We start from the raw sequence: 230686 nt of genomic DNA, 5'->3' as shown, positions 1-230686 counted from the left end.
GCTCAGGTTTTTGGTAACGATGTAGCTATTACTGTAGGTGGTACACAAGGACATTATGAGCTTAACGTATTTAAACCTGTTATGGCTGCTAACTTCTTACAGTCGGCACGCCTTATAGGTGATGCCTGCGTGTCGTTTGATGAGCATTGTGCAAGTGGTATAGAGCCAAATCATGCTAGGATAACAGAGTTAGTGAATAACTCACTAATGCTTGTTACGGCACTTAATACTAAAATAGGTTATTATAAAGCTGCCGAAATAGCACAAACAGCCCATAAAAACGGCACTACTCTTAAAGAAGAGGCTGTACGTTTAGGTTATGTTTCTGCCGAAGATTTTGATGCTTGGGTAAAACCAGAAGATATGGTAGGTAAATTAAAATAATTCTTATTATTTACTTGATATAAAAGGCTGTTCCTTATTGGGACAGCCTTTATTTATTATATTTGAATATACTATTTACTATTATGTCTATTACCATAAAACTTGCCCAATTATCTGATGTAGCACAGATATTATCTATAGTAAACCATGCTATACTGCACACTACGGCTATTTATGACTATAAACCTCGCACACTTACCGATATGGAACATTGGTTTACAGCAAAACAGCAAGGCAATTTCCCTGTGCTTGTTGCTGTACAAAATAATATTATAGTAGGTTATGCCAGTTATGGTCACTTTAACGCAAAGGAAGGCTATAAATACTGCGTAGAACACTCGGTATATGTAACAGAAGGATATGCAGGAAAAGGCATAGGTAAACTACTACTTGCTACATTAATAGAGCACGCCAAACAACAAAAACTACATACTATGATAGGGCTTATAGATGCTGATAATAAAAATAGTATTGCTTTTCATGAAAAGTTTGGGTTTACCAAAACAGGTGTTTTACAACAAGTAGGCTATAAATTTGACCGTTGGCTAGACGTACAGTATATGCAGCTTATCCTTTAAAACCAGTCTTTTACTTTAAAATATATAATCATAACAACGGTAATAACTATCATTAAGCCCAATATTATGTAATAACCATTTTCGGCATGTAGTTCTGGCATATTTTCAAAATTCATACCATATACACCCACTATAAAAGTTATGGGCATAAATATTGCCGAATATATGGTAAGCGTTTTCATTATCTCATTCATACGTTGTCCCTGTGCCGAATAATGAAAGTTAGAAATACTTTCTAATGAATTTAAATCATATTCTACCTGATCGAGAAGTTCTAAACTTTTATGATGTAATCGTGTAAAAAAGGTATAACTATTAACATTAATAACTTCAAATTCACCATCCTCCTCTGCATTTCTAAGATTATACAAGGCTTCTTTTAAAGGACTTATAGCGCGTTTCAGGTAATTAAGGTCTTCACGCATTCTTTCAACCTTTGTTATTATATCGGCTTTATAATTTGTTTTAGCTTCTAATGTTAATTGTTCGATACTACCTTCGTACTTTTCTATAGTAATAAAGAAATTTTCAATAATAGCATCGAGCATTAGGTATAGTAGATAATCGGTTTTCTTTTTACGAATGACACCTGTACTCGTTCTTATTCTTTCTCTTATATGCGAAAAATAATCGCTTTTCTTTTCTTGAAATGAAATAATAAGATTATCTTTTAATACAAAACTTATTTGTTCGGTATCTATAATATCTTCATCTTCTTTGGGCAATATAGATTTAACACTAAAAAAAAGCACATCTTCTAGCTCTTCTATACGTGTGCGTCGTGATGTATTAAGTATATCATCAATTACAAAATTTTCTAGATTTAATTGCCTACCTATTTGTTTTATCAGCTCTACATCATGAAGCCCATGAATGTTAAACCATTTTACATCATCAAATTTTGTATCATCATTACATTCTTTAATTGCTTTTTCGGGTAATACATCAGTATATTCTTTAAAAGCTTCTTCTTTATAAACAAAAAGCTGCATCGCTACAGGAGCCGTTTTATAATTCCCTGTATATTCAAAATTATTAGGTTGTACCTTTCTTACTTTCTTATATTTTATTCTTCTCACAATAGATTTATTTATATAAATATAGGAGTTTTTTAAAATCAATTCTATTTTTACAAAAAAGTTTATTTCATGAAATTACTTATTACCAATATCAAAGAATTATTACAAGTACGCGATACAGAAATTGATAAAGTTTCAGGTGCAGCAATGGCCGAACTACCAAAAATAAATAATGCTTGGTTATTAATTGAAAATAACCTGATTACTGATTATGGCAGTATGGATAATTGTCCTGACATAGAAAATAGCAACACTATAGATGCGACAGGTAAAACGGTACTACCCGCATGGTGCGACAGCCACACCCATATAGTATATGCTGGCAACCGTGAGCAAGAGTTTGTAGACCGTATTAATGGTTTATCTTATGAAGTGATAGCCTCACGAGGCGGAGGAATCTTAAACTCGGCAAAAAAACTAAATGAAACCAGTGAAGAAGAATTGTACCAACAATCAAAAGTGCGATTAGAAGAAGTAATGCAACAAGGTTCGGGTGCGGTAGAAATAAAATCAGGTTATGGACTTACCATAGATGCCGAATTAAAAATGCTTCGGGTTATAAAACGTCTTCGCGAAGAATATCCTATAGCTATAAAAGCTACTTTTTTAGGTGCACATGCTTTTCCTGCGGAATATAAAGAAAACCACAGCGGATATATTGACCTTATTGTTAACGAAATGCTGCCAAAAATAGCTGAAGAAAAACTAGCCGACTATATTGATGCATTTTGCGAAACGGGCTATTTCTCAGTCGAAGAAACAGAGCGCATTATGGAAGCTGGTAAAAAGTATGGCTTACAGGCAAAAATTCATGTAAACCAATTTACCGCCATTAATGGTATAGAAGCCTGTGTAAAACACAATGCTTTGAGCGTTGATCATTTAGAAATTGTAACCGATGAAGATATTGAGGTTTTAAAAAATAGTAGTACTATGCCTGTGGCATTGCCTACTTGCTCTTTCTTTATCAGCATACCTTATACCCCTGCAAGAAGAATGATTGATGCAGGATTGCCATTAGCACTTGCTACCGATTTTAATCCAGGTACTACACCATCGGGGAATATGAATTTAGTGGTGGCAACTGCATGTATAAAAATGAAAATGACTCCCGAAGAAGCTATTAATGCTGCCACTATAAACGGGGCTTATGCTATGGGAATTTCTAAAACGCATGGTAGTATTGCAAAAGGTAAGCGAGCAAACCTTATTATTACTCAGCCGTTATCGTCCTATTATCAACTGCCTTATGCTTTTGGTAGTAACTTGATAGATACCGTTATTATAGAGGGAAAAACAATTTAAACTAAAAAAAAGCCTGCAAATTGCAGGCTTTTTTTATCATAGTATAATTACTATATATATTATCTTAATGTAAATGTAGAACTAGCAACCATTTTATCTTGATCAAAAAGGTTAACGTAGTATGTACCTTTTTCAAAATCTTTACCCGATAATGTTTCAGTAACATTCATGGTTTGATTTTCATAAATGGCATTGGTAATAAAGCTATACGTCAGCGTATTTTCTCCAAACGTTTCAGTCTGTTTTTCTCCTAACACATTATTCTTACCATCAATTACTTGTACGTAGTACATTTTGTTTCCTGATTGTGCCACTTCATTAGCTGCAATAGTAAAACTTATTTTAAGTAAATCTACACGTCTTGCTTTTTCTGTAGCAATTAATTTACCTGAATTTCTTTCTTTAAAAGGCTCTGCTTTAAGATTAACAATTGTTAATTTAGAAGCTCTTTGTACAGTTTTACTTAGGTTTTCATTTTGATTAAGCAATGTATCGTTATACCTTCTTGACTCATCTAAAACCACCATGGTACTATCACGCTCAATAGATAACGTAGCATTCTGCTCTTTAAGCATTTTATTTTCAGCAATAAGCTTATCCATTTCACGCTTCAATCGGGTATAATCATCTTTAAAGCGTTGCAACGATTTTGCATCACCTTTCCATTTCTCAACTTCTCCTATAAGCTTTTGGATTTTTTCTCTTTCAGCTTCAAGCTCTCCTCTAAGACCTGTATTTTCGGCTACTTCACTGTTATACTGTGCCTCAGCAGCTTTAAGTTCTGCAATAAACTGGTCTCTTTCGCTAACATGCTCTTTCTGGGCTTTTTCACTATCAGTACTCATTTTGTACATAAATGCTAAACTCCCTACAAGTAGTATAGCCAGAATTACTATTATTGCTTTTAAACTGGTATTGCTTTTTTGTTCTTCCATCTCAAAATTAGTTTCAACAAATTTAAATATTATTTATTTACTACATAATATTTAACGAAACTTTAGTGGAAAATAGTATTTTTGAAACCTACTAAAATCATTATGGAAAATATTATCAAGCTTACAACTAGTGATCTTACTAAATATACATCACACCGCAGCGGAGAAATAAAATTTGGCGAACGGATACTTACCATTCCTCAAGATGTTCCTATATGGCAATTTGTAAAAGAATGTGATGCCGACTTTGTACTTTTTGGTATTCCAGAAGATATTGGTGTTAGAGCTAACTTTGGTAGATCTGGAGCTGCATCTGCCTGGGAATCGGTGCTAAAAAGTATTGTTAACATACAGCATAATAAATTTTGTAAAGGTAGTAAGCTCCTAATTCTAGGACATATTGACTTGGCAGATGCAACCGAAGCTGCAAGCAAACTAGATGTTAACGTAGCAGCAGACAGAAAAAAATTATCATCTATTATAGATACTATAGATAAAGAAGTATCACATATTGTAAGAAGTATACTCACAGCAGGAAAAACACCTATTATAATAGGTGGTGGGCATAATAATGCTTATGGAAATATAAAGGGTACAGCTCTAGCAAAAGGGAAGCCTGTAAATGCTATTAACTTTGATGCACATACCGATTTTAGAATACTAGAAGGTCGCCATAGCGGAAACGGATTTTCGTATGCTTTTGAAGAGGGTTTCCTAAAAAAATATTTCATATTCGGGCTACACGAAAACTACACCTCTAAAGGGGTAATGGAGAACATTAAAAAAATGTCTAACAGGATAAAGTTTAATACCTATGAACAAATTGCTGTTCGCAGAGAAAAAAACTTTGCCGATGAAATGGGGCATGCACTCGGTTTTATAGAAGATGAATTTTTTGGTATAGAAATAGATCTTGATGCCTTGCCTAATGTAGCAAGCAGCGCCATAACCCCAACAGGTTTTAGTATAGAAACAGTAAGGCAGTTTATACATTACTTTGGTAAAAATAAAAATGCTACTTACTTACACATATGCGAAGGAGCGCCCGAACTTGCTGAAGAAACAAACAAACACTTAACAGGTAAACTTATAGCCTACTTGATTACCGATTTTATAAAATCGAAAGAATTATAAACCATAGCATAACAGCTTAAAGAAAATGTTTTAAAAATAAAAGGCTACCTTTGCAGCTTGCTCTGTACATACTGCTTAGCAAGTAACATAGTTATTTATATATGAAATTCGAAGATCTTAATTTACTTAAAAATATACAACAAGCACTTATAGAAGAAGGGTATGACTCCCCTACTCCTATACAAGAGCAGGCAATACCCATTATACTACAAGACAATGACATTGTGGGATGTGCACAAACAGGTACAGGTAAAACCGCAGCTTTTGCAATACCTATACTTAACCAATTACACCGCATTGTAGGTTCGGCTAAAAAAGTAAAATACATCCGTACGCTAGTAGTTACCCCTACTCGTGAACTTGCCTTACAAATTGGCGAAAGTTTTGAAACCTACGGAAAATATACCAACGTTCGTCAATTAACCATATTTGGTGGTGTTAATCAAGTATCACAAACAGACCAACTTAAAAGAGGTGTTGATGTACTTATTGCTACCCCAGGTCGTTTACTAGACTTACACAAACAAGGATATATAAACCTCGACCATTTACATCATTTAGTGTTAGATGAAGCCGACCAAATGTTAGACATGGGCTTTATTAACGATGTTAAAAAAATCGTTAAGCTTACGCCAGATAATAGACAAACATTATTATTTTCGGCAACTATGCCTATGGCAATACGCGAACTTGCCGATACTTTTCTTACTAACCCTAAGTATGTATCTGTAACTCCTGTATCCTCTACAGCCGAAAGAGTAAAACAACAAATTTACTTTGTAGATAAAGGCGATAAACGTAAATTATTATACCATCTTATTCGTAACGAAAACCTGTCTAATGTACTTGTATTTACACGTACTAAACACGGTGCTGATAATGCTGTAAGAGCCTTAAAAAAGAATGGTATAGAAGCTGGAGCAATACACGGCGACAAATCGCAAAATGCGAGGGTACGTATGCTGGATGCTTTTAAAAATAAAGAAATATCAGTGCTTGTAGCTACAGATATTGCAGCACGTGGTATTGATATTGAAAATTTACCTTATGTTATAAACTTTGATTTACCTAATGTACCTGAAACCTATGTACACCGTATAGGTCGTACAGGAAGAGCGGGTAACGAAGGTACAGCAATATCATTTTGTAGTAGAGATGAACTGCCTTACCTAAAAGATATAGAAAAACTGATACGCCTGAAAATAAAAGTAATAGACGGTCATCCTTATCCTTATGCGGAGGGCGAAGCAGCCGAAAAACCACAAGGGCAAAAACCTGACAGGAGAAACAGTAATAAAGGTAATTCTACTGGGAAATCAAATTCCCGAAAATCAGAAGCCTCTAAGAAAAATAAAAAGCGTTGGTATTAACTAACGCTTTTTTGTACCCCTACTTATTTATCTATTGCCATCCTCGTTTATTATAAAGTCAAGTGTTATAAACATTATAGCAAACATGCTACCCTTCATTGTTGACACAAAAAATAAACTTGTAAACTCATATTTTTATTTTAAATACGCAACCTTGTCTCGATAACTGTATCTTAGTACAAACATCCAACAACTAATGAAAAGAATAGTATTTCTTATACTTGTTACATTTTTACTACATGGCTGCGGAATAGATTATGATGGAGAAACCAAAAATATTTTTGAAGGTACTATTACAGATGACTCAGGAAACCCATTAGAGGGAATATTAGTTGAAGTATTATATGCTAATAGTAATACTATAGATGTTGCCGGTATAGATGTCACTGATGCTAACGGAAATTACTTAATGATTACTCCAAGTGCTTTTGATGAAATAGATATTAAACTACAAGTAAATAATTATAGTTATAATCAATCAGGTAATAATGATAATAACTACTCAACAACATCTGTTGTAAACATAACAAAGGAATTGATTAAAGGGCATGACTATAAATTATCCTTTAATGAAATACAATTGTTCCCGCTAGACAGAGGTGTTCAGCTTAATCTTCACTTTGAGAAACAATTTTCTCATAATCAAAGAATATCAAAGGTAAACGTAGTAGGGCTTGTTAACGAAAGTTATACAGACTATGATTTTAATTATATAAATGATAATTACAGATATGATTTATCTGATTATTATTCTGACTATACTAATATCTATACCGTTGCTAAAAACCAAACCCTTATAGTGAAATATATGTTGACTGGTTATTCTGTACATGAAGTAGAAATTCCTGTAGGAGAAGAAAATTTAGAATATACAATTACTTACTAATTATGGCAAAGAGTTACTTTATTATATTCTTACTTACATTTTGTACGGTAACTTGGGCACAAAATGAAGAACAATCTAAATTAGAAGAACAGTCCAAAATACCTAAGGAGTATTTTAGACTATATTATATTTTCCCTAACGGAATTGGAGATAATGTTATCGCTAAAGCAAACAAGCCTGTAGGAGGCATAGGGCTAGGTATAAACTTTACTCCTATTAATAGGATACATATTATAGGAGGTGTCGAATTTATACAATATAACATATCAGACAAATCGTTAGCGGGTAATGGAAAAAGAACAAATTTATCACAGCTTTATTTGATGGGAATGTATAAAATATCGTTAGGACGAAAATTTGAATTAGACCCTGGAATATCTTTAGGCTATATGAGTATAAAGCAAATAAAAAATAGCAGAAGTTTCGGGAAACAAGACGCTTTTTGTGTAACGCCTAGTTTAACTGTCGATTTTATAGCAATTGATAATTTAAGGTTTTTTGTAGGGGTTAATTACTGCTTAGCTTTCGCTAAAACCAATACACACCCTGAATACAAAAAATTCTTCGGGCAATTACAAATGCTCAATATAACTACTGGAATAAAACTTTAACCTCGCTTTCCTATTTCTATCGCTTCGAGGTTTTCTATTTTATCGCCGTTAATTTCAAAACGCAACATAGTACGCACCTGATGAAAACCATGCACTCCTGCCGCACCAGGATTCATATGTAACAACCCTAATTTTTTATCAAACTGTACTTTTAGTATATGCGAATGCCCACAGATAAACAGCTTTGGCGGATTTGCTATTAAATCCTCCCGAACAGCAGGGCTATATTTACCTGGATAACCACCAATATGTGTAATCCAAACATCTACACCTTCGCACATAAAACGGTTATGTAACGGAAATTCCTGCCGAGCTTCATTATTATCTATATTACCATATACACCTCTTAGTGGTTTCTCTTTTTTTAATGTATCGGTTACACTTAGATCTCCAATATCGCCAGCATGCCACACTTCATCGGCAAGACGAACATATTTAAGTATAGTATCATCTATATGGCTGTGTGTATCTGATAAGAGCAGAATTTTCTTCATGGTAGTTTCTAAAGTTTAATGCAGTAAAGTTATAAAGTTTAACAGCGTATTTAAAACTTTATGGCTTTTAACTTTCTGTCTATACAGACTAAATTAAGTATCTTTGCCATCCTAAATCATCAATCAGTTTTGAGGTATTTTATCGAATTTGCATATAACGGAAAAAATTATTGCGGATGGCAGTTTCAGCCACATAGCCCATCGGTACAAGAAACCCTGAACAAAGCACTTTCTACTATACTACGAACACCTATTAATGTTGTAGGAGCAGGACGTACAGATACTGGTGTACACGCCAGGCAAATGTATGCCCATTTTGATATTAATGAGTTATCTGACATTGATTTACTCATACATAAACTTAATTCTTTTTTACCTAAAGATATAGTCATATACAGGTTTATACCTGTAGCTGATGATGCACATGCACGCTTTGATGCTGTAAGCCGAACCTATGAATACCATATACACACTTATAAAGATGTTTTTGATAACGAGGGAAGTTGGTACAATTCGCATCCGCTTGATGTCGAGGCTATGAACAATGCTGCACAAGTATTATTTGAGTACAAAGACTTTGAGTGCTTTTCTAAAACCCATACCGATGTTAAGACCTTTAATTGCGATATAAAAGAAGCCTATTGGACACAGAAAGACAATAAACTTGTTTTTACTGTAAGTGCCGACCGTTTCTTGCGAAATATGGTACGCGCCATAGTAGGCACACTGATACAAATAGGTTTAGGAAAACAGAACATCCAAGACTTTCGTGCTGTTATAGAAAGTCATGACAGAGGTAAAGCAGGCTTTTCTGTTCCTGCACATGGGTTATATTTAACCAAGGTAATTTATCCTTATCTTTAAGCCATTAAATTGATATGAAAGCCATAAAATCTACATCATTAAAAAAGGTATTGCTGTTTGCAAAGCCATATAAATCAAGATATATAAGCGTTATTGTATTTGCAATAATGCTATCCATATTTGCAGCACTACGCCCCTATTTACTTAAACAAACAGTAGATAGTTATATTAGCACAGGTGATAAATCGGGGTTGCTTAACTACATTTTATTGATGGGTACAGTATTAGTATGCGAAGTAATATCGCAGTTTTACTTCGTCTATTGGGCAAACTGGCTGGGGCAAGATATTGTAAAAGACATTCGCGAAAAACTCTTTACACACATTACAAGTTTTAAAATGAAGTTTTACGACAATGAGCCTGTAGGTAAGCTCGTTACACGTACTGTTTTTGATATTGAGTCCATTGCAAAAATATTCAGTCAAGGATTATTTATGATTATAAGTGACTTGATAAAAATGATAGTAGTACTTGCCTTTATGTTTTACATGAACTGGAAACTTACCCTTATAGTACTGCTAGCTATGCCTATACTACTATATGCTACCCGTATATTCCAACAAAAGATGAAAGGCGCGTTTCAAGAAGTACGTGCACAAATATCAAATCTAAACACCTTTGTACAAGAAAGGCTTACGGGTATGAAAATCGTACAGCTTTTTAACCGTGAAGATATAGAATATGAGAAGTTTAAAAATATAAATGCCAAGCACAATAAAGCATGGCTAAAAAACATATTGTATAACTCCATCTTTTTCCCAATTGCCGATATTATTTCATCGCTTACATTAGGCTTTATAATATGGTATGGTGGTATTAACATTGTTAACGGCGATAGCATAACCACCTTTGGTGACCTCTTTGCTTATACCATGCTTATTAGTATGCTGTTTAACCCTTTACGACAAATAGCCGATAAGTTTAACGAGTTACAAATGGGGATCATAGCGTCAGATAGGGTACTAGAATTACTAGATATTGAAGACCAAGTACAGGCACTAGGCACACAACAGGCAGGACATTTTAAAGGAGAAATCACTTTCGAAAAAGTACATTTTGGGTATATACCCGATGAAGAGGTTATAAAAGGCATAAACCTAAATGTAAAAGCAGGCGAAACCGTTGCTATTGTAGGTGCTACAGGTGCAGGAAAATCGACTATTATAAACCTGCTCAATCGCTTTTATGAGATTAACAGCGGTACTATTACCGTAGATGGCATCAATATTAACGAGTTTACGCTCGAAAGTCTACGCAGACAAATAGCCATAGTACTGCAAGATGTTTTCTTGTTTGCCGATAGCATACTGAACAACATTACACTAAACAACCCCAATATTACTCGTGAAGATGTGATACAAGCCGCTAAAGATATTGGCGTAAACGATTTTATTATGACCTTACCCAATGGGTATGATTATAACGTAAAAGAGCGTGGTGTAATGCTATCATCTGGGCAAAGGCAGCTTATAGCCTTCCTGAGAGCCTATGTGAGTAACCCAAGTATTTTGATACTCGACGAGGCAACATCATCTATAGATACCTATTCCGAAGAGTTAATACAAACCGCTACCGATAAAATTACCGAAGGGCGCACCTCTATAGTTATTGCCCACAGGCTTGCTACTATTGTTAATGCCGATAAAATTATTGTAATGGACAAAGGCTTAATTGTAGAACAAGGCACACACCAAGAGCTAATGAACCAAGATAAAGGCTATTACAGGAATTTATACTACTCGCAATTTGCCGTAGAAAGTGAAGAAGATTTAAATTAACCAATATGAGATTATACTTTAAAATCTTTCTGCTTTTCCTGATAACTGAACTAGTGATGGGTGCAATGGCTATTTTTTTTATTGAAGGGCTTTATATAAAGACTTTTAATATAGTAGGGCATCTTACCATAACAGTACTTAGCATGCCTATATCGTTTATAGATAGGAGTTATCCTTTTTATGCACCAGTTCCACCCTACCAAGCCATTTTATTGTTAATGCTAAATGTAGCTATACATGCGGGTATTGCCGTATTTATTATAAAAACTACCAAAAAGAATAAGTCATAAAAGTTTACCTGATAAACCAATATATGGGCTATTACAGAAATTTATACTGCTCACAGTATCGTTGGGAGTTATTTTTTTAAGATTACCCCCTATGCTTACCCAATATTGGTTTAAGTTCTCCTGCTAATTTAAATTCAAGCAAAGAAGCAAGTCCTTCTAGTTCAAATGGTAATTGAATATAATGAAATTCTAATTCAATATTTTTATCTTTTGACCATCTTGCTAGTTGTAGCCCTTGGGTATTAGGAGATTTATGGTAGTATCCAAAATGTGAAACCAATCTTCCTTTTAGATTGCTTTTTACTTTCCCAACGTATAAAATTTTTGAATTAATATCCTTTATTCCTTTTGTCATTGCAGGAACACCATAGAATTTTCTATTGTTTTTATGCACTCCTTTAGATACTTCCTCTCTGACTTTAAAAGAATATTCATCAACCATATTCCTGATTGGAATGCACCCTACATCATTTTTAACTTCAAACCAATAAATATAAGGTGATTTTTTATTTTCCTCTAAACTGTCAAATAATTCTTTATATAATTCGTAATTGTAAATATTTCCTTCTTGCTCAGGGATTGGCAAATCATTACAGCTAAAAGTAAAAGAATTATATACTAAACTTGTTTCATTCAAATCATTTAGATTCTCTATTAGTTGATTTAGCGAATTTTTTAATACTTGTTGTGGCATCGTATAGTTATTTAATTGGATTAGTTATTTGTTAAATATAATGAATTTTATAAATATTATAACTCCTAATAATGTTCTCTTTACTTATAAATTAAAACATTTCCCTCTTTGTAAATAATTAACTATTTTCGTGGTCAGAAAATAAACGAGAAAAAAACCATACTCATGAAATACGATGTTATTGTTTTGGGAAGCGGTCCTGGCGGATATGTAACTGCCATAAGAGCTTCGCAGTTAGGCTTAAAAGTAGCCATTGTAGAGAAAGAAAACCTTGGCGGTATCTGCCTTAACTGGGGTTGTATCCCTACCAAAGCGTTATTAAAAAGTGCACAGGTTTTTGATTACCTAAAGCACGCATCTGACTACGGACTTACTATAAAAGAGTTTGATAAAGATTTTGGTGCTGTTATATCGCGTAGCCGTGGCGTTGCCGAGGGTATGAGCAAAGGTGTACAGTTCTTAATGAAAAAGAACAAAATCGAAGTTATATATGGTACAGGTAAAGTAAAACCAGGTAAAAAGGTTGATGTTACTGATGCCGATGGTAAAACTAGCGAAATTAGTGCCGATAATATTATTATTGCTACAGGTGCACGCTCGCGCGAGTTACCAAACTTACCACAAGATGGTAAAAAAGTAATAGGGTATCGCCAAGCAATGACATTGCCAGAGCAACCAAAATCGATGATAGTAGTAGGTTCTGGTGCTATTGGCGTTGAGTTTGCACATTTCTATAATTCAATGGGTACAGATGTTACTATCGTTGAGTTTATGCCAAATGTAGTACCTGTAGAGGATATTGATATCTCGAAACAATTTGAGCGTTCGCTTAAAAAATCGGGTATCAAAGTAATGACTAACTCATCAGTAGAGAAAGTAGATACTTCGGGCAACGGCGTTAAAGCTACGGTTAAGACAGCTAAAGGCGAAGAAATATTAGAAGCAGATATTTTACTTTCGGCTGTAGGTATTAAATCGAACATCGAAAACATCGGTCTTGAAGAAGTAGGTATTGCTACTGACAGAGATAAAATATTGGTAAACGACTATTACCAAACAAATATACCAGGTTACTACGCCATTGGCGATGTAGTACCAGGGCAAGCATTGGCACACGTTGCTTCGGCAGAGGGTATCCTTTGTGTAGAGAAAATTGCAGGACTACATGTAGAGCCAATCGACTATGGTAATGTACCAGGATGTACTTATGCTACTCCAGAAATTGCTTCTGTTGGTTTAACCGAAAAAGCCGCTAAAGAAAAAGGATATGAACTAAAAATAGGTAAATTCCCGTTCTCGGCATCAGGAAAAGCAAAAGCATCAGGCACACCAGATGGTTTTGTAAAAGTAATCTTTGATGCCAAATATGGCGAATGGTTAGGTTGCCACATGATAGGTGCTGGTGTTACCGATATGATTGCTGAGGCTGTCGTAGCACGTAAACTAGAAACTACAGGTCATGAAATACTAAAAGCCATACACCCTCACCCTACTATGAGTGAAGCGGTTATGGAAGCTGTAGCTGATGCTTATGGCGAAGTAATTCACTTATAATTTTAGATTGATAACTGTTTAAAAACAGTTTTAATACTATAAAAATCCGCTTTGAAATATCAAAGCGGATTTTTTATGTTTTATAAGTTATTAATTAAAAGTATATCCAATTCTTAGGTGTACATCTAATACTAACCTTAAATCATTATCTGTATTTTTCAAAAAAACATATTTATAACCAAGACCTGTAGCTATTTCATAATTAAAATTACTCTTACCAATAGCTCTCCTTATTCCCCATCTAGGTATTATCGAAACCTGATTTGCAACAGAATAATTATCAAAATCACTAATTACAAACCAGTCAGGCACATACTTAACCTTAAGTCCTAGAAAATTACCTGAGTTATTTTCTATATGTTTTCCTTTATTCAATCTGCTCTCTAAGTTATAATACCATTTAGGCTCTAATAAAAATACAGGAGCTAAAACATACCTATCATCACTATACGCGCTAATATAGTATCCCATATCCAACCCTGTCTCAACTCTTATAGTAAAATCATTACCAAGCTTGTTTTCATTACTAGCCCATATACCTAAAATACCTGTTTGAACATTAAATATATTTTTCTCTACAGAAGCGTTTTGACCTTTAATATATTGAAAGGTTAAAACCATTAAAAATAGAAATACAAAGGTCTTATTCATTATACTTTTTTAGCTGAAATGGTAGTTGCAATATAAAAATAAAATTAATTGAATCTTTATTCGTATAAAGAATTAATAATGCTCGAAAATAATTATCAAACCATGATTTTAATCAGTTTATGTGCTTTTTATCTTACATACTTTTGAAGTGTAATTAATAAAAAACATAAACATGAAAAAAATAGTTTTAGCTCTAACAGGAGTAGCTTTATTGCTTTCAGGCTCAGTAATCGCACAAGATAATAATGATAAAACTCCCGATTTTAAAAAATGGCAAGTGCGTGTTCGTGGAGTCGGTGTAGTTCCTGACGAGAGTGCTGATATAGGCATTATAGGTGGTGATGTGGATATTTCGACCGCTTTAATCCCTGAAGTCGATTTTACATATTTTTTCACTAAAAATATTGCAGCCGAACTTATTTTAGGTACTACTAAGCATGATGTACATACTACAGGTTCTGATATTTCAGCTATTGGAGGTTCGTCTAATACTAATGTAGATTTAGGAAGTGTTTATCTGCTCCCGCCTACATTAACACTACAGTATCATTTTTATGCTAATGAAACATTTAAACCGTATGTGGGTGCGGGTGTTAACTATACTATTTTTTATAGTGTAGATGAAGGTAGCACTGTAAGAGATGTTGAGTATGATAATGCTTTTGGGTATGCTTTTCAGGTAGGTTTTGACTTAATGCTTAATGATAAATTCTTTATTAATATGGATGTCAAAAAAATATTTCTTAGTACAGATGTGACTGTAGATGGCTCTAACCTTGCCGAAGGACTTAGCATACCTGCCAAAGTAGATATTAATCCGCTACTAGTAGGTTTTGGAGTAGGTATGAAATTTTAATTCTAGTCCATTTTAATTTAGTTAAATTACAAAGCCCGTTCTATAATAGAATGGGCTTTGTGTTATTCATCTCATGTTCTGTAAATTATCTTAAAATAAGTTGGTAAAAAAACAGACTTAATATGAAATAAAAAGCATCTATTTAGTTATAAACTCTTTATAGATATAAAGAAAATTATACATTTATTAACACGATTTACTATTAATTAACATAAAAATGCATTTTTCTTGTTTTTATTTAAAAAACAATACTAAATAGTTAAAAATAAGTTACTTAGTAACATTAAGATAATAAATACTTAGCTCAAAAAACGTTTTCGGACGAGTTAATAAAATTAAATTTGGAATCTAAAGCGTCAAACCCTGCAGGTACAAAATGCTTTAATTCAACGATTTATCCAACTTAATTTTTAATTATCATGTTTAAAAAACGATTTTTATTAGCTCTTGCCCTTGCGGGTATAACGGGACTATCTTTCGGAAACCTAAACAGCATTAAAGGCTTAGTGGCTGCTGAAACAACAACAGCTACTATAGTAGAGTGTACAGGTGGCGGATCTGAAAGTTTTACAGATATGCCAGCAAACTCTAGTACTTATGCTACTCAATCTTGGACTGGTGACAATAGTGTTGCATGGGAAGCTACTGATGCTAGAACTGACCAAGAACTTAACGGAAGAGCTATCGCTCTAAGAGAAGGTTCATTAACAAACACTTCTACTGTTTCTGGCGGTATAGATACACTACGTTTTAACTATGCTCGTGTATTTACAGGAAACTCTACACTTAAAGTATTCGTAAACGGAGTACAATATGGTGCCGATGTTACTGTAAGCGAAACTACTTCTACAGAATTTAAACAAGCTATTGAAGTTTCTGGTGATGTAGTTATCGAAATACAAAACAGTGGAAACAGAACTATCATTGACGATCTTGTATGGGATTGTTCTGATGCTCCTGCTCCTACTCCTGCTCCTGAATTACAACTTGCTGATGCTTGTAGCGCAGACCAAGCTTGTGGAGAATATACTATAGACTTTGGTTCTGTAGAAGTAAACAACTACAAAGATGCTGTATTTACTATCAAAAATACAGGTAACCAAGATCTTTCAGTTACTGCTTTAACAATGAGCGATGCTAACTTTACTATTGTTTCTCCTGCAAGTGGTGATTTACCACTTACAGTTGCAGCATCAGATTCAGCTATAGTATTAGTACGTTTCGAAGGAAGTACAGGTGGAGTTAAATCTGGTACTTTAACTATTGCTAGTAATGATTCAGATGAAGCTTCATGTGTTATAAACCTTGAAGGTATAGCTCTTGCTTCATGTGTTGCTCCTGCCATTGCAGATGAGCTTTCTACATCTAACCTTACTTCATCATCTATTGATGTAGCTATATCTAATGCTGTTGCTGATAGTTTTATAGCTATAGTGAGCGACGGTACTATTACTGGTGCTCCTGTAGACGGTGTTAACTATGAAGTAGGAGATGCTCTTGCTGACGGTGTAGTTGCTTACATTGGTTCTTCTGCTAGTTTTACAATTTCAGACCTTGAAGAAGATACTGATTACACTCTTGCTGTTTATGCTTTTAACAGTACTAACTGTATAGGTGGTCCTCTTTATGCTTCTGGTGCTGGTGAAGATGAATTTACTACTGAAACTGCTCCATGTATTGGAGGTTCTGAAAGCTTCGAAAACATGCCAACAAACTCTAGCTCTTACATTACAAGAACTTGGACTGGAGATAATGGTGTTGCATGGGAAGCTACTGATGCTAGAACTGATCAAGAACTAACTGATAGAGCTATTGCTTTAAGAGTAGGTTCTTTAACTAGTACTTCTACTATCTCTGGTGGTATCGGTACTCTTTCATTCGACTACGCTCGTGTATTTACAGGAAACTCTGTACTTAAAGTTTATGTAAATGACGTACAAGTTGGTGCTGACGTTGATGTTACATCTGATGTTGCTTCTACTTACTCTGTAGCTGTAGATGTAGCTGGTGACGTTGTTATCGAAATAGAAAATAGCGGAAACAGAACAATAATAGATAACCTTGCTTGGGATTGTTATACAGTACCTAATGCACCTGAATTACAATTAATAGATAGTAACCTAGCTAACCAAGCATGTGGTTTTAATCTTGATTTTGGTAATGTTGAAGTAGATACTGATAACACACTTACATTTACAATACAAAATAGAGGTTTACAAGACCTAATTATTTCTGATATTGTTTCTAGTGATGCTTCTTACACTATAACATCTCCAGCTTCTACATCATTTACACTTAGTGCAAACACTACTCAAGATGTAACTATAAACTTTGCTAACGTAACTGCTGGGGCTTATTCTGCTACACTTACTATTAGTAGTAATGATGCTGACGAAGCTTCTTGTATCGTTAATCTTAATGCTACTGCTCAAGACCTTTGTGTTGCTCCTGCTGTTGCAGATGAGCTTTCTACATCTAACCTTACTTCATCATCTATTGATGTAGCTATATCTAACGCTGTAGCAGATGGTTTTATAGCTATAGTAAGCGACGGTACTATTACTGGTGCTCCTGTAGACGGTGTTAACTATGAAGTAGGAGATGCTCTTGCTGGTGGTGTAGTTGCTTATGTTGGTGCTTCTGCTAGTTTTACAGTTTCAGATCTTGTAGAAGATACTGATTATGCTATTGCTATTTATGCTTATAACGACACTAACTGTATAGGTGGTCCTGCATACGCTTCTGGTGCTGGCGAAGATAGCTTTACAACTGAATCTGCTCCATGTGTAGGTGGTTCTGAAAGCTTTGATAACATGGGAAGTAGCTCAAGCAGCTATTCTACAAGAACTTGGACTGGAGATAATGGTTTAGTTTGGACTGCTACTGATGCAAGAACTGACCAAGACCTTACAGGTGATGCAATATGTGTAAGAACTGGTTCTTTATCTAATGTTACTGCTGTACCTGGAGGTATAGGTACTCTTTCTTTCAACTATGCTCGTGTATACTCAGGAAACTCTACACTGCAAGTATTTGTAAACGGTGCACAAGTTGGTACTGATATAACTGTATCTGATACTGCTCCTACTCTATTCTCTGAAGCAGTTAATGTTAGTGGAGACATTACTATAGAGCTTGTAAATAGCGGTGGTAAAAGAACTATCATAGACGATATCGCTTGGGATTGTTACGCTGGTGTAGGTGCTAGACCAGGTACTGCTGTAGAAAATGTTATAGAAGAAAATAACTTCATACAAACTACTACTGCTGATAAAGAAGTTGTTCTTTATCCTAACCCTAACGAAGGTGAGTTTCAAGTAGAATTAACTTCTATAGATGCTGCTGCACAAGTTGAGGTTTTTGATACTCTTGGAAAACAAGTACTATCTCAAAAAGTTGTTGGTAAAGAAACAATAAACCTTGAAAATGCTGGTAAAGGTATTTATATGGTTGTTATTACTTCTGGCGACAATGTAACTACTAAGAAAGTGGTTATAAAATAAGGGAAAACCTAACATTTAGGAATTCTTAAAAGTTCCGGTGGAGATACTCCACCGGAACTTGTTTTTTGATATATATCCTCTAAAAAATCATTTTTAAAAACTTAATAGTTTCTTAATTTACATTTTATAACAAAAAAACACATTATTGTTCTAATTTTGCATAAAAATAATGTCACGCTTTTCAATAACATTTTATTAAGAATATGATAATCAAATGTCTGAAATATAAATGTAATTTGCGCGGCATTTTAGCTAATAGTAATAAAAAAAATTAGGTATGAAAAAAAGAATTATTCGCTTAACCCCTACAGGACTACTATCTGTACTTTGTATGCTATTGTATTTCAATACAAGTGCACAGGTATACCTGCATGATTTTGGGACAACACCCATTACAAGTTATCCTTATACGGAAACTCCAACAGTCGTTGACCCAGACATTACTAACAGTAGTTGGACAAATAATATAGGAATTTGGACAGGCTTTACTGGTGAAACAGGAATGGGATTAGGTCATGCTAATGCTTCTGGATCATCTACTATAACACTTACGTTTGATGTCGCAGTAGGAAAACAACTAGATATAACATCTTTCAACTTTTGGCGTTCGCGCAGCAATGTAGCAGCACAAAACTGGGCTATGACTATAAATGGTATTGCAGTAGGTAGCGGCACTATACCTACAGTAGGAGCTACAATAGGACTAACGCCAGTAGCAAACCCAATAACCGAATTAACCGGTACAGTTACTGTTGTTATAACATTAAGCAACTCTTTTAGTACAGGTGGATTCTTTACCCTAGACAATTTTGAGCTTAATGGTAGTATTACCGAACCATGTACACCTCCTGTAATTACTACTATAGCACCTGCATCGGGACCTGCAGAAACCACTGTTACTATAACAGGTAGTGGTTTTGAGGCTGGCACAGGTACTACAGCGGTACACTTTAATGGTGTAGAATCATCTGGTTTTGTTGTGATATCTGATACTGAAATAAAAGCAATAGTACCAGCTAACGCTACAACAGGGGCTATTACTGTTTTTACAGACAACTGTGAAGCACTTACTTCTACATATACATTTTTAGAGTCTGATTGTCCTGACACAGGCTCATCTTTAGAAATATATATATCAGAGCTATATGATGCTAATAGTGGTACATCTGGTGCAATAGAGCTATACAACCCTACCTCAAATCCTATAAACCTAACTGGATATACACTATTAAGATATGGAGACATTGGTGCAGGAACACCAAGTTACAATATGAGCCTTACAGGATCAATACCAGCGCAAGATACATTTATTGTTAGTATACAAATCTCAAGCGTATGTCCTGGAATACCAACAGACTTTCCTTTAACTAATGGTATTAACGGGAATGATGAATTTGAACTACTTAAAAATGGAGCTATTATAGACAATGTTCAAGCTCCTTTTAATAAAGGTTATACTCTAATAAGAAATCCTGATGCAGTAGCTCCTAAAATTAATTATAATTCAGCAGATTGGCTTATTAATGAAAATGAATCTTGTAGTAATCTAAATATGCATACTGCAATAATAGCTAATACTATTACAACACAACCTACAAGTGAAAGTATTTGTGAATCTGATAATGTCTCATTTACAGTAACTGTAAGTAATGATTCAGGTTTTACCTATCAGTGGAAAATGATTGATGAAACAGGTAACTGGGTAAATGTCGTTGATAATGCACAATTTTCTGGTGCAACAACCAATACATTAACAATTACATCTGCAGATGTTGATTTAGACATCACTCAATACTACTGCGAAATAGATTCAATTACTTGTACACTTATAAGTAATGCAGTACAGTTAACTGTTTCGCCACTTCCTGTAGCAATTATTATAGAAACACAGCCAACGTGTACAGAACCAACAGGTAGCATAGAAGCAACCCCCGTAATAGGAGATGACCTTACTTATAGTCTTGACGGAATTGATTATCAAACAGCTAATACTTTTAATAACTTAGCATCAGGAAATTATACTGTATATGTACAATCATCTGCAGGGTGTATTTCTACCATACCGGCAGTAATAAACCCTATACCAGACGCACCAGATGTTGCTACTACAACTATTACTCAGCCTACATGTACTACCATTACAGGAACTATTGAGGTGACTGCCCCAACAGGTGCAGGACTAGAATATAGTATTAATGGGGTAGATTTTCAAACAGAAACTATATTTACGGTTAACCCAGGTACATATAATATTACTGTTATGAATGCAAGTGGATGTACTTCTATTACCAATACTATAAATATAAATAATATTATAGATGCTCCACCAGTAGCTATAACTACGGTAACACAGCCTACGTGTACTGAACCTAACGGAATTATTGAAGTTACTCCTATAATAGCTGCAGGAGTACAGTATAGTATTAATGGGGTAGATTTTCAAGAAGAAACTACATTTATAGTTGCACCAGGTACATATAATGTTACAGTTATAAATATTAGTGGTTGTACATCTATAACAGGAGATATCATTATTACCACTGCACCCGATAGTCCGGCTGTGGCTACAACTATGGTGACACAATCTACTTGTACTGAGCCTAACGGAACTATTGAGATTACTGCTCCAATAGGTACAGGGATAGAATACAGTATTAATGGTATAGATTTTCAAACTAATACTACGTTTACAGCAGCATCGGGTACTTACAATATTACTGTGATGAATGCTGATGGTTGTACATCTATAACAGAAGATATTGTTATAAATGATGCTCCTACTGTTCCAGCAGTAGCTATAACAACAGTAACACAGCCTACTTGTACTGAACCTAACGGAACTATTGAAATTACTGCTCCAATAGGTACAGGGATAGAATACAGTATTAATGGTGTAGATTTTCAAACTAATACTACGTTTACAGCTGCATCGGGCACTTACAATATTACTGTGATGAATACTGATGGTTGTACATCTATAACAGAAGATATTGTTATAAATGATGCTCCTACTGTTCCAGCAGTAGCTATAACAACAGTAACACAGCCTACTTGTACTGAACCTAACGGAACTATTGAAGTTACTTCACCAATAGCAGACGTATTATTTTACAGTATTAATGGTGTAGATTTTCAAATTGAACCAACATTTACTGTTACTTCAGGCACATATAATCTTACTGTGATGAATGCTAATGGTTGTACATCAATAACTGGAGACATTGTTATAAACCCTATACCCGATGCTCCAGCACCAGCACTTTCAATTATAACACAACCTACATGTACAGAGCCTAATGGTTTTCTTATAGTAACATCTCCACTTGGTGATGGTCTAGAGTACAGTATTGATGGTATAACTTTTCAAGATGAACCTAACTTTGTAGCTACAACAGGCACATATAACATTACTGTGAGAAATGCAGAAGGATGTACATCTATCAGTTCAACTATTAATATTGTTATTAACCCTGCACCCGATACTCCAGCTATAGCAACTACAACAGTAACACAGCCAACTTGTGATACTCCTACAGGAACTATAGAAGTTACTGCTCCAACAGGGGCAGGTTTAGAGTATAGTATCGATGGGGTTAATTTCCAAACTACAACTACATTTAACGTGGCATCAGGAACATATAATGTTACCGTTATGAATGCAGAAGGATGTACATCAGTTACTAATGATATTATTATAAACAATGTTACAGATATACCTACAGTAGCAACTATTGATGTATCACAACCTACGTGCACTATCAATACAGGAACTATTGAAGTAACTGCTCCAACAGATGCAGGACTTGAATATAGTATTGATGGAGTTAACTTCCAAACTACAACTACATTTAACGTTCCATCAGGAACGTATAATGTTACTGTAATGAATGCACAAGGATGTACATCTATTACTGATGATATTGTTATAAACAATGTTCCAGATGCTCCTGTAGTTACAGGTACTCAAGGATGTATAACTACTACTTTTGGACAAAAGTATATACTAGAAGTACAAGCTTTAGATAATTCATTTGATATAAACACTGCCTCTTATGAGTGGAAAGATGATAATAATGCCGAAGTAGGAAATAATGAGAATACATTTGATGTTACTGAACACATAGCAACTAATGGCATAGATAGTAATGATTATCCATTAAACTTTACACTTACCATTACCACTGCAGGAGGCTGTACAGCTGTATATACATTTACAGTGATAGGCACGCTATGTGACATACCAAGAGGTATATCGCCAAATAACGACGGAATGAATGACAAATTTGATCTTAGTGGTCTTAACGCCAGAAAAGTTATTATCTTTAATCGTTATGGTAAAGAAGTATATAGTAGAAATAATTACATAAACGAGTGGGAAGGGCAAACCGATAATGGTGATGAGCTACCTACAGGAACATATTTTTATATGATAGAAACTAGTAATGATTCAAAAACAGGTTGGGTTTATATAAACCGACAAGAAAACTAGTACCCTATAAATGAAAGAATCAACTTGAAATAAGTTGACTTATAATAATAACAAAAGCCAGAATATTTATTTATTCTGGCTTTTGTTATTATACTGATAAACATCTCTGATTATTTTATGAATTAGCAGAACAAATTATATAAAAAATGCGGACTAAAATTTAGTCCGCATTTTTATTAATATGAAAACATATATTATTTCTTACTCCACTCTTGTATAGAGTCTTTATTCATTTTTACATAATCAGCGTTATTAGCTTTTTCAGCAGCAGCAAGCGATTGTTTTGCTGTTTCTACAGCTCCTTTTTTATCACCTAATTTAGCTTGTATAAGCGCTTTTTGTCTTAAATAGTAAAATGGTACATCTTTTCCTTCTGGAGTTTTCTCGATAGATTGGTTCATCCAAGATAAAGCCTTATCTAGATTAGTATTAGACTGGTAATAGTATTGAGCAGCTGAAAACAAATCACTAGCCGAAGGTCCTGCCATTACTGTTTCTATACTTTTCATTGCCATCTTTTGTGTAGGAACTTCTACCTTTACAGAAACCATTGTTTTTTCCCAAGCAATTTCAAGAAAACCATTGTTATTATCAAGATTATTCATACCAATAGTAAGGGTTTCTACACTTCTTGTCAAAAATTCAGGTTTAACCGTAACGCGAACAGCCTCTTTTGTAGAATCCCACTCTTGAGGAAGCCCCCAGTTATTAGTATCTGTATAAAATATAATATCCCAACTATCTGCTTTAGGTTGTGTATATAATGCATATTTTCCTGCCTGTAGTGTTTTACCACCTATAACAACATCATCTGTAAAAGTAACAGTAGTATTAGCATTAGCACCCGTTCTCCATAAACGACCAAAAGGAACTAATTCTCCATATACAGCTCTACCTTTTGCACTTGGGCGAGAATATTCAATTTTAACATCTGTTAACCCTACTGTTTGCTCAATAACTGCTTTCGGACTTGCTTGAGGTGTTTTAACCTGTGCCGAGCCTATTGTAAATGCCAGTAATAATGCACCTGTAATAAATAATCTTTTCATACCGTATTTTGTTTGTTGTTATATAAATTTACTATGCGAAATTAATAATTAAAGGTTTTACAAGTGTTAAATGTATCAAAAAATCTTACAATTAAAGTTATTCTTATGTGCCTGTTGTATAACTTCACAAATTATAATTACTACATATGAAACTTTATTCTGTACATAAAAAACAAAACCTGCCCATATCGCTGCAAGAAGCTTGGGACTTTATATCTGACCCCAAAAACCTTGCCGTTATAACACCCGATACTATGGGGTTTAAAACATTATCAGGCGATGACCGTAAAATGTTTGCTGGACAAATAATACATTACACCATCTCTCCCCTACTTGGATTAAGAATGCAATGGGTTACCGAAATTACTCACGTAAAAGATTCGGATTTTTTTGTAGATGAACAACGCTTTGGTCCATATAAGTTTTGGCATCATAAACATTTCGTTAAAGAAATACCCGGAGGTGTAGAGATGGAAGACATTGTACACTATAAATTACCCATGGGGATATTAGGTGATATGATGCACCCTATTATGGTAAAACCAAAACTAAAAGAAATTTTTGATTACAGAGAAAAGAAGCTCATAGAGCTATTTGGAGAAATGAAATAAGAAAAGTTATTTATGACAATATTCTGGTTTAGGCGCGATTTGCGTCTGGAAGATAATAAAGGATTATATGAAGCCCTAACATCGGGAGATGAAGTGTTACCTATATTTATTTTTGATAAAAATATACTTAGCGAATTACCTAAAGATGATGCGCGAGTTACTTTTATACATAGTTTATTACAACAACTACAAGAGAAACTTCAACACTATAATAGTTCATTAGCAGTGTTTTATGATACACCCGAAAGTGTATTTACAAAACTGGATCAAGAAAACAATATTAAAGCTGTTTATACCAATCATGACTATGAGCCTTATGCACTACAGCGCGATAAAGCAATAGGAGAACAACTCGACCAAGAAAATATTGCTTTTAAAACCTTTAAAGATCAAGTAGTTTTCGAAAAAAATGAAGTAGTTAAAGATGATGGCACCCCTTATGTAGTATATACTCCTTATATGAAAAAATGGAAAACACATTTTAATGAAGAAGCACTACAAGAGTATAATACTGAAAGTGAAGCTACAAAATTTGTAAAACACTCCTACCCTTTTTTAAGCCTTACCGATATTGGCTTTAAAGAGGCAAATATAAAACCTGCTCCTTACACGGTTTCTGATAAGTTGATTAGCAATTATGAAGACACCCGTAATTTCCCTGCCTTAGAGGGTACGTCAAACATAAGCCCCTACCTTCGCTTTGGTGCAGTAAGCATAAGAGAAGTAATGAAAAAAGCATTACAGAGTGATAACTCTGTATTTATGAATGAGCTAATATGGCGCGAATTTTTTATGCAAATACTGTGGCATTATCCTAATACCGTAACCAAAAGTTTTAGACCTAAATATGATAATATTAAATGGCGCAATAATGAAAAGGAATTTAAAGCATGGTGCGAGGGCAAAACAGGCTACCCAATGATAGATGCTGGTATGCGCGAGCTAAATACAACAGGACATATGCACAATAGAGTACGTATGGTAGTTGCCAGTTTTTTGTGTAAACATCTACTTATTGACTGGAGATGGGGCGAAGCCTATTTTGCTCAAAAGCTTTTTGATTATGAACAGTCAAGTAATGTAGGAAACTGGCAATGGGCAGCAGGTAGTGGTGTGGATGCTGCTCCTTATTTTAGGATTTTTAACCCTACAGAACAGGTTAAAAAATTTGATAAGGACTTAAAGTATATTAAAAAATGGGTACCTGAGTTTGATAAAATTGACTACCGCCCTATTGTTGACCATAAGGAAGCACGCGAACGCTGTTTAAAAATATATAAAGAAGCTGTTGTCTAATTTATATGATTACTGTTCTGGGCAAACCCTTAATTTTATTACTATTTAACTGATCAAAATCAGTAATTACTATATCTGCTTCACTGGTATCCTGTGGTATAGATAATCCGCTTTCATACCCTATACAATATATACCAGCAGCTTTGGCTGCCTTTATACCGTTGGTACTATCTTCTATTACAATACACTCTTCTTTTGTGAAACCTGATTGGTTAGCTGCTTCGATATATATAGCGGGATTGGGTTTAGAAAACTCAAAATCTTCTCCGCTTAGTTTAGCATCAAAATAGGAGTGTAATCCAAAGCGGGTAAATACTTTTTCAATTTTGGCATTAGATGCCGATGATGCTACTATTAGTTTAATACCGCTAGAGTGTAAATCGATAATTAGGTCTTTTACCCCCGGTAATAGCTCGACATCATCACTAGTATCAAAAGCTTTAAAATAATATTCATATTGCTTTTCCAGCAGCTCTTCGTGTGTTAAGGATATTTCATATAGGTCTTTTAGCTTGGCTACAATATTCTTGTCCGAATTGCCCACAAAAGTATTATAAACACTATCAGGTACTATAATACCCAACGCTTTATACATATCCTGATTGGCTTTATACCCTATAGGTTCTGTATTTACTATAACCCCATCCATATCAAACAACACACACTTTATCATATATTGATATCTCTTACCTTTTTAAAATCAAGACTATTAAAATCGCTAATAACAATATCTGCTTCTGTAAGTTCCTGCATTTTAGAGTGTACACTATTATAACCTACACAATAAATCCCAGCTGCTTTGGCTGCTTTAACACCATTAGTGCTATCTTCTATCACTATGCATTCGTGTTTTTCGTTACCCGATAATTGTGCTGCTTTCTCAAAAATAGCAGGGTGTGGTTTCGATTTAGGAAAATCTTCGCCACTTACAATATGCGAAAAATATTGATGCAGTTTAAAGCGGTTAAATACTCTGCTTATTGTAACTTTAGATGCAGATGATGCCAATATAAGATTTACGCCATTTTCATGAAGATCTATTATAAGTTCTCTTACTCCTGGTAAAAGGTCTAAATCCTCTTTAGTATCAAAAGCATCATTAAACAATTCGCGTTTTTGATTTACCAATGCATCTATTTCATGTTCTATTAGAAATGCTTCTTTTAACTTTTGATATACATTTTTTGTAGAATTACCTGTAAAAGAAGCATACAACGCGTCAGATACTTCTATTTCTAAATTTTTGAAATGTTGATGGTAAGCATAATAATGAACAGGCTCTGTATCTACAATTACCCCATCCATATCAAATATAACGGTCTTTATCATAATAAAATTTATGAGCGCAAATGTACGATTAACACGCATAAACCAAAAGAATTACCGCATTAAGTTCCTGTTAATATTAGTTAGATTACTGTTTTAATAGTATAATTATAATACACCATATTAAACCTTTTAGTGTAACTTTAGTCAAAGTTATATACAGTATAAAAACTTGGAAGACGAAAAGGCTTTTATATCGGAATTATTAAACCCTAAAACGCAAGAAGCTGCTTTTAGGAAACTTATGGCTCAATATAGCAGACCATTGTATAGCCATATTCGTAATATAGTAATAAACCATGATGATACTGACGATGTTTTACAAAATACCTTTATTAAAATTTTTAAAAACCTACCTAACTTTAAAGAACAGAGCAAGCTTTTTTCGTGGATGTATCGAATAGCTACTAATGAGGCAATAACATTTATTAATCAGCGAGCTAAAAAATCAGGGATTACAAACGAAGAGGTACAGCAAAAAGCACTGCAAAATCTGGAAGCCGATGAGTATTTTGAAGGTGATACATTACAATTGCAATTACAACAAGCAGTAGCAAAACTACCCGAAAAACAGCAACTTGTGTTTAAAATGAAATATTTTGAAGACTTAAAATATGAAGAAATATCTGAAATATTAAACACATCAGTAGGAGCATTAAAAGCATCATACCATCATGCAGTAAAAAAAATAGAAGAATATATTAAATCGCTTTAAACCATTTACATAGCATTAAGTCATACTATTATGAAAAACTTTAAATTGGATAATGAACCTAAAATAAAATCGGGATTTAAAGCCCCCGATGACTATTTTAGTAACCTTACCGATACCGTACTACAAAAGTTACCACAACAGGAAACAAAGGTAGTACCGCTATACCGAAAAAAACCAATATGGCTATCGGCGGCGGCAGTGTTTATTATGTTTATAGGAATTTCAGTATTTTTAAACCTTAATACAACAACACAACCTGATGTGGCAACTATAGAAAATTACTTGGTATATGAGTCTAATATTAACGAATATGACTTATATCAGCAATTTGATGCTACTGACATACAAGAACTGGAGCAATCTATGGTCACAAATAACCTAAGCAATGAGGCTATTGAAGATTACATTAGCACCCAGAGTAATTATGATATTTATTTAACCGAATAACATTATGAAAACAAAGTTTTTACTATCCTTATTTTTACTTTTTTCTTATGCCATGCATAGTCAGGGACACAAAGAAAAAAGAGCACAAATAAAAGCACTTAAAGTATCTTTTATTACTACAGAGCTAAGTCTTACCAGTGAAGAAGCTGCAAAATTTTGGCCTATTTATAATGTGTATGAAGACAAAGAATTTGAGATAAAACACGACAAGATGCGTAAGTTGATAAAACAACTGGACGAGAAGGGTATTGATAAAATATCAGATAAAGAAGCGATGTCTTACTTGAATCAGCTTGAGACTGCCGATGAAGAGTTATTTCATTTAAAACAAAAGCTTGTTAATGATCTTAAAACCATAATAAGCCCTATAAAAATATTAAAGCTGAAAAAAGCTGAAAATGACTTTAATAGGAAGTTGTTAGAAAAATACAGAAAGAAAAAAAGAGAGTAAATAAAAAAGAGGTAGTATGATAATTACCTCTTTTTTATTTTGTTATATTTTACCGTAATACATTGCTTTTACTATACCATCAGATAGTCCTATCTTTGGCACGTATATATTGCGAGCACCACTCCACTTCATAACGTTAAGGTATATGCGAGTAGCATAAATAATAACATCGGCACGATCAGGATTCAATCCTAGTTCCGATATACGTTGCTCATAAGTAAGGCTATTAAGAAACTGATATTGTGAGTTAATATAAAAATAAGATAACGGTAAATCTTGTTTTTTACCTGACATTTTAAATAGTTTATTAATATTACCTCCAGAGCCTACCATAATAATATTATCATATTGCTCTGTAACAGCTTTTATCCATTTTTCTATCTCCTGCCATACAATATCATTAACCATATTATTAAGCAAGCGTACTGTACCATTTTTAAACGAACGCGAAGCTGTTATCTTTCCATTGGTAAATAATGAAAACTCAGTACTACCACCACCTACATCTACAAAAAGATATGTTTGATCTGGCTTTATAAATTGCTGAAGGTCTGTAGATGCTATTATAGCGGCTTCTCTTTTACCATCTATAATATCTATTTTTATGCCTGCTTCTTGCTCTATCAAGTCAGCTACTTCTTTTCCATTATAAGCCTCACGCATAGCCGATGTTGCACACGCCATATAGCGCTCTATTCCGTGTACCTTCATTAATAGTTTATATGCTTTCATGGCATCAACCATACGCTCTATGCTTTCTTCAGCAATTTCGCCTACAGTAAATGCATCCTGACCTAAACGAATAGGCACACGTACTAATGAACTTTTATTAAATTGTGTTTCTCTTCCTTGTTGCTCTACAATATTGGTCATTAAAAGACGCATAGCGTTAGAACCTATATCTATAGCAGCATATTTCTTTATATTAATCATATATGTAAATATGAGAAAAAATTATAATAATCCATAGCTTTATATCTAGGAGTACATAATAGTATCTCAATTATAATTGTTCATAAATAACTTCTAGCTTGTTACGGTAGTAATTATAGGTCTCTAGCTGGGCTCTAAATACTTTATTAGTATTTCGCTTTTTGTATTCATTATCTAATGATTCTGAATGTAGTCTAGCTTTTACATTACCTTTCCACCCTATCTCGAAAGTATCTATTAATTCTTGTTTAATTTCTTCATCATAAATTGGGCAGGTTACCTCTACCCTTGCATCAAGATTACGAGTCATAAAATCTGCCGAAGAAATATATACATTAGGGTTACCCGAATTGGCAAAAATGTATACTCTAGAGTGTTCTAAATAATTATCTACAATACTTATAGCCTCTATATTCTCGCTCATATCTTTAACCCCTGGTATAAGGCAACATATCCCTCTAATTATAAGCTGTATCCTTACACCTTCTCTACTGGCTTCATACAACTTGTCTATCATCCTGAAATCAGTAAGACTGTTCATTTTCAGCTTAATATATGCTTCCTTACCAGCTATGGCATTAAGTATTTCTTTGTCTATTAGTTTAGTAAACTTTGTACGGGCATATTGTGGCGATACTAATAAATGTTTATATCTATTAATACGATAATTAACGTCAAAGAAGTCGAATATTTTACTTACCTCCTTCATTATCTGTTGGTGGCTAGTAAATAGCGTAACATCTGTATAAATTTTGGCTGTAGACTCGTTAAAATTACCTGTAGAGATAAAACCATAACGTTTTACTTTCTTTTCCTCTACACGCTCTACCACACATACTTTACTGTGTACTTTAAGCCCTTTAACCCCAAATATAAGGTTGATACCTTCTGTCTGCATCGACTCAGCATACGATATATTACTTGCCTCGTCAAAACGCGCTTGAAGCTCTATTTGTACTGTTACTTTCTTACCATTTTTAGCAGCATTAATAAGCGAACTTATTATTTGCGAATTTTTTGCTAACCTGTATAATGTTATTTTTATAGAAATTACCTTAGGATCTAAGGCTGCTTCTCGTAAAAATTTAATTACATAAGCAAACGATTGGTAGGGTGCATAAAGTAAATAATCTTTACGTTTTATTTTTTGTACAATACTCCCCTCAAGACTTAATCCATTAACAGGTAGTGGGTAGTTTTGTTTATAAACTAAATTATCTTTTCCTAATGTAGGGAAATCCATATAATCTCTACGGTTATGATACCTACCTCCAGGTATAATACTATCTGTAGAGTCGATATCCATACGTTTTAGAAAAAAAGCCAAAGTGTCTTGTTCTATAGACTGGTCATAAACAAAACGAACTGGCTCACCCACACGGCGTTCTAATACACCCTTGGATATTTTCTCCATAAGGCTTTTACTTTGGTCGCTGTCTATCTCTAATTCTGCATCACGTGTTATTTTTATCATGTGAGCAGTAACCTTCTCATATTTAAAGATATTAAATATACTATGTAAATTATAACGTATAACGTCATCAAGCATAATAATACACTTATTATCGTTATCTGAAGGTAATACCACAAAACGGTTTATTGTTTTGGGCATTTCTATTATAGCATAACGTACTTCTTCCTCGGCATCTACTTTACCTGTTATCTCGTTTGGTTTCATAACTAGCTTAACAGCTAGATAACCCGAAGCATCTTTTAGTAAAGGAAACTCGTCAAGGTCATTAAGTATAATAGTAACTAACTCTGGACTAACTTTTTGTATAAAAAAGTCTTTTATAAAAGCACCTTGTTCTTTAGAGACTTCTGACTCATTTAAAATATAGACATTCTCTTTTTCAAGTTCTTTTTCTATAATACTAAGTATACGAAGGCTCTCCGATTGTTGTTGAATAACAATTTCGGTAATTTCTTTTAATAACTCATCTGCCGTAATACCACCTAATATCTTCTCGCCGGTCTTACCTTCTAAACTCAACCTGCGGATAGCGGCATAACGTACTCTAAAAAATTCGTCTAAATTATTAGAAAATATGCCTAGAAAACGAAGTCTATCTAACAATGGTACATTTTCGTCGGCTGCTTCTTGTAATACTCGGGCATTAAATGCAAGCCAGCTTTTCTCTCTATCAATATACCTGTTTACCGGTGAGTGGTGAATCATGTTTCTTAAAATCTCTTGGAAATAATAACTTCTCTGTTTTACCTTTCTTTATATCTTTCCATTCAGCTTCGTTAAATGTAAGATATACAAAACCAGATGTAGGAACGTTTTCTACCTCTTGGTTCCCAAAGATATTAACAAAATTAGTAATTGCATCATTATGTCCAAAAAGAATTAAGTTATCATATTGGTTATCGCAGCTTTTTATAACTCTTTCAAGAGCTTTCTCGTCAAACGTATAAAGGTCATCTTTAAAAACAATGGTATCTTGTGGTATAAACAATGTTTCTGCAAATATATAAGCTGTGTTTTTGGTACGTTGTGCTGTACTACTCCATACTATATAAGACTCTGGGAGATACTGCTCTATATTAGCAGCCATAAGGTGCGCATCGTTAATCCCTCTTGCAGATAGCGGTCTGTCTTTATCTATTAAAGGTGCATCCCAACTGGACTTGGCGTGACGTATTAGGATTAATTTTTTCATTACCTTACTGTTTTGAATTAATAATCAAAAACTTAAATATCCTAAAAAAATTAATACAAATAACATTACAAACCGTTAATTTGATATTAAAGTTTTAAGGAGCTAGCCTTTCTACCTGCCATGCAAAATCTTCTTGTATACTATAACGTAGCCTATCATGCAACCTGTTAGCTCTACCTTGCCAAAATTCTACCGAAATAGGTTTTACAATATAACCTCCCCAATATTCAGGACGAAGTACCTCTTTATGCTCATTTTCTTTTTCTAATGCTATCAATTTTTCTTCAAGATAAGTACGCGAAGGTATTACTTCACTTTGTGGCGATACTACTGCACCAAGTCTACTACCGATAGGTCGGCTTTCAAAATAGCCATCTGATAGGTTCGGAGCTATCTTCTCGGCTTTGCCTTTTATTATTACTTGACGCTCTTGCTCGTGCCAAAAAAATGACAGGCAAACATTAGGGTTTTCGGCTATTGCCTTTCCCTTTTCAGAAGCATAATTAGTATAGAATATAAAGCCTTCATATGTAAACTGTTTTAATAGTACCACCCTAGCTTTAGGGTAACCATCAAGACCAATTGTAGAGACTGTCATAGCATTAACCTCGGTAGCACCTTCATAGGCTTCTGCTTCAGCAAACCAGTTTCTAAAAAGCGTTATAGGATCTTCTGGTAAACCTTTTTCTATAAGTTCACTTTTTTCATACGATTTTCTGTAATCACTAAGGTCTTTCATTTTATGGATGCTTAGGTATTAAAATTTTGTTGAATTTATAAGACAGTAGTACGTTTAAAGTTACTTCTTTTTCTGATAATTTAAAAATGTATTTACACCAAAAAAAACGATTATAATTCAAATACTTTTCCGTCATCGGCAAGCTCTACATTTTCAAAAATGGTAGAGGCTTCTTCTTTAAAAATTTCTATATTACCATAACGTGTAGAGAAGTGTCCTAATATAAGTTTACCAGCATTAGCTTGCTTTGCTATAGTTGCTGCCTGCTTTGCTGTAGTATGCATGGTGCGCTCGCATAAATGCGCTTCTGACTCCAGAAATGTACTTTCGTGATATAATACATCTACATCTTTAATAATGGGCAATATAGCCTCATTATACACCGTGTCTGAACAAAAAGCATAGCTTTTTGGTTCAGGAGGGTCAAATGTGAGTTCTGCATTAGGTATTACCCTGCCATCATCTAGCGTAATATCATTACCTGACTTAATTTTTTGATAGTAGCAGGTTTCTATACCATAGTCTTTTGCGACATCTACATTTAGTTTTCTGTCATCAGGTTTTTCTGTAAAAAGATAACCGTTTGTATATACTCTATGCACAAGCGGTATGGTAGTAACGATAACTTTATCATCTTCAAATACTACTTCTGATTCTTTAGACTCTAACTCATGAAAATAGAGATTATAGCCTGTATAAGAATTAGATAGTTTTAATTGTAACAATGTAACTTCTTTTATACCTTTTGGTCCATATATATGGAGATCGTTATTCCTATTTAGAAGCGAGAAAGTAGATACTAAACCTATAAGCCCATAAAAATGATCTCCGTGAAGGTGCGATATGAATATATGGTTTATTTTAGAGAATCGTAGCTTGTTTTTGCGTAATTGCACTTGTGTTCCCTCTCCACAATCAATAAGAAACATTCTATTTTTTATTTCTAATACTTGTGCGGTAGGGTTGGTCATAGACCTAGGAGTTGCTGCATAGCAGCCTAATATGGTTAAATTCATTCTTTTTCTTTATGCCAGTATACCAAAAAAGTAAATGGCAATTAATTAAAACCCAAGATCGCGCTCTATCTCTTCCATTTCTATCATATCGTGCGCTTCTAGTAATGTAGGTACAATAACCATTTCATCAGGAGCTTCGTTAAAATCGAAATCATTTACTACTATAACAAATGATTTTTTAGCTTCGCGATGCTTGTTAGATAGTGAAAGAAAAGATACTACCTCTTGCAGGGTAAGCGTATTATATTGAGTAAGGTCTATAATAATATTATGCTCTTTAAAACCTACATAGCCAGAGGTTACTTTTTCTAAAAAAGTGGCAATATCTCCCTGAGTATCTTTAATAGTTATAGTATGTCCTTTTTCTTCTACTTTCATTATTTGTGTAATTATTAATGCTAAAATAGTGTTTTACTGTTTTTTAACGGTATACTATTTTATAAAAATTACTTATTTTATTTTAGATGCCAGTAAGTAGGTAACAGCCATACGTACAGCTACACCATTTTCTACTTGCTCTAGTATTACTGACTGTTGTGAGTCGGCAACATCACTAGTTATCTCCACTCCCCTGTTTATAGGTCCTGGGTGCATTACCACAATCTCTTTATCTAGAGAGTCTAATAGTGCTTTATCTACACCATATTGTTGACTGTACTCTCTTGTTGAGGGAAAATAATTCACATCCAGTCGTTCATTTTGTACTCGTAGCATATTAGCAACATCACACCATTCTAAAGCCTTTCGTAAATTAGGCTCTACGGTTACCCCTAACGATTCTATATATTTCGGCATTAATGTTTTTGGTCCGCATACCTTTACTTCTGCACCTTGCAGTTGTAACGCAAAAATATTAGACAGTGCTACACGCGAATGCAGTATATCGCCTACTATTACTACTTTTTTACCGCCTACATCGCCCAAACGTTCACGAATGGTATAAGAGTCTAATAATGCCTGTGTAGGGTGCTCATGCGCCCCATCTCCTGCATTAATTATAGCCGCATTTACATTTTTAGAAAGAAAATGAGCTGCACCGGGGCGCTCATGACGCATTACTACCATATCTACTTTCATAGACAGGATATTGTTTACCGTATCTATAAGTGTTTCGCCCTTTTTAACTGACGATTGTGCCGCCGAAAAACTAATAACATCGGCAGATAACCTTTTTTGTGCCAACTCAAACGAAAGTTTGGTACGGGTACTGTTCTCAAAAAATATATTGGCTATAGTAATATCTCGTAATGATGGTACTTTTTTTATAGGGCGGTTAATTACTTCTTTAAACTGGTCGGCTGTCTCAAAAATGAGTTCTATATCGCTTTTTGTGATATATTTTATGCCTAACAGGTTATTAACGCTTAATTCTTTCATTGTTTTAGTTGTGTTGCTGTCTGAATACCTTAAATTAAATAAACACTATCTTCTCCTTCATTTTCTTTCCAGGTAACTTTTACTTTCTCGTTGTTAATAGCATCTACCTGCCTGCCCCTGTAGTCAGGTTGTATAGGTAGGTGTCGGCTAAAACGACGGTCTATAAGTACCAGTAACTCTATTGCCGATGGTCGTCCAAACGACTGTATTGCTGTAAGTGCTGAGCGTATACTGCGCCCTGTATAAAGCACATCGTCTATAAATACTACTTTTTTATTTTCTACTAAAAAGTCTATTTGGGTTTTATTTGCCTCTAACGGTCTATCTGACCTACGAAAATCGTCTCTAAAAAAGGTAATATCTAAAAAGCCAAGCGATACATCTTTTATATTATATTCCTGCTCCAATAACTCTTTTATACGTTCGGCTAAAAAACGACCTCTAGGTTGTAGCCCTATTAAAATAGTATCTTTAAAATCGAGATGATTTTCTATTAATTGGCATGCCAAACGGTGTAAGATGATATTGACTTCAAGAGAAGTAAGCAATATTTTCTGGCTCATAATGCGGTATTGTGTTTGATTTGTAAAAGTAGCAAAATTTTAAATGCTTTAAAACTACACCTTATAAATTATTGTTTTAAACTTTATATCAATGTACTAATAATTATACAATTAGTTTATTTTTAACTTAGTAGAGCTTTTACTAAACTAAAACAAAAAATAGAACGCGAAATAAAATATATAAGACTAAGACTATTTACTATTATACTTCTTATGACTGACTAACAGATGTGAGTTGATTAATGACTTTTTTAAAATGGTGTAAGGTGGGAATTTTTATTATTTAGATTACCTTATGTAATCTTAAAATAGTCAAGATACCATTCGTGTTTATCATGATCTTTTACATCATTTTGCACAATGTGATTTTTATCAATTTTAGAATAAAGAATTTCTATAGACTCGTAATCTCTTTGGCTGATTATTTTAAATCCATTTCTATCCAATTGAGCAGCACAGACTCCCATACCAATTTGATAAACTGAATTTTCAGAAAATCTTGAACCGTTATAAATCACCTGACTTCCACAAGCTCCGCTAACATCCATTAATATGGCTAATTCAACATCATTTTTCTGAGCAATTTCGAGCATTTTTAATGATGCTGTTATCATTTCGTGAGTTATATCTTTTCCTGTTTGGGTAATTACCTTTGCTTTACCATCAAGTACATCATGACCATTTCCACCTTCTATATCAGGTGTTTCTCTAGGTGTACCAAAAACAAAATCTTCAGGACAAAACGGTATTAATCTTATATTCTCGTAACTAACTAATTTTAGAACGCTTGGATATTCTCCATAGCTAGAACCATCTGCTCCACAAAATTGTCCTAATAAACAAGCACTAGATAATATTCTAAGAGGATTTTCCTTAGTTGGCATCCTAAGTTTGCTCAAGTAATCTTTATCTGTCATAAGCGCATGATTAGTTTAATTATAAAAGTAAGGAAAAAATAAAATTGTAGAAAACATGAAATAATAAATTCAAAAATATATTATATAGAAACACAGCTATCCTCTTTTACCATTTAAAAATTATTTACAAAGTATACATCTTCGGGATTTCCATAAAGGCTTTTGCGAAATAAAATCTGATTATTTTCAACTTTTTGAATCCAAATTAAAAACTCTTTATCGCCAATAAAAAAGAAATCTAGTGAAAGTATGTTAATTTTGGCAATCTTAAAACCCGAAGATTTTAAAAAACCACCCCTAAAAAAAACAGTACAATACACAAATTCATTATTTATTATTATTGGACCTCCAAACTTACAATTTTGATTAACTAAAGTATTGTTTATTTTCAGGTCACCTACTATGGGGCTACCTTGTGCAATCTCCATCTCATTAATAATACTAACAACTATACTATCTTTTCTTTTTGCCGGAATATAATCCCATGGTGTTTCAAGCATATTCATAAACAAAAAACAAGCAAAATTATTGGTTTTTAAACCGAAAAATCCCGTAGTCAATAACTACGGGATTTTTTTATTTAATTGTGTACATTTTCTTTCTTAATTCTTTTACTTTTTCATCATCAAGATAATCGTCAAACGTCATATAGCGATCTATAACGCCGTTTGGAGTAATTTCTAATACTCTGTTAGCAACTGTTTGTGCAAATTCGTGGTCATGTGTTGTAAACAGCACCGAACCTTTAAAATTCTTTAATGAGTTGTTAAAAGCAGTAATACTTTCTAGGTCAAGGTGATTAGTTGGTTCATCAAGCATTAATACATTAGCACGCATCATCATCATGCGCGATAGCATACATCGCACTTTTTCTCCTCCAGATAGTACTCTACCTGTTTTTAGTGCCTCTTCGCCACTAAATATCATTTTACCAAGAAAACCGCGTACGTAAACTTCGTCACGTTCTTCTTCTGTAGTAGCCCATTGACGTAACCAATCTACAAGAGTAAGGTCGTTTTCAAAAAATTCATGATTATCTGCTGGTAAATATGATTGTGTGGTAGTAATACCCCAATCAAACTCACCTGTATCAGCTTTCATATTATTGTTCAATATTTCATAAAAAGCTGTTGTAGCACGCGAATCTTTAGAGAAAACGACTACTTTATCGCCTTTTGCCATATTAAGGTCAACACCTTTAAAAAGGAGTTCGCCATCTATAGAGGCACTAAGATTTGTTACATTAAGTATCTGGTCACCTGCTTCGCGTTCTTGTTCAAATATAATAGCAGGATACCTACGGCTCGATGGCTTTATATCATCTATTTTAAGCTTCTCAATCATTTTTTTACGACTGGTTGCTTGTTTTGATTTTGCAACGTTGGCACTAAATCGCATAATAAACTCTTGAAGCTCTTTTTTCTTATCTTCAGATTTTTTATTCTGCTGTGCTCTTTGTCTTGCTGCTAACTGACTTGATTCATACCAAAAAGTATAGTTACCTGAATATTGGTTCATTTTACCAAAATCAATATCAGATATATGAGTACATACTGCATCTAAAAAGTGACGGTCGTGTGATACTACTATTACAGTATTGTCATAATTAGCAAGGAAGTTTTCTAACCAAGCTATAGTTTCAAAATCCAAGTCATTGGTAGGCTCATCCATTATCAATACATCTGGAGTACCAAAAAGCGCTTGCGCTAACAGCACACGTACTTTTAGCTTGCTATCCATATCTTCCATAGTTGTGTAGTGAAACTCTTCACCTATACCAAGACTAGATAACATTGTAGCTGCATCAGAATCTGCATTCCAACCATTCATTTCTTCAAAAACTACCTGTAACTCCCCTACTCTTTCTGCATCTTTATCCGAAAAATCAGGGTTCATATACAGTTCATCCATCTCTTTTTTAACGTCATACAGGGTTTTATTACCCATCATTACTGTTTCCAGCACTGTATATTCGTCAAACATATTGTGATTCTGGTTAAGTACAGACATTCTTTTACCTGGCTCTAGATTTACATGACCGGATGTAGGGTCTATATCTCCTGCAAGTATTTTAAGAAAAGTAGATTTTCCTGCGCCATTGGCACCTATTATTCCGTAGCAATTACCTTGTGTGAAGGTAGTGTTTACTTCGTCAAATAATATTCGTTTACCAAATTGTACAGATAAGTTTGAAACTGAAAGCATGCTTATTATTTTTTTGCAAAAGTATAAAAAATAGAACACTATTATGCTTCCACCAATATATTATACCTAATAAGCTTATTTTAACTGTACTTTAACAAGTGTTAAGGGATTAAAAAAATATTTTTGTGATTGCAGAATAATTACCCAATGTCGTATACAATTAAAAACTTATTTTCCTTATCGCTATTATTTGTCCTTGCTTCTTGTAATAAAGAAAGCTGTAATTATACAGCCTATTTTGGTGGCGAAATCATTAACCCAAGAACTCCATATATAATTTTTAGTAAAGACAATAACGTTTTAGATACTATACCTTTAGATGTAAACAATCGTTTTTTTATAAAGTATGATTCACTTACACCAGGGCTTTATAGTTTTAGACATGAGCCTGAGTACCAGTACGTCTATTTTGATAAAAATGACAGTCTTATGGTATCTGTTAATTCAGATAATTTTGATCAGTCTATTGTTTTTAGTGGTCGTGGTGAAAAAAAGAATAACTTTTTAATGGAGTTATACTTATTAAATGATGAAGACAGAAATAAAAGCTATAGAATATATGAAGAGGAATATAGCGATTTTATAAAGGCTATAGACTCATCTTACAAAAAACGTGAAGCATTTTATAAAAAGAATAAAGAAGAAATTGCGTGGAGTGACGATTTTGACTTATATGCAAAAGCTCGATTACAGTTTAGCCAATATACTAAAAAAGAATATTACCCATACCTATATAACCATAGAATAGGTAAAGAGATAAGCGCTACACTACCTAAAGATTATTATGATTACAGAAAAGAAATTGATTTTAACAACCCGAAACTAATCTCTTTTTCACCTTTTTTACGATACCTAAATGCAATGCTTAGCAATATGGCTGCTACGAGGGTGTCTAAAAATAGTAGCTTTGAAGAAAAATCACTTAAAGAAAATATTATAAAATTAACTCTAGTCGATTCTATATTTACTAATGAAAATATAAAAAACGATGTACTTAACAATATTGCTTTTTCTTATCTATTAGAGGATCAAAATATATGTAATAACACTAAGCTTTTAAAACATTACTTAGCATTATCTACAGATGATAGTGAAAGTAATGAAATAATGAAAATAGCTAAAGCTATAGAAGACCTTAAGACAGGTAATAGACTGCCAGAGATTACGCTCGTTGATATAAATAATAATGTGTTTGATTTAACAAAAGAAATAGATAAAGAAACTGTAATATACTTTTGGACAACTTGTGCGCAAACACATCTAAAAATGATTAATAAAAAAGTTTTAAAATTAAAAAAACAATATCCCAATGTTAATTTTATAGCTGTAAACATAGATGAAGATCCTGAATGGAAGAAAGTAATTTCTAAAAGTAAATTTAATGGTTCTAAACAGCTTCGTGCTATAAGCTTTCAAGCTCTTAAAGATAAATGGGTTATAACGAAACTAAACCGAACTATTATTCTTAATGCCGACGGAACTATAAAAAACGGATTCACTAGCCTGATGGATCCTAGTTTTACAAAGTATTTAGAATAGACTACTTGTTTGAATTTTGTAATTTTACGTTTGAATAATACAAAAGCTAATGGTTGCTTTATACCTAATTTTGTAATAAATAAAATCATCAAACATCATGAAATACAATTTTTTAGGGCAAACAGGACTTTTAGTATCTGAACTATGCTTTGGTACAATGACCTTTGGTAGCAATGAAGGCTATTGGCAAGCAATAGCAGGTACAGAACAAGCAGAAGTAAACCAACTAATAAAAACAGTAGTAGACTCTGGCATTAACTTTATTGATACCGCCAATGTATATTCCTTTGGCGAATCTGAAAGACTATTAGGACAATCTATAAAAGAAGTAGGACTTAATCGTAACGAGCTAGTAATAGCTACTAAGGTTCGCGGTACTATGAATCAGAGCCCAAATAGCCAAGGACTTTCTCGCTACCATATATTCAATTCAGTAGATGAAAGTCTTCAACGTTTACAAATGAATCATATTGATATACTTTATCTACATGGTGTAGATTATAAAACTCCTGTTGAAGAAATAATGCGTACGCTTAACGACATTGTACTAACTGGTAAAGTACGCTATGTAGCAGTGTGCAACTGGCCTGCATGGATGGTAATGAAAGCGCAAGGAATAGCCGATAAAAATGGTTGGAACAAATTCATTGGGCTGCAATACTTTTACTCATTAGCAGGAAGAGATATAGAGCGAGAAATTGTTCCGCTTGCCGAAGATCAAGACTTAGCAATAATGCCATGGAGTCCTTTAGCTGGAGGGTTTCTTTCAGGAAAATATACGCGGAATGATGAAGCATCAAAAGGGCGTCGTGCTAATTTTGACTTTCCTCCTATTAATAAAGAGAAAACTTTTGATATCATAGATGTTATTACCCAAATAGGTAAGACACATAACGCAACACCTGCACAAATAGCGTTAGCATGGGTAAGACAACAACAAGCTATAACTAGTACTATAATAGGTGCTAAAAATAGTAATCAGCTTATCGATAATATAAAATCGACAGAAATTACACTTAATACAGAACAGTTAGAACAAATTGATCTCGTGAGTGCTTTACAAAAAGAATATCCGCAATGGATGGTAGAACGCCAATCTGGCGGAAGAGAAAAAAGTAATTAATAACTATCTGTCTAGTCTAAAAAGCAACCTGATAGGGTTGCTTTTTTAGTTAATATTTATACTGCTTTTAGCACTTTTATAAACAAATCTATATCCTCTATAGTATTATAATGACTTAGTGAAATGCGTAAAGAAGGCTTTTTAAGCTCCTCTTCACTCAACAGCTCTTGCAATACATGCGATGGTTTTATACTACCAGACTGGCAAGCACTACCTCGTGAAACAGCAACACCATGCATATCGAAATGAAATAATATCATGGCTGTTTTTTCTTCGGGCAAGGGAAACATTACATTTACTATAGTATAAAAGGTAGAAGGGTTATTATAACCCTCATCAATACTACCATTTAACTTAAATTCCGGAAAAACCAATGCTAATTGCTGTAATAAATAATTACGCAGGTTAATGACATGAGCTTTATCTTTTTCTAAGTTTTTATATGATATTTCAAGGGCTTTTGTCATACCTGCTATTTGATGTATAGCCTCAGTTCCCGCACGCATACCTTTTTCCTGTTCACCGCCATAAATCATAGCTTTTAGCCCACTATTTTTTCGTACATAGGCAAAACCAATTCCTTTTGGCCCGTGAAACTTATGTGCACTTGCTACTATAAAATCAATAGGGAGACTAGTAAGGTCTATAACCTCTTTCCCTACAGACTGTACAGTATCCGAATGAAATAAAGCTTTATTTCCTCTGCAAATAGTCCCTATTTCATGTAAATCTATAACTGTACCTGTTTCATTATTAACATGCATTAGACTTACTAAAGTAGGTGTATCCTCTGCCAATAAAACTTTTAAATGGCTAGTATCTGGTTTCCCGTCAGGTAATAAGTTTACATAATCTATTTTCACATTATATTCTGTAGCAACAGCCTGTGCTGCATATAACACAGCATGATGTTCTGTCTTGGCAGTAATAATACGTTTTACATTAAGATCTTTTACAACACTGCGAATAATCCAATTATCAGCTTCTGTACCACCCGATGTAAAAATAATTTCGCGGGCTTCTGCGTTAAGTAAAGAGGCAATCGTTTTGCGGCTAGTTTCTAGTACTACTTTTGCACTCCTCCCAAAGCTATGTGTAGATGACGGATTACCATACTGCTCAGAAAGTATATGGGTAATTTCGGTTATTACTTCGGGGCGTAGTGCTGTAGTAGAGGCGTTATCGAGATATGCTTTTTTCATTATGACAAAATTACTTAAAAAGTTATTATAAATACATTTTGAAGTAAAGCAGTAATAAAACATTTCGAGAAGTGGTTAAAAACCTTATTTTTGTTTAAAATTTAATAGCTATGAAAAAAATATTGGCTCTTACAGCCGTAATAATACTGGCTTTAGGCTGTGACGATGGAGATATAAGTTTTAAAAGTTTTAACTTCTCTAGTATCACTACAGTATCAACAACGTGCGAAGAGAATAATTTATATTATAAAATAAATGGCACAGAAGTACTTATCCTAGAAATAAGCCCTTCTGAGCTTTATAATATAGAAAGTGAATTTGACGATAATGAAGAGAGAACACCTAGAGAAGTAACTATTAGTACAGATGGTACTAACAAAATAACCTACCGAAATTATAACGGAGATGTAGGTAGTGATAACATTTGTAACACAAGTGGTCTTCCTGCTACATCGCCTAATGTTATAGAAGAGTGGACAGGTGATGGTACTATACTTATAGAAACTGAAAAGGATTTTAATAATGGAAAACTTGTAGGTTACAATCATTATATTACATTAAAAGAAATTACATATAGTAATAGTGGCGAAGATATTCGAATCGTTAATAATTATTTTGGGGCTATTAACCGTGTTATTGGTTTTAGTTTCAGTTATGGTGATGAAGAAGCTCCTGTTGTAATAGGTTGCGATGATACTGCAAATGATAGAGTATATAAAACAAGTGGAAATGATGTATTAATACTCAATTTTCCTGCTGACACATTTGTTAATGAAGTAGGTACATTACCTGTTATTGAATTTTCGGCAGAAGAAGAAGATTATGAGCTATTATTTAAAGTATATAGCGGTACTGCAAACAGCTTATTAGTATGTGACTTAGATACTACTATCGACATTAACCAACGCTGGAGAGCGTCATCAGGCACATGTATTATAGTTACTGCTGAAAGTGATGTAACTCCTGGTGAATTCCGTCATGAAATACGACTAAAAGATGTTGAGTTTACCCGTACCGATATAACAAGTGGTGAAACATTTACAATTTATGAAGTATTAAGTGTAGAAAATGCAGATGATGCCGAAGAAAATGGAGGTTTTTTATTAGGTACTTATGTAACAGATGAAGAATAAAGTAAAGCATTAAATAAAAGAAAGGGCAGCCAATTGGCTGCCCTTTCTTTTTAATGTATCTTATTTTTATCTATTAGGGTTTTGTTTTATATAAACCTCTGTAGCACCTAAGCCATATTTCTGATAATCAGCATCTTTAAATGTAATACCATCATACCTGCCTAATAAAAAATCAAGCTCGGCTTTTAGCACTCCCTCTCCTACTCCATGAATAAATACAACTTTTTGCATTCTGTTTTTAATGGCAAATTCAAGTTGGCGTTTAGCAGTATCAGACTGTAATGTAAGAATATCATAGTTAGACATCCCTCTTTTGTTAGGTACTAACTTCTCTATATGTAAATCTACTTCAAGAACAAAATCTTCTTTTTTAGATTTTTTTTCTTTTACAAAACTACGTTTTTTAGGCAGTTCCTTTTCTTTAAGTACTGCTTGTATACTTTGAGAACCAAACAGTCCTTTAAGTGCCTCATTATCGGTGGTCCTTACAAGTTCTCTTGCCTCAAATTCTAAATCAAAACCGTCTTCAGTTTCAATAATAACCATGTTATTTTTAAAACCTTTTACTCTTCCGTTAATGGCATCATCAAGTACCGTTACATTGTCACCTATATTAAACATCTTCTTCCTCTTTGTCTCGGTTATTTTTACTCGGAACTTTTGCCATAAGGCGCATGAGTCCTACCATAAAAGCAGCTATAGCAGCAATCATTACAACTACATTTGTTTCTTCTTGCGGTTTAGACTGCTCATATAAAGCAAGAAAAGCAGCCCCAAACATAAGTATAATATATATTGTTTTCATAACCTTAGTATTAAAAGCCAAAGCTACTAAAATATTGACCAATAAAAAATCCCGCCTAAGCGGGATTTAGATTTTTATTTATAGAAATAGAATTACATTCCTGATAATCGTGATGCGGCCGAAACTATATATATAATAAATGTTAAGTAACTAACAATCGAAAAAATTGTAAATATACCAGACCATAAAAAATATCCCTTAAGATCACTAAATGCTTTTGTAATCCCATCAATATTGTTATTACTAAGTGCACTTCGTGTTGACGAAGAAAACTTATATAAATATAAAATTGGGAAAAACATTGTTATCGTAAATAAAAGCGAAAAGAGCCCTAATGTAGCACTTGACATTATGCCCATTGCTCCTAAACTCCCAGGTGTAGAATCCATTGTACTACCTGCCAATATTAATGCCAATGATGCAAAAAAGGAAAATAGGATTACTATAGAACCAATAATAGCTAAAAATAAAGCCCATCCTGCCGAGGTTTTTAAAAAACTTTTAGCCTCATTTGGTAATTGTAATTCAAATGAGTCAAAAGATGAATCCTGTTCCATAAAGTAAAAGGTTATAAATTGATTGTTTTTTATTTTTCGAATTCTTGCAACGTCTTGGTAATAATACTTACACAGTCTAATAACTGCTCTTCGTTCATTACTAATGGTGGTGCAAAACGAATGATGTTACCATGTGTTGGTTTTGCTAATAGTCCATTTTCTTTTAGTTTCATACAAATATCCCAAGCTGTAGAGCTATCTTCTGTATCGTTAATAAGTACTGCATTAAGCAGTCCTTTACCTCTTACAAGTGTTGCAATAGTACTCCCTGCAATATACTCGCTTAATTTACTTCTAAAAAGTTGTCCTAATGTCTCGGCATTTTCTGCAAGTTTTTCATCAGTAACAACCTCTAGTGCCGCTATAGCCACCACTGCTGCAACAGGATTACCACCAAAGGTAGAACCATGCTGACCTGGTTGTATAACATTCATAATATGGTCGTTTGCTAATACTGCCGACACTGGGTATGCTCCTCCAGATATTGCTTTACCTAATATTAGTATATCTGGCTGTACATTTTCATGGTTTACAGCTAATAGTTGTCCTGTTCTTGCTATACCCGTTTGTACCTCGTCGGCTATAAAAAGTACATTATGTTTTTCGCACAATGCCTTAGTCTTTGTAAGATACCCTTCAGATGGTACATATACACCTGCTTCGCCCTGTATAGGCTCTACAAGAAAACCTGCAATATCTTTTTCATTTTTCAATACTTCTTCAAGTGCCTCAACATCATCATAAGGTATCATGATAAACCCTTCGGTATAAGGTCCGAAATTTTTTCTGGCATTCTCGTCGTTAGAAAAAGATATAATGGTAGTTGTTCTACCGTGGAAATTATTTTCGCAAACTACTATTTTTGCAGCTTTTTCATGAATACCTTTCTTTTCATAAGCCCATTTACGACATATTTTTATCGCTGTTTCTACTGCTTCAGCTCCTGTATTCATAGGTAATACCTTATCAAAGCCAAAGTAGTTAGTCACAAATTCTTCATATTTACCTAACTGATCATTATAAAAAGCTCTCGAAGTAAGTGTTAGCGTTTGTGCTTGCTGCATCATAGCACCTACAATTTTAGGGTGACAGTGCCCTTGGTTTACAGCAGAGTATGCTGAAAGAAAATCATAATATTTTTTACCTTCTACATCCCATACATATACTCCCTCTCCTTTACTAAGTACTACTGGTAGTGGATGGTAATTATGTGCTCCATATTTATCTTCTAACGCGATGGCATCTGCCGAACTTAATTTTTCTAAAACTGACATTTTAATCTTATTTTTTTATTTTCTTAAAACAGCAATTCCTTCTTTACAGGAGAGAAATCATCCTTATTTACTGATGCAAATTAATAAAAATAAAATTATTTTATGTTTATTTTGAATTAAATGCAAAAACAAAAAACTCACTCTGATATAGAGTGAGTTTTTTATTTACTTTTTATACTAATTAAGAGCCCATATCGTCGGCACTTGGTCCGTAACTTGCCGGAACAGCTATATCAAGCAGCCTAAAATATACTCCAAGCTGAGCACGATGATGCACAACTTGCGAATAAGTCATTCTTATTACACTATATTTTGTATACCTATTAAGTATTTGGTCTCCCTGACTAAGTATCCACTCTTTAGTAAACCCTTTACTATCAAACCCTGCAAGGGCTTCCTTAGCACTATTTAGGTTTTCTTCAAAAAAAGCAATTAATTCTCCTGTACTTTTTACATCTTTAGGCTCATAGGGCGTAGCTGAAAAATCTAGTCCATCTGTTGTAACAGCAGTATTCACCCATCCTGGTAATTCGGCTATATGAGTAGCAAGTACTTTCATAGGCATATTTTTAGGGTGTGGTTGCCAATTATATTTATCTTCGGGAATACGTTCTAAAAATTTGCGAGTTATAGCAGCTTCTTGGTTTAACTCTTCCAGTAATAAATCAATTAATTTCATTATAATGTCGTTTTTATTGTTTGATGACACAAAGAAAACAACACTTAGTGACAGCCCTATGTCAGTAGGATTTTGACAGCTTCATTTTTTTTGAAATTTTTTCTAATAATTCTATTATTCGATCTTTAAGTGACTGTGGCTCTATTATCTCTGCAGAATCAGCAAACATTATTATCCAACGTGGTAACCCTTCATGTATATGGTGTGTTAAGAAAACCATCTCTACATAATCATCGTATATTTCCTCTGAAACAAACCCATAATAATGTCGCTGATTTTGTATATAAGGTACAATTTTTTTGTCTACCCTTAGCACAACTTTTTGTACCTCCTGATTACAATATACCTGCTCTTTTTCTCTATATTCTTTTAAAGAAGTGCGCTCTTGTTGGTCTTGTTGTGTTAATGCTATATTTTTTACCCTATCTATTCTAAACTGTCGATAACTTTCGCGCAAGTGGCAATAAGCAATGGTGTACCAATTTTCATTTTCATGAAAAATACCTATTGGCTCTATAAGTCTGTTACTATCATCATTGCGACCCACTGCCCTATACTCCATTTGTACTGCTTTTTTATCTGCTATTGCTTTTAGTAATACATCTAGAGTATTTATGGGTAATTTATTATTATGCTTTCTATCATTTACCTCTATATGACCATCAAGATTTTCTAAAAGTTGTTTTTCAGTATTTCGTAAAACAGCTTTAACCTTATACAGTGCCGATGCAAAATTATTTTGTAATGCCGTATCACTAAACTTCTCCATAAGCTTTTCGGCAGTAACAAAAGCGATAGCTTCTTCGGGAGTAAACATTACAGGAGGTAGCCTGTAGCCATCTACTAGCGAGTAGCCTACTCCTGCTTCGCCATACAGTGGTATTCCAGCTTCTTCTAGCGTTCGGATGTCACGATATACGGTACGTAGACTTATATCAAACCTATCGGCAATATCCTGTGCTTTTACAACTTTTCTAGATTGCAGTTGTATTAGTATTGCCGTTATTCTATCAAAGCGGTTCATGTACAAATAGTTTTTCCAAATTTACTATTTTAGTTGTAATGACAGTAAACAAAAAAAGCTCTAGTAATCTAGAGCTTTTTTTGTTTATAGTACAAATTTAGTTTTGTATCAATGTCGCGTCCGATGATATTTTGGTATTAAGCAATCTAGATATAGGGCAATTTTTCTCTGCCTTTTGTACCAGTTGCTGAAAAGCTGCAGTATTAATATCATCAACCTTTGCAACTACAGAAAGGTATGAAGCTACAACAGTACCATCTTGAAAATCAATATCGCATTTTGTTTCAATAGAATCTGCGGTATATCCAGCTTCGTTAAGGTAAGCTGTAAGTTGCATAGTAAAGCATCCTGAGTGAGCCGCTGCAATAAGTTCTTCGGGGTTAGTACCGTTGCCATTTTCAAAACGAGTTTTAAACGAGTATTGTGTATCATTTAATACATGACTCTCGGTTGTAAGTCTTCCTTCACCTTCTTTAAGAGAACCTTCCCAAACGGCTGTAGCGTGTCTTTTCATGTTATATGTTTTTTGTTAATGTTTAATTTATTTAAAGTTAGCTATTTAAGTATAAAACATAATGGCAATTAAATCAACTTTAACAAAAAGCACATCAACTTTAAGCTTTACGAGCTTGTAGCATCTCTAGCATTTTTAATGTAGTATTCCAGTTACGGGTAGTCGCTTTTAGTTTAGTTTTGTTTTCAATAAAAGTGCTCGTTAGTTTAGAGTCGGCAGCACTCTGTGCCAACTTTAAATACATTACGCTATCTACTACTTTAAAAACATCATCACTACGGTTATATTTCTTTACTTGATCTATACCTGCAACCGAAGGCTCTTCTGAAAGAAATACTACAAAGTATTTTTTAGGCCCTGATGGCTCGGGTACTCTATCTGTATAAGGATTGTTATCAATAGCTTTAATCAAATCAGTTTCATCATATATAAATATCACAACATCATAACCATATTCTTTATACAAGAGTAACTGTATATTATATGCTACTTTCGCCTTATCGGTTTCATCGGTTTCAAAAACCACATTACCACTCTGTATATACGTTTCTACATTTATATAGCCGTTAGCTTCCATTAGCTTCCGTAAATGTTCCATTTTAATAATATTGTGTCCGCTTACATTAATACCGCGAAAAAGAGCAAGATATACAGGCATAATAATTGTTTTTAAGTATTCCCTGCAAATTTATTTAAATTTAATGAGCAATAGTTTATTTTTGCCAAATGGGAAGAAAAAGAACAGAAAAGATTGTTTTCGAAAATGTAGCTGTGCTAGATGCAGGAGCTAAAGGTGTTTCGGTAGCTAAAGCGCCCGATGGTAAAGTAATATTTATACCTAATGTTGTGCCTGGCGACGTGGTAGATGTACAAACTTTTAAAAAGCGTAAAGCCTATTATGAGGGTAAAGCTACCAAAATTCATGAATTTTCTGAACACAGGACAACTCCTGTATGTTCGCATTTTGGTTCTTGTGGTGGTTGTAAATGGCAGAATATGAAGTATGACCGCCAATTATTTTACAAAAATCAAGAGGTTTATAACAACCTAAAACGCATTGGTAAAATAGAATTACCCGAATTTGAATCGATATTAGGTAGCGAAAAGCAGTTTTTTTACCGAAATAAAATGGAATTCTCTTTCTCTAATAGTCGATGGATGACTGAGGAAGAGATACAAAGTGATGAAGAAATAGAAAATAGTAATGCACTAGGTTTTCATATACCGCGTATGTGGGATAAAATACTTGACATTACCCATTGTAGCTTACAAGAAGACCCAAGTAATGCTATTCGTAACGAAGTAAGAGATTTTGCTAATAAGCATAATCTTGCGTTTTTTAATCCTAGAGAACATTCAGGGTTATTACGCACGTTAATGCTACGTACAGCATCTACAGGTGAAATAATGGTATTAATACAGTTTTTTGATGATGATAAACAAAAACGCGAATTACTATTAGATCATTTAGCAGAACGTTTCCCCGAAATAACATCGTTACAATATGTGGTAAACCAAAAAGCTAACGACACAATATATGACCAAGATATAACCCTTTATAAAGGTCGTGAGTATATATTAGAGGAAATGGAAGGACTTCATTTTAGCATTAATGCTAAATCGTTTTACCAAACCAACTCTGACCAAGCCTATGAGTTATACAAAATAACACGTGAGTTTGCAGGTCTTACAGGAAACGAACTAGTATATGATCTATATACAGGTACAGGTACTATAGCTCAGTTTGTATCTAAACAAGCAGGTAAAGTAATTGGTGTAGAGGCTGTGCCCGAAGCGATTGCCGATGCTAAAGAAAATGCAAAACGCAATAACATTACCAATTGTGAGTTTTTTGTAGGTGACATGAAGGTAGTCTTTAACGAAGAGTTTATAGCCACACATGGAAAACCTGACGTTATTATTACTGATCCTCCGCGCGATGGTATGCACAAAGATGTGGTGCAACAAATACTAAACATAGCTCCTGACAAAGTGGTATATGTAAGTTGTAACTCGGCTACACAAGCACGAGACCTTGCTTTGATGGATGAGAAGTATAAAGTTACCCGCGTGAGACCCGTAGATATGTTTCCGCAAACACATCATGTAGAAAATGTTGTACTTTTGGAAAAACGATAAATAAAAATAGTCTTTATTGCTATGAAAAAAATATTAGTTTCGTTACTATTTATAACTTTTACAATATGCTGCTTTTGGAGTTGCGAAAAAGATGATATATGTGCCGATGGTACTGTTACCACGCCAAACCTCATCATTACCATGTATAATGAAGATAACCAAACCGAAAAAAAATCAGGTTACATTCAGTACTTTATGGATGATGAAGTTATTAATAAAGTTATAGCAGGTACTACAGATAGTATTGTAGTCCCACTTCGTACTGATGCCGAAGTCGTAAAATGGGGCTTTACATTGGTTACTACAGGATCTGGCGGTACAAAGAATTATAATACTGACTATATTGAATTTAAATACACGCATAATGAAATATATGTTTCGCGTGCCTGTGGCTATAAATCGTTTTTTTACCTTAACGAAAGTACTCCCGAAAATCTGAATGCTGTATTTACCGATACGATACCGAATGACAACCTGTGGATAAAAGATGTAGTTATAACTAGAAATAATATAGAAGATGAACAATCGGCGCATGTTAAACTTTATTTCTAGCCTTTGTGCTGTAGTGATATCGCTATCGGCTTATTCACAAACAGCTAAAGATACTATAGCTCCTCCCGCCAAAGCAGAACGCTATGGTATAAGGGTAGGTATTGATTTAAATAAACTTAGTAAAGGTTTTTATACTGATGATTATAGAGGACTAGAGTTAGTAGCTGACTATAGGTTAACTAAAAAAATATATGTAGCGGGCGAACTGGGTAATGAAGATTATACCTTAGATGATAGACAACTTAATTTTACTACAAAAGGAAGTTATTTTAAGGTTGGGTTTGATTACAATGCTTATGAAAACTGGCTAGATATGGAAAACATGGTATTTGTTGGAATGCGTTATGGCTTTGCTTCTTTTAGCCAAAACCTTAACTCTTACACTATCTATGATAATAGACTCATAAATGACAGTGATATAAGATACCTTGATGCTGTAACTGTTGACGCTAACAGAGAGTACAGCGGACTAAGTGCACATTGGGTAGAAGTCATTGGCGGTATAAAAGCAGAGCTTTTTGACAATTTATATCTTGGTTTTAGTGTAAGACTAAAGAGTTTAATAACAGATAAAAAACCTGAGAATTTTGACAACCTCTATATTCCTGGTTTTAACCGTACTTACGAAGGTAGTTTTGGTGTAGGTTTTAACTATACTGTTTCTTACTTTATACCACTGTATAAAAAAATGAATAAACCTAAAGACGAAAAGAAATAATACAAACTAAAAGAGCCGCAATATGCGGCTCTTTTATATTTATAGAGCTTAAAAAAGCCTCCACATTTGCGGAGGCTTAGATAAAAATTAAAAACTACGATTTATTTTATAACAACTTTTTTAGTAATTGATTTTCCTTCTGCTTGAAATGTAACAAAATACATTCCGCTATTTAACATCGAGATATCAAGGTTTGATTCATTACTAGACACTATAGCACTAAGTACTGTTTTTCCTAATATATTAGTTACAGTAACAATAGCTTCACCATTTAGGTTTTGCATTTTTAATGTTATATTGTCTGATGCTGGATTAGGGTATAGTACAAATTCATTTGCAGTAAAGTCAACACTACTTGCTGTAGCTTCTACTGTAGTAGTAGCAGTGTTGGTAAGTACTGCCTCGTTAAAGTCAAAATAAATACCTGCCGATGCTTCCATTACATCGCCTAACGCAATAGTTGCTACTGGTTTTATTTTATATATTATGTAACCTTGGCTGCCTGCTTCATCAGCATCTGTATAAGGAAGATCTATTTCATTGAATATAAATTCTACAACTCCTTGGTCATCTCTTACTATTTCATAATTATGACTTGCACTTATTGGCATAAAGGTATCCCAGTCAAGATTAGCATCAAGCTGTGTTTCTATACGTACTGTTTGTGCATTGGCTGTACCTTCGTTCTGGAAACGAACCATATAATGTAAATAACCTTCTGCCTGCTCCAAAGTAATAGATGCTCCTTCGCGTACTGTTATATCATTAGGGTCAAAAGAGTTTACAACTGTTTGATTAAGTAATGAAATATTATTATCAGGATTATCATCACTACCCACTAAAGATGCAGTAAAGTTAAGGATATCCCCTACGTTAACTGTTGATGGTGTCATGACATCAAAATGAATAGTTGCTGTTTGCGCTTGAAAAGGCTGAACATCGCTGAAAGAAAAACTAAGTGTATTATCTGTTTGCGTCATTTCAGGACTTGCCGAAGCAAAATCAAGTTTTGTATCATCAAATGTAACAGTTAATGTACCATTTGTAGTATAGCTTCCTAAATTTTGTATGATTAGTTTATAAGATGCTTCAAACCCTGGCGCGGCATTACCATAAGGTATAAGAGTAACCGATACATCATTAACAGTATTTGGTATTGCAAGGCAAAAATCATTATCTGCAAACTCTTCAAAAGTTGTTATAGTATAATTATTTGGTAGTGTTGTATAATCTATAGTATTAGAAATTGGTAGCTCTATCACACCTTCATCATTCGGTACATTATAAAAAGTATAATCACCACTAGCATTAGTATAAGTATAGTAAACATCATTATTACTTGTATAGCTAACCAAAACACCTGCTGCTGCTGCATCGTTTTCATCGCAACCATTATTATCTACATCATAAGTAATTGTTCCTCTTATATCATCATATGTATTCTCCTGAACAATTAAAGTTATCTCTGCAGTACTAATACAACCCGTCATGTTATCCTCTACCTCAACATAAATTGTTTGGGGAGAACTTATATTTGTATATTGATTAGGAAGTGCAAGATCTTGATTAAAGAATTCTTCTGAAAAGTAAAACTTTACTGTATAATCATCAAAATTTTCTACTCCGGGTAATATTTGTGGTGTAAAGTCATTAAGTAGAAACGTATGAAAACTATCAGTATTATTCTCATAATATATCATATTTAAGTTTTCAGGAATAGTTACTGGTTGATAAATTATTACACTAAATGAAGTGATAGCATAAGAATTATCAATCGTACTCATATCGGTTACCCTTACAAAAATTTCTACTGTTTGACTAGGCATATAGATTTGAGGATAAACTATTGAATTAGTCTGACTAATAGCATCGGTTTCAGATTCAAAATAAGCAACCGAATAATCGTCAGGACTTTGTTCACCTAAAACAATATTTTCATCTGCAGTTAGATCAAAGCTGTCAAACTCATAGCAGCCAAACATATCTGGTGGCTGATTTGCCACTGTTTGCGAATAACTTACAAATGTAAAAGCAGTAAATAAGGCTAATAGTAATATCTTTCTCATAATTAATTTATTAAGAGCTGCAAAAATATATTTTTTTATTAAATAAATATCATAAAAAAAGCCTCCACATTTGCGGAGGCTTAGATAAAAATTAAAAACTACGATTTATTTTATAACAACTTTTTTAGTAATTGATTTTCCTTCTGCTTGAAGCGTAACAAAATACATTCCGCTATTTAACATCGAGATATCAAGGTTTGATTCATTACTAGACACTATAGCACTAAGTACTGTTTTTCCTAATATATTAGTTACAGTAACAATAGCTTCACCATTTAGGTTTTGCATTTTTAATGTTATATTGTCTGATGCTGGATTAGGATATAGTACAAATTCATTTGCAGTAAAGTCAACACTACTTGCTGTAGCTTCTACTGTAGTAGTAGCAGTGTTGGTAAGTACTGCCTCGTTAAAGTCAAAATAAATACCTGCTGATGCTTCCATTACATCGCCTAGCGCAATAGTTGCTACTGGTTTTATTTTATATATTATGTAACCTTGACTGCCTGCTTCATCAGCATCTGTATAAGGAAGGTCTATACTATTAAATACAAACTCTACAACTCCTTGGTCATCTCTTACTATTTCATAATTATGGCTTGAGTTCATTGGCATAAAAGTATCCCAATCTAAGTTAGCATCAAGTTGTGTTTCTATACGTACTGTTTGTGCATTGGCTGTACCTTCGTTCTGGAAACGAACAGTATAATGTAAATACCCTTCTGCTTGATCTGGTGTGATAGATTCTCCTTCGCGAACTGTTATATCATTAGGGTCATAACTATTTGTTACAATTTGGTCTAACATATAAATGTTATTAGAAAGATTATCATCTACCTGCGCAGCTATAGTAGCTTCAAAATATAAAATATCTCCCATATTTACAGTTGGTGGTTGCATTACTGTAAAATCGATCATAACATAGTTTGTAGCAAAAGGCTGTAAGTTACTATATGTTAATGTTAGTTCGTCTGCATTTTGTTGCATAGAAGGTGATGAACTTCCATAAATAAGTTTTGTATCATCAAAAGAAAGTAAAATCGTACCACTTGATGGTAATGACCCATAATTTGCATATACTAATGTATAACTTGCTTGCATGCCTGGCATTGCTCCCGATGTTGGCATTAGCCAAACTAATACATCATTAACATCTTCTGCCTGCAGGCAAAAATCTAAATCTGTTTCTACCGTAGGAGTAGTAACATTATACTCTGAAGGCGATGAAGTAAAAGAAACATAAGCGTCTGGAGCTACAGCAACAGTACTAGCACCAGCAGGTACATAGTTAAAAGCATAGTTTCCGTTTCCATCAACACCACTATAATAAGTAAAACCATTATTAGTACAAGTTACTGTTAATCCTGTAGCTGCAAGATCATTTGCATCACATCCATTATCATCTGAATCAAAAAGTACTGTTCCAGATAATATACTCTCTTCACAAGGAGAAGCTATAATACTAACTTCAGCTATTTCAAAGCATTCACCTCCTGGAGATTCAATTCTCACATATAAACTCTGCTGGTATGGAGTTACATTAGTATAAGCATATAATGAAGGGTTAGATATAGCATTTATACCTTGCATAGCGCTCTCTTCTGTTTCATGAATAGTAATAATAATGTTTTCTGGAGGCATTGCCATATATATATTCTCTATAATCAAGGCTAAATCAAAAACAGCATATCCATCCATATTTTCATCACATACTTCAAGAGGGGCTAAAAAAGAGGGGACAGCTAATCCTATAACCGTTACTTGGAAACTGGTTTCAGAGAAACACATATCGATTTCTTCGTCTTGATTATAAATATAAACTGTTTGCGATTCATATAACATATCGCCTGGCATAAGCATATTGCCTGTACCTCCTTGACCTGTATAATAGTTACCATATTGTAATGAAGGAAGTGTAAATACATTACAAACTGTAAAATCGTTCATGTATGATATAGGTGAAGAGCCTACACCTACAGCAAAAAAACTAACATCATAAGAATCATCTATAGTATTAGTTACTCTTACATAAACTGTTCCTATTACTTCACTAACAATATAAGATTCAGGATACTGAATTATATTGTTATTAGCAATTGCATTTGTTTCTGATTCAAAATACGCCACTGTAAAATCATCGGGGCTTTGACTACCTAATACAATAGGGTTTTGTGCTGTGAGATCAAAAAGTTCATTGCCACACTGAAAAATATCAGGAGCTTGATAAGCTACCGCCTGAGAATAGGCATTTGCCATAAATAGCATTAAAGCAAAAAGGGTAAGTAATTTCTTTTTCATAAGTCAAAAATTTTATTTGGTTATTTAACTCATAAACAAGCATATTTGTAATTACCCTACCAATTATTTTAAATAATTAATAAAATAGACACCCAAATATTGAAAAAATAGATTTAATCCTATAAGTGAATGCGTTATAGATTCACATCTGTTAATATAAATATTACAGGAAGTTGTAACAATATATTAAGTAAGATTTAATAGATAAGATTAATTTATTATTGTTCTTTTTTGCGCCATTCTTTTGTTATAGTTGCATAGTCTATAGTAAAAGCAGGATCTTGTCGTTGTAACCTGTATTCTTTAAAAGCTTTTAATAAAAAGCCTTCTATATGATAATCTTCTGGTACTTCAGCAGGACTGTATGTCCTTTTTAGGTCAATATCAAACATATTGGCAATTCTAGTAGACCAAAAAGCTTTCCAGCCACTTTTATATTCTTTTATCAGGTCAAAGGTAGTGTGACCTGTTTGCCGGTATATCAATTTTACAAGTATTTGTCCATCTTTACGAGATAATTTTTTTAGCTGTGCTTCAAACTCTTCTTCAAGATACTTTTGTACTATTTTAGAATATTTCTTCTTTTCTTTTTTAGTTTTTAATTTAGCCATATTAGCATTTAGTAATGTTAACCTATCGGCTGCTATTTTAGCATAAGGATACACTTTTAGCACCCTACGCCTTAATATGAGTAATCTTTTACGCTCTTCGGCAGAAACAGTGTCTTTCACGTTAGAGATAAAAACCTCTTCCATTTGTACGCTAAACACTATAGAATCGTTTTCAACACTACCCTTTATAGTATCAGTCACAACTCCTTGTGCATGTACATTTATAGCACATACCAACACAAAAAATAATATCAAACGTATTTTCATTATTAAAAAATTTATACCAAAATTATACATTTATACACAACTATGTTTTCAAATTTATAATTTAGCAGAAAAATACAACAAAATATGGCTTCAAAATCTATCTTAAACGATAATTCAATTAACTTTTTAGAAAAATATTTAAACAATCCATCGCCAACAGGATTTGAATCTGGAGGACAAAAAATATGGATGGAGTATCTAAAACCTTATGTAGATACATTTATTACAGATACTTATGGTACTGCTGTAGGCGTTATTAATCCCGATGCACCTTATAAAGTTGTTATAGAAGGACATTCTGACGAAATTTCTTGGTATGTAAACTATATTACTGATGATGGACTTATTTATGTTATTCGCAACGGAGGGTCTGACCACATGATTGCTCCGTCTAAGCGTGTCAATATCCATACCAAAAAAGGTATTGTAAAAGGCGTATTTGGTTGGCCTGCAATACATACCCGTAAAGGTGAAAATAAAGATGTAGCACCTAAAATAGAGAATATTTTTATTGACTTAGGTTGTGATACAAAAGAAGCCGTAGAAGCATTGGGTGTACATGTAGGCTGTGTTATTACGTATCCTGATGAATTTATGGTCTTAAACGAAAATAAATTTGTATGCCGTGCCATAGATAACCGTATTGGCGGATTTATGATTGCTGAAGTAGCACGTTTACTAAAAGAAAACAAAAAGACACTTCCGTTTGGTTTATATATTACCAACTCAGTACAAGAAGAAGTTGGACTTCGTGGTGCAGAAATGATAACCGAAACTATACAGCCTAATGCTGCTATTGTTACCGATGTATGTCATGATAGTACTACACCAATGATAGATAAACATATAGAAGGAGAAACAAAAATAGGTAAAGGTCCTGTTGTTACTTATGCTCCTGCTGTACAAAATAACCTACGTGAATTAATCCTAGATACTGCTACTAAAAATAAAATTCCTTTTCAAAGGTTGGCCTCATCGCGTGTTACTGGCACAGATACTGATGCTTTTGCATACAGTAACGGTGGTGTAGCATCGGCATTAATATCGCTACCATTACGCTATATGCATACTACAGTAGAAATGGTTCATCGTGATGATGTTGAAAATGTAATTAAACTGATTTATGAAACTTTATTAAATATGGAAAATGATGCTACATTTTCTTATTTCAACTAAATAAAGAACTACCCATAAATAAAAAAGCACCATATAAATATGGTGCTTTTCGTTTTTAATAACAATTATGCTTTTTTATAACTTCATTATGCTTCCTTTAATATAGAGAAAGCCTCTTTAGCATTAGATAATTCAGCATATTTTAAGGCTGTAAAACCTCTTTCGTCTTCTAATTCTAAATTAGCACCGTTATCAAGTAAAACTTTAATAATTTCTGCTTGATTATAACGTGCAGCTAACATAAGTGGAGTTAATCCGTTAGACCTTTCGTTTACACTTGCCCCATATTCTATAAATTTCTTTACCGTCTCAATGTCTCCTTTACATATTGCCATACCTAATGGTGTGGTCATATTGTATTCGGCTACTAATTCAAAACTTGTTCCAGTTTTAACATTTGATGCAAATGTGGCACTACTAAAAGCTACAAGAGCTAGACTTAAATAAATGATCGTTTTTTTCATGATTGAATGATTTGATGATGAATGATTTATGTTTGATTTTAAATTCCACTTAAACTTTAACGATTGATTAGGTCGTTTGCTATAATAGACGCTCACAAGCTAGTTAACGTTACTGTAAAAACTTATTTTAACAAAATTTTAACATTAATAAATTTACAATGCATACATATCAAAATAAAACCGCCCCACTATTGTAGGGCGGTTGCAAGTATTATAAACTGTAAATTATTTATTTAAAAATGCAAGTACATTTTTTTCTATTCGGTTATTAATATCAGATATATCGGCTTTTATAAACTCTTCTCCAATAATTTTTTCATACAGCTCTATATAGCGTTCCGATACACTTGCTATATAAGCATCATCCATATTAGGTATTTGTTGTCCCTCTTTACCCTGAAAATCATTAGCAATAAGCCATTGCCTTACAAACTCTTTACTAAGTTGTTTTTGAGTTTCATTATTGTCTTGGCGTTCCTGATATCCTTCAGCATAAAAATAACGTGAAGAATCGGGGGTGTGTATCTCATCTATCAATACAATTCTACCATCTTTAGTACGCCCAAATTCATATTTAGTATCTACTAATATCAACCCACGTGATGCAGCAATCTCTGTACCTCTTTGGAATAAATCACGGGTATATTTTTCAAGCACTATGTAATCTTCTTCACTCACCACTCCATTAGCCAAAATAGCCTCCCGAGAAATATCCATATCATGCTCGCCATTATCTGCTTTGGTAGTAGGCGTTATTATAGGCGATGGGAACTTATCATTCTCTTTTAGTCCTTCTGGCATTGTTACACCACACAGCTCTCTCTTACCTGCTGTATACTCACGTGCAGCGTGCCCTGAAAGATAACCACGTATAACCATCTCTACTTTAAACGGTTCGCATACATATCCCACAGCTACATTTGGGTCTGGTGTATCAAGAAGCCAGTTAGGCACTACATCTTCGGTAAGGCGCATAAACTTAGTCGCTATCTGGTTAAGTATTTGCCCTTTGTAGGGAATACCTTTTGGCATAACTACATCAAACGCCGAAAGTCTATCGGTAGCTATCATCACCAAAAGCTCATCGTTAATGTTATATACCTCTCTTACTTTGCCTCGGTAAACCGATTTTTGATTTGGGAAATTAAAATCTGTACTGGTTATAGTATTGCTCATGCAGTTGTTGTGTTATTGTAGTTAAGCTACAAAAGTAGTAAAGTTCTTAAATGAAATATAGTAGAATAAAAATATAATATAGTGATTATTTATTTTCCTAATTCAAAATACAAAAATCTCGGATACCAAACTGTATCTGTTAAGCCGCCTAGTTCTTGCATGTTTAGAATATTAAAATTTGCGGATACAAAGAGGTTGACATAGAAACTAATTGGTCTATGGAAATGAGTGGTTTTAAATCCCTTAAACACTTTATTTCTTGTTTTATAATCTTGCGTAATAGCAGATTCTTCCAAATATTTAAAATTATCGTCACTAAAATAGTCCCAATATATAGGCCAAAAACAAGGGTGTGTTATTATAACTAAAAGTTTACCTTTTGGCTTTAATGCATCGAAGATTTGTATAATGTTAGAACTTATTTCTTTTGTATCCATTAAAGACATATTCGCCACAACCAAATCGAACGATGAACGATAACTCAAACTAGATAAAGACTTATTTAAGAATAATAAATTAGATCTTTTAAAGAAAGCTTTGGCTATATCAATTGAGTTCTCACTGATATCAATACCAGTAACGTTGAAATTTTGTTTTGAAATTTCAAAAGTTAATTCTCCAGTACCACATCCAAAATCCAAAATATCCGCTACATTATCATAGGAATTTATTTTATTAATAATAATGGGTAAGAATATTTCATTGTAACTTAAATCATTACCCTCTATACGATCTAAAAGTCTTGTTTTTGCTATATTATTCCATTCATTATTTATATCCATGATTTATAGCTTTGATGAGATTAACAAGGTCCTCAGCTAAATGATATTCGTAAGCATCATCCATTGAAAATTCATTAATATAGTGAATGTTATTTTTACCTTTTTTGCCGATTGCCACTTTTGAACTATTGGTATTATAGTTAATAAAGGTAAAACGTGATTTAGGCTCAAAATTTAACTTATCATATGTGTAAATTTCAGCGCCTAATTTCTGAAGCTCTATTGTAAAATTAGTTAGTTTGGGCTGACATATTATTAACTCATTGTTCTTCGCTTTTGTTTTTAAGATATTTTTTATATCAACATCACTTACCCACGTCATATCTCTAGTAAATATTACGGTTCTTCCTCCATTATTAATCCAATTTCTCATGTAATCTTTTATATCATCATCAATTTTATATTTTTTTGAATCAGAATAAAAAATTTCACATAAGATAAGTATTATTAATAAAAGTGCACTTAGTGATATAAATACCCACTGCCAAAGAGTAAATTTGTGTGTATCAACAAACCAAGCCTGGTACATAAAAACTAATAAGCATAGTAATGCTGAACTATTAGCAATAATACTTTTAATTTTATCCATTTAAGTTATTATATTTATTAGTATTATTTCTCGATTTATCAATCGGATAATGGCTTTTATGTACTTCTAACTTCTTTTGAATTGCATCTTTAAAATTGATTTTATAATGGTCACATATATAAACTAAAAATATAAAAACATCCGAAACCTCACCTTCAATCTTTTGTTTATCGACACTGTCAACATTCTCAGACCACAAGAAAATTTCTTGTAATTCAGCGACTTCAATATTTAGCCCAAGTAATAAATCTTTAACATTATGAAATTGATTCCAATTTCTATCATCCCTAAATTTGATAATACTCTCAATTAATTTTTTCATACCGTTCATTATTATAATCGTTTATTATAAATCAGCATTGAAGTTTCAAGTACTTCACATAGAAAAACTAATCATGATTCTCAATAGACTTATAAGCATCAATTACTTTCTTGACTAATTTGTGACGCACCACATCTTTATCGTCAAGATACATTATACCTATACCCTCTACGTCTTTAAGTACCAATAGTGCTTCTTTTAGTCCTGATATAGTTCTGCGTGGTAAATCTACCTGCCCTGGGTCGCCTGTAATCATAAATTTTGCACTCTTACCCATACGAGTTAAAAACATTTTCATTTGCGAGTGGGTAGTATTTTGTGCCTCATCGAGTATTACAAAAGCGTGATCTAATGTACGTCCGCGCATAAATGCTAAAGGAGCAATTTGTACAATGCCTTTTAGTATGTAATCTTCCAGCTTTTCAGGCGGAATCATATCACGTAGCGCATCATATAAGGGTTGCATATATGGGTCTAGCTTCTCTTTCATATCTCCTGGTAAGAAACCGAGGTTCTCCCCTGCCTCTACCGCAGGACGAGTAAGTATAATACGCTTTACCTTTTTTTCTTTTAATGCTTTTACAGCAAGTGCTACACCTGTATAAGTTTTACCCGTACCAGCAGGACCTACAGCAAAAACCATATCATTCTTAGCCATTAAGTCTACCAGCTTTTGCTGGTTAGGCGTCATCGCTTTTATTAGCTTTCCGCCTAACCCGTGTACTAATATGTTATCACTTGGGCTCATATGCTCTACAGTATGGTCACTTTGTATAACGCGTTCTATAACATTATCATCAATGTTGTTATAACGTGAAAAATGTAACATCAGCCTTTTAAACCGTTTTTCAAACTCGTCGAGTATCTCTTTCTCGCCAAAAGCTTTCAGCGTAGTACCACGAGCAACTATTTTAAGTTTTGGGTAGTATTTTTTTATCGTTTCTAAGTGAGCATCTTGCGCTCCCCAAAAGTCTTTTGGAGCAATGTCTGTTAATTCGATTATTCTTTCGTTCAAAAGCTGTGTTTTTTAATTAAAAATAATAGCCATATAATTATTAGCTTTGCATTCAAATTTAGTGAAATTTTAATCTCACTTTTATAAAAGTTTTGCACAATTTTATGTCAATAATTACCCTCACAACCGACTTTGGACTAAAAGACCATTTTGTAGGTGCCCTAAAGGGAAAAATACTCTCTGAATACAGAGAGGCTACCGTTGTTGACATATCTCATCATATCGACTTATTTAATATTCTTGAAGCTAGTTATATTATAGAGGCTGCCTATGCTAATTTCCCTAAAGGCACAGTACACTTAATAGGCGTAGATGCCGAACGTACTAAAGAAAACAGGCATATAGCCATGCAATGGAACGATCATTATTTCATTTGTTCGGATAATGGAATACTTAGCATATTAATACAAAAAATTGTTCCGCAAAAAATTGTAGAAATAACGATACATGACCGCTTTGGCGAAGAAACTACCGAAATGGATGTTTTTGTAAAAGTTGCAGCACATATAGCTCGTGGCGGATTACTAAACGTAATAGGTAGAGAAATAAGTGAAATAAAAAAAATAAATCAGCTACAACCTATTATTAGTAATAACAATGCTACAATAAAAGGATATGTAGTGTATATAGACCATTTTGGTAACTGTGTAACTAATATTACCAAACGATTGTTTAAAGAAATAGGACACGGTCGTGATTATGAAATAACTTTTAATAATAAAATTATAAAGAGTATCAAGAACGGCTATTCGGACTTTAAAATAAAAGAAGGGTTTTCATTAAAAGATTATGAAGGTGAAAAACTTGCTCTTTTTAACGAAGCTGGTTTTCTAGAAATAGCGATATACCGCAGTAACCCATCTACTGTTGGTACAGCACGGTCATTACTAGGTTTAAAATATAGAGATGCAGTAAGTATCGTTTTCAGATAAAAAGTTGATAGTAACATAAAAAGAATAAAAATAGTATGTTTGTAAGAATTGTAAAAATGAGTTTTCACGAAGATAAAGTTGATGCTTTTCTAGATAATTTTCATGAAGTAAAGCAGCATATACGAAACTATCCTGGAAATCGTTTTTTAGAATTGTACAGAGATAAAGATAACCCGTCGGTATTTTTTACCTATAGTTATTGGGAAAACGAAAGCGACTTGGAAAACTACCGTAAATCGGAACTTTTTAACGAAGTTTGGGCGTTTACTAAACAACTATTTAATGATAAGCCACAGGCTTGGAGTGTAGATAAACTGGTAATGCTAGAATAAATTATAGTTAAGATTCTTTCTTCGTCAGAATGACAAATAGAATCGAATAATGATAAGTAAAATTAGCATATATAAACTTTTAAGACTTAACAACAATTAATGAAAGCCTTATTAATAAGAGAAATAAAATCATTTTTTGGTTCGCCTATAGGCTACCTCGTTATAGCAGTATTCCTATTGCTTAACGGGTTATTCCTTTGGGTATTTGATGGCGAATTCAATATACTAAACAGTGGCTTTGCCGACCTTAGCCCTTTCTTTACGCTTGCACCTTGGATATTGATATTTCTTATCCCCGCTGTAACCATGCGTAGCTTCTCTGATGAGAAAAAGCAGGGTACTATCGAACTGTTGTTTACAAAACCCCTAAGTACTTGGGAAATAGTGAATGGTAAATTTTTTGGAGCATTTATACTTATCGTTCTAGCAATTATACCTACTATCGTTTATGTATTTGTCTTGTCTGATTTAGGCAGCCCACAAGGTAATATCGATATGGGCAGTACATTAGGTTCTTACTTTGGGTTATTGTTTCTTATAGCAGGTTATACTGCCATCGGTATTTTTGCCTCTACCCTTTCAGACAATCAAATTGTAGCTTTTATAGTCGCGGTATTGCTTTGTTTTTTGTTTTACTTCGGGTTCGAAGGTATAAGTGAGTATGCGGGCAGTTCTAGTAGTTTTGTATCATCATTGGGTATGGATTCTCACTTTAAAAGCATGAGTCGTGGAGTGCTCGATACGAGAGATATTATTTACTTCAGCTCTATTACTATATTATTTTTATCGTTCACTGTGTTCAAACTTAAATCGTTAAAATGGTAATGAAAACAGTAAAGAAAAAAAGCATTAAGCAACTCGCTATTACAGCAATTGTATTACTAGTACTCAACTTTTCAGGCAGTTATATTTTTGAACGATTTGACCTTACGCACGATAAACGATACACCCTATCGCCTACTACACTATCACTGATAGAAAGTGTAGAAGAACCATTGTACATTGATGTTTTTCTTGAAGGAGAATTCCCTAGCGAGTTTAAACGACTGCAAGATGAAACAAGGCAATTACTCGATGAATTTCATGCCTATAATCCTAATATTATTTTTCAGTTTGTAAACCCTCTGGAAGATGAGAATAGTAATGAACAAGTTATACAAGAATTTTATCAAAACGGACTTACACCTGTAAGTGTAACGGTTGATGATAAAAGCAAACAAACCCAAGAAATGGTTTTCCCTTGGGCAGTGGCGTCTTATGCTGATAAAGGAGCAAAAATTCAACTATTAAAAAACCAAATGGGGGCTACTACTGCCGAAAAAGTAGTAAGCTCGGTACAACATTTAGAATATGTCTTTGCCGATGCGCTAAACAAAGTAACCAAGGCTAAAGAAAAGAAAATTGCTATTATAAAAGGTAACGGTGAGATGCCCGACCTGCTTATGGCTGACTTTTTACAACAATTAGGCGAAAGTTATCATATTGGACGGTTCACACTTGATTCAGTTGCGGTTAACCCTCAAAAAACAATGGCTAACCTAAAAGCGTATGACCTTGCGATTATTGCCAAGCCTACAGAACGATTTACTGAAGAGGAAAAAGAAGTACTAGATCAATACATTGTAAATGGTGGTAAAACACTCTGGATGGTAGATGCTGTGCAAATAGACATGGATAGCCTGCATAACGAAACAGCAGCTACATTGGCATTTCCGCGTGACCTGAACCTTGACGATATGTTCTTTAAATATGGTTTCCGTCTTAAACCTGATATTATTAAAGACGAACAAGCAACACCCATACAACTTGCTACAGGTGCAGAGGGGAGCGGTACTCAGTATCAGCAATACTTATGGCGCTACTCTCCTTTTGTATATCCTGATCCTACGGTTTACAAAGGAGCTGACCACCCGATTGTAAAAAACCTTGGCGGTATTAAATTTGAGTTTGCGAACCCGATAGATACCATCAAAAATGGCATCAATAAAAAGGTATTACTTGCTACATCACAATATTCTAAACCCATTGGTACCCCTATAGAAGTACAATTAAGTATGGTTGCCGAACAAACTTCGCCACAAGACTATGAAGGCTTTGGTTTTATTCCTGTATCGGTATTACTCGAAGGTAAGTTTCACTCGATGTACGAAAACAGAATAGTACCGTTTAAAGACGATACTTATAAAACTACAGGAAACGAGGGAAAAATGATTATAATATCAGACGGAGATATTGTAAAAAACCAACTTGATAAAAACTATCAACCCTTAGAGCTTGGCTATGATAAGTGGACAAAAAACAGGTATGACAACAAAGAATTTTTAATGAACTGTGTCAATTATCTGCTCGATGACAACGGACTTATTAACATCCGTAGTAAAGATGTGACGCTACCAATGCTCGATAAAGAAAAAGTATATAAAAACTACACTACCGCGCAGTTTATAACTGTCGGGTTACCAATACTTATTTTAGCGATTTTCGGGTTATTGTTTACCTACCTAAGAAAAAGAAAGTACGCTAAGTAAGTGTTAATAAAAAATATTTCAGTATTCAATCGGATTACGATATATTTGTGAAACGTAAAATGGTTGCATTTTACCCTTAAAATAAACAAACGAGATGAAATTTATAGTATCCAGTTCTTATTTACTAAAGCAATTACAAGTATTAGGAAGTGTTATCAATAGTAGTAACACGCTTCCTATTTTAGATAATTTCCTTTTTGAATTAGATAATAATCAGCTTACCGTTTCGGCATCTGACCTAGAAACAACTATGTCGGCTACATTAGAAATTGATTCAGAAAGTCAAGGAAGTGTTGCTGTACCTGCTAAACTGTTACTAGAAACATTAAAAACGTTCCCAGAACAACCACTTACTTTTACAGTAGAAGATAATAACACTATCGAGATAAGTTCAAATTCGGGTAAATACGCTTTAGCGTATGCTGATGGCGAAGAGTTCCCTAAAGCGGTTTCGCTTGAAGATCCTTCGGCTACTTTAGTACCTGCAGAGGTATTAGCAACTGCGGTGAGTAAAACAATATTTGCTGCTGGTAACGACGACCTTCGTCCAGTGATGTCAGGTGTATTCTTCCAGTTCTCACCAGAGGGGCTTATTTTTGTAGCTACCGATGCACACAAACTGGTAAAATATGCACGTACTGACGTAACTGCATCGCAAGTGGCAGATTTTATTATGCCAAAGAAACCACTTAATATCCTGAAAGGTATTCTTACTACATCGGATGCGGAAGTGAAAATTGAATATAACGATTCTAACGCTACTTTTTCTTTTGATAATTATGTGCTAACCTGTCGTCTTATTGATGGTAAATACCCTAATTACGAAGCGGTTATACCAAAAGAAAACCCAAACAAGTTATTAATAAACCGTACTCAAATTTTAAGCTCTGTACGTCGTGTGGCTATATTCTCGAATAAAACAACACACCAAATACGCCTGAAAATTGCAGGTACTGAGTTAAATATATCTGCTGAGGATATTGACTACTCAAACAAAGCGGAAGAGCGTTTAACGTGCGACTATCAAGGTGATGATATGCAAATAGGTTTCAACTCACGTTTCCTTACCGAAATGCTGAATAACCTGCACAGCGACGAGATTATGCTAGAAATGTCATTACCAAACCGTGCTGGTATCCTTACCCCTATTGACGGACTGGATGAAGGCGAAACAGTTACTATGCTGGTTATGCCAGTGATGCTTAACGGTTAATAAAAAGCTATTTAATCAACCATTTCTATATATAAAACCCAGTACATTTAATTGTACTGGGTTTTTGTTTTGTATTGATTAAAGTATAATATTATTTAGTAATGGCTTTAATTACCCTATCTTCTTGAATTAGAACATCTCTCATTAATAAATTGTGTGGAAATATTTTAAGTTTTGAGTCTCTAAATCCATCTAAAATTTTAATCAATGAAGAGGCTGTAATTAAAGATAAATTTAATTCATATTCAAGCCCACATTCCTTTATAAAATCATCTGAAAATTCGGGAGCTATTAATAATGATTTTATTACTTTATAATCATTTTTTCGAGCTATTGAATCGTATGATTTTAACTGTCTAGAAACAGAACTAAACTTATTATAATTACTCTCTTTAATTGTTTTACACTCAACAATTATTAAATCATTATTACCTAAATTAATTAAGATATCTATTTGATCTTTCGAAGTATTTAGTTTTTTTCGTAATGTTTCATCAACATTAAAACCCAACTCTAAAAGAATTTTCTTAGTTAAATCTTCAAACTTAATACCTAAATCAGCCTCCTTGATAACAATACCATTTTCTTTTAATACCGATAAATTTCTAAAACCAATATGCTCATAATTTTCAAGAAATAAATTCTCCGAATCTTTAAAAGCATCCAATATATTTAAAATAATATCTCCTCTAGTTTTAATCTCTTTTGATGTTGCAAACTCTTCAAGCTCCTTTTCTGGTATGATTTCCAAAATATCTCTAGGTTTGATATTATAATCAAGTAAATAGCTACTTTTTAAAACGTTTTCGTCCTGAAGTTCAAATTTGGTTTTTAATAATTGATTTATCCCTGGTATAGCCTCCCCAACTTGTATGAGCATTTTTTCATATCCATCATGTGACATTCCTATTTTATCATCTTTCTCAATACCCTCAAAATGTTGAATAAGACTTTCTATCTTTTCTTCTATCAAACTTCCTTTTAACGAATTTAAAGAAAGGCTCTTTTCACAAAAATCATTTAAAAATTTTTTCCGTTCAGTAAGCGTTACCCCTTCTTTATAAATATCTTCCGATAAAACTTGAGTAAAAGAAATTCCTTCATTAATAATTTCATTAATTTTCATTTCTATAGACAGTTTTCTATCTATATTATGCTTACGACATATCATATTAATTTGAGGTTCTCTAAGTAATAGAAGTACTCTCCTGAAAAATTTATTTGCAACTTCTTTACCTCTTATTTTTCTAAGTATTCTTACTACTTCATCAGCAACATATATAGTATTACTTTTTTTAGAATAAAAAATAACACCAATAGATTTTAGCTCATTAATAACATTATCAATTTCAAGTTTTCTTACAGGAAGAATAATATAATTTATCAACTTAATTTCCTCTTGTGAAAGAGAAAGTTGATTAGAAAGTGTTAGTAAAATAGAATGTTCGTCAGAAGTTATCTTTTTATCCTGATTATTACTTTCATCATTAAAATAGGCTGTTTTTAAACAAGCTCTATATATCTTATAATCTCTTTTTCTTTCTTCTTCAATTTCAGACTTTTCTGTCTCAATAGCTACATTAAAAGCTTTTAACTTTGCTTTTAGTTTTGTTAGTTCTTTATCATAAAGTCTAGAAAACCAATCTTGCCTCATAATACAACAACCTTCCCTTGATATAATATCAATTAATATATCGAGTTGTGTAGATGTTTTTAAAAATTCACATTTTATATAGTCACTAAATTCTTCTTCTAAAAGATTAAATACCTGAACAATATTTACATTATCTACACTCTTTAAATCTTTATTAGACTCAGAAAGTATTTTTTCTATTGCTTTAATATTTTTAGGGCTATTGGATATAAGATTATCAATAATCTTTAAAAAGGAATTTTTCTCAAAGGAATTGAGATTGTTTAGTATTTTTTCTAGCTTCATGTTTAGTAATATTTCCTACGAATATAGAAAAAATTAACAAATATTTCACATATTTACAAACAACAATAGTTATATCACTCCTATTTTCTCCATTAAGAAAGTGGCACTTTTATTTTTACAAATACCATCGCGTAGTTTATAATCAAAATAGAGGTTATTATTTTCTATGTTCGCTTCAAAACATCGGTTAATGAGCTGTTCAGGGTATTCGGCTGTACTATTACAGACCTCTACATCATGAGTTGCTATTACTCCTATTGCTTGCCGTGCTATCATTTTTTTGACCACTTTAATAGTTCCTGTACGTTTGTCGTCAGAATTTGTTCCGCGTAGTATTTCATCGAGTAATACAAATGAATTTTCTTTTTCTAGTGCGTCCATTATTTGTTTCAGTCGTTTAATCTCGGCAAAGAAATAGGACTCACTATCGGACAGTGAATCGGACAGTCGCATAGAAACCAAAACAGGCAACGGATGTACTGTAGCCGCTGTAGCACATACAGGAGCACCAATACCCGCCAATACCATATTGACACCCAAACTACGCAGAAAAGTACTCTTACCCGACATATTAGAGCCTGTAAGTATAGTAAACTGCGGACTGAAAGTGACATCATTACCTACTCGTGTAGCAGGGTTTAATAATGGGTGTGCTAGTCCTTTAAACGTAATGTTTCGGTTAGTGTTAAGTTCAGGGAATGTATAGTCTTTATTATTATAATACAGGTTAGCAAGGCTATTTAATGCTTCAAAATCAGCTATAATATCGAGCCATACTACAATATTAGATGAGTGTTGTTTTCTCCAATGTTGTAAACCTTTAAAAACATGAACATGAAATTGAAAAAGACCATTGAAAAGCAGCGATGCAAATACATTACTAATGCTATCCATTTGCCCAAAAAGTGTTGCCAGTTTTTTAATAAGCTGCCCCGCAGGCTTACTCTCTGAAGATAATTTTTGTTGTAAAGTTTTAAGTTTCTCCGACTGAAATTCGGCTTGCTCTATTTGTGCTATAGTTAGGCTGTATTGGTGTAGTATTTCGTCAGTTTCAGTAGTATTACTTATCTCGTTTTTAAATAGTTTAGCTTTACCTGCCACCATAAAAAGGTTGAATATAAAAATATAAATACTCCAATTAAATAGTGAACTATCTCCCGTTATCATATAAGTTATAAAGCACCCTATGAGTGCTAACGGGGCTATAATAGCAAAGAGGTAACTAATTTTATTGATACCTTTACTACTATCATTAGTCCAAGTTATCAATTTGGCATAAGTTGTTTCACTATCTTTTTTCATACGCCCTAATGCCTGTACTTCTTGTCGCCATTCGGGTTTACCTGCCAGTTCCTTTACTGCTTCCTGATTTTGTAAAATAACATCGTGTGGCAAAGTAGTAAGTAACATTTGTGCCAGCTTTTCTTTCCCTTTGTAGGTCTCTGTACGGTTTATAGATTGGAAGAGGGAGTTCTGCCCAAAAACATCTAAATCGTATGTATAAGGGTGTTTAAAATCGATATACTCTGCACCATTATCAAAGTTATTACCTTTGCGTTGCAAATGAGTAATTTCATCTTCATTGATGGCTACAAGTGTAGCAGCTCTTAATTTTTTATTAGCTACATTACCGTGTACCCTCATCAAATAAACAAACGCTATAATACAGCCCAGTATAGGTACTATATAAGTATTAAAATTGTCTTGCTTTAAGCCATAGTAGCCTAAAACAATAATAGCAATAGCTATTAATAATCTTACTATACTTATAGTATTATATTGTTTTTTAAGTGATGTAAAAGCAGCCGAGTAGCTAACTTTTCGTGATGTATAAAATTCCATTTAAAAAGTATAAAGGAACAAATATACACATAAAACATCCTGACTAAAGCAGTATTATTTATACTTCTGTACCTCAGTAGAATCAATTATATAACCACGCTGATTTGTTTCTCCTTCTACAAGTTCTTGTGTTGTCCCTTCTTCTTCTCTCTTCATTTGATACAGCTCTTCATAGTCTTTTGTATATAAAGCATCTGGAACTACATTAATGTCAAAATAAATAGTGTGAGAGTGTTCTTTAGTATTCGCTAAAACAGTAGTGTAGATACCTACGTGACCTATATTTTTAGTGCTATCATATTTTAGTTTTATAAAACCTTCACTACCCGGTGCAATAGCATGGGTAGTAAATGTAGCAATGGTGCAGCCACAAGAGGGTAACACTTTATATAACATTAATGCATTATCGCCTGTATTGGTAACTTTTACTATAATATTTTGTTCTAATCCCTGTATAATAGGATAGTAATGTCTTACTGGATCCTCTATTTCCATCGTGGTTAGTTCGAGAAAAGCATTTTCCCTATCGCTTTTGCACCCCTGTAGTACCACAGCACCAAGTATACAGCAAAATGCTGCAATAATATGATGTTTATATTGTATAAGGCTTAAAAATTGCTTCATGGGTTATGTATGCTTATTTAATTTTTTATTTAAAATACAGTTCATCACATGCTATAGATTTATTAGCATATTTCGATTGTTTAACTACATTAATCAGTATTGTTGTATCCTCTGGATTTACAGTTATAGGAATAACTACTTTATATATAGCCGATTCTGTATCTTTTATTTCAGTTTCATATTTTTTACCGTCAATAACTACCTCTATACGCTGAGGCAAGTAGATTTTATGTCTAGCATTGTTCAAAAAAGTCATCTCTACTTTATTACTGCCCTTTACATCTGCTGCGTCTATCTCTATAGATAACGAATCTCTTGTTACCAAAAGCCAATTATTATAATAATCATTAAAGCCAACAGCTCCATCTGTAAGCAGAGTACTATCAGGATAATCTTCATCTAGCTTAGATAATACCTTTACCTTTTTTCCGAAAAGCATATTTTTATATGTCGTAGCAACTATGTATGTATCCCAATAATGTATGTAATTATTTAGCGTAAAACCCGATTCATTATACACATCAATACCAGTAGCATCTTTCAATTTTTTTAGTCTTACCAAAAGTTCTTCAACTTCGGGTTTCAGCTCTGCGACATTATCTGTTGTTATAGTAGCATATCCTGTATCTCCTATACTTGGTGATGTTCGTAATATTTCAAGCTTTTGAAATGTAAGCGCTAATAATAGCGGTTGCATTGTTTTTACTTCTGTATTGCTTAATGTATCTGTTGTTTTAATTAACCTATCATAAAAAGAGTTGAACTCTGAATCGTTTAAATATTTCTTTTTGGCAGCACTTATACCCCCATAAATATCCATAGCTTTTTTTGATTGAAACGATAATCTCTCTATACTTGTATAGTAATCTGTAAGCAAGCTACTAACAGCAGCGGGGTATTTATTTTTAAAGAAAAAAGCTATTTCTTTATTAACATTTACTTCTACATCTTGTAATAACTGAGCATAAAGGTAACATTTTAAGTCAGTAAAAACACTATACAAATCTTCACTGCCTTGCATAAAAACACCTGTTACACCAAGGTTTTTATAAAATTTTAAATTTTGTTGTGCTATGCTTACCGTTGGATAAAGCTCATAATAATTATCAAAATTAATAGCATAGTCCCATAAATATATCTTGTTAGTAACATTTTTCCATTTAGTGAAAGTATTCCTAACAACATCTTTTTTGTTTGAGGTTTCTATAACAACCCCTTTTGGGAAAGCCATAGTACTTATCATTATCCCTGCGTTTTCTTCTAATTTAAAATCAGGCGGTACTTGGGTTGTTATATATGCCGTACTAAAAAATTGCTGTTCAGGGAAATCTTTAGCGAACTTATTAAGTAATGTGAATACCGCGGGGCTGGCATTCGTTTTAGTATTTCCTTGTGCTATACATTTATCGCATTGGCATACTATAGCATTATCATTAGGCATTATCATAAACTTATGTTGTTTATGATTTTCTCTTACTTGCCTCTTTATAAATTTTCTTAAAGCAGTTTCAAGTTCAGGGCTAGAAAAACAAAATTGTTCTTCATTTATCTCTCCATCAACTTCAGCCAACATTGCTGGTGTAACTCGTACTACTTTATTTATATTATGTCCCCACAATGCCCATTCTTCCTCAAGAGTATGGGTAGCATTCCAACGACGATACTGTTTATTAAAATTATCCGGAAAATAAGATTCACGATATTCAAAATCGTTACTATGCTTATAATCCATATTATTCGGGATCATTATTTTATCAACAGCATCTATAGTTTTTATAGAAAATTGATTTACATCGACATAATTGGCAAAAAAGTATCTATTAGCATTATATAATGCTTCTATGCTACGTGCCTTTATAGTAATAGTGTTTTTTTTATGGGTTATAGTAAAATCAATATTATCATCTGTTTTTTTTAATATATCTATCGCTATAACAACCTTGTCTTTAGATGATACTTCACTTGTAATAATAGGGCGTATACCCACAGCCTGCTCAAAAAAATCGCAAAGATCTTCGGCAAGTGGATGTAAAGATGCATCGTTCACAAATACAAGTGGTACTACTACATCTTTTTCATATACTGTAAAAGTTTGCGAGTTACTGTCGCAACCAAAACTTACTAGTATAATCATCATTATTACTAACTTTTTTATCATATCCTTTTTCTGAGGATTAAAATTTTGTTCGTATTGTTAAGTACAAATTATATTGATTAATATAGGATGTAGATGTAACACGATAGTTGTACCAGTTACCCATCACCCCAAAGGTAGTACGATGGCTAAAATGGTGAAAATAACCTGCTCCCACCATTGTATTTACATAAGACGTAAGAGTATTAACCTGAAAATCAAGTTTTTGATCTTCTGGTGCCGTACCTATAGATGCCATTGCAACAGCATAATCTCTATCATTATTCATGTAAAATCTACCTTGAGCAAATACACTATTATAAAAATCATCAGTATCGCTCATAAATAACACTCTTGCATTAAGCCATACTTTATCAAAAGTACGGGCTATACCAAATATTCCTGTATAAAAATTTCTGTCATCAAGTAGTCGGTTATATCGAGCACCAACCTCTCCTTGCCAGTTCTTTTTAAACGGTTCATAATATGAAAAACTAAGCTTCATTGCCGGAAAAAACCTATTAGCAATACCTGCATTAGCAATAAATGAAGATTTATCTTTAAAAGTATGATACCAGTCAGCTTCACCCTGTACACCTACACCCGTAGGTCTTGCTGCATAATTTACTCGAGCAACATAAGTGTTTCTACCTTCAAAACGAAGGTACTCAAGTGATGCTACTGATGTGGTAACCAATATAGAATCGGATGTGGCTTTTAGGTAACTTATGTTTACTTGATTTTTAAGCAATTTAGATTCCAGATACTCTAAATGATCCAAATGTTCTTCATATTTATGTGGTGGCGGTACATACTTACTCTGAAAATAAAGTGCACGCTTATAATCGCTCATATGTTCATAAATAACACCTTTTTTATAAAGCAAATCAGTATTATTAGGGTTAAAGTCTAAGCAATTATCTACTATTAACATTCCTTCTACATATTCTTGTCTGTCTATGTATATATTAGCTAGCTTTAATGCCGCTTGCACATCATTTGGCTTTATTAATAATATCTCATGATAAACTGCTTTTGCTTGAAAAGGTTCATTATCAAGTTCAAAAACTTTTGCTTGTAAAAACATTTCTTCTATGAGTGCTCCTTTAATATCAGGGTTATACGGATAGTCTTCTACTAATGAGCGTAATGCTGCTACTGCTTTGTCATGATCGCCCATTTGCGAATAAACACCAGCCTCTTTTAAACGAAACCCTTTATCTTCAGGAAAATTTCTTCGTGCAGTTTTAATCATTTCCATTGCTTCTGCATATTTCCCCATAGATATACGCGCGCCAATAGCGTAGTTGTAAGCTAGCATATTATTTGGGTCTTCATCTACAAGTGCATCTGCAACAAGCCCTACAGTATCATAAGCCTCCTTTTCATTAAGGTATTTAATATATGCTATAGAAAAATCTTTAAACATGTAAGAATATTGCAATACATCAGGATACCTTGACTTATATTCTAATATAAGATCATATGCATTAGCATAATCTTCCATTGCTGTTAAAAGATCTATTTTTTTCAAAACATATTGATGCTCTCCTGGGTTATTTCTTATCATAGACTCTATAAGATCCATAGCTAAGGTATATGACTTTTTAGCTACATAAATAGAGTACATATAGCTTTTTGCCGATTTTCCATAATCAGGATTATTAGAAAGTCTTATAAACACAGGTAACGCGTTATTATAATCATGATCGGCAAATGCTACCTTGGCATCTTCATAAGCCATTTCATTATACTTTAATGTAATATCATAATCTCCTGGGTATAAACTGTACAGTTTTTCTAGTGTACGTCTTTCACCACTTTTATCACCTAAATTTTCATATACAAACAACTGTTTGGATAATAATTCTTTAGAATTTGGATTTGACTTTAAATCTTGCGTCAATATTAATTGTGCATCATGATAATACCCTTTACTTAAAGCTGTATTTAGCAAATAATCATGTGCTTCATTATTACCTCTATCTCTCTCATAAAGCTGACCATACAGCACATAAGGATCTGAGTTTCTATTATATCGTGCAGCTTCTAGAGTAAGGTATATTAATAAATCATTATAGCGGGTAGATTGCCTTTTTTGTAGTTGCTTTTGTACTAACCCTATCGCCTCTTGATAACGGTTTTGATCTTGTAATATGCCTATTTTTTTATTGAGTATATCTGTATTATCAGGCAAATAGTATAACCCCATATCTGCAGTATTAAGTGCCTCTGTGGTATTACCTAATTTCAAGTATAAATTAATAAGATTTAAGTATAAATCAGGGTCATTTTTAGTTACTTTTAATGCTTCTTTATATTGTTGTACAGCACTAGTAAGGTCTCCTTCTTTATTATTTTTAAGAGCATCTTCTTTAAGTACATTGTTGTACATTATCCTTACTTCTTCATCTTCAGGAAATATCTGATATAATCTTTTGGTTTCTCTATTTGCCTCTACCCTGTTATCCATAAGGTTATACAGGTTAACTTTACGCATCCATAACGTTTTACTATAAGGTGTTATTTCTAGCAACTCATTAGCATAACATACCGCACTAGAATAACGTTCGGTTTGGGTCTCTATATTCAATAAGTAATGTCTTGCATCTGTACGTCGAGGGCTCTTTTCGAGTACTTCTAGCAATGTTATACGGGCTTTTTCTAGCTCTCCTATCTCCATATAACATTTCCCTAAATACTCCTTAATATCCATATCTAAGGGAGCAAGTTCTAATGCTTTCTCACAATATGCAGTAGCTCTTTCAAAATTATTGTTCTTTTTACCTTCTAGTTTAGCTTTTGCAAAATACTCGTCAGATGTTTCAGGAAAATCATTCCCCTGTGCAAAGGCAGTACCTAGTGTACTTATAAAAAGCACAAAGGCAATAGTAAATTTTAATATCAGTTGGGGTGATTTTTTATGCATTTGTACTGTCTTCTGTGTTAATTTTTTTCGATGTACCTGTATTTTCATACCCTTGTCTAGTCATTGTACCCCATTCCATTTTTTTCGATGTATAGAAGTTAAAATATCCTTTAAGCGAAAAATATATAAGTAATGGGTGATATATAAACGGCTCAAGAAATACCATGAGCCATAATTTAAAGGTTTCACGAGAGGTTTTATATTGTCGTTTTACAAAGTTATCTAACAATATTACCAGAGTACCAAACATTATGGCAAGTGAGTAGGAGTATAAAAAGATATAGCCTGCCATTGACCAGTTTACATCTCCTTTTAAAATTAAGAAAATAAAGTAAATTATCCCTATAAACTCTATAACTGGTGCAAGAAACTCATATATCAATTGAAACGGAAATGTTATCATTCCCATTTTTTTATATCTTGGATTTAAAAGTATTTTACGATGTACGAAAAATATCTGAGCCATTCCTGTCGCCCATCTTATTCGTTGACGTGATAATATCTTAATATTAGGTGGTCCTTCTGTCCAGCAGCATGATACTGGTATATATTCTATTCTATATTTTTGGTGATTATTAATCATGTATGCTGCCATTTTAGACACCATATCCATATCTTCAGCATGTGATTCACCATCATATCCACCCGCATTTACCGCTACTTCTTTATCGAAAAGCCCTAAACCTCCAGAAACATTAGGTACAGCATTAACAAGACTCCAACCCATTTTACCAAAGAGATAAGCTCGTAAATATTCTAATTCTTGGAACCTAGGAATTAGCTTATTAGGTGGTTTTACTCTTTCTATAATTCCATCTTTTATCTCACAACTATTAGACATACGTAATGTAGCCCCTACAGCAATCACCCTATCTTTAGAGTTAAGTACAGGTTTTATCATTCGCAAAAGCGTGTTACGCTCTAAGAGACAGTCTACATCTGTACATAAAAAATAGTCATATTGTGATGCATTTATTCCAGCATTAGAAGCATCGGCTTTTGTACCACCGTTCATTTTATCTACTACCGTAAGCATACTATACTTTGGGTTAACAGATTTAAATATTCTTTTAAAAGGTTTTGTTTTTATACGCTCTACATAAGCATAAGGTGTCTCTTCTAGCTCAAACTCATCTATTAGTAACTCTAATGTTTTATCTTTACTACCATCATTTACAATTATCACCTCATAAAGCGGGTAATTTAGAGTTAATAATGATTTTACATTTACAATAATCGTTTTTTCTTCGTTATAGGCGGGTGCAACTACTGATATACCAGGTGTTAAAGGAGAATCAATAAGAAACTGATCATCTATTCTTGAATTGTAAGTACGATAACGGGTAATATTTATAAATGAAAGTACCCCCAAAACCAAGTAAACAATAAACATGGATGAGGCGTAGAAAAAAATAAAGTATTCAAAGAAATTATAGGTTAATCCCATGGATTAGAAATATTTTAAAGGATGTAGGAGGTCTTTATTAAAAAGTATTTTGTTTTAATCGAGCGGAACTATTGGAGAAATATTTTTCTCTTTATGTTGCTTATTTTTTAAATCTCCTTCTGAAAAATCATTTCCTATTTGTTCCGACTCATAATAAGTACGTAAAGTTGATGGGATAAGAGGATTTTGCACATGTTTTAATATTAAAAGATTAAAACCTGTCTCTTTTTTATATAACTCTTCAAAATAAGCCTTACCTGGCTTACCATATAAGTATATAATTTCGGCAATTAGTTTTTTCATCTCATGACTACTTGCCATTTGGTATGCATTTTTAAGAAAACCGATAGATTTTCCTGAATTTATATATAAAACTGCTTCTACTATAGCATTTTGACATGACATAGGTTGAGTAAAATACATTTTTATAAGCCTGTTTTCCATTTCTTTAACACGCATTTTACCTATAGCAAGTATAGCCTCTTTTCTTACAGAATGATCTTCGTGATCTAGATACTCAGTAAGTGAGTTTACTGATGTAGATTGCTTAAAATGAGCAACAAGTTTTATGAAAAATTTTATTTGCTCTTCATCTTTAGAATATTTTATCCATTTACTAAAGTTAGGAAGGTTATCCTGATGATGTAATACAAACTGTTGTAAAAGACTTATTTGATCCCATTGATTAAGATCATTATCTTGATCGAAGAATTTAAAAGGATCATTGTTACTAACACCTACATAAGAAGATCTAGACTCTTTTCTTAGCGATGAGTTTTTAGAATAAGTATGCGGAAGTATTTTAGAATCTGAAATAGTAAGATCCAGTCTAGAAAGTGATTGAAAAGCTCTTAAACGAACCCTTGTATTAGAGAAGTCTAGCCTTTTTTCTAAATATTCATCTATATTCAAACCACGTATTACACTATCATAATTATGAGATTCTAATTGGTGTTTTTCTTGTTTAACAACATCTTCTAGTGTTGGTATTAAAGATATGTAAGTTTTTTTGGTTATAGCACCAAAGTTCTCAACAAACATGTTTAATACATCTTCATTACTATATGAGTCTTTAGAAATAAGTATATTTCTTAAAAAGGAAAATATACGAGGTCGCAACTCACGAACAATTTTTTCACGTCTTTCTTTATCCCTTCTAACCACAAATACAGTAATCATGAAAGTCAGGGTAGCCGTACAGCTAAAAAATATGAAAAATATCGCTATTTGAATTACAAAAGGAAAAGAGCTTAAGGATATCCAAAAGTGCTCGATATAATCGAAAAAATAGTTCATTATTAAAATGATTTTAAATTTATTAAATAACTAATGGCCCCCCGTTTAGCCGAAATAGTAATTAACAATTCTTGAACCTTAAATTACATATATCTTTATATCAATTTTTTAACCCTTTTTTATTAAATATTTGAAGCTGTAAAAGTACATTTTTTTTTCAACAAAAAATCATGTTTTAGTCGATTTTTAATAAAATTTAAAATTAAATATTTTAACTACTTTAATGAAATAAATATCGTTTTATGATCTGTAAAATTGATATATAACAATTAAAACATCAAAAAATCATTATAAAACTACAATACAACAATATAACATACTTTACCTTATTGTTAAACCGCATCAAACATTGCTTATATAGAGGTTTTTTGAGTCTTATTACATTACTTTCCTATACAGAAGTTAGCGAAAATATTACCTAATAATTCATCATTAGTTACTTGACCTGTAATCTCTCCAAAATAATATAAAGCTTGTCTAATATCTATAGCCATTAAATCGGCAGAAACACCCGATTGTATGCCAAATTGTACTTTTTGTACTTCTTCTAGCGCTTTTAATAACGAATCATAATGTCTAGTATTAGTAATAATAGTTTCGTTATTGCGCAAAGCTCCTGTATTTACAAAAGATAACAATTGCTCTTTTAATTCCTCTACTCCGCTATTCTCTTTAGCCGATAGTAAATGTGTATTTTCTATTTCCTTTAAAACAGACTCTTTTTGAGCATCATCAAGTTTGTCTGCCTTATTTGCTAAAACAATTAGAGGCTTTAACGGAAACTGTTCTTTTATTTTTGCTATCTCAATTTTTAAGCGTGATAGTTGCTCAGAATCATTTATTAATTGATAACTATCTACAAGATATATAACAACTTGTGCTTGAGTTATTTTTTCAAAAGTTTTTTTAATCCCTATACTTTCTACAATATCCTTAGTTTCTCGAATACCAGCAGTATCAATAAACCTAAACCCAATACCATTTATTACAAGTTCATCTTCAATGGTATCGCGAGTAGTACCTGCAATATCCGATACTATAGCGCGTTCCTCGTTTAGTAAAACATTTAATAAAGTTGATTTACCTACATTAGGTTCACCTACAATAGCTACAGGAATTCCGTTTTTAATAACATTTCCAACAGAAAAAGAATCTATAAGTCTTTTTAAAACAAATACTATTCTATCCAATAACTCTTTAAACTGAGTACGATCAGCAAATTCAACATCTTCCTCTGCAAAATCAAGTTCAAGCTCTATTAATGATGCAAAATTGAGTAACTCCTCACGCAGTTTTGCTATCTCGTTAGAAAAACCACCACGCATTTGCTGCATAGCTACCTGATGAGAAGCTTCATTATCACTAGCAATAAGATCTGCTACTGCCTCTGCCTGAGATAGATCTAGCTTACCATTTAAAAAAGCTCTCAAAGTAAATTCTCCTGGTTTTGCCATTCTACAACCCTTACGCAATAACAACTGAATTATTTGTTGTTGTATATATACTGAGCCGTGACAAGAAATTTCTATAACGTTTTCTCCTGTATAAGAATTAGGTCCCTTGAATACCGATAATAGTACCTGATCGAATATTTTATGGTTTTCAACGATATTTCCTAAATGTATAGTGTGCGATTTAACTAACCTAATATCTTTGTTTGAGGATGAACGGAATACTTCTGCTGCTATAGTTATAGCATCGAGCCCTGAAAGACGCAATATTGCAATTGCTCCTGAGCCCGAAGGTGTTGCTAAAGCTACTATGGTATCCTGTATGATCATTGACATTTTTTTTGCAAATATAAGGTATAGTATTTAATGTTCTTTAGAACTGAAAATTATATCTATTTTAGAATTGTATAGAAACAGATAACTATAGCGTGATGTAGTTTATGGTTAGGTTAATTTATGTAAAATGATAAAAAATTTAATTATTGTTAACTCTTATTTTGTAGTTTTAATCAATAAATAAGCTTTTGACATGAAAAATATACTTTTCCCTACCGATTTCTCTGAAACTGCAAATGCTGCATTTAACTATGCTCTTAAATTTGCAACTATTTTTAATGCAGATATAATTGTACTACATGTATATGATCTGCCTATAATTGAAACCCCTGTGTTACCTGAGGCAACAAAAGAAGTTTTTGATGTTGTAGCCCAGAATCAGGAAAATAAATTTAAAGACGAAATAAAAAAACTGCAGAAAATTGCAGATAAAAGAAACCCAGAAGTAAAAAAGTTAAACAGTATACTTTTAAATGGCGATCTTATATATAATATTAATAAGGTTTGTAATGATAAAAATGTTGATTTAATAATAATGGGTACAACAGGTGCTAGTGGAGTAAGAGAAATCTTTTTAGGCTCTAACACAGCAACAGTTATAGCAAATGCTAAAGCAACAGTTTTAGGAGTTCCAGTTGCTGCAGAATTTCATCATCAAATAAAAAATATAGTGTTTACAACACAATATAAAGATGAAGACAATAAAGCTCTTAGACAATTATTAAAACTAGCAAATAAAATTAAGGCAAACGTATATTGCCTTCACGTTCAGAACAATGATGATCCGGCTGATATAGAGCAAAAATTGAACGAGTGGAAAATGCTTTATAAAGATGAGAAAATTGATTTCTTTAGTATTACAGGAAACGATGTAGAGCAAACAATACTCAATTTTATAGATAATCAGCATATTGATATGGTAGCAATGTTAAAACATAAAAGAAGTTTTTTTGAAAGTTTATTTCATACTAGCATAACAAGAAAAATGGCATACCACACTAAAACACCTATTATTGTTTATAAGTGTTAAAAAATAAAAAAAACATATTATAAAGAAAAAATATTAACTATATTTATAAACATATCTAACAAAAAAACATGAGACATGAAATGAAAACAGTAAACAAACAAAAACCGCTTCCCCCCCCCTCTTATTCCCGAAATACTACAATTATTTACTAATAAATGCCTTAACTGGCAGTGCTATTACTTAATATTAATTATTAATACAAGTAGTAGATGAATTTTACAACACAAACGTCATATAATAATAAATTATTATTAGTTGACAAGCTCGGAAAAACTAAAGAAACTCTTTTTAATAATATTTCACACTTTGGCGATAACTATGTATTAGCTAAAGAAGATGAAAACATTTTTTACACACTTCTTGACTTAAATGGTAACATAGTTAACGAAAGTCTTGATGAAAAATTAAATGTAATACATCGTTTTGATAATGGTCTATTATTAACCTATAGCTCTTTCAATAAAAGTTATAAATCTTCAGACGGTTTCAGTTATAATGTTAATTATAATGTATATGCAATATATAATCACGATACACGTAAATCATCAGTAGTATCTATTATACAATCTGATCCGCTAAGCAGTATAAATAACCAGAAAACACTTAAAGTAGAGGTAGTTAAAAACTTTATGAATAAGACTATTTATACGTTTAACGATTTGATTTTTTCTGAAATGATTAATGAACAATATATGATTATTGGGTCTCACTTTGATCTTGCAGCAAAAAAATCAATGAAAAATTATTTAAATTCTTTATTTGAGACATTCCAAAACAAGAGAATGTGGGATATGATAAATATCCTAGACATACCTTCTTATAACGGAGAAACTAGTATTGACTATGCTTTATTATCTGGAAGAGTATTTAAAGAAGTTGAATATACATTATATACACTTATTAATTTTCCTGACACTATGATTAGTGATATTACTTTTGAAAAAGAAAAATCTCAAAAACTTGAAAAAAGAGAATCTTTTACTCCAGTAAAATCAATTCGCAATAGTGTTTGGAAAAAGAAAAACAAATGGCAAACAATGTTTACAGGATTAGTAGATTTTAGCTTTAACTAAAAAAAAACATAAATATATTAGGTAAAAGAATGCTTCTAAATAAAATGAATAATACAATATAAAAGCCTCGCATTGCGAGGCTTTTATATTGTATTATATTTAACTAGTCAGTTTCTCTTAACTGGTTTTTTCATATATAAAATTAGGAACTTTCATCATTAAACTTAAATATAATCTTTTGATGATTGGTGAAGGGCTTCTATAGGTTTTGACATAAATAATAGATTTAGTTTAATCCATTCTAAGTTACCAAATTTCCTAAGCCAGACCAAAACTGTGCTTCTTCCATGAGTGGCATAGGTCGATTGGGCTTGCTTATAAGTCAGTGCTCCCTTTTCAATACGAGAAATTAGAGCTAATTTATAGTCATGTTGTAATCCTTTTGTGAGCGTTTAGCTCCATTGTATTTTTTGTCTTTCATGATAAGTCGATTTTATGTAAACTTATTTCAGGATGAGATATATAAAAAAAGCCCCTGCTATGCAGGGGCTTTTAATTTAACCAAGGTTAATATTATTGGTTAGTTGGCATTCTTTATCACTTTTACAGTCATAATACCAGAATCGGTAGTTACTTGCATAATGTAAGTAGCACCTTGTAGAGCACGCATGTCTATTCTTGCGCTTGTAGCATTTACATCTTGAGTAAGTACTACTTGTCCTAATAAGTTGATAAGTGTTACATTATTTATCCTGTTAGTATTTTCAATGTTTAATACATCAATAACTGGGACAGGGTAATATGATAACTTATCTTTAATAAAGGTATCTACTCTTAGCGAAATACTTACTGTTACAGCAAGAGATACTTCACTCTCACAACCATCTATTGTTTGAGTAGCATAGTATATTACTTCATCTTCTAATACTGTAGCAGGATCTAGAGGATCAACATGTGCTGCTGCATCTTCGGCACTTGCATACCATACGATATCAGTTCCGTCAACCACAAGATCAGCAAGAGTACCGTCTGGTCCAATTATTTGTAAAGCATCACCTGTTGGTGCCGCAGTAACATTTATAGTTACAGTAACAGCAGTTCTAGTAATACTCTCACATCCATCAATAGTTTGTGATACATAGTAAGTTGTTCCGTCTACAAGAGCAACATCACCTGTAAGTGGTGCTCCACCTGTTTCATCTGCATACCACTGTACATCAGTACCTGTAGCAACAAGATCAGCTATAGTAGCACTATTACAAAATACTTGTGCATCTGCTATTGGAGCTTCTGTTACATTTACAGTAACAACTACTGCTGTTCTTGGGCTTTCACAAGCATTAAGAGTTTGCGAAGCATAATAAGTACCTGTAGTAAGTACAGTATCACTTGTTAATGCTGTACCTCCAGTAGCATCTGCATACCATTGTATAGCAGTTCCTGTAGCAACAAGGTTAGCTACAGTAGTACCATCACAAAATATTTGTGCATCAGCTATTGGAGCTTCTGTTACATTAACTGTTACGTTAATTGCTACTCTTGCAGCACTTTCACAATCATTCATTATCTGAGATGCATAGTAAGTACCTGTTGAAAGAGCAACATCTCCTTCAAGTGCAGTACCTCCTACAGCTTCTGTATACCATAATATAGTACCATCACCTGTAGCTTCAAGTTGCGACACTGTAGCTTCGTTACAGAATACTTGATTGATAGTTGCTGGTGCAGGAGTTACATTTACAGTAATAACTACTGCTGCTCTCGGGCTTTCGCAATCATTTAATGTTTGCGATACATAATAAGTACCTGTAGCAAGGTTAGTAGTAGCTACTAACTGTACACCACCTGTTTCACTATCATACCATTTAATATCAGTACCTGTAGCAACAAGGTTAGCTACTGTAGCAAAATTACAGAATACTTGTGCATCAGCAGTTGGTGCAGGAGTTACATTTACAGTAATCTCTACAGCTGTTCTTGTACTTTCACATTCATTTAATGTTTGTGATACATAATAAGTACCTGTAGCAAGAGCAGTATCATCTGATAAAGCTATACCTCCAGTAGCATTAGCATACCATTGGTTATCAGTACCCGAAGCAGTAAGATCGGCTACGGTAGCAACATTACAAAATGTTTGTGCTGATGCTGATGGCGCCGGAGTCATATTTACAGTAACAGCCACAACTACTCTCGATGGGCTTTCACATCCACCTATAGTTTGTGTAGCATAGTATGTACCTGTTGAAAGTGATACTGTGTCTTCAAGTGGAGTACCACCTGTTTCATCAGCATACCATTGTACATCAGTACCTGTAGCAACAAGGTTTGCTACTGTAGCAAAGTTACAGAATACTTGAGCATCAGCAATTGGTGCTTCTACCAATGCTGGTTCTGTAATAGTTACAGAAGCTGTTGCTGTACAACCATTCTCATCAGTTACCGTTACATCATAAGTTCCTGCAATAAGACCTGTTATTGAGGCTGTTGTTGCTGAATTATTCCAAAGGTAAGTATAAACACCTGTTCCTCCAGTTACTGTTACTGTAGCAGATCCTTCGTTACCGTCAAAACAAGTTACATTACTATCTACAACACCTGTAGCTACTAAAGCGTCTGGTTCTGTAATAGTTACACTAGCGGTATCTGTACACCCGTTAGCATCGGTTATTGTTACATCATAAGTTCCTGCTGTAACACCTACTATTGAAGCGGTTGTTGCTGCATTACTCCATAAGTACGTATATGGTGCTGTTCCGCCTGTTGCACTTGCTGTAGCTGATCCGTCATTTCCTGCATTACATGAAATGTTTGTATCTACTACGCCTGAAGCTACAAGTACTGTAGGCTCTGTAATCGTTACACTTGCGGTATCTGTACATCCATTAGCATCGGTTATTGTTACATCATAAGTTCCTGCTGTAACACCTACTATTGAAGCAGTGGTTGCTGCGTTACTCCATAAGTATGTATATGGTGCGGTTCCGCCTGTTGCACTTGCTGTAGCAGCGCCATCATTTCCTGCATTACATGAAATGTTTGTATCTACTACGCCTGAAGCTACAAGTACTGTAGGCTCTGTAACTGTTACACTAGCAGTGTCTGTACATCCATTAGCATCGGTTATTGTTACATCATAAGTACCTGCTGTAACACCTACTATTGAGGCTGTTGTTGCTGCATTACTCCATAAGTATGTATATGGTGCGGTTCCGCCTGTTGCACTTGCTGTAGCTGATCCGTCATTTCCTGCATTACATGAAATGTTTGTATCTACTACGCCTGAAGCTACAAGTACTGTAGGCTCTGTAATAGTTACACTTGCGGTATCTGTACATCCATTAGCATCTGTTATTGTTACATCATAAGTTCCTGCTGTAACACCTACTATTGAAGCGATTGTTGCTGCGTTACTCCATAAGTAAGTATATGGTGCTGTTCCGCCTGTTGCACTTGCTGTAGCTGCACCATCATTTCCTGCATTACATGAAATGTTTGCATCTACTACTCCTGAAGCTACTAAAGCTGTAGGTTCTGTAATAGTTACACTAGCTGTATCTGCACATCCATTAGCATCGGTTATTGTTACATCATAAGTTCCTGCTGTAACACCTACTATTGAAGCAGTTGTTGCTGCGTTACTCCATAAGTAAGTATATGGTGCTGTTCCGCCTGTTGCACTTGCTGTAGCAGCGCCGTCATTTCCTGCATTACATGAAATGTTTGCATCTACTACTCCTGAAGCTACTAAAGCTGTAGGCTCTGTAATCGTTACACTAGCGGTATCTGTACATCCATTAGCATCAGTTATTGTTACATCATAAGTTCCTGCTGTAACACCTACTATTGAAGCAGTTGTTGCTGCGTTACTCCATAAGTACGTATATGGTGCGGTTCCACCTGTTGCACTTGCTGTAGCTGATCCGTCATTTCCTGCATTACATGAAATGTTTGTATCTACTACGCCTGAAGCTACAAGTACTGTAGGCTCTGTAATCGTTACACTTGCGGTATCTGTACACCCGTTAGCATCGGTTATTGTTACACCATAAGTTCCTGCTGAAAGATCTGTATACGAGTTACTCTGTGGTTCTTTTTCAGAAAGTATTATGTTATCAAAACCAGCAAAACCTCCTGCTGTATTTTGTGTTCCTTGAAGTCTAAATCTTACAACGTTTGCAGAAGCAGGTATTACTATTGTTTCTGTTTCCCAAGCCTGTGTATCTGAATTTAATGTTACTACACCTGTTGTCCAATCAGAACCATAATCAAAAGCTACTACATATTCTAAAACATCTCCAGAATCAAATCCTGTAGTATAATAATCAAATGAAAGTATTAAATCATCATAAGAAGAAATATTAATAGGGTTAAATGTAATAGTATGAGCAAAAGCTCCACCTCCATTAGTATTTTCAAGATTCTGCATACCGATAAAACTTGTTCCATCTGATGCGGCATCAATATTACCAGTAAATGATTCTATAATACCCCAAACCTCTTCTGAACCAGAAACAACTGGGCTACCTCCTGTATTATAAACAGTAGGGTTAAGACCATAGTTCCAAGTACCAGAACCTTCAAAACCTTGTGATACAATAGTTGTACCAGCAACAGGGTCAATACCAGTCCATTCGTAAATATAAGGAGCCGTTCCTCCTGTAGCGCTTACTGTAGCTGCTCCGTCAGATTCGCCATTACATGAGATGTTAGCATCTACTACGCCTGAAGCTACTAAAGCAGCTGGCTCTGTAATCGTTACACTTGCGGTATCTGTACATCCATTAGCATCGGTTATTGTTACACCATAAGTTCCTGCTACAACACCTGTAATTGAGGCTGTTGTTGCTGCATTACTCCATAAGTAAGTATATGGTGCGGTTCCGCCTGTTGCACTTGCTGTAGCTGATCCGTCAGATTCACCATTACAACTTACATTATTATTTGCAACACCTGAGGCTACAAGTACTGTAGGCTCTTGAACTGTAGCAGAAACAGTGTTAGTACAACCGTTTGCATCTGTTACTGTTACACTATAAGTTCCTACTGTAAGCTCTGATATAGTATTAGTTCCTTGACCTGTAGGGTTTCCTGGAGACCAAGCATAACTATAAGGGGCTGCACCTCCTACAACATCTAAAATAATTTCTCCGTCGTTACCTCCGTTACAACTAACTGGATTTATTGTAACAGCTTGACCAACTATTTCAACTTTCATAGTTTGTGAACCAGCTCCACAAGTTGAGTTTGCAAAACTACCCCAGTTAGCATTACCTATACAAGGTCTTATAGTAGGTCCTCCTCCACAACCACAACTTCCTGCATTAACATTTATCGCTACTGCATCAGCTGGAATTGTACACGATGTCTGACAACCGATACCTATATTCCAAGTATCACCATTTACTGTCACACTTACCGCAGTACCTGCAGCAAAAGCCTGTACTATTTGATTTGCAGCTGCAGGGTCTGTACAAGTAATACCTCCTGGTAATTCAGATCCCGAAAGAGTTATACTAGTATAATTTAAGTTTGTATCAATATTGCTTCTAAATGCAACCCAATTATCATAGATAGCATCTCCAGGGCAATAGTTATGTCCGGCTTCAAAATATTCCTCATACACATATTCTGTAGTACCAATTGCCAATAATGGGTCTGGCTCTGTTATAGTTGCACTAGCAGTTTCTACACACCCATTATCATCAGTTACTGTTACTTCATACGTTCCAGCAACAAGTCCTGAAGCTGTAGCTGTAGTTTGAGCAGTTCCATCATCCCATAAATATGTATATGGTGCTGTACCACTCGAAGGTGTAACAGTTAATGATCCTGTAGCTGATCCGTTACAAGCAATATTGGTTTGTGCTGTAATAGAAGCTGTCATAGTACACGAAGAGGTACTTGTAATATTTGGTGTTGCATATGTTGTTGCTGTAATATCAATACCACCAGTACTATCACTACCAGTCCAGTTAACAGGATTATTTATCGCTGCTCTTACAACAGCTGCAGTTCCTGTTAATGTTCCTGTATATTTATTGTTGTCTAATTCTGGCCCGGGAGCTGGAAAAAGAGCTATACAATTTACTCCATTTGTAAGTCCAGGAGGAAGTACACTCTCTGAACCATCACCTGGAGTCATACTCTGAGTCCAGGTAGTGGTACTATTATAATTTAAATTATTATAATCACCATGTATACCTGAAATAAATGTTGGCGAAGCAGGTCTAGCTCCTGTTGAGCTTTGATATGCCAATACTTGATCGCCAGCACTAAGACTAAAACCAGTAGCACTGCCAGATGGGTTTAATACTGTTACTCCATTAGTAGATCCTGTAACTGTAAAAACATCACTACCTATTTCCTCTACAGATACTATAGTACCTATAGTTGTGCCTGCAGGTATTACCCAGCTAAGATGAGGTTCAAAATCATTACCCCAACCAGTTCCGTTCCAGCCTTCTTCTGTAAAATAAATTGTTTCTCCTGCCGGTAAGTCCTTTAAGGCTATAAAAGTAAAGCCATCGGAAGTATCTGTATGATACCCCACAAAGGCTATATCGCCGGCAGCGAGTGTTTGTGCTTTTGTGCTCTGATGGACAAGTAGTCCTACCAGAAAAAGCGTGTAAAATAATAATTTTCTCTTCATGATAATTGTTTTAAATTAGTGACATAAGTAAGCATTTTGCCATCCTCCTGGTTGAGACGGAGGGTCATGGAATAATACAGCCTGAATAAGGCTCCCATCATTTTCGAGGGTTTCCACTTTTTGATACGAAAAATTATTTTCATCATAAGTAACTATTTTATATATGTAATGATTAAATACTGTTCTATGAGTATCCTTTTCAAAAAAAATAGTTCCCCTTGGCCCCTCAACAGTAAGCTTCTTCATATTGGCAAGTAAGGAATTATAAGAGCTATTAGGATCTTCGTTTTCAAAAATTGTTTTTAAAACAAGTGCATTTTCGTATCCTAACAAAGAAAATATAGTTGGGGGGTGATCATATACTTCTTTATACTGTTCTAAAAATGAGCTTTTTAGACTATCGTCGCTATCTTGTAACCATGAACCTATGACAAAAATAGGATTTAATTTGTTATGATACACGTTTTTTTTGACAGAAAACGGTGTCAAATAATATGTTAATTCGTTAAATAAATCTGTTTTAGATATAAAATCCGCATTTTCTTCGGCATATAAACCACTATAAAATGCGAAAACTGCATCTATGCTTTTACCACTCATGGCATGATTCATATAGTCAGCTTCATCTTCTCGAGGTTGAAATGGAGTAATGTAATGTCCTGAAAAATTTAAATTATTTTTTTGCAGAGCTTTTTCTATAGCTGCTAGCATACCATAACCCGAATCGTAGTATGAAGACGAGCTAAAAATATTTTTCATATTCTTTTTTGCAAAATATTCTCCTAATAAATAAGAAGACTCATTTAAACCATAAGAATTAATATAGACTCCATTATGCTTACCTATATTATAGGGTAATGTAGCCCCCAAATCAGATGCTATTAAAATTATTTCATTTTCTGCTACATACTCATACACTGTTTTTATGTTATGATGTCCAAAAAAACCTATTATAATGTTAACCTCTTCTTGATGGTGTAATTTTTCTATTTTTTCTAATATCTGTCGCTCATTTGCACCTATACCTATACTTTCCATAACATAGGTAGCAGGAAGATTATTCATCTTTATTCCTCTTATAAAATCGCGAGACATTGTGTTATATTGCTTTGACTGTAAATACAAAATACCTACTTTGATATTGGACATCATACTACTACTTTTTAATATAAAAAATGAGAGGAAAATAAAATCTCCCTCTCTTATTATGTTTTAATTCTTTAATATATTAGCCCCTTGAAGGGAATACTCCTACCATAGCAATACAGGTATATAATCCTAAAAATGGATTTCTAGTATATAATGGCATCCCAGCACCTGCATTTGCAGTTACACCACTAATATGGCTTTCTGATGTTACTCCTCCTATAGAATCGCTAGAAATAGGTGGTTCACTATAAATACTTGGAAATGATCCTTCTGAACCAAATGCATTATTTCCTGAATCGGGCTCGTTAGTAGCTGAGTTTGAAGCAGTATTAATTACAGTATTAGTAATTACGCGCGCCATACCATCTGCTAGTTCATGATGATGAGGGGGTAAATTATTAATTGTCATATATACCTGCTCATGTCCTCCTCTTTGTCCCCACTTTATAGTACTTAAGCCTGAGCCCGTACCTGGATGTACTATAGATCGTCCTCTTAAGTCTGGTAGCCCAAAAGTGGTTCTTCCATCGCCACCAAATGTTGTTCCTAATAAGGAAAATAAAGCTGTATTTTCTGCTATTGAAAGTAATTGACCATTACAAAAAGCCCAGCCTCTTGGGGGGAAATTAAAACCAAATGTTTTTATTGTTGCTAAATAATCTTCCATTTTTTAGTTGTTTTTTAGTTATTAATGATATTTTATTACTATTATAATTGGTTATAAATTAACTTCTTGATGGGTATATACCCACTGTAGCTACACATATATATACACCTAAAAAAGGATTGCGTATATCAATAGTATTACCTGTACCTATACTTGTGGTTGTTCCACTAATACTACTTACAGATTTTACTCCTCCTACATGATCATCAGAGATAGGCGGCTCGCTATACATATTCAGGAACGAGCCTTCTGAACCAAAAACGTTATTACCCGAATCAGGCTCATTAGAAGCTGAGTTAGAAGCTGTGTTAATAGTTGTAGTAGTATCTACAATAGCCTGACCTTGAAGCAAATAATGGTTATGAAAAGGCATTTGTGAAGGTGTAACTTGTACATACTCAGATCCCCCTACCTCTCCTCGCATGATAGTGTCTAATCCTGGGCCTGAACCTGGTTGTACTATAGAACGACCTCTTAAATCTGGCACTCCAAAAGTGGTTCTTCCATCTCCACCATATGTGGTACCAAATAGTGAAAATAGCGCTGTGTTTTGTGCTATGTCAAGTATTTGACCATCACAAAAGAGCCAACCTCGAGGTGGAAAATTAAACCCAAATGGTTGTATTGTTCCTATAAATTCTTCCATAATTAATTAGTTTTTTAGTGGTTATTTTTTTAGTTGAATGGACAATCGACTATAACGTTATAATTGGTTTTGCTAAGTTAAATAACTCTCACAAATTAAAACCACGTATTTTTACCCGTTTTTTTAAGAATATTTAACTTTTACAAGCTATAAAACAATTAAATAATTAATAATTGAATTACATTTTGAGTTTATGATAAAAAATAAGGAGTGTAATTTAAAAAATTACACTCCTTTTGTCTGCTTCCCCAAAACCAGACATGTTTGACTAGTCAATTTGAATAGTACCTTAAAAATAGTAAAAAGGTGCTAAAATAGCATTTCTCAAATATCAAGTCTCTAAATGATTTTTATTATAAAATCAATTACATACACTACTTTAAAGTATTACTTACCTATGATAATACTTTAATAACTTAAATCATTACTTAACTACTACAAAGCTATTTAACTTATGTATATTAATGTAGCGTATATATACCCTTTTTTTAATCAGGTATATTTACTTGGTTTTTTGCAAGCTTTTTCTTTTTATTAAAAATATATTATTTATCCTTGTTTATATTACCTTGAATGGACCATGCAAAATCTAGTTGTATTTCATTGGCAAAAATAGTATCATTATTCATACTAATATATTGATCTGTAGAATATACTCCTCTATCTGAAGCTACTGCTAAAGCATGACAAGACATACAGTTAGTTTGCACTCCGTATTCAAACTCAGGTTTAAAGTTATTTTTTAAACCAAAAACATTAGGACCAAAACCAGCTTCTAGATATGGGTTAAATGAAATTATAGGTTCTGCTCCTTTATCTGTTCCTCCATTAATGGGTTGATTAGGCCAAACCATAGCGTATGCAGATGAAACAGAATAATTGGCTGCTGCTCCTTTTATTTGTGTTGGTCTTAAAGCTGCTTCAGTAGTAGAACTCGGAGCAAAAGGATTATTAGGGTTATAGCTCCAAAAATAAGTTTGCCATGTCCAGTTGCTTATTTCTTTGGTAGCAACATGCATACCTACTAATAATATTAAATCTCCTACTTTAAAATCATGACTTTCTTGATCTTGATGTTGATTTAAATAAAGTGCTGCTACTTTATCTAGCTTATAGTTAATAAAGTCGTTTACGTTACAGGTGGCAGCTTTAATTTGTTCTTTAGTGGGGTTACTTCCTGTTACAGGAACGAGTACTTTATTTTTAGGTTGGCTATTATTAATATCAGCATACACATAAGTATTCCATGTATCATATTTAAACTTCTTTGCTGGTACTGGTGTTCCAGGCCAAGTGGGTACTCTTATTAAACCATTTTCATCAGGTTTTCCTGCAAAATAAGTAGGTTTGGTTGTAATGGCATTTGCAGGAAAATCAGGTATTCTACCTATATCTCCTTCTGATGGTTGGTATTTATTTAACTCTGATTGATTGAATATAAGATTTTGTGTTGCAAAACATGCTGCACCAGGATTGTATGATACTGTTTCAAAAATCTGAAAAGTAGTATCTACAACTGCTGCATTAGCAAAAAGCTGAGCATGTACAAACTGTTCTGGCACACTTAAAGAAGTACGTTCATATTTAATTTGGTTGCATCCTCCTTGCTTGTTACCAAATGCTGTCATTTCTGCAAGTTCTTTTACTCCAAACCAAGTCTCAAATACATAAAGAGAATCTCCCTCATACATTTGATTGGTTTTAGTAGTTAACCCTGCCCATATACCCCAAGCATGATTAGTAATACTTGTTACATCTTTATTATCTAACCATGTGTATATTTTAGTTGAATCTTCTGGAAAACTAAAATTTGGTATACCTAAGTTATCAGGAAATTCTACTGGTGTAATCCCAGCCATATTCTTTTCGGCTATTTCAGTAGACATTTTATCTTTATCTCCCTTACAGGATATTAAAGAAAGTAGCATAAAGGATAGTAACATTAATAATGCTATTCCATTACTTTTTATATAGTGTGATTTACTCATTTTTTGCATTTTTTCTGGTTGTTCTGAGTTTTCTATAACTTCAAAAGAGAAACCTATTCTATCAACAACGCTACCTGTAAGCCCCATTACCGATGTTATTTGAACAGGGTTACTAAACGGTATGCTATATCTTAAATCATCTACCTTAGGTTCTACTCCAAAAAGGGTATCATTAAGTTTAAAACTTCTTACTATAGGCGAGTCATAATCTTTATCATGACCTACATATACTTCGCATATACTTATAGGTTCTGACAAATCAACAGTTTTTGAGTCCCTTCCTTTACTACCATATAGTTTATTATTTATCTCTACCCCTCTTACGCATGCCAAATCCCAGTACACTTTAAAGGTGTCTCCCTGTTTTATTGTTTCTTGAAAATAGTTAGTATGTACTGATGAACCTCCGTATGGACCAAATGACATTACTGTCCCTATAGAGCTAGGGTTGTCATAAACTATAGCTTTAGGGTTCATATTATTAAATGGATTTTCTTTAGGACTTGTAAGTTCGGCTCCTTTTATGCTCTCAACTATAGCAGCAAAAGAGTTAAGCCCTGTTTGTAAAGCTCCTTCTACCCAGCCGCCTACCCAAGAGTAGCTATCTCCAGCAAAGTACATCTTGGCAACTTTTTGTGTGCTTACATTCATAAAATTATAATATAACTTGCTCAGGTAATCTTCTTGTGTTGCCTGAGTTAAGGCAAATGCGCCGTTATAGTATTTTTTTAATTGCCAATCTATCATTACAGCATTTTCTTCGGTAACATTTTCGGGCATTACCTCTAGTATATAATCTATATTCTCTAGTGCTTTAAGGTCTGCCAGGAATCTTTGATAACGTTCATCTAACTCTCCAAGAGCTTCAGCTTTTTCAGAAAAATCTTCCCACACATAGTTTAATAAACAAATCGCTTCTTCATCTTTTTCATTGTAATCTAGCGTATAAAAGTTTGCCATAGCAGTATCAGTAGTAATACATCTCACTCTATCTTTATTGGCTTCTCCTTGCCACCAAGGTTTTATTTTTAAAAAGAATTTACTAGACTGTGCTATGTGTAAGTTAGTAACGGCTTGCCTTTTTGCCATAGGCAAAAGAGTTTCTGCCATTGCTTTATCTTTTGAGCTCCACAGTGAGTCTATATGCATTGATATTTCTGCAGAGCGGTGCGTGGTAGCCATAACTAAATGGTTAATATCACTTGCTACTTCATTACCACTATTACTTTTAAGTGTTAGCTTCTTCCCATCATCTTGAGGTATTATATGTTGTATCGGTGTATTTAGCTCTACAAAATCGCGAACTTTTTTACCATTAAAATCAAAATCAGCCAAAGCATCTGCTACAGAGTCTGTTCCTGTTACTATAAGTGCATGATTTTCTTCTAGCTTATTTAATGTAAAGCGTAATAAACAAATAAAGCTTATATCAAATAAAGGATATTGTCCACCTATACCTGTACCTATAGTACCGAATTTTTCAATATCCTGAGGGTATTTCCATTGATAACTATCTCCCCACTGCTCTGTTTGTGTATTATATGTTTTAGGAGCGAAAGGCTGACAAAAAACATCTATTATACCTTCTATAAACGATTTGTCTTTAAAATAATTTACATAGCCTTGCCATGCATTTTGTGCTCTCACAGGGTCATAAGTATCAGCATTATCAATATTAAGCCATTCCATTATAAGCTTAGGCGGATCTAACTGTACACCATTAGGCAAATAAATAGGCTCTTCGGTAGTAATAAAGCCGTTCCAACTTTCATTAATATCTCTAAATACCTCAGGGAGTTCCTGCCCTGGCATAATGTTATACTGAACGCCATTATAAAGTACTAATGTGGGTACTAAACCTGGATCTGGAAAATCAGGGCTTAATTCTATTTTATTAGGATACTTATCAGGATTTTCTTGAAGGTATTTTATATACCAAAACAAACAGTTCTCTGAAGGAGGAAAACGCATTGCCCCTAATTCGGCATAATTATTATCGTCATTAGGAAATTTATGAGAATAGAACCGTCCGCCTACTCTATCTGTTGCTTCATAAATTTTAAAATTTGTAAAACCAGCTCTCAATAATTCAAAACCTATTATAAGACCGCTCATACCAGCGCCTATTATAGCTATTTTTTCATCTTTTGAGACATTAGATAAATCTGCAAGCTTTTTTCCTGAAGCGTTTAACCATGCCTGATAATCCATTACAGGAGTATCAACCATTGCAGATGGTATTAATTGTGCTACTTGCCCGTTAACAATACCGTTATGGTTTGCTTCTCCTAAGCGTCGAAATGTTTTTAATAATGGTAACATAATAGTAAATTTTAGTTGGACTTTGTTTAGTTATTGCTAACTTAAAGAACATACCATTATCAAGTAAGCGTATAAGTACCCTTTTTCATTTTAGGTATATTTACTTGGTTATTAATAATACATTATAAATCATTGATATATTTCTCTTTAGAATTATAATATAAATTTATGCGCTTTAATTAGGCTACAAATGCACAAAAAGTCTTAAAAAATAAGGAATAATTCACTACGTTTGTAGTAATAACCAAGTCTAAAACCAATTACTAATTATTATTTTTTATGGAAAATCAAAAAAACACTATCACTTTAGATACAGCACAATCATGGGCTAAAAAATGGAGAAAAGAAGAAGGAACTTATAACTCTCATCATGAGGTTCATGCCTTTTTAATCCCTAAAGAAGATCTTATAGAAGTACTTGAAGAAGGAGTAGATGCAGTAAGAGCATATTTAGGAGTAGATGATTTGAATGAAGAAAAGCTTATGATAGTAGGTACAAGGTATGATGCAGCCACAGACACATATGTAGATATGACTCCTAATAAAGTTATAGACGCTGGTTATATATATGATTTTACAAGACCCTGTCCTCCATCATGCGATAGTGCCAGCCCACTAAACTCGCTAAAAACTCCTTAATTTAAAAAGATTATTGATCCATGGATATACTTAGGATTCTGTCTTATATTGGCTATAGCATTCTATGTATAAACATTATAATCTATTTTATAGGCTTTGCTAAAAATAACAAAGCCTATAAAATTTTTGTATACTACCTTGTAGCTATTGCTATAATACAAGGAGTTATGGAGTTTTATGCACATAAAGGATATAACAATCATTTTTTATCTAATTATTACCTTTTATCGCGGTTTGTATTACTAAGTCTATTTTTTTACTATGCTTTTTCTACTATACAAAATAAAATAAGTCAGTTTGTAAAATTTACCTCTATTACTATAATTATAGGTCTAGTTGTTCAATATAGTTTGTATCCTGAGCAATACTATCAATTTAATTCTTTAGGTTTTTTAATTACCGCTGCTGTCTTAGTACTCTATGCTGTATTTTATTTATATGAAATGCTTTCTAAAAAATTGCCTTTTTATTATACTATAATGGGCATATTCTTATATATGCTTAGTAGCGCTGTTATATTTGCTTCGGCAACATCTATAGTGTCTTTCAACGATAAAATTAATATATACATCTGGAAACTAAATGCTTTTTTGTTTATTGTTTATCAATTACTAATTTTATGGGAATGGAGAAGAACGTTTTACCCCAAACTAATGAAACAGGAACAATAATTATTTATGTTATTTTCCTGATGCTCTTTATGGGTATTGTTCTCCTATTATTTTTTTACTTTTCTAAGAAAAAAATTATTCAGAAAGAATTAGAAAAAAAGGATTTAGAACTAGAGTATCAAAAAGAGCTTTTACAAGCAACACTTTTAGTACAAGAAGAAGAACGACAACGCATAGCAAGAGACTTGCATGACGATATAAGCTCTAAACTAAATATTGTATCATTAAACAGCCACTTGCTTACCACTCCTAATTTAAGTGAAATAGAAGTAGCCGAAATAACTGATAACATTGTTAAACTAGTAGCAAAAGCCTTAGAAAACTCACGTAAAATAGCACATGATTTGCTACCTCCAGTATTAGAAAAATTTGGACTTAATGCTGGTTTAGAAGAATTGTATTTTGAGTATAACAGTAATAAAATTACTACTATAATTTCTGAAAATAATGCTTGTTTTGATGATATTGAACCTGACAAGCAATTGCATATCTTTAGAATTGTACAAGAATTGATAAACAACTCTGTAAGACATGGAAAAGCATCTAAAATTACAATTCTATTTGAAGAAAATAACAACATTATACAATGTAAGTATAATGATGATGGAAGAGGTTTTGATATTAAAAGTATAAAAAACAAAAAAGGACTGGGAATGAAAAATATTGAACATAGAATATTTTTCTTAAGAGGAGCAATAACTATTGACTCTGTTATAAATAAAGGAACTCAAATTACCTTTAATTTTAGTAGCTTATGAATACTGTTGTAAAAATAGCATTAGCAGATGATGAAGTTTTATTTCGTAAAGGAATTTCATTTATACTGCAACGCGAAAAAAATATGAATGTTATTTTTGAAGCATCAGATGGTCAAGACCTTATTGGTAAATTAGAAGAAAACCCTTCTCCAGACATTATAATAATGGATCTTAAAATGCCTAATATTAATGGTGTAGAAGCTACTAAGATTATCAGAAATAGCCATCCCAATATTAAAATAATAGCCTTAACGAGCTATAACACAAAATCTTTTATTGCTAATATGATAGACGTAGGAGCTGTATCATATGTTATGAAAAACACTACTCCTCGAGAGTTACTCACTACAATAAACGAGGTGCAAAATTCAGGATACTATTATAACGATTACGTTATGAAGGTTATACAAGAATACTTAATATCTCCTCGAAAAAAAGTGGTAAAAAGCAGGTTTGATGACGAACAGCTTACTAAAAGAGAAGTACAGGTACTAAAACTAATATGTAAACAATATAGCGGACAGGAAATTGCTAATGAGTTATGCCTAAGTGCTAGAACTGTAGAAGGGCATCGTAATAACTTATTACGAAAAACAGAATGCAAAAACATGGTAGGCTTAATTATATATGCTATTCAAAATGATTTTGTAAGTCTTGAAAATATTATAGACTAAGAGTTCACTATTAAGTACTTATATAATTCACTCTATTTCTAATTAAATCTTTTTTATTACTAAGTAACACATTGCTTCTATCGATTAAAGACTAAAAAAAACAGTTATAAAACAACTGTTAAAATCTAAAATCAGGTAAATGTACGTGTATCCACATGCCATACATTTAATAAATTGCAGGTATAAAATGATACTTTGTCACTACATCAAAGTTCATTCTAAGTCTTACATCCAACTAGAAATAATGAATACTAAAAAAACAGTTGTTATTGGTTCTGATAATGCAGCTAATTTAATCACTTTGCTTAGTAGCATTCAGAAATTTCCATACTGCGATATTCAAATTATCTCAGCGAGCAGGCTTGTCGATTTACTTAGTATTCTAATAGACTCAAACCCTGATCTTGTAATCATAAATTTCACTAATAACCAAGAAGTCTTAAATGACATAAATAATAATGTAAAAAAACTAGAAATACCCATATTATGTCTTGATCCAAAATCGCAACCCAATATATTAAACTGGGATAGTAAGGCAATAGTATTTGTATATCCATTCGAAATGATACATAAAGAACATTATATCTTTAATCGTATCAACTCAATATTTTTACTAAAATCGAAAACATACCCAAAAAGCGAAGCTGACAGATTTCCGTCGCTCATACCAGTAAAAAGCGCAGGAGAATTAAGTAGGTATGTAATGGAACTCGATAAGAAAAGAGAAATATTATCTAAAGTACGTTCTAAAATAAAAGCACTATACCCTAATGTAAATGACCCCGTTAGAAAAGAATTAATGTCTATAGTTAATTATATTAAAGCAACATCTAGTGATAAAAACTTATGGGGCGATTTTAAATTTTATTTTGAACAGATACACCAAGATTTCCTACAACAACTAACCAATAAACACCCCGCTCTTACCCCTACCGATTTAAAATATTGCTGTTACCTAAAAATGAATATGACCAATGATGATATTAAAAACCTATTAGGTATAAACCAAGAAAGTGTGCGCACACACACCTATCGTTTAAAGTTAAAAATGGCATTACGCAAAGAAGAAGATTTAAGGTATTACCTACGTTCCGTTTGTTAATTGTATATAATTACCCCTATATAACTCTCCCTTAACTATGACTCCGAAGACAACTTCGGAGTTTTTTTATTCTTTTTTTCACTTGTCTACGATTTGTCTACGCTATACTCATTAACTATAAAATTATGAATACGAATTGTACATGACCATTTTACTACACATATTATAATGTTAGGTACATTTACCATAATCACTTGATAATGTGATGTAAACAATATAAAACATGATTAGTACAGCACTTAAATTTAGTAGTCAATCATTAAATCAGTTCCTAAAAAATAGTATGGAGCTCGATGAAGATAAAGTAGTGCTTAATAATTTGATAGAAAACAATGGCGAGTTACCACAATCTAATCAAAACAAAGTAGTAGTCTCTCTCATTAATATAGAGCAAGAAACCGCTCGACCTTTTAGAAATAAGGCTGTTCCTTTAAATAATGGCAACTATGCCAATGTAAGCCTCTCAGAAAGATATAACCTATATGTGTTGATAAGTGCCAATTTTGACGATTATGAAGAGACATTAAAATTTTTAGATGCAGTAATATTATTCTTCCAAATTAATCCATGTCTCGATTCTCGTAATTTTTCAAATATACCAGCAGGGCTTACAAAAGTAGAGTTTGACATTGAAAAAATTGCCTATCATCAAATGCATAGTTTATGGACAGCTATGGGGGCAAAATATCAACCCTCTGTAGTATATAAAATGCGACTTATAACAATGCAAGGCAACCAAACAATAACATTTAATACAGGAGTATCGCAAACCTCTAATAACGTTAAGCAATGATAAATAGCAACTTTCAACCTGTATTTAATATAGCAGTATGGCACTCCTACTTTAACGATGGGGTGTGCAAAGGTTTGCAATTTATACCTACTAGCACAACACAACAACTAGTAAAGCGATATGGTTTTTTGAGCAGGCAACTAGTTAATGGTTTAGAATGGTATGCTAATACCACTACTCCATTACCCGATTACTTAAATAACATTATAAAAGCCACAGGGCTAATGAGCTTTGAGTTTGACATTGTAACCAATAGTCAATTATTTTACAGCTATACTGATATTGACCAAAACTGGATAGGACAATTTTTATATAACAGTAAACAAACAACACTAAATCAAGATAAAGACACATTACAGCTTACCCCTACCTTACAAGAAGGAGACACTACTATTTTAGGAAAACTAACCCTATATTTTGACGATCTTATAACACTGATAAAAAACCACAATACGGTCTCCTATTCTATACAGTTTACTGCAAGAGCAACACAATGGCAATACTATATAATAAATAGGAATGTAAAACCCGAAAACAATCTTGAAATAAAAGGAAAAACAGCCCTAACATTTAGCAACCCACAAAATGTTACTACAGATAACGGAGAACAAGCACTCTTATTTACTTCATTATCATTTATAACCTTACAAGAGAAACCTGTATATAAATTTGACTTAGTGAGTCAAAATAAATCAAGTACAAAACTATCAACGAAAGTAATATATAAAGGATTACCAAATCCAGATCCTCGTAATGTAGCTATTGTAAAAGACATTACACAACTAGTATCACCAATGTATGTTTATATATAAATCCAACAAAATAAAACGAATGTAATATGCTCGAATCAAACATTAAATCGCCTGGCGTTTATATCAACGAGATAAATGGCTTTGGCAACTCGGTAGTCCCAGTAGAAACCGCAGTTCCTGCTTTTATCGGCTATACGCCACAAGCAATGTACGAAGGAAAATCGTATACAAATGTTGCTCAAAAAGTAACATCATTTGCAGAGTTTCAATCCATCTATTGTTACCCAGACCCTGCTGCTCCAGCAGACCCTGCCAAGCAGTACAGCCCGCAGTATTATCTGATAGAACAAAAAAGTAAACCTACTAATCAAGACTACATGATGATTGAAGGTAAATACTATGCCATTCTACCCGATCCTAATACTATTTATTATTTGTACAACAGTATCCAACTGTTTTACCAAAATGGCGGGGCAGATGCCTATATAATATCAGTAGGTACATATGGCGAAGCATCAGGAAACACAATAAATCCTGGTGATCAAATTGTAAACCCTAATGTAGTATTAAGTGAACTTGAAAATGGTCTTGCATTATTAAAAAATGAGCAAGAACCTACCATGTACATTTGCCCAGAGGCAACACTACTATCTCTTGACGAAAATGGTACATTAATGCAAAAGATGTTGTCGCAAGCCACTGAGATGCAAACAGCAGTATCTGTTTTTGATATAATTGGCGGTCGCAACCCCGACCCGATAACCTATACAGACGATATAATTAACTTTAGAGAGAAAACTGGTACACAGGGCTTAAACTATGGTACTGCTTACTATCCTTTTGTAGGTACTACAATAATGCAAAGTCAGGACATTGATTATACCAATATGTTTGGTGGCGATGTAAAACAACTAGATCCTCTTTTAAACCCGCCAGAGAATCCTAACCCTACAGCAGCAACTATATTAAGTAATATAGAGAACCCTCCTGGCGATCCGCTAACGGTATCACAATATAATAATTCACTAATAAACGCTAGCAAAACATACAGTCAAATTGTAAAACATATACTTTTTGATGCCAATATATTACCACCAAGTGCTGGTATGGCAGGCGTTATGACAACAATAGATAGTGAAGATGGTGTATGGGAAGCTCCTGCAAATACATCTATAGTAGCTGTGTCATCACTACCCATAAAATTATCTGAAAGCCAGCAAGCCGATTTGAATGTAGATGCTATATCAGGAAAATCAATAAATGCCATACGTTACTTTAATGGTATTGGTATCCTAGTATGGGGTGCTCGCACGCTAGACGGCAATAGTCAAGACTGGCGTTACCTATCAGTAAGAAGAACCATGATATTCCTTGAGCAATCTTGTAAACTTGCAGCAAATGCCTATGTATTTCAACCTAATGTTAAAAACACTTGGGAAGCTGTTAAAGCAATGATAGGTAGTTTCCTGAACTCTATATGGAAAGAAGGCGGACTACAGGGAGCTTCGGCTTCAGATGCTTTTTCTGTAGAGTGTGGTTTAGGCAGTACCATGACATCAGAAGATATACTTAACGGTTTTATGAATGTTACTGTAAAAGTAGCTGTAGTAAGACCTGCTGAGTTTATAGTACTAACATTCCAACAACAAATGGCTACATCAAGCTAATATAGAAACAACTAATAATAGTAATAAATAATAAACCAACTTAAAAACATAAAAAATTATGGCAACAGATGACGGAAGCGTAGAAGGCGCAACGTGGCCCATGCCCAAGTTTAGGTTCGAAGTAGATCTTGGAACCGAACTAACAAAAGTAGCTTTTCAGGAAGTATCGGGTATGGATGTAGAAAACCAAATTATAGAATATCGAAAAAGTAATAGTCCTTTGTTTTCTACCGAGAAAATGCCAGGCATTGCCAAGTATGGTAATGTAACTATGAAAAGAGGTGTATTTGTAAATGATAACACTTTTTGGAACTGGCATGCAGAAATAACAATGAATACCATTAAAAGAAGAACAGTACTTATAAAACTGCTTGATGAGAAAGGCGATGTTACTATGCAATGGCAGCTAAACAATGCATGGCCTACAAAAATTACCAGTACCGACCTGAAGTCAGACGGAAATGAGGTAGCGATTGACACGCTTGAAATAGCACATGAACAACTAATAATAACAAATGGAAAATCATCCTAACTATCCTATAGCTTTTTACTTCGAACTTTCTTTTAACGGCGAAGATGCCGCCTTTCAGGAAGTATCGGGTATTAGTAAAGAGCTAAGTATAGAAGAGGTAGCTTGTGGTGGGGAAAATCGGTTTAAGTACCGACTCCCCACCCTATCTACAAGTCAAAATTTAATTTTAAAAAGAGCGCTTATACCCGATGGTAGTGAATTGATAGACTGGTGTGCAAGCTGTATTGATGAAGGATTAGCAAACCCAATTGTAACGCATGATGTATCAGTTAGTTTACTTAGTGCTGATGGTACTGTATGTGCCATGTGGACATTTCATGGGGCTTACCCTATAAAATATACCATATCTGACCTGAAATCACAAGAGAATTCATTAGTAATAGAGTCTATAGAGCTCGCTTACACCTATTTTGCTGTATCGCAAGATACTATGTTTGGTAATTTATTTAATTAAAGCGTATGCCAATAGAAATAAGAGAACTTATTATAAAAACAGAAATAGTAAGCGCAGGGCATAACCCGCGGGCTATGGTGAAAGAAAAAGACTTACAAGAATTAAAAAAACAGATGCTTGAAGAGTGTAAGAGAATTTTTACTGAGCAAATGAGAGAGAGAAGCAACAAACGATAAGCCTAAATATTATGAGTGCAAGTTTAGAATTGATGCAGATAACAGGATATACCGATGAGAATTTTAGTGATGAATTTTCAGGGCAACCCTATACCTGCATGATAAACCCTGAAAATATAAAATGGCAAAAAAACATTGAATATAACCACCAACAGGCACCCAATACAAGCTCTGCATCACAAAAATATAAAAGCACTCCTAGCGATAAACTAAACTTTGAAATTGTTATTGATGGAACAGGAATCATCGACCCAAAAAGAACCGACGTTAGTAAAGAAATCACAACATTAGAAGATATAATATTTAATTATAATGGCAAAATACACCGTCCTAACTTTGTAAAAATACAATGGGGTAAAGATTTTATTTTTAAAGGTGTACTCACATCATTTGATACTTCTTATACTCTTTTTAGACCTGATGGTAGCCCATTGCGTGCAAAAGTTTCTTTGAGTTTTAGTCAATATATAGATCCAAAAACAGTAACAAAAATAGATAATCCGCAGTCGCCAGATGTAACTCATTTAGTAACCGTAGAAAACGGTATGACACTACCACAACTATGCGATAACATTTGGGATGATGAAAAATATTACATACAGGTAGCGAAATACAATGGACTTAATAAATTTAGAAATCTAGAAGGGGTACAAAAACTTGTTTTCCCTCCCATAATACAACCCACATAATGGCAAGTAACACAACACCCGTAGGAGATACTGCTACTTTTACTATAAAAGTAAATGGAAATGCTATTGATGATGAGTCTAAAGTACTCTCTATATATGTAGAAAAAAGAGTAAATCGCATAGCTTATGCAAAAATAGTAATACTTGATGGCGATGCCGATGATGAAACTTTTAAAATTAGCTCATCAGCAACTTTTGTACCTGGTGCAGAAATAGTTATAGAAGCTGGTTATGACTCTAAAAACACAAATATATTTAAAGGTATAATAACTGGTCAAACCATACGTATTGATGCATTAGTAGGCTCGGCACTGGAGGTTGAATGTAGAGATGAGGCTATAAAAATGATAGTAGGCAGAAAAAGCCTAACCTACTCAAAACAAAAAGACAGCGATGTTATATCAACTATAATAGGTAATTATTCGGGGTTATCGTCTGATGTATCAAGTACTCCAACTACTTGGCCAGAGCAAGTTCAATATTATGTTACTGACTGGGATTATATCATGACACTTGCCGAAAATAACGGGATGGTTGTTACGGCTTATGATAATAAAGTTTCGGTTTTTAAACCTGATGCAAATACAAGCTCTGTACTAACTGTAAAATATGGTGATGGATTAATGGAGTTTAATGCCGACTTGCAATCTATATACCAAATAGATAATGCAAAAGCTGACTCTTGGGACTATAAAACCCAAGCTGTGATTAACGGAGAGGCAACAAATAGCTATGCTGGAGCAGGAAACCTTTCTACAAAAAAATTATCAGAAGTAGTAGGACTATCAGAGTATCGACTGCAAACCATTGGCTCATTAGAGAGTGCCGATCTCACTAACTGGAGTAAGGCACAACTTGTAAAAAGTGAATTTTCTAAAATACAAGGTGAAGCAAAGTTTCAAGGAACAAGTATCCCGAATCCAGGTCAGTATATTACACTTGGTGGATTAGGCGATAGGTTTAATGGCGACCACATAATGTCGGGAATTGTACATGATATTTCTGAAGGTAACTGGATTACTAGAGTAAATATAGGGCTGCCATTTGGCTGGTTTACCGAAGAGCCTGATGTAGTAGCACCTCCAGCATCGGGGGTATTACCTGGAGTAAGAGGTTTATCTATAGGCACGGTGAAAAAGATGTATGAAGACCCCGACTCGCAATATAGAATTTTGGTAGATGTACCACTATTCGATTCTAACGGAGAAGGAATATGGGCAAGGCTTTCTAATTTTTATTCTACTAATGGTGCAGGAGCATTTTTCATGCCCGAAGTAGGTGATGAAGTAGTGTTGGGGTTCCTTAACGAAGACCCTCGCTACCCTATCATATTGGGCAGTATGTACAGTAGTACCAATACAAAACCTTATGAAGGTTTAGACCCAAACGAAAAAAATTCTATTAAAGCTATTGTTTCTAAATCAGGTATTTCGATAGAATTTGATGATGAAAATAAAATATTAACGGTTAATACCCCAAATAAAAACACAGTTATACTGAGTGATCAAGATAAGCAAATTACCCTGAAAGATGAAAATGATAATAGTATTGTGCTTTCATCTAGCGGTATAACTATAAAAAGCCCGAAAAGCATCAATATAGAAGCTACCGAAAGTGTAAATATAAAAGGTACACAAGGCGTAAAAGTACAAGCATCGGGTGGAGATGTAGCAATCAGCGGTATGAATATAAAACAATCTGCCGATGTAGAATACTCTGCTGAAGGTAGTGCGACAGCCAAAGTGAGCGGAGGAGCTCAACTTACCCTAAAAGGGGCAATGGTAATGATTAACTAAAAAAAGAACAATATGCCACCAGCAGCACGATTAACAGATTTTCATGAATGCCCAATGGTAACACCTGCACCAGTACCAATACCACACGTGGGTGGGCCTATAACAGGACCAGGCGAACCAACAGTACTTATAGGTAAACTACCCGCAGCTCGTGTGGGTGATATGTTAGTTTGTGTGGGTCCGCCCGATAGTATTGTAAAAGGTTCGATGACAGTACTGATAGGCGGTATGCCAGCAGCAAGAATGGGCGATATGACAGCACATGGAGGAGAAATAATTTTAGGCGATTTTACAGTAATGATAGGTGGGTAAACAAAACGACGAAATAGAGAACCATTTTTTAGGCGTTGGCTGGGCTTTTCCTGTAGCTTTCTCTGCAGGAAACCACAAGTTAGAGCTAAGTTGGTATGAAAATAATGTAAATGATGCTATTAATATTATTCTACAAACCAAGTTAGGAGAACGTACTATGCAACCCGATTTTGGTTCAGGAATGCAACAGTATTTTTTTAGGCAAATGAACGCCACATTAAAAGGACAACTAGAAGATGCTGTAAAGACTGCATTACTGGAGCATGAACCTAGAATTACAGTACAAAGTGTCACGGCAACTTATACAGACCTTCTAACTGGGTTAGTAGAAATAAAAGTTGACTATACGTATAACCAAACCAATACACGTCACAACTATGTATTTCCTTTTTATGTAAAAGAAGGAACTAATATTTAACAAGTAATGTATGCCAATAATTGATCAATATAGTGCTATCATAAACCAACAACAAGCTCTGGTTCCTGACTCTCAACTTATTGATGGGAGAACGGAAAAAGACTGGCTTTGTTTTTTGTCGGGTTTTGGTAATCTGGTCAATTTTTACAATAAAGATAATCAACACTCTGGTAACTGGCGACCTTTTTTACTTAAAGATCCTTTATTCTTAACCGCAACTATAGCAGGTACTCCTTTTAAACAATTACATACACTTTATCTTAATACGATAAAAAGTATTAAAAGTTTGATTACAACCTCTATGGTAGGTAGTCTTTTTAATCAGCTTTTTGACCAATTAAATGATGTTTTTATGTACATCAAGCAATGGATTGGTTTTATGCAATCATCTGATAAAGAGTATACGCTTAAAAACTATATTATTAATGAGTCAACTGTAAAAATAAGCCCCTATTTTTGGGCATTTAACTCATTACGTCAAAATTTATTTCTATCTACTTTCGTAGAAGGTATTACTCCTGTAAATACTTCGCGATTTCATACCTACTCAGACTATCAAGAGCAAGTATGGCGAAAAAACAAAGATAAAAGCCCCTATTGGGAACTGCTTAATTTAAAGCATCCTATAACCAAAAATACACCTCTAGAGATATTAAATGCTATTACGAATGTGGGCGATCGTATATTTCATTTTTTTCATACTGCAATTCATCATGCAGACATTGAATTTGAGAAAATAAAAATAGAAACTAATGGTTATCCTGATACGGTATTAATTCGTTCCTTTATCGAGCTACTTAAAATACATCAAAAACAGCTCAACGGTTTAAGTCAAAAACATTTACAGTTTTATTATGATGATATTCTAAAGCAAAAAAAACAGGGTGCACAACCCGATAGTGCTTTTATATATACTACTTTAAGTAAAAAGAGTGCATACACCCTACCCGAAGGAACGTTGTTTAACGCTGGGCTCGATTCTCAAAAACAGCCTATACTTTTTGTTAACACAAAAAGTGTATCATTAACACCAACTTTAATTTCAGATGCTTTTACATTAAGCATTGCTAAAAACGCTATAGGTTTTTATATGCCTTATGTGCAAGATATACCTGAACCATCTACAATAAAAAAAGATGAAATAGGACAAACAGAAGCATGGCAAACTTTTGGGGGTGCAGATACTACAATAGCAACCAAAACTAATTTTGGTATTGCTTTTGCCTCCCCTATGCTTTTATTAAAAGAAGGGAATAGAACAATAACGTTCTCATTTAATTTTGCAACCACCACCGACCTAAGACAACTAAAAAATGCTCGCTATTATTTAAGTACTCAAAAAAAATGGCTCAATGTTACTGCCTTTACTGTATTCCCCAATTTTCAATTTTTTGGAGAAAGTCAAGAGGTAGTAATTACGCTTGAGGCAATCCAACCCGCTATAGAGTGTTTTGATACTAATCCTGATGGTATTACTGCCAAATGGCCATTAATCAAAATAATATTTGATGCTGTTTCATCTCCCACTACTCCTCCTATTTTAAACTCATTAGACATAAGTGTAGCTGTTGCGGGTATAAAAACCTTTCAGCTATATAACGATTATGGCACACTTAGTACTAAAAATCCTTACCCGCTTTTTGGTCCTTCGCCAGTATACAATAACAATTTCATTATTGGCAATAACGAAATATTAAGTAAGCCATTTAATTCACTGTATTTTGAACTGGATTGGGATAAACTCCCTAATAATTTTGAAGATTATTATAAAGAATACAATACGTATTTTGAAAATAATAAGGAGAGAGCAAAAAACAGAGGAAATATATGGAATCGTATAACAGGCAAAGGGAGTAATAATGATGATACAACCGAAGAAACTGTTTTTTCTTTTAACAATTACTGCTTTACAGTCGAATTTAAGTTGCTACAAAACAATGATTGGAATAGCATTAGTATGACTAAGTTACAAAATATAGCCATAAACGAGAATAATACTATTATGGCGACCCCTTATCCTATTACTGAAGATACTCCACAACCTGACGATGAACTCTTATTATTTAGCACAGATGATACTACTGTAAACGGGACACTTACAGAAAAAAGTTTTTTTGGTTACACCCCAGTAAATGAGGTTAAAACAAGAAATTCCTTTATACAATTAGTACCGCTTAAATATAGTGACACTAGCAAAGCAGGGCTTATAAAAATGGTATTAAATGGACCTCAATATGGTTTTGGAGCAGAAATATACCCCAAAGTAGTTACTAATATTGCTTTAAATAATGCAGCAATACTGATAAATAATGCTGAAAGTTTTTTTGGTATATCAAGACCTATTAAAGAATCTGCCAATATTCCTTATACACCAAAATTAGATAGTTTAACTGCATATTATACCGCCTCTGAAACTTATGATTTTACCTCAAAAACTCCTCAGAGTGCATTAGAATGCTTTATGTACAGTCCTTTTAGTAATTATAAAATATACAATAAATTAAATATCGACGGACTGGGTATTGCACTATACCCAACTTATACTGACAAAGGATATTTATATATAGTGATGGATACTATAATACCGTCGAATAATCTTAACATTTACTTTGAACTATCGGGCAGTTATGATGGCGAACCTGATACTGAGCCAATAAATTATTATTATCTAAGTAAATCAGGTTGGGAAACGCTACCATTAATTGCCGATGGTACTAATAACTTTAGCTGTACAGGTATAATAACCGTAAATATCCCAAAGGATATAAGTAAAAAAAGTCCATTAATGCCATTGGGCAAATATTACATAGCTATAGGGGTAAACAACCCGTCCCAGTATGCTAAAAGTATAATTGTAGCTCCAAATGGGTTTTGTGTATCGCGAACAAGTACTATAAGCTGGAAAGACAAAAATAATAAACCGCAAATTGCCGCAAACGCTATAACGCAACCCCAAACTGCTATACCCGAAATTGCAACTGTTGTACAACCCTTTCCTTCTTTTGGCGGAAAAGCTGCTGAAAACCGTACAGCAATGAATATTCGTGTAAGTAATAGGATAAAAACAAAAGACAGAGCTATAACTAATGGCGACTATTTTAGAACTATACGCGAACAACATTCTTTTATTTTTTATAGCAAACCTATATATAATACAAACAGTAAAAAGCTCGATATTTATGTTGTTAAGGCTTGTGAGAGCCCTACAGAAGCTGATGCTTTTTTACCACAAATAAATAGTTGCCAAAAAGAAAAAATAGCCGATTACCTTAATGCAAGAGCTGGAGCTTTCTCACAATGCAGTGTGCATAATTTTAGCTTTCAGTATGTAAAGGTAAATGCATCTGTTATTGTTAGTGAAGGTTATGATACCATAGGGCTAAAAAAAGCAATTAATACCGCTATTAACTTATTTATATCGCCTTGGATTAGTAGTGATGCCCCTCAAATAACAATAGATACGAGTATAACAGACATTGAAATAGCAAGCTGTATATGTAGTGTTGATGGTGTGGTAGCTGCTAATAATATATCGTTTGTTACATGGGCTTGTGGGAATCCTTATATAAATGTAGATACTGTTACATCGGTTACTCCTGCTAATACAGCTACACTATTGGTTTCATACATGAATCATCACATCTTAATTAATCCAACATCATGAGTAAACTAAATTACATAGTAGATCATCCGTTGCCGATTAATAGGAATTTTGAAGCTTTAAAGAATTTAGGACTAGCTTATATACAGCGGTATGCAGGTACACAATGGACTAACCTAAACGCGAGTGACCCTGGCGTTACTATACTAGAACAAGTGTGCTATGCCCTTACAGAGTTAGGGTATTGTAATGATTTTCCTGTAGAAGATATCTTAACGCGTCCTGACGGAAAATTGATGATGGAAAATCAGTTTTTTACTCCCGAAGAGATATTAACTACCGCATCAGTTACAACAAACGATTATATAAAATATTTAATAGATGGCATAGATGGTGTTACCAATGCGGTAATTATCCCTATTAATGATACACCCTATAATTTAAATACTTATCAGGTATATTTACAACTCAGCGAAGATGTTTTAAATAATCATAGTACCAATGCAGACCATTGCAAAACTGCTTTTTATTACCTAAACAAGAGTCGAAATATTGGTGAATTATTTTTAATGCCTCAGGTTTTACAGCCTAAGTCCTACACCATTTCAGGATATATAGATTTGAAAGTAGAAAAAGGTTTAGGTACTATAATAGCAGGTATTCAAAATCAAATACGTCAATCTATCTTTCCTGACGTTGCAACCGAAGGATATACACAACTGATGGCTAAAGGCATAGCTATTAACGATATTTTTAACGGACCACTATTAAAAACAGGATGGATACCAACCTCTGCATTAGTCAGTAAAAAAAATGCACTTACCACAATTGCTATAAGTAGTATTATTACAGAATGTATTAGTGTATCATCAGCATCAATTACAAGCTTTGATGATAAGGATAAAGTGTACTCTCAAATAAGCAGTATAGATAATGAAATTTTATATGTCGATTTAATTACATCATTAACTAATGGAAGTTTAGAACTGTATTATAAAGGAAAAAAATTATCATTACCCACACAAGAAAATCAGGAATATGTAATACCAGACAATAACATTTTACCTGGTGCAGAACAACAGTTACAAACCCCTATTCCGAAAGGTAGATACAGAGATATTAACTCTTATTACTCTATACAAAACACATTCCCCGAAATATATGCTATTGGGGTTAATGCGGTACATTATAACACACCACAAACAAAAATTGCACAATCCAGACAGTTAAAAGGCTTCCTTACATTATTTGACCAAGTATTAGCCAATCAATTTTCGCAGTTAGCTAATGTCGGGAATCTTTTTTCGTTCAAAAATACTATTACAGGTGTTCCTTCGCAAAGAGAAGAGTACTATGCTGTGCAAGATGCTTTTCAGAAAATACATCCAGAATATCCTGTACCCTACCTTAGCTTCTCGGCTACTTATTTTTACCAAACACTATATGATATACCAAACATAAGACCACTACTTAAAGATAATGGTGTTTTTAACTTTAGTACCGAGCTAGAACGACCAAAACAAAAAGAAGAGAATAGTTGGTTAGCCTACAAGCATGACCCGTACAATGCTTACTCGTGGGGGTTAATGCAGTTAATGGAAGATGAAGAAGATAACTTAACACGTAGGAATACTATACTAAATCATTTATTGGCACGACACGGTGAGTCTCCCGAAGTAATAATGGCTATTATAGAAAGTACAGTATATTCGGGTAGTGTGCTCAAAGATCAAGTTATTTTTAAAAGCCTATATCTGCAAAATCTTGATTTACTTTCTTACAATCGTCAAAAAGGATATAACTATCAAGAAGCGGATAAAATTTCAGATGTTATTCCAGAAGAAGTACCCAAAAACTTTGAACATCTAATTCTTGGAGGTTATGCTAACGATTTTATTTTCAACTCTGAAAAAATTGATGCTGCCGAAAAACTTACCTATCAAGATTTTATTAATTATTCTGGTATCGAGCTAAAAATGAGCCTACTATTTGGGTTAAAAGTTTTATATAAAAATTTTATTGCAAGTACCATTTGTAATTATGGCTCTACTATATATAGTAACATTTCATTTTGGATAATTACACAACGACAAGGTTTTATTTTTATTGAACTCCCATTACTCTTAAAAACTGTATACGGCAATGATATAATAAACAAAACAGAAAACATTTTAGAATGCCAGTTTGACTCAAATAGTGTATTACTAATTTTCCCTGATTTTGTTCCTGAATTTATTACCGATGATTTTAGTAATCGTGTAGCATTATTCATGCAAGACACATTACCCGTACATATTGACTATAATTATGTTACTACTGGCTGGGAACTATTAACCGAAATTATCGTTGCTTTTTCTGACTGGCATAATAGCCTTAGATACAGCCCAAAACCAGTGTTAAGCTCGCGTGAAAAAGCGATAGTGCTTTTAGATTTAATTAATGAACTTAAACCTAAAAGCTATGAATAATAATACAACACATTTAATATCGCGGTTTAAGTGGCAAACTTCTTTTGATAATAAAGATAAAGGATTTGAAGTGCAAGAACGCATTAGCGCATGGAGTCAAAACTTTATGCCTCGTACTGTTACAGAAGTTTTTGACAAAATGTGTCCCAACGAACAAATATGGCGAATACCTACACTAGAAATAGACTTGGGCACAGTAAGTCTTGACAATATGGAAGCCGAAATAGCTTTGCAACTACAAATAAAATTACAGGAACTATTAAGCGACTTAATATTATATCCTGAAAGTGGTACTGTAAAACTAGATGTTTACCACGAAAACACATCTTACCTGCAACTTATAGCCACTTTTTTACAACATGGTTATCTCCCATGGACGCATAAAGCAGAGGATGGCTCTATTAATCAAATAGTAGCAAACCAATTACAAAACAACCGATATGAAACTATAAAAAAACTCAGAGAGCTAGGCGTTACACATGAAAATATTAGAAAAAGAATGGCATGGCAACTTAGTGAGCAAAATATAGTAACGCTTATAGAGGGATTAGAACCCAGTTATCATAAAGAAATAATCGACTTTTCGGGAGAGCTTAATAAAATTCAGCAAAAGGAAATAATTGTACAGGCAGATACACGTGATTTTAAAAAGCATGTTTGGCTCTGGATATTAAATTATTTGCTTACCGAAAACGGAAGTGTTTTTAATAAGCTAGCATTTACTAAAAGTAGTATTGTGCAAATGGCATTGCACTACAATATAAATTATGAGGCTTTGCTGGACTTAATTATGCAAGCCGTAGAAAAAGTGGGTAAAAACAATGATATAAAAACAAGTTTTATACTTATGCTTACTATGCTTAAAGAAGAGCATACTGTAAAAAAAGAAGCTAAAGCCACACTACATAAGCCAAATGAAGACTTTTGGAATATTCTTGAAAAAAAACTAAACAATTTCGCAACCATAAAATCAGAGGAAGAGTGGAAAACTTTTAATGATTTATTAATAAAACTGGAAAGGCAAGATACCCAACGACTAAAAGAGCTTATTACAAAAACATTTAAAAATGGAATAAAATGGAAATTAGCAAATAAAAATCTAAACAACGATGCTCTTGAAATAGTACTGGGTCTGTATACTGATACAGTAGATGCTGTAACAACATTTAGAACCTTAAGCTTAATACAGAAACTTTGCAGCGAATTAAAACTAGTTATAAGCAAAGAAGAAATTTCTTCGATTGGGTTACAAATACTCGCAAATAATAAAAATAAAACATTCAGTCAAAAAGAGTTTTTGAATGCTGTATTTCTAGAAATAAGTAATAAAGCACAAAAGGATAAAAATACTCTTCTTTTAGACTTTATAAAATCGGAAATATTTACAGTAGAACGAAATGCATATACATTACAAACCTATGCCTATATACTAGAATCATTATCAAGTAAAGAGGTAACAAAACAATTAATGCAGGATAAAGAATTAGAAGAAATAGGTATACTTATAAACAGTCTGCATTCTTCTACTGTCAGTGATAAAGCTCGATTTATTTGGTTGAAAAAATCACTAATAGAGAGCATAACTATTCAGCCTGAAAAAACACTTCGACTAATAAGAGAATACACAAACCAAGATCAACTTTTTGAGTGGTTACCTCAATTATTAGACACCAATACAATAATAATACTAATACAAAACACTAACAAAAAAGCAGCCGATGGTATTGTCTCTATACAACAAATGGCAACCATAATAGCGAAGGATAAAAAACATACAATATTAGAAGATATTGCAGCTACTCATTTACCTGTTATAGGGTTACAGCTACTCATAACTCAAAAAACATTTAACCCTGTTGTGTTTATAACCACATTGTTAAAACATTTTTATGATGCGCTACCACAAAGTCAACATCTTGGATTCAATTCATTAATACAACGTTTGTACAGAGAGAAAATAATATCTGAAAGCACATTACAAGACCTGACATCAAAAAGCATAGTTACGGTAACAGCATCTCCGTTAGAACAGGCTCTAGCATTAATAAATGTAGATAGTCCTAAAAAGATAGAAATAAGTAAACTACTTACTTCTAATTTTAATAGTAATGATATTACTAAGTTAAGAAAGCTAGGAAATAAAGAGGGCGAAAAAGTAATAAATTACCTACTGCGAGGAGGTACTCCATTATTAAACAAGTTAATAAAAGAATACACCGTTTTATTTAGTAAACATTTAAAAAATAAAACCGAAAGCAAGCTTAAAGAAGAACTTATAGTATTGTACTGGCAGTGTCTGCTCGACTATAAATCACATAGAGGTAATACAACTGCGTTTATCAATAACTTTAAACAATCTGTAGCTATACGTTATCCATATAAGGCAATTACAGTTACTGTATCACGACAATTTTCATCTAAAACAGGCGAAAAAGAGCTAGCATTAAAAGATGGTACTATACTATCGCAAAACATAATTATAAAACTCATTGAAGAAGGTTTACGACTAGGAACAAAAACCGTTATGCATAACGGTCAGCTATTCTATTTTGAAGAACTGATTGAGGTAGCATTACAATGGTTTCCATCTGATGTGAGAAAAACATTATCAGGTACAGTAGCATCTAAAAAAAGTATTGATTTACTGATACAATCAAATGATTTCATACATTTTAGTCACCTTATTTTACAAGACAAACTAGGTGCAGCACAAGAAACATTAGCAACGGTTATATCGTTATACCAGCTATTCTTATCAATGGCAAGTGGCACACTATCCAAAAAAATAACCCAACTGTATTGGGTAACATCATGGAAGCTATTTATAGGTGATAACCTATCGAATAGTGAATTGAAAAAGTTAGTAAACGATACGCTTGTATTACTATCATCAGATATGATTGATATAAAAGAGCGCATCGCTATAAAAATCAATAAAGGAGAAATTGCAATACTACCAAGTGCTAAATATCTTTTATCACATCACATTGCAATTCCTCAATTCTTGAAAGGAAATAACGCTATAAAGGTTAATGGTATACTATTAAAATATAAAAGAAAAGGTTTGTTATATGACCTTGCCTGTACCATTATAATAACTAAACAGTTACCCATAGTATTAGGTAATACCACTACCACAGCTAACGATATAAAAATAATATTGAATGAGTTAGTGGCACAACATCCTCTTGTTTTTCTAGCAGTATTAAAGCAAGAAATGCTACCCGAAACTCAATTGCATTGGTTAGCTAGTACAATAGATTTTAAAGTACTTATAAAGTCGATATCCTATTTAAATACAAGTAGTAAAACAAGCCTTAATATGTTGCAGCAGCTCTATTATGGGATGGTAAATGTAACATTAAGCAGTACATCTATAAAAGCTATACAAGAACTCCTTTTTAAGAAGTTAATAAAAGTATGGATAAGCGGTAACTGGAATATTATTTCGGTTAATAATATATGGAATGAACTGCTATGGGACTGTAAAATAAAGCTAGGTATAGCTCCCCATACATTTATACAACAAGTAAGTACAAACTTATCATGGCTCCCTCCTGCCCTACGCATATCATTCAGGCAAATACAGCAACAATATACTATACAGCCCACAAATGCAAACGGAGCAAAAATGCAGGTTATAGAAAAATCTGTCATAAATAAAGTACATCAATTAGAAGATACATCAACCGATACTATTAAAGAAATGATACCTATAAAAAATGCTGGAGTAGTACTCTTAAACAGTTATATACCTATGCTTTTCGAAAGGTTAGCATTAACAACTAACAAAAAATTTATTGACAATACAAAACAAGAAGAAGCAGTACACTACATACAATACTTAGCTACAGGGCTCTCTAAAACAGAAGAACAGTTCCTACCACTTAATAAAATATTATGCGGCTTAGCAATTAATGAGCCCGTACCAGATGGTATTACTATACTCGATAATAATAAAGATATAATTACAGGACTATTAAAAGCAGCCATAGGATACTGGCCTACGATAGGCGAGACTTCTATTAACGGGTTTAGAGGGAACTGGCTAGTGCGCGATGGGCTACTTTATGAACAAGAAGAGTTTTGGGAGTTAACCATCGAAAAAAGGGCTTATGATATTCTTATTCATAAATCACCATTTTCATTTTCTATCATAAAATTTCCTTGGATGAAAAAACCACTTCATGTAAACTGGAACTATTAATATTATATAAACAATGTAACCAATGCACAAACTTAAAATTAATCCATAAAAAATTATAATTATGAATACTTACAATGAGAATCTGCGCTCGACAATAGTGAGCTCCTTACAGAGTCAAAATGCCGAGCAAAAAGACCTTAAATCGAAACTAAATGCTGCTATGTTTTCGCTCTACCATTCAGAAGGAGCAAGCATTACAGCAGAAGAAAAGCTAGATCAAGCCAAGATTGATCAAGACGCTAAAGCTGAAGTGAAAACACAAGCTGTTTCAAATAGCAACTCGTCTAATAACGAATTAAAATCAGCAACACAAGCCGATGCTTTTGTTAAACTATCAGTAAGCAATACGGCTGTATGTGCTGCTAACGTACAAATTGCTGCTAATGCTGTAACAAAACTAGCAAGCGACGTAGGAAGTATATATAGTATAATTAATGCTGCTGATTTTGATACTGATATATATGTACAGGCAAAAGAAATAAATGATTTAATGAATGATACTGCTTATGGTGCAGAGCTTAATTCGCAACTAGCAATGGAGGCTTCTTCATTAACCTCCGAAGTATCATCGGCTGTTGTATTAAGTGAATCGAAAAGTACTAATACTGCCATTAAAAATTTATTAAAAATCACATCGGATGCATACGACACTGCCTCTCAAACTGTAGTTGATGATAACACTGCACTATCGGCTACTAATGCAGCAGAAAAAGGCATAGAGGGTAACTTTAAATACCTTACAGTAGATTATAATGCAGCAGCAAGTGCATATAACTCTATGAATAGGGAATTAAACCAGCAATTAGAAGTAATTACAGGAAAATCTGATACTAGCTTTACTGCACATTTCAATAAATTATTAAACCCATTTTATGATACTGATCCTGTAAAAGACTATTATCTTTTTATTGTAAAAGAAAGTAAAGGCAACACATTTTCTATTTCTACAGCAGAGGGAATTGTTACAAAACAAAATCGACGATTTGTAACAGTGGCTTTACCAGAACAAACGATTGCTACTACAAACGAATTATCTGTTGTAGGAACAAATGTATCTATGAATGACGAAATGATAACTACCCAAGTAAATTTCATGAATATAGATGATGATAATACACTATTAGATGCTGATGGTGATGTTATTACACTAGGTACAAATTATGTTGCCTTTCTATTAGCAGTATATACTGATGAGTATAAAAGAAGTATTAATAATTTCAGTGATTTTCTATCTGCTCCATCACTTGCTTTTTCAATTACAACACACCTTAATGCTGTAGAAAACAGCAATATTAAAGTTACATCTCAGACAAAAGATAAAAACGAAGAAGATATTAAGAACGAAGAAGCTTTTACCTCATTTCTTAGTCAGTTTAAAAGTAATGGACAAGCCGAAAATAGCTTAAGTAAGAAAGCAGGTTACAGCTATAAAATAACATTCTCTGTAAACCAAAACCCTGCTTATAATGTAGCTTACCGTTTTATGTTATTACCAGTTTACAAGGGTACAACCGAAGAAATGCTTACTATGGATTCTATGCAATCTTTTATTAACGATATTTCTTCTATAGATACTATAGCTGAGGAATTTGACCCACAAATTGAAGCAAAACAAGCCAATATAACAGAGTTAGAATTAGAGCAGCAACAGGCAACATTAGAAGGTGAAAATGATACTAAACTAAAAACTCAATTGAGTGACCTTAAAGCTCAATTAAAAAAATTAGTTCAGGAAAAAGCAGCTAAAATAAAGAGTCTCAACACAAATAGTAAGAGTAACATCAACTTCTTTTTTAGTCTTCCTTTAGCAGAGCAAGTACCCGTAGGCAGTTACATTCCTGCGCAAGCAGATACTGAGGCAAATAAAGGGTCGAGCTCTAAAGATTTAACAAACTGGCTTACTTACATCAGTGCAGATACTACTGATAATTTTGGTAACCTACTTATAGATAATAATAAGTATATCCCTGTAATTCTAACCTTTGCTGTTGAAGAAAATGCTAATGGAAACTCATTTACCAATGCACTTTCAGATTTCAATACTGCTACACCTTTTATATATAAAGAAATATTATAAAAACATTAAAAACTTAAGATTATGAGCAATCAAACATCATTACAGGTACTTCAAAGAAACCTGTCTTCTAATAATAGATATGGTATTACCGAAAGAAAAAAATCAGAAATTGATAGTTTAGCATTACAAGTACAAGATGCTGAATATCAGGTTGAATTATACCAATCTATAGTTAGCTCTATGACAGAGAAAGCTAACTATTTTCAAAAACTTCTTACTATAGCAGATAATACCCGTACACAAACTCTTAGTAATCAAAAACTTGTAAATCAGCTTGTATATAATGAAACTGTACTTGTAAAAAACAGTAACATTACATTTAATGAAATAGAAAAAGCTAAAGCAAAAACAGATGTACTTGCAGTTAATATTAAAATAATGATGGATAAGCTTATTTACTGCGTAGAAGTAATAAATAAACTATCTATTATAGTAACACGCAAAAAAGCAGTCAACCCACTTATATCTGATGAGCTTATAACAATGCTTACCACAGCAGGTAAAGATGCTAATAATGTTGTAGCATTAGCTTTAGTAGCACTCAAATCAACTTTTGCAGCACAAGCATCTAATATGGAGTCTAAGGCAGCAATAGAACTTGGGTACATACAATCTCAAGATATGTTAAAGCTACTAACAAATGTTTCGGTAAGCGTGGGCAAAAAAACCAAAAATGTTTCACTATTCACCTTGTTAAATACAGCTTATGAAGATGCTAAAAACAACTATGATATAATAGAAGATGCATTAGCAAGAGCTACAAGACATCTAAACGAAGCACAAAGACACTTGAATAAAGCTCAAGTAAACCTTACTTCGCTTCAATCAGGGCTTGCTGCTGCTAATGCTGCTGCACTAGCTTCTTAAATAATTAATTATTTTATAATCCTTTATCTCGGTAATCCCGAGGTAAAGGCTCTGTATCGTAAATAAAGATATATATGGAAAATGCGTACAGTAATTTTTATAAAAACTTCTACAACCGTACAGGTGGCTATATCCCTGCTAAACCGTTAAACAGCACTATGTATCCAGGAGATTTTTTTCAAATTAAAAACGAAGAAATCATAGTACTGGGTAACATATTTAGAGATAATATAATAGATCCTACAGAGGTTACTATAAACTACAACAATAGACTAAACCCTAATAGTTGGAGTTTTAGTGATAGGCTTAGTAAACCCTACTCAGGACGAACCAATGGTCATGACGTTACAGATGGAAATTTTGAATTTAGCAAACAAGTACTAGCCTTTGCCAAACGAGGTAGTTTTGTTTTTAACAGTACAGCACCTGAAACAACTAAAATTGCCAACTGGATGGAAATACAGCAGCAGCTTATTATAAAGCTTACACAAACCTGCTACTCATTTAGAGAGCTATATGTTGTAACAGAGAGTGCGAGTACAGCAACTTGGAGCTTGGCTATTGCTGCCGAAGAAAACGCCGAACTGGAAATCGCTAGTGAAGTCGAAAACTTTGGGCTTACAGACATCTTTGGACATCAATCGACTAAAACAATACAATCGCGCGATATTGAATTCCATTTTAGAGAAATGCAGCGGAAAAACTCTTTTTTTAAAGCCAAAAAATTGGTTATAAATGACGAGAAAATAGATTACTACATGAGCGACCTTATAAAACGTAGGTTTGAATATCAAGAATGGGCACAATCTTTTTATGATATTGATATTAAAGATGATATCCACAACAATTATATACCTGCCAAAACAGAGATAAACCCACTAGATATGCTAAGCGGTAATGAGCTTAACCCTAATACTGCACTACTCTATTTCAGGTGGGCAGATGCCAGTCTAGATGATGTTGAAAAACTATTTTAAACTATGTATAACAAACTTTACATACAGGTATTAGAACAAGAAATAGACTGGCTACAAAGTATAATAGACCAGACTATAAAACAATATCTAATGCAAGAAGGATATGAGGAGCAACAAGAGCTAATTTCTCCGCCAAACCTTTCGGGTATAGAATGTCCATACGCTCAAATAGTATCGCAAATGGAGCTTGGTATTGTAGAGAGGCTTGCACTTGCGCTCACACTCGCACCCCAAATAAAACCTGAAGCCTTAGACATTTTTTTTGGTAAAAATCAAATATACGATAGAGGGTTTACCGAGTTTGGTGGAGTAACTGATAAAGAGCACAGTGGTTTTTTGCCAACAGGGCAAACCTTATACTTTATAGCAGCAAGTACAAGACCTGAACTAAAAAGTAATGTATTAGAGGTATTAGAGAGTAATAGTCCTTTATTTAAAGAACAAATACTACATATTAAAGATACAGATAGTTACTTACCTAAACTTAATGGTATATTATACCTAGATAAAAGTTGGTTACACTATTTTATGACAGACAGTAAACCACAAAGAGAACATAGTCCTGATTTTCCTGCTGAGCAAATAAATACTGAAATAGACTGGGACGATGTTGTTTTGGATGCTCCTGTTATGCAACAAGTAACCGAAATAATAAATTGGCTAGAACATGGTAATACTTTAATGTATGAGTGGAACTTAAAAAGAAAAATAAAACCTGGGTATAGAGCTTTATTTTATGGTACGCCCGGTACGGGGAAAACACTTACTGCCACAATGATAGGAAAAGTAACAGGCAAAGAAGTTTATCGCGTAGATTTATCGATGATAGTGTCAAAATACATTGGCGAAACAGAAAAGAATCTCTCAAAACTTTTTGATGCAGCACAGCATAGCGATTGGATACTATTTTTTGATGAAGCAGATTCTTTATTTGGGAAGCGTACTGCTGCCAACTCATCTAATGATAGGCATGCCAACCAGCAAACAGCCTACCTATTGCAACGTATAGAAGATTTCCCTGGAGTAGTAATACTAGCTTCTAATTTAAAGGCCAATATGGACGAGGCATTTTTGAGACGTTTTCAATCGATTATTCACTTTACCATGCCATCTCCAGAAGAAAGACTCTTATTATGGCAAAAAGCCTTTTCAGATACCTGTACATTACACCCTGATATAGATATTGAAGAAATAGCAGAACAATATGAAGTGGCTGGAGGAGCAATAATTAATGTACTGCGGTTTTGCGCTCTTGCTGCCATAACACGTAAAGACACTGTGGTAAATAATAGTGAATTGATTGAAGGAATACGTAGGGAATTTAAAAAAGAGAATAAAACATTGCATCTGCATCATACTGGTGTTTAATAATCAGCACTATGAAAAAGAAAACTTATACAAAAGAAGAAGATGTAACTATAATTGTAAAAAAAAATCAGCCTTTATTATACAGCATATGGCTTGCTCCTAGCGATTGGAAACAGCTTTTTACAAAAGAAGAATATTACATTTTAGTAACCGAATGCTTAAACAGTAGTGTAACTGAAGATGAAATGATACTAAATGGTTACCTACTTACCTATAATAGTCTGTGTCTTATATTAGGTAATGAGAAAGAAAATCATAAGCAAATACTACTCAGGTTTTTTGAGCGAATAAAAAAAAACATTGTAAAGAATCGTAGAAGAATATCAAATAAAGAAGATAGTATAATAAAATTATCAGCACATCACATATTCAGGAAACATAATTTAAATAACCCTACACTTATTAAGTTACTTGTAGGCAAAGATGTAAACCCGCCTTATTATGATACCCAATTGGCAAGACTAAAAAATAAGTTGCAACACGAATCCTTTTGTTCGGTAATAGATTATTCAGGGGCAATAGGTCCTGTAATTATTACAAAAATCAAAAATGAAACAACATTTACTGTAATAGAAATAGTAAGTATTGAAAATGAATATTTAATTGAGTAAAAAATATTTAAATAACCATGGAACATAAAGCTGAACATAAAAAAAATAATAGTTTACAAGCTGCTGCACCTGCTCAGAAAAAATCGAAAGCTGTATCACTTGAAGATAACCGACCACAGGCAGTAGCACAAAGAAAACTTACTGAATCGTCATCAAGTACTACTTTTCCAGTCCAATTAAAGCCAAATAATACAGGGCTACCCGACCAACTCAAATCAGGAATAGAAAACCTGTCAGGTCACTCAATGGATGACGTAAAAGTTCATTATAACTCGGGGAAACCTGCGCAGCTAAATGCCCATGCCTATGCACAAGGTACAGATATTCATCTTGCCTCGGGACAAGAAAAACACTTACCTCACGAAGCATGGCACGTAGCACAGCAAAAGCAAGGTCGTGTAAAACCTACCATGCAAATGAAAGGTAAAGTAAACATTAATGATGATAGCGGTTTAGAAAAGGAAGCCGACATTATGGGAGGAAAAGCGTTGCAGATGAAAGAAATAAATACTAACTCAAATTTAAAAATAGGTACTATTGGCTCACAACCTATACAAAGAGCAGGAGTGAAATCAGAGTTAAATAAGGCAGATGGAAACCTTGATATTTTAGCCTATGAGACTGGGGAATCCAAAAAGAATTTGGCTATAGTGAAAGATGCCATTTATAATCGCTACAAACCTCTTGACCCTAACGGAGGAACACATCCTTCGAAAAAGAATCCATTTGCCCCACAAAAAGCCAACAGAATAAAAGACGCTTCAACACCAGCAAAGCATACTTATGCGATGGATTCTGCATCAAGATTGGTACATTGGACAGATACCGCAGTTAATTCCGCAGCACGTATATTAGAAGAACTTGCAGGCACCATGAAAATTGCAGGAGTTGATCATAGTAGTATAAAATTTGGTATAGATACAGACAAAGAACCCGATGTTGCTTTTCATGATACAGCAGGTCGAGTAGCTCTAGAGTCGAAAAGAATAGACTCTGCTGCACAAGGGGCTGTAGATAGTAGTGTTATTTCTGCATCAAGCCAATTACAAAAACGAGATTTATACTCGAAAACCTTACCTCTTTCAGAGCAGTTTGGCGCATATATAGCAAATATTACAGTCGTAAGTCCAGAAAATCCTTGGCCTTATACCCCTAAAGCCTATGAAAAAGCAGAAACTAAAGGTTTTTCCGACTTTGATGCCGTTTTAGAAGATCGATTAGATAAATATAAAGAAAAAGGAAAAGCAGTAATACCTATAACCTATCAAGTCAAATTACATCGCTCTGGCAATGTAATTGTTGAACGCACATTAAATATAAACTAAAATCACACTTATTCATATACAGAAAGTTTTCCTTTTAGTAAACTAATTTCTTTTTGCATCGTTTCAATTTTTTGCAACAAGTGTAATACCGCATCAAGCCCTTCTGCATTTATGTGAAGTTCATTATGCAATCGTACTATCTTCTCAACCTCAGATAATTGATGAGCAGGTATATATCTTTCGGTCTCAATTTGCTCGAACTCTATTAGGTTAAACTCATGAAGGGCATCTACAAACGAAACCTCAACATTATAATGCTGACAAATAACGGTTACGGGTATAAAATCCTGATTATCCATACTACTGCTTTATTTAGAAAGTTCTTTCAGTTCGGTAAATAATTCTTTTTGTTTATCGGTAAGATTGGTAGGTATTAACACATTATAAGTGATATATAAATCGCCAAATTTGCCTTCTTTTTTATATAATGGGAAGCCCTTACCTTTTAATCTAACCTTTGTATTGTTTTGGGTTTCGGGAGCTACTTTAAGTTTTATAGTACCGTTATCTATGGTAGTAATCGTGATTTCATCGCCTAAAACAGCCGTATAAAGATCTATATTTTTAGTAGTATACAAGTCATTACCTACCCGCTTAAAAGTATCTGTATTGGCTACAGAGAAAGTAATGTAAAGGTCACCGTTAGGACCTCCATTTCTACCAGGACTACCTTGCCCTGCCAGTTTAATAACTTGTCCATCCTCTACGCCTGCGGGTATAGTTATTCGTATATTTTTACCATTTACTGTAAATGTTTGTTTATGGGTAGTATACGCTTCTTTTAATGTAAGATTTAACCCTGCATTAAAATCCTGTCCTTTAAACTGAACATTGCCACCACTGCGCCTGCCCTGTCCGCCAAACATTGATTCAAAGAAGCTAGAAAAATCTTCTCCTTCAAATTGAGTACCTCCACCAGAAGAGTATTGTCTTTGTTGCTGCTGTTGCGACTGTTGGTATTTTTCATATTCCTCGCCGCGCTCCCAGTCTTTGCCATACTTGTCATACTTCGCTTTCTTTTCGGGGTCGCTTAGTACTTCATTGGCTTCATTAAGCTGCTGAAATTTTTTATTAGCATCTTTATCATCAGGGTTTAAATCAGGATGTAACTTACGTGCTTTTTTACGGTAAGCATTCTTTATTTGTTCTGCTGTAGCTTTTTTATCTACACCCAAAACTTTGTAGTAATCAATAAAACTCATAGTTTATTAAAGTAACTTTTTATTACCTTAAAGATACTCAATCTGAGCTTTATAAACAAAGGTTTGTGAGTGATTAACAGCTTATACTTTTACGTAACAAATGTTACTGTACAGAATATAAATATGCTATATTTTTACTATCTCAAATAGTATTCTCATGGAAAAAATAATTTTTGGAGTTATATTACTCCATCTTATTGCAGGTTTTGGATGGGCAGTTTATAAGCTTGGTTTTCAAAAGAAAAAAGATAACGATAAAGAATAATACTCTTATAAAATGCTAAGCAGTAACCTTATTTTTACCCGATGCAGATTGGAAGATAGCAAATGCTAAAGCCGATACTGCTATACCAAAAAAGTTAGCATCAAGTCCATAAGGCAATTTAACTTGGGTAAGTATTAATACCAGTGTAGTAGTTCCTCCGCCTATCATGGCTGCCATAGCAGCTTTTGCTGATGGTTTTTTGAGTAATAAAGTACCTAATACAGGTACTAATAGCCCCGATACCATAAAGGCATAAGAGTACAACATCAGTTCCAGTACATTTTGCATATGAGTAGCAAGTAGTACGGCAACAACACCTATAATCAGGGTTATTACTTGCGAATTTTTAATGGTATCATATTTTCTTTTGCTTTTAAAAAAGCCTAAAATATCGGTAGAAAAATTACCAGATGCAGCCATAAGACAACTATCAGCCGTAGACATAATTGCCGAAAAGTAAGCCGATAACATTAAGCCCATTAAACCTATCGGTAATATGCTTCGTAAAAATAACGGCAAACCTAACTCAGAGTCCATAGGAACACCAGGAGCATAGCCTATATCGGTAAACATACCTTGTTCATACCCTACTCTGGCAAAAAGCCCTAAAGCAATTCCCATAAAAGCCATTATAGGCCATTCAAATAACCCTGCTATACGCCAAGCTTTTTTGGCAGTAGCTTCATCTTTACAAGCATATATTCTTTGATACAGCGTCATTCCTACAAACCAAATGGGTACAATAGTGATAAGCCAGTTAAAAAACTGTACAAACGTAATATTAGTAAGTGACATAAAGCTATCGGGTAATGTATTACTAATAGCCTCCCAACCACCTATGTGTATATACCCTAAAGGAATACCTATGCCTATAAGTCCTGCCATAAGGATAATCCATTGTATCGTATCGGTATAAATAACTGCCTTAATACCTCCTATAGCCGTATATATTATGGCAATAACCCCCATTATTAAAATGGCATTTATAATAGAGATAGAAGGAAAGGTAGCCGAGGCTAGTTTTGCTCCTGCAAGTATTTGCGAACTGGTAAAGCCTATATACCCTACTAATGATATAATACCTGCTACCAATGCTACTTTGGTATTATAATGAAATGCCAGCGACTGCGGAAATGTGAGGAATTTATGCTCTTTTGCAATTGGGTATATTTTAGGTATTAAAAATACAGCACTTATCCATGCACCTAGTAATCCTGTAAATAACATCCAGCTACCCGAAAGTCCCATGATAAAACCAAGTCCGCCAAGTCCTATAGAAAATCCACCTCCTACATCGGTAGCTACTACTGATAAACCTATATGACCTGCCGACATCCCTCTGCCTCCTACATAATAATCTTCTTTAGATTTATTTCGTTTCATGAAGTAGAAACCCACCCCAAGCATTATTACCAAATAAACAATAAATATTAAGAGATCGACAATGTGAATTTCCATATCAGGTTTTTAGATTAGTAATAAATTTATACAGTAAAAATTAATAAGCAATTAATATCCAAAAACAGATACTTATTGCTTTACTGTATATCAAAATAAATGTATATCACTGCCGAATCGCAGTAAAAGAATTAGTCCAAAAAAATCGTAAGATTATAAAAGATATGACATCTTGTATTGAACTAAAAAGGGCTAATGCCTTAAAAACATTTGTATTGAAGCAAATATATAAAAGTTATACTGCTCCTACTATATTTTTTAAGGATAATACATAATATATAAAACCCATTCCGCAAGATTACGCAATGGGTTTTAAACATCCAAGATATACTTAATTACCTTATTTATATGCTTTATATACGTTTATTTCATAACTATACTTTCCTAGAAACAGATGCAATGTAGAGCCATCTGGAGAATACCAAGCCAAATTAACCTTAGCCTTTTGATCTTGTATAGCATCATTTAATTGCTGAGCAGAATTATTTTTCAACCCCTGAACTTCTACATTATTGTATTCATCGGGTCTATCTATAGAAAGTTCATTTTTAACCAACATTTGCTCTATTATATTAACCGCATCCTCAATTCCTTTAGGTGTTTGCGGAAACTTCATAGTAACATCATTAGTACCTTCATGTAGTAACCAGTTGTAATATACTGCATTTTTAGGATTAAACTTACCTTCTATTTCTAATCCTGCCGATCCAAAAGACTGTGCTTGTAACGTTAATGCTGTGAATAGAAATAGTATAATAAAGTTTACTTTCGATTTCATAATAGTTAAGTTTATATGTTTATTATTAGATAGTTACTAAGTTACCTATTTTACAGGCAAACTTTTATAAATAAATCCTAAAACATATATAACATAATTATTACCTCTAGCGAATAGTATAGAATACTACTATTTTTTTATAATTACTTTATATGATTTACTATTTGTACCACTAGAAACTTTTATAAAATATACACCATCATATACTGTATCTATCTCTAAGTTACATAATGTACTACCCTGCACTATTTGCGATGATTTTACTACCTGTCCTAGCTCATTAATTAGCGCTACTTTTCTACTAAAACCTTCTGCCATTGGAGCTTGTATTGTTATAAACTCACTAGACGGGTTGGGGTAAATTAATATATTCAAGTCTTTGTCTTCAATAGTTCCCACTCTTAATGTTGATTCATAAACTGTAGTATCTTCTCCTATAGTTGTAACATTTTCAGTAACAACATTACCGTAAAAAGTAGGTCCTACTGCATAAGGGTACGCCGAATTATAATTTTCATCTACAGTACAAAAATAAGCATACGTGCCTTCAGGATATTCTGGTGTTACACAAAATCTACCATTATGCTCGTCAAGATAACTATCATCATCGTTATGCGCTACATACTGATAATCTTCTCTAAAATAGCCATTAAAATAAGTTTCATCTACATCTGGACCATTAGCTCTAGTGGTGTTTTCACTTAGTTCATAACTCGATTTAATACGTGTTATATCACCTGTACCATCGGCATTTGCATACCCCATCGCCCCATAAATAGGAAAACCATCATAAGCAAAACCGATTAACGGCGAATGCACTGAAGGATTAATAACATACAATCCATCAGCAGGATAAGTATCACATATATTTGATATTTCAACCAAATCTAAATTAAAAGCACTTGGATTTTGATGATGATGATAATTACCCATTGCAGGATGTGCTTTAGCACAATCAAAACCTGCATTTTCGGCAGGTATAGCATCTCTATTCCAGTCATTTTCCGTCATAGGTCCTCCAGGACATGGTGGGTTACCCGGTCCTCCACAAATTGAATTGGTATTAGGGTTCCACGCTACACCATCTCTATAATCAAACAAGGAAACACCATTAATAAAAACACCTATATTACCAGCTGTAGTAGCTGTAGGTGTACCCGTATTTTGTGTTGGGGTTAAAGGAAATTTATATATAGCATTCTGATCAGTAGCCAAAGATGGATTTCCGTCCATAAAAGGTCCTGTAATGTAGGCAGGAATACCTGTAGCCGATACATATACCCAGTCGTCAGAGTACTGAACAATTTGTACATTAGCTTCAACAGCATCGTCAATAGGAGTAGAATTTCCTTCTACATAATGACGACCTGTAATTCCTGTAGTATTTTGAATCCACGATGTTATTACAGGGTTAGTTTGTGCTTGCACGACAATGCAAAAAAGAAGTGTAAATAAATAGAATGCTCTTTTCATGTTATTGGGATATTTAAGTTAGCTTATATAGTTAGACGCTATAACAAATAAATTCCTGCACTTTTTTTTAATAATTTCCTCTCGGGTAAGAAAAATCAGGATTATAAAGAAATTCTTTATCGGTAAGTGTCTTTAAAAAAGCTACTAAATCTACTCTATCATTAGAAGTTAATTTCATAGGTGTAGCTAATTTATTAGATAACGTAGTAGTGTGGTGTATACCCGAATTGTAATGCTTTATTACTTCGGTAAGTGTTGCAAACCTACCATCGTGCATATAGGGGTAGGTAAACTGTACATTGCGAAGTGTTGGTACTTTAAATTTTAATGAATCTTCTATCTTACGAGTAATAGCCATACGCCCCATATCCATAAAATAAGGGTCGGGTTTTAGACCATTATTCTCATAACCGTTATTTGTAAAAAGTGGTTCTGTATGGCACGAAGCACAATTTTGTTTAAATAGCCTATAACCGTTTTCTTCCTGAGCCGTAAATACTTCTTCTCCCCGTTGTACCTTATCATATTTACTATTACTGGTAGTTAGCATTACTAAAAATTGCGAAATAGACTTTAGTACCTTTTGTCCTGTTACTGTATTAGTGCCATAGGCTTCGCTAAATAACTTTTGATAGTTTTCACTCTTTTGTAGTTTTCGCACCACATTTTCGAGTGTTTCATCCATCTCTACTGGGTTCGTTATGGGACTTAGTGCTTGCACGTCTAAATGGTTTACACCACCGTCCCACATAAAAGTTTTACTCCATGCAAGATTCATTAATACTAAAGAATTTCGTGTACCTACTTTACCTTCGATGCCATGGCTTACATCATGGTCTACATGAGTAAAACCTGTAGCTTGCAAATGGCAACTAGCGCAAGATATAGTGCTATCTCGCGAAAGTATAGGGTCATAAAATAATTGTCTACCTAAAGTAAGTTTTTCTTCGGTAAGTTTATTGTTTTTAAAATCATAATGTGGTGTCTCCCAACCTTCGGGTATTTCAAAATAGATTTCGGAGCTGTTTTTAAAAGATAGAAAACAACACAACAGTAATAACGAAAATACTATTTTAAAAAATCGTTTCATTGAAGTGAAAACATTTTACCTGTTAGATCGGCTATTAACATGGCTTTAGTGCCAGGAATCATTATGCTATTATTTTCTTTTAAGTTTATTTCGTTAAAAAATATACTCAAATCTACTTTAATCGAAATACTATCATTAGTACTCTTGCTAACAGGTATAGTAACTACTCGCAAGGCATTTTCTTTAGGCAGGTAACCCCCAATATGAAACATGAACTTATTTTTTCGGGTTTGGCAACTATTGCTCTTACCTTCAACTTTCATATTGATATAACCACTTTGCCATGCCCAATACATACCATTGGCGGGGTCGAGTGCACCGCCTAATGCTCCCGAAACATTTGCAAGACTATCTACACCTACGTTAAAAGTAATTTGTGCTATCTGTTTTCTTGATAAACTGGCAATATTAAACTGTAAACTTTCTGGTTTATTAATATCCAAAAGCCATGCTTTTTTTTGTTGCGATATTGTCTTATCGGTATATGTAACTTTTACATCAGATATATAAAACCGAAGCACATCTATACTAAGTGTATCTTTTTTTGCAGAAATATATTTGTTTTGTATTTTTAACTCTTCTTTACCAAATACAGGCTTGATGTTTACTATAATAGAGTCTGCTTGCTGAAAAGCAAAGCACTTACTTATTACCAGACAAAAAAGCATCATCATTATATATACCTGTTTACTCATGCCTTCTTAGTTCTTTTGGTGGAGCAAACAGTTTTGGTAATTCTCTTGTTAACTCGTTATAAGCAGCTAACTGGTCTTGATGGCAAATAGCTTTTATTGTTACAAAATGATTAAAGTGCATTAATTCAACTTTTTTCTGATTTGCTGCAACTATCTGTATAAGACTATCTCTTTTCTCTTCGTTATATGGTGTTGCCAAAAGGCTATATAACTTATGTTTATTTTCTCTTATTTTTTTATCAATCTCACTTATTTCTTTCTGGTGTTTCGTAATTTCAATTTCATAGTTGCGCTGTTGCTCTTCATCAAAATGTAATTTTTTTATTATAATATCTTTAGGTTCATTTATTCGCCCTTCAGGTAGATGTGGATGATTTTCTTTCATAAAAATAAAACCTAGTGTGGCTATGTTAAGTAGTATTAAAATAATAATAACGATACTTAATAATGTTGTCTTCTTCATTTTTTTCTAATTAATAAAGCTGATTATTAACATAAAGTGGTGATTGGCTACTGGCTGCTGTACTTGTAATTTGAGTTTCCTCTTTATCAACAATTTTTCTTATTGTTATTATATTCAAAGTAGCTAAAAGTAAAATACTCGAAGCTGCCATCCATATTGTTTGTTGTGGTACTCGTGCTTCCTTATTATATAGTTTAGCCTGTATTATATCATACATACCTTCATGAGGGGTTATCTTTCTTATCCCCTCGGTACTATTCATTACTGCTGCTATCCATTTTCCCTTTTCCATATTATTTTAGACGCTATTATTTATTTTTTCCTGCGGTACTCTTCAAAATTTTCTCCTAATTTTTGCTGCAATCCTTTTTTTGCCCTTACAAGCAACGATTCTATAGCACCTATACTCAACTCCATAACCTCAGCTATTTCGGGATTACTAAGCCCATCAATTTTAGATAATATAAAAGCTGTTTTCTGATTTTCGGGCAAGGTATTTATTGTTTTAAATAAGAGTATTGATTTTTCTTTATTTTCGAGTAATATACCAGGGTGTTCAAAATTAGAAAAATTGTTATACTCATGTTCTGAATTGCTTTTTTTTCCGAAAACAAAAAAACGTTTTTTACTATTTCTTCGTTTTATAAAATCAAGGCACTGGTTTACAGTTATGCGATATATCCAGGTTTTAAGCGCAGCATTACCTTTAAATTTATTTAAAGACTCATGTACTTTTACAAATACATCTTGAGTAACTTCTTCGGCATCTTCTATACTAAACAAATAAGTAAGCGCAAGGTTATAGACCAATAACCTATGCTCATTATATATTTCTTTAAAGTTATTTTGTTTAGACACCTGAGTAATAAATTTTACTGTACATCCGCAATATCCGAAAAAAGTTTAACAATAATTACAGAATACTCTTTATATGATAAGCTAAATAAAATAACTTTAAACAAAATTGTAACTTGCCCAAAACTATTTTTCATGTCATCAAGTTATATTATAGGGGTTGAAATAACCGATAAAATTTTTTTCGAAGATGAAATTATGTATCACGATTTTGAACGGTGTACTTTTATTAACTGCGATTTATCTAACTGTAATTATTTAGGAACGGCTTTCATTGATAGCGATTTTATCAATTGTAACTTTATAGAAGCAAAAGTAAATTATGTATCATTTCGCGATGTACAGTTTACAGGCTGTAATTTTACAGGTGTCAATTTTTCTATGTGTGATTCCTTGCTATTTCGTTTCAATTTTGAAGATTGTATTCTAGATTATGCTAAGTTTTATACCTTAAAATTAAAAGGTACATTTTTTAATAATTGTAGTCTTATTGCTGTCGATTTTATGGAAACCGACCTAACAGAGGCTGTTTTTGCCAATTGTAACATGCATCAAACAGTATTCTCTAATACTATTGCCAATAAAACCGACTTTACTACTAGCTACAACTTTACTATTGATCCTGAGGAGAATAAACTTAAAAAAGCTAAATTTTCGGTAGAAGGGTTAAAAGGACTACTCACAAAATATGATATTGTAGTAAAGTAAATGTAAATTTCATATCAAACTATTCAGATATTAGTGTATCTTTGCAGCTCGTTACTGACCATGTTATGGGTCTTTAACGTTAAAGACCAGGGGGCTCCACCTCTGGTCTTTTTTATTTTATATACTTCTGCTTTAATTGTAATTTACTTTTTAGAAAGTTTTTCGGCTACCTTACCTATAGATAACCCTTGTACCAAAATACTAAACACTACACAGGCATAAGTAGCTCCTATTAATATTAATTTATTTTCGCTATCGGGTATAGAAAGTACTAAGGCTATAGACAAGCCACCACGCAAGCCTCCCCACACTATAATTTTGGCTTCACTATTGGTAAACTTTATAAAGCGCGGAAATACAAGCTTAGGAAAATAAACTATTATAATACGTGCTAATAGTACTATAAATATACTTAATATGGCAACCAATATATAAATCGATTCAAAATCGATAACTACCATAACAAAGGCAATACTAATAAATAATATAGCATTAAGCACTACATCTACAAGCTCCCAAAACTTAGTCACATATTCTTGAGTACGGTCGCTCATGGCTTTTTCTTTTTTATAATTGCCTACTAAAAGCCCCATAATTACCATAGCTAATGCTCCTGAAAGGTGTAATAGCGAACTTATTGCATAGCCAGACATAACAAAAGCAACTGTTAGTAATACTTCTGTTTCATAATCATCTATAGATTTTAAAAGTTTGTGCAAAGCAAAACCTAATAATAAGCCAAAAGCCATACCTCCAACAGCTTCTTGCAGGAATAACATCCCGAAGTGCCCAAAATCTATCTCACTTTTTCCTAATTTAAGTGTTTCCAATAATGCTATAAACACAACTACACCTACACCATCATTAAATAATGACTCCCCTACAATAGTCGATTCTATTTTCTTAGAAACACCAGCTTTGGTTAATATCCCTAATACTGCAATAGGATCTGTAGGCGATATTAACGCCCCAAATATAAGACAGTGCAGTAAATCGATATTTATACCCAGTAAATGGCATACTCCATAAAACAACCCTGCAATAATTATGGTTGAAGACAACACACCACCAATAGCAAACAACGATATAGGGCGCAATTGCGACTTAATATTAGCCCATGATGTATGCAATGCTCCCGCAAATAGTAAGAAACCTAACATAATATCGAGTATAAAACTACTAATATCTATATGCTCTAGTGTATCTTTAATTTCTACATAATGTACTAAATCCCACCACTTTGTACTAAGTATTACTAAAGAGAGTATACTTGACAGAAAGAAAAGCCCAATTACAAAAGGCATTTTTATAAACCTATGATTTATATAAGAGAATCCTGCCGAAAGGCTTATGAGTATTATGAGTAAATGATATGCGTTCATCGTTATTTATAAATATATATACCCTAAAGTTAAATGAATTTAAAGTAATAAAGATAATGTATTCCTTAATAGCTGAAATAAAAAATCCCTCGAAAGAGGGATTTTACGTGCTATGAACTATAACAATTTATAAATTCTTGCTTATGTAACTACCATAAATATCTTTAAACTCATACCCTTCGGTATAACGGTCTTTACTCAATTTTTTATATTCAGCAAGCCCCCACAATACAAACTCTTTAAGGAAATACTTATCTGCATCGGTTGTATCGGGTTGGTATTTCATTAATAATTGCTTTAATGGTATAATAGCATCCAGTGCTTTTTGATATTCAGCATCAGTAGCATCATCAGGCAATTCAAAAGTACTCTCGTTAAAGAACCAGTCAAAAATATCCTGATACGGGCTTACCTCATTAGATCGTTCTAACTTCTCTATTTTCGGAAAATAATCTCCAAATACCGTTTTTACAGCATTACTAATTAAATGTTCGGCAACTACTGCTGCCCCCTCCTGTTCTCCTTCATATACCAATTCTACCTTACCTGTAATCGCTGGTATAACTCCCATAAAGTCAGATAAACGTACTGTGGTTTTCTCTATTCCTGATTTTAAGGCACGTCTTTCGGCTGTACTTAGCAAGTTTTCAAATGCTGTAATACTCATACGTGCACTCACTCCACTTTTATAATCGATATATTCGCTTTCACGTGCTTCAAAACCTATTTGTTCTAATAAGTCTTTTGCTAATGATGGTACATAAACACTATCGCTTTGGCGAGTGTCAAGGTTAGCTTCCTGTTCGGTAATGGTACGGGCTATTTTTACCGTTTCAGGATAATGTGTTAATATCTGCGAACCAATACGGTCTTTTAATGGTGTTACTATACTACCCCTGTTAGTATAGTCTTCAGGGTTAGCTGTAAACACAAACTGAAGGTCTAAATTCAATCGTACTTTAAAACCACGTATTTGTATATCGCCTTCTTGCAATATATTGAATAATGCTACTTGTATGCGTGCTTGCAAATCAGGCAACTCATTAATCACGAATATACAACGGTTAGCACGCGGTATCATCCCGTAGTGAATAACCCTATCATCTGCATACGATAGTTTTAGGTTTGCTGCTTTTATAGGGTCTATATCTCCTATCAGGTCGGCAACCGTAACATCGGGTGTGGCTAGTTTTTCATAAAAACGTTCATCTCTATGCAACCAACTAATTGGGGTATCATCGTCTTTATCAGCAATTAGTTCTTTTGCATAGCGTGATATTGGGTGCAAAGGATCATCATTAATTTCCGAACCTTCTACTACGGGTATATATTCATCTAATAAGTTTACCATAAGGCGAGCCAAGCGTGTTTTTGCCTGTCCTCTAAGCCCTAATAAATTAATGTTATGACGGGATAATATAGCGCGTTCTAGTTCGGGTATTACTGTGTTCTCAAATCCCCATACACCCTCAAAAACGGTTTCGCCTTTGCTTATTTTATCACGTAGGTTATTCCGTAGCTCATCTTTAATGGTTTTGCTCTCGTATCCTGCTTTTTTTAAATCTCCTAATGTTTTTATATTCTGTACATCCATGTGTTTAGTCCTAAAGTTTAAAAGTCGGAAGTTATAAAGTACTCCCTATATTATATCTATTATCTATCGTCTTAATTCTACTTAATCCTCTTCTTTCTATTGGTTTCATAATCTTCAAAAATCATTTCACCCAGTCCTTTTAATCCTGTATAAAATGCTTTCCCCTGATTAGCTTCTGTAAACTGGTTTACAAATCGTTGCAAATAGGGATCACTAGCTATCATAAAGGTGGTAATAGGTATGTGCAACTTTCTTGCCTGCGCTGCCATGGTATAACATTTATCTACAATATATTCATCCAGTCCGTTGCTGTTCATGTAATACCTGCCATCGCTTTCGCGAACGCAGCTTGGCTTACCATCGGTAATCATAAATATTTGCTTGTTGGTATTACGTTTACGGCGCAGCATATCCATAGCAAGTTCTAGCCCTGCTACCGTATTAGTATGGTAAGGTCCTACTTGCAAATAAGGTAAGTCTTTAATGGCAATGGGCCACGCATCATTACCAAAAACTAATATATCGAGTGTATCTTTCGGGTATCGCGTCGTTATCAGTTCGGCAAGTGCCATCGCTACTTTTTTGGCAGGTGTTATACGGTCTTCGCCATAGAGTATCATACTGTGACTAATATCTATCATTAACACCGTACTCATTTGTGACTTGTATTGGGCATCTTCTACCACCAAATCATCTTCTGTAAGTTTAAAGTCGCCTATGCCATTGTTTATTTGGGCATTCTTTAAACTTTCGGTAAGCGATATTCTATCTAGTCCATCGCCAAAGCGGTACTCACGAAACTCACCTGTATGCTCATCGCCACTACCAGAATGTTTTGTTTTATGATTACCTGAACCACTTTTCTTTAAATTCCCGAAAATTTGCTTTAAAGCCTGTTGCCGAATCGATCGTTCTGTTTTTGCCGTTATTTTTAGTCCGCCAGTACCATCTTCTTTGGTTTCATCTTTTATATAGCCTTTCTTTTTCAGGTCTTCTATAAAATCATCAATGGTATAATTTTCATCAGTAAGTTTATATTCTTTGTCCAACTCTCTTAGCCAGTCCAACGCCTCATCAAGGTCGCCCGAAGTATGTGTTATCAGTTCGGTAAAAATCTCAAATAGTTTATCAAACGGAGACACATCGGGAGCTTTATATTGACTAAATACAAATCCTTTTTTTCTGTTTGCTTCCATGACTATAAATTTACAACATAATAAAGCGAACAGATTTAAAACAAATCTTAAAGTTTGTCTTAAAAAAACCTAACTCTTAAAGCAAAAATAAGTGTCCATACAATAAGAAAAAGCTGCATAGGTATTCTAAACCAAAGGTAAAGCAATCCTTTTCCGTCATAACTTGCTGTTTCATAGTTTACATGTTTTATAGCAGCATATATATTAAAAGGTAATGATAGTATTAAAAATATTATAAAAATTATCCCCGCTGCATAGCGGTACTTAGGGAATAAAAATGCTATAGCTAGCAAGATTTCTAAAAAACCCGTACTATAAATTATAAAACGCTTAGCAGGTATAAAATCAGGAAGCATAAGTGCCATACCTGACGTAAATTTAAAATGCCCTATAGCAGTAAGCAGTAACATGCAGCACAATGCTATTGTGCCACTTTTAACATATTGATATTCTGTAGTGAAAATTTTAAATATTCCTGTTGCTAATAAAAATGTAAGTAGTAATACAAAAAGAGGTTTCATAAGGTATAATTTTAAAGCAAAAGTAATTACATCCTTATTTTTTTAAAATGACCTATGTTAGCTTTTTACATACATTTTTCTAATACGGCTTAAACTTTCAGGATGTATTCCTAAATAAGAAGATATATGTTTTACAGATATTGATTTAACTACTCTTGGGTTTCTTTTTAATAATTTATTATAACGTTCTTCGGCAGTAAGCGAAAGTAAATCCATCTCTTTTTTTAAACGGTGTGTATACTGCATTTCGGCAATTTTTCTACCTACGTTACTAATTTTTAATGAACTGCTGTAATAGCTTGTTAACTGTTTGTATGGTAATGCTATTATACTGGTGCTTTCTATAATTTCTACTGATACAACACTTGGCATACCTGTAATAATAGAATAAAATGCTGAAACGAGTTCTCCATCAAAATGAAAATCTACAGTAAACTCTTTACCATTATGAGTAAAATAATTACGAGTTATACCTTTCTCTATATAATATATAGTATTAGCTGTTTCACCCTGCTTTATTATATAGTCTCCTTTATTGTAGTCTTTAAAAGTTAAATATTGAGTAAAAGTATTCCACTCATCATCATCAAGAGGGTTAATGGAGTATACTAATTGTTTTAACTTATCTAAATTATCCATATATAAGAAATAAAAAGTTCTCATAACATATGCTATGAGAACTCTAAATTTAATTTAAATTTTACAGAATTACTGTACTAAAAAACAAAAATAGGACGTTCGCCCATCATGTCATTTACTTCATTAGCTACTGCCTCTATAACTTCTTCGTTGGTATGATCCATAATAACTCTATCAATAAGAGCTACTATAGTATCCATATCCGCTTCTACAAGTCCACGTGTAGTAACTGCAGCAGTACCTACACGAATACCCGATGTTACAAATGGTGACTTATCGTCAAACGGAACCATGTTTTTGTTTACTGTTATCTCTGCTTTTACTAAAGCATTCTCTGCTTCTTTACCCGAAACATTTTTATTTCTAAGGTCTATTAGCATCATGTGGTTATCTGTACCACCAGAGATTAAATCGTAACCTCTTTTTACAAATGCTGCCGCCATAGCCTTAGCATTTTTTTGTACCTGCATCATATAGTTAAAAAACTCATCTTGCAACGCTTCACCAAATGCTACAGCCTTAGCAGCGATAATATGCTCTAAAGGTCCGCCTTGATTACCTGGAAAAACACCTGAATCTAATAATGACGACATCATGCGTACAGTTCCTTTTGGTGTTTTTAGTCCAAATGGGTTTTCAAAATCTTTACCCATAAGTATCATACCTCCTCTTGGTCCTCTAAGGGTTTTATGGGTGGTTGTAGTAATAATGTGGCAATGTGGCACAGGGTCGTTAAGTAAACCTTTGGCAATAAGCCCAGCAGGGTGCGATATATCTGCTAGTAATATAGCTCCTACACTATCAGCAATTTCTCTAAAACGTTTAAAGTCCATATCACGTGAGTATGCCGATGCTCCTGCAATTATCATTTTTGGTTTTTCAACCTCAGCTATCTCTTGTATTTTATCATAGTTAAGTCTTCCTGTTTCTTTTTCTACACCATAAAAAGAGGTGGTATATAATTTTCCAGAAAAATTTACAGGAGAACCATGGGTTAAATGCCCTCCATGAGAAAGGTCGAAACCTAAAATTTTATCACCTGGTGAAAGGCAAGCGTGGTAAACAGCAGTATTTGCCTGCGAACCAGAGTGCGGCTGTACATTCACATATTCTGCTCCAAAAAGTGCTTTTGCTCTGTCTATAGCTATTTGCTCTATAACATCCACTACTTCACATCCTCCGTAATACCTCTTGCCAGGGTAACCCTCAGCATATTTATTAGTTAGTACAGAACCTGCAGCTTCCAAAACTTGGTCGCTCACAAAATTTTCTGATGCAATTAGTTCCAATCCTTGTATTTGCCTGTCCTGTTCTTCAAGTATCAGGTCGAAAATTTGTTCGTCGCGTTGCATTTTATAATTTTTCGTTAATTTGCTGTCAAAAATACAAAAAAAGGTTGGGTAAAACCATTCAGGAAAGTATATTTGATAATTCATAAATCTCAAACAAGAAACTAAAGATATGCCACTAACAGCAAACGACCCATCCAGAAAATCCTGGCTGGAAGTGCCAAAAAACAGCGACTTCCCAATACAAAACATTCCTTTTGGAGTATTTATAACTAAAGATGATGTAGTAACTATAGGTACACGTATAGGCAACTATGCTATAGATCTAGGCGCTTTACAACAGCTAAACTACTTTGAAGGTATTGAACTAACAGATGATATGTTCATGCAGGATACGCTTAATGACTTTATATCTGATGGTAAAAAGACATGGCGACTGGTACGTAACCGCATCGCAGATCTTTTTGATGCTGATAATGCTAAACTAAGAGACAATGTAAAACATCGTGAGATTGTAATTTTTGACCTTGCCGATGTAGAAATGCAACTACCTGTACTTATTGGCGATTATACTGACTTTTACTCTAGTAGAGAACATGCTACTAATGTAGGTAAAATGTTTCGTGACCCAGATAATGCTTTATTACCAAACTGGTTACATATACCTGTAGGATATCATGGTAGATCATCTACTATAGTACCATCGGGCATACCAATACATAGACCTAACGGACAAACTTTACCTTCTGGAGAGACACAACCTGTTTTTGGTCCTTCTAAGCGTGTAGATTTTGAACTTGAAATGGGTTTCATTACTACTGATGCTAACATAATGGGAGAAGCTATTCCTGTAGGAGAAGCTGAGGAACATATTTTTGGTATGGTATTGTTTAACGACTGGAGCGCACGCGACATTCAGAAATGGGAATATGTGCCACTAGGACCATTCCTTGCTAAAAACTTCGCATCATCTATGTCACCATGGATAGTAACACTAGATGCGTTAGAGCCTTTCCGTACAGAAAGCCCTGTACAAGAAGACCCTAAACCTTTAGAGTACCTGCAACAAGAAGGTAAACATGCTTTTGATATAAAACTACAAGTGGCATTACAACCAGAAGGTGGAGAAGAAAATGTTATTTCTAACTCTAACTTTAAATATATGTACTGGAGTATGTCGCAGCAACTGGCGCACCACACTGTAAATGGTTGTCGTGTAAATAGTGGCGACCTTATGGGTAGTGGTACTATATCAGGCCCTACTCCTGATAGTTTCGGTTCTATGCTGGAGCTTAGCTGGGGTGGTAAAAATCCTCTTACATTAAGCGATGGCACAGAGCGTACTTTTATAAACGATGGCGACACCGTTATTATGCGCGGTTATTGCCAAAATGATGAAGTACGTATAGGATTTGGCGAAGTAAGCAGTAAGTTACTTCCTCCTTTCAAGAAAAAATAAATTTACTATATACTAAATAGTAGTCAAAACAAAGCCTCTCAATATTGAGAGGCTTTGTTGTTTAAAATGCTTTCTTTATCCTGTCGAGATCTCGTTTTGTATCGCGTTCTTTCATCGTTTCGCGCTTATCATAGTTTTTCTTACCACGACAAAGTCCTATTTCTAATTTTGCTAAACCTTTTTCGTTAGTAAAAAGGCGTAAGGGTATAATTGTCAGCCCTTTATTTTGTACACTTTTTAAAAGACTCTTCAATTCTTTTTTGTTTAACAGTAGCTTACGCTCACTCTTTGGCGCATGACTAAAGTTTCTGCTATAGGCATACATTTCTATATTTGTGTTTATTGCAAATAGTTCATGTTCATGAAATTCGCAAAAACTTTCGGCAATAGATGCCTTCCCCAAACGAATCGATTTTATTTCAGATCCGGCGAGTACTATACCTGCGGTATATTTATCCAGAACTTCATATTCAAATCTGGCTTTTCTGTTTAGTATGTTTACTGTTTTCTGCATAAGGAGTGCAAAGTTACGTAATTTGTTTAAAGTGTCAATACACTATAGCTTATATGTACTATTACCACATACTTGCTATTATTTTTTTACTTTTACAGCATGGAAAAACCTATATCTAATGACCCACTACATGGGGTTACCTTAAAAAAGATTCTCGAAGACCTTGTTGCTTATTATGGTTTCGATACGCTTGGTGAACTTATCAATATTAAATGTTTTAATGATAACCCGAGCATAAAGTCTAGTCTTACTTTTTTAAGAAAAACCGAATGGGCACGCAAAAAAGTAGAAGAACTTTACATTCGTACCCTGCCTAAGTTATAAAAAGATAATTTAAAATTTAGGACTAAAGTATCTCAATACTAAAACCTTTTTTAATTTTAGTACTTTTTTCTAATACTATTACGCCTTCTTTCTTATAAAGATTTCCATTACTGGTTGTACTATCAGCATAACCCTGCCAAGGCTCTATACACAGAAAAGGAGCATTTGGTTTTGTCCACAGTCCTAAGTGTGGGAAATCGGGAAATGAAACTCTTAGAAAAGGTGTATTGTTTTTATTGATATTAATATATTTTGACTCTATTTTTTTAAATACTAAAGCATCATTTTCGAAAAGGTCATATTGCAATGGTAATTTTTCATCGTGCAAAGCGACAGGAACTTCGGTAGCTGAAAGTAAATCATTTTGAAGTTGTGTGCTTACAAGCTGTTCATCTTTTTCGAATTGCAGACTATACTCTTCAAAATTGCCTTGTAACGCAAAAGCAGGATGCGCCCCTATCGAAAAAGGCATCACTTCGCTACCATTATTATTCACTATATAATCTATATGCAAACGATTTGCTATAAGTGTATATTTTAGCTGTAATTCAAAATCAAACGGATACTTTTCTTTAGTCTCTGCATTCGCAACCAGTGAAAAAGTTGCGCTATCATCAAGCTGTTCTTTTACGGTAAAAACCATATCACGGGCAAAGCCATGACGAGATAATGTATAAGATTTATCATTGTATGTATAACTATTATCTTTTAATGTACCTACAATAGGAAAAAGTACTGGTGAGTGCTTACCCCAAAACTCAGGATTGCCTTCCCACATATACTCTGTTCCTTTATTATCTTTTAAAGAGACCAATTCAGCACCCTTTGGGTTAATAGATGCTGACAGATTCGCGTTTGATAGTATTATATTCAAGATTATCGCTTTATTAGTTTGTTTATAAAAATACAGATTTTTGAATAACTAATCATTGCTTTACTGTTACCAATAACAAAAAAATCCCCCGCAATATGCGGAGGATTTTATTTATAAGAATCAAGAGTATTATTTTTACTCTTCTAAACTATTTTGATTTCTAAAAACCAAATGACCATCAAAGCTATCTAGCAATATAATACTATCGGTAGTTACCTCTGCCGAAAGTATTTGTTTAGAAAGCTCATTCATAACTTCTTTTTGTATTACACGTTTTACAGGACGCGCACCAAAGTCAGGGTCATAACCTTTTTTAGTAAGGTAATCAATCGCCTCGGGTGTAGCATCGAGCGTAATGTTTTGCTGAGCTAATAGCTTGGTAACACCTTTTAGCTGTAAGCCTACTATTTCTTTAATATTATCGGCACTAAGTGGTGTAAACATCACAATATCATCAATACGGTTTATAAACTCAGGACGTACCGTTTGTTTTAGCAATCCTAGTACTTCTACTTTAGCTGCCTCGGTAGCTGCTTCTACATCACCTTTAAGTGTGTCAAACTTCTCCTGTATTATGGCACTCCCCATGTTAGAAGTCATAATAATAATGGTATTCTTAAAATCGGCAAGACGACCTTTATTATCTGTTAAACGACCTTCATCAAGTACCTGTAACAATATGTTAAACGTATCAGGATGCGCTTTTTCAATCTCATCTAGCAATACTACTGAATACGGTTTACGTCTCACAGCTTCAGTAAGCTGTCCGCCTTCATCATACCCTACATACCCTGGAGGTGCACCCACTAATCGGCTCACGCTGTGGCGCTCTTGGTATTCGCTCATATCAATACGAGTCATGGCATTTTCATCATCAAAAAGATAAGATGCAAGTGCTTTAGCAAGCTCTGTTTTACCTACACCCGTAGTACCCAAGAATAAGAATGAACCTATTGGCTTATTCTGATCTTGCAATCCGGCACGGCTACGTCTTACGGCATCGCTCACTGCTTGTATAGCTTCTTCCTGCCCTACTACACGTTTATGTAGCTCATCTCCTAATTTTAGCAGTTTTTCACGATCGCTTTGCAACATCTTGGTTACAGGAATCCCTGTCCATTTAGCAACGACCTCAGCAATATCTTCGGCAGTAACTTCTTCTTTTATAAGGCTGTGTCCTGTTTGGTTTTCTTGCAATTGCTGCTGCATTGCATCCAGCGTTTCCTGTGCTTCTTTTATCTTACCATAGCGCAACTCAGCTACTTTACCATAGTCGCCTTCGCGTTCGGCTTTCTCGGCTTCCATTTTATAATTTTCAATATCACTTTTGGCAGCCTGTATATTATCTACAACATCTTTTTCACTTTTCCAACGTGCATATACTTCGTTACGCTCTTCTTTTAAATTGGCAATTTCTAACCCTAAAGATTTGAGTTTGACTTCATCTTTTTCACGTTTAATAGCCTCTATTTCAATTTCGAGCTGCATTATTTTTCTGTCTAATACATCTAATTCTTCGGGTTTAGAGTTTATTTCCATACGAATTTTAGAAGCTGCTTCATCCATCAAGTCAATAGCTTTATCGGGTAAAAAACGATTGGTAATATAACGTTGCGAAAGTTCTACCGCTGCTATAATAGCATCATCTTTTATACGTACTTGGTGATGTGTCTCATATTTTTCTTTAATACCTCGCAGTATAGAAATAGCGCTCTCAGTATCGGGTTCATCTACAATTACTTTTTGGAAACGTCTTTCGAGCGCTTTATCTTTTTCAAAATATTTTTGATACTCATCTAGCGTAGTTGCCCCAATAGCACGGAGTTCACCACGTGCCAGTGCTGGCTTTAATATATTAGCGGCATCCATAGCACCATCGCCACCACCTGCTCCTACAAGCGTATGTATTTCATCAATAAAAAGCACGATATCACCTTCGGCAGAGGTTACTTCTTTCACTACCGATTTTAATCGTTCTTCAAATTCTCCTTTGTATTTTGCACCTGCTATAAGCGCCCCCATATCTAGCGAGTAAACTACTTTGTTTTTTAAATTTTCGGGCACATCACCTTGAATGATACGGTGTGCCAAGCCTTCGGCAATAGCCGTTTTACCTACCCCTGGCTCCCCTACAAGCATAGGGTTATTTTTTGTTCTTCGGGAAAGAATTTGCAACACACGACGGATTTCTTCATCACGACCTATTACAGGGTCGAGTTTACCATCATTGGCAAATTGATTTAAGTTTTTAGCATATTTATTCAATGCATTATAGGTTTCCTCAGCACTTGCCGATGTTACTCGTTCGCCTTTTCGCAACTCATCAATAGCTGCTTTCAGTCCTTTATCTGTAACGCCTTGATCTTTTAATATTTGGGCTACTTTGCTTTTGCTGTTAAAAATAGCCCGTAACAAATGCTCAGTAGAGACAAACTCATCGTTCATTTTCCTGGCAATGTTCGAAGCTTCATTCAATGCATTACTTGCATCACGCGAAAGTGCTATTTCTCCTCCCTGTTCTTTTGGAAAACTTTGCAAAGTACTGTCTAGGATTTGCTGAAAAAGATTTACGTTTACATTGAGTTTTTTAAGTATAAACGGAGTCACATTTTCATCTACCTCTAGTAGTGCTTTTACAATGTGTTCGTTCTCTATTTGCTGGTGTCCATAGCTTTGGGTTATTTGTTGTGCCCGCTGAATGGCTTCTTGCGATTTTATAGTAAAATTGTTAAAGTTCATATCTAATTTTGTTTAAATTTGATAACTATAGTTCAATTTACATTCCAATAAGTAAAATCTGACAAATTTACTGCTAATTCTTTAAAAAAGAGAACTTTAACAGTCAAAATGTCTTAACCCTAATGATAATGAGTTTTTTCGATAAAATGTTCGGTAATAATGACAGTAAAGTTAACTCTTCTTCACGTATAAAGTGGAATAATTTAACACAATTACAACAACTCGACAGCATCGTTGAGGAATCAAGCGATACACCTGTACTAATATTTAAACATAGTACACGATGTAGCATAAGCCGCATGGCACTCAAGGGCTTTGAGCGCGAATATGCTATTGAGGAAGATGATGCAAAAGCTTATTTTCTTGATTTATTAGCTCATAGAGATATAAGCAACGAAATAACATCTCGTTTTGGTGTAATGCACCAATCGCCACAAATTTTACTTATAAAAAATGGCGAAGCCGTATTCTATGCTTCTCATAGTAATATTGATGCAACAACAGTAAAAGAAAAGCTATAAAGTTTAATTTTTATTCTCTAATAATGGTACAAAACGAAACTCACCAAATTCATGTTTTTCAAACTGTGTTTCGCTTTTACGTATCAGCATTGTCATAATTTGTGGGTCATTACCCACAGGTATTACCAGTCTCCCCCCTACTTTTAATTGTGCCATAAGGGGTTGCGGTATAAAGGGAGCTCCTGCAGTAACAATAATACTATCAAAAGGAGCATAGTTTGGTAAGCCCTTGTAACCATCGCCAAACGAAAGATATTTGGGGCGTATGCCCAATTTAGGCAATAGTAGTGATGTAGTTTTAAAAAGTTCTTTTTGTCGTTCTATGCTATATACCTTCGCGCCCATCATATACAACACTGCCGTTTGATAGCCCGAGCCTGTACCTATCTCTAATACTTTATGGTCGCGTTCTATCTGCAATAATTGCGACTGAAATGCTACCGTATAAGGTTGCGATATAGTTTGCCCTGCCCCAATAGGAAATGCTTTGTCTTGGTAAGCATAATCGGAAAAACTAGAGTCAAGAAAAAGGTGTCTTGGTATTTTTTTTACAGCTTCGAGTACATCTTTATCAGTAATGCCTTTTTGCTCTAAAACGCTTACAAGCTGATTGCGAAGTCCTTGGTGTTTTCCTGTATCTTTCAAAGCGCAGATTTATTTTTGAGGTAAAAATAGTAAACTAAATCAAATAGTAAAGGCTAAAAAACAATATTAGTCTGCTTTTATATACCTCATAATACAAGTCATATTTTTAGATCCACTTTTTGTGTTTTCAGGCTAAATAGTCTTATTTTTGTTAAAAATATATTTCTTATGCTTAAAATCGGAGTATTGGGTGCGGGGCATCTAGGAAAGATACACTTGCGTTTACTCAATCAGTCGGAAAAATATGAGTTGGTTGGCTTTTATGACCCAAACAGTGAAAATGCCGACAAAATATCTCGTGAACTTGGTTATCATAAATTTAACTCTATAAGCGAACTTGTTGCTGCCGTAGATGTTGTAGATATTGTAACCCCTACGCTGTCACATTACGATTGTGCTAAAGAAGTTATACAGGCAGGTAAACACGTTTTTCTTGAAAAACCTATATCGAATACTGTTGAAGAAGCCGAAGAAATAATCGCTTTAGCAAAACAGTATAATGTACAAGGGCAAGTGGGGCATGTAGAGCGATTTAACCCTGCTTTTATTTCTACTAAAAACATGATATATAACCCCATGTTTATAGAAACACACCGCCTTGCCGAATTTAATCCTCGCGGAACAGATGTGCCTGTAGTACTCGACTTAATGATACATGATATTGATGTAATACTAAGTGTAGTAAAAAGCAAAGTAAAAAACATCAATGCAAGCGGAGTATCTGTAATTAGTGATACACCAGATATTGCCAATGCTCGTATTGAGTTTGAAAATGGCTGTGTTGCTAACCTTACGTCAAGCCGTATATCTTTAAAAAATATGCGAAAAACACGTTTCTTTCAAAAAGACGCTTACATCTCTGTAGATTTTCTAGATAAAATGTGCGAAGTAGTAAAAATGAAAGATGCTCCTGAAACTCCTGGCGATTTTGATATGATACTACAAAATGCTGAAGGGATTAAAAAACAAATCTATTTTGAAAATCCCGATGTAGAAGCTAATAATGCTATACTAGATGAACTAGAAACATTTGCCGATGCTATAAACAACAATGGTACTCCTATTGTTACGCTAGAAGATGGTACAGAAGCACTACGCATTGCATACAGAATAATAGACTGTTTTAACGAGTAAAATCGTTATCCCTATAACAAAACAAACAATAAACTAATATAACAACATCATCATGAAAAACATAGCAGTAATTGGCGCAGGCACTATGGGTAATGGTATTGCCCATACGTTTGCACAAAGCGGCTTTAGCGTAAAACTTATTGATATATCTGAAAAATCATTAGATAAAGGTATGGCTACTATAGCTGCCAACCTAGATAGAATGGTAGCAAAAGGTAAAATAACCGAAGAGGACAAGCATAAAACCATCGGTAACATTATTACTTATACCGATATGAAAGACGGTGTAGTAAATACTGATCTGGTTGTAGAAGCGGCTACTGAAAATGTAGATTTAAAACTGAAAATATTTAGAGATCTAAATGATTTTTGTGACGAAAAAACCATTCTAGCAACTAATACATCATCTATATCTATTACACAAATTGCTGCTGTTACTACAAGACAGGACAAAGTAATAGGAATGCACTTTATGAACCCTGTGCCTATCATGAAACTTGTAGAAATCATTAGAGGGTACAATACATCTGATGAGGTTACTAAAAGTATCATGGAGCTATCTGAACAACTAGGTAAAGTTCCTGTAGAGGTAAATGATTACCCTGGCTTTGTGGCAAATCGTATTTTGATGCCAATGATAAACGAGGCTATAGAAACATTATACAATGGTGTAGCAGGTGTATATGAAATAGATACTGTTATGAAACTAGGTATGGCACACCCTATGGGACCATTACAACTTGCCGATTTTATTGGGCTTGATGTATGCCTATCGATACTAAATGTAATGCACGACGGGTTTAAAAACCCTAAATATGCTCCATGTCCATTATTAGTAAATATGGTAAGAGCTGGTAAACTAGGTCTAAAATCTGGTGAAGGTTTTTATGACTATTCTGAAAGGAAAAAAGCTGAGAAAGTAGCTTATAAAAAATAAGCTATAATACAATACTCTAATCAACAAGAAGCAATTATTCATATACTATTGCTTCTTGTTTGTTTTTTCTAAATACGTAAAACAATCATAGAAACTTGGCAAAAATAGTTCCTTTTAAAGCGGTGCGACCTGCACGAGATAAAGTAAGCATTGTAACTTCTCGATCGTATGATGAGTATAGCCCTGCAGAGCTTGCCTCTCAGCTAGATTATAATCCATTCTCGTTCTTACATGTACTTAATCCTGCCTATGTTAATTTGCAAAAAATTTCGACAGATACTCGATTAAAAGCCGTTAACTTAAAATATAACGAGTTTAAAGAATCGGAAGTTTTAAAGACCGAAAAGCAGCCTATATTTTTTCTGTATGAAATACAGAGCAAAGGTAATAGCTATACAGGTATTATTGCGGGTACATCTATAGAAGATTATAGAAATAATGTAATTAAAAAACACGAAGACACCTTATCATATCGTGTAGACTATTTTAAAGAATACCTCTCTAAAACAGGTTTTAATACAGAGCCTGTACTTATTACCTACCCCGAAAAGAAGGAAATAACAGAGTGGATTGTCAAGAAAAAGAAAGAGCATCCTTTATACTTATTTTCATCACTAAACAAAGACAGACATATACTCTGGAGAATAAAAGACAGTGAAGAAATTGCTTGGGTACAAGAACAGTTTGAAGCAATAGATAGCCTTTATATTGCCGACGGTCATCACAGGTCAGCTTCGGCAAATATGTTGCATGAACAAGAAAGCGGAACAGGTAATGAAAACCTCAACTACTTTATGAGTTTTCTTATTGCTGAAACTGATTTGAAAATTTATGAGTACAATCGTATTATACGCGATCTTAACAAAGTAACTAAAGAGCAGTTTATAAATGCGCTTAGTAACGATTTTACGATAGAAAACAAGCATCAAGAACTATGGAAGCCTAAAAACAAGTTTAGTTTTGGTATGTACCTCGATGGTGAGTTTTATGCACTACACTTAAAAGAAACTAATTTTAGCTCTAGCTATGAAGCACTCGATGCAAAAATACTATACGACAAAGTATTGCGCCCTATGCTTGGCATTATAGACTTGCGTAACGACGAACGTATTGAATATATACCAGGAAGCAAACCAATAACCGATATTAAAAAAATGGTAGACGAAGGGAAGTTTGAAGTAGGTTTTATGCTTTGCCCTCCCACTATAAACGATATAAAAGAGCTTGCCGACAACAACCTGATTATGCCTCCAAAAAGCACCTACATTGAACCAAAATTCAGGAGTGGGCTTGTTATTTATGAGTTGTAATTTAGAATTTCAAATAAAAATTTCATGCCAATAAAAGATAATCTACACAACATAAAATCATCATTACCCGAAAATGTTACACTTGTAGCCGTTTCTAAAACTAAACCTGTGGCTGACCTTATGGAAGCCTATGAGGCTGGTCAGCGTATTTTTGGAGAAAACAAAATACAGGAAATGACCGACAAATGGGAACAAATGCCCAAAGATATTGAATGGCACATGATAGGGCATGTACAAACCAATAAGGTAAAATACATGGCTCCGTTTGTAAGCCTTGTGCATGGGGTTGATAGCCTTAAATTACTAAAAGAAATAAACAAGCAAGCCAAGAAAAACGAGCGAGTTATTAACTGTTTGTTGCAAATGCACATAGCTGAAGAAGAAACCAAATTCGGGATGGATGAGCAGGAACTACATACACTTTTAAATTCGGATGAGTTTAAACAACTTGACAATATAAAAGTTGCAGGGCTTATGGGTATGGCTACTTTTACCGATAACCAAGAGCAAGTAAAAAAAGAGTTTACTCAACTTAAAACTATTTTTGATACATATGCTAATAAACCATTAACTGATAACTGTCAATTATCAACGTTATCTATGGGTATGAGTGGCGATTATACACTAGCCATTGCCTGTGGTAGTACTATGGTTCGCATTGGAAGCAGCATTTTTGGTAGCAGATAAATAAGCTTTTTTTGCAATTAATAAACGGGAAAATCTTCACAATATAAATAATTGTTGCTTTATTCGTATCTTTGAGGTATATGCAGAAGAGAAACAAAAATTTAGAATTTTACGATAAAAACTGCCCTTTCAGGGGTTAAGAGTATGTATGCAATACTTGATATAGAAACTACTGGCGGACAGTATAATGAAGAAGGAATAACAGAGATTGCCATATATAAATATGACGGACATGAAATAGTTGATCAGTTTATAAGCCTCGTTAACCCTGAGAAACCCATACAACCATTTGTAGTAAAACTTACTGGCATTAATAATGCCATGCTACGTACTGCGCCTAAATTTTATGATGTAGCAAAGCGAATAGTCGAAATTACTGAAGGCTGTATTATTGTAGCTCACAATGCACAATTTGACTATAGAATACTCCGTACAGAGTTTGAACGACTTGGTTATAATTTCGAAAGACAATCGTTATGTACTGTAGAGCTTTCACAAAGATTAATGCCCGAACAAAAATCACATAGCCTAGGCAAACTGGTACGTGCATTAGGCATACCTATGAGCGACAGGCACCGCGCTACAGGTGATGCGTTGGCAACAATTCAGCTTTTTAAAATGCTCTTGGCAAAAGATGTCGAAAAAGAGATTATAAAAGGGCTGATAAAATCAAACGTACAAAAAGATCTTGAGCCAAAACTCTTTGATTTATTAGGCGACATTCCTTCTGTAACAGGGCTGTATTACATCTATAAAGAAAATGGCGATCTTATATATATTGGTAAAAGCAATAACATTAAAAAAAGGCTCAACCAGCATTTTACAGGTACATCTCGTAAGTCAAAAAGATTACAGCGCGATGTGTTTACCATAAAGTATGAAGAAACAGGTAGTGAACTGATAGCATTGCTTAAGGAGTGTCAGGAAATTAAAGCTAATAAGCCTGCACAAAACAGAGCGTTAAAAAAAACGGTTTTCCCCTACTCATTATATACCGAGAAAAACAAAGAAGGCTACATTTGCTTTACTGTAAAGAAAACAGATGGCAGAAAAAAAGAAATTATATCATTTGCCAGTACTAATGAGGCAAAAAATGCTTTGTTCAAAATAGTGGACAAATACAAATTATGTCAAAAACTAAGCGGACTTGATACTACTGCAAAATCAGCTTGTTTCCCCTATAAATTAGGTAATTGCAATGGTGCTTGCATTGGCATAGAAACACCCAAAGAATATAATCAACGTGCTACAGAATTTATCAATCACAACAGTTTTAATCATCAAAACATGATTATTATAGATAAAGGACGAACTATAGAGGAACATAGTGCTGTACTTATAGAAAAAGGTGTTTATAAAGGTTATGCTTTTTTTAATCTTAATTATCAAGTAACTAATCCCGAAATATTAAAAAATATTATTGTCCCTATGGAACATAACAGGGATATAAAAAACATTATACAAGGTTACCTAAGGAGAAAACGAAATTTAAAAATAGTTCATTTTTAAGATTATAATCATTACAACAAAACACTATGCCTAAAGGTTTCAGAAATAAACTTCACGAAGTAATTTATGAAGCAGACACGCCCGAAGGCAAGCTGTTTGATGTAATACTGCTTATACTTATTTTAATAAGTATTATTACAGTAATGCTGGAAAGTGTTGCCAGTATTAAATTAGTGTATGGTAAAGAGTTGGATATTATTGAATGGATTATTACCGGTTTCTTCACTATAGAGTATATTGCTCGTATTATATCGGTAAAAAAACCAGCCAATTATATTTTTAGCTTTTATGGTATTATCGATTTACTTTCTATGCTACCAAAATATATCGATGTACTGTTCCCTGGGCTTGCATTTCTTATCTCCATACGTTCATTAAGACTACTAAGAGTTTTTCGTATCCTGAAATTGGGACACTTTATAGGTGCATCAAACCAGCTATATACAGCACTTAAAAAAAGCCGTATAAAAATTACTGTCTTTTTATTTGGAGTAATAATAATATGCGTAATAATGGGAACCCTTATGTATATTATAGAAGGACCCGAAAGTGGGTTTAAAAATATCCCTATAAGCATATACTGGACGATTGTTACACTTACTACAGTTGGCTTTGGCGACATCACTCCTGTAACACCGTTAGGACAATTTCTGTCTGCCCTTATTATGATTATGGGATATGGTATAATTGCTGTACCCACAGGTTTAGTTACAGCGCAGTTTATGCAGGACAATAAAACACCTGAAAACACACAGGTTTGCGCGGTTTGTAATGCCGACCATCATAGAGACAAAGCCAAATACTGCTACAATTGTGGTGCAAACCTTCATCAATAACTATGAATATTCAAAATAATAACAATTACCTTATAACCGTTACTGGTCCTACTGCCATAGGCAAAACGGCTATGGCTATAGAAATAGCAAAGTACTATAATTGTCCTATTATATCTGCAGATAGCAGGCAGTTTTTTAAAGAAATGAACATAGGTACTGCTGTACCCAGTAAAGAAGAGCAGGAAGCTGCAAAACACTATTTTATACAAAACATAAGTATTTTTGACGACTATACTGTAGGCGATTTTGAACGTGAAGCTATTACGGTGCTCGACGAGCTGTTTAAAAAAAATAATGTGGTGGTAATGGTAGGTGGCTCTGGGCTGTATATCGATGCAGTATTAAAAGGCTTTGACGATTTCCCTGATATTGACAACTCGGTAAGAGAGCAACTAAAGGAAAAGTACGAAACGCTTGGTATAACCTATTTACAGGAGGAATTGGAGCGGTTAGACCCTGAACATTACAGCAATGTAGCTAAAGAAAACCCACAACGATTAATGCGTGCCTTAGAGGTTTGTAGTGGTTCAGGTAAGCCCTATTCTTCTTTTCTTAATATTAAAAAGAACAGCCGTAACTTTACTTCTATAATTATTGGACTGGAAGCAGAAAGAGAAGTAATGTACAGCCGCATTAATCAACGCGTTGACCTTATGGTACAAGCAGGACTTATTGAGGAGGCTAAAGCATTATATCCTCATAAGAACCTTAATGCATTACAAACTGTAGGCTATAGAGAGTTATTCAGTTATTTTGATGATGAATATTCGCTTGATTTTGCTATAGAAGAAATAAAAAAGAACACACGCCGTTTTGCCAAAAGGCAGATGACGTGGTTTAAGCGTAAAGAAGAAACAAAGTGGTTTAATTTTACCACATCGCCACATATTGTTATTAACTACATAAAAGAAAATTTATAATGCCCATAACTGAAAATTTCACGTCAACACACTCTGAAGACTGGGAAATCAATTTTTTACAATGTAATCCCAATGGCTACTTAAGGCAAACAGAGCTTTGTAACTTGTTACAACTTACGGCAGGTGCGCACTCAGAGATAGGCGGAATGAGCTTTACTGATATGCAAGTGCATGACCAAGCATGGGTACTTAGCCGAATGCGTGTAGAAATTGATGAAATGCCTAAATGGAGAGATGTAGTAACTGTAAAAACATGGATTATGGACTTACAGGGATCGCGCTCTGTAAGGGCATTAGAAATGTGGATGAACGGAAAAAAGATAATAGGTGCTATAACCTATTGGGCTGTATTCAATACAAAACTAAGGAAGCCCGAAGCCTTGGCACTACCGCATGAGCATTTTGAAAAATATCCTAACAGAATGCCTACCAAGGCTTCTTTTGTAAAGATAGACCTCAATAGAGATACTGTACTAGCAGGCGAAAGAAAAGTTGTATTATCTGATCTTGATATTGTTTTTCATGTTAATAATGTAAAATACTTAGAGTGGTGCTTAGATGCGATAGATTATCGACCTCTTTTAAAACAACAATTACAAAGTTTTGACATGAATTTTTTGAGAGAATTAAAACTAGAAGACTCTGTAACATTAAACAAAGGTAGAGAAGATAAAACAGAGTTTTTTACTGTAGTTAAAGAGGGTAAGCCCTGCTTTGCTTTAGAGCTTAATTGGAAATAAAAATTTGATCTGATATATAGATATAAAAAAATTCTCCTTGTTAGCAATAGTATTGGCTCAACGGAGAATTTTTTTATTATGTAGACTTTTCTTATTGCTATTCAGTAGCTTTATTCTTGATAACTAAACGGAAACCTTCACCATGAATATTTAGTATTTCTACATCTTCATCTGGTTTTAGGTACTTTCTAAGTTTAGCTATATATACATCCATACTTCTAGATGTAAAATAGTTATCATCTCTCCATATTTTGGTAAGTGCAAGCTCTCTTGGCATTAGGTCATTTTCATGTAATGCAAGCATTTTTAAAAGCTCATTTTCTTTTGGCGATAATTTTATTGGTTCTTGATTATCAAATGTAAGAAAACGTAATTTTGAATTTAAATGGAATTTACCAATCTGGAATTCAAATTTAGTATTATCTGTTTTTGTCTCAGATGCTTTTCGCTGAATAATTGCTTTTATTTTCATAAGCAATACTTCAGAGTCAAAAGGTTTATTAAGGTAATCGTCTGCTCCTACTTTGTATCCTTTTAAAACATCTTCTTTCATCGACTTAGCAGTAAGAAAAACAATAGGCACTTCCTTATTTTTTTCTCTTATTTCTCTTGCAAGGGTATACCCATCTTTATAAGGCATCATTACGTCTAAGATACACAGGTCGAAATTATCTTTTTTAAATTTTTCGAATCCTTCCATACCGTTCTTTGCCAACGTAACGTCAAAATCATTAATTAATAAATAATCTTTTAGTACTGCTCCAAAATTTGGATCATCTTCTACTAAAAGAATTTTTTTGTTTACTTCTTCCATATTTTTTTTAATTTATTAGATGCATTTTTATTATAAAGGTGCTACCCTTTCCTTTTTCACTTTCTACGTATATTTCGGCATTATGGTCATCTAAAACTCTTTTTACATAAGCAAGACCCAAACCATGTCCTTTTACATTATGTATATCTCCTGTGTGTTCTCTATAAAATTTTTCAAATATTTTTTTCTGAGTACTTTTAGTCATTCCTAAGCCATTATCCTTGACTTTTATTAATATGAAATCCTTTACATTTTCTGTATGTATCTCTATAACGGGTTCATCGGGAGAATATTTTATAGCATTATCTAAAATATTAACTAAAACGTTTGTAAAATGCATATCATTTAACAATGCCGTTGTACGTCGCGCTTCTAAAGACTTTGTTAGTGTCCCGTTTCGTGCTTCAACAATTAGGTTAATATGTTCTATAGCATCATCTATAATAGCATGAACATCAGCTTGATCTTTAGTAATATCTAATTCTCTTTTATCTAGTTTAGATATTTGTAACACGTTTTCTACTTGCGAGTGCATTCGTTTATTTTCATCCCTTATCATTTGTAAATATCGTTTTACTTTTTCGGGATCAACAAATATTTTAGGGTTCTTTATAGCATCTAATGCAAGGTTTATAGTTGCAATAGGTGTTTTAAACTCATGCGTCATATTATTAATAAAATCAGTTTTAATCTCTGATATTTGCTTCTGCTTAATCAATTGATTAATAGCACTAAGGTAAGCAATAATAATAATTAAGGTAAAAATTAATGACAGTGATGTTATACCTAAAATAGATGAAAATATAAATGTTTTCTTTTGAGGGAATGTAATTAATAACCTGTAGCCTGATTTACCATCAATATCAGTATAAACAGGATGTTGAAACGATATTCCTTCTTGCCATTTAAGCTTACCCGATCGTAATTTTGTTGCAAGTCCGCTTTTATATATACCAAACTCAAATGGTGTATTTACGCCATTCTGCGAAAGTTCTGTTTCTAACACTTTATTGAGCCAATTTTTAGAAACTCTGGTTTCTAGCGGATTAAAATCTCTGAAGTCCTTAATGTATAACTGAAATTGATAACGTTGCCAAACTTCCATATCGCCACTTCTAGAAGATTTTTTAGTATCTTCTTTTGTGGTATTACTTAAAGGAATGGGAGCACTTACATTAGCATTTCCTATATAGCCTCCATCCCTTTCTCTATCAAAGAACAAATTATAATCCCGTTGGCTCATATTATCCGAATAAATAATATTTTCACCCTTTCTGTTACTTCGGTAATTATAATAATAAGGCAACATATCTTCTCTTGATGGTGCCTTACCAGTACTATCTTTATAAATATTGTAAAGCCTAAAGAACTTATTGGCATCATTTTCTTGTAACCTTACCGAAACTTTACCTAATACTTGCTGTATATGAAACTTGAATTGCTCCTCGTTATTTTTAATCGACGAGTTTACCCAATATAATTGTACCAAAATTATACCCACGAGAGATAGGCTCATAAAAAATACCAGCAAACGAAATCTAGTCTTGTTCATCGAAACAAAATTAACATTTTAACATTTAATGCCTTAAAATATTAACCAAACATTAACAACCACACCAAAAATTAAACATTTTTCAAAGTATCATAAATACTATGAGCCTGATTTTTAGCATCATTCAAAATAATGTTATTTATAATAAAATCACTAAACTCTTTTTTCCTATCGTCATTCCATTGATTAGCCATACGTTTACGCACTTCTTGGGCTGTACCACCATCTCTTTTTATAACTCTTTCTATCCTTATCTCCTCTGGTGCAGTAACTAATATTATTTTATCGCAATTTTTATAACTACCACTCTCAAATAAAATAGCAGCTTCTTTAATAACAAATGGTGCATCTTTATAAATATCTAACCAATCATGAAAATGTTCACTCACTTTAGGGTGAATAATATTATTAAGCACCTGAAGCTTTTCAGGATTATTAAATACTAAAGCTGCTATTTTTTTTCTATCAGGAATACTGTCTGTAAGTATTTCTTGTCCAAAAACAGCTACCACTTCAGTAATTACATCAGGAGTGTTCAATATTTTTTTAGCTTCTTCATCAGCTATATATACAGGTACACCTAATGATGCAAAATAATTTGCTATTGTAGTTTTACCACTACCTATTCCTCCTGTTAGTCCTATAACTTTTGTTTTCATTTTTTAAAAAATAATTCAGGAAAAGCCTGTTCTGGTTGCTTAGATAATAAATGTATTTTTATAAACGATGTAATATAACCTGTACCATAACCATAAAATTGTATAAAAACCGCCACAACAGAATAAAAACCTATTTTCAAGCTTTTATTTTTAATTGCTGATATTATAAATATTAAAATAAAATAAAACACATATAAATATAGAGGACTAATTATAGTAAAAAATAATAATAGTACTGAAAACCCAAAACCTAAAATAAATAAACTAGGAAATAAAAAAGTTACCTTTTTATACTCTGGGTGCCACTTATCTAAAATAGGGCGTGCTTTACCAAACTTATTTACTTGTTTATAAAACTTATCCCAATCTATCCTTCGTTTATGATATACATAACAATCAGGAAAAAGACGCGTTTCATATCCTAATTTCCAAAGTCGTATAGAAAGATCTGGATCTTCACCCGGGTGTATATTACCAAAGCCGCCCGAAGCCTCAAAAGCTTTTTTAGAAATGCCCATATTAAAACTTCTTGGCTGAAACTTTTCTATTTTTTCCGATTTCCCTCTTATACCTCCTGTTGTTAAAAAAGAGGTCATTGTAAAATTAATAGCCTTCTGTATATCACTAAAGCTATCTAAAGCAGCATCAGGACCACCAAAGCAGTCTACATAATTAGCAATAAGACTTTCTGATACATTTTTAAGATAACCTTCTGGAATAATACAATCAGAATCGAGCACAATAAAGTAATCGCCCTTTGCCTTTTTCATACCATAGTTCCTAGAGTCACCTGGACCTGAATTACTTTTAAAATAGTAAGATATAAATAATTTACCTTCAAAGGCAGGAAGTATAGTATCGCACCGCAAAGTAGACCCATCTTCTATGATTACTACTTCAAACTGATCTTTATATGATTGTTTAGTAAGGCTTTCTAATAGCTCTTCAATCTCATCAGGTCTATTGTAAACTGGTATTATTAACGAAAAAAACATTTGTAATAATTTTTAACAAAGTTACTGCTTTAAAAAAAAACAAAAGCTACCAAAATGGTAGCTTGTATATAAAAAAAGAACCGATGGTTTTCACCATCGGTTCAACTAATTAAAATTAATAATTACAACTATTGTTTTTTAACGATTTTAATTGTTTTTGTCATACTACCTGCATTGATAATAACTATATAAGTACCATCTGATAATACTGACATATCTAGGTTAGCATCAGTAGTATTAGGTGTTTTTGCCATAACTTTCTGACCTAACATATTAAATACAGCTACAGAAGTAATCTCTGAAGAGTATTGTATAGTAAGTATATCTTTTACAGGGTTTGGATAGTAATTAAACGAAGTAACATCAAAACTACCATTGTTTAGCACTCCTGTTACGGTAACTGCAAGGCTAGTAACACTAGTACATCCATTTATTGTTTGTGTAGCATAATATGTTACTCCTTCTTCTACAGCAGTATCCATAGCTAAGGGATTATTACCATCTATAGCATCCTGTTCTGTAGCATACCATACTACATCAGTACCAGTTACCTCTATGTTTTCTAGAGTAACAGCATCAGTTAGAGAAACCACTACTTGTTCTGTAGCTCCAACAGGAGAGGTTGTATCGCAAAGTACATTTAGTATACCGCTTACATATGTAACGCCGTCCCATGTGTTACCTCCTTGTTCATTAAAACCTCCATAAATAAAAGGTCCGTCTTGTAACTGAACTCTAGATGCATAATAATATGTTCCTGGCTCTAAATTAGAACCTACCGAAGCTACATACTCATCATTAACACCTGATTGAATATTAAATGTTGTAGGTACCCATGTTGTCCATGTAGAAGGATCTGTATCTTCTGTACTAATACCTACCCATGCTGTTACACCAACACCAGGACCAGTACCCTCAGTTACACCCATTTCATAAACTTGTACATAAATCATTGCTGACTGTGCTATTGAAACAGTGACTTCTCCTGGATATTGTAGATTAACGTAATCTACACTAGGCATATTAACAGTAACAGTAACAGCTAGCATATCTTGACTCTCGCAACCATTCATGGTTTGCGAAGCATAGTACATAGCCCCATCTTCAAGAGCATCATCAGCACTTAGCATATTACCTGCAGCATCATACCACATAATATCGTTCCCCATAGCCATTAACTCTGCTACGGTAGCACCATCTTCAAATACTTGCATATCAGAACCTGTAGGTGCAGGAGTAACATTAATAGTTACAGCAACCGCAGTTCTTGTTAAACTCTCACAGTCTATAGTTTGTGAAGCATAATATGTACCTCCGTTTAATACAGCAGCATCCATTGCAAGAGGTAAACCTCCTATTGCAGTAGCATACCATTGTACCATTTCACCTTCAGCAGCAAGATCGGATACTGTAGCAGCATCACAAAATGCTTGTGAAGCATCAGCAACAGGCGCCATAGTACCACAGTTAACAGTAAGAACTCCGCTCACATAATCGGCACCATTCCAGAAAGAACCACCGCCAGCATTATAACCACCATAGCTATATGGACCTTCTAGATATTGGAATCTTGAAGCATAGTAATATGTACCTGGCTCAAGATCATCTCCAATGGCTGCCACAAATTCGTCGTTATTACCTACTTGATCATTAAACATCATTGGTACCCAAGTTGTCCATGTAGATGGATCTGTATTTTCATTGCTAATACCTATCCATGCCATTACTCCTATACCAGGACCAGCACCTGGTGTAACACCAGCCTCATAGCCTTGTGCATATACCATTCCAGTATCTCCTTGTACTATTGTTAATTCAAATGGCCATTGTAAGTTTACCCAATCCATTTCAGGAACTGTTACCGTTACAGCAAGTCTATCTTGGCTTTCACAACCATTTAAAGTTTGTGTAGCATAGTACATTCCTGATGATAAAAATTCAGAATCACTTAGAGGAGTACCTCCTGTAGCTACATCATACCATTGAACATCTGTTCCTGTAGCAGTAAGATCGGCTATTGTAGCGGCTGTAGTAAATGATGCTACAACATCTCCTGTAGGAGCAGGAGTAATTACTATGTTTATTGTTGCAGAATCTGATGCAGGACATCCAAGATCTGTTGTTACAGTTGCAGTATATGTAGTAGTTGCACTTGGCATTGCATATACAACTTGTACAGGATCTCCATTATATGCTACAGTACCTGCAACATCTTCATAAAGACCATCTATTGGAGACCATACATACTCTACAGCACTACTTGCTCCTGTAATCATTACATTATAATCTTCCCATTCTCCATAACCTGTATGACCACAAGCTTCGCCTGCGCCAATTGTACTACTAAACCTATCCCCTACACGCATTCTTGTAAGACCATTAAAAGCAGTTGCAGGAATTGTTACTGTACCATTTACAACAGCAGTTGTACCTGTAGTAGTATTAAATACACTCTCATCTTCAGCAAATACTCCATCTTGGTTAAAGTCTATCCATACTCTAAATGTTTGAGACCAAGTTGTGCTTCCTCCTTGTAATGAAATATCATAAGTTTGCCCCCCCACTACATTAGCGGTTATATCACTATAATATGTATAATCTGATACTTCATCACCAGAGTTATTATTTGTTATATCAGCAAAAGTAAAATTATTAAGATAATCTCCTGAAGCTCCTGTGCTACCTATAGTTGGTAAGCAATAATCTACTGCTGTAATAGTCTCTCCACCTTCTGCCGTAAGTTCTACAGGAGAACCTAAACAAGCAATTGTTTCTGATGGCACAACTGTTACAGGTGTAGGAACAGGGTTTACAGTTACTACAAACTCTGTTGATATTTCACAACTTCCAGTTGATTGTGATGCTGTTAATGTATAAGTAGTTGTTTCTGATGGATTAAATACATATCCATCAATATCGTTACCACTCATTCCTGTAACAGGAGACCACTCATATATATCAAAATCAGAAGCTCCTTGTGTGATTGTTACAATATCCGAACTATTACCTAAACATAATGTTGCCTCTGTAGCACTCAATGTTAATTCGGCAGGCTCTGTTACTGCAAATGTATCTAGAGTAGTATCTGTTCCAGCTACTGTTGTTACTGATACCGTACCTGATACTCCTGCAGGAACACTAGCTACTATCTCAGTATCAGTATTAGAAGTAATTGTTACTGCTGTACCTCCTATTTCAAGAGTTGCATTACCTAGAGTAGTACCTGTAATAGTTATATCTCCAGCGACAGCACAGTATGTGTCAGGAGTAAATTCTGTTATTGCAGGTGGGTCTGGCATGAAAATATTAATTGAATAATCTTCATAACTACCATATGAACCAGAGTAACATGGTGTACCACCACCATCATTATCAGTACCACCTATACGCACTGTATGGCTACCTATTACTGCAGCATCTGCAGGTACTGAGAAAGAACCTTCTAATGTAGTAGGATTATCATTTGTAGATAAACCTGTATATACAAGTTCTCCTTCGTCATCAAAGTCAGTATCATTATTCCAATCTATCCATATTTTTGTACCGTAAGTATAACCTGTACCATACGTAATTGCAAAATCTACAGTAGCCCCTGCAGCTGCATCAGTTGATTGTACTGTATAATCGGCATAATTACCTGGTTCTCCAGAGGTAACATTATTTATAGTTCCCATAGCTACACCTATAATACCGTCGTTATCTACAGTAGTAGGTGCTGGCGTACAATAGCCTGTATAGAAAGACGAAGGTCCTTCCCATGGACTAGAATCTGAATCAGAACATACTGCTCTAACCCAAGCATAATAAGTAGTACCCATTGTAAGTCCTGTAGCTTCTGCTGTAAAGATACCTGCGGCAACACTACCTGATACTGTTGTAGCACCTGTAGGAGGAGTAGCATCTTCACTTACATAATATTCATATCCATCTGCAGGTAAACTTGCTGACTCATTCCATGCTAAATTTCCAGATGTAAAAGAACCTGTTGTTGCAACAACACCTGTAACAGGCTCACACGTAGGCGTTAGTATTACTGATATATCATCTACATATATATAATATAAATTAGCTGCCGAATAAGCATTAAAACCTACATAATAAACACCTGTTGTAGTTGGTGTAAAATCTACAAATGCATCAGTAGCAGAAGCTCCTGTAACATCCTGATGGTCTGCAAGTATAGTAGTCATACCAGCATCACTAGCACTAGTACCATAACCTATTTTAAGCTTTTCTGTATAAAAAGTACTATTATTACCATAGGTATATGATAATCTATATGACACACCTGCTGTTAAGTTTAATCCTTGTGTGTAAAACCAAGCATTTGCTGGATTAGAACTATAAGAATATCTAAAAACATTACTATCAAATCCGTAACCAGGATTACTTGCTGTAGTCCAGTTATTACCTGTACCTGCATTTTGTATTGTTACACACGCAGGTATATTAGGTGTCGTTGCAGAGTTTGCATCTTCATAGTAAGGAATATCTGTAGCATCACATAGCGTAGTAAAAGAAATAGAAGACGTCCATGCACTTACATCTGTACCTGCACAAGCACTTCTTACCCATGCATAATATTGCGTATTTGACATCAGACCTGAAAGTGAAGCTGTTGTAGTTCCAGATGCAACACTACCTGATGGTGTTGTTGCACTCGTAGGTGCTGTATTTGTAGTACTATAATAGTAATCATAACCTGTAGATGCTGCCGTAACTGCATTCCAAGATATTGTAGCTGCATTTGGACTAACTCCTGATGAAGCTAAACCATTTGGCGCAAGGCATGAGGCAACACTACCAAAGAACTGTAATCTAGCTAAAGCACTAGTACGTGTTCCTGATGGCGGCGAAGCTGGGTCTGGGTTAGTACCATCACTATAATAGTATATACCTGTATTTGAAGAACCAGTATATGAACCAAAATTAGCCGTACAAGAGTATCCTGACTCATTTTCATCTATTGCAATAATTAAATTACTTGTACCATCATAATTAAATGGTGTTGTAAAAGTAATTTCAAACCAGTTACCTGCTACTGGAGTAATAGCTCCAGAATATACTTGTGTAAGGTTCCCTAAAGGCTCCCAATCTGTATCTGAAGTAAATTCAGTTTTAGAAGTATGTCCTAAATAAACTGTCCAGTTTGCCCAGTTTGCTAAATTAGTACCTCCTGAAGAGTAGTAATAACTCACTTTAGTAACATTTCCAGCCACACCACCATTGGCAGCATACTCTGAAGCTTTAACGATTTGTTGACTATAAGTGTAATTATAGCAAGAATAAATAGGTACACGGTTAGCACTATTAGCTGTACCCGAACCAATGTTAATAGTACCTACTTGCGAATAAGTTGTCGTGACCGACAATAAAGCAAAAAGTACAAGATAGCCCAAGAGCCATCGCTTTGAATCTTTCCCGAAATTCAAAGCATTTTTAATAGTAATGTTTTTCATATTATAATAGTTATAAATTATTGTTAATAAAACTACAAAAAAAACACATACAATAACTAATTTAACATAATTTATACATGTTATAAATAAATTTTTAAATAAAATGTTCATTATAACAAACAATAATCAATATTTAATAAATCATAAGTCATAAAAGGTCTAAATATTTATTTTTTAACAAAAGCAAAAAAAATACAGTATTTATTTATTATCGATTTATTTATAAATTTTATACCCATACTAGTCTAAAAAGAATAAAAAAAGCCCTCGGAATATTCCGAGGGCTTTATAAACATGAAAGTAAAAAGATTACTTCATGTGATATAGGTAATTATTAAATTACTGTTTTTTAACTACTTTAATAGTTTTTACAGTATTACCTGCTGTTACAGAAACAATGTATGTTCCGTCAGACAGGATAGACATATCTAATCTTACTTCAGTAGCATTTGGTGTATTAGCCATTACTTGTTGACCAAGTAAGTTAAATACAGCTACAGAAGTAATTTCTTTATCATAAGACAAGTTAAATACATCTTTAACAGGGTTAGGGTAATAAGAGAAAGTGTTGATATTAAAATCGTCACGTCCTAATACCACACCTACAGTTACAGCAAGAACAGTATTACTTTCACAACCATCTATTGTTTGGGTTGCATAGTAAGTAGTTCCATCTGTAAGCATTGTACCTGCAATAAGAGCATTTTCTCCTGCAAGAGCATCAGCTTCTGAAGCATACCACATTACTGCAGCATCATCTTCTACTGTTACCTCGATGTCTTCTATAGTAGCATCAGCAGCAACATCTGCCGTTATAGTCTGGCTGGCTTCTCCTGTTGGAGCAGCAGTAACATTTATTGTTACTGTAACTGCAGTTCTTGTAGTACTCTCACAACCATCAACGGTTTGTGAAGCATAGTACATACCATCTGCAAGAGTAGCGTCATTAGCAAGAGCTACACCTTCTGTTGCTTCTGCATACCATTGAATGTTATCGCCTGTTGCCATTAAATCGGCAACTGTACCTGTATTACATATTGCTATATCAGTATTATCAACTGTTGGAGCAGCAACAACATTTACTGTAACTGTAACTGCAGTTCTTGTAACACTCTCACAACCATCAACTGTTTGTGAAGCATAATACACACCATCTGCAAGAGCAGCGTCATTAGCAAGAGCTGTACCAGCTGTTGCATCTGCATACCATTGAATGTTATCGCCTGTCGCCATTAAATCAGCAACCGTACCTGCGTTACATATTGCTACGTCAGTATTATCAACTGTTGGAGCAGCAACAACATCTACTGTTACTGTAACTGCAGTTCTTGTAATACTCTCACAACCATCAACGGTTTGTGAAGCATAGTACATACCATCTGCAAGAACAGCATCATTAGCAAGAGCTGTACCTTCTGTTGCATCTGCATACCATTGGATGTTATCACCTGTTGCTATTAAGTCGGCAACTGTACTTCCATTACACAATGTTACATCTGTGTTATCAACTGTTGGAGCAGCGACAACATTTACAGATACATCTACAGTTGAAGAAACTGAACAACCAGCTTCTGAAGTTGAAGTAACAGTATATGTTTCTGTTGTAGCAACATCTGATTTAAAATATACAATTGTAGCATCTGTATCTTCTGTATAAGCTACTGTTGCATCAGCATCTGTATATAAATTAGTTATAGGAGACCAAGTTATCTCTGTAGAGCCAGTTATAGTAAATGTTACATTAAATCTTTTTGTAGTAACTGTACCTGTTGTTGCAGCTAAGTCATTATAATTAAATATTGCTGTATTAGCATCAAGATCTGTATAAGTTGTTTGTGCGTTATATAATGAATCAGCACCTGACTGTGATATACTTATAACAATATTAGAAACACCATCCCACTCAAATGGAGTAGTGAAGGTTAAAGTATTTACACCTATTTCATGGGTATAAGTACTTGGAGCAAAAACAGTAATAAAACTAGACTCGTCTAGATATGAGTCATCAGAGAACACATCAAGTGTAGTTGTACCAATCTTAACAGTATAATTATCATTAGTTGCAGCACTACCTATAGAACTAACATTATATGCTATAGACTCTATAGTACCCGCACCCAAACCTGCATCTATTAAATCGGCAGCAGTATATATAGTTTGGCTTTTATGTGTATTCCTTCTATTACAAAAAGCTGTAAACTCTTCAGTTGTTCCTGTTACATCCGTTCCATCACCTATAGTAGCGTCTCCTCCTAAAACTCCACCTGTAACTTCTAAAGCTTGTACCGAACCTGCACAAAAAGTTGCTGGAGATGGCGTTATAACTACTGGAGATGGAAGTGGATTAACTGTTACTGTAACCGTACCTGTTGTAACACATCCTGAAACAGCATCTGTAGCAGTTACAGTATATGTTGTAGTTTCACTTGGAGTTACTGTATGTGTAGCTCCATCAAGGTTACCCGGCATCCAGTTATAAGTATAATCTGCATTATCACTTGTTACACTAATTTCACTACTTTCTCCTGGACATAACTCAATAGCATCAGCTACTGTAATTTCTGGAGCATCTGTTACTGTAGCAACAACTGGCATTCTAGGGCTAGCACAAGCTGCTGTACTTTGTATATTGTAAAAATAATAATAATTACTAGTAGTTGTACCACCCCATTCGCTAGAAGTTACATTAATATTTCCGTTATTATATGGAAAATCAAGGTTTGAACTACCACGAATTAAACTAACACCTGTATATGATTTTACAAGTATTTTATAAACCTCACCCGAAGTTACATCAAAGTTAAGTGGGATAGTTGTAGGTGTAGTTGTACCTCCTGCTGCTACAGTAATATCTCCTGTAGCATACAGTTCTGTATTTGATGCATTAACAATTTTTACATCCAATGTACCTGCTGATGTTGAATACACATCAACAGAATTTAAAGTTACATTATCTAAAGCTGTAAATACAATACCCCAATTAGTAAGAGAAGTACCTGTCCATGAAGCTTCTGGAGCTAATAAACCGCCGCCTATAGGTGAACCTCCGTCAGACTGAGCAGAAACATAATATGTTGTTGTTTCTGTAATTTCTTCTGAAGTAAATGATCCACCTGTAGCAATAGGCAATCCACCTGTTGCATTAGCATACCAATTAATAGTACCACCATCGGCAGTAGCCATAAGGTTTGCTTCTCCTTGACCACATATTGTAACTGGCGTAGTCGTTAAAATTTCAGGATAATCACACATAGTAGTAAATGTACCTGCAATAGTCCAATCACTAAATGCACTTCCACAATTTGTTCTTACAAAAACAAAATATTCAGTAGATGGCATAAGAGCTGTAACATTTGCCGTCAAATCTGTTGTTGCTGTACCAGCAGCAACAGGAGCTGTATTAGTATCCGACACTACGTACTCGTAACCTGTTGGCGTACTCAATTCTGGAGCCTCCCATACTATAGTAGCACTATTTTTAGTAATATTAGTAGTTGCCATTACTGTTGGCACTTCACATGCTGGTACTTCTTCAATTACTATATTACCAATATGGAAATCATAATCAGGAAGATCATTATCAGTACCATCTGTAGCTTGAAAAGCTACTTGTATAGTTTGTCCTATATAATCTGTTAATAAGAATCTATACTCTGTAAGTTCATTAGTAAGCTCAGTAGTATTAGCAGCATTGAACGTGTATATAGATGTCCATTCAGCACCACATCCATCTATAGATACTAATACATTTACAGCATCATCTGTACCTTGCATACCATCTAAATCTTCTGTTAATGAAGCAAAATTAGTTATAGCTGCATCAAAAATAAGTCTTGAATCTGCTGTTATTTCCATTTTAGGACTAATAACCCATTCATTTCTATTATCAAAATATAAATTAATAGCCGCAGTAGTCGCTCCAAAAACAGAAGAGTTCCTCCAAGTAGAAGTTATGCTACCAGGGTAAGAGCTTAATGGCACATCACCACTACCTGTAGGTACATTAGCCTCATACCATCCTGGAACTGCTGTTATTAAATTTGTACCTGTATATCCTGTAAAGTTATTTAATACTGGTAAAGCAGCAGTAGTTACATCATTAGTAGTAACTGTTGCCACATTTGTGTCCTCGGTTACATTATAATAAATGCTATATGAATCTGTAGTTCCACAACGGTTATAATCATATACTTTTACAAAATAACTTGTATTACAAGCTAAACCATATACTGTAGCCGATGTACTTAAACCATCATATATTATTTGTTGTCCTGTACCTGCATATATATTATTTGCAGTAATAGCAGAAACACCTACTTCATCAACTGGGTCAACTATAGCCGCATCACTTATAACAACCATTCTTCTATCACCATTCCCATTAGTCCAGTCCATAGTAAAAGATGTAGAAAACAACTCTTCCGAATCAACTGTTACGGCAGAAGCCTGAGTAGTTGGTGCTATTTGATTATCAATAGTTACAGCATCTGTATAAGCCACCTCTGTACTATTTGTACAAGTAACTTTTAATCTATACTGTTTAGTAGTACCATCAAAAGTAGCTGGAGTAAAACTCGTTGTAGTGGCTCCTGAACCATCTGTTACATCTGCCCAGTCAGTACCATTTAATGATTGTTCCCATTGGTAAACAATACCCGGTATTGCGACAGTTGCTCCTGTTACATTTATTACTGAAGGTGTATTACCAGAGCATATATAACGCATTAAATCACCCGCTACAGTACCCGATACTGGTGTACCTGTACAAGGCAAAGGTGGTGTCCATGTATAAGCTAAACCACTTGTAAAACCATCGTTATCATTAATTACCGCTGTAGAAAACGAAGTAATTCCTGTAGTAATAACTGTTGGGTTATCCCATGATACACCTGCTGCTACTGTAGCTGCCGAATAAGCACCTACTGCACTTTTTATACCAACTTGTGGCTGATATGATGTTGAAGCATCATACGGTGGCGTACCATCATATACAAATTTTATCTCGTTACTAACAACATTAAGCCTTACTTGAAAGTTAAATGTTTCTACCTTAGCATATCTTCTAAAGTTAGACCATTGGATAACAATTTCATCTCCAACCATTTCGTAACGTATTTCAGCTAAACCAGAAGCACCCTCTTCAAGATCTGCAGATAAAGGAGCTAAAAAAACATTCCCTCCTGTACTTGAACTCAATACTCTGTAGTTAGAAGAAGACGGTGAACTAGTACCTAAAGCTAACTGTCCATTACTCGTTACATAAAAACTATTATAAGTTGTTTCTGAAAATTCGAAAGCTACAGGCAAAGTTTGCTCAGTTGAAGCATAAGAATCCAAATCAGGACTCCCATCTGTAGAACTTGTAATAACCGTTCCACCAGTTATAGGGACATAAGTCTCATTAGACTGCGCAAACGTATAGATCGATGCTTGCGCATAAGTGCCTGTAACTGCAAAAAGCAGTAAGGCAATTAATAAAGTAAATTTTTTCATAAAGATTTAAATAATTTTAGATTATTAGCTAATAAAATTATAATTTCTAATAATAAAAGTATCCTTCTATATGATTTTTGTGATATTAACAAATAAACAAGACGCATTTGTTATAAATTAATGCATAATTATTGTTAAATGTTTTTAAAAAAATAAATATTAATTAATTATTTAAGATTTAAAACAGTTATAAAAATACATTATTAGATGAATAATTATTATATTTCATAAAAAAGAGGCTTAAACAAGCCCCTTTTTTATGAAAATAACTAAAAAATAACTATTCTTTTGATAATCTTTCCATAATATCAGAACTGACTCCTGTAGAAGAGTAGCCGCCATCATGAAAAAGGTTTTGCATAGTTACCATTCTTGTTAAGTCAGAGAATAATGTTATACAATAATCAGCGCATGACTCTGCATCAGCATTACCAAGTGGCGCTACAGAATCGGCAAAATCATAAAAATCTCCAAAACCTTTTATACCCGTTCCCGCGGTAGTTTTTGTAGGTGACTGCGACACTGTATTAATACGTACTTTTTTCTCTACACCATAGTGATAACCAAAACTACGTGCTATAGATTCTAGCATTGCTTTAATATCTGCCATATCAGTATAAAAAGGATATGTACGTTGTGCTGCCATATAGGTTAATGCTACTACACTACCACCATCATTAACAGCATCCATTTTTTTAGCTACACTCAACATTTTATGTAAAGACAAAGCCGACACATCAATACCTTTCATAAAGTAATCGTAGTTAGACTCTGTATAGGGTATGTTTTTACGAATATTAACACTCATACCTATTGAGTGTAAAATAAAATCTATCTTACCACCTAATATTTCTTGTGCTTTAGTATAAAGGTTAGTTAACTCCTCAACATTAGTAGCATCGGCAGGTATAATTTCTGATCCTGTTTTTTCGGCCAATACTTTTATCTCACCCATACGCATAGCAATAGGTGCATTAGTCAATACAAATGTTGCGCCTTGCTCATGAGCTTTTTCGGCTACTTTCCACGCTATCGAGTTTTGGTCGAGAGCACCTGTAATAATTCCTCTTTTACCTTTTAATAAATTGTGCATTTTATTTTGTTTTAAAATGTAATTAGCTTTCTATACTAGCAACAGTTACTATCTCGTTTACATCAGCTTTATAATCTACACCTTGATAGTCAAAACCAAAAAGATTATAAAAGTCTTTACTGTAACCTTCAAGATCGCCTATTGCTGATAAATTATCAGTATCTGCTTGTTGCCATAAAGCTGCAACTTTTTCTTGTATATCATCGCGCATCTCCCAATCGTCAATACGCACCCTACCCTTATCATCAGTAGGTATTGGTTTACCTGTATATAAATGTTCTTGGTAAAGACGTTGCATTTGTTCTATTGTCCCTTCATGTACCCCTTCTTCTTTCATTACTTTGTACAATAATGAAATATATAATGGTATAACTGGTATAGCCGAACTTGCCTGAGTTACTAATGCTTTGTTTACCGAAACATAGGCTTTACCGCCAATATCTTTTAGACTATCTGTTATAGAAAAAGCAGTAGCCTCTAAATGATCTTTAGCACGACCAATAGTACCTTTACGGTAAACTGCTTCGGTTACCTCTGGACCAATGTAAGAATATGCCAAAGTAAGTGCATCTGGGGCTAAAAGATTTTCTTTCTTTAAAGCTTCTATCCACATCGCCCAGTCTTCGCCCCCCATAACAGTAACGGTATTTTCTATATCGCCATCTTTAGCTGGTTCAATACTTATTTCTGATACTTTACCTGTATGGAAGTCTACTGTTTTATTACTAAATGTATCGCCTATAGGTTTTAATACTGAACGGTGTAAAACACCTGTTTCAGGATGTTGACGCACAGGAGAAGCAAGACTATAAATAACCAAGTCTACTTGCCCTATATCTTTTTTTATAAGCTCTAGTGTTTGTTGTTTTATTTCTTTAGAAAAAGCATCACCATTAATGCTTTTTGCATATAACCCAGCCTTGTGCGCTTCTTCTTCAAAAGCTGCTGAATTATACCAACCCGGCGAAGCTGTTTTACCAGCCACAGGTGGTTTTTCAAAAAAAACACCTATAGTTGCAGCATCACAACCAAATGCACTTGTAATGCGTGATGATAACCCAAAGCCAGTAGAGGCTCCTATTACCAATACTTTTTTAGCGCCATCTATAACACCTTTAGATTTTACATATTCTATTTGGTTCTTTACATTTTGCGCTGCTCCCGTAGGATGTGCAGTAAGACAGATAAATCCGCGCATTCTAGGCTCTATAATCATAACTGGATATATGTTTTTTTTACTGTATAGTTTCTATTTACTACAAATATAATCCGATTTTTCAGTTCAGCAATGCCCTTGCATGATTAAGAGCAGAGTCGGATATATCCTTACCTGAAAGCATTTCTGCTATTTCCTTTACACGTTCATCTTTAGATAAAAGTTTAAGTTCAGATACCGTAGTTTCTTCTTGTGTGGTTTTAAATACTTTATAATGCTGGTCGCCTTTAGCTGCTATTTGAGGCAAGTGCGTTATAGCAAATACTTGCATACCGCTACTCATAGCTTTCATAATATCGCCCATTTTATTAGATATTTCTCCCGAAACTCCTGTATCAATCTCATCAAATATAATAGTCGGTAGTTTTGAGTACTCTGCTAGTACCGCTTTTACCGAAAGCATAATGCGCGACATCTCCCCTCCTGATGCTACCTTTTTTAGCAAACCAAAATCAGTTCCCTTATTGGCTGAGAACAATAAACTCATAGTATCTTTTCCTGTAGCATAATAAGAGTCAGAATATTTTACTTCAAAATTAAATCGAGCATTTGGCATACCCAATTGTGTTAATATAGCCGTCACCTTATCGGTAAGTACAGGTATTGCTGCTTTTCGTTTTTCTGATAACGTTACAGCTACTTTATCTATTTTCACTTTACTATTAGTAAGCTCTGTTTCTAGTTTTTCAATAGTCGATTCTAACTCATCAGACTGTAAAGCACTACTTTCTAATTCATTTTGTATCGTTATCAACTCTCCAACATTTGCTACATTATGTTTCTTTTGTAATGTATAAATAAGTTGTAGTTTCTGATTTATTAATGTTAACCGCGCAGGATCATCAACTAATAATTCAAAGTTTTGTGAAAGCTCATCAGTAACATCATCAAGTTCTATAAGCAAGCTCGATACTCGCTCAAAAAACTGATTATATTCTCCTGAAATAGTGCTTACTTTTTGTAATGCTGTTTTTACTTCTTTTAAAGTCTGCATAGCCCCTACCTGCTCATCATTAGTAAGTGAAATTGCTTTTGCCAGCGACTCTTTAATAAACTCTACATTACTCAACTTTTCCAGTTCACTTTCTAACTCTTCTTGTTCTCCATCTTTCAATTTAGCATCAACAAGTTCCTGTAACAAAAATGTATTATAATCCTGTTCTTTCGTTAAGTCTGCCTTTCGTTCTTTTGCTTCAGCAAGTTGTATTTGTATTTTTTTTAGACCTGAAAGTTGTTTTTTATAATCAACAATAAGCTCTCTATTACCAGCTATAGCATCTACTATTTGCATTTGATATCCTTCATCTGAAAGTTCTCGCGTTTGCTGTTGCGAATGAATATCAATAAGATAGTTACCTAGTTTTTGAAGTTCTTGTAAATTTACAGGACTATCGTTTACAAAAGCACGCGATTTACCCGACGGCAATATTTCACGCCTAATAATGGTTGTATCCTCATAATCGAGGTCGTTTTGTAAAAAAAAGTCTTTTAATTTATAATCGCTTATCTTAAAGTGTGCTTCTATAACACACTTCTTCTCTTTATCTTTAAGCGAAGTTAAGTCTGCACGATTACCAAGCACTAAACCAAGCGCACCTAGTAATATCGATTTACCAGCACCTGTCTCTCCTGTAATTATAGAGAGCTTGTCAGAGAAATCGATATGTAATTGCTCTATAAGAGCGAAGTTTTTAATTTGTAAATTTTGTAACATAGCACAAATGTACTATTTAATAGTACTCCATTTAGAAGAATTCATAGGAGAAATTCTGTTAAGTGTATCTACAAGTCCCGATACTGTAACCATAGGACCTCCTGAAAATATAGATGCTATTTCATCTGACTTAGCATCAAAGAAAATACGTGTAAGAAAAGCATTGGGACGTACTTTATTTAACTGAGCTAATGACTGTAAGGCAGTAATAATATTTTCTTTCCCTTCTTTAGGCTTATCAGCCATGATATCAAGAGCATCTCTATGATAATTATATAGCGTTTCTCTAAAAGGGGTGAAAGTATTAGATAATATATCGTTTACTATAAAAAATCTATTTTGATTACCATCTTGCTGGCTCCAGCCCTTATAACCACTACCTTGTGCAAGGCTCACCATATTTTGTGCTGCCTGATAATAAGGTGTACCACTATTTAGCTCAAAAGAATCAGCATCCATACCTATAATTACATTGGCATAATATGCCATAAGAGCAACAAGGTTAGAATCATAACTATTAGGGTTATATATAAGATTTTCATTTTCAAGATACCTAAAAGCTACCTCTTTATCATTTAAGTTAAGTATTGGCGACGAATATGTTGAATTATGTATAGGTCTAGACGACTGTACCTGCATAGTTGCAGAAAAGTTATTAGAGTTATATTCTGAAATATTAATAAAAATAGAACACTCAATACGTTCTCCTCTATCAAAATTTTTATTTGTCCATCGAGTATTATTCACAAACTCATTAAGCGATGTTTCTAGCGTTCTAAATATTTGAGTATTAGCATCGGTTATTCTATCAGCATTAACCTGCACTGTACAATTAAGCTCCTGCCCTTTTACCGAAAAAGACAGCATTATCAGCAACATCGCAAACCATTTATACATTGTAGTGATTTTTTATTTTAGTAATAATATCTATAGCAACTTCTTCTTTCGTTTTAAGCTCAAGAGGTTCAATCGCAAAATTCTTATCTATAAAAGTAACTTTGTTAGTTGGTTTCCCAAATCCTGCTCCTTCGTCATTAAGCGAATTTAAAACAATCAAATCTAAGTTTTTTTTCTGTATTTTCAGCTTTGCGTGCACTATTTCATTTTCTGTTTCTAAAGCAAAGCCAATTAAAAACTGTTTTGTTTTTTTCTCACCTAGCGAAAGTAATATATCTTTTGTTTTCTCTAATGCTATAGTAAAGTTAGCATCTGATTTTTTTATTTTCTGAGTAGCTACTGTCTTTGGTCTATAATCAGCTATTGCTGCTGCTGAAACAGCAACATCTACAGCTTCAAAATAATCGTGACATGCATTATACATTTCCTGTGCCGATGTAACTCTAACAACTTTAACACTATCGTGTTTAACTTGTAAATGTGTAGGGCCACTTACTAAAATCACTTCAGCACCTTCATTAGCAGCAGCAAGTGCTATGTCATACCCCATTTTACCTGATGAATGATTACCTATAAAACGTACAGGGTCTATAGCTTCGTATGTAGGACCCGCAGTAATTAGTATTTTTTTTCCACGAAGAGGTAATCTCGATTCTATATCTTTTTCTAAAAAAGCGATAATATTTTCAGGTTCAGCCATGCGCCCTTCGCCAGATAGACCACTAGCAAGTTCACCAATTTCGGCAGGAATCATAGTATTACCATAACCTTTTAGTGCACTAAAAGCTTTAATAGTAGAGGGATGACGATACATATCGAGATCCATAGCTGGAGCGAAATATACAGGACATTTTGCCGATAAATAAGTAGCAATTAATAAATTATCAGCACTACCCGATACCATTTTAGAGAGGGTATTGGCTGTAGCAGGGGCTATTATAAATACATCTGCCCATAGTGCCAACTCTACATGATTATTCCAAACCGCATTTTCATCTTCTTCATTATAAAATGAAGAATGTACAGGGTTTTTAGAAAGTGTAGATAAAGTGAGTGGAGTAACAAAATCTTTAGAAGCAGGCGTCATGATAACTTGTACCTGAGCGCCTGCTTTAATAAAAAGCCTTACTAGCGATGCTGTTTTGTAAGCGGCGATACCCCCGGTAACACCAAGAAGAATTTTTTTACCGCTTAAAACTGACATCTGCTATATTATTTAGATTGCTTGTAGGTAATTTTTCCTTCTAGCCATTCTTCTACTGCCAAAGCGTGTGGCTTAGGTAGTTTTTCGTAAAATTTAGATACTTCTATCTGCTCTTTATTTTCAAATATTTCTTCTAGACTATCATTATATGTAGCAAACTCTTCAAGCTTTTCTATAAGCTCTTTTTTAATTTCGCCATTAATCTGATTAGCTCTCTTTGCTATAATAGTAATAGCTTCATATACATTACCTGTAGGCTCTTCTATCTTAGTCTTATTATAGGTAACTGTATTTACCGGAGCATGAGCTTTCTTTAAATCCATAGTGACTTTTTATTATTTTGAAAATAGTTCTAATTCTGTATTTATCTTTTCTATCATGCCATTTGCTTGATCCAAATATTGGGTATCAGCTTTATACTTCAGCAATGCATTATAGTTTATTTTTGCGGCCTCAAGACGCGCAAGCTTTTTAGCTTCCACACTATTTATAGCTAACCTGTATGATGCATCAAATTTATAAAAAAGCGCATCTTCTTTATATATAGTACCAGGGTGGTCTATTATAAAATTATCAAGTGCTACTATCGCCGCTTTAAAATCGCCAAAATATTCTGACGTATAATTATATTGCTTTGCTATTTCAAAAGCTTTCTTTTCTAGCTTTTCATTAAGTTCTTTAACCAGTTGGTTTGCCTCGGGCATAAGCTGCGAATTAGGAAACCTATCAATAAATGCCTGTAACTTATCTAATGCTTTATAGGTATCAACTTGGTCAAGCGAATATTTTGGTGATAATTGATAATAGCTTTTTGCTCCCATAAAAGCAGACTCTTCTAGCTTCTCACTTCTTGGATAATTTGCTGTAAAATACTCAAACTGATAACCTGCTGTATAATATGTTTTTACATTGTATAATGACATTGCATACATATAGAACAACTTTTCTGCTTGCGGTTTCCCTCTGTATGAAGGTGCTATCTGTTCAAACAATCGGATAGCTTTAGAGTATTTCTGATCGTCATACATTTTTTCTGCCGCCTCATACTTCACCTTAATATCATCAGATTTAAGAGCTTTTTGGTATTGGCTGCAAGAAGAAAATACAATTGCAAGAAGTATAATATATAGGTATTTCGCCATTTCAGGTTTTAAGTTTATGTACAGCTACCGCTGATTTAAAAGCAACTGCAAATTTAGTTAATAATTAGAGAATACAAAATCTTTTTTTGCAACACGAAAAGAAGATAAAAACATACTCTTTTCGGGTACTTTCTTAAACTCTTGTTTTATACATTTTATTGCATGAAGCCTTATTCTAATTTACAAAAACAGCATCTATTACTGTAAACGCTTTACAAAAACATCAAGACGGTTAGCTAAGTCCTGATTAACTTTTACTAAAGGTAATCGTACTACATCCTCACACAATCCAAGCGCTTTAAATACCGACTTGATTCCCGCCGGGTTGCCCTGCTCAAAAATCATATCAATAGCATCAGCAAGTAAATAATGTAATTCATAGGCTTCATCAACTTTATTTTCTAGTCCTAAGCGCACCATATCCGAGAATTGTTTTGGGAATCCTTCTCCTATTACAGATATTACACCTGCACCTCCCGCAAGTACCATTGGCAAGGTTATCATATCGTCGCCAGATATTACCAGAAAATCTTTCGGCGTGTGCTGTATCAGTTTCATCGCTTGTACAATGTCGCCTGCAGCCTCTTTTATAGCTACTATATTTTCGAAATCATTCGCAAGGCGCACTACTGTAGCAGGTAGCATATTACTACCCGTTCTACCTGGTACGTTATACAAAATTACAGGTAAAGGAGAAGCCTCGGCAACTACTTTAAAGTGCTGATAAATTCCTTCCTGCGTTGGTTTATTATAATAAGGTGATACTGATAGTACAGCTTTAAAAGCTGATAAATCGCGTGTTTTTAATTCATGAGCGACCTCGTGAGTATTATTACCTCCTACACCAAGCACTAATGGCAGTCTGCCTGTATTAGCCTCTATAATAGTAGCGATAACCAGTTCTTTCTCTTCTTTACTTAATGTTGCCGATTCAGCAGTAGTACCCAATACCACAAGGTAATCAATACCATTATCTATCTGAAAGTTAACAATTCTTGTTAGGGCATCGGTATCAACCGAAAAATCATTTTTAAATGGTGTTATCAATGCTACACCTGTACCCGTAATTGCCTGCATGATTATATTTTATTTAGGATTTTTAAATATTTGAACAATTCACTTATAAAAACTTCATGTTTTTGAGCAGCGATAGTAATAGTAAAATCGTTTAATCGGCTATCTACAGTCGAGAAACCTACTTTAAACTTCGCTTTCGATTTTAGTGTAACAGCTACCAATGGTAATTTTTCATCTTCATAATAACTTATAAGCATATCAAAACGCTTATGTACAAATGCCGTTACTTCTTCTTTTTTAAACGTACCATTTAAACTTATATCAGCAAGTGTATAGCAGTCTTTTATAACTTCTTTACTACTTATATGATCTCTAAAACTCAGCACCTCAATGTTTTTCTCGGCTATACCGTGCTTTATCAACTCTTTTACAATAGCCGTTCTATACTTAAAATAATGTTCGTCTGTAAGTACGCCTACGGTAGTTACAGCATCGGGCATTACACCCGCTTGATACTTGGCTAAAGATTTCTTAATGATTTTTTTTAAGCCAAAGTTTTTAATAAACTTCAAAAACATCGTAATTTTACTAATTCAATACAAAACTACTCCAAATAAGTGTCATCACAAATCATTAATTCAAAAAAGAATAGCACAGCAAAGTATATGTTTGTGTTATTTTTAATGCTTTCGGGCATAATTTCCTGCGGACCGAAAACTTTTTATAATTCTGAAATTGACGGTAAGAAAATACCCGTCAGTAGCCAATATACCACAAATAAAGAAATTGAAGATTTTGTAGCTCCTTACAGGGAACATATTGATAAGGATTTAGACAGTACATTAGCATGGGCTCCTGTAACGTTTGACAAAAGAAAAGGTAAATGGCAAACAAACATAGGCAACCTTATGGCAGATGTTACTTTCGAAAAAGCAGACAAGCTTTTTTACCTGCGCGAAAACAAACACGTAGACATATGCTTGCTTAATCATGGCGGAATACGCGCTACTATACCACAAGGTAAGGTAACCGCCAGAACAGGATATGAAATAATGCCTTTTGAAAATAGCCTTATTATTATGGCTCTAAAAGGCGAACAAGTTAACGATATAGCTACTTATATGGCTATTGGTAAAAAACCACACCCGTTAACAGGTATGGAAATTGTAATGGATAAAAATAATACCGTTAAAAAAGTAACGGTACATGGAGAACCTGTAGATAACAACAAAACGTATTATGTAGCCACATCAGACTACCTTTCTAACGGAGGTGATAATATGACGTTCTTTAAAAAAGCTACAGCAGAATATGATATGGACTATAAGTTGAGAAATTTATATATCGATTATTTTAAAGAAACTGACACCTTACCCGTTAACAATACCGAACGTATAATAATAGAATAAGCAGCACCATGAAAAGAAGAGATTTTATACAGAAAACAGCAGCTGGTTCGGCATTAGTTGTGGGCGGACTTTCATTAAGTAGTTTTAGCGTTGAACCTAAAAATGCAAAACGTATTACTATATTACACACTAACGACACCCATAGTCATATAGACCCCTTAGCAGAAGACGACCCAAGAAACCCAAACATGGGGGGCGCAGCACGCAGGGCTACACTCGTAGAAACTATACGCCGAGAAAACCCAAACACATTATTACTAGATGCTGGCGATATATTTCAGGGTACACCCTACTTTAACTACTACGGTGGCGAGTTAGAGTTTAAAATAATGAGTATGATGAAGTATGACCTTGCCACACTGGGTAATCATGACTTTGATAATGGAATAGATGGTTTTCACAAACAATTACCACACGCTAAGTTTGACTTTGTATCGGCTAATTACGATTTTAAAAACACAGTACTCGACGGTATCGTTAAGCCTTATAAGATATTTACGGTAGATGGTATTAAAATAGGCATCTTTGGGCTGGGTGTAGAGCTACAAGGACTTGTAGATAAAAAACTCTATAAAGAAACCGTTTATAACGACCCTATTGCTGTAGCACAAGACATGAGCCGCTTACTGAAAACAGATGAAAAATGCGACTTAGTACTATGCCTGTCGCATCTTGGGTTTGCTTATGACAAGGATAGTGATAAAGTTTCTGACCTTACACTGGCACGCGCTACTAAAAATATAGACCTTATTATTGGCGGGCATACGCACACCTTCCTGTCTAAACCTTATGTAGCACAAAACCTTGATGGCGAAGATGTACTCGTAAACCAAGTAGGCTGCTATGGTATTAACCTAGGGCAAATAGATTTTTACTTTGAAAAAGGTAAAAAAACAGCCGAAGGCAGAACCATAAATGTAGGATAAACTGTTAGTTGAAACTTTATAAAGTTGTAAAAAATAAAAGCATAAAAGCTATTTTTTATATTTTTACGACTCAGATACCTCTAATGAAACACTACTTTAAGCATAACAACGGCTATATAAATATTGACGAAGAAAACCTGTATCTTACTAAAACAGGAAACTGGCAAGAAGTTCGTGATATAAAAGAAAGAATTCGAGCTTCCTCTCAAGAAAAAGAAACCTCTAAGATAAAGAAGTTGTTTTATTGGTGTTTAGCTATAGTCGAAGTTGTTTTCTTAATTTACATCATAACCATTGATTATAAATATCTTATAACGAATATTTTATTTATTTTTATAATGAATTTTGTTATTTATATCTTTCACAAAAGAGATTTTGGCAAGCAGGCTATAATACCTCTTAACCAAATTGAAGCAATAGAACCTTATAAAAATGGCTTGAAAATCAGTTTTAAGGATGTTACCAACAAACCTGATTTTGAAATTTTAAAAGGAGTTGAAGAAAAAGGAATTGAGTTTTTAATGAACTTAGAATTTTAGTATTAATCACTAAAAAAATATCATAGCTTTATTTTTAGGCGTTTCTTCTGATAAAAAACCACTATTTTAGCTCTAAAATAGAAATACCCAAATAATGATTTCAGAAAAACAATTTCAAGAAGAACTCGATATAATAATCACTAATGCTGTTCGCGAAGATGTAGGCGATGGCGACCATAGCTCACTTGCCTGTATTCCAGCCGATGCGACAGGTAAAGCCAAACTGTTAGTAAAAGACGATGGTATTTTGGCAGGAGTAGCTTTTGCCAAACAAGTATTTGCTTATGTTGATCCTAACCTTACCCTAGAGGTATTTATAGAAGATGGCACACCTGTAAAATATGGCGATATTGCCTTTCACGTTTCGGGTAGCTCGCAGTCCATACTAAAAGCCGAAAGACTGGTACTTAACGCCATGCAACGCATGAGTGCCATTGCCACGAAAACCAACAGTTATGTAAAAATATTAGAGGGTACAGATACTAAAATACTCGATACTCGCAAGACTACTCCCGGCATACGCGCTATAGAAAAATGGGCAGTGAAAATAGGCGGTGGCGAAAATCATCGTTTTGCGCTTTATGATATGGTAATGCTAAAGGATAACCATATTGATTTTGCAGGAGGGATTACCCCTGCCATCCAAAAAACACTTGACTATTTAAAAGAGAACAATCTCGACCTAAAAATAATAGTAGAAGCCCGCAGCCTTGATGAAGTGCGCGAAATAATGAAAAACGAAGGTGTTTATCGCATACTGCTTGATAACTTTGATTACGACCAAACCCGCGAAGCCGTTGCCTTAATTGGCGACTCCTGCCTTACAGAATCGTCAGGAGGTATAAATGAAAGTAATATGCGCGGCTATGCCGAGTGTGGGGTAAATTATATATCTTCGGGAGCTATAACCCACTCCATATACAATATGGATCTTAGCCTAAAAGCACTTTAATGTCGGTAGAACTGGAACATAAACTGGAACGTATTCCTGTTGTAAAGCATATTGTCAGGTTTGGAAAAAGTATAAAGTTACCTTGGTCAGAAGGGCTTACGCTTTACCACATGCTCGAGTTGTACATAACAGGTATTATAAAAGGCGATATATCTTACAGGGCAGGTGCTATTGCATTTAGCTTCTTTATGTCGCTGTTTCCTTTTGCACTTTTCTTGCTTAACCTTATACCCTATATCCCTGTAAAAAATTTCCAGAAGGATTTTATGCGTTTTGTAGCACAAAATGTACCACCTAATACTTATGATGCTATTGCGGGAATACTACAAGATATCACCAACACAAGTTATAACAGCCTGTTATCTACTGGTATTTTACTGGCTATATTACTTATGTCTAATGGTATGAATGCTATACTGAGTGGTTTTCAGTCGTCGTTACATATTACTATAAAACGTTCTTATTTTAAACAATATGCCGTAGCTGTAGGCTTATCACTTGTATTTACTATACTACTTATTATTACAGTTGTTGCTATTATTACATTTGAAGTTGTTATACACATCCTAAAATCTAATGGTTTCCTTACAGATGATGTTTACCTACTCGAAATAGGACGATATGCTTTTTTAGTGCTTATGATATTAACTGCAACATCAATGCTCTTTAAATTTGCCGCTAAAGAAACCCAAAAAGCTGCATTTTTTAGTTATGGATCGGTTTTTACTACTATATTATTTATTATAACTTCTTTTCTTTTTAGTATATATGTAGTGCGTTTTGCGCAATACAACGAGTTATACGGCTCTATTGGCACACTACTTGTATTAATGCTATATATATGGATTAACTGTTTTATTTTACTTCTTGGGTTCGAATTAAATGCGTTAATTCATAAATTAAAGAGAAAAAATTTATATATTTAACAAAAAATAAAAGATATAATTATGAAAAAATGCTTTCTATCACTATTATTAGTTATTGCTGCAGGAATGTTTTCTGCAACAGCACAAGGCGTTGTAGGGAAATGGAAAACCATTGATGACGAAACTGGAGAAGCCAAATCTATTGTAGAAATTTATGAGCAAAATGGTAAGATTTACGGAAAAGTAATAGAGATACTAAATCCAGCCAAAAAAAGTGCAAAATGTACTAAATGTAAAGGAGCTGATAAAGACAAACCAATAGAAGGTCTTGTTATTATAAAAGGTCTTGAAAAAGATGGTGATGAATATACCGATGGCGACATACTAGACCCTAATAAAGGAAAACTGTATAGCTGTACTATAAAGCTAGACGGTAAAGATAAACTAGACGTTAGAGGTTATCTTGGGTTTTCATTCATTGGCAGAAGCCAAACGTGGACAAGAATGTAATAGAAACACATAATAAACAAACTAAATTTCTATAAAAAACACTTCGGTAACAGAGGTGTTTTTTTTATGCTTTTTGCGAGCTATATTTGTAACAAATACTACCTGTATGCCCTTTTTTATAGAAGTTATCCTACCACTCGCATTGCCCAAACCATTTACATATGCTATAAATGAAGTTGAATTTAATTTTATACAGCTTGGCATGCGTGTTGGCGTACCTTTCGGGCGCAGTAAAGTATATACCGCAATAGTTATAGGGCTACATCAAAACCCTCCGCAACTATATGAAGCAAAAGAAATACACCAAATACTAGACGACACTCCAATAGTTACCGAAGCCCAGTTAAAACATTGGCACTGGATAGCAAATTATTATATGTGTGCCATTGGCGATGTTTACAAGTCGGCAATGCCATCTGGATACTTATTGGAAAGTGAAACTATTATTACTCCGAAAAAAGAATATACTCAACAGGAAGATTTAACTGATGACGAGTACCTTATTTATGATGCGTTGCGTAAACAATCATCTATAAAAATACAAGAGATAGCGGCAATACTTAACAAAAAAACAGTATTACCTACTATAAATAAGCTATTAGAAAAAAATGTAATAACACTACAAGAAGAAATATCTGAAAAGTATAAGCCAAAAACAGTGCGCTATGTAAGACTTCAGTCGGAATTTTTAGCGCAAGACAAACTGAGCGAACTACTAGAAATACTGTCACGAGCTCAAAAACAACGCGAAGCTGTATTGAGCTACTTTCAGTTGAATGCTGTAGAAAAAAAGCCTATAACAGTAAAGAAACTCACCGAAACGTCGGGAGTATCTCCAGCTGCCATAAAAGCATTAATAGATAAAAATATATTTGAAGAATATACACTCGAAGAAGATCGGGTGCAATTTACAGGCAGTAATAATGCAGGTTTTACATTAAGCTACAAACAAGAAGAAGCATTTGCCGAAGTAAAAAAAAGTTTTGAAAATCATCAAGTAACATTGTTACATGGAGTAACATCTAGTGGAAAAACGGAACTTTATATTAAGCTAATAGAAGAGTGTATTAATAAAGGACAACAAGCATTATACCTCTTGCCAGAGATAGCTTTAACCACACAATTAGTAGTAAGACTTACTGCTTATTTTGGTAATCAAGTAGCCGTTTTTCATTCTAAATACTCGAATAATGAACGCATAGAAACTTGGCAGCAAGTACTACAAAGCTCAGATAAAGCAAAAGTAATTATAGGAGCACGATCAGCTCTATTTTTACCTTTTCAAAACCTTGGGCTTATTGTTATAGATGAAGAACACGAACAAACTTTTAAACAACAAGACCCTGCCCCACGTTATCATGCACGAGATGCCGCAATAATACTAGCTAGTTATTTTAAGGCTAAAGTATTACTAGGATCAGCAACACCTAGCATAGAGAGCTACTATAATGCCACACATAATAAATATGGCTACGTACAAATGAAAGAACGTTATGGTAATGTAACACCTCCCGAAATTGTATTAGTAGACTTAAAAGACAAATATAAACGTAAGCGAATGACAGGTCACTTTAGCGACGAGTTAACCGAAGCTATAGCCGAAACACTATCATTAGGCAAACAAGTAATACTATTTCAAAACCGTAGAGGCTTTTCGCCTTGGCTAGAATGTATGACGTGCGGACATGTACCACAATGCCCACAATGCGATGTTAGTCTTACCTACTATAAATATAAAAACCAGTTGCGCTGCCACTATTGTGGTTATAACATGGCTAAGCCTACGCATTGCCATCAGTGCCATTCGGCAGATCTTTCTACCAAAGGATTTGGTACAGAACAAATAGAATTAGAGTTAAAAGAGTTATTCCCTGATAAAAACTCTTGGCGAATGGATCAGGACACTACACGAGGTAAATATGGTTATGAAAAAATTATAGATGCTTTTAAAAATAAAGAAGTAGATATACTGGTTGGTACTCAAATGCTTGCCAAGGGATTACATTTTGATAATGTAAGCTTAGTTGGGATATTAAATGCCGATAACATGCTATATCAACCTGATTTTAGAGCCTTTGAGCGAGCTTATCAAATGATGGTACAAGTATCAGGACGCGCAGGACGTAAAGACACTAGAGGAAAAGTACTAATACAAACCTATAACCCTTTACACAACATTATCAGACAAGTAACTGATAACGATTATGAAGGAATGTATAAAGAACAAGTATATGAACGACATAATTTTAAATACCCGCCATTTTACAAACTAGTTAAACTTACTTTAAAACATAAAGATTATGAAAAGTTGAAAGATGGTGCTATGTGGCTCTATAATGTACTATTACAAAACATGAATGTACCTGTACTTGGTCCTGAAGAGCCAGGAATAAGTAAAATTCGCAATCAATACATTCGTACTATAATGATAAAAATACCATCAGGATCTTCGCTTGCAACCAATAAAAGTATAATCTATAAAATTATAACTAGTTTTGATGCTATACCACAATATAGAGTTATAAGAGTATCTGTAAACGTTGATCCTTATTGAGATTGAGAAGCTTTATTGACTGCGTTAGCAAGATTATCCTTTTTATTACGACTAAGTGGTATTTGAGTACTACCTATTTCGGCAAATCGACTATTAAAACGCTCTACTCTATCAATATTAACGATAAATGATTTGTGAACTCTTAAAAATTTATCTTCAGGAAGTTCTGCCTCAAAAGCTTTCATTGTAGAAAGCACTAAATGAGTACCATCTTCTGTAATAATCTTAATGTAATCACCAAAGGCTTCAACCCATTTAATGCGTCCAATATATATTTTAAGGTTCTTTAAATTACTTTTCACAAAAATAAACTCCCCTTCTTCCTCAGGTGTTTCTTTTTTCATCTGATGTAATTCAATAGCCTTTTGGGCTGCTTTATTAAATCGATCTTTTGTTAAAGGTTTATGTAAATAATCTATAGCAGCATACTCAAAAGCGCGCAAAGCATAATCTGATTTAGCAGACACAAATATTATTTGTGGTCTAGCCTTAAGTCCATCAAGCAAGTCAAAACCACTTTGAACAGGCATTTCAATATCTAGAAAAAGTAAGTCAACGGCCTTATTAAGAATACAATTACGTGTTTCTGAAGCATTAGAAAAATCACCAACAAGGTTAAGGTCGGGATGTTCACTCACCAGCTTGGCAATAGTTATTCTATGTATGGTGCTGTCGTCAACAACTACACAGTTAAGTTTCATTATACAGGTCAGTTAGTATGGTTTCAGTAAATTACGCTCTTTTTTTTGTTGGGGTGATTACAAATATAAACAAAAAATACACATTTTAACAGAATAAAAAACCATTATTATAACTTGTTGTTTAAATAAAAAACACTATTTTTGCACCCAATTTTATTACAATATAAATTATATCATTATGAACAACTATGAAACTGTTTTCATCTTGAATCCCGTTTTATCTGAAACCCAGGTAAAGGAAACAGTAAGTAAGTTTGAAGATTATCTTACTTCTAAAGGGGCCGAGATCGTGGCAAAAGAAGACTGGGGGCTAAAAAAATTAGCTTACGAAATCCAGCACAAGAAAAGTGGTTTTTACCACCTATTTGAATTTAAAGCTCCTGCGGATATCCTTATAGGATTTGAAACTGAGTTTAGACGTGATGAGAGAATTATGCGTTTCTTAACCGTAGCTCTTGACAAACACGCTATTTCATGGGCAGAAAGAAGAAGAGATAAACTAAAAGCTAAAGCAAACTAATTATGTCAAGTATAGAGCAGTCAGCTAAAGGAAAAAAAGATGGGGATATTAGATATCTTACACCTTTAAACATAGAGACGAACAAGACTAAAAAGTATTGCCGTTTCAAAAAATCAGGTATCAAATATGTAGATTATAAAGATCCTGACTTTTTATTGAAGTTTGTTAACGAGCAAGGTAAAATACTTCCTCGTCGCCTTACTGGTACTTCTTTAAAATACCAAAGAAAAGTGTCTGTAGCCGTAAAAAGAGCACGTCATTTAGCATTAATGCCATATGTGGCTGATTTATTAAAATAAAAAGGAGGCAATATTATGGAACTTATACTTAAACAAGACGTACAGAATTTAGGATTTAAAGATGATATTGTTACAGTAAAACCAGGATATGGTCGTAACTTTTTAATTCCTCAAGGATTTGCTCACATGGCAACTCCTACAGCTAGAAAAGTATTAGCTGAGAACTTAAAACAAAGAGCTTTTAAAGAGCAAAAAATAGTAGATGATGCTAAGAAAATTGCTGAAGCTATAAAAGCACTTGAGATAAAAATTACTGCTAAAGCAGGTGGCGATAAACTATTTGGTTCTGTAACCAATGCTGATATTGCTGACGTTTTAAACAAAAATGGACAGTCTATCGACAAGAAGTATATTACTAGCGGTATCGTAAAACGTACTGGTAAATATACTGCTAGCGTAAGACTTCATAGAGAAGTTATCGTTGAACTTCCGTTTGAAATCGTTGCTGAACAAGCGTAATTATCAAAATTATACTAAGAGCCTTCCCTAATTAGGGGAGGCTTTTTTATTTTAAAAAAGATCGAAAATTTATTATGAAATATACTCGCCTTACTAAAGAACAGCTTGAAGAACTACATCAAGAGTTTATCCGTTTCCTTGCATCACAACAAATAGACAAAGCAGAGTGGGATAAACTAAAGCAAGAAAAACCTGAAGTTGCCGAGCAAGAAATTGATGTATTTAGCGACCTTATATGGGACTCTGTATTAGATAAAGCAAAATGGCTAGAATTCTATTCTAAAAACCATATTTTCTTATTTAAAATGGATGAAGAAAAAATGGAAAGCATTATTATACATGCTCACGCCCCTCATGCTGATTTTCTTACAAAAGAAGGATTGCTTTGGCTTAACGAAAATTTATTTTCAGAAGAAGTAAAAGTCACACGTGGTACTAAATCTTTTGGCGAAGACAGAAAAGCTGAAATATTTAAACTCATAGAAGACGGCGCTATACTAACCGAAGGCGAAATATACAAGCAATTTGAAGATATGTTTTAATAGGTTTTAGCCCTAAATAATCTTTTCCTTTTCATTGAAGTTTGCCTAAATTAGCGAACACAAAATTTGGCAAATGGATACCCTTCAAAAAATAACAGCATTGCGCGAAGAACTGCATCTGCATAATCATAATTATTATGTACTTGATGCCCCTGTAATTTCTGATTTGGAATTCGATATGAAGCTGAAAGAATTACAGCAACTCGAAGCAAAACATCCTGAATATTTTGATGAAGACTCTCCTACCCAACGTGTAGGCGGAAGCATTACCAAAAACTTTAATACCATACAGCACGAGTACCGCATGTACTCGTTAGATAATGGTTATTCTAAAGAGGAGCTACAAGACTGGGAGCAACGGGTACATAAGGGGTTAGGTACTACTGAAGTTACTTATACCTGTGAATTGAAGTATGACGGTGCATCTATAAGCCTGACGTATGAAAATGGTAAACTCAGTAAAGCTGTTACTCGTGGAGATGGGTTTCAAGGCGATGAAATAACCAACAATATAAAAACCATACGCTCAGTACCTTTAAAACTGAAAGGCGACTATCCTGAAAAATTTGATATTCGTGGTGAAATTATATTACCGCTAGAAGGTTTTGCTAAAATGAATCAGGAGCTTATAGAAATAGGCGAAACACCCTACTCTAACCCACGTAATACAGCATCGGGCAGTTTAAAATTACAAGACAGTGCATTGGTAGCCAAGCGACCGCTTGACTGTCTCCTCTACTCTATTATTGGTAATAACCTGTCTTTCAACTCTCAGTTTGAGGGATTGGAAAAAGCCCGTGAATGGGGCTTTAAAGCACCAAAAGAAGCAACATTAGCAAAGAACATTAATGAAGTTTTTACTTTTATAGATTACTGGGATACACATCGTCATAACCTACCTTATGAAACAGATGGTGTAGTCGTAAAAGTTAATGACCTTCACCAACAGGAAGAGCTGGGCTATACCGCCAAATCACCACGTTGGGCAATAGCCTATAAGTTTAAAGCCGAACAGGCAGCTACTATATTACATACTATTACCTACCAAGTGGGACGCACAGGAGCTATTACTCCTGTTGCCAACTTAGAACCTGTACAACTTGCAGGCACTATTGTAAAACGTGCCTCGTTACACAATGCCGACCAGATAGCAAAACTAGATGTTCGCGAAGGCGATACGGTATTTGTAGAAAAAGGTGGCGAAATAATCCCGAAAATTATAAAAGTAGATTTTGAGAAGCGCCCTACCAACTCTACTGAAACACAATACATAACCCATTGCCCTGAATGTGATACTAAACTGATACGGAAAGAAGGCGAAGCACAACACTATTGCCCTAATTTTTACGGATGTCCTCCGCAGATAATTGGTAGGATACAACATTATATTTCGCGTAAAGCCATGGATATTGAAGGGCTTGGCGGAGAAACCGTTGCGCTTCTTTTCAATGCGGGACTAATAGAAAATTATGCTGACTTGTACGACCTGAAAAAAGAGCAGGTAATTCCGTTAGAGCGTATGGCAGAGAAATCGGCTGAGAACCTCATCAACGGTATTGAAAAATCAAAAGAAATACCTTTCGAGCGCGTACTATATGCTTTGGGTATTCGCTATGTAGGCGAAACCGTTGCAAAAAAACTTGCCAAACATTATAAAAGTATTGATAACCTTGCCAATGCTTCACTCATGGATTTAGTATTAGTTGATGAAATTGGTGAACGCATTGCACAAAGTGTCATTGACTTTTTCTATAACGAAAAAAACAGAGTACTTATAGAGCGATTAAAAGAATATGGTGTTCAACTTGAAGCTCAGGAATTAGAAGATACTAGCGTGAGTGATAAACTCGCAGGACAAGTACTTGTGGTTTCGGGTGTATTCTCGAAATTCTCACGTGATGAACTTAAAAAAGCTATTGAAGATAACGGCGGTAAAGTAGGTAGCTCTATCTCTTCTAAAACTAACTATGTGGTAGCAGGCGATAATATGGGACCTGCCAAGTTAGAAAAAGCAAAAAAATTAGGAGTTGCCATTATAAGCGAAGATGATTTTATTACCATGATTAACAACTAAAATTACGCAATGATAAAAAGATTATTAAAATTGATGTTACTGTGTTTTTTTCTAACAAGTTGTAATCAAAATAAAATATCTGACACTGATATAAAAAAAGCACAAAAACTCAGTAAAGAAGGTATGGAGTATTCTTTGTCAGGAGAAAAAGAAAAAGCTCTTGAAAAATATAAGGAGGCTTTTAAAATTAATAGTAAAAACTTAAATTACCTATCTTATATAATTGGTATTTATGTTGAACAAAAAGATTTTAAAAAGGCTTTTGAAACTTTAGAAGAACTACCTGTAGAGGATAAAAAATCTGTTTTTTATTATCAAACGAAAGCTGCTATATATGCATTAAAAAAAGATTATAAATCAGCGAAATTAAATTTCCAAAAAGCATATAAAACAGCTGAACCCATAGGCGCATCTGATATAGAAGATGAATATGACCTTATGCCCTTAACAGGTCATGCTATGTTAGAAACATATGCCGGACATAAAGATAAAGCTCTTGAAAGACTAAACGAAACATTAAAATTGGACTGGTTATCTGAAAGCAACATTATGTACATTGAACAAATAAGAAATGAAATTGAATATTATAGAGATATAAGATTTGATGATTTTTCTTTTTCTGATGATATTACTATATGTACTACAAATGTTGATAGTTTAGAAAAAATCCTTTACAAAAATCACATCAATAGTACAGGTAGCAGTAGTAGTGGAAAAATATATATTGCAGAGAAATTTCGTAGAGGATTAAATAAGCTAAACATTACTCCCTGTAAAGATTCTATTAACTAATGAACATTAAACTTCTTGCCATAGGCAAAACCGACAATAAAGCACTGCAAACACTTATAGACGATTATATGAAGCGATTGTCGTTTTATGTAAAGTTTGATTTGGAGATTATCCCCGACATTAAAAATGTAAAAAACCTTAGCGAAGCACAACAAAAAGAAAAAGAAGGCGATCTTATTTTAGGTAAACTCTCCCCTACTGACCAATTGGTCTTATTAGATGAAAACGGTAAAAATTTCAGTAGTGTAGGTTTTTCCGAAGAATTGCAAAAAAAGATGAACTCTGGTATAAAAACACTTGTTTTTGTTATTGGAGGTCCTTATGGCTTTTCGGATGCCATATATAGCAAAGCACAAGGGAAAATATCATTATCAGCAATGACATTTTCACATCAAATGGTACGCTTATTTTTTATTGAGCAGGTATATAGGGCTTTTACGATATTGAGAAATGAGCCCTATCATCATCAATAAAAGATAATAGATTTACTTTTAAACATCCAGTTGTCTAAATATTTTAATCATCTCAACCGCTTCCTTTACATCGTGTACACGCAGTATAGTAGCACCTTTGGTTAATGCTACAGTATTTAGAACAGTAGTACCATTAAGGGCTTCTTGTGGTGTTATACCGAGTAATTTATATATCATCGATTTTCGTGATACGCCTGCTAATATGGGTAACTCTATCATTTTAAACAATTCCATTTTTTGCAGTACCTCATAGTTCTGTTCTAATGTTTTAGCAAAACCAAACCCAGGATCGATAATTATATCGTCAATACCGTAACTTCGTGCAGCTTCAATACGTTGCGAAAAATAAAACAACATTTCTTTTACAATATCATCATATTGCGTGAGCTTTGTCATGGTTTGCGGTGTACCACGCATATGCATCATTATGTAGGGTACTTTTAATTGCCCTACGATTTCGAGCATTTTATCATCAAGTAGTCCCGCCGAAATATCATTTATTATACTTGCTCCTACTTCTACACAAGCTTTTGCCACCTCAGCCCGAAAAGTATCTATAGAGATAAGTGTGTCAGGAAAATGTTTCAATAGTAATTCCACTACAGGTACTATACGCTGTAATTCTTCGGTAGTACTCACAAATTCAGCATTAGGCTTAGAGGAGTACGCACCAATATCTATAAAATCAGCTCCTTCGTTTAATAAACGCTCTGCCTGATGTAAAAATTCATTCTCATTTTTATACTTACCACCATCATAAAACGAATCGGGTGTACAGTTTAATATACCCATTATTTTGGGTTGAGAGAGGTCTATAAGTGTGCCTTTGCAATTGATGAGCATAACGTCTATTTTAGCATTGCCCCTTTGGGATTGGGGTGTTTTTTACTACATTTGAATTTTCATACAAAGATACTACTTAAATGAGTAATACATCAGCCGAATATGACAGTGTTATAGCCGTATGCAGGGAACTGTACACTAACAAAATGAAAGATTACGGAAGTGCATGGCGCATATTGCGACTGCCATCGCTTACCGACCAGATTTTTATAAAAGCACAACGCATTCGTAGCCTTCAGGAAAATGATATTCGTAAAGTGGATGAAGATGAAACAGGTGAGTTTATCGGCATTATTAACTACTCTATAATGGCACTTATCCAGTTGGATAAAGGTATTGCGGTTCAACCCGACCTTAATGCAGAGGAAGCTACAAAACTGTATGACGAAAAAATACAGCTTACCAAATCGTTAATGGAAGCTAAGAACCATGACTATGGCGAGGCATGGCGCGATATGAGAGTAAGCTCTTTAACTGACCTGATTCTTCAAAAAATACTCCGTGTAAAACAAATAGAAGATAATAAGGGTAAAACTTTAGTATCTGAGGGAATAGACGCGAACTATCAGGATATGATTAACTATGCTGTATTCGCATTAATCCACATGGGGTTTGCGCAATAACAGTTCATTAACAAATTGAAACTACCATAAGTTTTATATTTGATAAAATTTTAGATTAAAACAAAAGTCATGAAGAAATATCTACTTGTAATACTAAGAATCGTTATAGCCTTTTTGTTTATCATTTCGGCAGTAGCCAAAATGTATCCATCACCTTACTTTGCTATTACCACATTTGAGGTTAAGCAACTGTATGTACTAGGCTTTTCTGAAAGTTTTGCCCCATATTTCTCAAGAACTTTAATAGGACTAGAACTAGCATTAGGGTTATTGATACTACAACCGCACTTTTTAAAACGTATCGTTATTCCTGCAACAATACTAATGCTTTTAGTATTTACTATACACCTTACTATAGATACTATTCAAAATGGCGGTACAAGTGGTAACTGTGGTTGTTTTGGCAGCCTCCTACCTATGACACCTATAGAGGCTATTATAAAAAATGTAGTAGCTGTACTACTATTAGTATATCTATCTCGATTATTAAAACACAGTCGTGACAGAAAAAATTTCTGGATACTTACTACAGTAACTTTTGCAGCTATACTAAGCGTGTTTATGTTAGCGCCTATACGTCCGCAAAGTGCAGCTACGAGTACTATAACTCAAGAAACATTAGAAGCAGAAGTTGCTGTTTCCACAGGCGATGCTCCTGCCCCAATACAATCGGCTTACGCGCAATATTTCCCTAATATTGATAAAGGTAAAAAAATTGTTGCTCTTTTTGCCCCAGGATGTGAGCATTGTAGAGATACTGCTAAAGAGCTGACTGAACTAAAAAGTAAAGACCCAAACTTTCCTGAAATCCGTATTATTTTTATGGATGAAGAAGCCGACCTTATTCCTGAGTTTTTTGAATTTGCAGGCGCCGAATACCCATATCAGATAGTTGATATACTTGGTTTTTGGAAAATATTAGATGATACTAAAGATACTCCAGGGGTAGTTTACCTATGGAATGGTAACATTATTAAAGACTGGGATGGTATTAATGAAAGACACTTTGTTGCCGAAGAGTTAATTGAACTTTTAGATAAGCCTTACTCTGAAATAAGTAAATAAAACCCATTTGCTAAAGTACTTATTATACAAAACAGGATATGCACTACTTACACTCTTTGGGGTAGTAACGGTCATATTCTTTTTGTTTACAGTACTACCTGGCGACCCAGCACGAATGATGCTCGATCAAAATGAGAACAGCGAACAGCTTGCTATCATTAAGAAAAAATATGGCTTTGATAAGCCAGTAACTACACAGTACCTGTACTACTTAAACGACTTATCGCCTATCTCTTTTCATAGTACTGACCAAGATGATTATACTTACTTATCGGAAGGGAAATATAATGCTGTAAAACTGTTTACAACTGGCGGTACAACTACTGTACTTAAAACACCTTACCTGCGTGAGAGTTTCCAGAAAAGTGGTAAAGCGGTAACACAGGTAATTGGCGATACATTACCCAACACTATAGTGCTAGCATTTAGTGCCATTATAATTGCTATTATCATCGGGATATTTTTAGGTATTGTATCGGCACTTAATAAAGATACTTGGCTTGACAGAATGATTGCCCTCGTGAGTACATTAGGCATGAGCCTTCCCTCCTTTTTTGCAGCTATACTATTTGCATGGGTATTTGGTTTTTTACTACACAAGTACACCCATTTAAACATGACAGGTAGCCTGTATGAAGTTGATGATTTTGGCGAGGGAACATACATACAATGGAAAAACCTTATACTACCCGCTATAGTATTGGGCATACGCCCGCTAGGGGTTGTTATACAACTTATGCGAAACTCATTGCTAGAAGTTATGGGGCAAGACTACATCCGTACCGCAAGAGCTAAAGGACTTAGTGAAATCCGCATTATAAGAAAACACGCGCTTAAAAATGCACTTAACCCTGTAGTTACAGCTATATCAGGTTGGTTTGCCTCTATGCTTGCAGGAGCTGTTTTTGTAGAGTATATCTTCGGGTGGAATGGCTTAGGCAAAGAGGTTGTCGAAGCACTTAACACACTCGACTTACCTGTAATAATGGGAGCAGTTCTAGTAATTGCTACCACATTTGTAATTATTAATATTCTAGTAGATATTATATATGCTTGGCTCGATCCGAAAATACGACTAGAATAATATTTTTTATAATACTTATTTAGTTTTATTACCTCTACGCTTCACCTCAGAATATATACAAAATAAAAAAACTCAACCTAAAACATAATTACGAAAACGTGTGAGTGAAAAATATCATCATTTTAACCTCTCATTATAGAGCATGTATATTAGTTTATTAGTTGAGTTATTGTAAATTTGTTTTACAACAATTAAATAAAATATGAAAAAGATACTTTTATTACCCTTAATTCTATTAGCTTTTACAGCTTGTAAGGAAGAGAAAAAAGAAACCCCTACTACTTTTACCGAAGCAGCTCTTAATGATACAATGACAGCCTTAGATGGTACTGAAATGCAGTTTAAAGAAATACTTGAGAAGTATAAAGGAAACCCAATCGTTATAGATGTATGGGCATCATGGTGTCCTGACTGCGTTAAGGGTATGCCAAAAGTGCATGAGCTGCAAGGGAAATTTCCTAATGCCGTTTACTTATTTTTATCGTATGATAAAACACCTGAGTCTTGGAAAAAAGGAATTGAAAAATATGAAGCTAAAGGCGAACATTACCTTATAGGTTCTGCATGGAAAGGCGGAACGTTTAGTGAATCTATTGAACTAGATTGGATACCGCGATACATGCTTGTAGATAAAGAAAGTAATATTGCTTTTTACTATGCTAAAAATGCTGATAACGAAGAACTAATTGCCACATTAAAAACGATACAATAATGAGAAAAAAAATTGTTGCCGGAAACTGGAAAATGAATAATGACAGTAAACAAACTTCGGCATTACTAGAAGAGTTATTAGCTAAAAGACCTGAAAAAACTGAAACAAAAATTGTTGTAGCACCTACGTTTATAAACTTACAAGCTGCTGTAAAGCAGGTTGCAGGAAGTAACATTATTGTTGCAGCACAAAATATGCATCAAGCCGAAAGCGGTGCTTATACAGGAGAGATATCTGTAGACATGCTTAAAGGTATTAATGTAAATACTGTAATTTTAGGACACTCGGAAAGAAGAGCCTACTTTGGTGAAACAAACAGCCTACTTGCCGAAAAAGTAAATACTGCCCTAAAACATAATGTTACTATTATATTTTGTTTTGGTGAAGAGCTTGCCGACAGACAATCGGGTAATCATTTTAATGTAGTAGAGTCACAGTTAAAAGAAGGGCTATTTCACATTGATGAAAACCAATGGGCTAATATAGTACTTGCTTATGAACCAGTTTGGGCAATAGGTACAGGCGAAACGGCATCGCCAGAACAAGCACAAGAAATGCATGCTTTTATACGTACACTTATAAAAGACACTATTAGCGAAAAAGTAGCCGAAGAAACATCTATATTATATGGTGGTAGTGTAAAACCTAATAATGCTAACGAAATATTCTCTAAACCAGATGTTGACGGTGGACTTATAGGCGGAGCTGCTCTAAAAGCAGATGATTTTCTTGCTATAGTAAATGCCATATAAATAATTATATTATCATATCTTAAAAAGAAGAAGCGGCTATTAGTCGCTTCTTCTTTTTTAACCCACCCTTAATAGCAGCTAACTATTACTATACTGTATAAAAACACACTATTGAGGTTACATAATTGTAAAACATTAATTGCTAAATTTACATTTAACCAACACAATACAAAGAGATAGTAATATAGTCGTTATTTTTAAGTCACAATTAATTAACTTGAGAGATAGAGATTTGTAGCTATTATAAATAAACTACATAATCATGTTAAACAACTACACTAAAAAAACACTAATGTTACTCGCTTTATGCATGGTAACATTTGTTTCGAGTGCGCAAGACCTTATGCACTATTGGAATTTTAATGCCGTAGATGGCACGGTTGAAATGGTTGCTGCTGACTACTCTATAGTAGCAGGAACTCCACAAATAACATATCCTGGAACAGGAGATGGTTATATGGATGATGTATCAGGAGATATCCTTAACGCTCAAAATGGTGATCCTGCAGGAAACGGGCTTCGCCCAAGAAACCCAAGTAATACTCGTTCGCTTGTTATTGCTTTCCCTACTACAAGTTATGAAAATGTAGAAGTATCATTTGCAGTAAAAAGAACAGGATCTGGCGCTACAGAACAGTACTATAGCTATAGCGTTGATGGTGGTATTAACTACACTAATGCAGGACTTGCAACAACTACTTTTTTCCCTACTGAAGATTACAGTCTTGTAACGGTTGATTTTTCGGCCATTGAAGACGTAGAAAACAATGCCGATTTTATTTTCAAAATAGACTTTGGCGGTGACAATGCAGCAGGAGATAGTGGTAATAACAGATTTGACAATCTTACTGTAATGGGTACCCTTATAGATGGTGTAGAAGATGTTACTGCACCTCTTGCAGTATTTACTCCTGCTAATGAGAGTAATTTTTTAGCAATTACTACAACTCCTCAAATTGTTTTTAACGAAGATGTACGTCTTATAGACGATTCAGTTATAACAGATGCTAATGCAGCATCGCTTGTAGAGCTACGTTTAAATGATGCTGATGGTGCAACTGTACCGTTTACAACAACATTTGCTGACAATACAATTACTATTATACCAAGTAGTGACTTAATAAATAATCAACAATACTATGTTGCACTTTTAGGTAATATGGTTGAAGATATGAGTAATAATGTTGTTATAGATACAGAGGGTATAATTTTCACTACAATAGCCGAACAAACAGAATTCTCTACAGGAGATATGGCTTTTGTAGGTTATAGAATGAATGCTTCTGATGCCGAAGACGAAATTGCTCTTGTTACTTCTGTTGATATTTCCGAGGGTACTTTTATATACCTTACAGATTCTAAATACACAAGTAATACACAACCACAGTGTGAAGAAGCTATTATGTGGACTGCTACACAATGTGTACCAGCAGGTTCAGTAATTACTATACAAACTTCAGAAATGGTTTCTAATCTTGGTTCAGTAACAGGTAATAGTTTTGGTCTTAGTTCTGGTGGCGATCAAGTAATTGTTTACACTGGTAGTGCTGCAACACCAAATTATATTACAGCAATGTCTTCTAATGCTTGGTTAGCAGATAATACTAGCTGTAGCGGAAGTGAATCTATGATACCTGCTGGTCTTGTTGATGGGGTTAGTTCAGTAAACCTTTCTACTGCTCCAGACAATGTTGAGGGTAACACAGTAAACGCATACTATAACGGAATACAGGAGGGTACTATTACTGAATTAAGAGCAGCTATACTTAACCCTGCTAACTGGGTAGGTACTGATGCTGGAACACCTTCGCAAACATGGCCAACATGGGCTTTTCCTAGCGCTCCAACAGTACAAAACATAACTGTAGTTAACAGTACTACTATAGTAATTACTTTTAATAACTTACTTAACGCTACATCTGCTACTACAGTAACCAACTATACAGGTATAGACGGTTTAGATACTGCTGTTTTAGATGGCAACACAGTAACACTTAATTATACAACAGCTTTTGATAGTAACATTGAATATGAACTTACTATAAACAATGTTGAAGATAATGTAGGAATAGCAATGGCATGTGCATATACTTATGACTTTGCTTATACTACTGAACTATCTTTTGAATCTGATTTTATCGTTGTAAATGAAGATGCAGGTACTGTAAATGTAACACTTAACCTTACAAACCCTAGTACAGCTTCGGTTGATCTTGTTGTAAAAACTGCACCTTTTAGTACTGCTGATACTAACGACTTTACTTATACAACTACTACGCTTAACTTTACAGGTACAAGTACCTTAACACAAACTATAACAATACCTGTTATAGATGATACTGAAGAAGAGCAACATGCAGAATATTTTGTACTAAGTCTTGAAAATGCTACTGGTGTAACACTTACTGGAGAAACATTTGCTACCATATACATTAAGGATAACGACCGTATGGCACCACAACCAAACCAAAGTATAGAACTACAATATGTAGGCAGCTTCGATCCATCGGGTGCAGGTACAAGTACTTGCGAAATAGTAGTATATGATGCTGATAGCCAAAGATTGTTTACAACTAGTGCTGCTGCTGGTTTCCTTGACATTATAGATTTCTCTAACCCTGAGTCACCATCTGTAGTAAGTTCAATAGACATGAACACTTACGGGGGTATAACTTGTGTTGCTGTTAAAAATGGTGTTATTGCTGTAGCATCTCCAAATGCAGACGAACAACTTAACGGATCTGTAGTATTCTTTGATACTGATGGTACTTTTATCAGCCAGGTAACTGTTGGTTCACTTCCTGATAATATTACTTTTACTCCTGACGGAACTAAAGTAATTACTGCTGATGAAGGACAACCAAGTTCTGACTACACAACAAACGATCCAGAGGGTTCTGTAAGTATTATAGATATAACAGGCGGTGCCGCTACATTAACGAATGCTAATGTTACCACATTAGATTTTACATCATTTAATGCAAACGAAGCTACTCTAATAGCCGCAGGTGTAAGAAAAGTAATTCCTACAAGTACATTATCTCAGGATATGGAGCCAGAATATGTTGCTGTAAGCGCCGATTCTCAAAAAGCATGGATAGCACTACAAGAAAGTAATGCCATTGCAGAGGTAAACCTAACAAACAATACTGTTACAGATATATGGGCTTTAGGAACTAAAGACATGAGTGCTGTGGGTAATGGTTTTGATATATCAGATGAGAATGGCGAGATACTTATTGCTAACTGGCCTATACAAGCTTACTATACTCCTGATGCTATAGCGACCTATAGTGTAGACGGAGTTAACTATATCATTACAGCTAACGAAGGAGATGAAAAAGAATATGGTGACTTTGAAGAAAGAACTACTATAGGTAGTGATGATTATATGTTAGATGCTACTGCATACCCGCAATCTGCTATGCTTAAAAATAGTTTTAATGCAGGAAGAATGCGTGTAACTAACGTTAACGGTAATACAGATGATGATACTGACTTTGACCAAATGTATTGTTTAGGTTCACGCTCATTCTCTATATTTAATGCAGATACTAAAGAAATAGTATTTGATAGTGGTGACGATTTTGAAATGTATATTGCTAACGATCCTAACTTTAGTGCAATATTTAATGCAGATAACGAAGATAATGAGCTTAAAGGAAGAAGCCGTGCTAAAGGACCAGAACCAGAAGGTGTTACTATCGCAACTATCGGAGATCATACTTTTGCATTCATCGGTCTTGAAAGAGTAGGTGGTGTAATGGTTTATGATGTTACAGACCCTACCGCTCCTATATTTGTAGATTATAAAAATAACAGAAGTACATCAGCTTTCGAAGGCGATCATGCACCAGAAGGTATTACTTTCATAAGCAGCGAAGACAGTCCTAACGATAAGAATTATGTTGTTGTTGCTAATGAAATAAGTGGAACACTTACTATATTTGAAGTAGATACTACTAACCTTAGTGCTACAGAGTTTGTAAATGCACCTAAAACATTTGCAATATTCCCTAACCCTGCTACTGATGGTCTAGTTTACTTTAACCGTGTTGCCGATATTGACGTATATGACCTTAATGGTAAACTGATACATTCAGAAAAACAAGCATTAACTATAAACACTACTAAAATGGCTTCTGGTATGTACATTATTAAGACATCCGAAGGCATCGTTAAAAAGTTAATCGTTAAATAGTATTTTGTGATTTTAGTTTTAATTTTAATCCTGCCTTAACCGGCAGGATTTTTTTTTACTTTTACACTACCCTAACAAAAAACAATAATGGATAGACTTCTAAGTCCTATAACCCTATTCTGGATAGCAATAGTAGTTGCATTCTTATTATATAAGCTAAAACGTAAAAAAGCAACACGAGTATTTTTAATACTCGCTTTTTTAGATATGTTTTTGTTTAGTGTATCACCACTTCCTATTTATTTAATGAAGAGTTTAGAGCAACAGCATACCTCAATTAAAATTGATAAAAAGTTACCTGTAATGATATTAGGTGGTGGTAATACTAACGATGATAATTTACCAGACATAAACAAACTGTCTGATGTAGGCCTAAATAGACTTGCAGAAGGTGTACGTCTTTATACAAAAATGGGGAATACTACAATAATAGTATCTGGCTACTCAAGTAAAAAGAATAAACCGTCGCAGGCAGAGGTAATGGCAAAAGCAGCATTATCACTTGGCGTGCAAGCAAAAGATACTATTATGCTTACTAAGCCTGTTACCACATGGAATGAAGCTATTGAGTTTAAAAAAAGGTTTGGTACTAAAAAAAAATTCATACTGGTTACTAGCGCATCGCATATGCCACGTGCTATGGAAACCTTTAAAAAACAAGGGTTACACCCCATAGCAGCACCTACCGATTTCCAAATAAAAAAAGGCCCAGACACTGTTTTATACAATTGGTGGCCTTCAACATCAAAAATAAGATATACTGAGAAAGCACTACATGAATATATAGGTATGTGGTATTACAGATGGTTTAAAGAAAAATAAAAAATGCCAAAGTGTAATTACTTCGGCATTTTTTATTTTTATAGTATAGCGTAGCGCTTATATTCCTGCTACTTCTTTTATTTCTTTAATAATACGCTCGGCAAGCGCATCTGCTTTTTGTTGCGTTTGTGCTTCGGTATAAATACGAATTATAGGCTCTGTATTCGATTTTCTTAAATGTACCCACTCCTCAGCAAAATCAATCTTAACACCATCTACAGTAGATACCTCTTCATTAGCATACTTAGCCTCCATACCTTTTAATATTGCATCAACATCTATCTGTGGTGTTAACTCAATTTTGTTCTTGCTCATATAATACTGTGGGTAAGAAGCTCGCAATGCCGCTACCGATTTAATATTATTTTCAGCAAGATACGTTAAGAATAAAGCTACACCCACTAGTGAATCACGACCATAGTGTAACTCAGGGTATATAATACCACCATTACCTTCTCCGCCTATTATAGCATTATTCTGCTTCATAAGTGTAACCACATTTACTTCGCCTACAGCACTTGCTTCGTAGCTCCCATTATGCTTTTCGGTAATATCACGCAATGCTCTTGATGATGACATATTAGACACTGTATTACCAGGAGTTTTACTCAACACATAATCAGCGCAAGCTACAAGAGTATATTCTTCGCCAAACATCTCACCATCTTCTGATATAAATGCCAAACGATCTACATCAGGGTCAACTACAATACCAAAATCAGCTTTTTCTTTTACTACAAGTTCACATATATCTGTAAGATGTTCTTTTAGCGGTTCAGGATTATGAGGAAAATGTCCGTTTGGCTCACAGTATAACTCTACTACCTCTACTCCCATTTGCTCCAACAATCTTGGTATAATAATACCTCCCGATGAGTTAACTCCATCTACTACTACTTTAAAGCCTGCTTTTTTAACCGCTTCGGCATCTACTAATGGTAGGTTAAGTACCTCATCAATATGAATATCCATATAGGCATCATTCACAGTAACCTCTCCCAAGTTATCTACATCCGAAAAATCAAAAGCTTCTGCCTCTGCAATTTCAAGAATTTTTGCACCATCTGCACCGCTTAAAAACTCTCCTTTTTCATTAAGTAGTTTTAGTGCATTCCATTGTTTTGGGTTGTGGCTTGCTGTTAATATAATACCTCCATCTGCTTTTTCAAGCGGTACTGCAACCTCTACAGTTGGTGTAGTAGAAAGACCTAGGTCTATAATATTAATACCTAGTCCTACTAAGGTATTTTGTACAAGGTTGTGAATCATTGGTCCTGATATACGAGCATCGCGACCTATAACTACAGTTAATTTTTCTTTACCAGAATGTTGTTTTAACCAAGTACCGTAAGCAGAAGCAAATTTAACAGCATCTACAGGTGTAAGATTATCTCCTGTTTTTCCGCCTATTGTACCTCTGATACCTGATATCGATTTGATTAACGTCATAATTTAAATGGTTTTTGGTTACAGCAAAGATAAGGTTTACATAAGTTTTTGTTTTAACTAAATATTACTTTTTTGTAGGAAAAAGTAATACGCCTATAAGTTTGTACTTTGTTGCTACAAAACAAATCACTACATTGTGATATGAATTTTTTAGCACATATATACCTTTCAGGAGATAATGACCTGCTCAAAATTGGGAACTTTATGGCAGATGGAATACATGGCAAAGCACCTAAGTCATTTCCTGAAGATGTACAAAAAGGTATTATTTTACATCGTTTTATAGATACCTATACCGATGCACACCCTGTTTTTAGACAAAGTACTAAACGTCTACACCCGTTTTATCATCATTATTCAGGAGTAATTATAGATATTTTTTACGATCATTTTTTAGCCAAGAATTGGAGCAATTATCATAACGAACATTTATACAATTATACTCAGCAATTCTATAAACTATTAGAAGATAACTATACCATTCTTACCGAAAGAACAAAGGGTATGATGCCCTATATGATAAAGCAAGACTGGCTAGGGAGCTATGCCACAACTGAAGGAATTGCCGAAATACTAAAACAAATGGACAGACGCACAAAAAACAAATCAGGAATGACAAATGCTGTAAATGAGTTATTGGAGTTCTACGATGATTTTGAAAAAGAGTTCACCCTGTTTTTTAAAGATTTACAGACATTTGTTAAAGAAAAAACACCTACACTATAACAAATAGCATTCACAAAAGTCTTATAGGGTAGTAATGACATAAAAAAAGTATAAACGGACTATAATTTTTTATAAATAAAGTAACTTTGCACTTTATACAAAATATTAAATTTCCCTACTTACACAATGCTTAATCGTAAAGTTTCAAAAGTCCAGTTATTTTTCAGGAATAACTTTCGTCGTCTTGAAACACTATTTTTTATTATTAAAAGCCTATTATCTGAAAGACATTTTATATATCTTTCGGCAGTATTGGTTGCTGTGTCTACAGCATTTGCGGTTATTATACTTAAAAGTTTCGCGCACAATGTTTTGCGTTTTGCCAATTATATAGACAGTTACCTTAAACTACCCTATGTAAATAGTATATTTCCTATTGTAGGTATCTTGCTTACTATTTTTATTGTTAGAAAAATACTTAATGGTAAAATAGAAAAAGGAAGTTCGCGCATATTATATGCTGTAGCCAAAAAGGGCGGTATTATACCCCGAAAGCAAATGTATGCTCAAATTATAACCAGCTCTCTTACAGTTGGTCTTGGAGGTTCAGCAGGACTAGAGTCGCCTATTACCATAACGGGGGCAGCCTTTGGTTCTAACTTTGCCCAGAAATACAAACTTTCTAAAAAAGACAGAATACTATTACTTGCTTGTGGTGTGGCTGCGGGTATTGCAGCAGCGTTTAACGCGCCTATTGCCGGAGTACTTTTTGCCATAGAAGTAGTACTTACCGATGTTTCTATAACAGCGTTTATACCAATTATGATATCGGCTGCTACGGGAGCTATTGTGTCTACCATAGTACTTAATGAAGAAGTATTACTATCTTTCAAACAGCAGCATGATTTCGATTATCATAATATTCCTTATTATATTTTACTAGGTATACTCGGTGGTTTTATATCAGTATATCATGCCCGAAAATTTCAAAAAGTAGAAGGCTATTTTGCACGCCTCAAAAAAGGTGATTATCAAAAAGGACTTTATGGTGCACTACCATTGGCTGCTCTTATATTTTTGTCGCCTACCCTATTTGGTGAAGGGTATGAAAGTATCAAGGTATTAGCAAACTCACACCCCGAAGATTTATTAAACAACACCTTGCTAGAAGGTTTTAAAGATAATGCGTGGATATTGCTCGCTTTTGCTGGCGCTACTATGTTATTAAAGGTTTTTGCAGCAGGACTAACGCTTTCTAGCGGCGGTAATGGTGGTAACTTTGCTCCATCGCTTTTTGTAGGGTCTTATCTAGGCTTTTTTGTAGCAAAATTATTGCATATGGTAGGACTTGCTAAAGATTTACCTGTAAGTAGTTTTACTATAGTAGGTATGGCAGGACTACTAAGCGGATTGTTTCATGCTCCGCTTACTGCTATATTCCTTATTGGTGAAATAACGGGTGGTTATAACCTTATGGTGCCGCTTATGATTGTTTCATCTATAAGTTTTGCTGTATCAAAACAGTTTGAAATTCACTCTATGGATGTAAAACATCTTGCCGATAAAGGTCAGGTTTTTACAGGGGATAAAGATAAAAATATACTATCGAGTATCGACTTGCTTGCTATGATAGATACTGATGGCAAAACAATACCAACTACTCACAAGCCAGATGATGTTATCAATTTACTATCAACTACTAAGCAAAGTATTTTTGCGGTAGTTGACGAAAAAAACAGACTGATTGGTATTATCGATTTTAATATTATACGTCATATTGCTTTTAGTCCCTTTAAAATAAAGTATAGTAAACTAGAAGAACTCATGAAGCCTAATGTAGAAACAGTATCTATTGAAGATTCGGTAGAAATGATTATGGATAAGTTTGAGACTTCAGAAACTAACTATTTACCAATACTTAAAGATAACAGGTATTATGGTATTATCTTTAAAGCTACAATACTGGAAAACTACAGGCGAAGACTTCAAGAAATGGTTATTGAATAAAAAAAGCTACCGAAATGGTAGCCTTTTTAGTTATATAACGAGCTTGTTATTATTGATTTCCTTTTTGGTAATCAGCAATAAATTGTGCAAGTCCAGAATCGGTAAGTGGATGCTTTAAAAGCCCTGTAATAGCCGAAAGTGGTCCTGTCATAACATCGGCACCAATTTTAGCACAGTTTACAATATGCATAGTGTGACGCACAGACGCTGCAAGAATTTCAGTTTCGAAAGCATAATTATCATATATCTGACGTATTTCATCAATAAGACTTAAACCATCTGTAGAAATATCATCTAAACGCCCAATAAAAGGAGAAACATAAGTAGCTCCCGCTTTAGCAGCTAGTAATGCTTGCCCTGCCGAGAATACTAATGTTACATTTGTTCTAATATCTCTATCTGTAAAATATTTACAGGCTTTAATACCATCTTTGGTCATTGGTATTTTTACTACTATCTGTTCATGTAGTTCAGCAAGCTCCTCTCCTTCTTTTATCATACCTTCATAATCGGTAGCATTAACCTCAGCACTCACATCGCCATCTACAATATTGCAAATATCAACATAATGCTTTAGTATATTATTTCTTCCTGTAATACCTTCTTTCGCCATTAGCGATGGGTTAGTCGTTACACCATCAAGTACTCCAAGTTCTTGTGCTTCCTTTATTTGATCAAGGTTAGCTGTATCAATAAAAAATTTCATGTTGTTGTATTTAATTTCGTTGTGTTATAAAATCACTGCAAAACTACAATTTATAATGATTCATTAGTAATTTTTCGTACACCTTATCGGGTAAAATCCTTTTCAGTACAATAGAAAACTTTTGCATAAAAGCCCCTACTTTATAATGTACTTTAGGGTTAGGGTTTTTCATTATAGCATATATAGCCTCTGCCATTTCATTAGGGTTGCTACCACTATCTACATGCTCATCCATCATTGCTAGCGTATTTCCGTAAGATGTCTCATAAGGTGACCCTTTAACTAAAGGAGCATGATAACGTCCACTAGCTATATTAGTTGCAAAATCACCTGGTGCTATATTACTAATAGTAACGCCAAAAGACTTTACTTCCATACGAAGTGCTTCAGTAATAAGTTCTAATGCACCTTTTGAAGCCGAATACACACTCCTGTAAGGTAATCCCATATAACCTGCTATAGAAGTTACATTTATAATTAACCCGAACTTACGAGTACGCATATAAGGCAGTACGGCTTTCATTACCGCTATAGGACCAAATAGGTTAGTTTCAAAGTTATTCTTAATCTCATCGGCAGGTATTTCTTCAAGAGGTCCTGTAATACCCACTCCTGCATTATTAATAAGTACATCTATATGCCCAGAACGTTTTATAACCTCTGTTACAGCAGTAGTAATACTTTCGGCATTGCGCACATCTAAAGTTACTAATGGAAAAACAGAATCTTTAACACGGTCAGGGTTTCGGCTGGTGCCATAAACAGTATATCCTTTTTCATGTAAAAAGTTGCCTACCGATTTACCAATACCTGATGAGCCACCTGTAATTAAAACTACTTTTTTTTCCATTTTATCTGTTTTCGTAATGCCCAAAAATAAAAAAATCTCCGCTAGGGAGACTATAATAATTTAAATAAAAAAGTGGCAAGCGACCTACATCGCACCGCTACAACCGCATACCTTTGCTGTGTTCCCACCCTGGAGGATTCTGCAGGAGCTGGTCGTGTAGGACTTGCCGATGCAAAGATACATTAATTTTATATTTTTGCAAGGCAATTGTGTGTTAGAAAATACAATTGTATATTGCCTTAACTATTAATAACACTATGAAAACACTTAAAGCATTAGCTTTCATTTCGTTGACTGTAGCACTACAATCATGTGGCGATGACGATAAAAATAAAAATAATTTATTTCGCATCGATACTTCGGATATGAAACAGCAATATCAGCCACAAGATCCACTTAATTTATCGTTGGTAAACGAAAAAAAGAAAGAAATTGACTCTGTTGTATATTATATAAATGATGTAAGAGAAGGTGCTGTAAAAGGCAACGAAAAACTAAAAGTATCATTAGAAGGGCAAAAATTTGGCTATCAAAACCTGAAAGCTCTTGTTTTTTATGACGGTAATAATGCCGAAACTGAAGGCAGAATAGAGCTTACATCTGGCATAGAGCCAAAACTATTACAATATGAAATTGTAAATACTTACCCGCATGATATACACGCTTACACTCAAGGCTTAGAGTTTTATCGCGATACACTTTTTGAAGGTACAGGTCAGTACAAACACTCAAGCTTACGCAAAGTAAACTACAAAACAGGAGAGGTATATAAAGAAGTAAAGCAGGAAAATAAATACTTTGGTGAAGGTATTACCGTACTTAACAATAAAGTATATCAGCTCACTTGGAGAGAGACTACAGGGTTCATATACAGTGCTGACACGTTTGAAAAAATAAAGGAATTTACTTACTTTAAAAAAATTGAAGGCTGGGGACTTACTAACGATGGTAAGTACTTATACCAAAGTGATGGTACCGAAAAAATATGGAAACTTGACCCTGAGACAATGGAAGAAGCCGATTATGTAAATGTATATACTAAAAACAGTAAAATTAAAGCAGTTAACGAGCTAGAATGGATAGAGGGTAAAATATATGGTAACGTATACCAAAAAGATGCTGTAGCGGTTATAAACCCTACTACAGGTGCTGTTGAGGCTATAATTGACTTCTCTCAATTAAAAAAACTGGTTACTAAACACCCAAAACTAGATGTACTGAATGGTATAGCTTATAACCCTAAAACAAAAACTATTTTTGTAACAGGTAAAAACTGGGACAAAATGTTTGAGATAAAAATAAAGGAATAGTTTTTTCACTACTTATTATAAAAAAGCCTGCATTTGCAGGCTTTTTTTATTCTTCTATTTCTGTATTTCGATTGCGTCGAATTTCAATTCTATCTTTTAGCATTATAAAATAAAATATCAAAATAGGAGTAATAGCAATAATTTTCATCAATATTAGACTTATACCCCTCTCCATTTCGCTTTTTTCGAGTATAATTTGACCTATCGTTCCGAAACTAAATACTAGCAAAAATAATTGTAAGCTTCGCTTAAGAATATGAATAATGATTATATAAAAGTAATTCATATTGGATATATTTTTCAACTCTTATGGGGATATAAATTAATACTCTGAATCCAGCAAATGATTCGGCTTTAAATATACTTGAAAATTTTGTAAATCAATAATAGCATTAAATCGTTTAAGCAAATTGTTTCCTAAAATATCATTGTGTTCAATCCCTTCAGGATCTCTTTCATAAATAGTTAATGGTACATTTAAAAGCTCAAATTCATTAAATTCCAGTTTTGGCAAAATAAAATCGTTTAACTTCCATTCAATTCCAGTACTTCCTGAGGAAATAGAAGTTCCAACTTTTTCCATTGCACCATTCAAACCATTCTCTGAAGCAAATTTTTGACTTAATGAAAAACTTCCGTTAGACCCTGAATCGTATTCAAACCAGCCCGAACTCTTTTTATCTTTAACATTAATAGTCCCTTTTATATAGGGAACATTACCAATCATTTTTGTTTCAATTTTTGAATAACCTTTAGGAATAGTAACGATTGATTTATGTATAATTAAAAGACTTTTTTCATAATCAATTTCCAATATTTTATTCTCAAAAGCTATCCATCCTAATACGCCGTCAAAATTTGGTTCTTGATAATCTATAGAAAGAAGTTCAACATTATCCCAATTTAAACTTGCAATTTTTAATTCGTTAAAAGAACTTGTTGCAATTGTTTCATAACCATCTGAACCTTCATTTTCCGTTGTCCCATCTAACTCTAGATTAACCTTATTTCCAATTAATTTAGAAACAATTACTATTGCATTTGCCCCTGTATCAAAAAGAAAATCAAGTGGTTCAGAATTATTAATTTTACCCCTTAAATGAATTCCATGGTCACTACCTAAAGTAAAAGCAATAGTATCTGTTATAGATTTCCTACTCTTATCATCATAATAATATTCCAATATTCTTTTTTGAGGTATAGATGCTTCTTTTAAAATATCTGTATTTATTCGTGTAAATGCTTTTTCATTTTTATATTGAATTACAAAATCATAGTTATTATTTGGTGTTACATCAAAAGTAAGTGTATCAATATCTGAAATAAAACTCACTTTTTTTTCACCCTTAAATTTGCGAGTTATAAACTCATCTAATTCAACTTCTGGTGATATTGTCCATACTTTATCATGAACTTCATTACCTTCTTTTATACTAATAACTTTTAAAGTTGTTTTTAAAACAGGTAGCTTATCCTGACTTGAACAACCTGATAGTATTACAATTAATGCTAAGTAAATTATAGTCCTCATATATCTTAATTTTTTAAATTCTTAATACAACTATATAAAGACACTTGTTCGTACAGATTGTTACACAATATTCTTACTTCTTTAAAATTTAAAGAAATATAAACAAAAAGCCCTCACAATTGTGAGGGCTTCTTTATATCTAAAAATGAATTAGGATTAGTTACCTCCTTTTTCCATTTTTTCTTTTAATGCTGCAAGTGCATCGATATCACCAAGAGTGGTTTTCTCTGCGTTGTTTGCATTGCTGTTAGACTCTTGTGCAGCCTTAACATTTTTAACTTCTTCATCTTTAAAAGTTGCAGTATGCGAAGCAACTACTCTTTTAAATTCTTTATTGAATTCGATTACTTTGAAGTCAGCAACATCATCTTTCTTAAGTTTTTTACCGTCTTCTTTCTCTAAGTGTCTTGTTGGTATAAACGCAACAATATCTTCGTTAAATTCAACAGTAGCACCTTTATCAACAATCTCAGCTATAGTTCCGTTATGTACAGTACCTAAACCGAAAGAGTCTTCATACTTATCCCAAGGGTTAGCCTGAGTTTGTTTGTGACCAAGAGATAGTTTACGTCCGTCAACATCAAGTTCAAGAACTACAACATCTAGACTATCACCAACATTTACAAATTCACTTGGGTGTTTAATTTTCTTAGTCCAAGAAAGGTCAGAGATGTAAATTAATCCATCGATACCTTCTTCTAGCTCTACGAATATACCAAAGTTTGTAAAGTTTCTTACAATACCTGAATGTTTAGAACCTACAGGATATTTAGTAGTAATATCAGTCCAAGGATCTTGAGAAAGTTGTTTGATACCTAATGACATCTTACGGTCATCTCTGTCTAGAGTAAGTATTTGAGCTTCTACCTCATCTCCTACTTTCACAAAATCTTGTGCAGATCTTAAGTGAGTAGACCAAGACATTTCAGAAACGTGGATAAGACCTTCAACACCTTCAGCAACTTCGATAAATGCACCGTAATCTGCAATCACAACTACTTTACCTTTAACTTTATCACCAACAGCTAGGTTAGCATCTAGTGCATCCCATGGGTGAGCGTTAAGTTGTTTAAGACCCAGTTGAATTCTTGTTTTCTCGTCATCAAAGTCAAGAATAACAACATTAAGTTTTTGGTCAAGCTCAAGAACTTCACTTGGGTGGTTAATACGACTCCAAGAAAGGTCAGTAATGTGGATAAGTCCATCAACACCTCCAAGGTCAATAAACACACCATAAGAAGTAATGTTTTTAACAACACCTTCAAGTACTTGTCCTTTTTCAAGCTGCCCAATAATTTCTTTTTTCTGTATCTCGATATCAGCTTCAATAAGCGCTTTATGAGAAACTACTACATTTTTAAATTCATGGTTGATTTTCACAACTTTGAATTCCATAGTTTTATTTACATACTGGTCGTAATCTCTAATAGGCTTAACATCTATTTGAGAACCTGGAAGGAATGCTTCAATACCAAATACGTCAACGATCATACCACCTTTAGTTCTGCATTTTACAAAACCATTAACGATTTCTCCTGTTTCGTTAGCACTGATAACTCTATCCCACGCCTTAATAGTACGTGCTTTTTTGTGAGAAAGTACAAGTTGCCCTGACTTATCTTCACGAATATCTATAAGTACTTCTACTTTATCTCCAACTTTAAGACCTGGATTGTAACGGAATTCGTTAAGTGATATTACACCTTCCGATTTTGCGTTAATATCTACAATAGCATCTCTGTCAGTAATTCTTACAACAGTACCATCAACTACCTCATCACTGTCAGTGTCAATAAAAGTTTTTTCAACTAGATCTTCGAATTCTTTCAGGTGAGTTGAATCTACTGGATCAATACCTTCTTCGAAGTTATGCCAGTTAAATTCTGCTAAAAATTCTTCTTGTGTTTTTGTTTCTTCAGACATTGCTGATATAAAATTTGTATTCTGTGTTGTTCTTAGGTTTCGTTAGCAGCAAGAAAACAACAGAAGTGTTTTACATAAAATATTTAACCCCTAATGGAAACCGTATCTGCCAAAAGGAGTGCAAAAATAATACTATTTTTTTGATTTACAAACAAATATCTCACCTTTTACTTATTATAATAGTTTCATATTTGTTTGTAAGTTATTAAAGGCTAAATATCTAACTTTTAATTCTAAATAAATTAACATAGTATTTATGTAATTTTTTTTAATTACATTAGTCCACTGGAAAAAAACTTGAAATTAAGCTAATAAACTTAATTTTTGCTATGACATTATTTAACTTACCAACAGGATCATCAAAAGATCGTGCATATAGGCTATACAAGCTATGTACTATTCTCCTATTGGCTTTTTTACCTTGCTATACCATTAATGCGCAAGATTTTAACCTTTCTGTTACTGTTACTAATGAAACCTGTCCAGGAAACGGACAATTATCTTTTACTGTAGCCAATGCGGCAGATACTCCACCCGTTAATTATCAAGTATTTTTATTACCCAACACTACAACGCCTATATATAATAATACTACCCCTAGTGTTACTAGCTTAACAGATGGTACTTATCTTGTTATTGCCACACAAACCAATAATGGCAATACTAATACTGATCAAGAAGAAGTAATTATTGAAGACGAAACCAGCCCATTATTATATAATGTAATAAGTAGTAGCACCGTTTGTGGCGATGATGGAGTTATTACTATAAATGTAACACAGGGTAACCCGCAAACCTATGAAATACTTACAGGCCCTACTACTGCAGGCGCTCAAACATCTAATATATTTGAGAACCTACCCGCAGGTACTTATACTGTAAGAGTTATAGACAATTGTGGCGAAGGTATTGTTAAGGCACACACACTATTATCTACTGAGCCTGTCATGATAATAAGTGCCACAGGTTTCCCTGATACCGAATTACCTGCATGCGACCTTATAACTGCTAGTCATAATGTAAGCCCAGAAAACCCAGACATACCACTAGCAATACCATTATCTGTTACTTATACCGTTTACCCTGTAGGAGGAGGAGACCCAATAATATATATTCAAACAGCTACTGGCGACCCTTTAGGCTTTAGTATCGAACAAATAATACCTTTTTATTATGATACAGATTATTATTACGATTTAGAAATTATAGATAACTGCGGAACAGTATATACACAACCTAATAATTTAGTTCGTCAAAAACTTACTGTAACTGCAGGGTTTGACGATGCTGGTTGTGGAGAAAAATTTTTAATAATTGATATCTATAAATATGTAGGTCCCTGTAGTATAGTCTTTATTGAACATCCTGAAGAATTTGACCCCAATACTTTTAATGCAGCACATCCAGAACCCTTTATTGAAAACCATGCTGATTATGGTGGAGAAGGTAACCCTGTACCCTATGGTATTTATGAGTTTACAGTATCTGATGATGGGTGTGGACGTAGTACCACAATAACATTAGAACTTGAAGACATAGAGATTGAAGCAATATCGAGTGAAAGAAATAATGATTGTGAAAACAATTTAGGAAGTACTGAAATAGTAGTAGCCGATTTTGCACTAGTAGGAGGTAGTATAACAAGTGTATCTAATGGTTTTGACGAAGCACTTTTATACGACCTCTCAAACTATATAAATGACGATGATAATGTAGAAGTAGGTGGCTTACCTCCAGGAACATATCAATTTGAAGTAATAGACGATTGCGGTAATGTATACCCTATAGAAGTTGTAATACCAGAATTTGCAGCATCTGGACTGTCATCCTTTACCCGCCCAGACTGTACAGAGGGCAAAGGATCTATAATGCTCACTAGTGGTTATTCGTTATCAACAGTAACCATGACAGTAGCACCACCAGAGTTTGAAGAAACAATCCCTTTTGATGTTTCTGAATATATTGCAGATGATGGCTCTTTATATATGGATAACCTCACTTCTGGAAACTACACTTTTACTGCCACTACCAACTGTAGTACAGATCTTAGCACTAATGCAGTTATTACAGGGTATGAAATAATATCTAACAATATTCAAGAAACGCGCCATTGTGGTGCATTTGATATTACACTAGCTCATAATAGTAACGGGGTAGCCTTTGTGAAATTTTGGCTACAAAAACTACTTGACCCTGATACAGATACTTGGGGGCATCCAACATCAAATGTTATCTATGAAGAAGGTAATCTAGGTACTATAAACTCTTTAGAGTTAATAAACAATACTACAACATATAACCTAATTAATACTGGTAGTTTTAGAATTATTAAATCATTTCGCTCTTTTGGTAGTGGTGTAGATAGTAAAACATGTATTGAAATATTATATGATTTTGAATTTTATGACGATCTAAATATAACTAATATAAAAAGTCTTACCTGCTCTGGCGATGTTGCTGATGTAGAAATAACAGCCGTTGGTGTAGAACCTCTTACTTATAAAATAATTAGTAAAAACGGTGATACTAGTTTTTTAATTGATAATGGTACTAACAATATATTTGCGGGGCTCGAATCGGCAATTTATGAAGTACGAGTAGATGACCCCTGCGGAAATTTTGACACACAACCTTTTAATGTAGCCGATCTTCCTTCGTTAGTAACTGCAACAGCTCCATCTGATATTGAAGTGTGTGACGAAAATGACGATACTATCGAAACGTTTGACCTAAGTGAACATAATAATACTATACTTGACGGGCAAAGTCTTGATGATGTTACACTAACTTACCATAATTCTTATAATGATGCCGATCTTGGTATTAATCCCATACCTAATGATTATACCGCAAGCATAGGAATAGCACAAATTTTTGCACGAGTTGTGTATAATGATAATGAAGAATGTATAGCCCTAACATCTTTTAAAATAATTGTACGTGCTATACCCGAATTACAAATGAAAGAAATATGGTCGGCTTGCGAAGACGAAAATATAATGGTTACTGCCGATGCTGGTTATGATAGTTATTCATGGTCTAATGGAGCCGAAACACGAAGTATAACCGTTATTGAAGAAGGAGAATATACTGTAACCGTAACAAACCAATATGGGTGCGAAACCAGCAAAACAATAACTGTAGTAAACTCGCAAGCACCACAAATAAGCGAAGTTAACATTGAAGACTGGACTGATAATGATAACGTGATAACCGTTATACTGGAAAACACTACAGGTGCAGAAGATTTTGAATATTCATTAAATGGGATAACCTATCAGGACAGCAATACTTTTACAGGATTAGAGCCTGGGCAATATAATGTATATGTGCGCGACAAGTATAATTGCGGAATAGATACCGAAGAAACATTCTTGCTAACCTATCCTAAATTTTTCACTCCAAACGGCGATGGTGTAAATGAGACATGGCGCATAAAATTTTCTACCGTAGAACCTAATATGTATGTGTATATTTTTGATCGTTATGGCAAAATAATAACAGGTTTTGGCGCTAACAGTAACGGTTGGGACGGAACATATAATGGAGCGCGCCTCCCATCTACCGATTATTGGTTTATAGTAATACGCGAAAATGGTAAAGAATATAAAGGACACTTTTCTATGATACGCTAGTTAATTAATAGCGAACCTAAAAACAGTACGCCCGAAGCAAATGCTTCGGGCGTACTGTTTTTGAACAACTAATTATAATTAATGACTAACAGCCTCTACAGCTTTAGGATCGTGTTTATGTTTAAACAATATAGCAAACGCAATAGCGATTACCAAAGCATATAGTGCAAACGACAACCATATATTGTGCCAGTCTTTCATCATTATCACATTACTAAAAGTACCATCTGCGGCAACCTCAACACCATTTTCTTTTACAAATTCAAGCATTTTTGGGTTTGAAGTTTCTGTTTCTAAAAATTGAGATAAATTTTCTGTACTAGTAAATGATTTAGTAAAATATTTATCAATCATCCATCCTGACGTAAAACTTCCTAATATCGCTCCAAAACCATTGGTCATCATCATAAATAAACCTTGCGCCGAAGAACGGATTTTAGCAGAAGTAGTTGTTTCTATAAATAGTGAGCCAGAAATATTGAAAAAATCGAAAGCCATGCCATATACAACACATGAAAGTACAATCATCCACAATCCTGTAACAGGGTCGCCATAAGCAAATAACGCAAAGCGTAATACCCAAGCTAACATACTAATAAGCATTACTTGCTTAATACCAAAGCGCTTTAAGAAAAAAGGAATAGCAAGTATAAACAAGGTTTCTGATACTTGAGATATAGACATTATAATAGTAGAATATTCTACTACAAAAGAATCAGCATATTTAGGGAAAAATTTAAATTCATCTAAAAAAACATCGCCATAAGCATTGGTTAGCTGTAAGGCTGCCCCAAGAAACATAGAGAATATTAAAAACAAAGCTATTTTATATACCCCAAAAAGTTTAAATGCTTCTAAGCCTAATGCTTCAGATAACGAAGCATCAGTTTTAGTATTCTGTGGTTTACATTTTGGTAAGGTAAAGGCATATAACCCTAACCCTATAGCAGCAAGCCCAGCAATGTAAAATTGATAATCAGTAGCTTTATTACCTGTTAAGTTAGTAATCCACATAGCTGCAATAAAACCTATAGTACCCCAAACTCGTATGGGTGGAAAAGATTTTACTACATCATAATCATTATTTTTGAGTGCATTATAAGATATAGAATTGCTAAGTGCAATAGTAGGCATATAAAAACACATGGCTACAAGCATTATATATATAAAAGTAGTAGGATCATTTACCTGCGGAAGGTAAAATAATATCGCTGCATATAAAAGATGTAGTATTCCATAAAGTTTCTCGGCATTTACCCATCTGTCGGCTATAATACCTGTAAGCGTAGGCATAAATATAGAAGCAATACCCATAGTGCCAAACACTAAACCAAACTGAGTGCCTTCCCATTGTTTTGTACCGAACCAGTAATTAGCAATGGTTATAAGCCAAGCTCCCCATACAAAAAACTGAAGAAAACTCATGGCAACGAGGCGGTTTTTAATCCCCATAAAAAGCTATAGTTAAATTAACGTTTTATTAACGGTGGTAAAACTATCAATAAAATTTGATTTTTAAAGTAATGATGCGTTAAAAGTTTAGCATACATCCGCAACAAGTCGCAGTACTTTGTCAAATTGTTCTTGTATTGTAAGTTTAGAGTTATCTATTGCTATCGCATCATCTGCTTTTACTAATGGAGAATCTTCTCTACTAGAATCTATACGATCGCGCTCTTCTACATTTTTTAACACCTGCTCATAAGTTACAGTATCTCCTTTTGCTATAAGCTCATCATAGCGCCTTTGTGCACGGGTTATAGCACTAGCCGTCATATAGAGCTTTAACTCTGCATTAGGGAACACAACAGTACCTATGTCGCGACCATCCATAACAACTCCTTTATCAGCTCCCATTTCTTGCTGTTGTTCCACTAATTTCGCTCTTACTTCAGATACTTCGGCAACACGGCTCACTTTATTAGAAACCTCTAGTGTGCGTATTACTTTTTCTACATTTTCACCATTAAGATACATTTCGGCAAAACCCAATTCAGAATTAAAAGAAAAACGAAGATTAATATTTGGTAAGTCTTTTATTAATGCTGTTTTATCAAAATGAGTATCATCTATATATCCTTTTTGCATGGCATAGTAAGTAACAGCACGATACATAGCACCAGTATCTACATATACATAACCAAGGTGTTTTGCTAGTTGCTTAGCAAGAGTACTTTTTCCTGTAGAAGAAAAGCCGTCTATGGCAATAGTAATTTTTTTATCCAAAACTATCTTTATTGAAGGTTTATCATTAATCCGAATAAGCTAGTATTAGCAGCAAGCGTATATCTAGAATAAGAATAATCAAATCGCATATTATTAAATCGTAATCCCATACCAACAGAGATGCCCGAAAAATTTCGTTGTTCTTCTATTCGTAACTCTTCTCCTCTTCTAAAATTATAACCTACTCTAAGATTAAAACTCTTCCCAGGGAAAAGTTCTGCACCCATAATAAGGTGACGCAAAGCATTATTTACAAAAGATACTTTTTCTTCCTCGGTGCTACCATCTATACTTTGTTCTGCTCGGTTTGGATTAGAAAAAGCAATATTCCATTGCTGTAAGTTCTCTAAGGTTATGTGCCAACGTATTGGTACATTTTCTACTTCTTGCGATATACCTGCTATAATTTCTAACGGTAATTTCTCTTGAAGTCCTGCATAAGTAGTAAACTGTGTACCCACATTACGTATAGCAAGAGCGATATTAATATCATTATCTTCATCTATGTATAATGCTCCTAAGTCTATAGCTCCTCCGAAAGAATTATAACTCTCTAATGTAGAAGATATCATTTTGGCATTAGCTCCTACATAAATATCTGTCCATGGTATATTATAGGCATAACCAAAAGAAAGTGCTATTTCGCTTCCTGTAAAATCACCTGTTAATAGTCCTGCTTCATCTCGTCCTTCAAAAGTACCATAGTTTACATAGCTTACTCCAGCATGAAAAGTTTGTACGTGTCTATCGTAGGTATAAGCATAAGCTGCTGTACCATAAGTAACCTCGCCAAAATAACTACCATAGTTTACAGAAAGATGATTATCCATCTCAGGATTTATAGTTGCAGGGTTATATATTGCCTGATTTACATCATAATCATGAAGTGTAATAAGTTTTCCGCCTAGTGCTGCTTGACGCGGAGAGGTAACAAGGCTCAAAAACTGGTAAGTAGACTTCCCCCCTATCTGACTAAAAGACAAAGTACTAGTAAACAAAAGAAGATAAAGATAACCGTTTTTAAACATTGTTGTTACATACGTTTTGTGCATACTATAACGCAGGTGCGAAGATATTATTTTTTATATAAAAAAACGGCTAATAAATTTTAGCCGTTTTACACATTAAATTGTATAAACACTTTACAGTGTTTTAGCATTCTTTACCGGTTCATCGGTTATAGCATACTTTATTACATCGCTCATCTCTTTCACATAATGAAAAGTAAGTCCTTGTAAGTATTCTTCTTTAATTTCATCAATATCGCGCTTATTATCTTCGCACAATAATATCTCTTTAATATTAGCTCGCTTTGCAGCCAATATTTTTTCTTTAATTCCACCAACAGGTAATACCTTACCTCTAAGAGTTATTTCGCCCGTCATTGCCATTTGCTTTTTAACCCTCTTTTGAGTGAACGATGATACTAATGAAGTAAGCATAGCAACACCTGCGCTAGGTCCATCTTTTGGTGTAGCGCCTTCTGGCACGTGTATGTGTACATTATAGCTAGACACAACCTCTGGACTTATACCTAATGATTCTGCATTAGCTTTAATATACTCTAATGCTATAGTGGCTGACTCTTTCATAACAGTACCTAAGTTACCCGTCATGGTCATAGTACCTTTACCTTTAGAAAGTATAGATTCTATAAAGAGAATATCACCACCAACACTTGTCCATGCTAACCCAGTTACTACTCCTGCAACATCGTTGTTTTCATACTTATCACGCTCCATTTTAGGTGCACCAAGAGCTTCTATAACATCTGCATCAGTCACCTTAACATTATATTCTTCTTCCATTGCTATAGCTTTTGCAATGTGGCGTATCATTTTGGCTATTTGTTTTTCAAGCCCTCGCACCCCCGACTCACGCGTATAACCTATAATTATTTTTTCGAGCTGTTTTTTACCAACACTAATATCTTTTGTAGTAAGTCCATGTTCTCTTATTTGTTTTGGCAATAAATGTTTCTTCGCTATTTCTGTTTTTTCTTCTATAGTATAGCCCGTCATATTAATAATTTCCATTCTGTCGCGAAGCGCAGGCTGTATGGTTGACATATTATTTGATGTAGCAATAAACATTACTTTAGAAAGGTCGAAACCAAGCTCTAGGAAATTATCATAAAACTCCGAATTTTGTTCAGGGTCTAATACTTCAAGTAGTGCAGATGATGGGTCGCCATTATGACCGCTTGATAGTTTATCTATTTCATCCAGCACAAAAACAGGGTTAGACGTACCTGCTTTTTTAATACTTTGTATAATTCTACCTGGCATAGCACCTATATAGGTCTTTCTATGTCCTCTTATTTCTGCTTCATCACGAAGTCCGCCTAGTGAAATACGGATATACTCTCTACCTAATGCTTCGGCTACAGATTTACCTATTGATGTTTTACCCACACCTGGTGGCCCATAAAGACATAATATAGGCGATTTCATATCGTTACGTAGCTTTAATACAGCAAGATATTCTATAATTCGACGTTTAACATCATCAAGACCATAATGATCTCTATGTAATACTTTTTCGGCACGCTTTAAGTCAAACTTATCTTTAGAAAAAGTACCCCAAGGTAAATCGAGCATCAGCTCTAGGTAATTTCGTTGTGTTGCATATTCTGCTACTTGCGGATTCATGCGCTGTAACTTAGAAAGCTCCTTCTCGAAATGAGATTTTGTTTTATCATTCCATTTTTTACCCTTACCTTTTTTACGCATTTCCTCAATCTCTTGATCATGCGACACACCACCCAGTTCTTCCTGAATAGTTTTCATTTGCTGATGCAAAAAGTATTCTTTCTGTTGTTGGTCAAGGTCAAAACGTACTTTACTTTGTATATCATTCTTAAGCTCCAATTTTTGCAGCTCAAGATTCATATGGCGTAAGGTTTCTAAAGCGCGAGCTTTAAGGTCATTTTTCACAAGTAATCCTTGTTTCTCTGCAACTGTAAGGTTCATGTTTGATGACACAAAATTGACAAGAAACGATTCGCTCTCTATATTTTTAATAGCAAAAGTAGCCTCGGTAGGAATATTAGGGCTTTCTTTTATTATTTGTATTGCTAAGTCTTTTATCGACTCTATAATTGTAGTAAACTCTACATCAGTTTTTTCGGGCTTTGTTTCGCTAACCTCATTAATGGTTGCCATTAAATAAGGCTGTTCTGTTGTAACAGTATCTATTTCGAAACGTTTTTTCCCCTGAATAATTACAGTAGTGTTCCCATCAGGCATTTTTAGCACGCGTAATATGCGTGCTACTGTACCTACAGTATTTATATCGGCTGCTGTAGGTTCTTCTACACTTTCGTCTTTTTGCGATACTACTCCAATTATTTTACCGCCTGCATTGGCATCATTTATCAGTTTTATCGACTTGTCTCTACCTGCCGTAATAGGTATTACCACCCCAGGGAACAGCACCATATTACGCAATGGTAATATAGGTAAAGTTTCGGGCAGTACCTCATTATTCATTTCCTCTTCATCTTCGGGTGTCATTAACGGAATTAATTCTGCATCGGTATCCAACTCCTGAAGTGACAGACTGTCAATATTTAATATTTTTTTATCAGACATCTTAATTTAAAGTCATTTTGTCATTAAACATTTATAAGGCAATACCTAAATGCCATTCAGCAATTTATTTATCTCCCTATATATCAGCAAAAAACAATGTTTCGCTCTATTTTTACGAGTAGTATCAGACAATGATTATGCCAATAAAAAAATCCGCCAATAGGCGGATTTTTATCTCATATAATATTATTTACTAATATTCAACGTTAAACGTACCGTTTGTTACAGTATGTACATTATTACCAGCCTCATCTTGTACAGTATATTCAAATGTACCAGATACCCAACCACCTGCTTTTTCTGTAATTGTTAATGTACCTGAAACTGCATTATACTCGACATCGTTATCATCAGTATAAGAAGCAGTTGGTGCACTGAAATTATCACCAGGAATAGAATAAACACCAACACCTAATGTACCTATAAAAAGATTTATTTCATGGTCTGCGCCTACACCAGCTATAGTAACTTGATTATTAACAGTACCTACAAGAAGGTCATCAATATAATCAACAGCTACACCATCTACAGTTGCCATGAATTCACTTTCATCAGTACCTTGACCTGTGGTATAAGGTATATTAGTAAATTGACCATTTGTAAATGATTTAGAATTACCTCCTAAATATCCTGTAAAACTAAAAGTACCTGAGATAGTTTGATTCGCTTCATCTATTTGAGTAATTGTAAGCTGAGCATCATTTTCTCCACCTCCAAAATCTATATTAGAATATACATTATCTTCATCACCATCAGATGAATAGCCAAAAAATAAATCTTCGTTGCTATATGTACCTACAGTTGTAGCATTTATTACCAAGGCTACATATTCGCCAGATGTACCTCTTGTTCCACCTATACTTATTAGCCCATTTCCTATTGTGCCAGCATAATTATCTGCTATATATGTTTCATCATCTATATCTACACTAAAAGAAGAATTTCCAGGGTTAGGGTTTGGATCAGTATCACTTGTAAAAGGTAAGTTTATAAAAATACCATTGGTAAACTCTACTGAAGGAAGGTTTTCGGAAGCATCAGACCAATAACCTGTAAAACTGAATGTACCACTTATAGTGTTATTTGTAGTATTTACTGCTGTAAATGTGACAGCACCTGATATATTAGTACCATCCATATTAGTATACTGGTTTCCTGAAATTCCAGGAGCATATGCTATAACTGAGGCACTATAAGTTCCCGCGGTAGTACCAGGAACAACAAGTGTAAAAACAGCACCGTCTGAAGCTCTTACGGCAGCAATAGTCGTTATACCATTCTCCATAACTACTGTAGTTGTAGTAGCTTGATAAGTTTGTTCGCTAAAATCTACCTGAAATGATGCTGGTTCTTCTACTTCTGGCTCATAATCTAAAAATACAGGATCTACAGGCTCTGTATCACAAGATATAAAACCTAGTGTAACTATTAATACTAATAATGTAGATAAACTCTTTATTCTTTTCATAACTATCATTTATATTTTCAATATTCAAATATAATAGAATATATTTAAACTCTAAGATTTTTTTAACACTCTTCTTAAAAGAAAAACACCAATAATAAAAAACAGTGTAAGAAATATTATCGAATATCGCATACTGCCAAAAATTTGGTCTATTGCTCCATAAAGTAGCATTCCTATAACGATACCTATCTTTTCTGTAACATCATAAAAACTAAAAAAAGAAGCTGTATCTTTTGTTTCGGGTAAAAATTTAGAATAAGTAGAACGCGAAAGCGACTGAATACCTCCCATAACAAGCCCTACAAAACCTGCCGTAATATAAAAGTGTATAGGTAGTGTTACAAAAAAAGCACAAACACATATTATTGCCCAAATAATATTAATGCTTATTAGTGTTTTTATATTACCGTATTTTGCTGATAATCGAGATGTAATAGTTGCTCCAGCTACAGCAACTAATTGTATAAGCAATATACTTACTATAAGTCCCATTTGTTTTCCTCCGTCATCGCCCCAAGCAATTTCTTCTGCACCAAAATAAGTAGCTACCAGCATAACGGTTTGTACCGCCATACTATAAACAAAAAAAGCTCCTAAATAACGTTTTAAGGTAATATTTAAACTTAACTCGCCCCATACTTTTCTCAGTTCTCTAAAACCATTAAGCATAACATCGCGAGTAACCTTATTTTTTTTATTTCCTTTTGGTAGATAGTAGTATGTATATTGACTAAAAAGTATCCACCATACCCCTACTGATACAAAAGAGATACGCATGGCTCGTATAGCAGGATGCTCTAACCCTTCAACTTCTTCTATACCAAAAGTGCTAGGAGACATAACCATTGCTAAATTAAATATCAATAAAAATACACTGCCTATATAGCCCATTGAATAGCCTTTGGCACTAATGGCATCTTGTTGATTTGGGAATGCAACATCTGGCAAGTAGGAATTATAAAAAACCAAACTACCCCAAAAACCAACCAACCCAAAAAAGTAACATACTAGACTCCAATATATATTTTCGAGACTAAACCAATATAGACCTATACATGATAATGCTCCTAAATAACAAAACAGTTTTAAAAACACTTTTTTATTACCTGAATAATCGGCAATACCCGAAAGTAAAGGCGATATAAAAGCGACAAGCAAAAATGCAAATGCAGTAACAAAACTAATTAATGCAGTAGCTTTTACAGAAGTACCAAAAACAGCTACATGTGTTTGCCCGTCAGGAAAAATAGCATCATAAAAAATAGGGAAAACTGCCGAAGCGATAACAAGACTATATACAGAGTTGGCCCAGTCATAAAAGGCCCATGCGTTTAGAAGTTTTTTACTTCCTTTTTCCAGTTGTGGCATAGTTGTTTGGTTTAAATAAAAAAAGCTGCCCTTGCAGGACAGCTAATATATGTATAATTCTTAAAATTAAAACTCAGCTTAAAAAAGTAAACTTAAATTTAAAACTTAACACCAAATTTAGCCGCTTCGGCTTTTGCATTAGGTATTTGTGATTTTATATTATTTATTCTTGTATTGCTTGACGGGTGAGTACTTAAAAATTCTGGCGGTGCGCTTCCTCCTGAATTAGCATCCATACGTTGCCAAAATGCTATAGCCTGCTCTGGATTATAACCTGCAATAGCCATAAGAATAAGCCCTATTTCATCAGCTTCATTTTCATGTTTTCTGCTAAAAGGTAACATCGCCCCATATTGGGTAGTAACGCCATAAGCTTGCTGATACAGTTGTTGTGCTGTTGTACTTTGTCCTGATGTAGCTGCTGCAACACCTGTAGCACCAAGCTGTTGTATAGTACTCGCACTCATACGCTGTGCACCATGATTTACAAGTGCGTGTGCTACTTCGTGCCCTAATACTGTTGCCAAACCTGCCTCATTTTGAGTAATAGGTAATATACCTGTATATACTACTATTTTACCCCCTGGCATACACCACGCATTCACAGCAGGGTCTTGAACTAAGTTATACTCCCAAGCATAACCATCTAAGTAACCTTTATATCCTTTTGCATTAAGGTATTTCTCAGCAGCATTTTTTATTTTTTGCCCTACGCTAACTACCATAGCTGACTGTGAAGTGCCTTTAACAACTTTATTTTCAGTTAAAAACTCGTCATATTGTTGAAAGGCTGTAGGAAATAGCTCGCTATTTGAAACAAAATTAAGGTCTTTTTTACCCGTAAACGGATTTGTTGTACAAGAAATTATTAGTAAAAATAAGACACACGAGATAATTATTACACTTTTATTCATAAGGCAGTTTATGTTAAATTTCGTTCAAAATTACTAAATTCATTCCATATGCAATTCAAAAATAAAGCTAATATAATTCTAAATTTAACATAATACATTTAACAATTTTAGCGATATAAATTAACCATTTGGGTTAAAACATTATTAATAACTTCAATATCAATATCTTCTTCAGGGTTTATTAATAGTATTTTCATTCTGGCACGTTTTTCAGTCAAAAGATTATCATGAATAACTCTACCTCCTTCTACGATACCTATATAAGGTAAACCATGTTTTTTATGTATCCACAGGTAACAACACATTTTACCATTATAAAGATAAAAAGGCATACCATATTTTAATTCTTCTGTAATAGCTTTGTCAAAATTAATAATGTAATCTCTTAAAAACAGTAAACATCCCTTTATTGGTTCTTCTTTAGTGAGAAAATAATTATCTATAGATCTCATAAATTATCTAGGTTAAAATATAGTTAATACGCTCAAAAATAAGAAAAAACCAGTAACTTCAATTTTAATTAAACGAATACAATGTCAAAGAAAAATAAAACAAAGCGACAATCTACAGAAATCCCTAAACCAATTATAGTTAGTGGTAAAATTTTGCAAACGTTATCTCCTACAATAGCGGCTAAATATGCTATGAAACTTTTTGTTACTCCCATGAAATTTAAACTCCCAAAAAGAGAAGAAGCTATGGAGCGCGAAAGTAAACAGGAATATCTAGAAATACCTTCATTAAACAAGAAAATAAGAGTATATCATTTAGGGGAAAGTGCTAAAAAAGTACTATTAGTACATGGCTGGAGTGGACGAGGTACGCAACTCTGGTCTATAGCAGGTGCATTATTAAAAAGTGGCTGTAGTACTATTAGCTTTGATGCACCTGCACATGGAAAATCGACAGGTAAAACCAGTGATATGACTGAGTTTATTGCTAGTATACATGAGCTAGATAAAAAATATGGTCCATTTGAATATGCAATTGGACACTCTTTAGGAGCTATGGCTTTACTAAATGCTATAAAGCAAGGACTTAAAGTAAAAAAAGCAGTTACTATTGGGAGTGGTGATATCATAGAAGATATTATGAATGATTTTACAAATAAGTTGGGCATGAATATTGCAACTTCCAAAATAATGATACAGCTATTCGAAAAAAAATTCGATACGACTATTAATAGTTATTCTGCCTATATAGCAGCTAAAGAGGTAAATATACCAGCAATCATTATTCATGATAAAAATGATAATGATGTACCTGTTACTGCAGCCCATCATATACATAAGAATTTGAAGAATTCAGAATTAATAATAACCGAAGGACTTGGGCATCGCAAAATTCTTGGTGATGATAAAGTAATTCATGAAATAATAAAATTTTTGCAGCTATGAAAAAAGTATTGATATTAGTTATCCTATTTTCCTTAACAGCTTGCCAAGGACAGGAAAATAAAAAAAAAATAAAACAGGAAGTGAAGCCCATAACTAAAAAAAATGATATGGCAAAAAACAGAAATTTTGAAGTTTATAAAACGGATGCTGAATGGCAAGCAGAATTAACTCCTGAGCAGTATGATATTTTACGGAATAAAGCTACCGAACGACCACATACAGGTGAGTATAATAATTTTTTTGAAAATGGAGTTTACGTTTGTGCTGCATGTGGTAATCCGCTATTCAAATCAGATACAAAATTTGACTCACATTGCGGATGGCCTTCCTTTGATCAAGCTATAAAAGGAGCGGTAGTATATGAACATGATAAAAGTTATGGAATGAATCGTACTGAGGTAATGTGTGCAAAATGTGGAAGTCATTTAGGTCATGTCTTTGATGATGGACCTAAAGAAACTACAGGCGAACGTTTTTGTACAAACTCTATATCTATTAAATTTATACCTGCCAAAACTAAAAAATAAGGAAATCCATATGAAAAGCTACACTATCGAAAAAACAGAAACTGAATGGAAAGAACAATTAGGTACTGAGCGCTATAAAGTATTACGTCAAAAAGGAACAGAACTTCCACATTCAGGTGAATATAACTTACATTTTGAAAAAGGAACTTATACTTGTGGCGCTTGTAATGAACCACTCTTTACCAGCGATT

General features: G+C 34.0%; 197 protein-coding genes, 1 other RNA gene and 1 pseudogene (2 of these 199 running past the window's edge). 97 read left to right on the top strand and 102 right to left on the bottom strand.

What is annotated here, in order from left to right; translation table 11 throughout:
* Both fumC and DVK85_RS09570 read left to right on the top strand, forming a co-directional pair.
* On the top strand, window positions 1-384 hold the 3' portion of the coding sequence (fumC, locus tag DVK85_RS09575; protein ID WP_114678228.1) for a class II fumarate hydratase. Its footprint begins 1014 nt before the window's first position; the window shows 384 of its 1398 coding nt (coding positions 1015-1398); its start codon lies beyond the left edge, outside the window; its stop codon occupies window positions 382-384.
* Window positions 385-467: 83 nt separating this feature from the next.
* Entirely contained in the window at window positions 468-962 is a 495-nt protein-coding gene (locus DVK85_RS09570; RefSeq protein WP_114678227.1) for a GNAT family N-acetyltransferase, read from the top strand.
* On the opposite strand, the gene corA is transcribed toward DVK85_RS09570, so the two are convergent.
* Entirely contained in the window at window positions 959-2041 is a 1083-nt protein-coding gene (gene corA / locus DVK85_RS09565) for a magnesium/cobalt transporter CorA (RefSeq protein WP_114679030.1), read from the bottom strand. The genes DVK85_RS09570 and corA overlap by 4 nt on opposite strands.
* 69 nt (window positions 2042-2110) lie before the next feature.
* On the opposite strand from corA, the gene hutI reads away from it, so the two are divergent.
* The gene (gene hutI / locus DVK85_RS09560) at window positions 2111-3346 is read left to right on the top strand and encodes an imidazolonepropionase (protein ID WP_114678226.1); all 1236 of its coding nucleotides are present in this window, start codon (window positions 2111-2113) and stop codon (window positions 3344-3346) included.
* A gap of 59 nt (window positions 3347-3405) precedes the next feature.
* Here hutI and DVK85_RS09555 read toward each other — a convergent pair whose 3' ends face one another.
* A complete protein-coding gene (locus tag DVK85_RS09555; RefSeq protein ID WP_114678225.1) occupies window positions 3406-4281 on the bottom strand; it encodes a hypothetical protein in 876 nt (291 codons plus the stop codon).
* Between the two features lie 102 nt (window positions 4282-4383).
* Here DVK85_RS09555 and DVK85_RS09550 point away from each other — a divergent pair, with 102 nt between their 5' ends.
* The 4 genes from DVK85_RS09550 to DVK85_RS09535 all read left to right on the top strand — a co-directional run bounded on the left by DVK85_RS09550 (window position 4384) and on the right by DVK85_RS09535 (window position 8282).
* Window positions 4384-5415, top strand: a complete 1032-nt coding sequence (locus tag DVK85_RS09550) for a formimidoylglutamase (RefSeq protein ID WP_114678224.1) — start codon at window positions 4384-4386, stop codon at window positions 5413-5415.
* 101 nt (window positions 5416-5516) lie between these two features.
* Entirely contained in the window at window positions 5517-6785 is a 1269-nt protein-coding gene (locus DVK85_RS09545) for a DEAD/DEAH box helicase (protein ID WP_114678223.1), read from the top strand.
* A gap of 196 nt (window positions 6786-6981) precedes the next feature.
* Complete coding sequence (locus DVK85_RS09540) at window positions 6982-7671, top strand: carboxypeptidase-like regulatory domain-containing protein (RefSeq protein WP_114678222.1); 690 nt, start codon at window positions 6982-6984, stop codon at window positions 7669-7671.
* 2 nt (window positions 7672-7673) lie between these two features.
* Window positions 7674-8282: a hypothetical protein gene (locus tag DVK85_RS09535; RefSeq protein WP_114678221.1), complete on the top strand. Its 609-nt coding sequence runs from the start codon at window positions 7674-7676 to the stop codon at window positions 8280-8282.
* Here DVK85_RS09535 and DVK85_RS09530 read toward each other — a convergent pair.
* Window positions 8279-8776 (bottom strand): metallophosphoesterase family protein, encoded by a 498-nt coding sequence (locus DVK85_RS09530; RefSeq protein WP_114678220.1) that lies wholly within the window; start codon window positions 8774-8776, stop codon window positions 8279-8281. The two genes, DVK85_RS09535 and DVK85_RS09530, sit on opposite strands and share 4 nt — an antisense overlap.
* A gap of 129 nt (window positions 8777-8905) precedes the next feature.
* Here DVK85_RS09530 and truA point away from each other — a divergent pair, with 129 nt between their 5' ends.
* From truA to DVK85_RS09515, 3 genes are read left to right on the top strand one after another with little or no spacing between them, the layout of a single operon-like run.
* A complete protein-coding gene (gene truA, locus DVK85_RS09525) occupies window positions 8906-9640 on the top strand; it encodes a tRNA pseudouridine(38-40) synthase TruA (protein ID WP_114678219.1) in 735 nt (244 codons plus the stop codon).
* Window positions 9641-9654: 14 nt separating this feature from the next.
* Window positions 9655-11418: an ABC transporter ATP-binding protein gene (locus DVK85_RS09520; protein ID WP_114678218.1), complete on the top strand. Its 1764-nt coding sequence runs from the start codon at window positions 9655-9657 to the stop codon at window positions 11416-11418.
* A 5-nt stretch (window positions 11419-11423) separates the two neighbouring features.
* Window positions 11424-11708: a hypothetical protein gene (locus tag DVK85_RS09515; protein ID WP_127960579.1), complete on the top strand. Its 285-nt coding sequence runs from the start codon at window positions 11424-11426 to the stop codon at window positions 11706-11708.
* Window positions 11709-11790: 82 nt separating this feature from the next.
* Here DVK85_RS09515 and DVK85_RS09510 read toward each other — a convergent pair whose 3' ends face one another.
* The gene (locus DVK85_RS09510; protein WP_114678216.1) at window positions 11791-12402 is read right to left on the bottom strand and encodes a GIY-YIG nuclease family protein; all 612 of its coding nucleotides are present in this window, start codon (window positions 12400-12402) and stop codon (window positions 11791-11793) included.
* A gap of 165 nt (window positions 12403-12567) precedes the next feature.
* Here DVK85_RS09510 and lpdA point away from each other — a divergent pair, with 165 nt between their 5' ends.
* Window positions 12568-13956, top strand: a complete 1389-nt coding sequence (gene lpdA, locus DVK85_RS09505; protein WP_114678215.1) for a dihydrolipoyl dehydrogenase — start codon at window positions 12568-12570, stop codon at window positions 13954-13956.
* A gap of 90 nt (window positions 13957-14046) precedes the next feature.
* On the opposite strand, the gene DVK85_RS09500 is transcribed toward lpdA, so the two are convergent.
* Window positions 14047-14607, bottom strand: coding sequence for a hypothetical protein (locus DVK85_RS09500; protein ID WP_240339576.1), 561 nt, complete (start codon window positions 14605-14607; stop codon window positions 14047-14049).
* A gap of 172 nt (window positions 14608-14779) precedes the next feature.
* Between DVK85_RS09500 and DVK85_RS09495 the strand changes: the two genes are divergently transcribed.
* From DVK85_RS09495 to DVK85_RS09485, 3 genes are all read left to right on the top strand, one after another.
* Window positions 14780-15463: an OmpW/AlkL family protein gene (locus DVK85_RS09495; protein WP_114678213.1), complete on the top strand. Its 684-nt coding sequence runs from the start codon at window positions 14780-14782 to the stop codon at window positions 15461-15463.
* A gap of 419 nt (window positions 15464-15882) precedes the next feature.
* Window positions 15883-18966 (top strand): choice-of-anchor D domain-containing protein, encoded by a 3084-nt coding sequence (locus DVK85_RS09490; protein WP_114678212.1) that lies wholly within the window; start codon window positions 15883-15885, stop codon window positions 18964-18966.
* 277 nt (window positions 18967-19243) lie between these two features.
* Window positions 19244-23455 carry a T9SS type B sorting domain-containing protein gene (locus DVK85_RS09485; protein WP_114678211.1) on the top strand — a complete coding sequence of 1404 codons (4212 nt, stop codon included), beginning with the start codon at window positions 19244-19246 and terminating at the stop codon, window positions 23453-23455.
* 194 nt (window positions 23456-23649) lie between these two features.
* Here the strand turns inward: DVK85_RS09485 and DVK85_RS09480 are convergent, their stop codons facing one another.
* Window positions 23650-24504 (bottom strand): DUF2911 domain-containing protein, encoded by an 855-nt coding sequence (locus DVK85_RS09480; RefSeq protein ID WP_114678210.1) that lies wholly within the window; start codon window positions 24502-24504, stop codon window positions 23650-23652.
* A 146-nt stretch (window positions 24505-24650) separates the two neighbouring features.
* Between DVK85_RS09480 and DVK85_RS09475 the strand changes: the two genes are divergently transcribed.
* Together DVK85_RS09475 and DVK85_RS09470 are read left to right on the top strand one after the other, a co-directional pair.
* A complete protein-coding gene (locus DVK85_RS09475; RefSeq protein WP_114678209.1) occupies window positions 24651-25115 on the top strand; it encodes an SRPBCC family protein in 465 nt (154 codons plus the stop codon).
* Between the two features lie 12 nt (window positions 25116-25127).
* Window positions 25128-26411, top strand: a complete 1284-nt coding sequence (locus DVK85_RS09470; RefSeq protein ID WP_114678208.1) for a cryptochrome/photolyase family protein — start codon at window positions 25128-25130, stop codon at window positions 26409-26411.
* Window position 26412: 1 nt separating this feature from the next.
* Here DVK85_RS09470 and DVK85_RS09465 read toward each other — a convergent pair whose 3' ends face one another.
* Together DVK85_RS09465 and DVK85_RS09460 are read right to left on the bottom strand one after the other, a co-directional pair.
* Window positions 26413-27084 (bottom strand): HAD family hydrolase, encoded by a 672-nt coding sequence (locus DVK85_RS09465; protein ID WP_114678207.1) that lies wholly within the window; start codon window positions 27082-27084, stop codon window positions 26413-26415.
* Window positions 27081-27740, bottom strand: coding sequence for an HAD family hydrolase (locus DVK85_RS09460; RefSeq protein WP_114678206.1), 660 nt, complete (start codon window positions 27738-27740; stop codon window positions 27081-27083). Before DVK85_RS09460 ends, DVK85_RS09465 begins: the two co-directional genes overlap by 4 nt.
* Window positions 27741-27909: 169 nt before the next feature.
* Between DVK85_RS09460 and DVK85_RS09455 the strand changes: the two genes are divergently transcribed.
* The 3 genes from DVK85_RS09455 to DVK85_RS09445 are packed head-to-tail and all read left to right on the top strand — an operon-like array spanning window position 27910 to window position 29350.
* A complete protein-coding gene (locus DVK85_RS09455) occupies window positions 27910-28452 on the top strand; it encodes an RNA polymerase sigma factor (RefSeq protein WP_114678205.1) in 543 nt (180 codons plus the stop codon).
* Between the two features lie 30 nt (window positions 28453-28482).
* A complete protein-coding gene (locus tag DVK85_RS09450; protein WP_114678204.1) occupies window positions 28483-28899 on the top strand; it encodes a hypothetical protein in 417 nt (138 codons plus the stop codon).
* A gap of 4 nt (window positions 28900-28903) precedes the next feature.
* Window positions 28904-29350, top strand: a complete 447-nt coding sequence (locus DVK85_RS09445) for a sensor of ECF-type sigma factor (RefSeq protein WP_114678203.1) — start codon at window positions 28904-28906, stop codon at window positions 29348-29350.
* A gap of 42 nt (window positions 29351-29392) precedes the next feature.
* Here the strand turns inward: DVK85_RS09445 and DVK85_RS09440 are convergent, their stop codons facing one another.
* The 11 genes from DVK85_RS09440 to DVK85_RS09390 form a co-directional block, all read right to left on the bottom strand.
* Window positions 29393-30283 carry a Ppx/GppA phosphatase family protein gene (locus DVK85_RS09440; RefSeq protein ID WP_114678202.1) on the bottom strand — a complete coding sequence of 297 codons (891 nt, stop codon included), beginning with the start codon at window positions 30281-30283 and terminating at the stop codon, window positions 29393-29395.
* Window positions 30284-30353: 70 nt separating this feature from the next.
* The gene (ppk1, locus tag DVK85_RS09435; protein ID WP_114678201.1) at window positions 30354-32462 is read right to left on the bottom strand and encodes a polyphosphate kinase 1; all 2109 of its coding nucleotides are present in this window, start codon (window positions 32460-32462) and stop codon (window positions 30354-30356) included.
* Complete coding sequence (locus DVK85_RS09430; RefSeq protein WP_114678200.1) at window positions 32428-32949, bottom strand: SixA phosphatase family protein; 522 nt, start codon at window positions 32947-32949, stop codon at window positions 32428-32430. Before DVK85_RS09430 ends, ppk1 begins: the two co-directional genes overlap by 35 nt.
* Window positions 32950-33043: 94 nt before the next feature.
* The gene (pdxH, locus tag DVK85_RS09425; RefSeq protein ID WP_114678199.1) at window positions 33044-33688 is read right to left on the bottom strand and encodes a pyridoxamine 5'-phosphate oxidase; all 645 of its coding nucleotides are present in this window, start codon (window positions 33686-33688) and stop codon (window positions 33044-33046) included.
* A 110-nt stretch (window positions 33689-33798) separates the two neighbouring features.
* Complete coding sequence (locus tag DVK85_RS09420; protein WP_114678198.1) at window positions 33799-34704, bottom strand: ribonuclease Z; 906 nt, start codon at window positions 34702-34704, stop codon at window positions 33799-33801.
* A gap of 45 nt (window positions 34705-34749) precedes the next feature.
* On the bottom strand, window positions 34750-35082 hold the full coding sequence (locus DVK85_RS09415; RefSeq protein WP_114678197.1) for a ribonuclease Z: 333 nt from the start codon (window positions 35080-35082) through the stop codon (window positions 34750-34752).
* A gap of 72 nt (window positions 35083-35154) precedes the next feature.
* A complete protein-coding gene (locus DVK85_RS09410) occupies window positions 35155-36081 on the bottom strand; it encodes an aspartate carbamoyltransferase catalytic subunit (protein WP_114678196.1) in 927 nt (308 codons plus the stop codon).
* 29 nt (window positions 36082-36110) lie between these two features.
* On the bottom strand, window positions 36111-36644 hold the full coding sequence (pyrR, locus tag DVK85_RS09405; protein ID WP_114678195.1) for a bifunctional pyr operon transcriptional regulator/uracil phosphoribosyltransferase PyrR: 534 nt from the start codon (window positions 36642-36644) through the stop codon (window positions 36111-36113).
* A 293-nt stretch (window positions 36645-36937) separates the two neighbouring features.
* Window positions 36938-37561: a DUF523 domain-containing protein gene (locus DVK85_RS09400; RefSeq protein ID WP_114678194.1), complete on the bottom strand. Its 624-nt coding sequence runs from the start codon at window positions 37559-37561 to the stop codon at window positions 36938-36940.
* A gap of 113 nt (window positions 37562-37674) precedes the next feature.
* The gene (locus tag DVK85_RS09395) at window positions 37675-38067 is read right to left on the bottom strand and encodes a hypothetical protein (protein ID WP_114678193.1); all 393 of its coding nucleotides are present in this window, start codon (window positions 38065-38067) and stop codon (window positions 37675-37677) included.
* Between the two features lie 70 nt (window positions 38068-38137).
* The gene (locus DVK85_RS09390) at window positions 38138-39766 is read right to left on the bottom strand and encodes an ABC-F family ATP-binding cassette domain-containing protein (RefSeq protein ID WP_114678192.1); all 1629 of its coding nucleotides are present in this window, start codon (window positions 39764-39766) and stop codon (window positions 38138-38140) included.
* A 147-nt stretch (window positions 39767-39913) separates the two neighbouring features.
* Between DVK85_RS09390 and DVK85_RS09385 the strand changes: the two genes are divergently transcribed.
* Entirely contained in the window at window positions 39914-41305 is a 1392-nt protein-coding gene (locus DVK85_RS09385) for a TlpA family protein disulfide reductase (RefSeq protein WP_114678191.1), read from the top strand.
* A gap of 97 nt (window positions 41306-41402) precedes the next feature.
* Window positions 41403-42428, top strand: coding sequence for an aldo/keto reductase (locus tag DVK85_RS09380; RefSeq protein ID WP_114678190.1), 1026 nt, complete (start codon window positions 41403-41405; stop codon window positions 42426-42428).
* Window positions 42429-42484: 56 nt separating this feature from the next.
* On the opposite strand, the gene DVK85_RS09375 is transcribed toward DVK85_RS09380, so the two are convergent.
* Window positions 42485-43630 (bottom strand): cysteine desulfurase family protein, encoded by a 1146-nt coding sequence (locus DVK85_RS09375; RefSeq protein WP_114678189.1) that lies wholly within the window; start codon window positions 43628-43630, stop codon window positions 42485-42487.
* Between the two features lie 110 nt (window positions 43631-43740).
* Here DVK85_RS09375 and DVK85_RS09370 point away from each other — a divergent pair, with 110 nt between their 5' ends.
* Window positions 43741-44763: a hypothetical protein gene (locus tag DVK85_RS09370; RefSeq protein WP_114678188.1), complete on the top strand. Its 1023-nt coding sequence runs from the start codon at window positions 43741-43743 to the stop codon at window positions 44761-44763.
* A gap of 66 nt (window positions 44764-44829) precedes the next feature.
* Here the strand turns inward: DVK85_RS09370 and DVK85_RS09365 are convergent, their stop codons facing one another.
* The 8 genes from DVK85_RS09365 to DVK85_RS09330 form a co-directional block, all read right to left on the bottom strand.
* On the bottom strand, window positions 44830-45384 hold the full coding sequence (locus DVK85_RS09365; protein WP_114678187.1) for a Smr/MutS family protein: 555 nt from the start codon (window positions 45382-45384) through the stop codon (window positions 44830-44832).
* Window positions 45377-45568 carry a hypothetical protein gene (locus DVK85_RS09360; RefSeq protein ID WP_114679029.1) on the bottom strand — a complete coding sequence of 64 codons (192 nt, stop codon included), beginning with the start codon at window positions 45566-45568 and terminating at the stop codon, window positions 45377-45379. Before DVK85_RS09360 ends, DVK85_RS09365 begins: the two co-directional genes overlap by 8 nt.
* 92 nt (window positions 45569-45660) lie before the next feature.
* Entirely contained in the window at window positions 45661-46125 is a 465-nt protein-coding gene (locus tag DVK85_RS09355) for a hypothetical protein (RefSeq protein WP_114678186.1), read from the bottom strand.
* Window positions 46126-46154: 29 nt separating this feature from the next.
* Complete coding sequence (gene rocD / locus DVK85_RS09350; protein WP_114678185.1) at window positions 46155-47399, bottom strand: ornithine--oxo-acid transaminase; 1245 nt, start codon at window positions 47397-47399, stop codon at window positions 46155-46157.
* A 181-nt stretch (window positions 47400-47580) separates the two neighbouring features.
* Entirely contained in the window at window positions 47581-48078 is a 498-nt protein-coding gene (locus tag DVK85_RS09345; RefSeq protein ID WP_114678184.1) for a DinB family protein, read from the bottom strand.
* Window positions 48079-48139: 61 nt separating this feature from the next.
* Complete coding sequence (locus tag DVK85_RS09340; protein ID WP_114678183.1) at window positions 48140-49102, bottom strand: helix-turn-helix transcriptional regulator; 963 nt, start codon at window positions 49100-49102, stop codon at window positions 48140-48142.
* Between the two features lie 97 nt (window positions 49103-49199).
* Window positions 49200-49616, bottom strand: coding sequence for an OsmC family protein (locus DVK85_RS09335; RefSeq protein ID WP_114678182.1), 417 nt, complete (start codon window positions 49614-49616; stop codon window positions 49200-49202).
* 100 nt (window positions 49617-49716) lie between these two features.
* A complete protein-coding gene (locus DVK85_RS09330) occupies window positions 49717-50274 on the bottom strand; it encodes a DUF1697 domain-containing protein (RefSeq protein ID WP_114678181.1) in 558 nt (185 codons plus the stop codon).
* Window positions 50275-50342: 68 nt separating this feature from the next.
* Here DVK85_RS09330 and rlmD point away from each other — a divergent pair, with 68 nt between their 5' ends.
* Genes rlmD through DVK85_RS09315 form a run of 3 tightly spaced genes read left to right on the top strand, consistent with a single transcriptional unit; the run spans window position 50343 to window position 53025 of the window.
* Window positions 50343-51755, top strand: a complete 1413-nt coding sequence (gene rlmD / locus DVK85_RS09325) for a 23S rRNA (uracil(1939)-C(5))-methyltransferase RlmD (RefSeq protein WP_114678180.1) — start codon at window positions 50343-50345, stop codon at window positions 51753-51755.
* Between the two features lie 21 nt (window positions 51756-51776).
* Window positions 51777-52307, top strand: coding sequence for a DUF6452 family protein (locus tag DVK85_RS09320; RefSeq protein ID WP_114678179.1), 531 nt, complete (start codon window positions 51777-51779; stop codon window positions 52305-52307).
* A complete protein-coding gene (locus DVK85_RS09315; RefSeq protein ID WP_114678178.1) occupies window positions 52288-53025 on the top strand; it encodes a DUF6048 family protein in 738 nt (245 codons plus the stop codon). The genes DVK85_RS09320 and DVK85_RS09315 overlap by 20 nt, the downstream gene beginning before the upstream one ends.
* Before the next feature lie 101 nt (window positions 53026-53126).
* Here DVK85_RS09315 and DVK85_RS09310 read toward each other — a convergent pair whose 3' ends face one another.
* The 3 genes from DVK85_RS09310 to DVK85_RS09300 form a co-directional block, all read right to left on the bottom strand.
* The gene (locus DVK85_RS09310) at window positions 53127-55091 is read right to left on the bottom strand and encodes a DUF7619 domain-containing protein (RefSeq protein ID WP_114678177.1); all 1965 of its coding nucleotides are present in this window, start codon (window positions 55089-55091) and stop codon (window positions 53127-53129) included.
* Window positions 55092-55196: 105 nt separating this feature from the next.
* Window positions 55197-57389, bottom strand: a complete 2193-nt coding sequence (locus DVK85_RS09305; protein ID WP_114678176.1) for a DUF7619 domain-containing protein — start codon at window positions 57387-57389, stop codon at window positions 55197-55199.
* A gap of 218 nt (window positions 57390-57607) precedes the next feature.
* Window positions 57608-58267 (bottom strand): DUF4294 domain-containing protein, encoded by a 660-nt coding sequence (locus DVK85_RS09300; RefSeq protein ID WP_240339577.1) that lies wholly within the window; start codon window positions 58265-58267, stop codon window positions 57608-57610.
* An 84-nt stretch (window positions 58268-58351) separates the two neighbouring features.
* Between DVK85_RS09300 and DVK85_RS09295 the strand changes: the two genes are divergently transcribed.
* Complete coding sequence (locus tag DVK85_RS09295; RefSeq protein WP_114678174.1) at window positions 58352-59443, top strand: M42 family metallopeptidase; 1092 nt, start codon at window positions 58352-58354, stop codon at window positions 59441-59443.
* Window positions 59444-59529: 86 nt separating this feature from the next.
* Here DVK85_RS09295 and DVK85_RS09290 read toward each other — a convergent pair whose 3' ends face one another.
* From DVK85_RS09290 to DVK85_RS09265, 6 genes are all read right to left on the bottom strand, one after another.
* A complete protein-coding gene (locus DVK85_RS09290) occupies window positions 59530-59907 on the bottom strand; it encodes an ankyrin repeat domain-containing protein (RefSeq protein WP_114678173.1) in 378 nt (125 codons plus the stop codon).
* A gap of 225 nt (window positions 59908-60132) precedes the next feature.
* Entirely contained in the window at window positions 60133-61083 is a 951-nt protein-coding gene (locus DVK85_RS09285) for a phosphoribosylaminoimidazolesuccinocarboxamide synthase (protein ID WP_114678172.1), read from the bottom strand.
* Window positions 61084-61172: 89 nt separating this feature from the next.
* Window positions 61173-61865 carry a class I SAM-dependent methyltransferase gene (locus DVK85_RS09280; protein WP_114678171.1) on the bottom strand — a complete coding sequence of 231 codons (693 nt, stop codon included), beginning with the start codon at window positions 61863-61865 and terminating at the stop codon, window positions 61173-61175.
* Window positions 61852-62454: a hypothetical protein gene (locus DVK85_RS09275; RefSeq protein WP_114678170.1), complete on the bottom strand. Its 603-nt coding sequence runs from the start codon at window positions 62452-62454 to the stop codon at window positions 61852-61854. Before DVK85_RS09275 ends, DVK85_RS09280 begins: the two co-directional genes overlap by 14 nt.
* Window positions 62447-62776: a nucleotide pyrophosphohydrolase gene (locus tag DVK85_RS09270; RefSeq protein ID WP_162845296.1), complete on the bottom strand. Its 330-nt coding sequence runs from the start codon at window positions 62774-62776 to the stop codon at window positions 62447-62449. The genes DVK85_RS09275 and DVK85_RS09270 overlap by 8 nt, the downstream gene beginning before the upstream one ends.
* A 67-nt stretch (window positions 62777-62843) precedes the next feature.
* Window positions 62844-63791 (bottom strand): PhoH family protein, encoded by a 948-nt coding sequence (locus DVK85_RS09265; protein ID WP_114678168.1) that lies wholly within the window; start codon window positions 63789-63791, stop codon window positions 62844-62846.
* A 104-nt stretch (window positions 63792-63895) separates the two neighbouring features.
* On the opposite strand from DVK85_RS09265, the gene DVK85_RS09260 reads away from it, so the two are divergent.
* From DVK85_RS09260 to dnaN, 5 genes are all read left to right on the top strand, one after another.
* Window positions 63896-64723, top strand: coding sequence for an SAM hydrolase/SAM-dependent halogenase family protein (locus DVK85_RS09260; protein WP_114678167.1), 828 nt, complete (start codon window positions 63896-63898; stop codon window positions 64721-64723).
* 35 nt (window positions 64724-64758) lie between these two features.
* Entirely contained in the window at window positions 64759-65055 is a 297-nt protein-coding gene (locus tag DVK85_RS09255; RefSeq protein ID WP_114678166.1) for a putative quinol monooxygenase, read from the top strand.
* Between the two features lie 99 nt (window positions 65056-65154).
* Entirely contained in the window at window positions 65155-65880 is a 726-nt protein-coding gene (gene gldF, locus DVK85_RS09250) for a gliding motility-associated ABC transporter permease subunit GldF (protein WP_114678165.1), read from the top strand.
* Window positions 65880-67583: a gliding motility-associated ABC transporter substrate-binding protein GldG gene (gldG, locus tag DVK85_RS09245; RefSeq protein ID WP_114679028.1), complete on the top strand. Its 1704-nt coding sequence runs from the start codon at window positions 65880-65882 to the stop codon at window positions 67581-67583. The genes gldF and gldG overlap by 1 nt, the downstream gene beginning before the upstream one ends.
* Before the next feature lie 94 nt (window positions 67584-67677).
* Window positions 67678-68796, top strand: a complete 1119-nt coding sequence (gene dnaN, locus DVK85_RS09240; RefSeq protein ID WP_114678164.1) for a DNA polymerase III subunit beta — start codon at window positions 67678-67680, stop codon at window positions 68794-68796.
* Window positions 68797-68887: 91 nt separating this feature from the next.
* Here the strand turns inward: dnaN and DVK85_RS13595 are convergent, their stop codons facing one another.
* From DVK85_RS13595 to mnmE, 8 genes are all read right to left on the bottom strand, one after another.
* Window positions 68888-70735: a hypothetical protein gene (locus DVK85_RS13595; RefSeq protein ID WP_205431312.1), complete on the bottom strand. Its 1848-nt coding sequence runs from the start codon at window positions 70733-70735 to the stop codon at window positions 68888-68890.
* 69 nt (window positions 70736-70804) lie between these two features.
* Window positions 70805-72577, bottom strand: coding sequence for a MutS-related protein (locus DVK85_RS09230; RefSeq protein ID WP_114678163.1), 1773 nt, complete (start codon window positions 72575-72577; stop codon window positions 70805-70807).
* Window positions 72578-72631: 54 nt separating this feature from the next.
* Window positions 72632-73201, bottom strand: a complete 570-nt coding sequence (locus DVK85_RS09225; protein ID WP_114678162.1) for a DUF1573 domain-containing protein — start codon at window positions 73199-73201, stop codon at window positions 72632-72634.
* A 25-nt stretch (window positions 73202-73226) separates the two neighbouring features.
* A complete protein-coding gene (locus DVK85_RS09220; RefSeq protein ID WP_162845297.1) occupies window positions 73227-75338 on the bottom strand; it encodes a DUF4838 domain-containing protein in 2112 nt (703 codons plus the stop codon).
* Between the two features lie 37 nt (window positions 75339-75375).
* Window positions 75376-78264: a tetratricopeptide repeat protein gene (locus tag DVK85_RS09215; RefSeq protein ID WP_162845298.1), complete on the bottom strand. Its 2889-nt coding sequence runs from the start codon at window positions 78262-78264 to the stop codon at window positions 75376-75378.
* A complete protein-coding gene (locus DVK85_RS09210; RefSeq protein ID WP_317048208.1) occupies window positions 78257-79657 on the bottom strand; it encodes a glycosyltransferase family 2 protein in 1401 nt (466 codons plus the stop codon). Before DVK85_RS09210 ends, DVK85_RS09215 begins: the two co-directional genes overlap by 8 nt.
* 108 nt (window positions 79658-79765) lie before the next feature.
* The gene (locus DVK85_RS09205) at window positions 79766-80890 is read right to left on the bottom strand and encodes a HEAT repeat domain-containing protein (RefSeq protein WP_114678158.1); all 1125 of its coding nucleotides are present in this window, start codon (window positions 80888-80890) and stop codon (window positions 79766-79768) included.
* 500 nt (window positions 80891-81390) lie between these two features.
* Window positions 81391-82788, bottom strand: coding sequence for a tRNA uridine-5-carboxymethylaminomethyl(34) synthesis GTPase MnmE (gene mnmE, locus DVK85_RS09200; RefSeq protein ID WP_114678157.1), 1398 nt, complete (start codon window positions 82786-82788; stop codon window positions 81391-81393).
* Window positions 82789-82987: 199 nt separating this feature from the next.
* On the opposite strand from mnmE, the gene DVK85_RS09195 reads away from it, so the two are divergent.
* Together DVK85_RS09195 and DVK85_RS09190 are read left to right on the top strand one after the other, a co-directional pair.
* Window positions 82988-83824, top strand: a complete 837-nt coding sequence (locus DVK85_RS09195) for a universal stress protein (RefSeq protein ID WP_114678156.1) — start codon at window positions 82988-82990, stop codon at window positions 83822-83824.
* Between the two features lie 209 nt (window positions 83825-84033).
* A complete protein-coding gene (locus DVK85_RS09190; RefSeq protein WP_114678155.1) occupies window positions 84034-84897 on the top strand; it encodes a hypothetical protein in 864 nt (287 codons plus the stop codon).
* A 236-nt stretch (window positions 84898-85133) separates the two neighbouring features.
* Here DVK85_RS09190 and DVK85_RS13670 read toward each other — a convergent pair.
* The 6 genes and pseudogenes from DVK85_RS13670 to DVK85_RS09165 all read right to left on the bottom strand — a co-directional run.
* Window positions 85134-85318: pseudogene (locus tag DVK85_RS13670) on the bottom strand (IS3 family transposase); the annotation flags it as partial.
* Window positions 85319-85417: 99 nt separating this feature from the next.
* A complete protein-coding gene (locus tag DVK85_RS09185; RefSeq protein ID WP_114678154.1) occupies window positions 85418-91489 on the bottom strand; it encodes an Ig-like domain-containing protein in 6072 nt (2023 codons plus the stop codon).
* Between the two features lie 15 nt (window positions 91490-91504).
* Window positions 91505-92641: an ABC transporter substrate-binding protein gene (locus DVK85_RS09180; RefSeq protein ID WP_114678153.1), complete on the bottom strand. Its 1137-nt coding sequence runs from the start codon at window positions 92639-92641 to the stop codon at window positions 91505-91507.
* A 76-nt stretch (window positions 92642-92717) separates the two neighbouring features.
* The gene (locus tag DVK85_RS09175) at window positions 92718-93305 is read right to left on the bottom strand and encodes a phage tail protein (protein WP_114678152.1); all 588 of its coding nucleotides are present in this window, start codon (window positions 93303-93305) and stop codon (window positions 92718-92720) included.
* A 58-nt stretch (window positions 93306-93363) separates the two neighbouring features.
* Window positions 93364-93951 carry a phage tail protein gene (locus tag DVK85_RS09170; protein ID WP_114678151.1) on the bottom strand — a complete coding sequence of 196 codons (588 nt, stop codon included), beginning with the start codon at window positions 93949-93951 and terminating at the stop codon, window positions 93364-93366.
* A 545-nt stretch (window positions 93952-94496) separates the two neighbouring features.
* On the bottom strand, window positions 94497-98261 hold the full coding sequence (locus tag DVK85_RS09165) for a flavin monoamine oxidase family protein (RefSeq protein ID WP_114678150.1): 3765 nt from the start codon (window positions 98259-98261) through the stop codon (window positions 94497-94499).
* Window positions 98262-98540: 279 nt separating this feature from the next.
* Between DVK85_RS09165 and DVK85_RS09160 the strand changes: the two genes are divergently transcribed.
* From DVK85_RS09160 to DVK85_RS09050, 24 genes are all read left to right on the top strand, one after another.
* Window positions 98541-98900, top strand: coding sequence for a hypothetical protein (locus DVK85_RS09160; protein ID WP_114678149.1), 360 nt, complete (start codon window positions 98541-98543; stop codon window positions 98898-98900).
* 20 nt (window positions 98901-98920) lie between these two features.
* A complete protein-coding gene (locus DVK85_RS09155; RefSeq protein WP_114678148.1) occupies window positions 98921-99571 on the top strand; it encodes a hypothetical protein in 651 nt (216 codons plus the stop codon).
* On the top strand, window positions 99526-100329 hold the full coding sequence (locus DVK85_RS09150; protein WP_114678147.1) for a sensor histidine kinase: 804 nt from the start codon (window positions 99526-99528) through the stop codon (window positions 100327-100329). Before DVK85_RS09155 ends, DVK85_RS09150 begins: the two co-directional genes overlap by 46 nt.
* Window positions 100326-101003: a response regulator transcription factor gene (locus DVK85_RS09145; protein WP_114678146.1), complete on the top strand. Its 678-nt coding sequence runs from the start codon at window positions 100326-100328 to the stop codon at window positions 101001-101003. Before DVK85_RS09150 ends, DVK85_RS09145 begins: the two co-directional genes overlap by 4 nt.
* 244 nt (window positions 101004-101247) lie before the next feature.
* Window positions 101248-102105 carry a helix-turn-helix transcriptional regulator gene (locus tag DVK85_RS09140; protein WP_114678145.1) on the top strand — a complete coding sequence of 286 codons (858 nt, stop codon included), beginning with the start codon at window positions 101248-101250 and terminating at the stop codon, window positions 102103-102105.
* A gap of 223 nt (window positions 102106-102328) precedes the next feature.
* Window positions 102329-102898, top strand: a complete 570-nt coding sequence (locus DVK85_RS09135) for a DUF4255 domain-containing protein (RefSeq protein ID WP_114678144.1) — start codon at window positions 102329-102331, stop codon at window positions 102896-102898.
* Complete coding sequence (locus DVK85_RS09130; RefSeq protein ID WP_114678143.1) at window positions 102895-103710, top strand: hypothetical protein; 816 nt, start codon at window positions 102895-102897, stop codon at window positions 103708-103710. Before DVK85_RS09135 ends, DVK85_RS09130 begins: the two co-directional genes overlap by 4 nt.
* A gap of 26 nt (window positions 103711-103736) precedes the next feature.
* Window positions 103737-105317 (top strand): phage tail sheath family protein, encoded by a 1581-nt coding sequence (locus tag DVK85_RS09125; protein WP_114678142.1) that lies wholly within the window; start codon window positions 103737-103739, stop codon window positions 105315-105317.
* Window positions 105318-105375: 58 nt separating this feature from the next.
* Entirely contained in the window at window positions 105376-105849 is a 474-nt protein-coding gene (locus DVK85_RS09120) for a phage tail protein (RefSeq protein ID WP_114678141.1), read from the top strand.
* A complete protein-coding gene (locus DVK85_RS09115) occupies window positions 105833-106303 on the top strand; it encodes a phage tail protein (RefSeq protein ID WP_114678140.1) in 471 nt (156 codons plus the stop codon). The genes DVK85_RS09120 and DVK85_RS09115 overlap by 17 nt, the downstream gene beginning before the upstream one ends.
* Window positions 106304-106308: 5 nt before the next feature.
* Window positions 106309-106479 (top strand): DUF5908 family protein, encoded by a 171-nt coding sequence (locus DVK85_RS13555; protein ID WP_162845339.1) that lies wholly within the window; start codon window positions 106309-106311, stop codon window positions 106477-106479.
* A gap of 11 nt (window positions 106480-106490) precedes the next feature.
* Window positions 106491-107168, top strand: a complete 678-nt coding sequence (locus tag DVK85_RS09110; protein WP_114678139.1) for a CIS tube protein — start codon at window positions 106491-106493, stop codon at window positions 107166-107168.
* Window positions 107168-108964: a type VI secretion system tip protein VgrG gene (vgrG, locus tag DVK85_RS09105; RefSeq protein ID WP_114678138.1), complete on the top strand. Its 1797-nt coding sequence runs from the start codon at window positions 107168-107170 to the stop codon at window positions 108962-108964. Before DVK85_RS09110 ends, vgrG begins: the two co-directional genes overlap by 1 nt.
* Window positions 108965-108976: 12 nt before the next feature.
* Window positions 108977-109276 carry a PAAR domain-containing protein gene (locus DVK85_RS09100; protein WP_114678137.1) on the top strand — a complete coding sequence of 100 codons (300 nt, stop codon included), beginning with the start codon at window positions 108977-108979 and terminating at the stop codon, window positions 109274-109276.
* Complete coding sequence (locus tag DVK85_RS09095) at window positions 109269-109694, top strand: GPW/gp25 family protein (RefSeq protein ID WP_114678136.1); 426 nt, start codon at window positions 109269-109271, stop codon at window positions 109692-109694. The genes DVK85_RS09100 and DVK85_RS09095 overlap by 8 nt, the downstream gene beginning before the upstream one ends.
* A gap of 10 nt (window positions 109695-109704) precedes the next feature.
* Window positions 109705-113358 (top strand): hypothetical protein, encoded by a 3654-nt coding sequence (locus DVK85_RS09090; RefSeq protein ID WP_114678135.1) that lies wholly within the window; start codon window positions 109705-109707, stop codon window positions 113356-113358.
* Window positions 113355-115763 carry a hypothetical protein gene (locus DVK85_RS09085; protein ID WP_114678134.1) on the top strand — a complete coding sequence of 803 codons (2409 nt, stop codon included), beginning with the start codon at window positions 113355-113357 and terminating at the stop codon, window positions 115761-115763. The genes DVK85_RS09090 and DVK85_RS09085 overlap by 4 nt, the downstream gene beginning before the upstream one ends.
* Window positions 115756-119970, top strand: a complete 4215-nt coding sequence (locus DVK85_RS09080; RefSeq protein WP_127960577.1) for a contractile injection system tape measure protein — start codon at window positions 115756-115758, stop codon at window positions 119968-119970. The genes DVK85_RS09085 and DVK85_RS09080 overlap by 8 nt, the downstream gene beginning before the upstream one ends.
* 61 nt (window positions 119971-120031) lie before the next feature.
* A complete protein-coding gene (locus DVK85_RS09075) occupies window positions 120032-122047 on the top strand; it encodes a hypothetical protein (RefSeq protein WP_114678132.1) in 2016 nt (671 codons plus the stop codon).
* A gap of 21 nt (window positions 122048-122068) precedes the next feature.
* Window positions 122069-122914 (top strand): hypothetical protein, encoded by an 846-nt coding sequence (locus tag DVK85_RS09070; protein ID WP_114678131.1) that lies wholly within the window; start codon window positions 122069-122071, stop codon window positions 122912-122914.
* 74 nt (window positions 122915-122988) lie between these two features.
* Window positions 122989-123891, top strand: coding sequence for a hypothetical protein (locus DVK85_RS09065; RefSeq protein WP_114678130.1), 903 nt, complete (start codon window positions 122989-122991; stop codon window positions 123889-123891).
* A 3-nt stretch (window positions 123892-123894) separates the two neighbouring features.
* Window positions 123895-125259, top strand: a complete 1365-nt coding sequence (locus tag DVK85_RS09060) for an ATP-binding protein (RefSeq protein WP_114678129.1) — start codon at window positions 123895-123897, stop codon at window positions 125257-125259.
* Between the two features lie 11 nt (window positions 125260-125270).
* Window positions 125271-125870: a hypothetical protein gene (locus DVK85_RS09055; RefSeq protein ID WP_114678128.1), complete on the top strand. Its 600-nt coding sequence runs from the start codon at window positions 125271-125273 to the stop codon at window positions 125868-125870.
* 17 nt (window positions 125871-125887) lie between these two features.
* A complete protein-coding gene (locus tag DVK85_RS09050) occupies window positions 125888-127195 on the top strand; it encodes an eCIS core domain-containing protein (protein ID WP_114678127.1) in 1308 nt (435 codons plus the stop codon).
* Window positions 127196-127203: 8 nt separating this feature from the next.
* On the opposite strand, the gene DVK85_RS09045 is transcribed toward DVK85_RS09050, so the two are convergent.
* The 10 genes from DVK85_RS09045 to DVK85_RS09000 all read right to left on the bottom strand — a co-directional run bounded on the left by DVK85_RS09045 (window position 127204) and on the right by DVK85_RS09000 (window position 135477).
* A complete protein-coding gene (locus DVK85_RS09045; protein WP_114678126.1) occupies window positions 127204-127494 on the bottom strand; it encodes a chaperone modulator CbpM in 291 nt (96 codons plus the stop codon).
* A 9-nt stretch (window positions 127495-127503) separates the two neighbouring features.
* Window positions 127504-128397 (bottom strand): DnaJ C-terminal domain-containing protein, encoded by an 894-nt coding sequence (locus DVK85_RS09040; RefSeq protein ID WP_114678125.1) that lies wholly within the window; start codon window positions 128395-128397, stop codon window positions 127504-127506.
* Window positions 128398-128677: 280 nt separating this feature from the next.
* The gene (locus DVK85_RS09035) at window positions 128678-130120 is read right to left on the bottom strand and encodes a sodium:solute symporter family protein (protein WP_240339609.1); all 1443 of its coding nucleotides are present in this window, start codon (window positions 130118-130120) and stop codon (window positions 128678-128680) included.
* 340 nt (window positions 130121-130460) lie between these two features.
* Window positions 130461-130898, bottom strand: a complete 438-nt coding sequence (locus DVK85_RS09030; RefSeq protein WP_114678124.1) for a hypothetical protein — start codon at window positions 130896-130898, stop codon at window positions 130461-130463.
* A 129-nt stretch (window positions 130899-131027) separates the two neighbouring features.
* A complete protein-coding gene (locus DVK85_RS09025; protein ID WP_114678123.1) occupies window positions 131028-132371 on the bottom strand; it encodes a YHYH protein in 1344 nt (447 codons plus the stop codon).
* 67 nt (window positions 132372-132438) lie between these two features.
* On the bottom strand, window positions 132439-133461 hold the full coding sequence (locus DVK85_RS09020) for a cytochrome-c peroxidase (RefSeq protein ID WP_114678122.1): 1023 nt from the start codon (window positions 133459-133461) through the stop codon (window positions 132439-132441).
* Complete coding sequence (locus DVK85_RS09015) at window positions 133458-134156, bottom strand: MbnP family protein (RefSeq protein ID WP_114678121.1); 699 nt, start codon at window positions 134154-134156, stop codon at window positions 133458-133460. Before DVK85_RS09015 ends, DVK85_RS09020 begins: the two co-directional genes overlap by 4 nt.
* Window positions 134149-134619, bottom strand: a complete 471-nt coding sequence (locus DVK85_RS09010; protein WP_114678120.1) for a periplasmic heavy metal sensor — start codon at window positions 134617-134619, stop codon at window positions 134149-134151. Before DVK85_RS09010 ends, DVK85_RS09015 begins: the two co-directional genes overlap by 8 nt.
* 10 nt (window positions 134620-134629) lie before the next feature.
* Entirely contained in the window at window positions 134630-134911 is a 282-nt protein-coding gene (locus DVK85_RS09005; protein ID WP_114678119.1) for a hypothetical protein, read from the bottom strand.
* 20 nt (window positions 134912-134931) lie between these two features.
* Window positions 134932-135477: an RNA polymerase sigma factor gene (locus tag DVK85_RS09000; RefSeq protein ID WP_114678118.1), complete on the bottom strand. Its 546-nt coding sequence runs from the start codon at window positions 135475-135477 to the stop codon at window positions 134932-134934.
* A gap of 132 nt (window positions 135478-135609) precedes the next feature.
* Between DVK85_RS09000 and DVK85_RS08995 the strand changes: the two genes are divergently transcribed.
* Window positions 135610-136182 carry a pentapeptide repeat-containing protein gene (locus DVK85_RS08995; protein ID WP_114678117.1) on the top strand — a complete coding sequence of 191 codons (573 nt, stop codon included), beginning with the start codon at window positions 135610-135612 and terminating at the stop codon, window positions 136180-136182.
* Window positions 136183-136325: 143 nt separating this feature from the next.
* Here DVK85_RS08995 and DVK85_RS08990 read toward each other — a convergent pair whose 3' ends face one another.
* The 6 genes from DVK85_RS08990 to glyA form a co-directional block, all read right to left on the bottom strand.
* A complete protein-coding gene (locus DVK85_RS08990; protein WP_114678116.1) occupies window positions 136326-137564 on the bottom strand; it encodes a cation:proton antiporter in 1239 nt (412 codons plus the stop codon).
* A 127-nt stretch (window positions 137565-137691) separates the two neighbouring features.
* Window positions 137692-139158, bottom strand: coding sequence for a magnesium chelatase (locus tag DVK85_RS08985; protein ID WP_114678115.1), 1467 nt, complete (start codon window positions 139156-139158; stop codon window positions 137692-137694).
* Between the two features lie 77 nt (window positions 139159-139235).
* Entirely contained in the window at window positions 139236-140354 is a 1119-nt protein-coding gene (locus tag DVK85_RS08980) for a vWA domain-containing protein (RefSeq protein WP_114678114.1), read from the bottom strand.
* A 59-nt stretch (window positions 140355-140413) separates the two neighbouring features.
* Window positions 140414-140875 (bottom strand): DoxX family protein, encoded by a 462-nt coding sequence (locus tag DVK85_RS08975; RefSeq protein ID WP_114678113.1) that lies wholly within the window; start codon window positions 140873-140875, stop codon window positions 140414-140416.
* Window positions 140876-140932: 57 nt separating this feature from the next.
* Window positions 140933-141538: a Crp/Fnr family transcriptional regulator gene (locus DVK85_RS08970; protein ID WP_114678112.1), complete on the bottom strand. Its 606-nt coding sequence runs from the start codon at window positions 141536-141538 to the stop codon at window positions 140933-140935.
* Between the two features lie 53 nt (window positions 141539-141591).
* A complete protein-coding gene (gene glyA / locus DVK85_RS08965) occupies window positions 141592-142866 on the bottom strand; it encodes a serine hydroxymethyltransferase (RefSeq protein WP_114678111.1) in 1275 nt (424 codons plus the stop codon).
* Between the two features lie 109 nt (window positions 142867-142975).
* Between glyA and fahA the strand changes: the two genes are divergently transcribed.
* On the top strand, window positions 142976-144262 hold the full coding sequence (gene fahA / locus DVK85_RS08960; RefSeq protein ID WP_114678110.1) for a fumarylacetoacetase: 1287 nt from the start codon (window positions 142976-142978) through the stop codon (window positions 144260-144262).
* 61 nt (window positions 144263-144323) lie between these two features.
* On the opposite strand, the gene smpB is transcribed toward fahA, so the two are convergent.
* Window positions 144324-144776 carry an SsrA-binding protein SmpB gene (gene smpB / locus DVK85_RS08955; RefSeq protein ID WP_114678109.1) on the bottom strand — a complete coding sequence of 151 codons (453 nt, stop codon included), beginning with the start codon at window positions 144774-144776 and terminating at the stop codon, window positions 144324-144326.
* A 99-nt stretch (window positions 144777-144875) separates the two neighbouring features.
* On the opposite strand from smpB, the gene DVK85_RS08950 reads away from it, so the two are divergent.
* Window positions 144876-145100: a VF530 family protein gene (locus DVK85_RS08950; protein ID WP_114678108.1), complete on the top strand. Its 225-nt coding sequence runs from the start codon at window positions 144876-144878 to the stop codon at window positions 145098-145100.
* Window positions 145101-145122: 22 nt separating this feature from the next.
* Here DVK85_RS08950 and DVK85_RS08945 read toward each other — a convergent pair whose 3' ends face one another.
* Window positions 145123-145974 (bottom strand): aldose 1-epimerase family protein, encoded by an 852-nt coding sequence (locus DVK85_RS08945; RefSeq protein ID WP_114678107.1) that lies wholly within the window; start codon window positions 145972-145974, stop codon window positions 145123-145125.
* Window positions 145975-146109: 135 nt separating this feature from the next.
* Window positions 146110-148713 (bottom strand): ATP-dependent chaperone ClpB, encoded by a 2604-nt coding sequence (clpB, locus tag DVK85_RS08940; RefSeq protein WP_114678106.1) that lies wholly within the window; start codon window positions 148711-148713, stop codon window positions 146110-146112.
* A 128-nt stretch (window positions 148714-148841) separates the two neighbouring features.
* On the opposite strand from clpB, the gene ytxJ reads away from it, so the two are divergent.
* Window positions 148842-149234 (top strand): bacillithiol system redox-active protein YtxJ, encoded by a 393-nt coding sequence (ytxJ, locus tag DVK85_RS08935; RefSeq protein WP_114679025.1) that lies wholly within the window; start codon window positions 148842-148844, stop codon window positions 149232-149234.
* A 3-nt stretch (window positions 149235-149237) separates the two neighbouring features.
* Here the strand turns inward: ytxJ and DVK85_RS08930 are convergent, their stop codons facing one another.
* Window positions 149238-149879, bottom strand: coding sequence for a protein-L-isoaspartate(D-aspartate) O-methyltransferase (locus tag DVK85_RS08930; protein WP_114678105.1), 642 nt, complete (start codon window positions 149877-149879; stop codon window positions 149238-149240).
* Window positions 149880-150047: 168 nt separating this feature from the next.
* On the opposite strand from DVK85_RS08930, the gene DVK85_RS08925 reads away from it, so the two are divergent.
* The 8 genes from DVK85_RS08925 to DVK85_RS08890 all read left to right on the top strand — a co-directional run bounded on the left by DVK85_RS08925 (window position 150048) and on the right by DVK85_RS08890 (window position 157952).
* Window positions 150048-151013, top strand: coding sequence for a Gfo/Idh/MocA family protein (locus tag DVK85_RS08925; RefSeq protein ID WP_114678104.1), 966 nt, complete (start codon window positions 150048-150050; stop codon window positions 151011-151013).
* Between the two features lie 52 nt (window positions 151014-151065).
* Complete coding sequence (locus tag DVK85_RS08920) at window positions 151066-151950, top strand: 3-hydroxyacyl-CoA dehydrogenase family protein (RefSeq protein ID WP_114678103.1); 885 nt, start codon at window positions 151066-151068, stop codon at window positions 151948-151950.
* Between the two features lie 95 nt (window positions 151951-152045).
* Window positions 152046-153260 (top strand): DUF1015 domain-containing protein, encoded by a 1215-nt coding sequence (locus DVK85_RS08915; protein WP_114678102.1) that lies wholly within the window; start codon window positions 152046-152048, stop codon window positions 153258-153260.
* A gap of 24 nt (window positions 153261-153284) precedes the next feature.
* A complete protein-coding gene (locus tag DVK85_RS08910; RefSeq protein WP_114678101.1) occupies window positions 153285-153947 on the top strand; it encodes a YggS family pyridoxal phosphate-dependent enzyme in 663 nt (220 codons plus the stop codon).
* 144 nt (window positions 153948-154091) lie between these two features.
* Entirely contained in the window at window positions 154092-155456 is a 1365-nt protein-coding gene (locus DVK85_RS08905) for an exonuclease domain-containing protein (protein ID WP_114678100.1), read from the top strand.
* Between the two features lie 26 nt (window positions 155457-155482).
* Window positions 155483-156292 carry an ion transporter gene (locus tag DVK85_RS08900; RefSeq protein ID WP_114678099.1) on the top strand — a complete coding sequence of 270 codons (810 nt, stop codon included), beginning with the start codon at window positions 155483-155485 and terminating at the stop codon, window positions 156290-156292.
* A gap of 2 nt (window positions 156293-156294) precedes the next feature.
* Complete coding sequence (gene miaA / locus DVK85_RS08895) at window positions 156295-157212, top strand: tRNA (adenosine(37)-N6)-dimethylallyltransferase MiaA (protein WP_114678098.1); 918 nt, start codon at window positions 156295-156297, stop codon at window positions 157210-157212.
* On the top strand, window positions 157212-157952 hold the full coding sequence (locus tag DVK85_RS08890) for an acyl-[acyl-carrier-protein] thioesterase (protein ID WP_114678097.1): 741 nt from the start codon (window positions 157212-157214) through the stop codon (window positions 157950-157952). Before miaA ends, DVK85_RS08890 begins: the two co-directional genes overlap by 1 nt.
* Window positions 157953-158049: 97 nt before the next feature.
* Here the strand turns inward: DVK85_RS08890 and DVK85_RS08885 are convergent, their stop codons facing one another.
* The 15 genes from DVK85_RS08885 to DVK85_RS08815 form a co-directional block, all read right to left on the bottom strand.
* Window positions 158050-158766 (bottom strand): response regulator transcription factor, encoded by a 717-nt coding sequence (locus DVK85_RS08885; protein WP_114678096.1) that lies wholly within the window; start codon window positions 158764-158766, stop codon window positions 158050-158052.
* A 7-nt stretch (window positions 158767-158773) separates the two neighbouring features.
* Complete coding sequence (locus DVK85_RS08880) at window positions 158774-160318, bottom strand: sensor histidine kinase (protein WP_114678095.1); 1545 nt, start codon at window positions 160316-160318, stop codon at window positions 158774-158776.
* Between the two features lie 71 nt (window positions 160319-160389).
* Window positions 160390-160977 carry a dephospho-CoA kinase gene (gene coaE, locus DVK85_RS08875; protein ID WP_114678094.1) on the bottom strand — a complete coding sequence of 196 codons (588 nt, stop codon included), beginning with the start codon at window positions 160975-160977 and terminating at the stop codon, window positions 160390-160392.
* Entirely contained in the window at window positions 160974-161972 is a 999-nt protein-coding gene (locus DVK85_RS08870; protein ID WP_114678093.1) for a glycosyltransferase, read from the bottom strand. The genes coaE and DVK85_RS08870 overlap by 4 nt, the downstream gene beginning before the upstream one ends.
* 128 nt (window positions 161973-162100) lie before the next feature.
* Complete coding sequence (locus DVK85_RS08865; RefSeq protein WP_162845340.1) at window positions 162101-167431, bottom strand: GEVED domain-containing protein; 5331 nt, start codon at window positions 167429-167431, stop codon at window positions 162101-162103.
* A gap of 339 nt (window positions 167432-167770) precedes the next feature.
* Entirely contained in the window at window positions 167771-172924 is a 5154-nt protein-coding gene (locus tag DVK85_RS08860) for an Ig-like domain-containing protein (RefSeq protein ID WP_114678091.1), read from the bottom strand.
* A 280-nt stretch (window positions 172925-173204) separates the two neighbouring features.
* Complete coding sequence (locus DVK85_RS08855; RefSeq protein WP_114678090.1) at window positions 173205-174017, bottom strand: enoyl-ACP reductase FabI; 813 nt, start codon at window positions 174015-174017, stop codon at window positions 173205-173207.
* Between the two features lie 22 nt (window positions 174018-174039).
* Complete coding sequence (gene fabV, locus DVK85_RS08850) at window positions 174040-175233, bottom strand: enoyl-ACP reductase FabV (RefSeq protein ID WP_114678089.1); 1194 nt, start codon at window positions 175231-175233, stop codon at window positions 174040-174042.
* Between the two features lie 61 nt (window positions 175234-175294).
* The gene (gene recN, locus DVK85_RS08845) at window positions 175295-176947 is read right to left on the bottom strand and encodes a DNA repair protein RecN (RefSeq protein ID WP_114678088.1); all 1653 of its coding nucleotides are present in this window, start codon (window positions 176945-176947) and stop codon (window positions 175295-175297) included.
* Between the two features lie 12 nt (window positions 176948-176959).
* On the bottom strand, window positions 176960-177844 hold the full coding sequence (gene porD, locus DVK85_RS08840) for a type IX secretion system protein PorD (RefSeq protein WP_114678087.1): 885 nt from the start codon (window positions 177842-177844) through the stop codon (window positions 176960-176962).
* Entirely contained in the window at window positions 177837-179048 is a 1212-nt protein-coding gene (gene coaBC, locus DVK85_RS08835) for a bifunctional phosphopantothenoylcysteine decarboxylase/phosphopantothenate--cysteine ligase CoaBC (RefSeq protein ID WP_114678086.1), read from the bottom strand. The genes porD and coaBC overlap by 8 nt, the downstream gene beginning before the upstream one ends.
* Window positions 179049-179056: 8 nt before the next feature.
* Window positions 179057-179371, bottom strand: a complete 315-nt coding sequence (locus tag DVK85_RS08830) for a DNA-directed RNA polymerase subunit omega (RefSeq protein WP_114678085.1) — start codon at window positions 179369-179371, stop codon at window positions 179057-179059.
* 12 nt (window positions 179372-179383) lie between these two features.
* A complete protein-coding gene (locus tag DVK85_RS08825) occupies window positions 179384-180190 on the bottom strand; it encodes an outer membrane protein assembly factor BamD (protein WP_114678084.1) in 807 nt (268 codons plus the stop codon).
* Window positions 180191-180388: 198 nt separating this feature from the next.
* The gene (gene dapA / locus DVK85_RS08820; protein WP_114678083.1) at window positions 180389-181267 is read right to left on the bottom strand and encodes a 4-hydroxy-tetrahydrodipicolinate synthase; all 879 of its coding nucleotides are present in this window, start codon (window positions 181265-181267) and stop codon (window positions 180389-180391) included.
* 2 nt (window positions 181268-181269) lie between these two features.
* Window positions 181270-181779: a DUF6913 domain-containing protein gene (locus DVK85_RS08815; protein WP_127960576.1), complete on the bottom strand. Its 510-nt coding sequence runs from the start codon at window positions 181777-181779 to the stop codon at window positions 181270-181272.
* Window positions 181780-181872: 93 nt separating this feature from the next.
* On the opposite strand from DVK85_RS08815, the gene DVK85_RS08810 reads away from it, so the two are divergent.
* The 7 genes from DVK85_RS08810 (at window position 181873) to priA (ending at window position 188963) form a co-directional block, all read left to right on the top strand.
* The gene (locus DVK85_RS08810) at window positions 181873-182616 is read left to right on the top strand and encodes a 5'-nucleotidase C-terminal domain-containing protein (protein WP_162845341.1); all 744 of its coding nucleotides are present in this window, start codon (window positions 181873-181875) and stop codon (window positions 182614-182616) included.
* A gap of 8 nt (window positions 182617-182624) precedes the next feature.
* Window positions 182625-183542: a bifunctional metallophosphatase/5'-nucleotidase gene (locus DVK85_RS08805; RefSeq protein WP_114678081.1), complete on the top strand. Its 918-nt coding sequence runs from the start codon at window positions 182625-182627 to the stop codon at window positions 183540-183542.
* An 83-nt stretch (window positions 183543-183625) separates the two neighbouring features.
* The gene (locus DVK85_RS08800; protein ID WP_114678080.1) at window positions 183626-184081 is read left to right on the top strand and encodes a hypothetical protein; all 456 of its coding nucleotides are present in this window, start codon (window positions 183626-183628) and stop codon (window positions 184079-184081) included.
* Window positions 184082-184175: 94 nt separating this feature from the next.
* Window positions 184176-185033: a carboxylating nicotinate-nucleotide diphosphorylase gene (gene nadC / locus DVK85_RS08795; protein ID WP_114678079.1), complete on the top strand. Its 858-nt coding sequence runs from the start codon at window positions 184176-184178 to the stop codon at window positions 185031-185033.
* Entirely contained in the window at window positions 185033-185959 is a 927-nt protein-coding gene (locus DVK85_RS08790) for a YihY/virulence factor BrkB family protein (protein WP_114678078.1), read from the top strand. Before nadC ends, DVK85_RS08790 begins: the two co-directional genes overlap by 1 nt.
* Before the next feature lie 21 nt (window positions 185960-185980).
* Window positions 185981-186409, top strand: coding sequence for a DUF2147 domain-containing protein (locus DVK85_RS08785; protein WP_114678077.1), 429 nt, complete (start codon window positions 185981-185983; stop codon window positions 186407-186409).
* Between the two features lie 106 nt (window positions 186410-186515).
* Window positions 186516-188963, top strand: coding sequence for a replication restart helicase PriA (gene priA, locus DVK85_RS08780; RefSeq protein WP_114678076.1), 2448 nt, complete (start codon window positions 186516-186518; stop codon window positions 188961-188963).
* Here priA and DVK85_RS08775 read toward each other — a convergent pair.
* Entirely contained in the window at window positions 188957-189664 is a 708-nt protein-coding gene (locus DVK85_RS08775) for a LytR/AlgR family response regulator transcription factor (protein WP_114678075.1), read from the bottom strand. The genes priA and DVK85_RS08775 overlap by 7 nt on opposite strands.
* Window positions 189665-189842: 178 nt before the next feature.
* On the opposite strand from DVK85_RS08775, the gene rpsF reads away from it, so the two are divergent.
* The 7 genes from rpsF to rlmH all read left to right on the top strand — a co-directional run bounded on the left by rpsF (window position 189843) and on the right by rlmH (window position 194823).
* A complete protein-coding gene (rpsF, locus tag DVK85_RS08770) occupies window positions 189843-190184 on the top strand; it encodes a 30S ribosomal protein S6 (protein WP_114678074.1) in 342 nt (113 codons plus the stop codon).
* 2 nt (window positions 190185-190186) lie between these two features.
* A complete protein-coding gene (rpsR, locus tag DVK85_RS08765) occupies window positions 190187-190483 on the top strand; it encodes a 30S ribosomal protein S18 (RefSeq protein ID WP_114678073.1) in 297 nt (98 codons plus the stop codon).
* Between the two features lie 15 nt (window positions 190484-190498).
* Window positions 190499-190942, top strand: coding sequence for a 50S ribosomal protein L9 (gene rplI, locus DVK85_RS08760; RefSeq protein WP_114678072.1), 444 nt, complete (start codon window positions 190499-190501; stop codon window positions 190940-190942).
* 74 nt (window positions 190943-191016) lie between these two features.
* A complete protein-coding gene (locus DVK85_RS08755) occupies window positions 191017-191484 on the top strand; it encodes a DUF6495 family protein (RefSeq protein WP_114678071.1) in 468 nt (155 codons plus the stop codon).
* A gap of 73 nt (window positions 191485-191557) precedes the next feature.
* Window positions 191558-193558, top strand: coding sequence for an NAD-dependent DNA ligase LigA (gene ligA / locus DVK85_RS08750; RefSeq protein ID WP_114678070.1), 2001 nt, complete (start codon window positions 191558-191560; stop codon window positions 193556-193558).
* A gap of 9 nt (window positions 193559-193567) precedes the next feature.
* Window positions 193568-194350: a tetratricopeptide repeat protein gene (locus tag DVK85_RS08745; protein ID WP_114678069.1), complete on the top strand. Its 783-nt coding sequence runs from the start codon at window positions 193568-193570 to the stop codon at window positions 194348-194350.
* Complete coding sequence (gene rlmH / locus DVK85_RS08740) at window positions 194350-194823, top strand: 23S rRNA (pseudouridine(1915)-N(3))-methyltransferase RlmH (RefSeq protein WP_114678068.1); 474 nt, start codon at window positions 194350-194352, stop codon at window positions 194821-194823. Before DVK85_RS08745 ends, rlmH begins: the two co-directional genes overlap by 1 nt.
* Window positions 194824-194841: 18 nt before the next feature.
* Here the strand turns inward: rlmH and folP are convergent, their stop codons facing one another.
* A complete protein-coding gene (gene folP, locus DVK85_RS08735) occupies window positions 194842-195666 on the bottom strand; it encodes a dihydropteroate synthase (RefSeq protein ID WP_114678067.1) in 825 nt (274 codons plus the stop codon).
* A gap of 80 nt (window positions 195667-195746) precedes the next feature.
* On the opposite strand from folP, the gene DVK85_RS08730 reads away from it, so the two are divergent.
* From DVK85_RS08730 to DVK85_RS08700, 7 genes are all read left to right on the top strand, one after another.
* On the top strand, window positions 195747-196289 hold the full coding sequence (locus DVK85_RS08730) for a DUF1599 domain-containing protein (RefSeq protein WP_114678066.1): 543 nt from the start codon (window positions 195747-195749) through the stop codon (window positions 196287-196289).
* A 69-nt stretch (window positions 196290-196358) separates the two neighbouring features.
* Window positions 196359-197354 carry a MauE/DoxX family redox-associated membrane protein gene (locus DVK85_RS08725; protein WP_114678065.1) on the top strand — a complete coding sequence of 332 codons (996 nt, stop codon included), beginning with the start codon at window positions 196359-196361 and terminating at the stop codon, window positions 197352-197354.
* A 7-nt stretch (window positions 197355-197361) separates the two neighbouring features.
* Entirely contained in the window at window positions 197362-198438 is a 1077-nt protein-coding gene (locus DVK85_RS08720) for an ABC transporter permease (RefSeq protein ID WP_114678064.1), read from the top strand.
* Window positions 198439-198640: 202 nt separating this feature from the next.
* Window positions 198641-199150, top strand: a complete 510-nt coding sequence (locus DVK85_RS08715; RefSeq protein WP_114678063.1) for a TlpA family protein disulfide reductase — start codon at window positions 198641-198643, stop codon at window positions 199148-199150.
* Window positions 199150-199902 carry a triose-phosphate isomerase gene (gene tpiA, locus DVK85_RS08710; protein ID WP_114678062.1) on the top strand — a complete coding sequence of 251 codons (753 nt, stop codon included), beginning with the start codon at window positions 199150-199152 and terminating at the stop codon, window positions 199900-199902. Before DVK85_RS08715 ends, tpiA begins: the two co-directional genes overlap by 1 nt.
* A 262-nt stretch (window positions 199903-200164) precedes the next feature.
* Window positions 200165-204103 (top strand): choice-of-anchor I family protein, encoded by a 3939-nt coding sequence (locus DVK85_RS08705; protein ID WP_114678061.1) that lies wholly within the window; start codon window positions 200165-200167, stop codon window positions 204101-204103.
* 87 nt (window positions 204104-204190) lie between these two features.
* Window positions 204191-204925, top strand: coding sequence for a YdcF family protein (locus DVK85_RS08700; protein WP_114678060.1), 735 nt, complete (start codon window positions 204191-204193; stop codon window positions 204923-204925).
* A gap of 57 nt (window positions 204926-204982) precedes the next feature.
* Here DVK85_RS08700 and glmM read toward each other — a convergent pair whose 3' ends face one another.
* On the bottom strand, window positions 204983-206374 hold the full coding sequence (gene glmM / locus DVK85_RS08695) for a phosphoglucosamine mutase (protein WP_114678059.1): 1392 nt from the start codon (window positions 206372-206374) through the stop codon (window positions 204983-204985).
* A gap of 141 nt (window positions 206375-206515) precedes the next feature.
* On the opposite strand from glmM, the gene DVK85_RS08690 reads away from it, so the two are divergent.
* Window positions 206516-207100: an acyl carrier protein phosphodiesterase gene (locus tag DVK85_RS08690; RefSeq protein ID WP_114678058.1), complete on the top strand. Its 585-nt coding sequence runs from the start codon at window positions 206516-206518 to the stop codon at window positions 207098-207100.
* A 126-nt stretch (window positions 207101-207226) separates the two neighbouring features.
* A complete protein-coding gene (locus tag DVK85_RS08685; protein ID WP_114678057.1) occupies window positions 207227-209047 on the top strand; it encodes a chloride channel protein in 1821 nt (606 codons plus the stop codon).
* 49 nt (window positions 209048-209096) lie between these two features.
* Here the strand turns inward: DVK85_RS08685 and fsa are convergent, their stop codons facing one another.
* From fsa to ffs, 3 genes are all read right to left on the bottom strand, one after another.
* The gene (gene fsa, locus DVK85_RS08680; protein ID WP_114678056.1) at window positions 209097-209753 is read right to left on the bottom strand and encodes a fructose-6-phosphate aldolase; all 657 of its coding nucleotides are present in this window, start codon (window positions 209751-209753) and stop codon (window positions 209097-209099) included.
* Window positions 209754-209796: 43 nt separating this feature from the next.
* Window positions 209797-210603, bottom strand: coding sequence for an SDR family oxidoreductase (locus DVK85_RS08675; RefSeq protein WP_114678055.1), 807 nt, complete (start codon window positions 210601-210603; stop codon window positions 209797-209799).
* Between the two features lie 71 nt (window positions 210604-210674).
* Window positions 210675-210772: signal recognition particle sRNA small type (gene ffs / locus DVK85_RS08670), an RNA gene on the bottom strand.
* Between the two features lie 88 nt (window positions 210773-210860).
* Here ffs and DVK85_RS08665 point away from each other — a divergent pair.
* Window positions 210861-211913, top strand: a complete 1053-nt coding sequence (locus tag DVK85_RS08665; protein WP_114679023.1) for a glutaminyl-peptide cyclotransferase — start codon at window positions 210861-210863, stop codon at window positions 211911-211913.
* 322 nt (window positions 211914-212235) lie between these two features.
* On the opposite strand, the gene DVK85_RS08655 is transcribed toward DVK85_RS08665, so the two are convergent.
* On the bottom strand, window positions 212236-213444 hold the full coding sequence (locus tag DVK85_RS08655; RefSeq protein ID WP_114678053.1) for a retropepsin-like aspartic protease: 1209 nt from the start codon (window positions 213442-213444) through the stop codon (window positions 212236-212238).
* 156 nt (window positions 213445-213600) lie between these two features.
* Window positions 213601-215367 (bottom strand): 30S ribosomal protein S1, encoded by a 1767-nt coding sequence (gene rpsA / locus DVK85_RS08650; RefSeq protein ID WP_114678052.1) that lies wholly within the window; start codon window positions 215365-215367, stop codon window positions 213601-213603.
* A 329-nt stretch (window positions 215368-215696) separates the two neighbouring features.
* On the opposite strand from rpsA, the gene DVK85_RS08645 reads away from it, so the two are divergent.
* Window positions 215697-219002 carry a T9SS type B sorting domain-containing protein gene (locus DVK85_RS08645; protein ID WP_114678051.1) on the top strand — a complete coding sequence of 1102 codons (3306 nt, stop codon included), beginning with the start codon at window positions 215697-215699 and terminating at the stop codon, window positions 219000-219002.
* 78 nt (window positions 219003-219080) lie between these two features.
* Here DVK85_RS08645 and DVK85_RS08640 read toward each other — a convergent pair whose 3' ends face one another.
* The 8 genes from DVK85_RS08640 to DVK85_RS08605 all read right to left on the bottom strand — a co-directional run bounded on the left by DVK85_RS08640 (window position 219081) and on the right by DVK85_RS08605 (window position 229023).
* Complete coding sequence (locus DVK85_RS08640) at window positions 219081-220454, bottom strand: nucleoside permease (RefSeq protein ID WP_114678050.1); 1374 nt, start codon at window positions 220452-220454, stop codon at window positions 219081-219083.
* A gap of 87 nt (window positions 220455-220541) precedes the next feature.
* Window positions 220542-221228, bottom strand: coding sequence for a (d)CMP kinase (gene cmk / locus DVK85_RS08635; RefSeq protein ID WP_114678049.1), 687 nt, complete (start codon window positions 221226-221228; stop codon window positions 220542-220544).
* An 8-nt stretch (window positions 221229-221236) separates the two neighbouring features.
* Window positions 221237-222256, bottom strand: a complete 1020-nt coding sequence (porQ, locus tag DVK85_RS08630; RefSeq protein WP_114679022.1) for a type IX secretion system protein PorQ — start codon at window positions 222254-222256, stop codon at window positions 221237-221239.
* 114 nt (window positions 222257-222370) lie between these two features.
* Window positions 222371-224821, bottom strand: a complete 2451-nt coding sequence (gene lon, locus DVK85_RS08625; RefSeq protein ID WP_114678048.1) for an endopeptidase La — start codon at window positions 224819-224821, stop codon at window positions 222371-222373.
* A gap of 193 nt (window positions 224822-225014) precedes the next feature.
* The gene (locus DVK85_RS08620) at window positions 225015-226289 is read right to left on the bottom strand and encodes a DUF6252 family protein (RefSeq protein ID WP_127960575.1); all 1275 of its coding nucleotides are present in this window, start codon (window positions 226287-226289) and stop codon (window positions 225015-225017) included.
* A gap of 51 nt (window positions 226290-226340) precedes the next feature.
* Window positions 226341-227657, bottom strand: a complete 1317-nt coding sequence (locus DVK85_RS08615; protein WP_114678046.1) for an MFS transporter — start codon at window positions 227655-227657, stop codon at window positions 226341-226343.
* A 98-nt stretch (window positions 227658-227755) separates the two neighbouring features.
* Window positions 227756-228571 carry a M48 family metallopeptidase gene (locus DVK85_RS08610; RefSeq protein WP_114678045.1) on the bottom strand — a complete coding sequence of 272 codons (816 nt, stop codon included), beginning with the start codon at window positions 228569-228571 and terminating at the stop codon, window positions 227756-227758.
* Window positions 228572-228678: 107 nt separating this feature from the next.
* Window positions 228679-229023, bottom strand: coding sequence for a DUF1801 domain-containing protein (locus DVK85_RS08605; protein WP_114678044.1), 345 nt, complete (start codon window positions 229021-229023; stop codon window positions 228679-228681).
* Between the two features lie 81 nt (window positions 229024-229104).
* Between DVK85_RS08605 and DVK85_RS08600 the strand changes: the two genes are divergently transcribed.
* The 3 genes in view from DVK85_RS08600 to msrB (DVK85_RS08590) are tightly spaced (at most 10 nt apart) and all read left to right on the top strand, a layout consistent with a single transcriptional unit that may run on beyond the window.
* The gene (locus tag DVK85_RS08600) at window positions 229105-229968 is read left to right on the top strand and encodes an alpha/beta fold hydrolase (RefSeq protein ID WP_114678043.1); all 864 of its coding nucleotides are present in this window, start codon (window positions 229105-229107) and stop codon (window positions 229966-229968) included.
* Complete coding sequence (gene msrB, locus DVK85_RS08595; protein ID WP_114678042.1) at window positions 229965-230495, top strand: peptide-methionine (R)-S-oxide reductase MsrB; 531 nt, start codon at window positions 229965-229967, stop codon at window positions 230493-230495. The genes DVK85_RS08600 and msrB (DVK85_RS08595) overlap by 4 nt, the downstream gene beginning before the upstream one ends.
* Window positions 230496-230505: 10 nt before the next feature.
* Window positions 230506-230686, top strand: partial view of a peptide-methionine (R)-S-oxide reductase MsrB gene (msrB, locus tag DVK85_RS08590; RefSeq protein WP_114678041.1) — the beginning only. 212 nt of this gene lie beyond the right edge of the window; the window shows 181 of its 393 coding nt (coding positions 1-181); it begins with the start codon at window positions 230506-230508; its stop codon lies off the right edge, out of view.

Source organism: Flavobacterium arcticum, assembly GCF_003344925.1.
Taxonomy (GTDB): domain Bacteria; phylum Bacteroidota; class Bacteroidia; order Flavobacteriales; family Flavobacteriaceae; genus Flavobacterium; species Flavobacterium arcticum.
The sequence above is the reverse complement of the archived record's forward strand: the minus strand, read 5'-3'. Positions and strand labels throughout refer to the sequence as shown.

Bases quoted from the DNA above. Each gene is read 5' to 3' on its own strand.
- DVK85_RS09570 (WP_114678227.1), top strand. From the start codon at position 468: ATGTCTATTACCATAAAACTTGCCCAATTATCTGATGTAGCACAGATA.
- hutI (WP_114678226.1), top strand. From the start codon at position 2,111: ATGAAATTACTTATTACCAATATCAAAGAATTATTACAAGTACGCGAT.
- DVK85_RS09555 (WP_114678225.1), bottom strand. From the start codon at position 4,281: ATGGAAGAACAAAAAAGCAATACCAGTTTAAAAGCAATAATAGTAATT.
- DVK85_RS09550 (WP_114678224.1), top strand. From the start codon at position 4,384: ATGGAAAATATTATCAAGCTTACAACTAGTGATCTTACTAAATATACA.
- DVK85_RS09545 (WP_114678223.1), top strand. From the start codon at position 5,517: ATGAAATTCGAAGATCTTAATTTACTTAAAAATATACAACAAGCACTT.
- DVK85_RS09540 (WP_114678222.1), top strand. From the start codon at position 6,982: ATGAAAAGAATAGTATTTCTTATACTTGTTACATTTTTACTACATGGC.
- DVK85_RS09535 (WP_114678221.1), top strand. From the start codon at position 7,674: ATGGCAAAGAGTTACTTTATTATATTCTTACTTACATTTTGTACGGTA.
- DVK85_RS09530 (WP_114678220.1), bottom strand. From the start codon at position 8,776: ATGAAGAAAATTCTGCTCTTATCAGATACACACAGCCATATAGATGAT.
- DVK85_RS09520 (WP_114678218.1), top strand. From the start codon at position 9,655: ATGAAAGCCATAAAATCTACATCATTAAAAAAGGTATTGCTGTTTGCA.
- DVK85_RS09515 (WP_127960579.1), top strand. From the start codon at position 11,424: ATGAGATTATACTTTAAAATCTTTCTGCTTTTCCTGATAACTGAACTA.
- DVK85_RS09510 (WP_114678216.1), bottom strand. From the start codon at position 12,402: ATGCCACAACAAGTATTAAAAAATTCGCTAAATCAACTAATAGAGAAT.
- lpdA (WP_114678215.1), top strand. From the start codon at position 12,568: ATGAAATACGATGTTATTGTTTTGGGAAGCGGTCCTGGCGGATATGTA.
- DVK85_RS09500 (WP_240339576.1), bottom strand. From the start codon at position 14,607: ATGAATAAGACCTTTGTATTTCTATTTTTAATGGTTTTAACCTTTCAA.
- DVK85_RS09495 (WP_114678213.1), top strand. From the start codon at position 14,780: ATGAAAAAAATAGTTTTAGCTCTAACAGGAGTAGCTTTATTGCTTTCA.
- DVK85_RS09490 (WP_114678212.1), top strand. From the start codon at position 15,883: ATGTTTAAAAAACGATTTTTATTAGCTCTTGCCCTTGCGGGTATAACG.
- DVK85_RS09485 (WP_114678211.1), top strand. From the start codon at position 19,244: ATGAAAAAAAGAATTATTCGCTTAACCCCTACAGGACTACTATCTGTA.
- DVK85_RS09480 (WP_114678210.1), bottom strand. From the start codon at position 24,504: ATGAAAAGATTATTTATTACAGGTGCATTATTACTGGCATTTACAATA.
- DVK85_RS09475 (WP_114678209.1), top strand. From the start codon at position 24,651: ATGAAACTTTATTCTGTACATAAAAAACAAAACCTGCCCATATCGCTG.
- DVK85_RS09470 (WP_114678208.1), top strand. From the start codon at position 25,128: ATGACAATATTCTGGTTTAGGCGCGATTTGCGTCTGGAAGATAATAAA.
- DVK85_RS09465 (WP_114678207.1), bottom strand. From the start codon at position 27,084: ATGATAAAGTGTGTGTTGTTTGATATGGATGGGGTTATAGTAAATACA.
- DVK85_RS09460 (WP_114678206.1), bottom strand. From the start codon at position 27,740: ATGATAAAGACCGTTATATTTGATATGGATGGGGTAATTGTAGATACA.
- DVK85_RS09450 (WP_114678204.1), top strand. From the start codon at position 28,483: ATGAAAAACTTTAAATTGGATAATGAACCTAAAATAAAATCGGGATTT.
- DVK85_RS09445 (WP_114678203.1), top strand. From the start codon at position 28,904: ATGAAAACAAAGTTTTTACTATCCTTATTTTTACTTTTTTCTTATGCC.
- DVK85_RS09440 (WP_114678202.1), bottom strand. From the start codon at position 30,283: ATGATTAATATAAAGAAATATGCTGCTATAGATATAGGTTCTAACGCT.
- ppk1 (WP_114678201.1), bottom strand. From the start codon at position 32,462: ATGATTCACCACTCACCGGTAAACAGGTATATTGATAGAGAGAAAAGC.
- DVK85_RS09430 (WP_114678200.1), bottom strand. From the start codon at position 32,949: ATGAAAAAATTAATCCTAATACGTCACGCCAAGTCCAGTTGGGATGCA.
- pdxH (WP_114678199.1), bottom strand. From the start codon at position 33,688: ATGAAAGACCTTAGTGATTACAGAAAATCGTATGAAAAAAGTGAACTT.
- DVK85_RS09420 (WP_114678198.1), bottom strand. From the start codon at position 34,704: ATGAATTTAACCATATTAGGCTGCTATGCAGCAACTCCTAGGTCTATG.
- DVK85_RS09415 (WP_114678197.1), bottom strand. From the start codon at position 35,082: ATGAAAGTAGAAGAAAAAGGACATACTATAACTATTAAAGATACTCAG.
- DVK85_RS09410 (WP_114678196.1), bottom strand. From the start codon at position 36,081: ATGAAAGAATTAAGCGTTAATAACCTGTTAGGCATAAAATATATCACA.
- pyrR (WP_114678195.1), bottom strand. From the start codon at position 36,644: ATGAGCCAGAAAATATTGCTTACTTCTCTTGAAGTCAATATCATCTTA.
- DVK85_RS09400 (WP_114678194.1), bottom strand. From the start codon at position 37,561: ATGACAGATAAAGATTACTTGAGCAAACTTAGGATGCCAACTAAGGAA.
- DVK85_RS09395 (WP_114678193.1), bottom strand. From the start codon at position 38,067: ATGAATATGCTTGAAACACCATGGGATTATATTCCGGCAAAAAGAAAA.
- DVK85_RS09390 (WP_114678192.1), bottom strand. From the start codon at position 39,766: ATGCTTTCAGTTTCAAACTTATCTGTACAATTTGGTAAACGAATATTA.
- DVK85_RS09385 (WP_114678191.1), top strand. From the start codon at position 39,914: ATGTCGTATACAATTAAAAACTTATTTTCCTTATCGCTATTATTTGTC.
- DVK85_RS09380 (WP_114678190.1), top strand. From the start codon at position 41,403: ATGAAATACAATTTTTTAGGGCAAACAGGACTTTTAGTATCTGAACTA.
- DVK85_RS09375 (WP_114678189.1), bottom strand. From the start codon at position 43,630: ATGAAAAAAGCATATCTCGATAACGCCTCTACTACAGCACTACGCCCC.
- DVK85_RS09370 (WP_114678188.1), top strand. From the start codon at position 43,741: ATGAAAAAAATATTGGCTCTTACAGCCGTAATAATACTGGCTTTAGGC.
- DVK85_RS09365 (WP_114678187.1), bottom strand. From the start codon at position 45,384: ATGTTTAATATAGGTGACAATGTAACGGTACTTGATGATGCCATTAAC.
- DVK85_RS09360 (WP_114679029.1), bottom strand. From the start codon at position 45,568: ATGAAAACAATATATATTATACTTATGTTTGGGGCTGCTTTTCTTGCT.
- DVK85_RS09355 (WP_114678186.1), bottom strand. From the start codon at position 46,125: ATGGAACAGGATTCATCTTTTGACTCATTTGAATTACAATTACCAAAT.
- rocD (WP_114678185.1), bottom strand. From the start codon at position 47,399: ATGTCAGTTTTAGAAAAATTAAGTTCGGCAGATGCCATCGCGTTAGAA.
- DVK85_RS09345 (WP_114678184.1), bottom strand. From the start codon at position 48,078: ATGAAATTAATTGATTTATTACTGGAAGAGTTAAACCAAGAAGCTGCT.
- DVK85_RS09340 (WP_114678183.1), bottom strand. From the start codon at position 49,102: ATGAACCGCTTTGATAGAATAACGGCAATACTAATACAACTGCAATCT.
- DVK85_RS09335 (WP_114678182.1), bottom strand. From the start codon at position 49,616: ATGAAAAGACACGCTACAGCCGTTTGGGAAGGTTCTCTTAAAGAAGGT.
- DVK85_RS09330 (WP_114678181.1), bottom strand. From the start codon at position 50,274: ATGCCTGTATATCTTGCTCTTTTTCGCGGTATTAATGTAAGCGGACAC.
- rlmD (WP_114678180.1), top strand. From the start codon at position 50,343: ATGGGAAGAAAAAGAACAGAAAAGATTGTTTTCGAAAATGTAGCTGTG.
- DVK85_RS09320 (WP_114678179.1), top strand. From the start codon at position 51,777: ATGAAAAAAATATTAGTTTCGTTACTATTTATAACTTTTACAATATGC.
- DVK85_RS09315 (WP_114678178.1), top strand. From the start codon at position 52,288: ATGTTAAACTTTATTTCTAGCCTTTGTGCTGTAGTGATATCGCTATCG.
- DVK85_RS09310 (WP_114678177.1), bottom strand. From the start codon at position 55,091: ATGAGAAAGATATTACTATTAGCCTTATTTACTGCTTTTACATTTGTA.
- DVK85_RS09305 (WP_114678176.1), bottom strand. From the start codon at position 57,389: ATGAAAAAGAAATTACTTACCCTTTTTGCTTTAATGCTATTTATGGCA.
- DVK85_RS09300 (WP_240339577.1), bottom strand. From the start codon at position 58,267: ATGAAAATACGTTTGATATTATTTTTTGTGTTGGTATGTGCTATAAAT.
- DVK85_RS09295 (WP_114678174.1), top strand. From the start codon at position 58,352: ATGGCTTCAAAATCTATCTTAAACGATAATTCAATTAACTTTTTAGAA.
- DVK85_RS09290 (WP_114678173.1), bottom strand. From the start codon at position 59,907: ATGAAAAAAACGATCATTTATTTAAGTCTAGCTCTTGTAGCTTTTAGT.
- DVK85_RS09285 (WP_114678172.1), bottom strand. From the start codon at position 61,083: ATGAGCAATACTATAACCAGTACAGATTTTAATTTCCCAAATCAAAAA.
- DVK85_RS09280 (WP_114678171.1), bottom strand. From the start codon at position 61,865: ATGGATATAAATAATGAATGGAATAATATAGCAAAAACAAGACTTTTA.
- DVK85_RS09275 (WP_114678170.1), bottom strand. From the start codon at position 62,454: ATGGATAAAATTAAAAGTATTATTGCTAATAGTTCAGCATTACTATGC.
- DVK85_RS09270 (WP_162845296.1), bottom strand. From the start codon at position 62,776: ATGAAAAAATTAATTGAGAGTATTATCAAATTTAGGGATGATAGAAAT.
- DVK85_RS09260 (WP_114678167.1), top strand. From the start codon at position 63,896: ATGTCAATAATTACCCTCACAACCGACTTTGGACTAAAAGACCATTTT.
- DVK85_RS09255 (WP_114678166.1), top strand. From the start codon at position 64,759: ATGTTTGTAAGAATTGTAAAAATGAGTTTTCACGAAGATAAAGTTGAT.
- gldF (WP_114678165.1), top strand. From the start codon at position 65,155: ATGAAAGCCTTATTAATAAGAGAAATAAAATCATTTTTTGGTTCGCCT.
- gldG (WP_114679028.1), top strand. From the start codon at position 65,880: ATGAAAACAGTAAAGAAAAAAAGCATTAAGCAACTCGCTATTACAGCA.
- dnaN (WP_114678164.1), top strand. From the start codon at position 67,678: ATGAAATTTATAGTATCCAGTTCTTATTTACTAAAGCAATTACAAGTA.
- DVK85_RS13595 (WP_205431312.1), bottom strand. From the start codon at position 70,735: ATGAAGCTAGAAAAAATACTAAACAATCTCAATTCCTTTGAGAAAAAT.
- DVK85_RS09230 (WP_114678163.1), bottom strand. From the start codon at position 72,577: ATGGAATTTTATACATCACGAAAAGTTAGCTACTCGGCTGCTTTTACA.
- DVK85_RS09225 (WP_114678162.1), bottom strand. From the start codon at position 73,201: ATGAAGCAATTTTTAAGCCTTATACAATATAAACATCATATTATTGCA.
- DVK85_RS09220 (WP_162845297.1), bottom strand. From the start codon at position 75,338: ATGATGATTATACTAGTAAGTTTTGGTTGCGACAGTAACTCGCAAACT.
- DVK85_RS09215 (WP_162845298.1), bottom strand. From the start codon at position 78,264: ATGCATAAAAAATCACCCCAACTGATATTAAAATTTACTATTGCCTTT.
- DVK85_RS09210 (WP_317048208.1), bottom strand. From the start codon at position 79,657: ATGTTTATTGTTTACTTGGTTTTGGGGGTACTTTCATTTATAAATATT.
- DVK85_RS09205 (WP_114678158.1), bottom strand. From the start codon at position 80,890: ATGATTACTGTATTTGTGGTTAGAAGGGATAAAGAAAGACGTGAAAAA.
- mnmE (WP_114678157.1), bottom strand. From the start codon at position 82,788: ATGATCATACAGGATACCATAGTAGCTTTAGCAACACCTTCGGGCTCA.
- DVK85_RS09195 (WP_114678156.1), top strand. From the start codon at position 82,988: ATGAAAAATATACTTTTCCCTACCGATTTCTCTGAAACTGCAAATGCT.
- DVK85_RS09190 (WP_114678155.1), top strand. From the start codon at position 84,034: ATGAATTTTACAACACAAACGTCATATAATAATAAATTATTATTAGTT.
- DVK85_RS09185 (WP_114678154.1), bottom strand. From the start codon at position 91,489: ATGAAGAGAAAATTATTATTTTACACGCTTTTTCTGGTAGGACTACTT.
- DVK85_RS09180 (WP_114678153.1), bottom strand. From the start codon at position 92,641: ATGATGTCCAATATCAAAGTAGGTATTTTGTATTTACAGTCAAAGCAA.
- DVK85_RS09175 (WP_114678152.1), bottom strand. From the start codon at position 93,305: ATGGAAGATTATTTAGCAACAATAAAAACATTTGGTTTTAATTTCCCC.
- DVK85_RS09170 (WP_114678151.1), bottom strand. From the start codon at position 93,951: ATGGAAGAATTTATAGGAACAATACAACCATTTGGGTTTAATTTTCCA.
- DVK85_RS09165 (WP_114678150.1), bottom strand. From the start codon at position 98,261: ATGTTACCATTATTAAAAACATTTCGACGCTTAGGAGAAGCAAACCAT.
- DVK85_RS09160 (WP_114678149.1), top strand. From the start codon at position 98,541: ATGGAAAATCAAAAAAACACTATCACTTTAGATACAGCACAATCATGG.
- DVK85_RS09155 (WP_114678148.1), top strand. From the start codon at position 98,921: ATGGATATACTTAGGATTCTGTCTTATATTGGCTATAGCATTCTATGT.
- DVK85_RS09150 (WP_114678147.1), top strand. From the start codon at position 99,526: ATGGAGAAGAACGTTTTACCCCAAACTAATGAAACAGGAACAATAATT.
- DVK85_RS09145 (WP_114678146.1), top strand. From the start codon at position 100,326: ATGAATACTGTTGTAAAAATAGCATTAGCAGATGATGAAGTTTTATTT.
- DVK85_RS09140 (WP_114678145.1), top strand. From the start codon at position 101,248: ATGAATACTAAAAAAACAGTTGTTATTGGTTCTGATAATGCAGCTAAT.
- DVK85_RS09135 (WP_114678144.1), top strand. From the start codon at position 102,329: ATGATTAGTACAGCACTTAAATTTAGTAGTCAATCATTAAATCAGTTC.
- DVK85_RS09130 (WP_114678143.1), top strand. From the start codon at position 102,895: ATGATAAATAGCAACTTTCAACCTGTATTTAATATAGCAGTATGGCAC.
- DVK85_RS09125 (WP_114678142.1), top strand. From the start codon at position 103,737: ATGCTCGAATCAAACATTAAATCGCCTGGCGTTTATATCAACGAGATA.
- DVK85_RS09120 (WP_114678141.1), top strand. From the start codon at position 105,376: ATGGCAACAGATGACGGAAGCGTAGAAGGCGCAACGTGGCCCATGCCC.
- DVK85_RS09115 (WP_114678140.1), top strand. From the start codon at position 105,833: ATGGAAAATCATCCTAACTATCCTATAGCTTTTTACTTCGAACTTTCT.
- DVK85_RS13555 (WP_162845339.1), top strand. From the start codon at position 106,309: ATGCCAATAGAAATAAGAGAACTTATTATAAAAACAGAAATAGTAAGC.
- DVK85_RS09110 (WP_114678139.1), top strand. From the start codon at position 106,491: ATGAGTGCAAGTTTAGAATTGATGCAGATAACAGGATATACCGATGAG.
- vgrG (WP_114678138.1), top strand. From the start codon at position 107,168: ATGGCAAGTAACACAACACCCGTAGGAGATACTGCTACTTTTACTATA.
- DVK85_RS09100 (WP_114678137.1), top strand. From the start codon at position 108,977: ATGCCACCAGCAGCACGATTAACAGATTTTCATGAATGCCCAATGGTA.
- DVK85_RS09090 (WP_114678135.1), top strand. From the start codon at position 109,705: ATGCCAATAATTGATCAATATAGTGCTATCATAAACCAACAACAAGCT.
- DVK85_RS09085 (WP_114678134.1), top strand. From the start codon at position 113,355: ATGAGTAAACTAAATTACATAGTAGATCATCCGTTGCCGATTAATAGG.
- DVK85_RS09080 (WP_127960577.1), top strand. From the start codon at position 115,756: ATGAATAATAATACAACACATTTAATATCGCGGTTTAAGTGGCAAACT.
- DVK85_RS09075 (WP_114678132.1), top strand. From the start codon at position 120,032: ATGAATACTTACAATGAGAATCTGCGCTCGACAATAGTGAGCTCCTTA.
- DVK85_RS09070 (WP_114678131.1), top strand. From the start codon at position 122,069: ATGAGCAATCAAACATCATTACAGGTACTTCAAAGAAACCTGTCTTCT.
- DVK85_RS09065 (WP_114678130.1), top strand. From the start codon at position 122,989: ATGGAAAATGCGTACAGTAATTTTTATAAAAACTTCTACAACCGTACA.
- DVK85_RS09060 (WP_114678129.1), top strand. From the start codon at position 123,895: ATGTATAACAAACTTTACATACAGGTATTAGAACAAGAAATAGACTGG.
- DVK85_RS09055 (WP_114678128.1), top strand. From the start codon at position 125,271: ATGAAAAAGAAAACTTATACAAAAGAAGAAGATGTAACTATAATTGTA.
- DVK85_RS09050 (WP_114678127.1), top strand. From the start codon at position 125,888: ATGGAACATAAAGCTGAACATAAAAAAAATAATAGTTTACAAGCTGCT.
- DVK85_RS09045 (WP_114678126.1), bottom strand. From the start codon at position 127,494: ATGGATAATCAGGATTTTATACCCGTAACCGTTATTTGTCAGCATTAT.
- DVK85_RS09040 (WP_114678125.1), bottom strand. From the start codon at position 128,397: ATGAGTTTTATTGATTACTACAAAGTTTTGGGTGTAGATAAAAAAGCT.
- DVK85_RS09035 (WP_240339609.1), bottom strand. From the start codon at position 130,120: ATGGAAATTCACATTGTCGATCTCTTAATATTTATTGTTTATTTGGTA.
- DVK85_RS09030 (WP_114678124.1), bottom strand. From the start codon at position 130,898: ATGAAATCGAAAGTAAACTTTATTATACTATTTCTATTCACAGCATTA.
- DVK85_RS09025 (WP_114678123.1), bottom strand. From the start codon at position 132,371: ATGAAAAGAGCATTCTATTTATTTACACTTCTTTTTTGCATTGTCGTG.
- DVK85_RS09020 (WP_114678122.1), bottom strand. From the start codon at position 133,461: ATGAAACGATTTTTTAAAATAGTATTTTCGTTATTACTGTTGTGTTGT.
- DVK85_RS09015 (WP_114678121.1), bottom strand. From the start codon at position 134,156: ATGAGTAAACAGGTATATATAATGATGATGCTTTTTTGTCTGGTAATA.
- DVK85_RS09010 (WP_114678120.1), bottom strand. From the start codon at position 134,619: ATGAAGAAGACAACATTATTAAGTATCGTTATTATTATTTTAATACTA.
- DVK85_RS09005 (WP_114678119.1), bottom strand. From the start codon at position 134,911: ATGGAAAAGGGAAAATGGATAGCAGCAGTAATGAATAGTACCGAGGGG.
- DVK85_RS08995 (WP_114678117.1), top strand. From the start codon at position 135,610: ATGTCATCAAGTTATATTATAGGGGTTGAAATAACCGATAAAATTTTT.
- DVK85_RS08990 (WP_114678116.1), bottom strand. From the start codon at position 137,564: ATGAACGCATATCATTTACTCATAATACTCATAAGCCTTTCGGCAGGA.
- DVK85_RS08985 (WP_114678115.1), bottom strand. From the start codon at position 139,158: ATGGATGTACAGAATATAAAAACATTAGGAGATTTAAAAAAAGCAGGA.
- DVK85_RS08980 (WP_114678114.1), bottom strand. From the start codon at position 140,354: ATGGAAGCAAACAGAAAAAAAGGATTTGTATTTAGTCAATATAAAGCT.
- DVK85_RS08975 (WP_114678113.1), bottom strand. From the start codon at position 140,875: ATGAAACCTCTTTTTGTATTACTACTTACATTTTTATTAGCAACAGGA.
- DVK85_RS08970 (WP_114678112.1), bottom strand. From the start codon at position 141,538: ATGAGAACTTTTTATTTCTTATATATGGATAATTTAGATAAGTTAAAA.
- glyA (WP_114678111.1), bottom strand. From the start codon at position 142,866: ATGCAACGCGACGAACAAATTTTCGACCTGATACTTGAAGAACAGGAC.
- fahA (WP_114678110.1), top strand. From the start codon at position 142,976: ATGCCACTAACAGCAAACGACCCATCCAGAAAATCCTGGCTGGAAGTG.
- smpB (WP_114678109.1), bottom strand. From the start codon at position 144,776: ATGCAGAAAACAGTAAACATACTAAACAGAAAAGCCAGATTTGAATAT.
- DVK85_RS08950 (WP_114678108.1), top strand. From the start codon at position 144,876: ATGGAAAAACCTATATCTAATGACCCACTACATGGGGTTACCTTAAAA.
- clpB (WP_114678106.1), bottom strand. From the start codon at position 148,713: ATGAACTTTAACAATTTTACTATAAAATCGCAAGAAGCCATTCAGCGG.
- ytxJ (WP_114679025.1), top strand. From the start codon at position 148,842: ATGAGTTTTTTCGATAAAATGTTCGGTAATAATGACAGTAAAGTTAAC.
- DVK85_RS08925 (WP_114678104.1), top strand. From the start codon at position 150,048: ATGCTTAAAATCGGAGTATTGGGTGCGGGGCATCTAGGAAAGATACAC.
- DVK85_RS08920 (WP_114678103.1), top strand. From the start codon at position 151,066: ATGAAAAACATAGCAGTAATTGGCGCAGGCACTATGGGTAATGGTATT.
- DVK85_RS08910 (WP_114678101.1), top strand. From the start codon at position 153,285: ATGCCAATAAAAGATAATCTACACAACATAAAATCATCATTACCCGAA.
- DVK85_RS08905 (WP_114678100.1), top strand. From the start codon at position 154,092: ATGTATGCAATACTTGATATAGAAACTACTGGCGGACAGTATAATGAA.
- DVK85_RS08900 (WP_114678099.1), top strand. From the start codon at position 155,483: ATGCCTAAAGGTTTCAGAAATAAACTTCACGAAGTAATTTATGAAGCA.
- miaA (WP_114678098.1), top strand. From the start codon at position 156,295: ATGAATATTCAAAATAATAACAATTACCTTATAACCGTTACTGGTCCT.
- DVK85_RS08890 (WP_114678097.1), top strand. From the start codon at position 157,212: ATGCCCATAACTGAAAATTTCACGTCAACACACTCTGAAGACTGGGAA.
- DVK85_RS08885 (WP_114678096.1), bottom strand. From the start codon at position 158,766: ATGGAAGAAGTAAACAAAAAAATTCTTTTAGTAGAAGATGATCCAAAT.
- DVK85_RS08880 (WP_114678095.1), bottom strand. From the start codon at position 160,318: ATGAACAAGACTAGATTTCGTTTGCTGGTATTTTTTATGAGCCTATCT.
- coaE (WP_114678094.1), bottom strand. From the start codon at position 160,977: ATGAAAACAAAAGTTATAGGACTAACAGGAGGAATAGGTAGTGGTAAA.
- DVK85_RS08870 (WP_114678093.1), bottom strand. From the start codon at position 161,972: ATGTTTTTTTCGTTAATAATACCAGTTTACAATAGACCTGATGAGATT.
- DVK85_RS08865 (WP_162845340.1), bottom strand. From the start codon at position 167,431: ATGAAAAACATTACTATTAAAAATGCTTTGAATTTCGGGAAAGATTCA.
- DVK85_RS08860 (WP_114678091.1), bottom strand. From the start codon at position 172,924: ATGAAAAAATTTACTTTATTAATTGCCTTACTGCTTTTTGCAGTTACA.
- DVK85_RS08855 (WP_114678090.1), bottom strand. From the start codon at position 174,017: ATGCACAATTTATTAAAAGGTAAAAGAGGAATTATTACAGGTGCTCTC.
- fabV (WP_114678089.1), bottom strand. From the start codon at position 175,233: ATGATTATAGAGCCTAGAATGCGCGGATTTATCTGTCTTACTGCACAT.
- recN (WP_114678088.1), bottom strand. From the start codon at position 176,947: ATGTTACAAAATTTACAAATTAAAAACTTCGCTCTTATAGAGCAATTA.
- porD (WP_114678087.1), bottom strand. From the start codon at position 177,844: ATGTATAAATGGTTTGCGATGTTGCTGATAATGCTGTCTTTTTCGGTA.
- coaBC (WP_114678086.1), bottom strand. From the start codon at position 179,048: ATGTCAGTTTTAAGCGGTAAAAAAATTCTTCTTGGTGTTACCGGGGGT.
- DVK85_RS08830 (WP_114678085.1), bottom strand. From the start codon at position 179,371: ATGGATTTAAAGAAAGCTCATGCTCCGGTAAATACAGTTACCTATAAT.
- DVK85_RS08825 (WP_114678084.1), bottom strand. From the start codon at position 180,190: ATGGCGAAATACCTATATATTATACTTCTTGCAATTGTATTTTCTTCT.
- dapA (WP_114678083.1), bottom strand. From the start codon at position 181,267: ATGCAGGCAATTACGGGTACAGGTGTAGCATTGATAACACCATTTAAA.
- DVK85_RS08810 (WP_162845341.1), top strand. From the start codon at position 181,873: ATGTTTGTGTTATTTTTAATGCTTTCGGGCATAATTTCCTGCGGACCG.
- DVK85_RS08805 (WP_114678081.1), top strand. From the start codon at position 182,625: ATGAAAAGAAGAGATTTTATACAGAAAACAGCAGCTGGTTCGGCATTA.
- DVK85_RS08800 (WP_114678080.1), top strand. From the start codon at position 183,626: ATGAAACACTACTTTAAGCATAACAACGGCTATATAAATATTGACGAA.
- nadC (WP_114678079.1), top strand. From the start codon at position 184,176: ATGATTTCAGAAAAACAATTTCAAGAAGAACTCGATATAATAATCACT.
- DVK85_RS08790 (WP_114678078.1), top strand. From the start codon at position 185,033: ATGTCGGTAGAACTGGAACATAAACTGGAACGTATTCCTGTTGTAAAG.
- DVK85_RS08785 (WP_114678077.1), top strand. From the start codon at position 185,981: ATGAAAAAATGCTTTCTATCACTATTATTAGTTATTGCTGCAGGAATG.
- priA (WP_114678076.1), top strand. From the start codon at position 186,516: ATGCCCTTTTTTATAGAAGTTATCCTACCACTCGCATTGCCCAAACCA.
- DVK85_RS08775 (WP_114678075.1), bottom strand. From the start codon at position 189,664: ATGAAACTTAACTGTGTAGTTGTTGACGACAGCACCATACATAGAATA.
- rpsF (WP_114678074.1), top strand. From the start codon at position 189,843: ATGAACAACTATGAAACTGTTTTCATCTTGAATCCCGTTTTATCTGAA.
- rpsR (WP_114678073.1), top strand. From the start codon at position 190,187: ATGTCAAGTATAGAGCAGTCAGCTAAAGGAAAAAAAGATGGGGATATT.
- rplI (WP_114678072.1), top strand. From the start codon at position 190,499: ATGGAACTTATACTTAAACAAGACGTACAGAATTTAGGATTTAAAGAT.
- DVK85_RS08755 (WP_114678071.1), top strand. From the start codon at position 191,017: ATGAAATATACTCGCCTTACTAAAGAACAGCTTGAAGAACTACATCAA.
- ligA (WP_114678070.1), top strand. From the start codon at position 191,558: ATGGATACCCTTCAAAAAATAACAGCATTGCGCGAAGAACTGCATCTG.
- DVK85_RS08745 (WP_114678069.1), top strand. From the start codon at position 193,568: ATGATAAAAAGATTATTAAAATTGATGTTACTGTGTTTTTTTCTAACA.
- rlmH (WP_114678068.1), top strand. From the start codon at position 194,350: ATGAACATTAAACTTCTTGCCATAGGCAAAACCGACAATAAAGCACTG.
- folP (WP_114678067.1), bottom strand. From the start codon at position 195,666: ATGCTCATCAATTGCAAAGGCACACTTATAGACCTCTCTCAACCCAAA.
- DVK85_RS08730 (WP_114678066.1), top strand. From the start codon at position 195,747: ATGAGTAATACATCAGCCGAATATGACAGTGTTATAGCCGTATGCAGG.
- DVK85_RS08725 (WP_114678065.1), top strand. From the start codon at position 196,359: ATGAAGAAATATCTACTTGTAATACTAAGAATCGTTATAGCCTTTTTG.
- DVK85_RS08715 (WP_114678063.1), top strand. From the start codon at position 198,641: ATGAAAAAGATACTTTTATTACCCTTAATTCTATTAGCTTTTACAGCT.
- tpiA (WP_114678062.1), top strand. From the start codon at position 199,150: ATGAGAAAAAAAATTGTTGCCGGAAACTGGAAAATGAATAATGACAGT.
- DVK85_RS08705 (WP_114678061.1), top strand. From the start codon at position 200,165: ATGTTAAACAACTACACTAAAAAAACACTAATGTTACTCGCTTTATGC.
- DVK85_RS08700 (WP_114678060.1), top strand. From the start codon at position 204,191: ATGGATAGACTTCTAAGTCCTATAACCCTATTCTGGATAGCAATAGTA.
- glmM (WP_114678059.1), bottom strand. From the start codon at position 206,374: ATGACGTTAATCAAATCGATATCAGGTATCAGAGGTACAATAGGCGGA.
- DVK85_RS08690 (WP_114678058.1), top strand. From the start codon at position 206,516: ATGAATTTTTTAGCACATATATACCTTTCAGGAGATAATGACCTGCTC.
- DVK85_RS08685 (WP_114678057.1), top strand. From the start codon at position 207,227: ATGCTTAATCGTAAAGTTTCAAAAGTCCAGTTATTTTTCAGGAATAAC.
- fsa (WP_114678056.1), bottom strand. From the start codon at position 209,753: ATGAAATTTTTTATTGATACAGCTAACCTTGATCAAATAAAGGAAGCA.
- DVK85_RS08675 (WP_114678055.1), bottom strand. From the start codon at position 210,603: ATGGAAAAAAAAGTAGTTTTAATTACAGGTGGCTCATCAGGTATTGGT.
- DVK85_RS08665 (WP_114679023.1), top strand. From the start codon at position 210,861: ATGAAAACACTTAAAGCATTAGCTTTCATTTCGTTGACTGTAGCACTA.
- DVK85_RS08655 (WP_114678053.1), bottom strand. From the start codon at position 213,444: ATGAGGACTATAATTTACTTAGCATTAATTGTAATACTATCAGGTTGT.
- rpsA (WP_114678052.1), bottom strand. From the start codon at position 215,367: ATGTCTGAAGAAACAAAAACACAAGAAGAATTTTTAGCAGAATTTAAC.
- DVK85_RS08645 (WP_114678051.1), top strand. From the start codon at position 215,697: ATGACATTATTTAACTTACCAACAGGATCATCAAAAGATCGTGCATAT.
- DVK85_RS08640 (WP_114678050.1), bottom strand. From the start codon at position 220,454: ATGGGGATTAAAAACCGCCTCGTTGCCATGAGTTTTCTTCAGTTTTTT.
- porQ (WP_114679022.1), bottom strand. From the start codon at position 222,256: ATGTTTAAAAACGGTTATCTTTATCTTCTTTTGTTTACTAGTACTTTG.
- lon (WP_114678048.1), bottom strand. From the start codon at position 224,821: ATGTCTGATAAAAAAATATTAAATATTGACAGTCTGTCACTTCAGGAG.
- DVK85_RS08620 (WP_127960575.1), bottom strand. From the start codon at position 226,289: ATGAAAAGAATAAAGAGTTTATCTACATTATTAGTATTAATAGTTACA.
- DVK85_RS08615 (WP_114678046.1), bottom strand. From the start codon at position 227,657: ATGCCACAACTGGAAAAAGGAAGTAAAAAACTTCTAAACGCATGGGCC.
- DVK85_RS08610 (WP_114678045.1), bottom strand. From the start codon at position 228,571: ATGAATAAAAGTGTAATAATTATCTCGTGTGTCTTATTTTTACTAATA.
- DVK85_RS08605 (WP_114678044.1), bottom strand. From the start codon at position 229,023: ATGAGATCTATAGATAATTATTTTCTCACTAAAGAAGAACCAATAAAG.
- DVK85_RS08600 (WP_114678043.1), top strand. From the start codon at position 229,105: ATGTCAAAGAAAAATAAAACAAAGCGACAATCTACAGAAATCCCTAAA.
- msrB (WP_114678042.1), top strand. From the start codon at position 229,965: ATGAAAAAAGTATTGATATTAGTTATCCTATTTTCCTTAACAGCTTGC.